This is a genomic window from Burkholderia vietnamiensis LMG 10929, assembly GCF_000959445.1.
GTDB classification, from domain to species: domain Bacteria; phylum Pseudomonadota; class Gammaproteobacteria; order Burkholderiales; family Burkholderiaceae; genus Burkholderia; species Burkholderia vietnamiensis.
The window spans coordinates 456,436-678,929 of the sequence record NZ_CP009632.1 but is presented as its reverse complement, the minus strand read 5'-3'; the positions used below and the strand labels follow the sequence as shown (position 1 = coordinate 678,929).

Annotated in this window: 237 protein-coding genes, 13 pseudogenes and 2 other annotated features (2 of these 252 only partly in view); of the genes and pseudogenes, 102 read left to right on the top strand and 148 right to left on the bottom strand. The window is 64.9% G+C overall.

Annotated features, from left to right (window positions below; genetic code table 11):
- The 23 genes and pseudogenes from AK36_RS34790 to AK36_RS27945 form a co-directional block, all read left to right on the top strand.
- A pseudogene (locus tag AK36_RS34790) lies at positions 1 to 6,470 on the top strand (ESPR-type extended signal peptide-containing protein); its annotated part reaches 445 nt to the left of the window's first position; the annotation flags it as partial.
- Between the two features lie 60 nt (positions 6,471 to 6,530).
- Positions 6,531 to 7,334: a YadA family autotransporter adhesin gene (locus AK36_RS34835; protein ID WP_479686438.1), complete on the top strand. Its 804-nt coding sequence runs from the start codon at positions 6,531 to 6,533 to the stop codon at positions 7,332 to 7,334.
- A 90-nt stretch (positions 7,335 to 7,424) separates the two neighbouring features.
- Positions 7,425 to 8,120, top strand: coding sequence for an OmpA family protein (locus AK36_RS28035; protein ID WP_045579741.1), 696 nt, complete (start codon positions 7,425 to 7,427; stop codon positions 8,118 to 8,120).
- 188 nt (positions 8,121 to 8,308) lie between these two features.
- Positions 8,309 to 9,442 (top strand): DUF2827 domain-containing protein, encoded by a 1,134-nt coding sequence (locus tag AK36_RS28030; RefSeq protein ID WP_045579740.1) that lies wholly within the window; start codon positions 8,309 to 8,311, stop codon positions 9,440 to 9,442.
- Positions 9,439 to 10,560: a DUF2827 domain-containing protein gene (locus AK36_RS28025; RefSeq protein WP_045579739.1), complete on the top strand. Its 1,122-nt coding sequence runs from the start codon at positions 9,439 to 9,441 to the stop codon at positions 10,558 to 10,560. The genes AK36_RS28030 and AK36_RS28025 overlap by 4 nt, the downstream gene beginning before the upstream one ends.
- An 8-nt stretch (positions 10,561 to 10,568) precedes the next feature.
- A complete protein-coding gene (locus tag AK36_RS28020) occupies positions 10,569 to 11,183 on the top strand; it encodes a hypothetical protein (protein ID WP_045579972.1) in 615 nt (204 codons plus the stop codon).
- Entirely contained in the window at positions 11,180 to 12,322 is a 1,143-nt protein-coding gene (locus AK36_RS28015; RefSeq protein WP_045579738.1) for a DUF2827 domain-containing protein, read from the top strand. The genes AK36_RS28020 and AK36_RS28015 overlap by 4 nt, the downstream gene beginning before the upstream one ends.
- Positions 12,323 to 12,344: 22 nt before the next feature.
- The gene (locus AK36_RS28010) at positions 12,345 to 13,178 is read left to right on the top strand and encodes a peptidyl-prolyl cis-trans isomerase (RefSeq protein WP_052691590.1); all 834 of its coding nucleotides are present in this window, start codon (positions 12,345 to 12,347) and stop codon (positions 13,176 to 13,178) included.
- Positions 13,179 to 13,191: 13 nt separating this feature from the next.
- Positions 13,192 to 13,539: a hypothetical protein gene (locus AK36_RS28005; RefSeq protein WP_045579737.1), complete on the top strand. Its 348-nt coding sequence runs from the start codon at positions 13,192 to 13,194 to the stop codon at positions 13,537 to 13,539.
- 37 nt (positions 13,540 to 13,576) lie between these two features.
- Positions 13,577 to 13,888, top strand: coding sequence for a hypothetical protein (locus AK36_RS28000; protein WP_059669413.1), 312 nt, complete (start codon positions 13,577 to 13,579; stop codon positions 13,886 to 13,888).
- Between the two features lie 23 nt (positions 13,889 to 13,911).
- On the top strand, positions 13,912 to 15,801 hold the full coding sequence (locus tag AK36_RS27995) for a tetratricopeptide repeat protein (protein ID WP_069246623.1): 1,890 nt from the start codon (positions 13,912 to 13,914) through the stop codon (positions 15,799 to 15,801).
- A gap of 120 nt (positions 15,802 to 15,921) precedes the next feature.
- The gene (locus AK36_RS33515) at positions 15,922 to 16,158 is read left to right on the top strand and encodes a hypothetical protein (protein WP_144410690.1); all 237 of its coding nucleotides are present in this window, start codon (positions 15,922 to 15,924) and stop codon (positions 16,156 to 16,158) included.
- Positions 16,159 to 16,201: 43 nt separating this feature from the next.
- Positions 16,202 to 16,642: a hypothetical protein gene (locus AK36_RS27990; protein ID WP_045579969.1), complete on the top strand. Its 441-nt coding sequence runs from the start codon at positions 16,202 to 16,204 to the stop codon at positions 16,640 to 16,642.
- Positions 16,639 to 17,394, top strand: a complete 756-nt coding sequence (locus tag AK36_RS27985; RefSeq protein WP_144410689.1) for a class I SAM-dependent methyltransferase — start codon at positions 16,639 to 16,641, stop codon at positions 17,392 to 17,394. The genes AK36_RS27990 and AK36_RS27985 overlap by 4 nt, the downstream gene beginning before the upstream one ends.
- Entirely contained in the window at positions 17,391 to 17,585 is a 195-nt protein-coding gene (locus AK36_RS33510) for a hypothetical protein (RefSeq protein ID WP_144410688.1), read from the top strand. Before AK36_RS27985 ends, AK36_RS33510 begins: the two co-directional genes overlap by 4 nt.
- A 91-nt stretch (positions 17,586 to 17,676) precedes the next feature.
- On the top strand, positions 17,677 to 18,006 hold the full coding sequence (locus AK36_RS27980; protein WP_045579735.1) for an H-NS histone family protein: 330 nt from the start codon (positions 17,677 to 17,679) through the stop codon (positions 18,004 to 18,006).
- A 26-nt stretch (positions 18,007 to 18,032) separates the two neighbouring features.
- Complete coding sequence (locus tag AK36_RS27975; RefSeq protein WP_045579734.1) at positions 18,033 to 18,614, top strand: DUF937 domain-containing protein; 582 nt, start codon at positions 18,033 to 18,035, stop codon at positions 18,612 to 18,614.
- An 18-nt stretch (positions 18,615 to 18,632) separates the two neighbouring features.
- Positions 18,633 to 18,902, top strand: a complete 270-nt coding sequence (locus AK36_RS27970; protein WP_144410687.1) for a hypothetical protein — start codon at positions 18,633 to 18,635, stop codon at positions 18,900 to 18,902.
- A complete protein-coding gene (locus AK36_RS27965; RefSeq protein WP_045579732.1) occupies positions 18,899 to 19,411 on the top strand; it encodes an OmpA family protein in 513 nt (170 codons plus the stop codon). The genes AK36_RS27970 and AK36_RS27965 overlap by 4 nt, the downstream gene beginning before the upstream one ends.
- A 95-nt stretch (positions 19,412 to 19,506) precedes the next feature.
- Positions 19,507 to 20,202, top strand: a complete 696-nt coding sequence (gene aqpZ, locus AK36_RS27960; protein ID WP_045579731.1) for an aquaporin Z — start codon at positions 19,507 to 19,509, stop codon at positions 20,200 to 20,202.
- A gap of 55 nt (positions 20,203 to 20,257) precedes the next feature.
- A pseudogene (locus AK36_RS27955) lies at positions 20,258 to 20,572 on the top strand (H-NS histone family protein).
- Positions 20,569 to 21,909, top strand: a complete 1,341-nt coding sequence (locus tag AK36_RS27950; protein WP_045579730.1) for a FecR domain-containing protein — start codon at positions 20,569 to 20,571, stop codon at positions 21,907 to 21,909. Before AK36_RS27955 ends, AK36_RS27950 begins: the two are co-directional and overlap by 4 nt.
- Positions 21,910 to 22,050: 141 nt before the next feature.
- On the top strand, positions 22,051 to 22,467 hold the full coding sequence (locus tag AK36_RS27945; RefSeq protein ID WP_224383417.1) for a hypothetical protein: 417 nt from the start codon (positions 22,051 to 22,053) through the stop codon (positions 22,465 to 22,467).
- 177 nt (positions 22,468 to 22,644) lie between these two features.
- On the opposite strand, the pseudogene AK36_RS34495 reads toward AK36_RS27945, so the two are convergent.
- Positions 22,645 to 22,806, bottom strand: a pseudogene (locus AK36_RS34495) (transposase); the annotation flags it as partial.
- A gap of 1,068 nt (positions 22,807 to 23,874) precedes the next feature.
- Between AK36_RS34495 and AK36_RS27940 the strand changes: the two are divergent.
- Entirely contained in the window at positions 23,875 to 28,260 is a 4,386-nt protein-coding gene (locus tag AK36_RS27940; protein ID WP_045579728.1) for a YadA-like family protein, read from the top strand.
- Positions 28,261 to 28,660: 400 nt separating this feature from the next.
- Here the strand turns inward: AK36_RS27940 and tnpC (AK36_RS27935) are convergent, their stop codons facing one another.
- From tnpC (AK36_RS27935) to AK36_RS34780, 3 genes are all read right to left on the bottom strand, one after another.
- Positions 28,661 to 30,154 (bottom strand): IS66 family transposase, encoded by a 1,494-nt coding sequence (gene tnpC / locus AK36_RS27935; RefSeq protein ID WP_404842671.1) that lies wholly within the window; start codon positions 30,152 to 30,154, stop codon positions 28,661 to 28,663.
- Between the two features lie 132 nt (positions 30,155 to 30,286).
- The gene (tnpB, locus tag AK36_RS27930) at positions 30,287 to 30,640 is read right to left on the bottom strand and encodes an IS66 family insertion sequence element accessory protein TnpB (protein WP_249180016.1); all 354 of its coding nucleotides are present in this window, start codon (positions 30,638 to 30,640) and stop codon (positions 30,287 to 30,289) included.
- Positions 30,628 to 31,047 (bottom strand): transposase, encoded by a 420-nt coding sequence (locus AK36_RS34780; RefSeq protein WP_045579726.1) that lies wholly within the window; start codon positions 31,045 to 31,047, stop codon positions 30,628 to 30,630. Before AK36_RS34780 ends, tnpB (AK36_RS27930) begins: the two co-directional genes overlap by 13 nt.
- A 35-nt stretch (positions 31,048 to 31,082) precedes the next feature.
- On the opposite strand from AK36_RS34780, the pseudogene AK36_RS32185 reads away from it, so the two are divergent.
- The 5 genes and pseudogenes from AK36_RS32185 to tnpC (AK36_RS27910) form a co-directional block, all read left to right on the top strand.
- A pseudogene (locus AK36_RS32185) lies at positions 31,083 to 31,824 on the top strand (IS21 family transposase); the annotation flags it as partial.
- 434 nt (positions 31,825 to 32,258) lie between these two features.
- Positions 32,259 to 33,026, top strand: coding sequence for a tyrosine-type recombinase/integrase (locus tag AK36_RS32180; protein ID WP_080938780.1), 768 nt, complete (start codon positions 32,259 to 32,261; stop codon positions 33,024 to 33,026).
- A 15-nt stretch (positions 33,027 to 33,041) separates the two neighbouring features.
- Positions 33,042 to 33,425 carry an IS66-like element accessory protein TnpA gene (gene tnpA, locus AK36_RS32175; protein ID WP_158348967.1) on the top strand — a complete coding sequence of 128 codons (384 nt, stop codon included), beginning with the start codon at positions 33,042 to 33,044 and terminating at the stop codon, positions 33,423 to 33,425.
- Positions 33,413 to 33,760: an IS66 family insertion sequence element accessory protein TnpB gene (tnpB, locus tag AK36_RS27915; protein WP_080938779.1), complete on the top strand. Its 348-nt coding sequence runs from the start codon at positions 33,413 to 33,415 to the stop codon at positions 33,758 to 33,760. Before tnpA ends, tnpB (AK36_RS27915) begins: the two co-directional genes overlap by 13 nt.
- Before the next feature lie 63 nt (positions 33,761 to 33,823).
- The gene (tnpC, locus tag AK36_RS27910) at positions 33,824 to 35,398 is read left to right on the top strand and encodes an IS66 family transposase (protein WP_045579725.1); all 1,575 of its coding nucleotides are present in this window, start codon (positions 33,824 to 33,826) and stop codon (positions 35,396 to 35,398) included.
- A gap of 35 nt (positions 35,399 to 35,433) precedes the next feature.
- Here the strand turns inward: tnpC (AK36_RS27910) and AK36_RS34665 are convergent.
- Positions 35,434 to 35,532, bottom strand: a pseudogene (locus AK36_RS34665) (IS66-like element accessory protein TnpA); the annotation flags it as partial.
- A gap of 96 nt (positions 35,533 to 35,628) precedes the next feature.
- Between AK36_RS34665 and AK36_RS27905 the strand changes: the two are divergent.
- A complete protein-coding gene (locus AK36_RS27905) occupies positions 35,629 to 35,880 on the top strand; it encodes a hypothetical protein (RefSeq protein WP_059462736.1) in 252 nt (83 codons plus the stop codon).
- A 152-nt stretch (positions 35,881 to 36,032) separates the two neighbouring features.
- Here the strand turns inward: AK36_RS27905 and AK36_RS33495 are convergent, their stop codons facing one another.
- From AK36_RS33495 to AK36_RS34775, 3 genes and pseudogenes are all read right to left on the bottom strand, one after another.
- Positions 36,033 to 36,374: a hypothetical protein gene (locus AK36_RS33495; RefSeq protein ID WP_144410685.1), complete on the bottom strand. Its 342-nt coding sequence runs from the start codon at positions 36,372 to 36,374 to the stop codon at positions 36,033 to 36,035.
- 9 nt (positions 36,375 to 36,383) lie between these two features.
- Positions 36,384 to 36,638 carry a DUF4258 domain-containing protein gene (locus tag AK36_RS34490; protein WP_224383436.1) on the bottom strand — a complete coding sequence of 85 codons (255 nt, stop codon included), beginning with the start codon at positions 36,636 to 36,638 and terminating at the stop codon, positions 36,384 to 36,386.
- A gap of 273 nt (positions 36,639 to 36,911) precedes the next feature.
- Positions 36,912 to 37,103 (bottom strand): annotated as a pseudogene (locus AK36_RS34775) (hypothetical protein); the annotation flags it as partial.
- Between AK36_RS34775 and AK36_RS27895 the strand changes: the two are divergent.
- Positions 37,023 to 38,260 (top strand): IS3 family transposase gene (locus tag AK36_RS27895; RefSeq protein ID WP_106919311.1). Its coding sequence is split into 2 segments (ribosomal slippage): positions 37,023 to 37,314 and positions 37,314 to 38,260, totalling 1,239 coding nucleotides; the frame shifts between segments, so codons are not numbered across the junction. The pseudogene AK36_RS34775 and the gene AK36_RS27895 sit on opposite strands and share 81 nt — an antisense overlap.
- Positions 37,304 to 37,420, top strand: a sequence feature (AL1L pseudoknot). It overlaps the preceding gene by 117 nt.
- 31 nt (positions 38,261 to 38,291) lie before the next feature.
- Here AK36_RS27895 and AK36_RS27890 read toward each other — a convergent pair.
- Positions 38,292 to 42,506, bottom strand: coding sequence for a cysteine peptidase family C39 domain-containing protein (locus tag AK36_RS27890; protein ID WP_080938778.1), 4,215 nt, complete (start codon positions 42,504 to 42,506; stop codon positions 38,292 to 38,294).
- A 576-nt stretch (positions 42,507 to 43,082) separates the two neighbouring features.
- Positions 43,083 to 43,817, bottom strand: a complete 735-nt coding sequence (locus tag AK36_RS27885; protein WP_045579723.1) for a hypothetical protein — start codon at positions 43,815 to 43,817, stop codon at positions 43,083 to 43,085.
- A gap of 330 nt (positions 43,818 to 44,147) precedes the next feature.
- Here AK36_RS27885 and AK36_RS27880 point away from each other — a divergent pair, with 330 nt between their 5' ends.
- The 8 genes from AK36_RS27880 (at position 44,148) to AK36_RS27850 (ending at position 54,469) form a co-directional block, all read left to right on the top strand.
- Positions 44,148 to 45,182, top strand: coding sequence for an IS630 family transposase (locus tag AK36_RS27880; RefSeq protein ID WP_045579722.1), 1,035 nt, complete (start codon positions 44,148 to 44,150; stop codon positions 45,180 to 45,182).
- A gap of 146 nt (positions 45,183 to 45,328) precedes the next feature.
- Positions 45,329 to 48,268: a Tn3 family transposase gene (locus AK36_RS27875; protein ID WP_045579721.1), complete on the top strand. Its 2,940-nt coding sequence runs from the start codon at positions 45,329 to 45,331 to the stop codon at positions 48,266 to 48,268.
- A gap of 315 nt (positions 48,269 to 48,583) precedes the next feature.
- Positions 48,584 to 49,114, top strand: coding sequence for a hypothetical protein (locus AK36_RS27870; RefSeq protein WP_045579965.1), 531 nt, complete (start codon positions 48,584 to 48,586; stop codon positions 49,112 to 49,114).
- Positions 49,115 to 49,306: 192 nt separating this feature from the next.
- A complete protein-coding gene (locus tag AK36_RS27865; RefSeq protein WP_224383416.1) occupies positions 49,307 to 49,987 on the top strand; it encodes a c-type cytochrome in 681 nt (226 codons plus the stop codon).
- A gap of 68 nt (positions 49,988 to 50,055) precedes the next feature.
- Positions 50,056 to 50,442 (top strand): DUF302 domain-containing protein, encoded by a 387-nt coding sequence (locus AK36_RS27860; protein WP_045579720.1) that lies wholly within the window; start codon positions 50,056 to 50,058, stop codon positions 50,440 to 50,442.
- A 118-nt stretch (positions 50,443 to 50,560) separates the two neighbouring features.
- Entirely contained in the window at positions 50,561 to 50,662 is a 102-nt protein-coding gene (locus AK36_RS34660; protein ID WP_327796267.1) for a helix-turn-helix domain-containing protein, read from the top strand.
- Positions 50,663 to 51,461: 799 nt separating this feature from the next.
- On the top strand, positions 51,462 to 51,968 hold the full coding sequence (locus AK36_RS27855; RefSeq protein ID WP_045579719.1) for an arsenate reductase (azurin) small subunit: 507 nt from the start codon (positions 51,462 to 51,464) through the stop codon (positions 51,966 to 51,968).
- An 11-nt stretch (positions 51,969 to 51,979) separates the two neighbouring features.
- Positions 51,980 to 54,469: an arsenate reductase (azurin) large subunit gene (locus AK36_RS27850; RefSeq protein WP_045579718.1), complete on the top strand. Its 2,490-nt coding sequence runs from the start codon at positions 51,980 to 51,982 to the stop codon at positions 54,467 to 54,469.
- Positions 54,470 to 54,637: 168 nt separating this feature from the next.
- Here AK36_RS27850 and AK36_RS27845 read toward each other — a convergent pair whose 3' ends face one another.
- Positions 54,638 to 55,423 carry a substrate-binding domain-containing protein gene (locus AK36_RS27845; protein ID WP_045579717.1) on the bottom strand — a complete coding sequence of 262 codons (786 nt, stop codon included), beginning with the start codon at positions 55,421 to 55,423 and terminating at the stop codon, positions 54,638 to 54,640.
- 210 nt (positions 55,424 to 55,633) lie between these two features.
- Here AK36_RS27845 and AK36_RS27840 point away from each other — a divergent pair, with 210 nt between their 5' ends.
- The 11 genes from AK36_RS27840 to AK36_RS27790 all read left to right on the top strand — a co-directional run bounded on the left by AK36_RS27840 (position 55,634) and on the right by AK36_RS27790 (position 63,850).
- Positions 55,634 to 55,996, top strand: coding sequence for an ArsR/SmtB family transcription factor (locus AK36_RS27840; protein WP_045579716.1), 363 nt, complete (start codon positions 55,634 to 55,636; stop codon positions 55,994 to 55,996).
- 199 nt (positions 55,997 to 56,195) lie between these two features.
- Positions 56,196 to 56,537, top strand: coding sequence for an ArsR/SmtB family transcription factor (locus AK36_RS27835; protein ID WP_045579715.1), 342 nt, complete (start codon positions 56,196 to 56,198; stop codon positions 56,535 to 56,537).
- Positions 56,538 to 56,673: 136 nt separating this feature from the next.
- A complete protein-coding gene (locus tag AK36_RS27830; RefSeq protein WP_045579714.1) occupies positions 56,674 to 57,168 on the top strand; it encodes an arsenate reductase ArsC in 495 nt (164 codons plus the stop codon).
- Between the two features lie 10 nt (positions 57,169 to 57,178).
- Positions 57,179 to 57,673 (top strand): arsenate reductase ArsC, encoded by a 495-nt coding sequence (locus AK36_RS27825; RefSeq protein WP_045579713.1) that lies wholly within the window; start codon positions 57,179 to 57,181, stop codon positions 57,671 to 57,673.
- Positions 57,674 to 57,748: 75 nt separating this feature from the next.
- Positions 57,749 to 58,819, top strand: a complete 1,071-nt coding sequence (gene arsB / locus AK36_RS27820) for an ACR3 family arsenite efflux transporter (RefSeq protein WP_045579712.1) — start codon at positions 57,749 to 57,751, stop codon at positions 58,817 to 58,819.
- Positions 58,820 to 58,839: 20 nt separating this feature from the next.
- Complete coding sequence (arsC, locus tag AK36_RS27815; RefSeq protein WP_045579711.1) at positions 58,840 to 59,262, top strand: arsenate reductase (glutaredoxin); 423 nt, start codon at positions 58,840 to 58,842, stop codon at positions 59,260 to 59,262.
- Positions 59,240 to 59,977 (top strand): arsenical resistance protein ArsH, encoded by a 738-nt coding sequence (gene arsH, locus AK36_RS27810; RefSeq protein WP_045579710.1) that lies wholly within the window; start codon positions 59,240 to 59,242, stop codon positions 59,975 to 59,977. Before arsC ends, arsH begins: the two co-directional genes overlap by 23 nt.
- Before the next feature lie 168 nt (positions 59,978 to 60,145).
- A complete protein-coding gene (arsD, locus tag AK36_RS27805) occupies positions 60,146 to 60,517 on the top strand; it encodes an arsenite efflux transporter metallochaperone ArsD (protein WP_045579963.1) in 372 nt (123 codons plus the stop codon).
- A 14-nt stretch (positions 60,518 to 60,531) separates the two neighbouring features.
- Positions 60,532 to 62,295, top strand: a complete 1,764-nt coding sequence (arsA, locus tag AK36_RS27800; RefSeq protein ID WP_045579709.1) for an arsenical pump-driving ATPase — start codon at positions 60,532 to 60,534, stop codon at positions 62,293 to 62,295.
- A 19-nt stretch (positions 62,296 to 62,314) separates the two neighbouring features.
- Positions 62,315 to 62,725 carry a DUF2703 domain-containing protein gene (locus tag AK36_RS27795; RefSeq protein ID WP_045579708.1) on the top strand — a complete coding sequence of 137 codons (411 nt, stop codon included), beginning with the start codon at positions 62,315 to 62,317 and terminating at the stop codon, positions 62,723 to 62,725.
- An 18-nt stretch (positions 62,726 to 62,743) separates the two neighbouring features.
- Positions 62,744 to 63,850, top strand: a complete 1,107-nt coding sequence (locus tag AK36_RS27790; protein WP_045579707.1) for an ArsO family NAD(P)H-dependent flavin-containing monooxygenase — start codon at positions 62,744 to 62,746, stop codon at positions 63,848 to 63,850.
- On the opposite strand, the gene AK36_RS33475 is transcribed toward AK36_RS27790, so the two are convergent.
- Entirely contained in the window at positions 63,830 to 64,099 is a 270-nt protein-coding gene (locus AK36_RS33475; protein WP_059913556.1) for a hypothetical protein, read from the bottom strand. The two genes, AK36_RS27790 and AK36_RS33475, sit on opposite strands and share 21 nt — an antisense overlap.
- Before the next feature lie 211 nt (positions 64,100 to 64,310).
- Between AK36_RS33475 and AK36_RS33775 the strand changes: the two genes are divergently transcribed.
- Complete coding sequence (locus AK36_RS33775; RefSeq protein WP_155624704.1) at positions 64,311 to 64,478, top strand: hypothetical protein; 168 nt, start codon at positions 64,311 to 64,313, stop codon at positions 64,476 to 64,478.
- Here the strand turns inward: AK36_RS33775 and AK36_RS27780 are convergent.
- The 3 genes from AK36_RS27780 to AK36_RS27770 all read right to left on the bottom strand — a co-directional run bounded on the left by AK36_RS27780 (position 64,475) and on the right by AK36_RS27770 (position 68,668).
- Complete coding sequence (locus AK36_RS27780) at positions 64,475 to 65,947, bottom strand: tyrosine-type recombinase/integrase (protein ID WP_045579706.1); 1,473 nt, start codon at positions 65,945 to 65,947, stop codon at positions 64,475 to 64,477. The genes AK36_RS33775 and AK36_RS27780 overlap by 4 nt on opposite strands.
- Before the next feature lie 42 nt (positions 65,948 to 65,989).
- The gene (locus tag AK36_RS27775; protein ID WP_045579705.1) at positions 65,990 to 66,940 is read right to left on the bottom strand and encodes a DNA-binding protein; all 951 of its coding nucleotides are present in this window, start codon (positions 66,938 to 66,940) and stop codon (positions 65,990 to 65,992) included.
- Between the two features lie 633 nt (positions 66,941 to 67,573).
- On the bottom strand, positions 67,574 to 68,668 hold the full coding sequence (locus tag AK36_RS27770; RefSeq protein ID WP_080938796.1) for an IS5 family transposase: 1,095 nt from the start codon (positions 68,666 to 68,668) through the stop codon (positions 67,574 to 67,576).
- Between the two features lie 222 nt (positions 68,669 to 68,890).
- Between AK36_RS27770 and AK36_RS27765 the strand changes: the two are divergent.
- A pseudogene (locus tag AK36_RS27765) lies at positions 68,891 to 69,935 on the top strand (PDDEXK nuclease domain-containing protein).
- A gap of 179 nt (positions 69,936 to 70,114) precedes the next feature.
- On the opposite strand, the gene AK36_RS33770 reads toward AK36_RS27765, so the two are convergent.
- From AK36_RS33770 to AK36_RS27730, 13 genes are all read right to left on the bottom strand, one after another.
- Complete coding sequence (locus AK36_RS33770) at positions 70,115 to 70,441, bottom strand: hypothetical protein (protein ID WP_155625039.1); 327 nt, start codon at positions 70,439 to 70,441, stop codon at positions 70,115 to 70,117.
- Positions 70,442 to 70,708 (bottom strand): hypothetical protein, encoded by a 267-nt coding sequence (locus tag AK36_RS32155; protein ID WP_174479797.1) that lies wholly within the window; start codon positions 70,706 to 70,708, stop codon positions 70,442 to 70,444.
- A 13-nt stretch (positions 70,709 to 70,721) separates the two neighbouring features.
- Positions 70,722 to 70,922, bottom strand: coding sequence for a hypothetical protein (locus AK36_RS27755; protein WP_045579703.1), 201 nt, complete (start codon positions 70,920 to 70,922; stop codon positions 70,722 to 70,724).
- Positions 70,923 to 70,925: 3 nt separating this feature from the next.
- Positions 70,926 to 71,144 (bottom strand): hypothetical protein, encoded by a 219-nt coding sequence (locus tag AK36_RS33470; RefSeq protein WP_144410684.1) that lies wholly within the window; start codon positions 71,142 to 71,144, stop codon positions 70,926 to 70,928.
- Between the two features lie 7 nt (positions 71,145 to 71,151).
- Positions 71,152 to 71,304: a hypothetical protein gene (locus AK36_RS32150; protein WP_319001742.1), complete on the bottom strand. Its 153-nt coding sequence runs from the start codon at positions 71,302 to 71,304 to the stop codon at positions 71,152 to 71,154.
- 127 nt (positions 71,305 to 71,431) lie between these two features.
- On the bottom strand, positions 71,432 to 71,875 hold the full coding sequence (locus AK36_RS33465) for a hypothetical protein (protein ID WP_144410683.1): 444 nt from the start codon (positions 71,873 to 71,875) through the stop codon (positions 71,432 to 71,434).
- 9 nt (positions 71,876 to 71,884) lie between these two features.
- Positions 71,885 to 72,109, bottom strand: a complete 225-nt coding sequence (locus tag AK36_RS27750) for a hypothetical protein (protein ID WP_045579702.1) — start codon at positions 72,107 to 72,109, stop codon at positions 71,885 to 71,887.
- 42 nt (positions 72,110 to 72,151) lie between these two features.
- Positions 72,152 to 72,427: a YkgJ family cysteine cluster protein gene (locus AK36_RS32145; protein WP_080938775.1), complete on the bottom strand. Its 276-nt coding sequence runs from the start codon at positions 72,425 to 72,427 to the stop codon at positions 72,152 to 72,154.
- 17 nt (positions 72,428 to 72,444) lie between these two features.
- Entirely contained in the window at positions 72,445 to 72,657 is a 213-nt protein-coding gene (locus tag AK36_RS27745; RefSeq protein ID WP_045579701.1) for a hypothetical protein, read from the bottom strand.
- 43 nt (positions 72,658 to 72,700) lie between these two features.
- A complete protein-coding gene (locus AK36_RS33765) occupies positions 72,701 to 72,847 on the bottom strand; it encodes a hypothetical protein (protein WP_155625038.1) in 147 nt (48 codons plus the stop codon).
- Between the two features lie 19 nt (positions 72,848 to 72,866).
- Positions 72,867 to 73,082 carry a hypothetical protein gene (locus AK36_RS33460; protein ID WP_144410682.1) on the bottom strand — a complete coding sequence of 72 codons (216 nt, stop codon included), beginning with the start codon at positions 73,080 to 73,082 and terminating at the stop codon, positions 72,867 to 72,869.
- 307 nt (positions 73,083 to 73,389) lie between these two features.
- A complete protein-coding gene (locus AK36_RS27735) occupies positions 73,390 to 73,704 on the bottom strand; it encodes a hypothetical protein (protein ID WP_045579699.1) in 315 nt (104 codons plus the stop codon).
- Entirely contained in the window at positions 73,704 to 73,949 is a 246-nt protein-coding gene (locus AK36_RS27730; RefSeq protein ID WP_045579698.1) for a hypothetical protein, read from the bottom strand. The genes AK36_RS27735 and AK36_RS27730 overlap by 1 nt, the downstream gene beginning before the upstream one ends.
- 164 nt (positions 73,950 to 74,113) lie before the next feature.
- On the opposite strand from AK36_RS27730, the gene AK36_RS27725 reads away from it, so the two are divergent.
- The gene (locus AK36_RS27725; protein ID WP_045579697.1) at positions 74,114 to 74,440 is read left to right on the top strand and encodes an H-NS histone family protein; all 327 of its coding nucleotides are present in this window, start codon (positions 74,114 to 74,116) and stop codon (positions 74,438 to 74,440) included.
- A gap of 130 nt (positions 74,441 to 74,570) precedes the next feature.
- Positions 74,571 to 75,332, top strand: coding sequence for an SOS response-associated peptidase family protein (locus tag AK36_RS27720; RefSeq protein WP_045579696.1), 762 nt, complete (start codon positions 74,571 to 74,573; stop codon positions 75,330 to 75,332).
- Between the two features lie 332 nt (positions 75,333 to 75,664).
- Here the strand turns inward: AK36_RS27720 and AK36_RS33455 are convergent.
- Positions 75,665 to 75,787, bottom strand: a pseudogene (locus AK36_RS33455) (zinc-binding dehydrogenase); the annotation flags it as partial.
- A gap of 48 nt (positions 75,788 to 75,835) precedes the next feature.
- Between AK36_RS33455 and AK36_RS27710 the strand changes: the two are divergent.
- Positions 75,836 to 77,073, top strand: a protein-coding gene (locus AK36_RS27710) for an IS3 family transposase (protein WP_106919311.1) whose coding sequence is annotated in 2 segments (ribosomal slippage) — positions 75,836 to 76,127 and positions 76,127 to 77,073 — 1,239 coding nt in all. Because the reading frame shifts where the segments join, the coding sequence is not laid out codon by codon here.
- Positions 76,117 to 76,233: a sequence feature (AL1L pseudoknot), on the top strand. It overlaps the preceding gene by 117 nt.
- Here the strand turns inward: AK36_RS27710 and AK36_RS27705 are convergent.
- The 9 genes from AK36_RS27705 to AK36_RS27665 all read right to left on the bottom strand — a co-directional run bounded on the left by AK36_RS27705 (position 77,065) and on the right by AK36_RS27665 (position 85,441).
- A complete protein-coding gene (locus AK36_RS27705) occupies positions 77,065 to 77,991 on the bottom strand; it encodes an NADP-dependent oxidoreductase (protein WP_224383415.1) in 927 nt (308 codons plus the stop codon). The genes AK36_RS27710 and AK36_RS27705 overlap by 9 nt on opposite strands.
- Before the next feature lie 55 nt (positions 77,992 to 78,046).
- Complete coding sequence (locus AK36_RS27700; RefSeq protein ID WP_045579695.1) at positions 78,047 to 79,030, bottom strand: quinone oxidoreductase family protein; 984 nt, start codon at positions 79,028 to 79,030, stop codon at positions 78,047 to 78,049.
- Between the two features lie 123 nt (positions 79,031 to 79,153).
- Entirely contained in the window at positions 79,154 to 80,017 is an 864-nt protein-coding gene (locus AK36_RS27695) for an alpha/beta fold hydrolase (RefSeq protein ID WP_045579960.1), read from the bottom strand.
- A gap of 71 nt (positions 80,018 to 80,088) precedes the next feature.
- Positions 80,089 to 80,670, bottom strand: coding sequence for a TetR/AcrR family transcriptional regulator (locus AK36_RS27690; protein ID WP_045579694.1), 582 nt, complete (start codon positions 80,668 to 80,670; stop codon positions 80,089 to 80,091).
- Between the two features lie 45 nt (positions 80,671 to 80,715).
- On the bottom strand, positions 80,716 to 81,966 hold the full coding sequence (locus tag AK36_RS27685) for an NADH:flavin oxidoreductase/NADH oxidase family protein (protein ID WP_045579693.1): 1,251 nt from the start codon (positions 81,964 to 81,966) through the stop codon (positions 80,716 to 80,718).
- Positions 81,967 to 81,972: 6 nt separating this feature from the next.
- Positions 81,973 to 82,371: a hypothetical protein gene (locus AK36_RS27680; protein ID WP_045579692.1), complete on the bottom strand. Its 399-nt coding sequence runs from the start codon at positions 82,369 to 82,371 to the stop codon at positions 81,973 to 81,975.
- A 56-nt stretch (positions 82,372 to 82,427) separates the two neighbouring features.
- A complete protein-coding gene (locus tag AK36_RS27675) occupies positions 82,428 to 83,273 on the bottom strand; it encodes an alpha/beta fold hydrolase (protein ID WP_045579691.1) in 846 nt (281 codons plus the stop codon).
- 240 nt (positions 83,274 to 83,513) lie between these two features.
- Positions 83,514 to 84,302 (bottom strand): SDR family NAD(P)-dependent oxidoreductase, encoded by a 789-nt coding sequence (locus AK36_RS27670; protein ID WP_045579959.1) that lies wholly within the window; start codon positions 84,300 to 84,302, stop codon positions 83,514 to 83,516.
- A 56-nt stretch (positions 84,303 to 84,358) separates the two neighbouring features.
- Complete coding sequence (locus AK36_RS27665) at positions 84,359 to 85,441, bottom strand: alkene reductase (protein ID WP_045579690.1); 1,083 nt, start codon at positions 85,439 to 85,441, stop codon at positions 84,359 to 84,361.
- Positions 85,442 to 85,573: 132 nt separating this feature from the next.
- On the opposite strand from AK36_RS27665, the gene AK36_RS27660 reads away from it, so the two are divergent.
- A complete protein-coding gene (locus AK36_RS27660; RefSeq protein WP_045579689.1) occupies positions 85,574 to 86,203 on the top strand; it encodes a TetR/AcrR family transcriptional regulator in 630 nt (209 codons plus the stop codon).
- A gap of 85 nt (positions 86,204 to 86,288) precedes the next feature.
- Here the strand turns inward: AK36_RS27660 and AK36_RS33760 are convergent, their stop codons facing one another.
- The 3 genes from AK36_RS33760 to AK36_RS27650 form a co-directional block, all read right to left on the bottom strand.
- Entirely contained in the window at positions 86,289 to 86,465 is a 177-nt protein-coding gene (locus AK36_RS33760; protein ID WP_155625037.1) for a hypothetical protein, read from the bottom strand.
- Between the two features lie 161 nt (positions 86,466 to 86,626).
- On the bottom strand, positions 86,627 to 87,616 hold the full coding sequence (locus AK36_RS27655; protein ID WP_224383414.1) for an alpha/beta fold hydrolase: 990 nt from the start codon (positions 87,614 to 87,616) through the stop codon (positions 86,627 to 86,629).
- A gap of 205 nt (positions 87,617 to 87,821) precedes the next feature.
- On the bottom strand, positions 87,822 to 89,474 hold the full coding sequence (locus AK36_RS27650) for a GMC family oxidoreductase (protein ID WP_045579957.1): 1,653 nt from the start codon (positions 89,472 to 89,474) through the stop codon (positions 87,822 to 87,824).
- Positions 89,475 to 90,266: 792 nt separating this feature from the next.
- On the opposite strand from AK36_RS27650, the gene AK36_RS27645 reads away from it, so the two are divergent.
- Complete coding sequence (locus tag AK36_RS27645) at positions 90,267 to 90,926, top strand: winged helix-turn-helix transcriptional regulator (protein WP_045579688.1); 660 nt, start codon at positions 90,267 to 90,269, stop codon at positions 90,924 to 90,926.
- A 138-nt stretch (positions 90,927 to 91,064) separates the two neighbouring features.
- Here the strand turns inward: AK36_RS27645 and AK36_RS27640 are convergent, their stop codons facing one another.
- The 9 genes from AK36_RS27640 to AK36_RS27605 all read right to left on the bottom strand — a co-directional run bounded on the left by AK36_RS27640 (position 91,065) and on the right by AK36_RS27605 (position 97,345).
- Positions 91,065 to 92,063 (bottom strand): tyrosine-type recombinase/integrase, encoded by a 999-nt coding sequence (locus AK36_RS27640; RefSeq protein WP_045579687.1) that lies wholly within the window; start codon positions 92,061 to 92,063, stop codon positions 91,065 to 91,067.
- Positions 92,060 to 92,647 carry a tyrosine-type recombinase/integrase gene (locus AK36_RS27635; protein WP_080938773.1) on the bottom strand — a complete coding sequence of 196 codons (588 nt, stop codon included), beginning with the start codon at positions 92,645 to 92,647 and terminating at the stop codon, positions 92,060 to 92,062. The genes AK36_RS27640 and AK36_RS27635 overlap by 4 nt, the downstream gene beginning before the upstream one ends.
- 49 nt (positions 92,648 to 92,696) lie before the next feature.
- A protein-coding gene (locus AK36_RS32135) for an IS5-like element IS402 family transposase (protein ID WP_085954470.1) occupies positions 92,697 to 93,514 on the bottom strand; the annotation gives its coding sequence in 2 pieces (ribosomal slippage) (positions 92,697 to 93,166 and positions 93,166 to 93,514; 819 coding nt in all).
- A gap of 32 nt (positions 93,515 to 93,546) precedes the next feature.
- A complete protein-coding gene (locus AK36_RS33450; protein WP_144410681.1) occupies positions 93,547 to 93,930 on the bottom strand; it encodes a hypothetical protein in 384 nt (127 codons plus the stop codon).
- Positions 93,927 to 94,910: a site-specific integrase gene (locus AK36_RS27625; protein WP_080938772.1), complete on the bottom strand. Its 984-nt coding sequence runs from the start codon at positions 94,908 to 94,910 to the stop codon at positions 93,927 to 93,929. The genes AK36_RS33450 and AK36_RS27625 overlap by 4 nt, the downstream gene beginning before the upstream one ends.
- Before the next feature lie 400 nt (positions 94,911 to 95,310).
- Positions 95,311 to 95,844, bottom strand: coding sequence for an RES family NAD+ phosphorylase (locus tag AK36_RS27620; RefSeq protein ID WP_011880200.1), 534 nt, complete (start codon positions 95,842 to 95,844; stop codon positions 95,311 to 95,313).
- Positions 95,841 to 96,272, bottom strand: coding sequence for a hypothetical protein (locus AK36_RS27615; RefSeq protein ID WP_011880199.1), 432 nt, complete (start codon positions 96,270 to 96,272; stop codon positions 95,841 to 95,843). The genes AK36_RS27620 and AK36_RS27615 overlap by 4 nt, the downstream gene beginning before the upstream one ends.
- Before the next feature lie 414 nt (positions 96,273 to 96,686).
- Complete coding sequence (locus tag AK36_RS27610; protein ID WP_011880197.1) at positions 96,687 to 97,121, bottom strand: TA system VapC family ribonuclease toxin; 435 nt, start codon at positions 97,119 to 97,121, stop codon at positions 96,687 to 96,689.
- A complete protein-coding gene (locus AK36_RS27605) occupies positions 97,118 to 97,345 on the bottom strand; it encodes a hypothetical protein (RefSeq protein WP_043292778.1) in 228 nt (75 codons plus the stop codon). The genes AK36_RS27610 and AK36_RS27605 overlap by 4 nt, the downstream gene beginning before the upstream one ends.
- Before the next feature lie 796 nt (positions 97,346 to 98,141).
- Here AK36_RS27605 and AK36_RS32125 point away from each other — a divergent pair.
- The 7 genes and pseudogenes from AK36_RS32125 to AK36_RS34485 all read left to right on the top strand — a co-directional run.
- Positions 98,142 to 98,354, top strand: a complete 213-nt coding sequence (locus tag AK36_RS32125) for a transposase (RefSeq protein WP_212170384.1) — start codon at positions 98,142 to 98,144, stop codon at positions 98,352 to 98,354.
- A 67-nt stretch (positions 98,355 to 98,421) separates the two neighbouring features.
- Positions 98,422 to 100,212, top strand: a complete 1,791-nt coding sequence (locus AK36_RS27595; RefSeq protein WP_011880194.1) for a nitrite/sulfite reductase — start codon at positions 98,422 to 98,424, stop codon at positions 100,210 to 100,212.
- Positions 100,209 to 100,616, top strand: coding sequence for a DUF934 domain-containing protein (locus AK36_RS27590; protein ID WP_011880193.1), 408 nt, complete (start codon positions 100,209 to 100,211; stop codon positions 100,614 to 100,616). Before AK36_RS27595 ends, AK36_RS27590 begins: the two co-directional genes overlap by 4 nt.
- A gap of 213 nt (positions 100,617 to 100,829) precedes the next feature.
- A complete protein-coding gene (locus AK36_RS32120) occupies positions 100,830 to 101,510 on the top strand; it encodes a cupin domain-containing protein (RefSeq protein ID WP_224383430.1) in 681 nt (226 codons plus the stop codon).
- A gap of 464 nt (positions 101,511 to 101,974) precedes the next feature.
- Positions 101,975 to 103,390 (top strand): cytochrome ubiquinol oxidase subunit I, encoded by a 1,416-nt coding sequence (locus AK36_RS27585; RefSeq protein ID WP_011880191.1) that lies wholly within the window; start codon positions 101,975 to 101,977, stop codon positions 103,388 to 103,390.
- An 18-nt stretch (positions 103,391 to 103,408) separates the two neighbouring features.
- The gene (gene cydB / locus AK36_RS27580; RefSeq protein ID WP_045579684.1) at positions 103,409 to 104,410 is read left to right on the top strand and encodes a cytochrome d ubiquinol oxidase subunit II; all 1,002 of its coding nucleotides are present in this window, start codon (positions 103,409 to 103,411) and stop codon (positions 104,408 to 104,410) included.
- 85 nt (positions 104,411 to 104,495) lie between these two features.
- Positions 104,496 to 104,687: pseudogene (locus AK36_RS34485) on the top strand (GntR family transcriptional regulator); the annotation flags it as partial.
- An 864-nt stretch (positions 104,688 to 105,551) separates the two neighbouring features.
- Here AK36_RS34485 and scpA read toward each other — a convergent pair.
- Genes scpA through AK36_RS27525 form a run of 10 tightly spaced genes read right to left on the bottom strand, consistent with a single transcriptional unit; the run spans position 105,552 to position 115,495 of the window.
- Positions 105,552 to 107,693: a methylmalonyl-CoA mutase gene (gene scpA / locus AK36_RS27570; RefSeq protein WP_011880186.1), complete on the bottom strand. Its 2,142-nt coding sequence runs from the start codon at positions 107,691 to 107,693 to the stop codon at positions 105,552 to 105,554.
- Positions 107,690 to 108,523 (bottom strand): Pnap_2097 family protein, encoded by an 834-nt coding sequence (locus AK36_RS27565; RefSeq protein WP_045579682.1) that lies wholly within the window; start codon positions 108,521 to 108,523, stop codon positions 107,690 to 107,692. Before AK36_RS27565 ends, scpA begins: the two co-directional genes overlap by 4 nt.
- A gap of 5 nt (positions 108,524 to 108,528) precedes the next feature.
- Positions 108,529 to 109,830: an MSMEG_0569 family flavin-dependent oxidoreductase gene (locus AK36_RS27560; RefSeq protein WP_045579681.1), complete on the bottom strand. Its 1,302-nt coding sequence runs from the start codon at positions 109,828 to 109,830 to the stop codon at positions 108,529 to 108,531.
- 56 nt (positions 109,831 to 109,886) lie between these two features.
- Complete coding sequence (locus AK36_RS27555) at positions 109,887 to 110,171, bottom strand: MSMEG_0570 family nitrogen starvation response protein (protein ID WP_011880183.1); 285 nt, start codon at positions 110,169 to 110,171, stop codon at positions 109,887 to 109,889.
- A 9-nt stretch (positions 110,172 to 110,180) separates the two neighbouring features.
- Complete coding sequence (locus AK36_RS27550) at positions 110,181 to 111,365, bottom strand: MSMEG_0565 family glycosyltransferase (protein ID WP_011880182.1); 1,185 nt, start codon at positions 111,363 to 111,365, stop codon at positions 110,181 to 110,183.
- On the bottom strand, positions 111,362 to 112,348 hold the full coding sequence (locus AK36_RS27545) for a sll0787 family AIR synthase-like protein (protein WP_011880181.1): 987 nt from the start codon (positions 112,346 to 112,348) through the stop codon (positions 111,362 to 111,364). Before AK36_RS27545 ends, AK36_RS27550 begins: the two co-directional genes overlap by 4 nt.
- Positions 112,345 to 112,905, bottom strand: a complete 561-nt coding sequence (locus tag AK36_RS27540) for an MSMEG_0567/Sll0786 family nitrogen starvation N-acetyltransferase (RefSeq protein ID WP_011880180.1) — start codon at positions 112,903 to 112,905, stop codon at positions 112,345 to 112,347. The genes AK36_RS27545 and AK36_RS27540 overlap by 4 nt, the downstream gene beginning before the upstream one ends.
- 2 nt (positions 112,906 to 112,907) lie before the next feature.
- Positions 112,908 to 113,978, bottom strand: coding sequence for an MSMEG_0568 family radical SAM protein (locus AK36_RS27535; RefSeq protein ID WP_011880179.1), 1,071 nt, complete (start codon positions 113,976 to 113,978; stop codon positions 112,908 to 112,910).
- On the bottom strand, positions 113,971 to 114,993 hold the full coding sequence (locus tag AK36_RS27530; RefSeq protein WP_011880178.1) for a Nit6803 family nitrilase: 1,023 nt from the start codon (positions 114,991 to 114,993) through the stop codon (positions 113,971 to 113,973). Before AK36_RS27530 ends, AK36_RS27535 begins: the two co-directional genes overlap by 8 nt.
- 19 nt (positions 114,994 to 115,012) lie before the next feature.
- Positions 115,013 to 115,495 (bottom strand): MSMEG_0572/Sll0783 family nitrogen starvation response protein, encoded by a 483-nt coding sequence (locus tag AK36_RS27525; RefSeq protein WP_006405208.1) that lies wholly within the window; start codon positions 115,493 to 115,495, stop codon positions 115,013 to 115,015.
- Positions 115,496 to 115,877: 382 nt separating this feature from the next.
- Here AK36_RS27525 and AK36_RS27520 point away from each other — a divergent pair, with 382 nt between their 5' ends.
- The 5 genes and pseudogenes from AK36_RS27520 (at position 115,878) to AK36_RS27500 (ending at position 120,829) form a co-directional block, all read left to right on the top strand.
- Entirely contained in the window at positions 115,878 to 117,269 is a 1,392-nt protein-coding gene (locus AK36_RS27520; RefSeq protein WP_045579680.1) for an aminotransferase-like domain-containing protein, read from the top strand.
- A 1,056-nt stretch (positions 117,270 to 118,325) separates the two neighbouring features.
- A complete protein-coding gene (locus AK36_RS27515) occupies positions 118,326 to 118,985 on the top strand; it encodes a carbonic anhydrase (protein WP_011880175.1) in 660 nt (219 codons plus the stop codon).
- A gap of 61 nt (positions 118,986 to 119,046) precedes the next feature.
- Positions 119,047 to 119,515, top strand: a pseudogene (gene cynS / locus AK36_RS27510) (cyanase).
- A gap of 145 nt (positions 119,516 to 119,660) precedes the next feature.
- On the top strand, positions 119,661 to 120,140 hold the full coding sequence (locus AK36_RS27505; RefSeq protein ID WP_045579679.1) for a nuclear transport factor 2 family protein: 480 nt from the start codon (positions 119,661 to 119,663) through the stop codon (positions 120,138 to 120,140).
- A gap of 431 nt (positions 120,141 to 120,571) precedes the next feature.
- Positions 120,572 to 120,829, top strand: coding sequence for a hypothetical protein (locus tag AK36_RS27500; RefSeq protein WP_011880172.1), 258 nt, complete (start codon positions 120,572 to 120,574; stop codon positions 120,827 to 120,829).
- 422 nt (positions 120,830 to 121,251) lie between these two features.
- Here AK36_RS27500 and cynR read toward each other — a convergent pair whose 3' ends face one another.
- The 6 genes from cynR to AK36_RS32085 all read right to left on the bottom strand — a co-directional run bounded on the left by cynR (position 121,252) and on the right by AK36_RS32085 (position 125,405).
- On the bottom strand, positions 121,252 to 122,139 hold the full coding sequence (gene cynR, locus AK36_RS27495; RefSeq protein WP_043292772.1) for a transcriptional regulator CynR: 888 nt from the start codon (positions 122,137 to 122,139) through the stop codon (positions 121,252 to 121,254).
- A 985-nt stretch (positions 122,140 to 123,124) separates the two neighbouring features.
- Positions 123,125 to 123,613: a GNAT family N-acetyltransferase gene (locus tag AK36_RS27490; RefSeq protein ID WP_045579678.1), complete on the bottom strand. Its 489-nt coding sequence runs from the start codon at positions 123,611 to 123,613 to the stop codon at positions 123,125 to 123,127.
- Positions 123,610 to 123,879, bottom strand: coding sequence for a type II toxin-antitoxin system TacA family antitoxin (locus AK36_RS27485; protein ID WP_011880168.1), 270 nt, complete (start codon positions 123,877 to 123,879; stop codon positions 123,610 to 123,612). The genes AK36_RS27490 and AK36_RS27485 overlap by 4 nt, the downstream gene beginning before the upstream one ends.
- A gap of 101 nt (positions 123,880 to 123,980) precedes the next feature.
- Complete coding sequence (locus AK36_RS33755; RefSeq protein WP_155121925.1) at positions 123,981 to 124,124, bottom strand: hypothetical protein; 144 nt, start codon at positions 124,122 to 124,124, stop codon at positions 123,981 to 123,983.
- A gap of 167 nt (positions 124,125 to 124,291) precedes the next feature.
- Positions 124,292 to 124,858 carry a cupin domain-containing protein gene (locus AK36_RS27480; protein WP_080938771.1) on the bottom strand — a complete coding sequence of 189 codons (567 nt, stop codon included), beginning with the start codon at positions 124,856 to 124,858 and terminating at the stop codon, positions 124,292 to 124,294.
- 103 nt (positions 124,859 to 124,961) lie between these two features.
- Positions 124,962 to 125,405, bottom strand: coding sequence for a PhzF family phenazine biosynthesis protein (locus AK36_RS32085; protein ID WP_230943440.1), 444 nt, complete (start codon positions 125,403 to 125,405; stop codon positions 124,962 to 124,964).
- A 16-nt stretch (positions 125,406 to 125,421) separates the two neighbouring features.
- On the opposite strand from AK36_RS32085, the gene AK36_RS27470 reads away from it, so the two are divergent.
- Entirely contained in the window at positions 125,422 to 125,607 is a 186-nt protein-coding gene (locus tag AK36_RS27470) for a hypothetical protein (RefSeq protein WP_043292632.1), read from the top strand.
- On the opposite strand, the gene AK36_RS27465 is transcribed toward AK36_RS27470, so the two are convergent.
- From AK36_RS27465 to nifH, 18 genes are all read right to left on the bottom strand, one after another.
- Positions 125,574 to 126,389 carry a TOBE domain-containing protein gene (locus tag AK36_RS27465; RefSeq protein WP_011880164.1) on the bottom strand — a complete coding sequence of 272 codons (816 nt, stop codon included), beginning with the start codon at positions 126,387 to 126,389 and terminating at the stop codon, positions 125,574 to 125,576. The genes AK36_RS27470 and AK36_RS27465 overlap by 34 nt on opposite strands.
- Positions 126,390 to 126,401: 12 nt before the next feature.
- A complete protein-coding gene (locus AK36_RS27460; protein ID WP_011880163.1) occupies positions 126,402 to 127,181 on the bottom strand; it encodes an ATP-binding cassette domain-containing protein in 780 nt (259 codons plus the stop codon).
- Positions 127,182 to 127,193: 12 nt separating this feature from the next.
- Positions 127,194 to 127,946, bottom strand: coding sequence for a molybdate ABC transporter substrate-binding protein (gene modA, locus AK36_RS27455; RefSeq protein WP_011880162.1), 753 nt, complete (start codon positions 127,944 to 127,946; stop codon positions 127,194 to 127,196).
- 15 nt (positions 127,947 to 127,961) lie between these two features.
- A complete protein-coding gene (modB, locus tag AK36_RS27450; RefSeq protein WP_011880161.1) occupies positions 127,962 to 128,636 on the bottom strand; it encodes a molybdate ABC transporter permease subunit in 675 nt (224 codons plus the stop codon).
- Between the two features lie 340 nt (positions 128,637 to 128,976).
- Positions 128,977 to 129,519 carry a DUF2325 domain-containing protein gene (locus AK36_RS27445; RefSeq protein WP_045579677.1) on the bottom strand — a complete coding sequence of 181 codons (543 nt, stop codon included), beginning with the start codon at positions 129,517 to 129,519 and terminating at the stop codon, positions 128,977 to 128,979.
- A 2-nt stretch (positions 129,520 to 129,521) separates the two neighbouring features.
- Positions 129,522 to 130,139 (bottom strand): globin family protein, encoded by a 618-nt coding sequence (locus AK36_RS27440; RefSeq protein WP_011880158.1) that lies wholly within the window; start codon positions 130,137 to 130,139, stop codon positions 129,522 to 129,524.
- Positions 130,140 to 130,238: 99 nt separating this feature from the next.
- Positions 130,239 to 130,826, bottom strand: coding sequence for a nitrogen fixation protein NifQ (locus tag AK36_RS27435; protein ID WP_045579676.1), 588 nt, complete (start codon positions 130,824 to 130,826; stop codon positions 130,239 to 130,241).
- A 14-nt stretch (positions 130,827 to 130,840) separates the two neighbouring features.
- On the bottom strand, positions 130,841 to 131,149 hold the full coding sequence (gene fdxB / locus AK36_RS27430) for a ferredoxin III, nif-specific (RefSeq protein ID WP_045579675.1): 309 nt from the start codon (positions 131,147 to 131,149) through the stop codon (positions 130,841 to 130,843).
- Positions 131,150 to 131,165: 16 nt separating this feature from the next.
- Positions 131,166 to 131,357, bottom strand: a complete 192-nt coding sequence (locus AK36_RS27425) for a CCE_0567 family metalloprotein (protein ID WP_011880155.1) — start codon at positions 131,355 to 131,357, stop codon at positions 131,166 to 131,168.
- 23 nt (positions 131,358 to 131,380) lie between these two features.
- Positions 131,381 to 131,872: a NifX-associated nitrogen fixation protein gene (locus tag AK36_RS27420; RefSeq protein WP_045579674.1), complete on the bottom strand. Its 492-nt coding sequence runs from the start codon at positions 131,870 to 131,872 to the stop codon at positions 131,381 to 131,383.
- Entirely contained in the window at positions 131,865 to 132,281 is a 417-nt protein-coding gene (gene nifX, locus AK36_RS27415; protein ID WP_011880153.1) for a nitrogen fixation protein NifX, read from the bottom strand. The genes AK36_RS27420 and nifX overlap by 8 nt, the downstream gene beginning before the upstream one ends.
- On the bottom strand, positions 132,278 to 133,690 hold the full coding sequence (nifN, locus tag AK36_RS27410) for a nitrogenase iron-molybdenum cofactor biosynthesis protein NifN (protein WP_045579673.1): 1,413 nt from the start codon (positions 133,688 to 133,690) through the stop codon (positions 132,278 to 132,280). Before nifN ends, nifX begins: the two co-directional genes overlap by 4 nt.
- 20 nt (positions 133,691 to 133,710) lie before the next feature.
- On the bottom strand, positions 133,711 to 135,204 hold the full coding sequence (nifE, locus tag AK36_RS27405) for a nitrogenase iron-molybdenum cofactor biosynthesis protein NifE (protein WP_045579672.1): 1,494 nt from the start codon (positions 135,202 to 135,204) through the stop codon (positions 133,711 to 133,713).
- A gap of 306 nt (positions 135,205 to 135,510) precedes the next feature.
- The gene (locus AK36_RS27400) at positions 135,511 to 135,990 is read right to left on the bottom strand and encodes a hypothetical protein (protein ID WP_045579952.1); all 480 of its coding nucleotides are present in this window, start codon (positions 135,988 to 135,990) and stop codon (positions 135,511 to 135,513) included.
- Positions 135,991 to 136,262: 272 nt separating this feature from the next.
- Complete coding sequence (locus tag AK36_RS27395; RefSeq protein ID WP_011880149.1) at positions 136,263 to 136,583, bottom strand: hypothetical protein; 321 nt, start codon at positions 136,581 to 136,583, stop codon at positions 136,263 to 136,265.
- 13 nt (positions 136,584 to 136,596) lie between these two features.
- Positions 136,597 to 138,156, bottom strand: coding sequence for a nitrogenase molybdenum-iron protein subunit beta (nifK, locus tag AK36_RS27390; protein WP_011880148.1), 1,560 nt, complete (start codon positions 138,154 to 138,156; stop codon positions 136,597 to 136,599).
- Positions 138,157 to 138,233: 77 nt separating this feature from the next.
- Complete coding sequence (gene nifD, locus AK36_RS27385) at positions 138,234 to 139,697, bottom strand: nitrogenase molybdenum-iron protein alpha chain (RefSeq protein ID WP_014725867.1); 1,464 nt, start codon at positions 139,695 to 139,697, stop codon at positions 138,234 to 138,236.
- A gap of 82 nt (positions 139,698 to 139,779) precedes the next feature.
- Positions 139,780 to 140,661, bottom strand: coding sequence for a nitrogenase iron protein (nifH, locus tag AK36_RS27380; protein WP_011880146.1), 882 nt, complete (start codon positions 140,659 to 140,661; stop codon positions 139,780 to 139,782).
- Between the two features lie 373 nt (positions 140,662 to 141,034).
- Here nifH and AK36_RS27375 point away from each other — a divergent pair, with 373 nt between their 5' ends.
- From AK36_RS27375 to AK36_RS27345, 7 genes are all read left to right on the top strand, one after another.
- Positions 141,035 to 141,454: a group II truncated hemoglobin gene (locus AK36_RS27375; RefSeq protein WP_045579671.1), complete on the top strand. Its 420-nt coding sequence runs from the start codon at positions 141,035 to 141,037 to the stop codon at positions 141,452 to 141,454.
- Between the two features lie 43 nt (positions 141,455 to 141,497).
- Positions 141,498 to 142,106 (top strand): hypothetical protein, encoded by a 609-nt coding sequence (locus AK36_RS27370; protein ID WP_011880143.1) that lies wholly within the window; start codon positions 141,498 to 141,500, stop codon positions 142,104 to 142,106.
- 144 nt (positions 142,107 to 142,250) lie between these two features.
- Positions 142,251 to 142,793, top strand: a complete 543-nt coding sequence (locus AK36_RS27365) for an ankyrin repeat domain-containing protein (protein ID WP_045579670.1) — start codon at positions 142,251 to 142,253, stop codon at positions 142,791 to 142,793.
- Positions 142,790 to 143,023: a hypothetical protein gene (locus AK36_RS27360; RefSeq protein ID WP_045579669.1), complete on the top strand. Its 234-nt coding sequence runs from the start codon at positions 142,790 to 142,792 to the stop codon at positions 143,021 to 143,023. The genes AK36_RS27365 and AK36_RS27360 overlap by 4 nt, the downstream gene beginning before the upstream one ends.
- Positions 143,020 to 143,787: an ankyrin repeat domain-containing protein gene (locus AK36_RS27355; RefSeq protein WP_045579668.1), complete on the top strand. Its 768-nt coding sequence runs from the start codon at positions 143,020 to 143,022 to the stop codon at positions 143,785 to 143,787. Before AK36_RS27360 ends, AK36_RS27355 begins: the two co-directional genes overlap by 4 nt.
- A 14-nt stretch (positions 143,788 to 143,801) precedes the next feature.
- Positions 143,802 to 144,236, top strand: a complete 435-nt coding sequence (locus AK36_RS27350; RefSeq protein WP_045579951.1) for an ArsC/Spx/MgsR family protein — start codon at positions 143,802 to 143,804, stop codon at positions 144,234 to 144,236.
- 24 nt (positions 144,237 to 144,260) lie between these two features.
- The gene (locus AK36_RS27345; protein WP_034192739.1) at positions 144,261 to 144,497 is read left to right on the top strand and encodes an FmdB family zinc ribbon protein; all 237 of its coding nucleotides are present in this window, start codon (positions 144,261 to 144,263) and stop codon (positions 144,495 to 144,497) included.
- 113 nt (positions 144,498 to 144,610) lie between these two features.
- On the opposite strand, the gene AK36_RS27340 is transcribed toward AK36_RS27345, so the two are convergent.
- The 15 genes from AK36_RS27340 to nifA form a co-directional block, all read right to left on the bottom strand.
- Positions 144,611 to 144,907, bottom strand: coding sequence for a 2Fe-2S iron-sulfur cluster-binding protein (locus tag AK36_RS27340; protein ID WP_011880138.1), 297 nt, complete (start codon positions 144,905 to 144,907; stop codon positions 144,611 to 144,613).
- 80 nt (positions 144,908 to 144,987) lie between these two features.
- Positions 144,988 to 145,827 carry an SIR2 family NAD-dependent protein deacylase gene (locus tag AK36_RS27335; protein WP_045579667.1) on the bottom strand — a complete coding sequence of 280 codons (840 nt, stop codon included), beginning with the start codon at positions 145,825 to 145,827 and terminating at the stop codon, positions 144,988 to 144,990.
- Between the two features lie 11 nt (positions 145,828 to 145,838).
- On the bottom strand, positions 145,839 to 147,002 hold the full coding sequence (locus tag AK36_RS27330) for a DegT/DnrJ/EryC1/StrS family aminotransferase (RefSeq protein ID WP_045579666.1): 1,164 nt from the start codon (positions 147,000 to 147,002) through the stop codon (positions 145,839 to 145,841).
- Entirely contained in the window at positions 146,992 to 147,270 is a 279-nt protein-coding gene (locus AK36_RS27325) for a hypothetical protein (protein WP_045579665.1), read from the bottom strand. The genes AK36_RS27330 and AK36_RS27325 overlap by 11 nt, the downstream gene beginning before the upstream one ends.
- Position 147,271: 1 nt before the next feature.
- Positions 147,272 to 147,490, bottom strand: a complete 219-nt coding sequence (nifT, locus tag AK36_RS27320; RefSeq protein ID WP_011880134.1) for a putative nitrogen fixation protein NifT — start codon at positions 147,488 to 147,490, stop codon at positions 147,272 to 147,274.
- A 27-nt stretch (positions 147,491 to 147,517) separates the two neighbouring features.
- A complete protein-coding gene (locus AK36_RS27315; RefSeq protein WP_045579664.1) occupies positions 147,518 to 148,672 on the bottom strand; it encodes a cysteine desulfurase family protein in 1,155 nt (384 codons plus the stop codon).
- Between the two features lie 19 nt (positions 148,673 to 148,691).
- Entirely contained in the window at positions 148,692 to 149,048 is a 357-nt protein-coding gene (locus AK36_RS27310) for a DUF3024 domain-containing protein (RefSeq protein WP_011880132.1), read from the bottom strand.
- The gene (locus tag AK36_RS27305) at positions 149,045 to 149,320 is read right to left on the bottom strand and encodes a nitrogen fixation protein NifZ (RefSeq protein WP_011880131.1); all 276 of its coding nucleotides are present in this window, start codon (positions 149,318 to 149,320) and stop codon (positions 149,045 to 149,047) included. The genes AK36_RS27310 and AK36_RS27305 overlap by 4 nt, the downstream gene beginning before the upstream one ends.
- A gap of 5 nt (positions 149,321 to 149,325) precedes the next feature.
- The gene (locus AK36_RS27300; protein WP_045579663.1) at positions 149,326 to 149,721 is read right to left on the bottom strand and encodes a nitrogen fixation protein NifZ; all 396 of its coding nucleotides are present in this window, start codon (positions 149,719 to 149,721) and stop codon (positions 149,326 to 149,328) included.
- Positions 149,714 to 150,658 carry a 4Fe4S-binding leucine-rich repeat protein gene (locus AK36_RS27295; RefSeq protein WP_080938770.1) on the bottom strand — a complete coding sequence of 315 codons (945 nt, stop codon included), beginning with the start codon at positions 150,656 to 150,658 and terminating at the stop codon, positions 149,714 to 149,716. The genes AK36_RS27300 and AK36_RS27295 overlap by 8 nt, the downstream gene beginning before the upstream one ends.
- Entirely contained in the window at positions 150,655 to 151,227 is a 573-nt protein-coding gene (locus AK36_RS27290) for a hypothetical protein (protein WP_045579662.1), read from the bottom strand. The genes AK36_RS27295 and AK36_RS27290 overlap by 4 nt, the downstream gene beginning before the upstream one ends.
- 16 nt (positions 151,228 to 151,243) lie before the next feature.
- Positions 151,244 to 151,648, bottom strand: coding sequence for a HesB/IscA family protein (locus AK36_RS27285; protein WP_011880127.1), 405 nt, complete (start codon positions 151,646 to 151,648; stop codon positions 151,244 to 151,246).
- 62 nt (positions 151,649 to 151,710) lie between these two features.
- Entirely contained in the window at positions 151,711 to 151,905 is a 195-nt protein-coding gene (locus AK36_RS27280) for a 4Fe-4S binding protein (RefSeq protein WP_011880126.1), read from the bottom strand.
- 42 nt (positions 151,906 to 151,947) lie between these two features.
- On the bottom strand, positions 151,948 to 153,540 hold the full coding sequence (gene nifB / locus AK36_RS27275; protein WP_045579661.1) for a nitrogenase cofactor biosynthesis protein NifB: 1,593 nt from the start codon (positions 153,538 to 153,540) through the stop codon (positions 151,948 to 151,950).
- Positions 153,541 to 153,908: 368 nt separating this feature from the next.
- Positions 153,909 to 155,618, bottom strand: a complete 1,710-nt coding sequence (gene nifA / locus AK36_RS27270) for a nif-specific transcriptional activator NifA (RefSeq protein WP_045579660.1) — start codon at positions 155,616 to 155,618, stop codon at positions 153,909 to 153,911.
- A 307-nt stretch (positions 155,619 to 155,925) separates the two neighbouring features.
- Here nifA and iscU point away from each other — a divergent pair, with 307 nt between their 5' ends.
- From iscU to AK36_RS27195, 15 genes are all read left to right on the top strand, one after another.
- Entirely contained in the window at positions 155,926 to 156,360 is a 435-nt protein-coding gene (gene iscU, locus AK36_RS27265; RefSeq protein WP_011880123.1) for a Fe-S cluster assembly scaffold IscU, read from the top strand.
- Between the two features lie 27 nt (positions 156,361 to 156,387).
- Positions 156,388 to 156,762, top strand: a complete 375-nt coding sequence (gene erpA, locus AK36_RS27260) for an iron-sulfur cluster insertion protein ErpA (RefSeq protein ID WP_045579659.1) — start codon at positions 156,388 to 156,390, stop codon at positions 156,760 to 156,762.
- A gap of 7 nt (positions 156,763 to 156,769) precedes the next feature.
- Entirely contained in the window at positions 156,770 to 157,093 is a 324-nt protein-coding gene (gene iscA, locus AK36_RS27255) for an iron-sulfur cluster assembly protein IscA (RefSeq protein ID WP_011880121.1), read from the top strand.
- Positions 157,094 to 157,138: 45 nt separating this feature from the next.
- A complete protein-coding gene (hscA, locus tag AK36_RS27250) occupies positions 157,139 to 159,013 on the top strand; it encodes a Fe-S protein assembly chaperone HscA (protein WP_045579658.1) in 1,875 nt (624 codons plus the stop codon).
- 19 nt (positions 159,014 to 159,032) lie between these two features.
- The gene (locus AK36_RS27245; protein WP_011880119.1) at positions 159,033 to 159,368 is read left to right on the top strand and encodes a 2Fe-2S iron-sulfur cluster-binding protein; all 336 of its coding nucleotides are present in this window, start codon (positions 159,033 to 159,035) and stop codon (positions 159,366 to 159,368) included.
- 307 nt (positions 159,369 to 159,675) lie between these two features.
- Entirely contained in the window at positions 159,676 to 160,812 is a 1,137-nt protein-coding gene (nifV, locus tag AK36_RS27240; protein WP_011880118.1) for a homocitrate synthase, read from the top strand.
- Positions 160,809 to 161,603, top strand: coding sequence for a serine O-acetyltransferase (cysE, locus tag AK36_RS27235; RefSeq protein ID WP_043292770.1), 795 nt, complete (start codon positions 160,809 to 160,811; stop codon positions 161,601 to 161,603). Before nifV ends, cysE begins: the two co-directional genes overlap by 4 nt.
- Positions 161,604 to 161,609: 6 nt before the next feature.
- The gene (gene nifW, locus AK36_RS27230; protein WP_011880116.1) at positions 161,610 to 161,948 is read left to right on the top strand and encodes a nitrogenase stabilizing/protective protein NifW; all 339 of its coding nucleotides are present in this window, start codon (positions 161,610 to 161,612) and stop codon (positions 161,946 to 161,948) included.
- Between the two features lie 14 nt (positions 161,949 to 161,962).
- Positions 161,963 to 162,811 (top strand): electron transfer flavoprotein subunit beta/FixA family protein, encoded by an 849-nt coding sequence (locus tag AK36_RS27225; protein ID WP_045579657.1) that lies wholly within the window; start codon positions 161,963 to 161,965, stop codon positions 162,809 to 162,811.
- Positions 162,808 to 163,914 (top strand): electron transfer flavoprotein subunit alpha/FixB family protein, encoded by a 1,107-nt coding sequence (locus AK36_RS27220; protein WP_045579656.1) that lies wholly within the window; start codon positions 162,808 to 162,810, stop codon positions 163,912 to 163,914. Before AK36_RS27225 ends, AK36_RS27220 begins: the two co-directional genes overlap by 4 nt.
- A gap of 11 nt (positions 163,915 to 163,925) precedes the next feature.
- Complete coding sequence (locus tag AK36_RS27215; RefSeq protein WP_045579655.1) at positions 163,926 to 165,236, top strand: FAD-dependent monooxygenase; 1,311 nt, start codon at positions 163,926 to 163,928, stop codon at positions 165,234 to 165,236.
- A complete protein-coding gene (locus AK36_RS27210; RefSeq protein ID WP_011880112.1) occupies positions 165,233 to 165,532 on the top strand; it encodes a ferredoxin family protein in 300 nt (99 codons plus the stop codon). Before AK36_RS27215 ends, AK36_RS27210 begins: the two co-directional genes overlap by 4 nt.
- Before the next feature lie 15 nt (positions 165,533 to 165,547).
- Complete coding sequence (locus tag AK36_RS27205; protein WP_014725844.1) at positions 165,548 to 165,874, top strand: (2Fe-2S) ferredoxin domain-containing protein; 327 nt, start codon at positions 165,548 to 165,550, stop codon at positions 165,872 to 165,874.
- Positions 165,871 to 166,356 carry a hypothetical protein gene (locus AK36_RS27200; RefSeq protein WP_014725843.1) on the top strand — a complete coding sequence of 162 codons (486 nt, stop codon included), beginning with the start codon at positions 165,871 to 165,873 and terminating at the stop codon, positions 166,354 to 166,356. The genes AK36_RS27205 and AK36_RS27200 overlap by 4 nt, the downstream gene beginning before the upstream one ends.
- A 137-nt stretch (positions 166,357 to 166,493) precedes the next feature.
- The gene (locus AK36_RS27195; protein WP_011880109.1) at positions 166,494 to 166,940 is read left to right on the top strand and encodes a hypothetical protein; all 447 of its coding nucleotides are present in this window, start codon (positions 166,494 to 166,496) and stop codon (positions 166,938 to 166,940) included.
- A 74-nt stretch (positions 166,941 to 167,014) separates the two neighbouring features.
- Here AK36_RS27195 and AK36_RS27190 read toward each other — a convergent pair whose 3' ends face one another.
- Genes AK36_RS27190 through AK36_RS27175 form a run of 4 tightly spaced genes read right to left on the bottom strand, consistent with a single transcriptional unit; the run spans position 167,015 to position 169,979 of the window.
- Positions 167,015 to 168,391: a HAMP domain-containing sensor histidine kinase gene (locus AK36_RS27190; protein WP_224383413.1), complete on the bottom strand. Its 1,377-nt coding sequence runs from the start codon at positions 168,389 to 168,391 to the stop codon at positions 167,015 to 167,017.
- Positions 168,369 to 169,094 (bottom strand): response regulator transcription factor, encoded by a 726-nt coding sequence (locus AK36_RS27185; protein ID WP_011880107.1) that lies wholly within the window; start codon positions 169,092 to 169,094, stop codon positions 168,369 to 168,371. Before AK36_RS27185 ends, AK36_RS27190 begins: the two co-directional genes overlap by 23 nt.
- On the bottom strand, positions 169,069 to 169,692 hold the full coding sequence (locus AK36_RS27180; protein ID WP_011880106.1) for a cytochrome b/b6 domain-containing protein: 624 nt from the start codon (positions 169,690 to 169,692) through the stop codon (positions 169,069 to 169,071). Before AK36_RS27180 ends, AK36_RS27185 begins: the two co-directional genes overlap by 26 nt.
- Before the next feature lie 2 nt (positions 169,693 to 169,694).
- The gene (locus tag AK36_RS27175; RefSeq protein WP_011880105.1) at positions 169,695 to 169,979 is read right to left on the bottom strand and encodes a PepSY domain-containing protein; all 285 of its coding nucleotides are present in this window, start codon (positions 169,977 to 169,979) and stop codon (positions 169,695 to 169,697) included.
- A 219-nt stretch (positions 169,980 to 170,198) separates the two neighbouring features.
- Here AK36_RS27175 and AK36_RS27170 point away from each other — a divergent pair, with 219 nt between their 5' ends.
- Positions 170,199 to 170,678, top strand: a complete 480-nt coding sequence (locus AK36_RS27170) for a rubrerythrin family protein (RefSeq protein ID WP_014725839.1) — start codon at positions 170,199 to 170,201, stop codon at positions 170,676 to 170,678.
- Positions 170,679 to 170,787: 109 nt separating this feature from the next.
- Here the strand turns inward: AK36_RS27170 and AK36_RS27165 are convergent, their stop codons facing one another.
- On the bottom strand, positions 170,788 to 172,080 hold the full coding sequence (locus AK36_RS27165) for an NAD(P)/FAD-dependent oxidoreductase (protein WP_011880103.1): 1,293 nt from the start codon (positions 172,078 to 172,080) through the stop codon (positions 170,788 to 170,790).
- 109 nt (positions 172,081 to 172,189) lie between these two features.
- On the opposite strand from AK36_RS27165, the gene AK36_RS27160 reads away from it, so the two are divergent.
- Positions 172,190 to 172,909 carry a class I SAM-dependent methyltransferase gene (locus AK36_RS27160; protein ID WP_045579654.1) on the top strand — a complete coding sequence of 240 codons (720 nt, stop codon included), beginning with the start codon at positions 172,190 to 172,192 and terminating at the stop codon, positions 172,907 to 172,909.
- A gap of 46 nt (positions 172,910 to 172,955) precedes the next feature.
- Here the strand turns inward: AK36_RS27160 and AK36_RS27155 are convergent, their stop codons facing one another.
- The 38 genes from AK36_RS27155 to AK36_RS26970 form a co-directional block, all read right to left on the bottom strand.
- A complete protein-coding gene (locus tag AK36_RS27155) occupies positions 172,956 to 173,390 on the bottom strand; it encodes an excinuclease ABC subunit A (protein WP_011880101.1) in 435 nt (144 codons plus the stop codon).
- 10 nt (positions 173,391 to 173,400) lie between these two features.
- Positions 173,401 to 173,826 (bottom strand): hypothetical protein, encoded by a 426-nt coding sequence (locus tag AK36_RS27150; protein WP_014725836.1) that lies wholly within the window; start codon positions 173,824 to 173,826, stop codon positions 173,401 to 173,403.
- A 32-nt stretch (positions 173,827 to 173,858) separates the two neighbouring features.
- Positions 173,859 to 175,082 (bottom strand): beta-ketoacyl synthase N-terminal-like domain-containing protein, encoded by a 1,224-nt coding sequence (locus AK36_RS27145; protein ID WP_045579653.1) that lies wholly within the window; start codon positions 175,080 to 175,082, stop codon positions 173,859 to 173,861.
- The gene (locus AK36_RS27140; RefSeq protein WP_045579652.1) at positions 175,079 to 176,308 is read right to left on the bottom strand and encodes a beta-ketoacyl-ACP synthase; all 1,230 of its coding nucleotides are present in this window, start codon (positions 176,306 to 176,308) and stop codon (positions 175,079 to 175,081) included. Before AK36_RS27140 ends, AK36_RS27145 begins: the two co-directional genes overlap by 4 nt.
- Positions 176,308 to 177,033: a 3-ketoacyl-ACP reductase FabG2 gene (locus tag AK36_RS27135; RefSeq protein WP_014725833.1), complete on the bottom strand. Its 726-nt coding sequence runs from the start codon at positions 177,031 to 177,033 to the stop codon at positions 176,308 to 176,310. Before AK36_RS27135 ends, AK36_RS27140 begins: the two co-directional genes overlap by 1 nt.
- Positions 177,030 to 177,533: a hotdog family protein gene (locus AK36_RS27130; protein ID WP_011880096.1), complete on the bottom strand. Its 504-nt coding sequence runs from the start codon at positions 177,531 to 177,533 to the stop codon at positions 177,030 to 177,032. The genes AK36_RS27135 and AK36_RS27130 overlap by 4 nt, the downstream gene beginning before the upstream one ends.
- A gap of 1 nt (position 177,534) precedes the next feature.
- Positions 177,535 to 178,722 (bottom strand): beta-ketoacyl-[acyl-carrier-protein] synthase family protein, encoded by a 1,188-nt coding sequence (locus AK36_RS27125; protein WP_045579651.1) that lies wholly within the window; start codon positions 178,720 to 178,722, stop codon positions 177,535 to 177,537.
- Positions 178,719 to 181,127 carry an MMPL family transporter gene (locus tag AK36_RS27120; protein ID WP_045579948.1) on the bottom strand — a complete coding sequence of 803 codons (2,409 nt, stop codon included), beginning with the start codon at positions 181,125 to 181,127 and terminating at the stop codon, positions 178,719 to 178,721. Before AK36_RS27120 ends, AK36_RS27125 begins: the two co-directional genes overlap by 4 nt.
- Positions 181,127 to 181,792 (bottom strand): LolA family protein, encoded by a 666-nt coding sequence (locus tag AK36_RS27115; RefSeq protein ID WP_106919376.1) that lies wholly within the window; start codon positions 181,790 to 181,792, stop codon positions 181,127 to 181,129. The genes AK36_RS27120 and AK36_RS27115 overlap by 1 nt, the downstream gene beginning before the upstream one ends.
- Positions 181,783 to 182,211 carry an acyl-CoA thioesterase gene (locus tag AK36_RS27110; protein WP_034192762.1) on the bottom strand — a complete coding sequence of 143 codons (429 nt, stop codon included), beginning with the start codon at positions 182,209 to 182,211 and terminating at the stop codon, positions 181,783 to 181,785. The genes AK36_RS27115 and AK36_RS27110 overlap by 10 nt, the downstream gene beginning before the upstream one ends.
- The gene (locus AK36_RS27105) at positions 182,208 to 183,818 is read right to left on the bottom strand and encodes an HAL/PAL/TAL family ammonia-lyase (protein ID WP_045579946.1); all 1,611 of its coding nucleotides are present in this window, start codon (positions 183,816 to 183,818) and stop codon (positions 182,208 to 182,210) included. The genes AK36_RS27110 and AK36_RS27105 overlap by 4 nt, the downstream gene beginning before the upstream one ends.
- Entirely contained in the window at positions 183,805 to 185,511 is a 1,707-nt protein-coding gene (locus tag AK36_RS27100; RefSeq protein ID WP_045579650.1) for a glycosyltransferase family 2 protein, read from the bottom strand. Before AK36_RS27100 ends, AK36_RS27105 begins: the two co-directional genes overlap by 14 nt.
- Positions 185,508 to 187,199, bottom strand: a complete 1,692-nt coding sequence (locus AK36_RS27095) for an ApeI family dehydratase (RefSeq protein ID WP_045579649.1) — start codon at positions 187,197 to 187,199, stop codon at positions 185,508 to 185,510. The genes AK36_RS27100 and AK36_RS27095 overlap by 4 nt, the downstream gene beginning before the upstream one ends.
- Entirely contained in the window at positions 187,196 to 187,831 is a 636-nt protein-coding gene (locus AK36_RS27090) for a COG4648 family protein (protein ID WP_045579648.1), read from the bottom strand. Before AK36_RS27090 ends, AK36_RS27095 begins: the two co-directional genes overlap by 4 nt.
- Before the next feature lie 2 nt (positions 187,832 to 187,833).
- Complete coding sequence (locus tag AK36_RS27085) at positions 187,834 to 188,082, bottom strand: acyl carrier protein (RefSeq protein WP_011880087.1); 249 nt, start codon at positions 188,080 to 188,082, stop codon at positions 187,834 to 187,836.
- Positions 188,079 to 188,384, bottom strand: coding sequence for a phosphopantetheine-binding protein (locus AK36_RS27080; RefSeq protein WP_034192766.1), 306 nt, complete (start codon positions 188,382 to 188,384; stop codon positions 188,079 to 188,081). The genes AK36_RS27085 and AK36_RS27080 overlap by 4 nt, the downstream gene beginning before the upstream one ends.
- Entirely contained in the window at positions 188,359 to 189,153 is a 795-nt protein-coding gene (locus AK36_RS27075; RefSeq protein ID WP_034192767.1) for a lysophospholipid acyltransferase family protein, read from the bottom strand. Before AK36_RS27075 ends, AK36_RS27080 begins: the two co-directional genes overlap by 26 nt.
- Entirely contained in the window at positions 189,137 to 189,841 is a 705-nt protein-coding gene (locus AK36_RS27070) for a beta-ketoacyl synthase chain length factor (RefSeq protein WP_011880084.1), read from the bottom strand. The genes AK36_RS27075 and AK36_RS27070 overlap by 17 nt, the downstream gene beginning before the upstream one ends.
- Before the next feature lie 810 nt (positions 189,842 to 190,651).
- Positions 190,652 to 192,055: a PAS domain-containing sensor histidine kinase gene (locus AK36_RS27065; RefSeq protein ID WP_080484349.1), complete on the bottom strand. Its 1,404-nt coding sequence runs from the start codon at positions 192,053 to 192,055 to the stop codon at positions 190,652 to 190,654.
- A 54-nt stretch (positions 192,056 to 192,109) separates the two neighbouring features.
- Positions 192,110 to 193,567 (bottom strand): nickel-dependent hydrogenase large subunit, encoded by a 1,458-nt coding sequence (locus tag AK36_RS27060; RefSeq protein WP_011880080.1) that lies wholly within the window; start codon positions 193,565 to 193,567, stop codon positions 192,110 to 192,112.
- Positions 193,568 to 193,575: 8 nt separating this feature from the next.
- Entirely contained in the window at positions 193,576 to 194,613 is a 1,038-nt protein-coding gene (locus AK36_RS27055) for an NADH-quinone oxidoreductase subunit B family protein (protein ID WP_011880079.1), read from the bottom strand.
- Entirely contained in the window at positions 194,610 to 196,112 is a 1,503-nt protein-coding gene (locus tag AK36_RS27050; RefSeq protein WP_045579647.1) for a sigma-54-dependent transcriptional regulator, read from the bottom strand. The genes AK36_RS27055 and AK36_RS27050 overlap by 4 nt, the downstream gene beginning before the upstream one ends.
- Before the next feature lie 120 nt (positions 196,113 to 196,232).
- Complete coding sequence (hypE, locus tag AK36_RS27045) at positions 196,233 to 197,309, bottom strand: hydrogenase expression/formation protein HypE (protein WP_011880077.1); 1,077 nt, start codon at positions 197,307 to 197,309, stop codon at positions 196,233 to 196,235.
- Positions 197,306 to 198,442: a hydrogenase formation protein HypD gene (hypD, locus tag AK36_RS27040; protein WP_011880076.1), complete on the bottom strand. Its 1,137-nt coding sequence runs from the start codon at positions 198,440 to 198,442 to the stop codon at positions 197,306 to 197,308. The genes hypE and hypD overlap by 4 nt, the downstream gene beginning before the upstream one ends.
- Entirely contained in the window at positions 198,439 to 198,696 is a 258-nt protein-coding gene (locus AK36_RS27035) for a HypC/HybG/HupF family hydrogenase formation chaperone (RefSeq protein ID WP_045579646.1), read from the bottom strand. Before AK36_RS27035 ends, hypD begins: the two co-directional genes overlap by 4 nt.
- Positions 198,687 to 199,862: a Kae1-like domain-containing protein gene (locus AK36_RS27030; RefSeq protein ID WP_011880074.1), complete on the bottom strand. Its 1,176-nt coding sequence runs from the start codon at positions 199,860 to 199,862 to the stop codon at positions 198,687 to 198,689. The genes AK36_RS27035 and AK36_RS27030 overlap by 10 nt, the downstream gene beginning before the upstream one ends.
- On the bottom strand, positions 199,859 to 200,896 hold the full coding sequence (gene hypB / locus AK36_RS27025) for a hydrogenase nickel incorporation protein HypB (RefSeq protein WP_011880073.1): 1,038 nt from the start codon (positions 200,894 to 200,896) through the stop codon (positions 199,859 to 199,861). Before hypB ends, AK36_RS27030 begins: the two co-directional genes overlap by 4 nt.
- A gap of 29 nt (positions 200,897 to 200,925) precedes the next feature.
- Positions 200,926 to 201,273 carry a hydrogenase maturation nickel metallochaperone HypA/HybF gene (locus AK36_RS27020; protein WP_011880072.1) on the bottom strand — a complete coding sequence of 116 codons (348 nt, stop codon included), beginning with the start codon at positions 201,271 to 201,273 and terminating at the stop codon, positions 200,926 to 200,928.
- The gene (locus tag AK36_RS27015; RefSeq protein ID WP_045579645.1) at positions 201,261 to 202,514 is read right to left on the bottom strand and encodes a hydrogenase maturation factor HoxV/HupK; all 1,254 of its coding nucleotides are present in this window, start codon (positions 202,512 to 202,514) and stop codon (positions 201,261 to 201,263) included. Before AK36_RS27015 ends, AK36_RS27020 begins: the two co-directional genes overlap by 13 nt.
- Positions 202,511 to 203,059 carry a [NiFe]-hydrogenase assembly chaperone HybE gene (hybE, locus tag AK36_RS27010; RefSeq protein ID WP_080938769.1) on the bottom strand — a complete coding sequence of 183 codons (549 nt, stop codon included), beginning with the start codon at positions 203,057 to 203,059 and terminating at the stop codon, positions 202,511 to 202,513. The genes AK36_RS27015 and hybE overlap by 4 nt, the downstream gene beginning before the upstream one ends.
- 2 nt (positions 203,060 to 203,061) lie before the next feature.
- Entirely contained in the window at positions 203,062 to 203,289 is a 228-nt protein-coding gene (locus AK36_RS27005; RefSeq protein WP_011880069.1) for a rubredoxin, read from the bottom strand.
- Positions 203,290 to 203,291: 2 nt separating this feature from the next.
- Positions 203,292 to 204,155: a hydrogenase expression/formation protein gene (locus AK36_RS27000; protein ID WP_045579644.1), complete on the bottom strand. Its 864-nt coding sequence runs from the start codon at positions 204,153 to 204,155 to the stop codon at positions 203,292 to 203,294.
- A gap of 17 nt (positions 204,156 to 204,172) precedes the next feature.
- Positions 204,173 to 204,706, bottom strand: a complete 534-nt coding sequence (locus tag AK36_RS26995) for a thioredoxin domain-containing protein (protein ID WP_011880067.1) — start codon at positions 204,704 to 204,706, stop codon at positions 204,173 to 204,175.
- Positions 204,703 to 205,053, bottom strand: a complete 351-nt coding sequence (locus AK36_RS26990) for a HypC/HybG/HupF family hydrogenase formation chaperone (protein ID WP_045579643.1) — start codon at positions 205,051 to 205,053, stop codon at positions 204,703 to 204,705. Before AK36_RS26990 ends, AK36_RS26995 begins: the two co-directional genes overlap by 4 nt.
- The gene (locus tag AK36_RS26985; RefSeq protein ID WP_014725812.1) at positions 205,044 to 205,721 is read right to left on the bottom strand and encodes a HyaD/HybD family hydrogenase maturation endopeptidase; all 678 of its coding nucleotides are present in this window, start codon (positions 205,719 to 205,721) and stop codon (positions 205,044 to 205,046) included. Before AK36_RS26985 ends, AK36_RS26990 begins: the two co-directional genes overlap by 10 nt.
- A 7-nt stretch (positions 205,722 to 205,728) precedes the next feature.
- A complete protein-coding gene (gene cybH / locus AK36_RS26980; RefSeq protein WP_011880064.1) occupies positions 205,729 to 206,439 on the bottom strand; it encodes a Ni/Fe-hydrogenase, b-type cytochrome subunit in 711 nt (236 codons plus the stop codon).
- A gap of 118 nt (positions 206,440 to 206,557) precedes the next feature.
- The gene (locus tag AK36_RS26975) at positions 206,558 to 208,414 is read right to left on the bottom strand and encodes a nickel-dependent hydrogenase large subunit (protein WP_011880063.1); all 1,857 of its coding nucleotides are present in this window, start codon (positions 208,412 to 208,414) and stop codon (positions 206,558 to 206,560) included.
- Positions 208,415 to 208,471: 57 nt separating this feature from the next.
- On the bottom strand, positions 208,472 to 209,545 hold the full coding sequence (locus AK36_RS26970; RefSeq protein ID WP_034192889.1) for a hydrogenase small subunit: 1,074 nt from the start codon (positions 209,543 to 209,545) through the stop codon (positions 208,472 to 208,474).
- A 680-nt stretch (positions 209,546 to 210,225) separates the two neighbouring features.
- On the opposite strand from AK36_RS26970, the gene AK36_RS26965 reads away from it, so the two are divergent.
- The 3 genes and pseudogenes from AK36_RS26965 to AK36_RS34470 form a co-directional block, all read left to right on the top strand.
- Positions 210,226 to 211,293, top strand: a complete 1,068-nt coding sequence (locus tag AK36_RS26965) for a HoxN/HupN/NixA family nickel/cobalt transporter (protein WP_045579943.1) — start codon at positions 210,226 to 210,228, stop codon at positions 211,291 to 211,293.
- A 31-nt stretch (positions 211,294 to 211,324) separates the two neighbouring features.
- A complete protein-coding gene (locus tag AK36_RS26960; protein WP_045579642.1) occupies positions 211,325 to 212,935 on the top strand; it encodes a carbamoyltransferase C-terminal domain-containing protein in 1,611 nt (536 codons plus the stop codon).
- Positions 212,936 to 213,165: 230 nt separating this feature from the next.
- Positions 213,166 to 213,733, top strand: a pseudogene (locus tag AK36_RS34470) (IS3 family transposase); the annotation flags it as partial.
- Positions 213,734 to 213,739: 6 nt separating this feature from the next.
- Here AK36_RS34470 and AK36_RS34465 read toward each other — a convergent pair.
- Positions 213,740 to 213,868: pseudogene (locus AK36_RS34465) on the bottom strand (IS110 family transposase); the annotation flags it as partial.
- 63 nt (positions 213,869 to 213,931) lie between these two features.
- Here AK36_RS34465 and AK36_RS34460 point away from each other — a divergent pair.
- Positions 213,932 to 214,258: pseudogene (locus tag AK36_RS34460) on the top strand (IS3 family transposase); the annotation flags it as partial.
- On the opposite strand, the gene AK36_RS26945 reads toward AK36_RS34460, so the two are convergent.
- Entirely contained in the window at positions 214,255 to 215,190 is a 936-nt protein-coding gene (locus tag AK36_RS26945; protein ID WP_045579639.1) for a LysR substrate-binding domain-containing protein, read from the bottom strand. The pseudogene AK36_RS34460 and the gene AK36_RS26945 sit on opposite strands and share 4 nt — an antisense overlap.
- Positions 215,191 to 215,328: 138 nt before the next feature.
- On the opposite strand from AK36_RS26945, the gene AK36_RS26940 reads away from it, so the two are divergent.
- Both AK36_RS26940 and AK36_RS26935 read left to right on the top strand, forming a co-directional pair.
- Positions 215,329 to 216,549: an MFS transporter gene (locus tag AK36_RS26940; RefSeq protein ID WP_045579638.1), complete on the top strand. Its 1,221-nt coding sequence runs from the start codon at positions 215,329 to 215,331 to the stop codon at positions 216,547 to 216,549.
- Positions 216,546 to 217,442: an oxidoreductase gene (locus AK36_RS26935; protein WP_011880057.1), complete on the top strand. Its 897-nt coding sequence runs from the start codon at positions 216,546 to 216,548 to the stop codon at positions 217,440 to 217,442. The genes AK36_RS26940 and AK36_RS26935 overlap by 4 nt, the downstream gene beginning before the upstream one ends.
- Positions 217,443 to 217,660: 218 nt before the next feature.
- Here AK36_RS26935 and AK36_RS26930 read toward each other — a convergent pair whose 3' ends face one another.
- The gene (locus AK36_RS26930; RefSeq protein ID WP_158348966.1) at positions 217,661 to 218,746 is read right to left on the bottom strand and encodes an AraC family transcriptional regulator; all 1,086 of its coding nucleotides are present in this window, start codon (positions 218,744 to 218,746) and stop codon (positions 217,661 to 217,663) included.
- Between the two features lie 22 nt (positions 218,747 to 218,768).
- Here AK36_RS26930 and AK36_RS26925 point away from each other — a divergent pair, with 22 nt between their 5' ends.
- Positions 218,769 to 219,215, top strand: a complete 447-nt coding sequence (locus AK36_RS26925; protein WP_045579637.1) for a cupin domain-containing protein — start codon at positions 218,769 to 218,771, stop codon at positions 219,213 to 219,215.
- A 292-nt stretch (positions 219,216 to 219,507) separates the two neighbouring features.
- Here AK36_RS26925 and AK36_RS26920 read toward each other — a convergent pair whose 3' ends face one another.
- Entirely contained in the window at positions 219,508 to 219,840 is a 333-nt protein-coding gene (locus tag AK36_RS26920; protein WP_045579636.1) for a response regulator transcription factor, read from the bottom strand.
- 173 nt (positions 219,841 to 220,013) lie between these two features.
- Positions 220,014 to 220,463: a DUF3331 domain-containing protein gene (locus AK36_RS26915; protein ID WP_043292624.1), complete on the bottom strand. Its 450-nt coding sequence runs from the start codon at positions 220,461 to 220,463 to the stop codon at positions 220,014 to 220,016.
- A gap of 378 nt (positions 220,464 to 220,841) precedes the next feature.
- Here AK36_RS26915 and AK36_RS26910 point away from each other — a divergent pair, with 378 nt between their 5' ends.
- On the top strand, positions 220,842 to 222,083 hold the full coding sequence (locus AK36_RS26910) for a PAS domain-containing sensor histidine kinase (RefSeq protein WP_224383412.1): 1,242 nt from the start codon (positions 220,842 to 220,844) through the stop codon (positions 222,081 to 222,083).
- Positions 222,084 to 222,279: 196 nt separating this feature from the next.
- On the opposite strand, the gene AK36_RS26905 is transcribed toward AK36_RS26910, so the two are convergent.
- A protein-coding gene (locus tag AK36_RS26905) for a response regulator transcription factor (RefSeq protein ID WP_011880051.1) crosses the window boundary here: on the bottom strand, positions 222,280 to 222,494 show its final stretch. It continues 427 nt past the right edge of the window; only the last 215 of its 642 coding nucleotides appear in the window; its start codon lies off the right edge, out of view — the gene reads right to left on this strand; it ends in the stop codon at positions 222,280 to 222,282.

Genomic DNA, 222,494 nt, shown 5'->3' with positions numbered 1-222,494 from the left:
TGAGCGTCGGCTCACTGGGCAACGAGCGCCAAATCACGAATGTGGCGGCGGGTCAATTGAGCGTCACAAGCACGGACGCCGTTAACGGAAGCCAGCTTTACGCGACAAACCAGGCGATTGGCAGCATGTCAACGTCGGTATCTACTGGGATCAGTTCCCTCGCGACGGGCCTCTCCACGACGAACAGCAATGTGGTGTCGCTGTCGACTTCTGCGTCGACGACGGCCAGCTCGCTGTCCACGGGCGTGAGCTCGCTCTCGACGGGCCTGTCAACGTTGTCGAATGAGGCGGTTAAGTACGACAAGAACGCCGATGGCACGGTGAACTACAACAGCGTGACGCTCAACCCGGGTGGCACGTCGACGCAGATTCACAACGTGGCGGCGGGTACGGCGGGCACGGATGCGGTCAACGTGTCGCAGCTGAGCACGGTGGTGTCGACGAGCAAGACGCACTACTACAGCGTGAACGACAACGGCGTGCAGCAAGGCAACTACGCCAATGACGGCGCGACGGGCGTAGGCGCACTCGCAGCAGGTATCAATTCAGTAGGTTCGGGCGCGAACAGCGTCGCGGTGGGCGCTGGCGCAACGGCCAGCTCCGATGGCGCCGTGGCGGTGGGCAATAGCGCGGTGGCTACCGGTGGCAAGGCGGTATCGATCGGCGTGGGCAATACTGCAAGCGGCGATGGGGCAGTGGCCATCGGCGACCCGAACGTCGCTATCGGCGCAGGGGCGATTGCTCTGGGTGTGAACGGCACGGCAAACGGAAGCGGCGCAGTGGCACTGGGCTTCCAGAATACGGCGAATGGCAACGGATCGGTGGCGCTGGGCAACACCTCGACCGCGGCGCAGGCTGGCGCGGTGGCATTGGGTCAGGGCGCAGTAGCGACCAATACCAATGACGTCGCATTGGGTTCCGGCTCGGTCACTGGTGTGGCAAACCCTGTGAGTAGCGCGACGATCGCGGGTCAGTCATATGCGGTTGCTGGCACCGCACCGACGAGCGTGGTCAGCGTGGGTGCGCCGGGCGCGGAGCGTCAAATCACCAACGTGGCAGCGGGTCAGCTGAGCGCGACGAGTACCGATGCGGTCAATGGCAGCCAGCTGTTCGCGACGGACCAGGCGGTCGGTAGCCTGTCTACCTCGACCTCTACGGGGATCAGTTCGCTGTCGACCGGCTTGTCAACCACCAACAGCACGGTCGCGTCGCTGTCGACGGGAACCAGCACGCTCACTAGTGGTATTGCATCGCTGTCGACCTCGACGTCGACGACGGCCAGCTCGCTGTCGACCGGCGTGAGCTCGCTCTCGACGGGCCTCTCCACGACAAACAGCAACGTTGCGTCGCTGTCGACCTCGACGTCGACGACGGCCAGCTCGCTGTCGACCGGCGTGAGCTCGCTCTCCACGGGCCTCTCCACGACGAACAGCAATGTGGCGTCGCTGTCGACTTCCACGTCGACGACGGCCAGCTCGCTGTCGACCGGCGTGAGTTCGCTCTCCACGGGCCTCTCCACGACAAACAGCAACGTGGCGTCGTTGTCGACCTCGACGTCGACGACGGCCAGCTCGCTGTCGACCGGCGTGAGTTCGCTCTCCACGGGCCTCTCGACGACGAACAGCAATGTGGCGTCGCTGTCGACCTCCACGTCGACCACGGCCAGCTCGCTGTCGACTGGCGTGAGCTCGCTCTCGACGGGCCTCTCCACGACGAACAGCAACGTTGCGTCGTTGTCGACCTCGACGTCGACGACGGCCAGCTCGCTGTCGACCGGCGTGAGCTCGCTCTCGACGGGCCTCTCCACGACGAACAGCAATGTGGCGTCGCTGTCGACCTCGACGTCGACGACGGCCAGCTCGCTGTCGACTGGGGTGAGTTCGCTCTCGACGGGCCTGTCAACGTTGTCGAATGAGGCGGTTAAGTACGACAAGAACCCCGATGGCACGGTGAACTACAACAGCGTGACGCTCAACCCGGGTGGCACGTCGACGCAGATTCACAACGTGGCGGCGGGTACGGCGGGCACGGATGCGGTCAACGTGTCGCAGCTGAGCACGGTGGTGTCGACGAGCAAGACGCACTACTACAGCGTGAACGACAACGGCGTGCAGCAAGGCAACTACGCCAATGACGGCGCGACGGGCGTAGGCGCACTCGCAGCAGGTATCAATTCAGTAGGTTCGGGCGCGAACAGCGTCGCGGTGGGCGCTGGCGCAACGGCCAGCTCCGATGGCGCCGTGGCGGTGGGCAATAGCGCGGTGGCTACCGGTGGCAAGGCGGTATCGATCGGCGTGGGCAATACTGCAAGCGGCGATGGGGCAGTGGCCATCGGCGACCCGAACGTCGCTATCGGCGCAGGGGCGATTGCTCTGGGTGTGAACGGCACGGCAAACGGAAGCGGCGCAGTGGCACTGGGCTTCCAGAATACGGCGAATGGCAACGGATCGGTGGCGCTGGGCAACACCTCGACCGCGGCGCAGGCTGGCGCGGTGGCATTGGGTCAGGGCGCAGTAGCGACCAATACCAATGACGTCGCATTGGGTTCCGGCTCGGTCACTGGTGTGGCAAACCCTGTGAGTAGCGCGACGATCGCGGGTCAGTCATATGCGGTTGCTGGCACCGCACCGACGAGCGTGGTCAGCGTGGGTGCGCCGGGCGCGGAGCGTCAAATCACCAACGTGGCAGCGGGTCAGCTGAGCGCGACGAGTACCGATGCGGTCAATGGCAGCCAGCTGTTCGCGACGGACCAGGCGGTCGGTAGCCTGTCTACCTCGACCTCTACGGGGATCAGTTCGCTGTCGACCGGCTTGTCAACCACCAACAGCACGGTCGCGTCGCTGTCGACGGGAACCAGCACGCTCACTAGTGGTATTGCATCGCTGTCGACCTCGACGTCGACGACGGCCAGCTCGCTGTCGACCGGCGTGAGCTCGCTCTCGACGGGCCTCTCCACGACAAACAGCAACGTTGCGTCGCTGTCGACCTCGACGTCGACGACGGCCAGCTCGCTGTCGACCGGCGTGAGCTCGCTCTCCACGGGCCTCTCCACGACGAACAGCAATGTGGCGTCGCTGTCGACTTCCACGTCGACGACGGCCAGCTCGCTGTCGACCGGCGTGAGTTCGCTCTCCACGGGCCTCTCCACGACAAACAGCAACGTGGCGTCGTTGTCGACCTCGACGTCGACGACGGCCAGCTCGCTGTCGACCGGCGTGAGTTCGCTCTCCACGGGCCTCTCGACGACGAACAGCAACGTCGCCTCGCTGTCGACCTCGACGTCGACGACGGCTAGCTCGCTGTCGACCGGCGTGAGCTCGCTCTCGACGGGCCTCTCCACGACGAACAGCAATGTGGCGTCGCTGTCGACCTCGACGTCGACGACGGCCAGCTCGCTGTCGACCGGCGTGAGCTCGCTCTCGACGGGCCTCTCCACGACGAACAGCAATGTCGCGTCGCTGTCGACCTCGACGTCGACGACGGCCAGCTCGTTGTCGACCGGCGTGAGCTCGCTCTCGACGGGCCTCTCCACGACGAACAGCAATGTGGCGTCGCTGTCGACTTCCACGTCGACGACGGCCAGCTCGCTGTCGACTGGGGTGAGTTCGCTCTCCACGGGTCTCTCGACGACGAACAGCAATGTCGCGTCACTGTCGACCTCGACGTCGACCACGGCTAGCTCGCTGTCGACTGGCGTGAGCTCGCTCTCGACGGGCCTCTCCACGACGAACAGCAATGTGGCGTCGCTGTCGACCTCGACGTCGACCACGGCCAGCTCGCTGTCGACCGGCGTGAGCTCGCTCTCGACGGGCCTCTCCACGACGAACAGCAATGTGGCGTCGCTGTCGACTTCCACGTCGACGACGGCCAGCTCGCTGTCGACTGGGGTGAGTTCGCTCTCCACGGGCCTCTCGACGACGAACAGCAATGTCGCGTCACTGTCGACCTCGACGTCGACCACGGCTAGCTCGCTGTCGACTGGCGTGAGCTCGCTCTCGACGGGCCTCTCCACGACGAACAGCAATGTGGCGTCGCTGTCGACCTCCACGTCGACGACGGCCAGCTCGCTGTCGACTGGGGTGAGTTCGCTCTCGACGGGCCTCTCGACGACAAACAGCAACGTTGCGTCGCTGTCGACTTCCACGTCGACGACGGCCAGCTCGCTGTCGACCGGCGTGAGTTCGCTCTCGACGGGCCTCTCGACGACGAACAGCAATGTGGCGTCACTGTCGACCTCCACGTCGACCACGGCTAGCTCGCTGTCGACCGGCGTGAGCTCACTCTCGACGGGTCTGTCAACGCTGTCGAATGAGGCGGTTAAGTACGACAAGAACCCCGACGGCACGGTGAACTACAACAGCGTGACGCTCAACCCGGGTGGGACCGCTGCGCAGATCCACAACGTCGAAGCAGGCACCGCCGCTACGGACGCCGTCAACGTGTCGCAACTGAGCACGGTGGTAGCAGCCAACAAGACGCATTACTACAGCGTCAACGACAACGGCGTGCAGCAAGCGAACTACAACAACGATGGCGCCACCGGTGTCAACGCGCTGGCTGCGGGAACCAACGCCTCGGCGTCCGGTACCAGCAGCGTTGCAGTCGGCGATGGCGCGTACGCCAGTTCTGGTGGCGCCGTTGCTGTCGGCAACAATGCGACCGCGATGGGTGGCAAGGCCGTGTCGATCGGGGTGGGCAACACCGCGAGCGGCGACGGTGCGGTGGCCATCGGTGACCCGAACGTGGCAGTCGGAACGGGTGCGTTCGCGGCAGGTGCCAACAACAGGGCGTTGGGCAACGGTGCAGTGGCGGTTGGTAACCTGAACCAGGCCAATGGCGATGGGGCAGTGGCACTGGGCAATACCTCGGTGGCTGGTCAAGCCGGGGCCGTGGCACTGGGACAAAGCGCGGTGGCAACCAACGCCAACGACGTGGCGCTGGGTTCGGGCTCCGTCACGGCGGCACCGGTGCCGACGGCGGGTACCACGATTGGCGGCACGGCCTACACATTCGCAGGCGCTACGCCGACGAGCGTGGTGAGCGTGGGTGCGCCGGGCGCGGAACGCCAGATCACCAACTTGGCCGCGGGTCAGGTCAGTGCGACGAGCACCGATGCCATCAATGGTTCGCAGCTGTTCGCGACCAACACGGCGATCGGCAGCCTGTCCACTTCGGCCTCGACGGGCATCAGCTCGCTGTCCACTGGGCTGTCGACGACGAACAGCAATGTGGCGTCGCTGTCGACCTCGACGTCGACGACGGCCAGCTCGCTGTCCACGGGTCTGAGCACGACGAACAGCAATGTGGCGTCGCTGTCGACCTCGACATCGACGACGGCCAGCTCGCTCTCGACGGGCTTGTCCACCACCAACAGCACGGTGACGTCGCTGTCGACTTCCGCGTCGACGACGGCCAGCTCGCTGTCCACGGGTGTGAGCTCGCTCTCGACAGGCCTGTCCACCACCAATAGCAATGTGGCGTCTCTGTCGACTGGTCTGTCCACGACCAACAGCAATGTGGCCTCGCTGTCGACCGGTCTGTCCACGACCAACAGCAATGTCGCATCGCTGTCCACGGGTCTGTCGACCACCAACAGCAACGTGTCCTCGCTGTCCACATCGAGCTCGACGGGTATCGCGTCGGTTTCGACCACGGTCAGCACGCTGGGTAGCCAGACGGTGAAGTACGACACCAACCCGGACGGCACAGTGAACTACAACAGTGTGACGCTCAACCCGGGTGGCACGCCGACGCAGATTCACAACGTGGCGGCCGGTACGGCGGGCACGGACGCAGTCAACGTGTCGCAGTTGAGCACGGTGGTGTCGACGAGCAAGACGCACTACTACAGCGTGAACGACAACGGCGTGCAGCAAGGTAACTACGCCAATGATGGCGCGACGGGTCTGAACGCGCTGGCCGCGGGCACCAATGCCTCGGCCTCGGGTGCGGATAGCGTAGCGATCGGCAACGGTGCGAATGCGTCGCTGGCAGGTGCGGTGGCGCTGGGTGCCGGGTCGGTCACGGCGGTGGCCAATCCGACCGCAACCGGCACGATCGGTGGCGTGACCTACAGCTACGCCGGCACCAGCCCGACGAGCGTGGTGAGCGTCGGCGCGCCGGGTGCGGAACGTCAGGTCACCAACGTGGCGGCCGGCCGGGTGAGCGCAACCAGCACGGATGCCATCAACGGAAGCCAGCTGTACGCGACGAACGAGGCGATCGGCAGTCTTTCGACGTCCACTTCGACCAGCGTCAGTTCGCTGTCCACGGGCATCAGCTCGCTGTCGACGGGACTGTCGACGACCAACAGCACGGTGTCCTCGCTGTCGACGTCGACCTCGACGACGGTCAGTTCGCTGTCCACGGGCGTCAGCTCGCTGTCGACGGGGCTGTCTACCACCAACAGCAACGTGTCCTCGCTGTCCACCTCGACCTCGACCGGGATCAGCTCGCTGTCCACCGGCCTGTCGACGACCAACAGCACGGTTGCGTCGCTGTCGACCACGTTCAGCACCAGCACCAGCGCGGTGGCGTCGCTGTCGACCTCGACGTCGACGACGACCAGCTCGCTGTCGACCGGTGTGAGCTCGCTCTCCACGGGCTTGTCGACGACCAACAGCACGGTGTCTTCGCTGTCGACTTCGACGTCGACGGGCTTTGTGTCGCTGTCGACGGTGATTTCGTCGAGCAAGACGCACTACTACGGCGTGAACGACAACGGCGTGCAGCAGGCGAACTACAACAACGACGGCGCGACGGGTGTGAACGCGCTGGCCGCTGGGGTAGCTGCCAGCGCATCGGGTACCGACAGCCTGGCGGTCGGTCACGGTGCGAATGCGTCCGCCAACGGCGCCACGGTGATCGGTGCGAATGCACTGGGTACAGGCGTGGGTAGTGTAGCGCTCGGCCAGAACGCCACAGCGTCCGCGCCGAACTCCGTCGCGCTCGGCTCTGGTTCCGTGGCTAGCGAAGCCAACACGGTGTCGCTGGGTTCGGCCGGCAACGAGCGGCGTCTCACGAACGTGGCCCCGGGAGTGAACCCGACCGACGGCGTGAACATGTCGCAGCTGAACTCAGTGCGTAACGACATCGGCTCGGTGGCCCGCAAGGCCTACTCGGGCGTGGCAGGTGCGGTGGCGCTGACCATGATCCCGGACGTGGATCTGGGCAAGTCGTTCATGATCGGTATCGGTAGCGGCAGTTATCAAGGGTATGCCGCGGCGGCGATCGGGTTCACGGCTCGGTTGACCGACAACCTGAAGTTGCGTGGCGGGGCGAGCTTGAGCGGCTCCGGCACGACCTTCGGGGTGGGTATCGGCTACCAGTGGTAATCGGCTGAACGCGCCCGGTCCTTCGGGGCCGGGCGCGCTAGGCACCTTCTGCCATTGCAATTGGCTATCAAACAGAAGACGAGGTACGACATGTTGCAAAGAACAAAAGTGGTTTTACTGAGCGCGGCCGTGCTTGCGGGCTGTTCCGCGTCGGGGCCGACCTTCAACGCGTACTCGCTGCGGCTGGCCAACGGCGAGCAGGCTTACCGGGTGGATTGCTACGGCATCTTCGAGGGGCAGGGCACTTGCCACAAGAAGGCCGAGGAGATCTGCGGCAATCAACCGGTGCGCGCGCTCGAGGACGCTGCGCCGCTGGGCTCGACGTCGGACGGAAAGCCCAACACGCGGATCCTGACATTCCAGTGCGGCGTGCCGTCGGCGCCGCCGCCGGTGGTGGCCCCGGTTCCGGTGCCGGTGCCGCCTCCTCCGCCACCGCCGCCGGCGAAGGTGGTGCTCGGCGGCGACGCGAACTTCGATACCGCGAAGTGGACGTTGCGTCCGGAAGCGCGCGCGAAGCTGGACAAACTCGTGTCGGACGCGAGCGGCGCGACGTTCGCGCTGGTGACGGTCAAGGGCTACACGGACTCGCGCGGCTCCGACGCCTACAACCTGAACCTGTCGCAGCACCGGGCGGAGACGGTGGCGGCCTATCTGCGTGATCACGGCCTGCAGGCACAGCGGTACGCCGCACACGGCTACGGCAAGGCCGACCCGGTGGCCTCGAATGACACGGTCGAGGGGCGTGCGAAGAACCGACGCGTGGAGATTCAGTTGGATCAACGCTAAGAGTGGCCTGGGCAACCGCGTCCTCGTGCGCTGGATTACTCCCCCGTTAATCCACGCGTTCTGCGGTTGCCGCTTTTGGGGAGAGGGTTGGCCATGCTCGGCTCTCTCCTCCTTTTTACGGGGAAAACGGGGAATCACGGCGGACCACCGCCGGGCAATCGAGCATGATCACGAGGCGATAACAGGCGATGCGAATCGGCATATCCATACTGACCCATGCAGGTCAGAACATTTGGGAGAACGGGCTCGGCCAGAATGTTTTCTTCCTGGCGCGGCTCTTGAGGGCGCTGCCGTTTGTGACGGACGTAGTGCTGCTCAACTGCGGTGACCAGACGAGTGTGGCGGCCAACGCGCAAGACGGTGGCCAGCCGCTTCGGCTGATACCGATGCGCGAGGCGACGGAGTGCATCGACGTGGCCATCGAGATGGGCGGCGGCCTGGACGTTGAGTGGCTGGACTATCTGCGCGCACGCGGCAAGCGCGTGGTGTTCTTCTGCTGCGGCCAGCCGTACGTCGGACTGATCGAGCCGTCAGTTTTCAAGCGCTCGGGTTATTTCACGCGCGCGAACCGGTGCGACGCGATCTGGATCCTGTCGAAGGACCGGGATTTCGCGCCGATGCTGCGCACGTTGCACCGCTGCCCGGTGATCGAAGTGCCGTATCTGTGGGATCCGGTATTCGTCGAACAACGGGCCGCCGAGATCGAGCGCGCGGGCCTGCACTTCGGCTATCAGGCGCGGCAGGAGCACGAACGCGGCCTGCGGGTGGCGATCTTTGAGCCGAACATTTCGGTGGTCAAGAACTGCGCGATCCCACTGCTGGTGTGCGAGGCCGCCGCCCGGGCTGAGCCTGAGTCGGTGTCGCGCGTGCACGTGCTCAATAGCGTGCAGATGCAGCGTCATCCGACCTTCGAATTTCTCACTCGCTCGCTGGAGCTTGCCCGCGACAACAAACTTCAACTGGACCAACGACACGATTTTGTAGGTTACATGAGCCAGTTCGCCAACGCGGTCGTGAGCCACCAATGGCATAACGACCAGAACATTTTGTATCTGGACGCGCTGTATGGCGACTATCCGTTGATTCACAACGCGCCGTGGATTGCAGAGCTGGGCTACTACTACCCGGACTCGGATATCGAGCAAGGCGCGTCGCAGCTGGTGAGCGCGGCGAGCGATCACGACGACCAACTTAGCCATTATCGGCACCGATCGCGCGCGTTTCTCTCCGCGCTGTCCAGCCAGACGCGCGCGAACCGTATCGCCTATGCGCAATGCCTGCTGCACCTGGTGGGGCGGACAGCCCAGGAGGGCGCACGATGAGCGTGACCAAACGACTGAAGATTGGGGTGACGATTTTTCTGCGCAAAGGCCACCAGTCGATCTGGGAAAACGGCATCTTCCAGAACTGCTATTTCCTCGCACAACTGCTGCAGCGCTCGCCGCTCATTGACTCGGTGGTGCTGGTCAATGGCGGCGACGGCGAGCCCCACGAGGCCCAGGCTTTTCTGGAGCATTCGCCCGCGCCAGTGATCGACCTGGAAACCGCGCGCATGGAACTCGACGTGGTCATCGAACTGTCCGCGCAACTGAATCCGGATTGGGCACGCGCTTTTTGCGCACGCGGTGGCCATGTGATCGGCATGCGCGTTGCCAACGATTATGTGATCGACATCGAGCGGATGATGTTCGACCTGCCGCACGGCATGCTCGCCTCGGGCACGCCATACAGCGCGATCTGGACGCTGCCGGCGTTCGAGCGCAGCTGTGCCTCGTATTACGGGGCAGCGCTGCGCGCGCCGGTGCGAGCGATGCAACACCTCTGGAGCCCGGCGCTGCTCGAGCGCACGCTCGCATCGTCGGGTAATGAAGGCTTCGGCTATGCGCCCGGGCGCGAGCGCTGGCGGCTTGCGATTCTGGAGCCGAACATCTGCATGGTCAAGACATCGCACGTGCCGATGCTGCTCGCGGATCTCGCGCATCGCCAGGATCCGTCGTTCATCGAGCACCTGCGCGTGTTCAACACATTGCACCTGAAGGACGACGCGCAGTTCGCGGGATTCGCACGCAGCCTGGACTTGGTCAATCACGGCCGCGCGACGTTCGAGCCGCGCGTGCCGATCTACGAGATCCTAAACCGGCAGGCCGACGCGATCGTCGCGCACCACTGGGAGAACGCCCAAAACTATGTGTACTACGAGGCGCTGTACGGCGGCTATGCGCTGATCCACAACTCGGCGTTCCTGAGCGGGTGTGGCTACCGCTACGCCGATTTCGACTGCGAAGATGGAGCGCTCGCGCTGCGGCGTGCGTTTGCCGAACACGATGTGGACCTCGTCCGGTATCGAGATGAGGCGCGCCAGTTTCTCGCGACACTGGACCCGCTCGCTGAAAGCAACGTCGCTCAATACGGGGCGGCCATTGCCGAGTTATACGAATGAGTACCGCGATGAAACGACACGGGCTCGTGCGGGGTGTCGGGCCGGCCATCAGGGCATCGCTGGTGAGCGCGGCGGTCGCGGCGAGCGTGCTCGCCCATGCGCAGGGTCTGGCTGGCGACGGTGCGGCGACGCCTACGCCAACACCAACGCCGCCCACGAGCGTCGTGACCACGCCGGCGACGGTGCTGGGGCGCGCGGCGCACGCAATCGGCATCCGGCGCTGCGCGGGCGCGATCGACGCGGTGGCGAGCCGCGCCTTTGTCAACGCACAGCGTCAGGACGTGGTTCTCGACTGGGACCGCAGCAATCCGGACGGGGCGCCGTTTTTTTCGTTATCGGGTATCGAGTACCGGGAGTCGTCAGCGATCCTGTCGCTGACGACTTCGCCCGCCTTGCAAGGCGGCTGCACGATCCTTGCCGAACGCATCTCGAGTGCGCCGCTTGCGTGCCGCGAGGTGGCACGTGCGGAGTTGACCGGATATCAGGCCGCCGCACTGGTGCGCGGCGTGACGGTGTATGTGGATCCGCACCATTCGCGCGAAACAGTGACCCTCGTCGAGGCACCGCCGTCGTGTGTGATCGTGCGGCGCCAAGTTCAATTTTCCTGGGGTGTCTCGCGATGAATGGTCAACAACAACGACAACACCCGCGTGCCTTGCGCATCGGTATCACGATCGGACTGCACAACGAAGCCGAAAGCCTGTGGGTCAACGGCATTAAGCAGAACGCGCTGTACCTGATGCGTGTGTTCCAGCACTCGCCGCTCAAGCATGCGGTGTGTCTGGTGAACACCACGCAGGTGGCGATCACGCCGCAGCTGCCGTGGGATCTGACGCAGTTCCCGGTCAAGCCGTTCGAGGCGGCCAAGGACGATCTGGACGTGCTCGTCGAGCTGGGCGGGCAGATCAACGAAGCGCAGTGCAAGTACCTGCAGTCTCGCGGCGCACGGGTAGTGAGCTACTGCTGCGGACCTGAGTACGTGCAGATGATGGAGGCGATGATCTTCAGGCGCCGCATGACCGATCAGGTCTTCATCAACCAGTGCTACGACCAGGTGTGGGTGATCCCTCAGGTGATGGAGACAAGCGCCCACTTTTTCCAGACGCTGCGGCGCAAGCCGGTGCACCAGGTGCCGTTCGTATGGGACCCGATGTGTCTGGATGCACGCACCGTGAACCTGCCGAACGGGGGGCAATACCGACCCCATGCTGGACCGAAGCGGCTGTCGATTATGGAGCCAAACATCGATGTGATGAAATTCTGCCTGTACCCGCTGTTGATCGCGGAGCAAGCGTACCGGCGCGTTGGCGCGCAGATCGCGCACGTGCACGTGACCAATGCCGACTGGCTGGCGCTCGGCAGCCCTGAGTTCATCGGCGTGATGCAGTACCTGGATCTGGTGCGCGAGCACAAGGCGAGCTTCGTCGGCCGCTATGAGACGCCCCAGTTTCTGAGCGAGCTGACCGACGTTGTGATCTCGCACCAGTGGGGCCTCGCGCTGAACTACTACTACTTCGACGTGTGCTGGAACGGCTACGCGCTCGTGCACAACGCGCAGCTGTGCGCGGGACTGGGGTACTTCTACCAGGGCAACGACGTGGAGGCCGGCGCACGGCAGTTGGTCACGGCGCTCACGCGCCACGACGAGCAGTGGCAGGACTACCGCACCCGCCAGCGCGAGGTGATCGGCGGTTTCTTGGCCACGAACCCGAAGGTGGTCGCGCAATACGATCAGTTACTCGCAGGCTTATTCAGGGGATAAATCAATGAAACACAGAGCGTACATGGCCGGCTGGATGCTGGTGGGGTGTCTGGCCGCCGCAATGGGGCGCGCCGCGGAATCATCCGCGTCGGCGCAGGTGGCATTGCCGACGGGCACGGTCGCGCTGGTGAACGACGTGCCGATCGTGCGCGGCGAGGTGGACGACGTGCTGGCCAAGACGCACTTGCCCGACAGTCCAGAAATGCGCGAGGTTGCCGTGCGCGGGCTCATCGGGCGCGAACTGGTTCGGCAGGCGGCGCTTGGCGAAGGCCTGGACCGTGCGCCGACGGTCGCGGGGTTGACGGGAACGACGCGCGTGAACGCCGAGAACCGGCTGTACCTGGAGCGCCATCTGCAGGTGCCAGCCGTCACGGATGCACAGGTCAAGTCGGCCTACGACGCGATGGTCGCGGAGCAAGGCCCGCGCGAGTATCAGACGCGGATCATCGCGGTGCGGGATGCGGCGAGCGCCGCCGGTGTGCTCGAGAAGCTGAAAGCCGGGGTCGCGTTTGACGAGGTGGCGCGCGAGACCAGCATGGATAGCACGCGCGAGGCTGGCGGAGCGTTGCCCTGGGTGAGCTTTAAGACGCCGCCCGCCGAGGGGAAAACGATGGGGGTGGCGCTGCCGATCGCGCAGGAAATCGCTCGCCTGCAGCCAGGCCAGGTGAGCTCGACGCCGATCGCAGTGGCAGGGCAGTTCGTGATCGTCAAGCTCGAAGCAAGCCGACCGACGCAGACACCGAGCTACGACGTGGCGGCGCCCGGCGTGCGGAAGTTCCTCGAAGCCCGGGGCCGCAATGCAGCCTTCGAGCGGCTCGTGGCGGGACTCGCCGAGCACGCCCGGATCGTCCGGTGATTAAGGAGGCGGGGTGAGGTCGTTTGATAGCACCGACCGCTTTGTGGCCAACGTGTTTGGTGCAGGCGCGATGACGTGCGCGATGACGATGATGGTGGGTCTGTTGGAGATGGTGTGGCCGACGATGAACCGTATCTCGGGATGGCAGCGACTTGCGCTTACGACGGTGGTGACCGTTGCGTTCGTGACACTCGTGTATGCGATGGCGACCGGGTTGGCATACCGAACTCGGAAGCGCTCGTGGCTGCACCGTGATAGCGGGGCGCGACGGGCTGCCCGGCAGGGGCGCGTGGTGGGCATCGTGGCGGGTTTGTTGATGGGCAACGCCTTTGTGCTGTGGTGGGGCTCGCCGTTGCCATGAGCATGAGGCGCAAGGAAGAGCGCAAAGGAGGGGCACTGTGACGGATTACACGGACAGGTTCGTGGGTAATACGTTGATCGGTATCGCACTGACCATCGCGATTGTGGTCGTCGGCATGGGATTGCTCGACGACTTGGCGGGGCACTGGATTGCGCGGGCGTGGACGCAATTTGGCGTGACGTTCGTGGTGGCCGGTGGGTTGCTTTTTACTCAACCTCTTGTGAGCAGGCGGCTGCACCGTCATGAGGTGCTGAGTTCCCCTGTCGACGCGGCGGTGTGGCTCGGGCGATCGGTGGGCTGGCTGGTTGGCGCGCTGATGGGCGCGGTGCTCGCCTCGCAATTCAATTAATCAGCAAAACGATGGGGCACAGCATGGTAACAACGCACGAAACGATCGAGAGTCTCACGCAGGTCGAAGACTTGTTGGAGACGGGCGATTTGCTCGGCGCGCAACGCGCGCTGAACCACTACCGTCCGAGGAACGACGACGCCCAGGCGTATACGCTGATGAGTCAGTTGCTGCGCCTGCGCGGGCGAGCCGATCAGGCACGCGCACTGCTTGACGTCTACTGCGTGCACTATCCGTCCACCCGCGCGATGGAGATCGAGCGGGCGCGGGTGGCGTTGAGCCTGGGTGACCTAAAGGCGGCCGACGAGGCTTTTGCGCACGCCTCGGTCGAGGATGCGTTCGACGAGGACTGGGTGCAGGAATGGATCGAGGTGTCGTCGCAGCTTGGCCATCACGCGAATGCGATCCGACTTGCGTTGATGCGCTGTCAGCACAAGCCCGGCGAGGCGACGCGCTGGTTCGCGCTAGGGCTCGTCTATCAGCGCGCGCGCATGCATCAGCAAGCCATGGATGCCTACGCAGAGGTCGCACAGCGCGACCCGCACGCGCCGATGCTGCACAACAATATCGGCGCGGCGCACCTCGAGCTGAAGGCATACGCGAGCGCCCAGCACGAACTGGGGCTCGCGCTGCGCTTGGACCCGGGCAATGCGCTAGCCTGGACCAACCTGGCGACCGCCGCGCTTAAACAGGGGAAACTCGACGATGCGCTGGTCGCGGTCGAGCGCGCCTGTGCGCTCGCGCCAAACTATCCGACCGCGCTGCAAACATATTCGTACGTGCTCAAGGAGTGCCAGCAGTGGCAGGCAGCGCTGCACGTCGCGCAGCGTGCGCTCTCGCTCGAGCCGAGCAACGCGTCGATGATGTGGTCGGTCGCGATGCTTGAGCTACTGCTGGGCGACTATAGCAACGGCTGGTTGCACCACGAGGCGCGATGGGCCGGCTCGCCCGAGTTGCGCGACGTCGCGCCGAACCTTCCCATGCCGCGCTGGCAGGGTGAGCCGCTCGCGGGCAAGACGCTGTTCGTGTGGGGCGAGCAGGGCCACGGAGATGTGTTCCAGTTCGTGCGCTTCGTTCCGGCGTTGGCTGAGCGGGTCGAGCGCGAGGGTGGCTCGCTCATCTACTCCGGCTTCCAGCACTTGCAGACATTGCTGGCTCGCAGTTTGCACGGGGTGGTGGACACCGTGGTGCCACACGATCAGGCCGAGCTGCCGCGGGCGGACTTCCATCTGCCGCTGGCGAGCATCCCATTCATGCAGGGGATCACGCCCGAGCAGTTGCCCGTTCGAACCAATTACCTCCGCGCGAATCCCGCCAAGCTCGACGCATGGCGCCGCCGGCTGCAGAAGGCGAGCTCGGCCTTGAAGGTTGGGCTGGTGTGGAGTGGCAGCCGCAGCCACCAGCGCAATGCGCTGCGCTCAGTGCCGCCGCAAGCGCTCGCCCAGGTATTCGCAAGCGCCCAGGCGATCGAGTGGTTCAGCCTTCAGCTCGACGCTGCCGAGGACGTAGCGGCGCTTCGCGCGGGCGGCATGACGCTCGTCGACGTATCCGAGGAATTGCACAGCTTCGACGACACGGCCGCGATCATTGCCAATCTTGACCTCGTGATCACGGTGTGCACATCGGTGGCCCACCTGGCTGCCGCCATGGGGCGACCGACCTGGGTGCTGCTCGACGTCAATCCGCATTGGGTGTGGATGACCGAGCGCCGCGACAGCCCCTGGTATCCGAGCGTCACGCTGTATCGGCAGGCGGACTACGGCGACTGGACACCAGTGCTCGAGCAGGTGGTCAAGGATCTGAGTGCGCTGGCGGTGAAACGCGGCCCGGTGCCGGATTACTCGCCGAAACGTACATCGAAAGGCAATTCGAATGACGCATCGACGACGCGTCGCGCGAGGGAGTCGACATGACCCACGGCCGGTCCTGGCGCGCCGCTCTCGCCGGCGCGCTTGCCGCGCTGCTGCTCTCCGGATGTGGTCTGTTCGGATGCGCAGGGATGGCGACCAACGGCGGTGGCGCTGGAGGATGCCATGTCGGCACGCGATTCTAGAGCAAGGTGCAATATCCGCCACATCGCGCGCGCCTGGTGCGATCGCATGGTGAGGGCCGCACGGCGTTTGTCGACGTCGCGCCAGCTCGGACTGGGCGTACTACTCGGTTTCGCGCTGGGGCTGATCGCCATGCTGGTGATCGTGCTGCAGAGCGCCGAACCGCCGGTGCCGCGCGTGGTCGCATCGCCGCGCGGCGCGGCCGTGCGATGGCGGTAGTCGCAGGCGGGTCAATGCGATGTTCAAGCGAAAGGAGAACAGCATGCGCTGGATGAAACAAGGGGTGGCCATGGGCCTTGCGTGGGCGATCGCGGGGGTGCTGGCGGGCTGCAACACGCTCGATGCGGAAGCCCCCGCATTGCCGGCCGACGCCAAAGTGGTCCTCGCGCGGGTGGTGCGGCGCGTCGATTTTGCGCAACAGGGCAGCGGCACCACGGCCGAAGTCGGGGGCGGCTACCTCGGTGGATCCGGTATCAGCAGCGGTGGCTTTTTGGGAGCGGGACTCGGTTTCGATCTGTCGCGCCTGTTCGAGCGCGGAGGCTCAGCACCCGTCTATCACTACGAGGTGCGGCTATCCGACGGCACCCTGCGTCAGCTCGACACTACCAGCAAGGTCGCCCCCGGTCGGTGTGTCGATGTGATCGACTCAGCGCAACCGGGCTATCCGCGTCTGCGCGGCTCGACCGACGACTGTGGGCCGTGACGCGCGACCCGCCGGGCCTGTTCAACCTGATCTTTTTATTGACTCGATGGGACGTATCGACCATGTCGGACCCGACTGCCGAAGTGTTTTCTAGAATCTATCGCGAGCAAGCATGGCACTCGAGCGAGAGTGTTTCGGGATGGGGGTCCGAACTGCGTAACACCGAGCGCATCATCCGAGAGCTGCCTGGCTTGCTGCAGCGTCTGGGCATACGTTCCATCCTCGACGTACCGTGCGGTGACTTCAACTGGATGCGCCACGTCGATCTGGATGATATCAGGTACATCGGCGCGGACATCGTCGAGGAAACTGTGCGCGCCAATCAGGCAGCTTATGCATCGGCGCGGCGTAGCTTCGTGTGCTTGGACCTATTGAAGGATCGACTGCCGGATGTTGACCTGATCCTGTGCCGTGACTGCCTGTTCCACTTCTCGCCCGCGGATGTGTTCCGGGCGCTGCATAACCTGTGCCGCACGAACGCGCAGTATGTCCTCACGACGACCTTCACGTATCGCTCGTATCCGCGTAACGGCGATATTCAGACGGGCGGTTGGACGCCGATCAATCTGGAGATGGCGCCGTATGACCTGCCGCCGCTGCGCGCATTGCTGATCGAAGGCAGCCATGAATCGATCACTTATCCGGAGTTCGGAACGATTGCGCAGTACGACCGGTGTCTGGGGTTGTGGGAGATCGCGGACCTGCGTGCGCGGTTGCGAACGCTTCCGCCCGGTTCGCCTGGCACCGAATGACAGAGTTTTATGCGGCACGAGCGACCGCGTTTTTGCTTGACCACGACTCAGGAAAAGCTGATGAAGGGGTGTTTATCTCGATGATGAGCATCGTCATCGTCGGTGCCGTGACCGCGCAGGCCTCGTATGCGAACCTGCGCCATCACGCCAAGCATCAGGCCGTGCACTATCGCGTGCACACGGCCAGGTAATAGCCAGGATCTGATTCAGCCCGCCGTATCGACGCTCGCGCGACACCGCACACGCCGGCGTGTGGGGCGACGGGCGATCAAAGGAGCTGACATGGATAGCGATGCGATGAAGGAACTTCTGGCCAGGCGTGCGCGCCTGGACGCGAAGATAGCCAGGCACCGGTCGACGAGACGTCTGGACGTGCTACGCCAGATTGTCCGGTTGATCCGTGAGTACGACATCAGCCCGAGCGATATTGATTTGCTCGAGGAAGACGAAGCCTTCGGAGGGCGACCGGTGCGGAAGGCTGAACCGCGCTATCGCGATCCAAAGACGGGCCTGACGTGGTCGGGGCGGGGCAGGCCGCCGCGATGGATCGCAGGACGGGATCCGGAGGATTTTCGGATCGCTCAGGCTGACGCGCCCGCGAATGTCGACTGAGCGTGTTCTAACCAGGAGGGTCCACGATGCCAAACGACATGCTTTACGCATTGCAAGTGTTGATTGCTCAACCCATCGAGCAACAGGTACCGGCTTATCTGGAAGAACCAGTCTTCGCGGTTCGGGCCGGCGTCGAATCAGTCTTGCCGAACCTGCTGGGTATTACAGCCCACCATGGCCTGCAAGGTGACGGACACGAAGCACTCATGCGCGTGTTGAGGAGGTCCTCGACGGACCCTGACCTGTTGTCGCAAGGCACGCACGAACTGTTCTCTGTCGGCGATGCCCCTCGTCGGCTGGTGGGGCTGGGTCAGATCCAGCTGGACACGCTGCTCGGCGAGCGGCTCGCGTGTTTCCACGACACGCTGGCCGAGCGCTCGGGCTTGACGGCGCAAGGCGCCGCGACGCTTACGGCGATGGTCGCGCCGTTCATGTTCGCGATGATCAAGCGCGATGCAACGCGTGACAAGGCGTTGATGAGCGCAAATGTCGAACACGTGCTCACGGGAGTCAAGGAAACCCTGTTTGAGCGGCTCTCGCTTCGGTACTGGAGCGCGCTTGGGCTGGGATCGTTCAAGACACATGATGCAAGAGCCTGTGCCACGTAAGCGCCAACGGCGCTCGTCTTGCTTGCACATGACGTCCGTCGCGATGCGCCGACGCTACGCACATGGTGGCTGGGGTCCGTGCTGGTGTTGCGGTTCGCGATGCCGGTGATCGGCTATTGCACCGGGCCTGTAACGGACGCGAATCGTCAGGTTCAGGTACCGACGCAGTTCTGGGTGGCGAGCATGGAGGAGATCGCAGGTCCGAGTGACGGCGTCGCCCCAGGCGAGGCATTGAAGCAGCATTTGTTAGTGGTATTGATCCAACTCAACAGCGGGAGGAAATCATGAGAACAACGATGGGAATTGCGGTAATGAGCGCGGCCGTGCTGCTGGTCGGCTGCGCCAGCGAACCGGCGTTGAACCGCGACCAGGAGGTCGCGGCGAATCAGGCGGTGGGCATCACCGTCGAGCCCTCGGCGAAGGGGGTCCTGGTGCGGCTGCCCGAGACGGTCCTGTTCGACTTCGACAAATCCAACTTGCGCGCCGATGCCGGGCCGGTCGTGGACCGGTCGGTCGTGCTGCTCAGCCGCAGCGACAGGCCGATCGAGGTGAATGGCTATACCGACAACGTCGGCACGCGCGAATACAACCAGCACTTGTCCGAGGCACGGGCCGAGATGGTTGCCGACGCGCTGATCCAACGGGGTATCGCAGCCTCGCGCGTTACGACGCACGGGTTTGCGTTTGACAACCCGGTCGTGACCAACGACACGGCGCAGGGGCGTGCGCTGAACCGGCGCACGGAGATCGTGCTTCCGGGCGAACACCTGGAGAACATCATGGGGCCGCAGAAATAGCGCTCCCACCACGTCGCCGCATGTACTCGCATCGCCGGGCGCGCGGTGCCGAGCAGGCTGTTCATTCAAGTACCCTTTGTGAAGGAGTGTGCATCATGCCTCTGTTCAAACGTCTCGGTGCTGAGCTGCTCGGCACCTTTTGGCTCGTGCTCGGCGGGTGCGGCAGTGCAGTGCTGGCCGCCGCGTTTCCGGATCTCGGCATCGGTTTTGTGGGAGTATCGCTTGCCTTCGGTTTGACGGTGCTGACCATGGCGTTTTCGATCGGTCACGTGTCAGGCTGTCACCTGAACCCGGCGGTGACACTTGGATTGACCGTGGCGCGGCGTTTCCCGGCGCGAGAAGTCGTGCCGTACGTCGTCTCGCAATTGGTCGGGGCGTTTCTGGCTGCCTGTTTCCTCGTGGCGGTGGCCTCCGGCAAACCGGGTTTCGATCCGATCGCCAGCGGCCTTGCCACCAACGGTTTCGGCGATCATTCGCCGGGCCATTACTCGATGATGGCGGCGTTCCTCACCGAGATGGCCATGACCTTCTTTTTCCTATTCGTCATTCTCGGGGCTACCGACAAGCGCGCACCGGACGGATTCGCTCCGATCGCGATCGGCTTGTGCCTGACCTTGATCCATCTAATCTCGATTCCGGTGACCAATACCTCGGTGAACCCGGCGCGTTCGACAGGTCCCGCGCTGCTGGTAGGGGGGGAGGCGCTTGCCCAGCTGTGGCTGTTCTGGGTGGCCCCTCTGATCGGTGCGGTCGCCGCGGGGATTGGCTATTCCTTAATCGCCGACGAGTGATCGACGTCTGAACTTCGTCTGCCCGGCACGCTGGGCGGACTAACAGGAACAACTCATGTCTCGCTATACGCAACTCAAGGCGCAACTGGCCAAGCTGCAGGCGCAGGCCGACGAAGTGCGCCGTCAGGAAATTGCCGAAATCGTCGTGTCGATCAGGTAGACGATGGCCGAATACGGCATCACGCCGGAAGACCTCGGCTACCACGCGCGCCCGGCGCACACGCCACGCAAATCCCTTTCGGCACCGCACTATCGCGACCCCACCACCGGGCGAACGTGGAGCGGCCGGGGGCGACCGCCGAAGTGGATGGCGATCAAGAACCCCGCGGCTCTACGGAGCGTAGGCCGCCTGAAACCCGCATTGTCATGAATTTTGTTCCCTCCATACGGGTTGCCCGTGATGCGTTATGTGCGACGTGGCTCGTCGCGACGAGTGTAGTGCCCCTAGCGGCGAGTGCCCGCCCCCCTGTTAGCGAGATGACGCACTATACGACGCGGGCAAACGATACGCTGTACGGCATTGCCCAGCGCTACTTGCAGAGCCCGCAAGACTGGCGGCGGCTGGCTCGCGTGAATCATGTGTCTGCAACCCGGCGCTTGCGTACCGGTGTCGAGCTGAAAGTACCGGTCGCGCGATTGCGGCGCGAATCGCTATCGGCACGCGTGCTTGCTGTTCAGGGGGCGGCCGAACGCGTCGCCGGCGGACTTGTTGTGCCGCTTGTTGTCGGTATGTCGTTGAACGAGGGCGACCGGGTCCGCACGGCAGACACTGGTTTCGTAACGCTCGAATTGCCGGACGGCACATTGGTGAGCATGTTGTCCGATAGTGATTTGCGCCTCACGACCCTGCGGCGTACGTGCCTGACGAACACGATTGAGCGCGCGTTTAGCTTGGAACGCGGTTCGCTCGATAGTGAAGTGAAGCATCTGAAGCACCGCGACGACCGCTTCGAGATTCACGCGCCTTCGGTGACGGCCGGCGTGCGGGGCACACAGTTCAGAACGCATGCCGATGCAGGTGATGCTGCAACTCGCATCGAGGTGCTGGACGGAGCAGTGACGGTCGCGTCCGATCCGGACAGTCAGCCCACACTGGTACCTGCTCACTACGGTTTGATTGCGGGTGCGGCGGGTGAGATTGGGGAGGCCGTCGAACTGTTGCCTGCGCCGTCGCTTATTAAGCCGGAGCGGGTACAGGACGAGCCGGACGTGACGTTCGATCTCGCGCCGCTCGCGGGCGCGCGTCAGTATCACGTGCAACTCGCGCGTGATGCCGGGGCGTTGGACCTGTTCAGGCAGACGCGTACTGAAACTTCGCGCGCGACGTTTGGCGAGGTGCCGGACGGGACGTACTTTGTACGTATTACCGCCCTGGATGCGAACGGTCTAGAAGGCGAGCCGCGCATCTACGCGTTCGAGCGTAGGCAGATGGGGCTGGCCGCGAGCGCGACGCCCCAGGCCAAAGGCTATGTGTTCCGCTGGACACCGACCGGCGCGGACACGCATACCCGATATCGCTTTGTGTTGTCGTCATCGCCAGACTTGCATGCCCCCATTATCGACGAAGAAGGATTGTCGGGACGAGAGATCATGGTTTCGAATCTCACCGCAGGCGACTATTACTGGGCCGTCGAGATGGAGGTCTTCGAGGCGGGCCGCTTCTACGACAAGATGAGCCCGATTCGTGCCCTGACACTGCCTCGATGAGTCAAGTCCATCGGAGCGCCGTTGGTACCGGCCAGGGGCGACAGTCCCCAACCGACTCCTATGCGTATCAACGATTACTCACCCCAATCAAGCCGGAGTTCACTCGACATGTTGCGTAAGCGTAAGGTCCGCACGAAACAAATGCTGCTGCCCCTGCCGGCAGCATTGATCCAGGACATCTCGTTAGAGAATCACTTGGTACTGACGACCCTGCGCACCGGGCATGGCACGGCGCAGACTTTGGTCGCGCTGCTGCTCGTTATTTATACGACATTCTATCTTCTCGACAAGGATCGCTCTGAGGCAGACGTCAATCTGTTCCTGAAGGTCGAGGCAGCGCTCGATGCGTGCATCCAGCAGGCAACGGACGGCCTCCCGTGGCAGTTGCAGGCAGAGCAATGGCCGCCGATCGAGCGGGTGTTGCTGCGTTTCGATGAAGTCTTGGCGAGCGTGCCGCAATATCGCTATGAGGATGCGTGCGAGCGGCTGCATCGGTTCGTGGCACTGCCGAACCAATCTCCGCTGCCAGGCAGTCGGATAGTGAATGTGTGGAGCTGACGTTCCGTTTTCAACAAGCGAGGGCGCGCACGACGTGTATGCCGTGTCGGCAATCATTTGAGCCCGATGTGCAGTGCCCGGAATGTCGATCGATACGCCGTCGATCACCAGCGGGTCCGGCCTCGTCTGGGTTTGCAGCGTATGCTGCTGATGGCGCGAGATCCAGCGACGCAACTGGTTCGGATTAACGTCATGGTCCATGGCCGCCCGGGCGATCGATACCCCCGGCCTCAGGCAAAACTCGACCAGCTCCCGCACGGCATCTTCATCAAATTCCCGCCGGCCATCCCGTCTGCGGCCAACCACCAGTCTGCTTCGAAGGTCCTGTTTCTCTGTCATCACGGTCTGAGTGCATGTGTCCACGCGGACACTTAGCATCTGACTCGCGTCACGATCGGCTCGCGTCACCCCCTCAGGCCGCGCGCAAACTCACACGCCGTTGCATAGATGCGTATGGCGCCATGGTGATGCGCGATGCGAACATCGACGTTCGATGCGACATGCCGGCGTCTTCTCGCAGAGCGACGGTGCTCATCCTAGCAGTTCGGCTTCAGCTCCCAACATCTCTATCCTTCTGGGCCGGCATCGACGCCGGCGAATCTCCTATCGTGTAAAAGATATTGATCTATATTGAAGAAAGAGACGATACATTGAGTTCTTATAATCCGGAAAATTGAATCGAGAGTACTGGTTAAATGTCCATTTTTGTCTTGCTATTCAATTACGGAAATCGAATTGCGTGTGTTTTCCAAACGTTTGGCGGCGATATCCGCACTGGATCTAACACTTGTTAACACTTGAATCGGAGAATGCTATTAATATTGCATCCACTCCAGCGGCAACGGGTTGACCCAGATTGAGCCCGGTTAATTTTTTGGCATTGGGATGTGAATTAATTCGATGCCGCCATTCATCTTGCATATTGTGAATTTATTCGGCTCGCATTTTCCCGTGTGGCCAGTCGCGCCCGCCTATGCTGGCTAGATTGAATTGGCATTGGATGTCGCCACATCACGATAATGACGAGAAAATCGCATGCATGAACGGGTAGATTGCGTGCACTCGAAATACAGGAAATCGCACGTAGAAATGCATTCTATCTAATAACGATCAGTCGCGCTCTCGGGCAGGCAATCTCTTAACGGTATCGATGGCAGAAGATAGGGGTGCGTGTAATCCGCGGTTTCATTGCTTACTCACATCGATTAAATTCTCTCTAATTTTTGTTAAGAGATTGTGTGAGTGTTCGAGATGCATTAATAAAAGTCCCTGTCGGGTGATCTGGACGTGATGCCACGCGCCAGCCAAGATAAATAAATCGGTCGAGCTTGATTAAAATCTCGTCATGAATTTGTATTTAGGTTAACTAATTATCTTGAAGTATATCTATATTTCTAAAGGAACCGTATGAAGAGGAAGCAAATCTCGACGCTTGTAACGGCAATGTTCGCGGGCGTAGGCATCCTGGGTGCTGGCATTGCGCATGCAACCGGTAGCGCGAATTTCGTAGACCGAGGCAATCCGGACAACGCCCTCACCGGACAGTGTATTGACGGCACCAATCCGCTTTGTGTTGCGACGAAGAACGGTTCGAATGTCGCCACAAGTACTGCAAGCTACACGGCCGGGAACAATGCGCAAGCCGGTCTTGCTGGCATTGCGATCGGCGACCGAGCTAACGCGAACAGTAAAGACACGAGCGGTAGTGGTGGCGGTGCAACCGCGATCGGGACCGGCGCGCAGGCCGTCGCCAATTCAGCGACTGCGATTGGGACTGTCGCACTCGCGCAAGGTAATACCTCACTTGCGATCGGTCGCCAATCGGCTGCTATTGGCGATTATTCGATGGCGCTCGGCAACGTTGCTGATGCGCACGGAACCAGCTCGATTGCGCTTGGCCACTCGGCCCTGGCACAAGGCGACCGCTCGGTCGCGATCGGTGGTGCAAATCCGACCACAAGCGATGGTGTTTCGGCAGGCGCATCCTACGACGCTGCAACGCAGACACGTGCCGCAGGCACCCAATCGGTCGCGATTGGTGCGGGCGCCCAGACGAATGGTGACAATCAGATCGCCATCGGATCCGGAAGCGTCGGCGTAGCGAACAATACCAGCAAGCCGGTGTTTGGCGGAACGGCTGCACCGGTCGGCGGTGCTGTCTCGTTCGGCTCGCTCGGCAATGAACGCCAGCTGAAGAATGTCGCGGCTGGCGTTGACGCGACGGACGCTGTCAACATTTCTCAGCTGAAGTCGGTCAACGATGGGTTGACCACGAGCATCAATGCGGTCGATGCTCGTGTGACGACGCTGAATACGACGATTGGCGGTCAAATCACGAACATCAACGCTTCGCTGTCGACTGCCACCAGTAACATTACCAACCTGCAAGCTGCCGATAAGCAGAACGTGAAATACACGGACAGCACGCATAGCGCGATATCACTGGACGGTAGCGGCGGCACGACGATCAGAAACGTGAAGGCTGGTGTTGCTAGCACGGACGCCACAAACGTCGGGCAGTTAAATGCGGGTCTGTCGACCGTGCAGGGCAACGTCAATACGCAAATTTCCAATCTCGGTAGCTCGCTGAGTACGTCGATCATCAACGCAACGAAAGACGCGGTTCTGTATGACAGCAGCAAGCACGACAGTGTGACGTTCGGCGGCACCGGCGCAACATCGCCGGTCGCTCTACACAACGTGGCCGCCGGCACAGCGGATGCCGATGCCGTCAACGTTAAGCAGTTGAATAGCAGCATCGGGACGGCCGTCGCGCCGATCAACCAGAACATTACGAACATTCAGACGTCGCTGAGCACCACCAACCAGACGGTTGCGAACCTAAGCACGAGCGTCACGAACATCAACACGTCGTTGAGCACAGCCACGTCGGATATTACGCAGTTGCAGCAGGCCGATACCCGCAACGTGAAATATGACGGGCAGTCGGGTTTCGACACGGTGACGCTGCAAGGAAGCAACGGCACGACGATTAAGAATGTGGCGGACGGCAAGGACGCGCACGATGCGGTGAACGTCGGTCAACTGAGCGGTGGTCTGTCGTCGCTGAGCACCAGCGTAACGAACAGTGTCAACACGCAGATCGGCAATCTCAGCACGACGGTCAGTAATCAGATCAGTTCGGCCACGAAGAATGCCGTGCAGTACGACAATGATGCGCATACGAGCGTGACGCTCGGGGGCCCGGGCGCAAGCGGTCCGGTCAACCTGCACAACATCGCAGACGGCGTGGGAAATAACGATGCCGTCAACGTCGGGCAATTGAGTGGCGCGATTTCACCGATCCAGTCGTCCTTGTCCTCCGCTGTCTCGAACATCACGAATCTGCAAGGGAATGTCACAGACCTGAGCACGGCGCTCGGTACGACCAACCAGAGCGTCACGAACCTCAGTACGAGCCTCGCCGGTACGCAGACCGATGTGTCGAACCTGCAAGCTGCCGACAAACGAAATGTCAAATACGATGGACCGCAAGGCTTCGATTCCGTCACGCTCGCGGGTCCGAACGGCACGAGGGTGACAAACGTCAAGGCGGGTGAGCTGTCCGCGGCGAGCACGGACGCCGTCAACGGCTCGCAACTGTATGCGACAAATCAGACTGTCGCGAAACAGGGCGACGCCATCACGAAAATCGGCGGCCAAGTGACGCAGACCGCAACCGACATCAGGAACATCGGTGGCCAGGTCACGCAGAACACGACCAACATTGGTGCGCTGCAACAGGACGCGCTGCAGTGGTCGGCATCCGCTGGTGCATACGATGCCTCGCATGGCAGCGGTTCGGCGCAAAAGATCACCAACGTTGCTGCTGGCGATATATCGACAACGAGCACCGATGCGATCAACGGCGCGCAATTGAAGCATGTGCAAGACGAGCTAAATACGCAAATCGGTGGTGCAACGAAGAACGCTGTCGTGTACGACACAGATGCAAACGGCAATCGCCTCAATTCGGTGACACTCTCGGGTGGTGCCGCTGGCCCGGTGGCAATCAAGAACGTTGCGTCTGGTTCGCTGAATACGACGAGCACTGATGCGGTTAACGGCTCGCAGCTGTTCGCGACCAATCAGAATGTTGCGACGCAGACAGCCCGTGTCGATAATTTGACGTCGAACGTGTCGACGCTGTCGAGCAATTTGACGACGACGAACGCGAATGTTGTCAACCTTCAGGAAGCCGACAAGCTGAATGTCAAGTACGACGGCAGCGATAAGAGCGTCGTTACGCTCGGGGGGGCTGCACATGCTCCCGTGAAGGTCTCGAATGTCGCAGATGGCGTCGCGAGCAGCGATGCAGTCAACGTCGGCCAGTTGTCGAAAGCAACCGGAAGCCTGCAGCAGCAGATCGGCGCGCAAGGTGACACGATCACGTCGATCGATCAACGCGTAACGACAAACACCACCGATATCGCATCACTCAAGCAGGACGCGCTGCAGTTTGATCCGAGCACCGGCGCTTACAATGCGGCGCACGGCGGTTCGACGACGAAGATTGTCAATGTCGCGGACGGCAATGTCGCGGCGGGCAGCAAAGACGCGGTCAACGGTGGTCAACTATTCGGCGTGAAGTCCGATCTCGAGCAGCAGATCACGAACGTGTCGAACCAGGCCGGCGAGGCGGTGAAGAATGTCGTGAAATATGACGTGGACGCAAACGGTACCCGTCTGAACTCCGTGTCGCTCGTCGGCGGCGATGCTACGTCGCCGGTGGTCCTAAAAAACGTGGCAGCGGGCGTCGATGATACTGACGCAGTGAACGTGAAGCAGCTCAAGAGCGTCCAATCGAACATTAACCAACTCGGTGCGATGGCGGTTACATACGACGACGGCTCCAAGAGCATCATTACGCTCGGGGGCGGTTCTGGAGGTACGAAGATCACGAACGTGCAGGCTGGCACGCTCAGCGCTTCCAGTACGGACGCGGTGAACGGTTCGCAACTCTACTCGACGAATCAGCAAGTCACGAAGAATACGACCGACATCACAAACCTGCAGCAAGATGTGTCCAATGTCGCGAACGGCAAGGCGGGTTTGGTCCAGCAGCAGGATCCGAACGGTCAAATCACGGTCGGTGCCGGATCCGGTGGCACATCGGTGAATTTTTCCGGCACCGCAGGCGATCGCGTGCTGACCGGTGTTGCAGCGGGCACTAACAACAACGATGCGGTCAACGTTGGCCAGCTCAATACCGCTCTCAAGATTGTGGAGACCGATCAACGAATCAAAGCGCAAGCAACCGATGCCAATACGAGCTGGATCTCGCGGGCGGATGCCGGATCATTCGGTTCCACTGCAACCGCAAGCGGCAAGAACGCTGTCGCAGTTGGCCAAGGATCGGTGGCCGATCGCGACAACTCGTTCTCGGTCGGTGCGAAGGGAAGCGAGCGTCAGGTCACGAACGTGGCGGCCGGTACGGCGCCGACGGATGCGGTGAACGTGCAGCAGTTGAACGACAACATCGCATCGGCATCTGCTGCATCGCGCGGCTACACCGATCAGCGTATCGGACAGGTGTACAACTCGTTCAACGATCTCAAAAAGGATATGTACGGTGGGGTTGCGTCGGCGATGGCGGTTGCTGGGTTGCCGCAACCGACCGCCCCGGGTCGCTCGATGGTATCGGCCGCGACGGCGAACTACCACGGTCAGCAAGGTTTCGCGGCAGGCTATTCGTACGTGACGCAAAATGAGAAGTGGGTCGTCAAGGCGTCGGTGACCGGCAACAATCGTTCCGACTTCGGTGCAGTGGTCGGCGCGGGGTACCAGTTCTGACGTAGGCCGTCCGGATATCGCCGGACTTCAAAGGTAGATAGCGTGCGGGGGCAGTGGATCGAATGGCATCCGCTGCCCCCGTCCCTGTTTGTAAGCAATCTGTTGATATCCACGCAGAACTGACCCACCTAAGGCAGTAATTTCATCGAATTTTGACCCACGTGATTGAATGCCCTGCTCAATCTTTGAGCAGGGGATACAGAGGTGATCACGGTAGGCATATTGGCCAAGATCAGGCGGATGTATTTCCGCGAGAAGGTAAGCGACTCAGCCTGGCCGTTTCCCTGTTCACGCGCGCGTGGGGCACGATGGTGATGGCGTGGTGGAGTCCGTGTAGATCACGGGAGATCGTGTCCGCGTTCGGCGATCGTGGACACGATCCATCCAAATCTATCCAGATCTACCCGGTCGATGGTGTGGGCGGGGTGGCCGGCTTCAGCTTGTCGGCCACATTCCAGGGCAGCAATTCGTCGATGCGGGAGATCTTGTGATCAGCGATGTGGGTCAGGACGTATTCCAGATAGGCACGCGGGTTGATGCCGTTCAGCTTGCACGTCCCGATCAAGCTATACATCGCAGCGGCCCGCTCGCCCCCGCTGTCGGAGCCGACGAACAGATAGTTTTTGCGTCCGAGCGCGACACAGCGCAAGGCGTTTTCCGCGAGCACGTTGCTGATCTCGGCCCGACCGTCCTCGCAGTAGAACACCAGCGCCGCCCAATGATTCAGCGAGTAGTTGATCGCCTTGGCGAGCGCGGACTTCGTCGACAGCGTCGCGAGTTTCGCTCGGATCGTCGCTTCGAACTTCGCGAGCAACGGCTTGCTCTTTTCCTGTCTCACGCGCAGACGCTCGTCAGGTTGCTGGCCACGGATGTCGGCTTCGATACTGTAGAGCTCGCCGATCATCTCAAGCAGCTGCTGGGTATCCGGGGTCGGCGTGCGCGCGTGAACATCGTAGACGTACCGCCTCGCGTGATCCCAGCATGCCGCTTCGTGGATCTCGCCGCTCGCAAACAGTTGATCGAAGCCGGCGTAAGCATCGGCCTGCAGGATACCGTGGAATGCAGCGAGCCGGGTTTGTGGGTGAACGCCTTTACGGTCCGAGGAGAAGTCGAACCATACCGCAGCTGGGTCGGTCGAGCCGGAGCGGCGATCGTCTCGCACGTACACCCAGAAGCGACCGGTCACTGTCTTGCCGTTGCCGGGCGCGAGCACCGCAACCGGCGTGTCGTCGACATGGACCTTTCCGGGAACCAGCGCGTAGCGCTGGATCGCTTCAACGAGCGGCACGCAGAGCTCGGCAATCTGCCCGAGCCAGCGGCCCATGCTGCCGCGATCCAGCGTCACGCCGTCGCGTGCCGCGATCTCCGATTGGCGATACAGCGGCTGATGATCGGCGAACTTCGATACCGCAATATCGGCCAGCAAGCTCGGATGCGCGATGCCATGCTCGATCGGCAGGCTGGGCATCGCGGGCTGTTCGATGTGGCCGCAATCAGGGCAACACAGCTTGTGGCGGATCGTGCGGATCACCTTGAACGCGGCCGCCACGCGGGCGAGTTGATCGGATACATCCTCGCCGAGCCACTGCATCGTCGTCGCGCACTTTGGGCAGGCCGGATCCGGCTTGAGTTCGATTTCATCACGGGGCAAGTGCGGTGGCAGTGGCTCTCGCGTGGGCGCCCGACCGGGTGGTGCCGTCGACGTCTTGTCTCGGTGCCCTCGCGTCTCTGCTGCACCCTGGCCGGCCGTCAGGTCTTCCAGTTGCGCCTCGAGCTTATCGATCTGCCGAGCCAGTTTCTCGGACTTGCTACCGAAGTACATCCGCCTGAGCTTGTCGATCTGCGCCTTCAGGCGTTCGATCTCGTCGTCGCGTGCGGCGATCTCCCGCACCATGTTTGCGATCGAGGCTTGCTGTTCAAGCAGCGACGCCTGCTGCGCGAGCACCAGGGCCTGGAGCTCAGCGACGGTGGCAGGAAGCGGCGCATCTTTGGACATGCATCGCAGTTTACGAGCCTTCTATGCGGTTTACAACATCGACAGCGCGGCTGTGCGGCGTGGCTGCCGCCAATCGATGCCCTCAAGCAGCATCGACAACTGGGCGCTCGTCAGATGGATCTTTCCGCCATCAGCCTGAGGCCAGATAAAACGGCCTCGCTCCAATCGTTTTGCGAGCAACCAGAGCCCGTCGTCGGTCGCCCAAAGCAGTTTCACGAGATCGCCGCGACGGCCGCGGAAGATGAACACGTGCCCACCCAGCGGATTCTCTTCGAGCGCCGTCTGCACCTTCGCGGCCAGCCCCTGGAACCCGCAACGCATGTCGGTCACGCCGGCCGCCAGCCAGATACGCGTACCTGCCGGCAGCGCGATCACTTCAGGCATTCCTGCAGGAACGCTTCGGTGCGCTCGGCAGACAGACCGCGAATCTTCACGCGCCGCTTGCCGATCTCCACCTCGATCTCGCATACGGGCGTCGACATCGGTACGCTGCTCGTCGCTCCCGATGCTACCGTCGGCTCCGGCGCTCGCAGCACCAATGCAGTGTCGATCACGTCGACGCTCAGCAGTTCCGTGCTTGGCACGCTCGGCGCAACATCCAGTGCAGGGACGACCAGCTTGCCTTCACGATATTGCTTGCGCCAACCGAATACCACGTTGGCGTTGATGTCGTGTCGACGCGCAACAATCGACACCGACATACCCGGCTCCAACGTCTCCCTGATCACCTGCTGCTTGAATTCTTGCGCGTACGTGCGATGGGGATGGGCACGGTTCCCTGCGTTCGACATGGCTGACTGGCTCCGTCAATCTAAACGCGCCCATCATGCGTTGGAAAAATCAGCATCGGGAGACGGTCCGGCCGAGCCGCTTACGCGAGAAGGCCCCGCTGCGCGAGATTGCCAGGCGCACGGGCCTGTCCCGGAACACGGTGCGCAGCTGGCTTCGGCAAACGGATGCCGTTGAGCCGAAGTGCCCGAAGCGCGTCAGCCCGAGCGTCGTCAACGAGTGGGCCGCGCAACTGACGGGCTGGCTGCGGGCAGACAGTCATCGCCCGAAGCGTGACCGGCGCAGGGCCCGGTTCATGTTCGAGGCCATTCGCCGCGTTCGGCGGCGTGCCGCGCCGCGGCATCTACGACAACATGAAGACCGCCGTGGACAAGGTCGGCCGCGGCAAGGAGCGCGCGGTCAACGCCCGCTTCGAGGCAATGTGCGGCCATTACCTGTTCGAGCCGGAATTCTGCAACCGTGCCGCCGGCTGGGAGAAGGGCATCGTTGAGAAGAACGTGCAGGACCGGCGCCGCCAGATCTGGCACGAGGCTGCGCTACGACGCTGGGAAACGCTGGAGCTTCTGAACGAATGGGTCGCGGGCCAGTGTCGTCAGGCCTGGCAGATGCGGCACCCGCAGTGGCCCGAGCTGACGGTCGAGGACGCGCTGCAGGACGAGCGCACCAGGCTGATGCCCAATCCACGCCCGTTCGACGGCTATGTCGAGCAGACCCTGCGGGTGTCGTCGACCAGCCTCATCCACTTCCAGCGCAACCGCTACAGGGGTCCCCTTGATTTTCGTGCGCTTTACCGGTGTAGGTCGGTCTAGCTGCGACAAGGGTTAGCGCTCCGCCACCAAAACAATAATCAATCAAATCAAGCGCTTACTGACTGATCTTTGGGGTAATCGTCCTCAGCATAGTAGCCGCGTGTCACGGCGTTGCTCGCGCCTCACCCCCACGAATAAAGGCGACTCATGCGCTGCCTCACTGTCCTGACCAACCGGAAATTGATGCAAATCGTCAAGGTCCTCGACGGCTAGCTCAAGCCCGTTTCCGCGTGCCGAAACGATAAAAGCCTGTTAGGCACAGTTCCCGGTTATGCCCAGCTCGCGACGGCTTGAGTTCTGCAGTGACCATGGAGTGCCGGTCAAAGCCGGCCGGCACCAGAAACGTCTTCGCATAATCAGTGCAAGCTTCCCTGATCGGCCATTCCGGTCGACGGGAGAGGTTCATGAACAACACACCGTCTCCGACTCCGTCCGTACCCCGGTCACGAGGTAACGGCGAGCGTTTGGCGCAGGCAGAACTGCCCGATGAACTGAACAGCTGGGTCGGCGAATTCGATCGCCATCTCTCGCAGGTCGTGGGGCTTGCAGCCGCGTCCCGCCGCCAATACCGATTCTTTGTCCGGCGATTCCTAGCGCAGTACTGCCCGGCAACCGCCGGTGACCCGTGGGTGCCGCGCGCGGAATGGCTCACCACCTTTGTTCGCCAAGAGGCTGCACGCCTTCACGGACACTCGCGTAAGAAGCCAGGAGCTGCACTGCGAGCCTGGCTCCGGTATTTGGTGTTCTGCGGCATGGCGGGCCGTGAGCTCGAAGCCGCGATTCCCTCGATGCCCCAGTGGAAGTACGCCTCTCTGCCGGTTCGTCTCACCGCAGAGGAGACCGAGCGCGTGCTTGGAGCAGCGCTTGACGGCAGCGCCCACGAGTTGCGCAATCGGGCGATGTTGCTGGTCCTGGCGAGAATGGGTGTACGGGCCTGCGAACTCACACATTTGATGCTCGACGATATCGACTGGATCGAGGGCTGCGTGCGCATTCGTCCTGGAAAATCTCACCGCGAACGGCGACTGCCGTTGCCTTACGAAGCCGGCGAAGCATTGTGTACCTATCTTCAACACGAACGCCCCGCCAGTGCTTGCAGAGCAGTTTTCCTGAGTACGAGGGAACCCGTCTTGAGTTGGGGTAAAGCTCTTGGGAGTATCGTGTCCACCTAACGAATAAGCGGACACGTGAACACTATCGAATCGGAAGCACTCCCCGAGCGTCGTCGCCGGCAACGGTACAGCGAGGTGTTCAAGGCGCAGGTGGTAGCTGCGTGCCAGGGAATCGGCGTATCGGTTGCTGCGGTCGCGCTGGAACACCGGCTCAACGCGAATCTGCTGCGGCGCTGGATCGATCAGGCGGAGGGGCGACTTCCCAAGAGACCGCTGGGTCGTCCACCGGCCACGCCACCGTCGCTGCCAGCCTTTGTGTCGGTGCCATTGGGAGCGCCGAGTCCGCACTCGGCAGAGATCCGCATCGAGGTGCGCCGGGGCGATCAGTCGATCACGGTCAGTTGGCCCGTGTCCGAAGCCGCCCAGTGTGCCGCCTGGCTGCGCGAGTGGATGCGGTGATCCGCGTCGACGAGATCTGGCTGGCGACCGATCCGCTGGACATGCGTGCCGGTTTCGACACGGCCTTGGCGCGCGTGGTCAAGGTATTCGGTGCCGCGCACCCGCACCATGCTTATCTGTTCGCCAATCGCCGCGCCAACCGCATGAAGGTCCTGATCCACGACGGGATCGGCATTTGGTTGGCAGCACGACGTCTGAATCAGGGGCAATTTGCCTGGCCGCACGCCGGCAGCGAACCGAAGCAGCATGAACTGACGCACGAACAACTGGCCGGCCTGGTGCTGGGCCTGCCGTGGCAACGCATTGGCGAGAGTGGCGTGATCCGTGTCGTCTGAGTACGACGGAGGCGTAAACAGTTCAGCTTCCACCACCTACAGCGTTCTGGCAGACTGGCCTGCATGAATCCCGCTGACCTCGACGCACTCACCCCGGAACAGTTGCGCGCCCTGACTGCGCAACTGATTGCAGAGGTCCAGTCGAAGGACCAGGCGATCCACGAGAAGGAGCGGGAAGCCAGTGAACGAGATCGGGAACTCCGCTACAAGCAGACCCGCATCGACCAGCTTACCCATGAGATCTCGATCCTCAAGCGCCAGCAGTTCGGCCGGCGTAGCGAACAGCTCAACAGCGAGCAGATGAACCTGCTCGACGAGGCGATCGATGGCGACTTGGTTGCCATCGAGATGGAGCTTGAGCAACTCGAGCCTACGCGAGCTGAACGGCAACGCGAGCAGCCGAAACGGGCACCACTGCCGCCGCAACTGCCACGCACCGACGTCCATCACGAACCGGACAGCACAACATGCCAGTGCGGTTGCGAACGCATACGGATCGGCGAGGACGTGAGCGAGAAGCTGGACTACACGCCGGGCGTGTTTACGGTGGAACGGCACATCCGCGGCAAGTGGGTGTGCAAAGCGTGCGAGACGCTGATCCAAGCGCCGGTTCCACCGCATGTGATCGACAAGGGCATGCCCACCGCCGGGTTGCTCGCGCAGGTGCTGGTCGTCAAGTACGGCGACCACCTGCCCCTGTATCGCCAGGAACAGATCTTTGGTCGTGCGGGACTGGCCATCCCGAGATCCACGCTGGGTGCCTGGGTGGGCCGGTGTGGCGTGCAGTTGCAGCCGTTGGTCGACGCGCTCGGCCAGGCCATCCGGCAACAGGCGGTGTTGCACGCCGACGAGACGCCGGTGCAAATGCTCAGTCCCGGCAAGGGCAAAACGCACCGGGCATACCTGTGGGCGTATACGTCGACTCAGTTCAGCGAACTGCGCGCGGTGGTCTACGACTTCGCCGAGAGCCGCGCCGGTGCGCACGCTCGCACGTTCCTGACGGGCTGGCACGGCAAACTGGTATGCGACGACTACAGCGGGTACAAGGCCTCGTTCCAGCACGGCATCACCGAGATCGGATGCGCGGCCCATGCTCGACGCAAGTTCTTTGAATTGCATGCCAACCACAGCAGCCATGTTGCGGGGCAGGCCCTGCCGTTCTTTACCGCGCTCTACGACATCGAACGCGAGGCCGCAGCACTGGATGTCGACGAACGGCAGCGGCTTCGACAGCGTCGGGCCAAGCCGGTGTGCGACGCCCTCTATGAATGGTTGATGGCGCAGCGCAAACTCGTTGCGGACGGCTCGACGATTGCGATGGCGCTGGACTACAGCCTGAAACGATGGGACGCACTCACGCGCTATCTCGATGACGGCAATGTGCCGATCGACAACAACTGGGTCGAAAACCAGATCCGACCGTGGGCAGTCGGCCGGTCCAATTGGTTGTTCGCCGGATCACTGCGTGCGGGTCAGCGCGCGGCCGCCATCATGAGCTTGATTCGATCGGCGCAACTGAACGGGCTCGATCCGCTGGCCTATCTGAAGGACGTCCTCACACGCTTGCCGACCCACAAGGCCAACGACATCGACGCGCTACTGCCGCATCGTTGGCAACCTCTCTCGACTGCCGCCTAAACCCGCTCGTCAAGACGGGTTGGCTGGTCGCTTACGGCCTGCTGAGCCAGCTTCCGCCGGAGTTCGATGGGGTGATTCGGGATGCCTTTGCGTGAACTTCTCTTCGGTGCGTCTGTTGCCACTGTGGTCCCCACTACTTTTCTGGTGGGGACTACTTGGGCAACTTCCCTTCATATCGTCGAGACGGTGCTGAGGACGCGCTTACCCTGCAACAGGTAAACGCCGATCTGATGAGCAATCCCCTGATCGCCGGGGGCGTGAAGCTCGAGAAGGAGGCGGCCGCCGGCGTAAAGCGGGCGAAGAACGATCTGATGAGCGACCCGCTGATTGCCGACGAGGTGGAGCTCGGCAAGATGGCGGGCTGGGTTGCTGGTGACATTGCCAGTTCGTCCGGCGACATCGCCAATGGGGCCGGCGTCGGCGTAGGTATGGGCAGCATAGCGGACACCCCTACCGGGATGGACCGTCGGCTCATCCTATAAAGCCGAACCTCACGCTTCCCATCCGAAGCAACACACCCGTCGCGTTCTTATTGCGACAAAACCGGTTATACGGTCCCATCCCTGCATTGTCCAAACCAGTCGGATCATTGAAACGGATCGCATTACCTGAGACATATGCATATTCAGCCTCATCACGGATGACTAATGCATTCCTGTACGAGTCGCCGAATATTCCGGACGGCTTCGTCAATTATCGCTCGATTCGCAGGGTCATTGAGGCACGCTTGAATGTCCGGCGCAAGCCCTTGCTCTTTTCGGTCAAGCCCTATGGCGTATACGGTCTCCAAAGCCCCCCATTCGCATCGAACTTTGTCTTTCCACGATTCATCGGCGACCTCGAGCGCTGAGAGTAGGGCCTTTATCCCTTTTATCAGGGCAGGAAGATCAAGCTTGCCTGTTTCGAACAGTCTCAATTGATCGTTCATCAATCTGTACTGCCGTTGGTCGTACTCCGTTTTCCAATCTTCAGTCATTTCACCATCCTATTGAGTAATTCGACCGCGAGAAACTGTAACAACCGTTCCAGTAGTTGAATCAGTAATTACTGTGATGTTATTGACGGAATCATAGTACGCAGTTGTCCCCGGCACTTTTCCTGGAATTTGCCCGCCGTTTTCGATCGTGTTGCTGACAACTGACGGGGTAATACCGTCGGCCTGCATCTCATCGAATGCATGACCCGAGTAATTTTGTCCGTTGACGGCTCCTGGAGAATTCGTGCCATTCGGAATGTCCATTGGGCTTCCAGACTGGCCCGTTGGTGTCGACGGATGCTTATCGCCCGCCAAGTTCTGAACTGCCCCGGTAGGAGCACCGTCGCTTAAGCCCCATGCCCAACGAAGGGCCGGTGCGAGTGCGCACTCGGGGCAAACCGGCTGCAGCCCGGGCTCACCCGGCCCGGAGCTACAGGAACCCCGCCCCGGCGGATCCCATGGATTGTATGGCCCCATTCCCGGATTGTCCAAGCCGAGCGGATCATTGAACCTTACTGGATTGCCCGAAACATAGGCGTACAGATTCCCCTCCGAATCGCTGGTCTCGCCAAGCGGATCGCGAGAGAGCCATCGCCCCTGAACCGCCCCGAGTTTTGTGGAGGCTCCAACTCTTGAGAGAATGGAGCCATGAACAAGAAGCCAAGCAAGTTTTCCCCGGAAGTCCGAGAGCGCGCAGTGCGCCTCGTACGCGAGCAGCGTAGCGAGCACCCGTCGATGTGGGCGGCAGTCGAATCGATTGCGCCGATGATCGGCTGCACGCCGCAGACGTTGTTGGATTGGGTTAAGCGCGACGAGGTCGACCGTGGAGAGCGCGATGGCGTGAGTACGGCCGAGCGTGAACGCATCAAGGCCTTGGAGCGCGAGGTCAAGGAACTGCGCCGGACCAATGAGATTCTCAAACTGGCGAGCGCGTTTTTCGCCCAGGCGGAGCTCGACCGCCGTTTCAAGTCCTGAAGGCCTTCATTGATCAGCATCGCGACACCTTCGGGGTCGAGCCGATCTGCAAGGTCTTGCGGATTGCCCCGTCGGGCTACCGACGCCATGCAGCACAACTTCGCGATCCGTCGAAGCGCTGCGCCCGCGCGAAACGCGATGAGCTTTTGCAACCGGAGATCAAGCGTGTCTGGCAGGCCAACATGCAGGTCTACGGCGTGCCGAAGGTCTGGAAGCAGATGAACCGGGAAGGCATTGCAGTGGCACGCTGCACGGTCGGACGGTTGATGAAACTGCAGGGCTTGCGTGGCGCAGTTCGCGGTAAGCGTGTTCGCACGACGATTCCCGAGGTGACCGCGCCGCGCCCGCTGGACCGAGTCAACCGGCAGTTCAAGGCTGACCGACCGAATCAGCTCTGGGTGTCGGATTTTACGTATGTCTCGACATGGCAAGGCTGGCTGTACGTGGCATTCGTGATCGACGTGTTTGCCCGCCGTATTGTTGGCTGGCGCGTCAGCTCGTCGATGACCACGGACTTCGTTCTGGATGCACTTGAACAAGCGCTGTACGCCCGCCAACCGGGTGAGGACGGGACTTTGATTCATCATTCCGACAGAGGGTCTCAATACGTCAGCATCCGCTACAGCGAACGGCTGGCTGAGGCCGGCATCGAGCCGTCGGTCGGCAGCCGGGGCGACAGCTACGACAATGCGCTGGCCGAGACGATCAACGGCCTGTACAAGACGGAACTGATTCATCGGCGCGCCCCTTGGAAAACGAGGGAATCCGTCGAACTGGCAACGCTGGAATGGGTCGCCTGGTACAACCGTCATCGGCTGATGGAACCGCTCGGCTATATCCCGCCTGCTGAAGCTGAGGCAAACTACTACAGGCAACTCAGAAATGCCGCTGACGTGTCCGCATTAACTTAAACCAACCAGCCTCCACGATTCCCGGTGCGGTTCACCCCGACACAGGATCGTAGGCGCGGAACTTCGTCAGGTAGAGGCCGCTATCCGCATTGGTGAACATCCCCGCATACCCATAGTCGGTGAGCGTGGCAGTCGACTGCAACACGGCGCCATAGGCATCATAGTCGTAAGTCGGTGCGCTTACGCTAGTAAAGACACGTCGGACCGATCCGAGTTGATCGACCGCGTAATAGTCGGATCGCGCCGGACTTCCGGGCTGGAATTCGCCTTCGGGGTAGTAGCCGCGCGTCACGGCGTTGCTGGCGCCTCTCGCCTGGCATGGGCGCGGCCCACACCAGATGTACGAAGTCGTTACCGCTGCGCCGCCACCCGCCGGCGTACTGCTGATTGATATTCGACGCCCCAGCCCGTCGTAGGTGAAACTGGTGGCCTTGCCGGACTGGCCGGGATACGCGATCGCGACCAGTCTGTTTTCTGCGTCCCAGCTATACGTACGCCCTCCATCCGACAGGAGATTTCCGTTGGCGTCATACGTTAAAGGCTGGCTCGCCGGTGGCGGATTCGAAAGCGTCGTGAGCTGATTGAGAACGTTGTAGGTCGCCGTCTGCGTCGTCGTGCTCGGCGGATAAGGGATCGTTGCGTCGCTCGTTTGAGTGGTGCCCGTTGTGAGGTTCTCGTCGTTCGACGTATATTGGAACGTCGTGTACTGGCCAGAGGACAATCCGGTCGTACTGATGCCTGAAAGACGCCGATCACCTGAATTCGGGAGATAGCTCCATGTCGTCCCGAGCGAGGAACTAGCGAGTTGACGCGACGCTATCTGACGGGTCTGGCCGAGATAACCGAGCGTGAAGGAACCCAGATCACTAGCGTGGGTCACGAGCCGGCCAAGCGCGTCGTACTGGAAAGTCTCCGGCCCAGCACCTGCAACCGTTCGGGTGCTCAATCTGCCAAGCGCGTCATACGCATAGGAGATTGTCCCGTTCGCAAGCGGTGTGCTCTCCAGCTGACGTTGAAGGGCGCCGAAGGTCCCGACAGGCACGTAGCTATATTGCGTGGTGCCCGTGCCATCGCTCATCGACACGATACGGGGGAAATACGCGTCATACGAGAAGGAAACGTTCGGCGTCGGGTTGACCGCACCAGCGTATGTGATCGCAGTTACCGCGTTGTCCTTTGCATAGGTGAATTGCTTGGTTTGTCCCAACGCGTCGGTAATTGACTTCACGCGACTCGTCGTGTTCTCGTACGTGTAGGAGACCTTGCTCGAATCCGCGTAGGTTTTCGTCGTTAAGCGGCCTTGCACATCATAGGCCCAGCTAGTGACGTTACCTTTCGGGTCGGCTCGACTGACAAGCCGTCCGCTTGGATCGTAGTTCAGCAGCGTCTGCCGCCCGCCTGGATCGACTATCGATGTTCGCCGACGGTTCGCATCGTACGTATAGCGCCAGACCCGACCGATTCGATCGGAATATGAAACCAGATCTAGCTTGTCATAGGTGAAGCTCTTGTACGTCCCGTCGGGGTAGGTGACGCGAGTAACGCGATCAGCATTGTCGTAGCGATACGATACTTGCCACCCCTCCGAATCGGTAAACGTGGCGACGCGATTGAAAGCGTCGTACGTGTACGAGGCCGAAGTTACCGCGTTGGCATTGGTAACTGATGTCAGGTTGCCGTTCGGATCGTATTGATAACGCGTCGTCTGGCCAAGCGGGTTCGTCGTCGCGGTCAACTGTCCCGCCGCGTTATACGTGTTAAACGTTGTCTGCCCCGCCGCGTCGGTATGCACGATCGGCCGGTGCTGATAGTTGTAGGTGTACTGGTCAAGGGTTGTCCGAGCACCACCAGCTGTTGTCTGCACTACAGCTGCAAGATCGATCTGGTTGGGAATACTGAACCCGGTCGCACGGCCTACTGCATCAACCGCTTGATTCTGGTTGAAGAAGCCAGAAATATCGTACGAAGCCTGCGTCAGCTGGGTTGAGCCGTCATCGAGAACGCGTCCAGTCGCAATTGGGCTACTGTAGCTTCCGGCGTAGACGCTCTGAGTCTGCCCCGGATAGACAAACCAGACCCGGTTCTCGAGCGGATATTTCATGCTCTCGATCGTTGTCGATTTTGTCGCGGCCACGCCCGGCACGTGGGCAAAATGCGTATCCCGCGCCTTCGTATAGTCACAACCGCCCGTCTGCGTGCAGCCCGCAGTGATGTACGCGCTCTTATCCCAATGAAAGCTGTTTCGATACGAGAGATACTGGTTGGTCAGAGTAATCGGCATGCCTTGCGGTACGCTAGCGGTTGGATCGCTATCGGGGATTGAAGCTGGTTCAAGCCACTCCTCGCGCTCGTGATATCCGAGGGGATCAGTCACGTCGACAAACCGGGGCGGTCCACTTGTGCCTGGCGACGTGTACGAGAAGCTCGTCGTGCCATACGGCGTCGTCATTTGATTGATCAGCGAGTTGATGTCGTAGACGAAACTCGACGTCAATCCGATGACGTCTGTGATCGAGGTGAGCCGGCCAGAGTTGTCGTAACGCAGGATCGCGCTGCGCCCGAACGGATCGGTAATTTGAGTGACAACCAACGGCCAGCCGGATAGTCCATACGAGAAGGTCGTTTGCCTACCCGTCGCATCGCTAATCGACGTCAATCGCAGTTGACTGTCGTAGTTCAAGGTGACTGCATTTCCCTGCGGGTCAATCACTTGACTCAGGAAGATTTTCCGCGGATATGCAACGCTGCCGTCGGACTGCGCATAGACTTCGACACCACCGTTCGCGAGCAGGCGTCGGTAGATGATCGGCGATTGCGACGCAAGCACGAGCACTGAGCCGTCGTCATTTTGCTGTGTAAAGCGCCCAGTGCCGACCCCGTACCCGGTGTAGTAGTACGCCCCGCCGCCCGGAAGGTAACGTGATACGTTACCGCCTGCATTCGTCGGGTCGTCAGTCACGTAGGTCAGCCAATTCAATGTCCACTTCTGGCCAACGTTGAAGAACGTGAAATTGGCAGGCTGGCTGTCTTCGCGCTGGTTGTACGTCACCTTCACTTTCATGGAGGCGCCAATCGGTGGCACGTAGCCGACCGGGGTGTCCGACAAAGTAACGCCGACGGTCGCCTCCTTGATGTCGTAGCCGCACATCGGACTATTGCAGTTGTTCGGTCCGTTGTTGGCGGTCGGATCGTTGGCGTCGCCCGGTTGGACCGCGCTCGTGGGACCTTTACCCCATATGGATTCGGCCTCCTCCTTGGCGACCACTCGCCAGCCCGGTTGCAGAGGCGTACTGGCTGGAATCAGGAAATATCCGCTCGCTTCGGTGTCAAGAGCCTTGTCCTTCGTCCAAAGACCGTCGCCCGCGAACACCGGATCCTGCACGTGATACCGGCCATTGGCGTGACCAAGGATCGCCCCAAAATGCCCGACGTTCCAATGAACGATCGACGGCACCGGGACCGCTTGGCCCGGTTGGCGGTATACGACACGAGACGCAAACTTCGCGTTGCCGGCGAGCTGCTCGAGCTCCGCCAGATTCGTCCCGTTTGAGCCCGCTCGGTAGTATTGCAGTCGGTCCGCCTTCCGATTATGCGCGTCGTGGGAGAGAATCATCAGCCTCAGCGCAACCGGGCCGCAGTTGAACAGGTGACGAGGATCCTTGTTCACCAGAGCCAGTTGCTCATGCGCCTGCTGGACTAGTTCGGTCGCAGACCCCGCGATCGGCCGGTCGCCCATCTCATCGAGGAGATCTGACAGATTTTGCATTTGGCCAAGCGACGCGTACAGCGCAGCGAGTTCACCCACAGCGCGATCGACGACCGCCTTGGCTTTCGGTTGCGTGGCATCTTTGCCGAGCAGCCATGCTTGCTTCCACGCGTCGATAGCCCTGGAGAAATAGCCTTCGTGGAGATACGCAAAGCCGAGGTTGGTATAGATTGCCGGCGCCCAGCCGGAGCGCGGATATTGCACGAGGAAGGAAGCCAAACTGTTGGCGTCACCTGGCTCCTTAGCGGCGCGATATGTCGATAGTGCGTTCGTCAGCGCTGAGTCTTCGTCTGGTGTTGTGATGCTGCCGCGTACGAGCGGCTCTGCGAAGCCGGCGACGCGTATGGACGCGGAGTCGCCAGCTGGAATTGCCGCGGCAGACTCTCGCGCCGGCTGCGATTGTCCGCGGCCTGCGAGCGGGAACAGGATAAATGCGGTGCTCAGGAGCGCGAGGAGGCGTCGTGCATTCGCTATTTTCATTCTCAACCTCGGATGTCTTGTCCAGAAGCAACGGCAATGCAGTTCCTATCTGAAGGCGATATCTTCAGTTTGGTGGAGGTCGGAACAGAGGGGACAGGGTTATGAAGGCGTCCAAGGTACGCAACCCCATACGCCCGCACCCCATGTCATTGGGGGCACCCCGTTTCCTGCGGTATTGGATTGAGCGGTCCTGTTCCCGTTAGCGTCGTAGCTGTATGCGACGCAGACGCCGTTGTCATAGAGAACCGTCGTGACGCGGCCCAGTAGGTCATAGGTGTATTGCGCGGATGTGGTCGCCGCATCCGCGGACACGGAAGCCAACATACAAACCAAGATGGCAACCCAATAAATGCCACGCGGTCCATTTCCGACGAACATGCGCCCCTCTACCGAAATGCCATCAAGTTGGACAACCTATCAATCTGCGCCACGGGTGACAAACCTGAAATATCGCCTTCTGGAGTTCTCGGAAGCTACTGTCGGGAGCGGCCTTTTCTTACACAGGTCGCCCGAGCGGCACATAAGGCTTCATATGCGTTCGACCGCTTGTGGCTCCTGGAGGGCTGCAGTAGCCTACTAGCGCCTGATCCGCCATAACGAATAACTCACAGGCCAAGATTGGTTTGGTATGGTGATATTGATAGCGCCGATAACGGAGGGATTCGGGCCTTGGTCCATCTGAAAAATGTTTTCAAAGAAATAGCTGTGACCCAAGGCGCTCGCCACAAGTCCATCCGACGAAAATTGAAAATCCAGCGTCACCCCCATGTAAACCGTGCTGGTATTCTGCACCTGTGCAATATTGGTAACACCTCCAGAGCTTGTTAGCGCACCGGCGGCGGCACCACTGGCATTTATGTACCCGCCAGTCGTGAACCATGTTGGGGTGGGAAGCGTCGTGTCGCCGAACTGCATCTTGATATAGTCAGTCGCAACGCCGCCGCTCGCACGCGGACCTAATCGAATCGCGAGACGGTAGTCAAAATTCAGGGTGTCCAGACCGGTGATAGCGAAGTGATTGACGGTGCCCAAGTTTACAGAGGCGACGAGCGTGAAGTCACCGCTGCCGGCCTGTGGAACCCAACTCGGGTTCGCGCCGCCACCGTTGGTACTCAGCACGTAGCCGCCAATGCCGGGCCCAAGCGCCGCCCACCCAGATGATCCGCGATAGAGAATGGAGCCCTGTGTCGAGCCGAATGCGCTGTCCAGCGCGCCCGACAAATTTGTCGTCATCCGCCCGGCAGCAAGATCGCCGGAAGTGAGGTTGGAGGCGTCTGTGGTGCAGGTTACCAATGCATTGAAATTCCCCATGACCTGTGTCGCGTCCGCAACTTGGCCATTCGTTAATACGTTGGGGACTGTGCACGTTGCGTTAGCGGCTGCCGAAATTACAAATACAAGAAGGCAACCTATCTTAGTGATCGTAAATCGCCCCATAGTCTCATCCCATTTTGGATGTATTTTTGAGTGCCGCGCCTCATACTCGACGGCAATCACCGCTAATGTCAACAAATTTTTTAAATATTTTCTCCTCCCTCAGTTGCAATAGCACCGGAGACGCCCGTCTGCAGGCTGAATTCGTTAGGGACATACATACTAACCTTTTCGAAAGTATTGTCATGCTCATGAGACAATACAGGTATGAAATCGAAACGCACATCGGACGGCCGGAAACTGGACCACGCGACGTTGCAGGCGATGCGCCAGCAAGCGGTGAAAGCCATACGTGAAGGACAGGACGTGGCGAGTGTGGCTGCGGCCTACGGGGTGAACGAACGCAGCGTGTATCGTTGGCTGGCCGACTTCGCTAACGGCGGACAGAACGCCTTGCTGGCCAAGCCGATACCAGGCCGACCGCCCAAGGTCAGTGCCGAAGAGATGCGCTGGCTGGCACAAGCCGTGCGGGACCACACTCCGTTGCAGTTCAAGTTCGAATTCGGGCTGTGGACGCTGTCGCTGATTGCCGCGCTGATTGAGCGGCAGTTCGGCAAAAAACTGGCGCTTTCCGGGGTGAGTCGCATCATGAAGCTGTTGGGCTTCACGGCGCAGAAGCCGCTGTATCAGGCGTGGCAACAGGACGCGACGCTGGTTCGGCAGTGGGAGTTCGAAACCTACCCGGCGATCCGAGCCGAGGCACGGGCAGTTGGAGCGACCATCTACTTTGCCGATGAGTCGGGCATTCGTTCGGATTACCACACGGGTACGACATGGGCACCGCAGGGCTGCACGCCGGTGGTGGAAGTGACGGGCAAGCGTTTCTCGCTGAACATGATTTCGGCGGTCAGTCCTCAGGGCGAGTTCCGCTTCATGGTGCATGACGGTGCCGTCACCGCCGCCGACTTCCGGGAGTTTCTCAGTCGCCTGATGCTCGGCGCACGCGAGCCTGTGTTCCTCGTACTCGACGGCCATCCGGTTCACAAGGCCAGACTGGTCCAGGATTACGTGAAGGCGCAGAAGGGACGCCTGAAGCTGTTCTATCTGCCGCCTTACTCGCCGCACCTGAACCCCGACGAGCAAGTTTGGGCACACGTGAAGCGCAGCGTCTCCAAACGCCTCGTGCAGTCCAAAGACGAAATGAAGCGACTGGCCATCGGTGCTCTGCGCCGTATCCAGAAGTTGCCGGCACTGGTGAAGTCCTTCTTTCGCCGGCCCGGATGCCAATACGCCTCTACGTGACATTTCTTTCGGAAATCTTAGTAAGTCGGTTGTCGTGAAACTAACAAGCATGACGCGCGACAAAAGTGTCATATTCGGCTCGCGATTGCTCGCCGACAAATTTCTCGATACGCTGCATAGTCCATTTTCGCGCGGGGGTGCGACCGATGGACCACTGGCGACTGCCGTACCTTGGCCTGCGACACGTTCCGCATGAGCTGACCGAGTTCGAACTCAATACCTTCTTCACGTTCTCGGCTCGCGAGCGTGCAGTGATTGACGGCCGTCGCTCACACCTGTACCGCCTGGCCGTCGGTCTCCACCTTGGTTTCATACGCATGACCGGGCGCACGCTCGACGCCTACAAGCAAGTGCCCAAACGTCTTTGGCACCACCTGGGCGAGCAACTCGGCAGCGAGCCCCCCGACCTTGGTACTCTGCGCGCGCTGTACGACGACCGGACCGATACGCTCGCCGACCATCAGAAGCTCGCCTACGAGGCGCTTGGGTTTCGGCCGATGGCCGAGCACCAACGGCGTTACGTGGTGCGCTGGCTCAAGGAGCGGTTATCGGGTCGACAGGATCGTAATACGGCGCTGTACGACCTCAAGCAGTGGTTCTACGAACACCGGATTCTGATCGTTCAGGACCGCGCACTTCGGCAGCTCATCGTGCAGGCGGTGCAGGATGTCGAGGTCGCGCTCACGCACCGTCTCGAGGCGTCGTTCGGCGCCGCGACGCTTGATCACTGGGGCGCGCTGCTACCGCGGCCCGAGGCAAGCGGCGCCAGCCTCCAGCAGTGGCTGTGGTCCGTACTATTACGGAATTCGACGAACCAGATGGGGGATCTGTTTCGCAAGATCGAGCGCCTGACCAAACTGGGCGTCCATGATCGCTGGCCGGCCGAATGCAACGAGGCGGTGATACGCCACTATGCGAGACGGTGTGCCAATCGTCCGCCGTCGGTCAGCAAGCGCATACAGCAACCGGCTCGCCGGCTGGAGGCCGCGTGTTTCATGCGCTATGCATTGTGCGTCGCAACCGACCAACTGCTATGGATGCTGAGCCGCTGGCAGCGCAAGATCGTCAATGAGGCGCGCGCCAAGGTCGACATCACGCGGTCGGACTTGAAAGCGCAATTGCGCCATTTCGCCACCGAGGTGAAGGCGATCGCTATCGACAGCAGCCTGCCACACGACAAGGCCCTCGAGCGCCTTGCGCAACTGGCCGACACGACGCTTGCGCAAGGCGGACCAAGCCGGGCGAGCCTTGTGCGAGCGCAGCTGCTGACGAAGCAGCGCGTCGCCCGGGCGATGCTGGCGAAACTGCTCACGCTGCCATTCGAGTCACTGGCCCCGCACCCAGTCATAGGCGCGTTGGAGGTGCTGAGAACGCTGTACGTCTGCCACGTGCGGAAATTGCCTTCCGACGTCCCGGTCCAACTCGGGCGGGCTTGGCAAGCCGTCGTGGAGGGCGACGACCGTGCGAACGCCTTGCTGGCCTTCGAGTGGGCCACCCTGTCGGCCCTGCGGGTCGCGCTGCGCAACGGATCGGTATTCGTCGGGCACAGCTTCGCGTTTCGCAGCCAGGCGACGCTGCTGATTCCCGATGCGATCTGGCAAGCCCAGCGCAATCACTACTACGGCCACCTGAAGCTGCCGCAGGACCCCGAGGAATTCCTCGCCCCGGTCTGCGAGCATCTGAACGAAGGACTCGAACGGCTGCAGCAGGCGTCCGTGCACGGCGAGGTTCGTGTCGACAGGGCGATCCATCTCGACGCAGCGTCGGCACAGCGAGCGGAGCCGGCCATAGAGGCGTTGCGGCGCGCGATCTTTGGGACGCATCCCGATGGGCAGTTACCGCGCATCATTCTGGAAATCGACAGCGAGACCCGATTCAGCTGGCTACTGCTGGGCCGTGAACCTCGCTCCCGCATCGAGCTGCTGATGGTCTACGCCGCCGTGCTCGCCCACGGCACGTCGATGTCCGCCGCGGAAGTCGCCCGCATGGTGCCGGAGCTTTCGGCCGGAGCGATCCGGCAGATGATGCACCGTGTGGCCGACAAACGTGTGTTGCGGCAAGCCGCCGACGCGGTGCTCGAGTTCATGCACCGCCATCCGATTGGCGAACACTGGGGGCGAGCCGATCTCGCTTCGTCCGACATGATGTCGCTGGAAACCACCCGCACCGTGTGGCAGGCGCGCGCCGATCCACGCCGGCGTACCGCATCGATCGGCATCTACACGCATGTGCGCGACCGCTGGGGGATCTTTTACGACCAGCCGATCATTCTCAACGAGCGTCAGGCAGGTGCCGCGATTGAAGGCGTGATCCGTCAGGAGGGGACTGATGATGTGGCGCAGCTCGCCGTCGACACGCACGGCTATACGGACTTCGCAATGGGGCTGGCCCGCGCGCTCGGCTTCGATCTCTGTCCGCGGCTCGCGCATCTGCGTGATCGGCGCCTGCATGTGCCGGTTGGCTTTGCCGTGCCGGATGGGTTGTCGGCCGTCGTCGACTGCGACGTGCGGCTCGAAGAAATCGGCGGAATCTGGGACGACTTCGTGCGCGTTGTCGCGTCGGTGCAAAGCGGTCACTGCACAGCCGTGCAGGCGCTGACGCGTTTCGGTTCAGCCGCACGCGGCCAGCCGCTATACGACGGCGGCGTCGCACTGGGCAGACTGTTCCGAACGATTTTCCTGATCGACTATTTCACGATGCCCGCGTTCCGCACCGAACTGCAGCACGTGCTCAATCGCGGTGAAGCGATACATACGGTGCAGCGCGCGATCCACCAGGGCAAGATCCCAGCCGAGCTCACGCGGCACCGTCATTCGATCATGGCCGTCTCATCGGCCCTGAGCCTGTTGACCAACGTCGTGCTGGCGTGGAACACGATGCACATGCAACAGGCGGTCGACCGCATCGAGACGCTTGGACAATTGCCGGTCCGACCGGAATACCTGCGGCGCATCGCGCCCACGTTTCTGGAGGGTATCAATCTGCGCGGCACATTCGACTTCCCGGTGGCGGATTTCGCCGATCGCCTAATGCCGAGCGTCGCGATCAGCGAGCCAGTCCGCGGATCGCATCAGGCGCGTGGATAAGGCGGATCGGAGTGCGCTCATGAGACGGACTTTTCGTCCGTTAAGGCCCATGCGACATGACGGCCCAGCCAATTGAGCCCGGACACGCGCCGCTTGCGGGCCTCTCTAACCAAGGAGCGATCCTCCCCTGGGCAAGCTGGTCTGCAAAGAACCGTGACGGCAACCGCTCTCCCGGCACGGCTTACAGCCAGCCGGCCCGCATTAGCGCGCGCTGATCCATATCAACCCGGGTAACGCGAAGGCGACGATTATTACCAAATTGGGCCTAGGACTATCAAGTCGGCCGGACCATTGATCGACCTCAGGAGATCCGTCATGAAAAAACTCGTTGTTGCCGTCATCGCCGGCCTTGCTCTCAGCGGCCAGTTGCTGCCAGCAAGCGCAGCGGCACAAGGCACGCAGACGAAAAAAGCCACCCCGGCTCAGGTGCCAAACACCGCTGAATTCGACAAGCAACTGGCCCAAGTCCAGGAGCAGATGAAAGCGATGCAGGCTCAGATGGACCAGATCCGCCAGACGCAGGATCCGCAAGAGCGGCAGCGGCTTTTGCAGCAGCACTGGGCGACAATGCAAAGCGCCATGAACGCGATGCACGGACTATGGGGGCCGGGCATGATGGGCGGTCCTGGAATGATGGGCGGGCCAGGGATGATGGGCGGAGCGGGCCCCGGCTGTTGCGGAGGCGGTTGGGGGCATATGGGCGGCTACTACTCCAACCTGACGCCCGAGCAGCTTCGGCGACGCCAGTACATGTCCGACCAGTATCTGAACATGCAGCAGCAGATGATGAACAATATGATGTGGAACCAGCAGTACTGGATGGGGCCGCCAGCTCCGTCGAAATAAATGCGGCCCCCGCCGAGAACGCGATCGAACCTCTTGGTGGAGTTCAAGGGGCTGCGCCTGCCGCACCGGTAAGCCGTCGATCGACCGAAACGCTGATCTGAATCAATCGTCAATGCCGTCGTACTCTTACCCTCAAAACGGATTGCCAGATCGAAGACAAGGCGGCGAAGGCAGTGTATGAAGCGGGGGTCTATGTTCAGGCTAAGCGCGCCAATTCTATTTGCCGGATTTGGCGCGCCGTTCGCACTCGGTCAAATCCCGCCCGGACCTCCCGGGCAGCCGAACTTCCAGTCTTCTGGTCCTGCAATTGACGATGCGGACCGCGGGGCGCGTCTTGCAGCAAGCAAGTGCGCGGCCTGCCATGGCGCCGACGGCAATAGCACGAACGCACAATACCCAAAACTGGCGGGCCAAAAAGCCGCCTACCTGTATTCGCAACTTAGGGCGTTCAAGGACGGATATCGCCGCTCGGAGGTCATGTCGGGCATCGCCGCGACGCTCTCCAACGCTGACATCGCCGACGCCGCAAGCTTCTTTAGTCAACAGTCGGTGCATCCAGATCCGGTCAAAGACCCTCGCTTAAAGGCCGATGGTGAGCGAATCTTTCTTTATGGTGCGCGTTCCGGGAGGGTACCCGCGTGTGCCATGTGCCACGGCTCGACCTCGCAAGCAGGCATGCCCATGATGGGAATGATGCCGATGATGGCTAATGTCCCAAGCCTGAACGGACAGCATTCGGCCTATATCATCGATCAGCTAAACCGCTTCGCGAGCGGCGAGCGTCAGGCCATGATGATGGGCGGGATCGCCGCAGCCCTGAGCGATAGCGATAAAAAGGCGATCGCCGAGTTTCTATCCAACCTTCCGAGATGACTCGCCTTGGGCCGTGGCGATAGGGTCCGATATTCGATGCTTCATCTGGACCAACCAGGAGATATTCAGTGAATTATTATTTCGCCAAGACGCTGCCGATTGACTTCGACGACGCAGTTCGCCGTACGACTGAGGTACTGAAGGCCGAAGGCTTCGGCATCGTCACTGAAATCGATATCCAGGACACCTTGAAGAGGAAGGTCAACGTCGATTTTCGCAGGTACCGCATCCTTGGTGCGTGCAACCCGGTCCTGGCTCACGTGGCGCTCCAGATCGAGGACAAGGTCGGGACGATGCTGCCCTGCAACGTCGTGGTCCAGGATATGGGTGGTGGGCGAACGGAAGTCGCTGCCATCGACCCCGTCGCCTCTATGCAGGCGATCGACAATCCTCGCCTCAAGGACGCGGCCGCGCGCGTACAGGCAAAGTTACGCAGGGTGATCGAAGGTCTCTAATTTTCAGAAGGAGCCACCGTGGTAGCCGCGGTCGCGGACACGACATACCCTGGCGCTGCCGCGGAGGCCTTCGCCGTCCAGATGCCGAGCCGCATCAGACTCAGCCCGAAGTGGGGAAATGCATCCGGTTCGCGGCGCCGGTGAACGCAAGGCGCAGATCGCGCGCGATTACGGGATCAGCCGCGAAACGCTGCACCAGTACCTTCGCTCGTTGAGGTGAACCGTGCCACATCGCGTTTGAGCGACGAAATCATTACGATCATAAAACAGATGGGATATCGTCCAGAATGCCAGTTTCGTCGGCACCCTCAAGATGACCAATTGATCCACCTGCTAGATCCCGACGGCCATCGCTTTAGAAATCTGATGCGTCGAGCTTGATGCGCTCGCCGTGGCTGGGCAACTCGCGTCGACTTATCGCAAGCGCGATTTGTACCTTGTGGAGTTCGAATGTGGCAAGCAGCCAATCAGGGGTCGTTGTGGTAACACCGAACCTGTCGCGGATGACGGCTGCTGGGAGTTTGACTGCGGCGTATCCCCAGCCTTGCCCATATGCGGAGAATAGAAGGCCTGAGTCGTCACAGACAACGGGATGAGTGAGACAAGTGACCGAGCTATCCATCCCCCGTGGGGGCAGGTCTTGTGTCGAGCCTTCGGAATTCAACATAACAGTATAAAAATTCAAATGTTCTGTTCGCGGCAGCGCCGAGGTAACGTCAGCATTCTGGGCGGGAAGGGATGCATAGCGCAGTCTCATGTGCGACCGCGCTGAGTGCCCAGCAAGGCACATGTCCGGTCGCGCGATCTACCTGTATACCCGGCATCGTTGTGTCCGGCTATCCGGGCATCTTGAAATTCCTCAAGGTATGCCCTACACCCGAAACAACACTTCAAGAAATATAGAAATTTGTGCACTGCACCGCATCGGAATGGTTGCGGTCGCCACAACTTCGAGCGAAGTCCATTTCGTACGCACATTCAGACGATCAGCTTGTCCCCCTGTCGCAACGGAGGCGACCATGAGTCTCAACCGCAGACAATTCCTCAAACTCACGGGCGGAGCCGCCACCGCGGCAACCGTTGCCGGCGCGCCGTCGGCGCGGGCCGCCCAGGCGGATGCGGGGCGAACGACGTTGCCCTATGTCCCCAAGGTCATTGCCCGCGCCGGGCAACTGCGAGAGAACGTCCCGCTCGCGTTCACCTTCCCGGATGCCTCTTCGCCGTGCGCCGTCGTCAAGATGGGCACACCCGTGCCCGGCGGCGTCGGCCCTCAGCGAGATATCGTCGCGTTCAGTGTGCTTTGCACGCACATGGGCTGCCCGGTTTCGTATGACGCGGCCACGCGCGAATTCAAGTGCCCATGCCACTTCAGCACCTTCGATGCCGAAAAGGCTGGCCAGATGATTTCGGGGCAGGCCACCGAGAAACTTCCCGCGATCGTGCTCGACTACAACGCAAGCGACGGCACGGTGCGAGCGATCGCAGTGGATGGGTTGATCTACGGCCGCCAAGCCAATCTCCTGTAGAGAGGACGATCATGGCTACCAACAAGGATCGGGTGGCGCTCCCGCCCGTTCAAGCTCAGCGCACCAATCTGACCTGCCATTTCTGCATCGTCGGATGCGGATACCACGTGTTCAAATGGCCGGAAAACACCGAAGGCGGGCGCGCACCGAATCAGAACGCACTCGGGCTGGACTTCCGCACGCAGTTGCCGCCGTTGTCCATCGTGATGACGCCGGCCATGCAGAACACGATCACCGACAAGGATGGTCGCCGGTACAACATCATGGTCGTGCCGGACAAGGCATGCAGCGTCAATCGCGGCTTGTCGTCGACGCGCGGCGGGCAGCTCGCGAAAGTGATGTACAGCCCGGATGGCGGTGTCGCCAAGGAGCGCCTGCGCAGCCCCCGCGTGTATCTGGCCGATCAGTGGATGGACACGAGCTGGGACGACGCGCTGGCGCTGTATGCCGGCCTCACCCAAAAGATCCTCGATCGCGACGGTCCGTCAGGACTGGCATTCGACTGCTTCGATCACGGCGGCGCCGGCGGCGGATTCGAGAATACGTGGGGCACGGGCAAGCTGATGTTCACCGCGCTCAAGACGCCGCTCGTGCGCATCCACAACCGGCCGGCCTACAACTCCGAGTGCCATGCCACGCGGGAAATGGGCATCGGCGAACTGAACAACAGCTACGAGGACGCCGAGCTGGCCGACGTCATCATGGCGATCGGCTGCAATTCGTACGAAACGCAGACCAACTATTTCCTCGCTCACTGGATGCCTAACCTGCAAGGGCAGACGATCGACAAGCGCAAGCAGCATTTCCCCGGCGAGAGCATCGAGGCGGCCAAGATCATCTTCGTCGACCCTCGCCGCACCACCACGGTCGCGATCGCCGAGCACATCGCCGGCAAGCAGAACGTCCTGCATCTGGACATCGAGCCCGGCACCGATATCGCACTGTTCGACGGCCTGCTGACCTACGTGGTCGATCAGGGTTGGCACGACAAGACTTTCATCGCGACGTACACGAACGGGTTCGACGATGCAGTGCGGATCAATCGCCTGTCGCTGGACGAGACCAGCCGCATCACCGGCGTGCCGGTCGAGCGGCTGAAGCAGGCGGCCGACTGGGCCTATAAGCCGAAGGCGTCTGGGCATCGGCCGCGGGCCATGCACGCGTACGAGAAAGGCATCATCTGGGGCAACGACAATTACCTGATCCAGTCCGCGCTGGTCGACGTCGTGCTGGCAACGCATAACGTGGGCCGGCGCGGTACCGGGGTCGTGCGAATGGGCGGGCATCAGGAAGGCTATACACGCCCACCCTATCCCGGGAACACCAAGATCTATGTCGATCAGGAGATCATTCACGGCAAAGGGATGATGTACACCGCGTGGGGAGCGAATCCGTTCCAGACGACCTTGAACGCAGAGGAGCACCGTGCAGTCATCCTGCATCGCGCCGGCATCGTGCGGGAAGCGATGGCGCGCGAGCGCGGCGCATCGACCGCGCAGCTCGTCGATGTCGCGTATGACGCGGTGAAGAACAAGGGCGGGCTGTTCGTCACCAACATCAATCTCTATCCGACCAAGCTTGCCGAAGCCGCCCACCTGATGCTGCCGGCGGCACATCCGGGCGAAATGAACCTCACCTCAATGAACGGCGAGCGGCGCATGCGTCTCTCGGAGCGCTTCATGGATCCGCCCGGATCTGCGATGCCGGATTGCCTGATTGCGGCGGCGATCGCGAACACGCTCAAGCAAATGTACGAGGCCGAGGGCAAGCACGATATGGCTGTGCGCTTCGGCGGCTTCGACTGGAAAACCGAGGAAGACGCGTTCAACGACGGCTTCCGGCAGGCTGGGCAAGCGGGCGTTGCGCCGATCGACAGTCAGGGCGGCAAGACGGGCAACCTGGTCACCTACGCGCGGCTTCGCGCGATGGGCAACAACGGCGTGCAATTGCCGGCCAAGGCGTACGAAGGCGGCAAGCTGATCGGCACCGAAATGCTCTACACGGACGGCAAATTCGACACGGCTGACGGCAAGGCCCAGTTCAAGCCGGCCAAATGGACCGGCTTGCCGAAGCCGGTTGCCGATCAGAAGGCGAAGTACCGGTTCTGGATCAACAACGGCCGCGTCAACGAAGTCTGGCAGACGCTTTACCACGACCAGTACAACGAGTTCGTGCGCGAACGCGTACCGATGGCTTTTCTCGAGCTCAACCCGGACGACGCGCACTCGCTCGGCATCACGTCCGGCGATGTCGTCGAGGTCTTCAACGACTATGGTTCGACCTACGCGATGGCCTACCTCGAGCCGTCGATCAAACGCGGCCAGACCTTCATGCAGTTCGGGCATTTCAACGGCATCATGGGCAACGTGACGACCCCTTGGACCGACCGCAACGTCGTGCCGTACTACAAGGGGACGTGGGCCAACCTGCGCCGGGTGGGTGACGTGCAGGACTTCAAGGAGACCGTGAGCTTCAAGAGCCGACGAATCGACGTGACCTGAAACAAGACGGCGCGTGGTAAGCACGACACGGTAGCCCCCGATTGGGCCCCGTCCGGCGATTGCCGCCATGATGCAGCGCGCCGGCTGCTGCCAATCGGCCAGGCTGGTGTCCGACATGCCGCCCAAGTGTCCGCTCACGGGGCGGCATACGTCGGACACGCTTGATGCTTAGTGCGTCAGCGCCTTCGATGCCACACCCTTGATGGCACTGATAACGCTTTCGACATTGGCGTCCGGATGCGGACGGGTGATGACGAACAGCGTCTGTTCGATCTTGCTGTCATTCGGGATCACGCGTACGTCCGCGCGCTGGCTCGCCGGAAGAGCAGAACTCATGAAGCCGATCGCGCCCGGCGTTGCTGCGACCACGGCGGGGATCTGGCTGGCAAGATCGACGACCTTGGTTGCGGTCGGGAAGTCCTTGCCACCGAGCAGGTTGCGGTTGATCTCGGTCCGCATGGCGCCCGTGCTCTGCTCCGAGACGAGAATGACCGGCTGATCGGCGCCGCCAACCTCCTTCCAGTTCGCGATCTTGCCGGTCAGCAGGCCGACGAGTTGGCTCTGCGACAGATGAGCGACCTTGTTCGACGGGTTCACGATGAAGAGGACCTCGGCATGACCGAGATTCACGACATTGAACTCATTCTGATCGATCTTCAACCCTTTCAGGTTGGGCGTCTTGCCGAGTTGTTCGGCAACGTCCTTGAACGGGGCCGAGGTCATCGCGATATCGGCCGAAAAGCCGATGAGATCGGTCAAGCCCTCACCGGAGTTGCTCGCAGTGACCTTCAGCTTTTGACCCGACAGGCGTTCAATATCCGCCGCATAAGGCGTGATCAGAACGCTGTTGACCGTGGTGGAACCGCGGACATCCACGGTATCAGCCAGAGCTGAAAGCGACTGCGTGGCGACCAGAGCGATGGCGGCTGAAAGAACGAGACGCTTGAGGCGCATTTAGATTTGCTCCAAAGTGGGTATGGACTGCCCCGATCTGCATGGTTCAGGCCGAGGCCATGTTGCAACTCGTAATATTTGCAACATTCAATAATTGTTGAACTATTAAATGACAGACGTGTGTCTCGCACGCCTCAGGACTAGGGGCATCGCGCGCCAGATCAGGAATTGACCCGGCGCAAACCTAAAGTTCGTTTAGCATTACGTTCCATGGACAAAAGCACGGCGACCACAGTCTTCGAATCTCTCTCGTCTGGCGTGCGACTGGACGTGTTCCGGTTGCTCGTCCGGAAAGGCGAAGAGGGAATGGTCGCGGGCGATATCCGAGCCACGCTCGATATTCCGCCCACGAATTTGTCCTTCCACCTCAAGGCCATGACTCATGCCGGGCTGATCCACGCGACGCAGGAAGGGCGTTTTCTGCGCTACCGCGCCAACCACCGCATGATGCTCGACCTGGTCGCCTATCTCACCGAGGAGTGCTGCGGTGGCCAACCGGAACGCTGTGGAGACCTCGAGCCGCACGCCATCTGCCCCGAGTGCGCTGACCAACACGAGCAGGATGGGCAATGACGCTCCGGCCAAGGGGGGCGGAGTGTTCCCACAGCACCTGGCCGCGCCCGTAGCGGCCTAGACAACACAGTCTGATCGGCATCGGCACATCCGGCAATCCACCTTGTCGTCAAAAGTGGCCCCCGCGCTCGTCAGCGGGCGGACGCGCGGGCGAAAATCGGGGCTGTGCTTTCTCCAATATTTCAATTATCATCGAAACATGGAAACAAATTCTGTCGTCCGCGCCCTAGGCGCCTTGGCTCAGGAGTCCCGGCTGGCCGTTTTTCGGTTGCTTGTGGAGGCCGGTCCGGGCGGGATGCCCGCAGGTCAGATCGCCGAACGACTGGGCATCGCACCGTCGTCATTGTCGTTCCACATGAAAGAGCTGACCTATTCGAATCTCGTGACGGTCGAGCAACGTGGCCGCTTCATGATCTATTCGGCAAATTACACGGCGATGAACGGCCTGCTGGGCTTTCTGACCGAAAACTGCTGCGGAGGCAATCCCTGCACGCCGGTGCGCGTGGGTGCTTGCAAGGTCTCAGAGGAGAACAAGTCGTGAAACGTCTGCACATTCATCTTTCCGTCGAAGATCTGGCGGCCAGCATCCACTTTTATTCGGCGCTCTTTGCGAGCCAGCCGACGGCAAGCCGATTGGCGTGCCGGTGAAATCTTCCCCCTGCTGCTGAGGTTCGACCATGAGCGACAAGCCCTACAACGTGCTGTTCGTATGCACCGGCAATTCCGCCCGATCGATCCTGGCCGAGGCATTGATGAGCAAGCTCGGCAATGGACGCTTCGCCGCCTATTCGGCGGGCAGTCACCCGAAAGGCGAGGTGAATCCCTTCGCGCTACGCGAGCTTGAACGCTGGCATCTGCCGGCGGATGGGTATCGGAGCAAGAGCTGGGACGAGTTCGCCCAACCCGAAGCACCCGTACTGGATTTCGTCTTTACCGTGTGTGACAAGGCCGCGGGCGAAGTCTGCCCGGTATGGCCGGGGCAGCCTATGACCGCGCATTGGGGCGTACCCGACCCGGCCGAGGTGGAAGGCTCCGACGAACGAAAGCAACAGGCCATGCACGAGGTTGCGCTGACACTGAGACGCCGCATCGATCTGCTGCTGTCGGTACCGATCGCAAAACTCGACAACGTCGCGCTCCAGAAGGCCGTGCGCGACATTGGACAACAGTGAAAATCCCCCTATGACCACGAACGTATTGATTCTCTGCACTCACAACTCCGCGCGCAGCGTGCTGGCGGAAGGGATGCTCAATCATTGGGCCAAGAAGCTCGACAAGGACGTGCGCGCATACAGCGCCGGTAGCGCGCCGAGTGGTCGCCTCAATCCGTTCGCGCTGGAAGCGCTGACCGGCGCCGGCGTCGACGTCAGCGGCTATCGCAGCAAGAGCTGGGACGAATTCGTCGGCGACGGCGCCCCCGAAATGCGCGTCGTCATCACAGTGTGCGACAGCGCGGCATCGGAGACGTGTCCGTACTGGCCAGGCAGTCCGGTCAAGGTCCACTGGGGCTATGCCGACCCGTCGAATGCCGTGGGAGGGGATGACGGCAAGCGGCTGGCGTTCGAGCTGACACGTCAGGCGATCGGCTATCGGATGCTGCAGTTGCTGACGCTGCCGCTCGATCGTCTCGACAACGCTGAACTTCAGCGAGCCCTGACTGAAATCTCGCAAAACTGAGCAGCCGCATGGCAGCTTGCCGGACCGGCGTGCTGCTGTGCTTTCAGGCCCGACCCATCTCCATCGAGCAGTCCAATGACCACCTCAAACGTCGCACCCCAGGGAAAAGCCGTCGCGAAGCCCGCCATCAACTTCTTTGAGCGCTATCTGACCGTCTGGGTCGCGCTATGCATCGTCGTCGGCATTGCGCTCGGCCAGGCGTTGCCCGACGTGTTCCAGCGCATCGGCCGGCTGGAGTACGCGCAGGTCAATCTGCCGGTCGGCCTGCTGATCTGGGTGATGATCATCCCGATGCTCGTCAAGGTCGACTTCGGCGCGTTGCACGAGGTCCGTCAGCACATCAAGGGAATCGGCGTCACGCTCGTCGTGAACTGGCTGGTCAAGCCGTTCTCGATGGCGTTTCTCGGCTGGCTGTTCATCCGGCATCTGTTCGCGCCGATGTTGCCGGCGGAGCAGCTCGACAGCTACATTGCCGGCCTCATCTTGCTGGCTGCCGCGCCGTGCACGGCCATGGTGTTCGTCTGGAGCCGGCTGACCGGCGGAGATCCGTTGTTCACCCTGTCGCAGGTGGCGTTGAACGACAGCATCATGGTGATTGCCTTTGCGCCGCTCGTGGGCCTGTTGTTGGGCATCTCCGCTATTACCGTGCCGTGGGCCACACTGGTCACGTCCGTCGTGCTCTATATCGTCATTCCGGTGATTCTCGCGCAGATCCTGCGAAAGGCGCTGCTGTCCAAGGGGCAAGCCGCATTCGATGCGGCGATGGCCAAGATCGGCCCCTGGTCGATTACCGCGCTGCTGGCCACGCTGGTGCTGCTGTTCGCGTTCCAGGGTGAAGCGATCCTGAAGCAACCACTGGTGATCGCGCTGCTCGCCGTGCCGATCCTGATCCAGGTGTTCTTCAATTCGGCCCTCGCTTACTGGCTCAACCGCGCCGTCGGCGAAAAACACAATATCGCGTGCCCGTCTGCGCTGATCGGCGCATCCAACTTCTTCGAATTGGCAGTCGCCGCCGCGATCAGCCTGTTCGGCTTCAACTCCGGCGCCGCGCTGGCGACGGTCGTGGGCGTGCTGATCGAAGTGCCGGTCATGTTGCTGGTGGTGCGCATCGTCAACCAGTCCAAGGACTGGTACGAGTGCGCTTGAACAAGTACAGGAATCAAGACATGACTGACATCACGATCTATCACAATCCGAATTGCGGTACGTCGCGCAACACGCTGGCGATGATACGCAACTCGGGCGTCGAGCCGCGCGTCGTCCATTACCTCGAAACGCCGCCGAGCCGTGACGAATTGGCCGACCTGATCGCCGCGATGGGCGTCCCGGTGCGCGACGTGCTGCGTCGCAAAGGCACGCCGTACGACGAACTGGATCTCGACAATGCGAAATGGAGCGATGCGGATCTGATCGCCTTCATGCTCGATCACCCGATCCTGATCAACCGTCCGATCGTGGTCACGCCGCTGGGCACACGCCTCTGTCGCCCGTCGGAAACGGTCCTCGACCTGTTGCCGAATCCGCAGACAGGGCCGTTCACCAAGGAAGATGGCGAAGTCGTGATCGATGCGGAGGGCAAGCGTGTCTGACTGCCTGAACGATTTGCCGCAGGTCGACACCACGCTGTTTCGCGTGCCGGAAGCAAGTCAATTGCGCGCGCCCGCGCCATCGACCCATCCGCCCCGGTTCCTGCTTCTCTACGGATCGCTGCGCGAGCGTTCGTTCAGCCGCCTGTTGATCGAAGAAGCGGCGCGCCTGCTCACAGCCATGGGCGGTGAGGTGCGCGTCTTCAATCCGAGCGGCTTGCCGTTACCCGACGATGCGCCGGAGAGTCACCCGAAGGTGGTCGAGCTTCGTGAACTCGTGCAGTGGTCGGAGGGCATGGTGTGGTGCTCGCCGGAGCGACACGGTGCGATGACCGGGATCATGAAGTCGCAGATCGACTGGATTCCTTTGTCGGTCGGCGCCGTTCGACCGACTCAAGGCAAAACGCTCGCGGTCATGCAGGTGAGCGGCGGCTCGCAGTCGTTCAACGCGGTGAACCAGATGCGCGTGCTGGGGCGCTGGATGCGCATGCTGACCATTCCCAACCAGTCTTCGGTTGCGAAGGCATTCCTGGAATTCGACGACGCGGGCAGGATGAAACCGTCCGCCTACTTCGATCGGGTCGTGGATGTCATGGAGGAACTGGTCAAATTCACCTTGCTGACCCGTGACATCGGTGCCTTTCTGGTGGATCGCTATAGCGAACGTAAGGAAAGCGCAGAGGAGCTTGCGCGGCGGGTGAATCAATCGAATATCTGAAGAGATCGGCGAGGGATTCGTCGCAGTAACAGGGCCACACATAGACGCTCGCGAGCACCAACGCGGCCCACGAGCGAAAGTGGGAAACATTCAGCGCGTGGTGAGGCACCTTGCCTCATGGTTCAACCTGAGTACACGCGTTACGCTGTTGTAATGAAAGGAAATGCGATGAAAAAACTCGAAGTGTTTGATCCGGCAATGTGCTGCTCGACGGGCGTTTGCGGCGTCGATGTCGACCCGGTTCTCGCGCAGTTCGCGGCGGACCTGAAGTGGGTCGAAGAACACGGCATTGTCGTGGCCCGCCACAACCTCGGCCAGGACCCGCAAGCGTTCGTGGCCAACCCCGCGGTGGTCAAGGAGATGGAAGACGGCGGCATGAACCGCCTGCCGATCCTCACCGTCGACGGCCAGATCGTGTCGACCGGGCTGTACCCGTCCCGCCCGCAACTCGCGCAGAAACTCGGAATTACGCTGACGACCGAGGAAAAGCCGCGCGTCAAGGCGGGAAGCTGCTGTTCGCCGGGCTCCGGCTGCTGCTGAGGAGGAGCGCCCATATGTCGCTGCCCGACACGCAGACCCGCTACCTGTTCTTTACCGGGAAAGGTGGCGTTGGTAAGACGTCGCTGTCCTGCGCCACCGGCGTGGCGATGGCCGATGTCGGACGGAAGGTGCTCATCGTCAGCACCGACCCGGCCTCCAACCTCGACGAAGTGCTGGGCGTGGGCTTGAGTCAACTGCCAACGGCCGTTCCCGGCGCCCCGGGCCTGTTCGCGCTGAACATCGACCCGGAGGCGGCCGCGCATGCCTATCGGGAACGCATGGTCGGACCGTACCGGGGCGTCCTGCCCGCCGCAGCGATCCGCAGCATGGAGGAACAGTTTTCCGGCGCCTGCACGGTCGAGATTGCGGCCTTCGACGAGTTTTCGAAGCTGCTCGGCAACCCTTCGGCGACGGCCGATTTCGACCACGTGATTTTCGACACGGCACCGACCGGGCACACGTTGCGCCTGTTGACGTTGCCGTCGGCGTGGAACGAGTTCATCTCGTCGTCGACGGGCGGCGCCTCCTGCCTGGGTCCGCTGGCCGGTCTGGAAAAGCAGAAGGCGCTGTACGCGGCGACCGTCGAGCGCTTGTCGAGCGCCACGGAAACCACCGTCGTGCTGGTCAGCCGGCCAGAAGTCGCTGCGCTGCGCGAAGCGAACCGCACGCGGCACGAACTGGCGGAGTTGGGCATTCGCAACCAGATGCTGGCCATCAATGGCCTGTTCACTACGAACCGCCACGATGACGCAATCGCAACGGCCATGGCGGAGCGCGCGCAGCAAGCGCTGGCCGACATGCCGCGCGACCTGGCCTGCTTGCCGCAGACCCGGATTCCGTTTCTGCCACGCGGCACGGTCGGGCTGGACGCGCTGCGCGATATGGCGCAACCCGAGCGCGTCCGGGTGCCGACGGACTGCCGGATGCCCGCAACGACCTTGCCGCCCGGCTTGGGCGGCCTCGTCGACGAGCTGTCGAGCGTCGGCCACGGCGTGATCATGACGATGGGCAAAGGCGGAGTGGGCAAGACCACGGTAGCCGCCGCGATCGCCGTCGCACTCGCCCGAAAAGGGCATCCGGTCGTGTTGTCGACCACCGACCCGGCCGCGCACGTCGCCGCGACCATCGACGGCGTTGTGCCCGGCCTGACGGTCACCCGCATCGACCCGGCGCTCGAGGTCCGGCAATACACCGAGGACGTGCTCGCGAAAGCAGGAACCGCACTCGATGCCGGCGGTCGAGCGATGCTCGAGGAGGATCTGCGCTCGCCATGCACGGAAGAAATCGCGGTGTTCCGGGCATTCGCGCGCGCGGTCGATCAAGGCAAGTCCGGGTTTGTGGTCCTGGATACGGCGCCCACCGGCCACACCATTCTGCTGCTCGATGCGGCCGAGGCCTATCACCGCGAAGTGATGCGTACGCAGGGCGACATGCCGGAGCCGGTCCGTCAGTTGCTGCCGCGGTTGCGGGATCCGGACTACACGCGAATCCTGATCGTCACGCTGCCAGAAGCCACCCCGGTTCACGAAGCGGAACGCCTGAGCGCCGACCTCGCGCGGGCGGGCATCGAACCCTACGCATGGGTCATCAACCAGTCGCTGCTGGCCAGCGGCACGACCGATCCGATGCTGTGTCAGCGCGGCACTTACGAGGTGCCCTTCGTGCGCCGGGTAGCGGACGACCTGGCGCCGCGGGCCGCACTGATCCCGTGGCTCGCCGAGGCCCCGGTCGGGGAGGCAGGCCTCGAGCAGGTGATCACATCGCGGATGAACGCGTAGCGCCCGAAGGAGCAACGCGATGAAAGCGCTTCCGATTCTGTGGCAACGACTCGTCACCAGCGGCAAGACCTGTCCGCGTTGCGCCGATACCGGCGAGGAAGTGAACCGGGCAATCCGGCAACTCCGAGACATCCTGTTGCCGCTCGGAATCGAGCCGGTATTGGAAACACGCGAGATCGACGAGGCGACCTTCAAGGCCACCCCCGCCGAATCCAATCGTATCTGGATTGCCGGCAAGTCGATGGAAGCATGGTTGAACGGCACGGTCGGCAGTAGCCGTTGCTGTTCCGTCTGCGGCGATGCCGAATGCCGTACCGTGGAGGTCGAAGGCGCGAGCTACGAGGTCATTCCGGAGGCGCTGCTCGTGAAGGCCGGGCTGATTGCAGCCTTGACGCTCAATGCCCAAGGTAGCAAGCAGGATCCGAGTTAGAAGATGGGATGGAAACGCATGCCGACGCACGTTGACGTCGTGGTGATCGGGGGCGGCCAAGCCGGGCTCGCCACCGCATACTTCCTGCGCCGCGCGGGGATTGACTACCTCGTGCTGGATGACCAAAGCGCACCCGGCGGCGCTTGGCGTCACACATGGGAATCCCTGCACCTGTTCTCGCCAGCGGAGTGGAGTTCACTGCCGGGCTGGCAGATGCCGGCCTCGCAGGATATCTATCCGTCGCGCAACGACGTCATCGACTATCTGGTGAACTACGAGCATCGTTACCATCTCCCGGTACAACGCTCCGTTCATGTCGAAGCCGTTTCTCGCAACCGCGAGGGTTTGCTCGTCAGCACGGATCGTGGTGAGTGGCTTGCCCAAGCGGTCGTGAGCGCGACCGGCACCTGGAGCGCCCCCTATATCCCGGACTATCCCGGACGCGAGCTCTTTCGCGGTCGCCAGACGCATTCGGCACAGTATCGAAATCCGGACGATTTGCTCGGACAAAACGTGCTGGTCGTCGGCGGTGGCAACTCGGGGGCGCAGATCCTGGCGGAGGTATCAATGGTCTGCAACGCCACATGGGTAACGTTGCACGAGCCGGTGTTTCTTCCAGACGACGTCGATGGCCGGATCCTGTTCGAACGCGCGACCGCCAAATGGAAAGCGCTCCGCGATGGGCAAGCGACGGGAGTTCCGGTAGGCGGATTGGGCGACGTCGTGATGGTGGCACCGGTGCGAGACGCGCGTGCGCGAGGCGTGCTGCACGCCGTACGGCCGTTCTCGCGCTTCGATGCAGACGGAGTCGTGTGGGTCGATGGCTCGCATGCTCACGTCGACGCCGTGATCTGGTGCACCGGTTTCCGTCCCGCGCTCGGCCATCTCGATGCGCTGCAGATCCGGGACGCCGACGGGCGGGTGGCGACGGACGGCACCCGCGCCAGGGATGAGCCTCGCTTATGGCTGGTCGGCTATGGCGAATGGTGCGGCGCTGCGTCGGCCACGCTCATTGGTGTGATGCGCGGCGCACGTGACACGGCCCGCGAAATTGCCGAATATCTGCGGATTCAAGAGCAAGAAGCTTCAGCGCCGCCCTCCATGTCAGGAGGGGGCACTCAGTGACCGCAGGTGTACGGGCAACAGCGCGTTCAGGCACGCGAAATACTCGTCCATAAACGCTTGGTCGACGCCGCGGCAAACCAGTTCTGCAACGTGCGCATCAACGGCCTCGCGAAGCTTCGCCGAGAACTCAGGCGAGTCCTGTATCAGCGGCAAAGCGGAGCGAAGCAGCGTGGTAACCGCCTCCGTTTGTGCTCGTGTGTGTGCAGCGTATCGCCAGAGCTTGGCTAATTCGTGCTCGTTGTCTTCCAAGGAATCCCTCCGATTCGTCGCTGATCTTTGCTGGCGAGTCTGCGCGTTTCAACGGGCTTGCGATTGATGTGAGTCAACTGAGCAGGAGCAAAACCGGACGCTCTATCTGCACGACGGAACGCCAGCGGACGCGGACATTCGAGTCATTCAGTGTGCGGAGGCGGCACTGGAGCGGTGCACGGCCCGTGCTGAACACGGCGAAACTTGGATCATGCTCGACACGGACAAGGCGCCGATCGAGTGGGTGCTGCTGATTCATGACGAGCAGCGCGCGACGACGGCCACGCATCGTCATCTCGACACAGTCGACAAGCGGAACCGGTTCGGGCTCAAAGGGCTGAAGTCGCCGATTTCGGCCGTGCCGCGCACCGAAAGCTAGTCAGTCGAAAACGCGCGATCGACGAACGCGCGCAACTGCGACAAATCGGTTTTTGCGTAACCGGCGGTGGTCTGGATCGACGCGTGCCCGAGTAGAGCCTGCGCAGCAGGCAATGGCACTTGTCGGTCGACCACTAATGTACGCGCGTAGGTGTGGCGCAGCCAGTGCGGCGACGCACGGCGCAGCGTCGCCGCGCCACCCGGATCGGTGTACTGGAGCGTCGCAGCCGCCACCACAAAGATCGCCTTCACTTCATCGTACAGGCCCGAGCTTTGCAGCGAGCCGCCCTTGAGGCCATGAATCAGTGCCTCGCGCTCGCCGGATTCGGGATGTGCCGGCAAGCCACGCAGCTGTCGGTACGCCTGCAGCACCGACACGCAGCCCTGTGGCAGCGGGATGGCGCGGGTTTTCTGCCCTTTACCAAATACGTGCAGGGTCCAGCGGCCGTCGGACTCCGCTTCAACGACGGGAAGTTTCTGATCGTCGGACCAGACCAACTCGACGAGGCGCACACCCGCATAGCGATACAGCATCCAGATAGCCCGGCGCCGTGCAGCCACGACGGGATCGATATCAGCCATTACCTCGTTGACCTTCGCGTCACAAGCAGCGAGCTGTGCGGCCGTCAGTATGCGGCTGGAGGCAACGCCGGCATGCCGGCGTTGCCCGCGCACCAGGCCGGCGGCCGGATTCGCAGTCAGATAGCCGGTCTCCGTCCAGTACCGGAACAGGCTGGCGACGACCGCAAGCGCGCGCGCTTGCGACGCCGCCGTCAGGCTTCGCGCGTCACCGCCGTTGACGTCGCGCGCGGGATGATGCAGCGTGTGTCGGTACGCAAGCAGATCGTGACGAGTCAGATCCGAGAACGGCCCCAGTTCATGCGCGATACACCACGCCGCAAGGCGACGGATCTCCGTCACATACGCCCGCGTCGTATGTGACGACCGACTGCCGCGATCGCGCAGGAACAGGGCGATCGCCTGCGCATCGTCGCCGACGCCGAGCGTATTCGTCGCGCTTCCCGGATTCGCATAGCGGCCCGCGCGCGCCACCCACTGCAGGAGACTCCCCCCGAGGCCAGCAACAAGCAGGGTCTCCTGTTTTCTCTCACCAATGGTCGAGATGGAGACGTCGCCCGGGTCGCGCTTGAACCGGCGTGCGTGCGCGCGCAGTACCCGTTCCACGATCGTGTTGGGTGCGGGTGCTTCGGTAGCCGGCACCACCCGCGCGCGCCCGCGATCCCAGTATTCGACCGCGGTCGACTGGTCGAGGAGCAGTCGCATCACCGCCGGCTTCGCGGCCTTCGCTTCTGCAAGCGACGGATAACGTTGCTTGACAGTCGCGAGGTTCCAGCGCGTATAGACGACATGGCCGAGCGCGTCGGTCAGATACGCGGTGACGGCGTCCGCCTCGCCGGGCAACCGTTGAGGCGGTGTCGCACCAATGTCGATCCAGTCCGCAAAGCTCATTGGCGAATGGCACTCGGAAAGGTATTCAAGGGGCAGCTCGCGTTACTTGCTCTTGCGTTTCGCGGCCGTGCCGCTGGCGGTGCGTTTGGCACTTGCGAGACCGGCGTGCGTGGTGGCCCGACCCGGTTTCGGCGCGATGTCACGCAGCAAATCGCCGAGCTGGGCATGTTGCTGCGCGTTGACGGCTTTCAGCGCGAGGGCTTCGCCAACCGCCCGCTGTCGGGCTTCGCGTTCGTGGGCGAGCTCACCATCCAGCCGGTCGCGTTCGGCCTCGAGCGCCGCAATCCGGCGCTCGGCGAATTTGAGCTGCGAGGCGGACTGCGCGTGTTCTTTTTTCAGGGCCTCGCGCTGGTGCGCGGTTTCCTGCAGCAACTGCTTCGACAGCGCTTCGTAGCGGTGCTGCGCGGCCGCCAGCGCTTCCACATGGGCCCGGTCGAGCTCGGCATGCTTGGTCACCGCCGCATCCAGTGCGGCCTGGCACTCGACGGCCGCGGCGTCGAGTGTCGCGCAGCGCTCCTGTACGAGCGCGTGCTGCGCGCGCACATCCGCCAGCTCGGCGTCGCGTGCCGTCAGCGCCGACCGCAACTCCGTGATTTCCTGCCGCAGCAATTCGACCCGCATCTCGGCGTCGGTGCGGGCAGCGTCGGCTGCGTCGATCGCCTCCTGTGCCTCGCGCTTGAGTCGCACGACATCGTCCAGCTGAACGGCCACGGCCGCCTGCCAAAGCGCGTGCATCTGTTCGGCGATTTCGGGCGGAACGCCGGGTATCGCGATTTCGCTGAGCCCGGACCGCACGACCTCGGCCTCGATGGCGTTCAGTGCGCGCGACAGTGTGGCGGGGTCGCCGGCGCCGAGCCGCGCCCGCAGCTTGCGGACGGACACCAACTTCCGGAAGCGGGCGCCGGTTGCAGGCGTCGCATCGCCGGCCTCGGCCAGCATCGCAAGCACCGTTGAACGGATCTGGTCGGGGGTAGTGGCAGCCGGACGAGGCATGACGGGCTTCGGAAAGGAAACAGGCGGAATTTCCGCCTATTATTCCATACGACTATAACGCTAGAAAACGATATTTCGCGCTGACCTAAAGATGCTATCGTGGATAAGTTTTCTTATCGCGGCCACGCAGCTCCCAAAGCACTGGCCAACGCATGACAGCGCCGATCGGCGCAGCGAGAAAGTGTTGAGGAACGTTGGAAAGACCAGTCAGGAAGTGGTTGATTTGATTAGTTATTATTTTGGGGGCTGACCGCTAGGCCTTGTCGCAGCTAGATCGCCTTACCCCGGTAAAGCGCACGGAAATCAAGGGGAGGCCCTACAGCGTGCCCACCGAGCATGCTTCGCTTCAGACGGCGTCCGAATACGTGACGGCCGGAGAGAAACGCCGTCGCGCGGAGATCGGGAAATTCCACGTGCGCGTGATCGAGTAAAAATCAAATACACGTCGGAACATTCGACAGGATTTCGTTCGCTAGCAGGCTGTTGAAAAGCGCCTCGTTTTGACGACCGGAACGCGGTTTAAAAGGGTTTCGTATGCGATTGGCTGCTGAGTTTCAGACGGATCGTGCCGGATGCCCCGCTGGTGAGCGGGTCGGCCGGCGCGTTGCCGCGCAACGGCAGCGCTTGGGCGGCTCATCGCGCCGCTCCTTGTGGCACCACTGCCAGTATTCGAGCCATTCGAGTCAGGTTGCTCGCCAGCATCGTCAGTTTGAAGTGCTGGTCGACCCGTTTGATGCCGCGATACGCAGTCTGTCGAATCCTGCCGACGGTCTTGCCCCAGCCGAAGTGCTCTTCGATGCGCTTGCGAATGACTTGGCTGATGCCATAGCCGGCGTGTCGCGAAGTGCGGCCGTCGATCGCGCTGCCGCCTTGATGCGTGTCGTTGCGCGCGACGTGTGGCGTCACTTTGCGAGCCCGGCAATCCCGGACAAAGTCGCGCATGTCGTAACCCTTGTCGGCGCCGAGCGTCTTGGCGTGACGACCCGGCACACAGTCGAGCAGGCGCAATGCACTTACACGTTCGCCGAAACCGTCAGCGTGGCTGACCACTGCGCCGACCACCAAGCCCGAGCGGTTCTCCATCAGGATGTGCCCCTGATAACAAAGGATGGCTCCGCTTTGCCGCCCCTTTCGGAACAGACGCGCATCCGGATCGGTACTCGATTCGTGCGTGTCGTTGCTGCGCCGCTTGCCTTTCCAGTCGGTGTCGGCATTGCGGCCACCGCCGGCCGGTGGATCGTCCGAACCGTCCTTGGGTCGGAAGCTCTTGTGGCTGGCCCACGCCTGGATCAGCGTGCCATCGACCGAGAAGTGTTCTCTAGACAGCAGCCCTTGCTTGTCGGCCAAGCTCATGACTTCGGTAAAGAACGCTTCGACCACTTCGTGCTCGAGCAAACGATCGCGGTTCTTCGAGAACACCGAGTGATCCCAGACGGCGTCTTCAATCGCCAGCCCGACGAACCAACGGAACAGCAAGTTGTAGCGCATTTGTTCCATCAGCATGCGCTCGCTACGCACCGAGTAAAACACTTGCAACAGCAGCGCACGCAGCAGTTTCTCGGGCGCAATCGATGCTCGACCGCTGTCTGCATAGATCGTGCTGAACAGCCCATTGAGTCGCTTCAGCGCTTGATTGACCAGCAGTCGAAGCGGCCTCAATGGGTGATCGGCCGGAACAAAATCTTCCAGCTTTACCGTCGTGAACAGCGGTTCTTGCATCTCGTCCATTCCGCGCATCGCTCTCGTCTGCCCAAGATCATGAACACGATATCTCTAACGCACCGCCCTCAGGGCTCGTTTACACCGTATCCAATTTCAACAGCCTGCTAGGGCCCCTATAGGGCTTGATCAACATTCCCTCAGGTTCGGCAAGGCATTGCCTCATTCCGGTTGCAGCCGGGATAATTGCCTACTGTCTTTTTGACTACGACACTGCAAACGAAAGGCCGGATGACAAATTCCCTTACCCCGCAGGGTGACGAAGACTATCGCCGCTGGCTCACAGAGCTCAAGCAGCGGGTCGAGCTTGCCCGTGCACGCGCCGCCGCAAGTGTGAATCGCGAGTTGGTGACACTGTACTGGCAGATCGGTAGCGACATTCTCGAACGCCAGGAGAGACAAGGGTGGGGGGGCAAAAGTCATCGATCGGCTGGCGCAGGACCTGAAGGCTGCGTTTCCCGACATGCGGGGATTCTCGCCGCGCAACCTGAAATACATGCGGGCTCTGGCGCAAGCATGGCCTTCATCGGAATTTGTGCAGCAGCCTGCTGCACAATTGCCGTGGTTTCATCTTTGTACCTTGCTCGACAAAGCAAAGGATCCGGTGGTCGGCGATTGGTACGCGGGCAAGGCGCTTGAGCACGGCTGGTCCCGCAACGTTCTCGCGATGCAAATTGACACGCAAGCACATGCGCGGACGGGTGCGGCCGTAACCAATTTCGACGCACGCCTGCCGCCTCATCAATCAGATCTGGCGCGCGAAGCGCTCAAAGATCCGTACATCTTCGACTTCCTCGGATTGTCCGAAGATGCTCAGGAACGCGATATCGAGCAGGGGCTGACGCGCCACATTACCCGCTTTCTACTCGAGCTTGGCGCCGGCTTTGCGTTTGTCGGGCGACAGTATCGGCTCGAAGTCAGCGGCGATGAATTCTTCATCGATCTGCTATTTTACCACCTGAAACTTCGCAGTTATGTGGTGGTAGAGCTGAAGGCGACACCGTTCCGGCCCGAATATGCCGGGCAACTGAACTTTTACCTGTCCGCAGTCGACTCGGAACTGAAGTCGCCTGATGATGATCCGACCATTGGGTTGCTCCTGTGCCGGGAAAAGAACCGTTTGGTTGCCGAGTATGCGCTGCGTGGCATGGCAAATCCGATGGGCGTCGCAGAATACCAGCTCCTTCGGGACGTCCCCGCGTCGCTTGAAGCCGGACTGCCATCCATTGACCAGATTGAAGCAGAATTGGGCCCCGATTTGTCTGATTCAGACTGAGTCGGGTTGGTCTACTGCAGTGACGGCCCTGCAAAATCTTCGAGATGTCGGGTTCAGACCCTATTTAGTCGATAATAGTTATTATGTAAAATTATGGATACCTAACCGATGTGAGCACTGCCTGGGCCATTGAAATATCGATGCCGCGACACCGCGTCAACCGGCTGATGCCACCGCGCTTACCAGAGAACGGTCATGCGCCGAGCTTCAAATTGCAGCTTGCTACCGTCCACAAACACATAAATGTCCACGCACAGTTGCGGAGCCTCTATCGACACAGCGAGGTCGCACGCGGTGTCATACGCTCTGCAGACATCGTCGTCCATGCTGATGCACTCGGCGGTGGTGTATTGCGGTCGGTCCATCATATTTGCGCGTTTTCCTATCGAGCGGTGCCGTTCTTGCAGTGAATGCACCACATCCCTTTGCTCGCGCTGCACAGCGCCGGCCGTCCGCAATCCGGGCAGCGGATCGTTATCGCTCCGAGGTTCATCGTGTTTTCCCATTCAAGCCACTTGGGCTTTCTTAACAGCGTTAAAGCCGTCGGTTGCGTCGAACAGCGATCCCGAGATCTCCCTGATGAGTCTTGCTTGGCACTCGGGGCTAAGGCGCTCGCGACGGCCGAACTGTTCGACTGCCGCGCGCAGGCTTTCTGCAGCGGTCCCACCGTCTATCGAGTCGATCTTGCCAGCGTGAAATACTATGGCAATCCCATGACTGCGCAGAATCCGCGTAAAGTCACCAAGCAGCGAAGGCAGAGCCTGTTCATCCATGATTTTTTCCGTGTCAGTTGGTACGTTGCTTTTGCCGGTACTTGCGCTCGATGGCACGGTCCAAAAAGACGCCGCCCACCGCGACTACAACTGCGGCCGGCCCACCGATCCACCACGACAAGCCCGCGTCTCTGCACGCCCATAGGATCGACAACGGGATGACGCACCAGAACAGCGACAGCAGCAACGTCCAGGCGGGCATTTTGGCTTCCATTGCCTACTTCGCGTAGTGAGCTTGCAGCACGCTCAAATCCTGCTTCGCCACCACGACATGCGGGCGATAGCGCTGCGCCTGCGCGGCAAAGGCCGCCAACGCTTCGCCGCCTGCCAACGATTCCGTCTCCATCGACAGAGCGACACGAAGCCGTGCTGTCGCCGCGGAGCGACGATAGTTCGCCAGTGAGATGCGTTTAGCTAGTTTGCGAATCGCTGCCATAGTTTTCCTACGCCTTCTGAATGTTGAAGTTCGCCGCCGCGTACCGTGCATTGCAGGTCCAGACTTCTTCCCCGTTACGGTAGAAAACTGCCCAACCTTTTGCGACGGTCATCCGGGCTTGCGGAAACACGGCGCTATGGCCGTTGATGGCAGCTGACATCTCATTTCGTTCGCGGCATGTTGCCCAGTAGTCGCCGTCGGGCAATAAGTCCGGATTTGGGCGCCCCGATTTCGTCACGATGTTTTCCTGTATGGCCCGCGCATCGAGCACGAGCGTTTTCTGGGGCTCATTTCGATTTGGCGGGCGTCGCCCAGTTCGGTGTCGGCATCTCAAACGGCGTGGTCGCTAAGCGGGTCCTGCGGCCATCCTGGGCGAGATACACCTCATCCGGAAAGGTTGTAAATGCGTCGCGCTTTCCGTTGGCATAGTGGCCTTCTTTCATGACCATAAGACAATCTTTCGACGCATGCCAATTCAAAATAAGATCTGCCCCGTCCTTCGGTCCCGGCGTGTAGGGGCGTGGCCATGGCGGGGGCGTATCAAACCGAACCCATAGGACCTCACCGTCCGTCACTGCATAAATTGCCCGAGGGAAGCCAGGGGGCTTATATTCCACGTCTTCGATCACGTAGGGTTGCAATCGCGCCCCTTCGGGTATCTCGGTACATACAGGGTTTGCAAATCCCAGCACTGGCAGGCAGAACACCAGCCACCCCAGCCCCAGTTTCATATCGTTTTCCTATCTCACTTCCCGGTACATCGCTGGCCCGCTGATCAGGCCGACGGCCACCAGCTCGTTGCGCCCGTAGTTACGCGACTCTTTGCGCATCTCATATCCGCCCTCGTCGCGATGAATGCGCTCGATGTGCGCGGCCACCGTCGCAACGTCATCGCGTACGGCCGCGAGATCGCGCATCACTAGATCCGCAGGTAGCTCACGAAGGCATTCAAGCAGTGTCGCCATGATCTTTCCGTTTTCCAGTGCCGGCCGAGCCGGCGAATTTTCCTACAGCTCAAAAAATGTCCGAACCTGACGACAGGCATCCGAGCCGGCAGCGAACGCTCGACACACGCTTGGTCGATGCTCGTAGACGGAGCATGACACCTCGACCCCGATCTCGCCCACCAGCGCGACGCAGCGATCACTGGCGCACTTCATACGACCGGTTTCACAATTGCACATCTCCTCCGGAATGCCATCGCACGTGTCCTCTTCGAGGAACTCGGGCCACGTGTCCGAGTACGCGCAGCACCCACCGCAGGATTGGCAATCTAAATGCATCGTCTTTTTCCGTTGCGTTAGGCGACAGCGTGTCTCTGGATGGTGCGCGTCGTCTTGAGGCCGCGCAGGTTGGTATGCACGGTGACGGTGTATCTGGCGATTACCTCGCCCCCTGGAGCGACCTCTTCATATTCGTCGATCTCAGTCTGTCCCATCGTGCCTTTCGCGCGCGAGCTCACGTGGCGCAATTCATTGACGGTGGCGACTCCCAGTTCTTCTTTCAGGTCCATGTTTCGTTCTCGTTGAGCCGAACGGGCCGGCGTTTTCCGTGGCTTATTTCGATTTCGCGGGCATCGCCCAGTTCGGTGTCGGCATCTCAAACGGCGTGGTCGCTAAGCGGGCCCTGCGACCATCCTGGGCGAGATACACCTCATCCGGAAAGGTTGTAAATGCGTCGTCGAGCGTTGTCTTCGCATCCATCTTCGTGCCTTCCTCGTCTTTATGCTGCAGCTTTCCAGCAGTTCCGGTCGACGTTGGCATCGCGCTCAGTAGCAGCACGACGACGCTCCCCAAGCACGGTGCCGACACGCTGCAATACTTCCGTCGCAGGATGCCCTTCGCGCGTGCCGCGCGGCGGAAGAAGGTTCTCGCGCTCGATGAGCAGCTTGGCTGCTGCGAGGGTCTCCACATCCGTCTCGCGATTGACCACGCTCATGTTCGAAGCGAGCTCGGCGACGTGTGCTGCGCGTTGCTGGTGCCGTTTCGAGCTAGCCGAGCGCCCGTTGATCCGCCGCCACGCGTCCATCCATTCTCGCAGCGTGGACTATTTGATACGCGTACCCGGTGTCTTGATGACCGGCCACTGCGACCGATCTCCGCAGACGCGACCCCGCTTTTGAGTCCGATACAGACCTACGTCATAGACTCCGTGGCCAACCATGCAGCGCGGCATCGCCTAACCCCCGATTCATTATCGGCATACGAACGCCGAGCTTGAATCAGATAATAGTACCGCTGCGGTACTATGTCAACGCTTTTATCAGCTGCTCAACGATCTGCGGCGAGACAGTGACGCCTCGCGCGCTCAATTCCGCCGGCAACACGGTCCGCATCATATGGCGGCGCACGGCCACAGGGATGCGCTCGAGCGAATACCCGGCTTCTGCCATCTTGGCCGGCCAGTTATGACGGTATGCCGTGCCGCATGCGGCATTAATCTCTTCGAGTGTTTGCTTGAGCGGCTTGCCGGCGGCCGCCTCAATCTCCAGCCAGCGTTCGAAGAGACCTTTAGAAAGTTTGTCTAGTACCATGGCGGTACTATATACCAGACGCGTCATCAAATTGCCGCCTCGAAAATCCGGGACAGAACTGCGCTCTCGACGTCGATGTAACGCCGGGTGTCGTCGATCGATTCATGACGCAGCAACAGTTGAACTTGCTCGAGCGTCGCACCGCCGCTCAGTCCAAACAGAAGAATCACGGCGTCGCGCGCCGGATGCCTGCTGGTCGCTTCAGTGACGCGCAGCAGATGACGAATCTGGCCGGGCGACAGAACGGCGGCTCGTTTTATGACGTTGGGCATGATGGCTCTCTGAACAGGATGGAAATCGGGATCATTCAGAGAGAAAACCGTGCAGGCTCTTTTTCGATACTACCGCGCCGCCCTATAAGGCAACCTCGGAAAATTCGGCGCGGCGCTGAGCTTCCGTTACCATTTCGCTCTATTGCAATAACTCGAGCACGATCGTGACGACCGAACTACAAGACCTACAGGCTCAGCTCCGCGGCTTGAATATTCGACTCGCGGACGTGAAGAAGGACGAGAAGCAGGCGTATTTGGCCGGCGTCCAGGAGCGCGTTGCGCTCTACGGCATCACCGAAGATGAACTGCTACGCGCGGCCGGCTTCCGGAAAGCGCGCAAACGGCAGGCGCAAGCGAAGTACTACGACCCCTCGTCGGGTAAGCAATGGTCGGGATTCGGCCCAAGACCGAAATGGCTCGAAGGCAAGAATCTCGACGACTACCTGATTGAGCGTGCGGCGAAATCGTGGTGGCCCGGAGAACACGCCTGACGACGCGCGCAAGCGAATTTCGCACCGATAGAGTGCTCCACGGTCGGGGCTTACCTGACGACAGCGATCGCCACCGGCAACCCGATACTTGCGTTACCCTGTTTCGGTACGGTTGCTCTCGGAGTCGGCGATGTGCTATTCGGCAAAGATCCAAGCCAACTATCGTGAGTACGTGCGACGTTACGGTGCCGAGATGGACATCGAGACGTTCCGCCGCCTGTTCTTCGCGCGTGCGGCCGGGAGCGACATCAAGATTCCGAAGGCGGTGGACGCGGCGCTCGTAGGTGTCGACGAGGAAATCTCGGCCGCAATCGCCGCGTATCGAAGCCAGCGAACACGGAAGCTCGAGACCGATCTGTTCGAGCAGCGCACTCGGCTCGCCGCGGCAGAGAAGAAGCTCGCCGTGAAAATCACAAAGAAGGCTGGCGAGGACGTCAGGATCGCCATCGACAAGATCGAAGCCGTGCAGCGCGGGCTGGATGATCTTCGCCGTCAGGATCTACAGGAGCGCGATTCCCGGATTTTCCCCGGCTGGTACGCTCCTGTGCTCATCGAACTCGACGGCAAGCGCATTGTCGTGCCGATGCGATACCGGTGCCGTCTGCCAGGCTGGACCGAGGCAGACGAGAAGCAGAAGCCCGGGACTTACAACGCGCGGCTGGACAGTCTGTCGACGGCTTGGCGCAAGGTCTTCGGATTCACGCATGGCCTCGTATTCGTCGACGCCTTTTTCGAAAACGTTAAGCGCGACGGCCAGAACGTCGTGCTGCGTTTCGATCCGACGCCGCCGCAATCGATGCAGGTCGCGTGCCTGTGGACGCGCACCGAGATCCAGGGCGGCGACGACCCACCGCCGAAAGTGGAGGCAGCTGGCCACGACAGATGTGTCTGAATACTACTAACTGTTAAATCGTCGTAAGTCGTTGTTCTGGTGGGAACTTCCTCAACGAACAGGTTGTAGCCCGGTTCCCCAGTATCAGCGTTAGACGCCCCTCCGAGAGCGTCGACCAACGCAAAATCGTTACCGTTTGCGAAAGAAGGAGATCACCTCGCCGGTCGACACCGACGCCGAAGGAGAAAATGTCGCCATGCGTGCCGCGAAATGAAGTAACTCCGACGCTCGGCGGTGCGAAGACTGACGCCAAGTCGCCCAAGGGTAGGCGTAGTGAGAGTCACGCATCATTCCCGGGCTCGGCACGCCCCAACAATCAACCCTCAGAAACCTTACTTGATCTTGACGACAACCTTTCCTTTGGCGCGTCCTTGAGCTAAGTACTCAAGCGCTTCCTTGGCCTGTTCAAACGGAAACACCTTGTCAATCACAGGATGGATGCGTTCTGACTTGTGAACCGCCCCGAGTTTTGTGGAGGCTCCAACTCTTGAGAGAATGGAGCCATGAACAAGAAGCCAAGCAAGTTTTCCCCGGAAGTCCGAGAGCGCGCAGTGCGCCTCGTACGCGAGCAGCGTAGCGAGCACCCGTCGATGTGGGCGGCAGTCGAATCGATTGCGCCGATGATCGGCTGCACGCCGCAGACGTTGTTGGATTGGGTTAAGCGCGACGAGGTCGACCGTGGAGAGCGCGATGGCGTGAGTACGGCCGAGCGTGAACGCATCAAGGCCTTGGAGCGCGAGGTCAAGGAACTGCGCCGGACCAATGAGATTCTCAAACTGGCGAGCGCGTTTTTCGCCCAGGCGGAGCTCGACCGCCGTTTCAAGTCCTGAAGGCCTTCATTGATCAGCATCGCGACACCTTCGGGGTCGAGCCGATCTGCAAGGTCTTGCGGATTGCCCCGTCGGGCTACCGACGCCATGCAGCACAACTTCGCGATCCGTCGAAGCGCTGCGCCCGCGCGAAACGCGATGAGCTTTTGCAACCGGAGATCAAGCGTGTCTGGCAGGCCAACATGCAGGTCTACGGCGTGCCGAAGGTCTGGAAGCAGATGAACCGGGAAGGCATTGCAGTGGCACGCTGCACGGTCGGACGGTTGATGAAACTGCAGGGCTTGCGTGGCGCAGTTCGCGGTAAGCGTGTTCGCACGACGATTCCCGAGGTGACCGCGCCGCGCCCGCTGGACCGAGTCAACCGGCAGTTCAAGGCTGACCGACCGAATCAGCTCTGGGTGTCGGATTTTACGTATGTCTCGACATGGCAAGGCTGGCTGTACGTGGCATTCGTGATCGACGTGTTTGCCCGCCGTATTGTTGGCTGGCGCGTCAGCTCGTCGATGACCACGGACTTCGTTCTGGATGCACTTGAACAAGCGCTGTACGCCCGCCAACCGGGTGAGGACGGGACTTTGATTCATCATTCCGACAGAGGGTCTCAATACGTCAGCATCCGCTACAGCGAACGGCTGGCTGAGGCCGGCATCGAGCCGTCGGTCGGCAGCCGGGGCGACAGCTACGACAATGCGCTGGCCGAGACGATCAACGGCCTGTACAAGACGGAACTGATTCATCGGCGCGCCCCTTGGAAAACGAGGGAATCCGTCGAACTGGCAACGCTGGAATGGGTCGCCTGGTACAACCGTCATCGGCTGATGGAACCGCTCGGCTATATCCCGCCTGCTGAAGCTGAGGCAAACTACTACAGGCAACTCAGAAATGCCGCTGACGTGTCCGCATTAACTTAAACCAACCAGCCTCCACGATTCCCGGTGCGGTTCATTGAGCAGTTTGCCGATCTCGGCGAGTTGAGCACCGTCAGGGCGGACGAAGAGAAATGAGTAGGTGACGTCCCGCTTTTTCGCAAGACGCATGATCTTGCGGCTCATTAGGCCGAATACGAACCTCAGGACGAAGTTCAGCCCGCGAGCACGGGCGAACGCCGCGTCCAGCGGCCCGATAAGAGAGACGACCTTGCTTCCGGTATTCAGGATGCCGATTGATTTCTCAATCGCATCACCCCTGATCGTACCAATCACCACATCGTAGCCGCGCAACACTTTCTCGAACTCTTGCTTCTTGTAGTCGACTACCTCGTCCGCACCCAAGTTTGTAACCAATGGGATATTACCCGTGCTGGTGTTGGTCCCCACTTTAGCACCAAAATACTTGGCCAATTGGATCGCAAAAGTGCCAATGCCGCCGGACCCCGCAGGAATGAATACCTTCTGACCCGCCTGAAGATTGGCACGTTCCTTCAGCGCTTGCCAGGAAGTGAGTGCGACCATTGGAACTGAGGCGGCCTGCACGAAGTCGAGATTATCCGGTTTTGGGGCTGCTGCACTCTCCGGTACAACGGCGAATTCGGCGATAGATCCTCTTCCAAGGTCGAACAGACTTGCAAAGATAGCGTCGCCTTTCTTGAAGCGGGTTACGCGACTGCCAACATCGATCACAATGCCAGCCAGATCGCTACCCATAGTTGCGGGCAGTTGGAACTTCAATACGGGTTTGAACATTCCCGTCGGAATCATGTTGTCGATCGGGTTCACCCCCGCAGCGTGAACTTCAACCAGCAGTTCGTCGGGCTTTAGCGTGGGGCGCGGAACTTCCGCGAACCCAATCTCGGGTGATTTGCCATAGCGTTTGAATGTGAGTGCTTTCATGTTGCTCTTACTCCGATGTTGCGTTGTATTGTGAAGGCGCTGGACTGAGCCGCGCTCACGCCCACGGTTGGAGAACTACCTTGCCCATGGTATGACGTCCTTCGAGCAGGCGATGTGCTTCGGCGGCTTGCGAGAGCGGTAACACCATTTCTGTTTGCAGCGTCACTTTGCCGGATAAGACCAGTCCGATGAGTTCCGACAGCGTCGACTGAATCAGCTCGGAGAAAGCCAGGTACGCGCCGACATAAAAACTGGTGATGGTGTGGTTGGGGACCGTCAGAGTCCATGGATCAATCAGGCTGGATTTGCCACTCGACTGGCCGATGAAGATCAAGCGCCCGAACGGCGCCATAGACTTGAACGCCTCGGCAAGATTGTCACCACCGGCTGTCTCCAGGACTATATCGACACCCTTGTCGTTGGTCAGCGCGCGTACTTGAGCGGCCCAATCGGGGGCTGTATAGTCTACGGTCGCATCCGCCCCCAAACTTTCGGCCAAGGCCCGTTTCGCAGGGGTGCTAGCGGCAGCGATGACCTTGCCCGCGCCATAAAGCTTGGCAAGTTGTACGGCGAGCGAACCTACACCGCCCGCAGCAGCTTCTACCAATACAGTTTCGCCAGGTAGAAGTCGAGCTGCCTTGCGAAGTACCAAGGCAGCGGTCAAACCGTGGGCAACCAACGCCGACGCGCGTACAGCGTCGAGCCCGGGTGGCAGCGGTATCACAATGCCAGCTGGCACACGGGCGTATTGAGCATATCCCCCCGCTCCTGGGGCGGCCATCACCGGCGTACCTACAGGGAGCGAAGTCACCGCCTTGCCGACAGCAGCGATTGTGCCGGCCACCTCGGCGCCGAGCGTGAACGGCGTGGGGGACGGCTCGGGATAGTCGTCGCCGCGACGACGCATGACATCGGCGAAGTTCACTCCAGCCGCTTCGACGCGAATGAGAACCTCGTCGTCGGCGAGTGAGGGATCTGGCACATCCTCATAAACCAGAGTTTCAGGGCCTCCAGTCTTATAAAATCGAACTGCTTTCATTTCCTTCTCCAAATTTCGATGATGTTTTCGTCAAAGCGCGTCGTCGACGAATTTCGGTCGATAATCATGCGCGCTCTTCCGGGGTTCACGAGAATCGTCATACGCCGCGGGTCCACAAAGTATTCATTGCGATAGGAACTCAAGTGCCGTGGGTACGAAGCTGGTGTAATGCTGGAAGATTCCACCGTGGCCGGCGTCCTGATAAATGATGAGTTGTGCATCGGGGATGCGGTGGGCCATATCGTGGCTCAGAGCGGTGGGCACCATGATGTCGTTATCCCCATTGGCGATCAGGACTGGCATAGGCAGATTGGTGAGGTCCTGGGGCGCCTGCTGGCCCCAAGCCTTGATCGCCCTGAGTTGATGGAGGAAGGCGCGAGGTGTCGGCCCCTTGTCACGGCCAGTCTTACGTTCCTTCAACCGCTTCAAGAAGGCGCTTGCTGCCCGACGGCCATTGGTTGTGGAGGTGAAGAACAGATAGGCCTTTGGATCGCGCAGCGTTAACAGACCTTTCAGCATAAGTGGCCAGGACACGGCACCCACACGATCAATGCCGTGACCACCGGCGGGACCCGTGCCAGTGAGGATGAGCTTGCGCACCAAGCCTGGCGCCTTGAGAGCCACGTCCTGCGCCACGAATCCGCCAAGCGAGAAGCCAAGCAGATCGACTCGATCAAAACCCATTGCGTGAATCAGCGCAATGGTGTCGCGCGCCATCTCGCCCACGGTCACCGGAGCGATACCGCCGGATAAGCCAATTCCACGATAGTCGACGGCGATAACTCGATGCTTGTGAGCCAAGCCATCGACGATGCGCGGGTCGAAGTTGTCCAGCACGGCTCCCCAATGATTTAGTAAGACTAAAGGAATTCCGCCGTGCGGACCCAGTTCGCGGTAGGCGAAGGTGGTTCCAGCCGCCTTGACGAAGTTGTTCGGTGCTCGAGCAAACGACGTTGCCGATTGGGTGTCTGGGTTGATGCTCTTCATCATTGACTCCTTGGGTTCTACTTTCATATGTCGAGCATCATGCTGACGGGTAAAAAAAAAGCGGTCGAAATTCAATCCGCGCCGCAAGCAAGATGCTCGAGAGCTGCTTCAAGCATCGAGTCGGACAACGGCTCTTCGTCGACAGCCCGCGCCAGGATCACGGCCCCAATCATCGTTGCCGCGATCGCCAAGGCACGCTTGTGCGCGTCGGGCTCGCCCCAATCGGCCGATTGGCGGGAGACAACTTCGATCATGTCTTTGATACGGCGCGTTATGGCGCGTCGTACAACCGGCGCTTGACGCGGCATCTCCGTTCCCAGTGCGGCGATTGGGCAACCGGCCTCCGGGTTCTTTACATGCTCCTTGGACAGATAAGCTCGTAAGAGCGCCCGCAGGGCATGCTCGGCGGGCACGGCGGCCGTACAGCGCGAAAAGGTGGCGATGGCATCGGCGCCTGCGCGATCCGCCAGTTCGACCAGCATTGCCTCTCTTGACGCGAAATGTCCGTAAAACCCGCCGTGGGTGAGGCCCGCTTGCTTCATGATGTCGGCAATGGCGACGCCGTCATACCCGCTGCGACGGATCACGCGCGCGCCAGCGTCGACGATGCGCTCGTGCGTGGCTTCCTTTGATCGGGTGATGGATCGTTTCATTGGACGTTCATCAGCGATGAGTTTCTAATCGCAAGCCCTCGGCGCTCAACTGCGCGCCCGCAGACGACGCGTGCGAAACGTTCCCCAGCCGCTGGTGAATGCAGACTTCAAGAATGCCGCAAGCCCGCTCTCGCCGGGACGCGGTTCTCTACCCCTCGCAATGCGCTTGAGCTGGCGCGTGTACCACAGCACCTCCATGATTCCGATGCGATCGATAGCCTTGAGGCCGGTACTGATTGGGTGCACCTGCTGCAGGCTGTCGCGCCCTTGAAGCAACGCGACGGGGGCATCAGGATCGATCGCGAGCAGACGCGCCAAGCCCACCACATCCAGCGCGCTGGAGTGCAGCGCCGCGTTCATGCCGGCAGCCGTGCGGAAACCACCGGTCACCATCAGTGGCACTTTGACTGCTGCGCGCACCTTCTGGGCAAATTCAAGGAAGTAGGCTTCTCGGGCCGCGGTGGATTCCTTCTTCGGTTCTCGCATCGCCCCGCTCATGGCCGGCGCCTCATAGGTACCGCCAGAAATCTCAATCAGGTCGATCCCCGCATCGGTCAACGCGCGGATTGTCTCGATCGATTCCTCTTCCGTAAAACCACCACGCTGGAAGTCGGCCGAATTGAGCTTGATACCAACCGGGAAGTCTGGACCGACCTGCCGGCGGATTTCCTCATATACGGCCAGTACGAAGCGGCGCCGCTTCTCGGGACTGCCACCCCATTCGTCGCTGCGGCGGTTGTGGTGCGGAGAAAGAAATTGGCTAATCAGATAACCATGTGCTCCATGGATCTCTACGCCACTGAACCCGGCCTTCTTGCAAATTGCCGCACTTCGCCCGAAGCGTTCGATGATTTCTTGAATCTCGGACGTGGTCGCTTCGCGTGGTGTCTCGAAGAATGCTGCCATGTCCTCGCGGAAAGGAACCGCAGAGGGCGCCAGGTTGAAGGCGTTCAAACCCTTGGTCGACTGCTTTCCGGGATGGTTAAGTTGGACCCAGATCGACGCCCCCTGCGCGGTTGCAGATTCCGCCCACTGCCGCAGCACGGGCAAGTCTGCCTCGTCTTCGATTACGACATTCCCAGGCTCGCCCAAGGCGCGGCGGTCGATCATTACGTTGCCTGTCATGATCAGTCCGAGCCCCGAGGCAGCCCAGCGTCGGTACAACTGCACCAGGTCCAGTGTTGGGCGATTATCGTAGGTTCCCAGGGTTTCACTCATGGCGGCCTTGGCGAGCCGGTTACGCAGAGTGCTGCCATTGGGCAGGCGCAGTGGCTGGTTAAGCAGATCTGGTTTCATGGCAACTCAGAAAACGGTGCGGTCGTAAGGCAAGACGACTTTCGGAGGCTGCAGGAATGCCGTAAGGCCCTGGAACCACAACACTTCCCGGAAGTCACCACTGATGGTCAGGTCTTTACTGCCCACCCCCCTGAGGAAAGCCGCTTGGGCGTCCTTGGCCGACAGAATCTCGAAGCCTTTGGCGGCACTAGTAAAGGTGAGCGTAAATCGAGGAGTCGCTGCCAGCCCCGAAAATGATCGGACGGTGCCATCTTTGATAACAAAGTAGCGCCCGGCACCTGAAACCGTACGAATCTGGAATACCAGGCTCTTGGACGCGACGTAACGCGCGGCGCTGGCGTCGCTCCTGATCTTGCGTCTCAGCATCTGGGCAAACGCCCACAACAGGAACTTGAACTTCAGCATTTCTGACCATCCTTTTGACATGCAAAAAGCGCGTTCGGACTATGACGACCGTCGCGTCACTCGCTCAGGAACTGAATTGCGTGACCCAAGAAGCGTTGCGGGTACTGGAACTGCGCGGCGTGACCGGCGTCCGGGTAAATGAACAACTGAGCGTTTGGCAAGTTGCGAGCCATGTAGAACGAATTAACCGTCGGGACCATCACGTCGTTCACGCCGTTGAGGACGAACGTCGGCTGCCGGATGCTGCGCAGATACGCAAAAGGATCGTCTTCCGAGAGCCTCGGCATGTACAGCATGTTGGCCTCGATCTGCGCGATCGAGACCTCCGGCGAGGACGGTGGATCTTGGTCGGCTCGCATATGACGCCGTTCCCAGAACTCCCTTGCTGCCCGCTCAGCCTCTGCTGATCGGCCGAAGAACAGGTAAAGGAAGTCTTCGAACGCCGGGATCGGATTGACTGCTGTTGTCAACACGCGCTGCTCCATTTCGGGATTTCCGCCCCGCGGCCCGGTACCCAGCAGCATCAGCTTGCGCACGAGTTCGGGATGGCGCCAGGTCAAGTCCAGCGCCTGAAACCCTCCCAACGAAAACCCCAGAACGTCGATTTGCTGCAAGCCGAGTGCGCGAACGAAGGCCGCTGCGTCATCGGCCATGTCCTCAATGCGAGTTCGTGGTTGCCCCCCTGAGGACGCGACGCCGCGACCGTTGTAGAGAATTACTTCGCGGCTTTGGGCAAGCCCATCCGTCATTAGTGGATCCCAGTTGTCCATGCCTCCGCGAAAATGCTGCAGGAACAGTAACGGCGGCTGCGAAGAGTCAGCCTTACCCCAGCGGCGGTAGGCGAATCGAGTACCGTCGACATCCACGAAGCGCGTGGGCGTAGTGATATGGTTGTCAGTCATGTATTCACCTCTTGAGGACGTGTGTCGAGATGTCGGTCTCGTTGCCGCAGCTTCAATGCGCCAGAACTGCCAACGCTTGGAGGCGCAAAGTCCTCGTGGTATTAGTCCTTCCACCGTTTTCTGCGATCGCCGCATTGACCTCGGAGAAACGTAACCCGGGGTGCAATATCAGCATGCAGGAAACGGCTCTTCGCAGATCACGCACGACCTGGCTCGCACCAAAAGCAGAAACGGCAATAGTCAGGCATCGAGCTGATACCGCTCAGCCGCGTGTGCTTGTCGAATGTCCGACATCAGTCCCTGACGAGCGCCATCCAGTGCGTCCCACCGCCCGGCCACGTGCAGCGGTGGGATCGTGACCAGTTCGCGGCGGTCGAACCCAATCAGTGCCGCGTCAACTAACTCTCCGACCTCCATAACCTCAGGAAGCGTGTTCACGTCAACCCCGGCGCGCTCCCAGATCTCCGTGCGCGTCGCCGCCGGCAGTACCGCTTGTACATAGACGCCTTTGGGCGATAACTCGAGGTTCAGGCCCTGCGACAGGAACAACACGAATGCCTTGGTGGCACCGTAGATCGACATGCCGAATTCGGGTGCGAAACCTACAACCGAGCCAATATTGACGATCGAGCCATCACCGGAATGCGCAAAGCGTGGAGCGACCGCGGCTGCAAGCCTCGTCAGCGCCGTCGTGTTGAGCGTGATCAGGCGTTCGATGCTTTCAGGGGTTTGCTGCAGGAAGCCGCCCGACTGAGCCACGCCGGCATTGTTGATCAGAATTCCTATTCGATCGTCATCGCGCAGACGAGCCTCGAGCGCGGACAGATCGGTGGACTGGGTCAGGTCGGCCTGCAGCACTTCTACCGCCACACCAGTTTCCTCCCGCAGGCGCGCTGCCAACGCATCGAGTCGCGCCTTGTCGCGGGCGACGAGCACGAGGTCATGGCCACGTCGAGCGAAGCGCTCGGCGTAGGTGGCACCGATGCCACTGGAGGCGCCGGTGATGAGGACAGTCGGAAGCGTGGTCATGGGTACTTTCCTTTGCAAGGGTTCTTCTGGCGGAGGCTCGATCAAAAGCACGAGCCTTAGCCGGAAATCGTCGGGTAATCGATGTAGCCCACCGCGCCACCGCCATAGAGCGTCGCCGGGTTGAGTTGCGTCAGGGGTGCGCCGTGCTTCAGGCGTTCGACCAGGTCCGGGTTGCTGATAAACGGACGGCCAAACGCGAACAAGTCGGCTCTGCCCTCATTGAGTTGAGTGGTGGCGAATTCCAGGTCGTATCCGTTGTTGGCCAGATAGGTCTGCTTGAAACGGCGGCGCAGCGCGTCATAGTCGAATGCCGCCACATCGCGTGGGCCGCCAGTCGCACCTTCGACCACGTGCAGATAGACGGTGCCTTGCGCGCTGAGCTGTTCGGCGATGTAGTCGTACTGCGCTTGCGGATCGCTGCAGGAAATGCCATTGGCCGGCGAAACGGGCGAAATGCGCACGCCGGTGCGTTCCGCGCCGATTTCCTTGACCACCGCGCCGACCACCTCGAGCAGCAGGCGCGCACGGTTTTCGATCGAGCCGCCGTAGTCGTCGGTGCGCTGGTTGGCCCCGTCCTTGATGAACTGCTCCAGCAGATATCCGTTGGCGCCGTGAATTTCCACTCCGTCGAAACCAGCAGCAATAGCGTTGGCGGCAGCCTGTCGAAAGTCGTTCACGATGCCCGGCAGTTCGGCGAGCTCCAAGGCACGTGGCTCGGACACGTCGGCAAATCCGTTGTTGACGAAAGTCTTCGTCTCGGCGCGGATAGCGGAAGGTGCGACCGGCGCCGTACCGCCAGGTTGCAAGTCAGTGTGCGAGACGCGGCCCACATGCCAAAGCTGCACGAAGATGCGCCCACCCTTGGCATGTACGGCATCCGTGACCTTACGCCAACCAGAGATCTGCTCGGGCGTGTACAGGCCGGGAGTGTCCTGATAGCCCTGGGCCTGAGCCGAAACCTGCGTGGCCTCGGTGATGATCAGCCCGGCCGAGGCGCGCTGAGCGTAGTAGGTCGCGGCATGCTCGCTGGGCACTAACCCGGCTCCAGCACGATTGCGGGTCAGCGGTGCCATGACGATGCGATTGGTGAGCGTCAGGCTACCGAGGGCGTACGGCTCGAAAAGCGATTTCTCTGACATGTTGTTCCAGCGTTCGGTGTTGGGAATGACTCAATGATGATGGTCATAATCCAACATGTCAAGACTTTGATGACGACCGACATCAATGTATAGTCGGACTTCATACAGAAACTCGTCCACGGAAGAGGAAAAGTGAAGGTCACTAAGGCACAGGCCCAGGCCAATCGGGCCCACGTTGTTGAAACTGCGTCCACTCTATTCAGGGAGCGCGGCTATGATGGGGTCGGAGTAGCCGATCTGATGGGAGCAGCTGGTTTTACTCACGGCGGCTTCTACAAGCAATTCCGCTCGAAGGCCGATCTGATCGCGGAGTCGGCCGCCTGCGGCATGGCGCAGACCGTTGCGCTGTCGGCTGGGGTCGACACATCGGAGTTTGTGCGACTGTATCTCGCGCGCGAGCACCGGGACTCGCGTGGAACCGGCTGCACGATGGCTGCGCTGGGTGGAGATGCCGCGCGTCAATCCGAAGCCGTCCGCGCCACATTCGCGGACGGCATCGAAAGACTGCTGGCGGCGCTGTGCCAAGAACGTGGTTCGTCGGACGGTGCAGACTCGGCGGAGGCGCGAGCCAACTGCCTCGACATCATGGCGCATGCGGTCGGCGCCATTGTGTTGTCGCGCGCGTGCCCGGATGATTCCCCACTGGCCGACGAAATTCTGACGGTATGCCGCGACAAGATCCTCGCGACTCTAGGGCCGTCGGCGGCAGCATGCGAACCGGCGCACGATCATGGTAACGACAGCTCCGCTAAGCAAAAGTGACATGGGGCACCGATGGCCCCTTACTGGACGGTGTTGCATTTCAAGGAACGGGGGCTTCCAACCACCGATACACTTGCGGGGCCGACTACCGTTCTTGTCTTTGATCATTCGGCTCCAAACCGTCCATGACCCACGCATGGATAGCCGTTAATGTTCCGAGGTCGAGATCCTTGGGATCGGTCGCACCGAAATATTGAATCCATTTTTTGAATATATCGGCCTGCCCCACGGCAGACGTGCCACTACAGAAAGTATCGATCATGATGGAATCCTTATAATTATTGATGTTCTAAAATGACAGACTGACACCACGCTCGGCGCGAATCGGGAAACTAGCCGTCTACTGCCTCAAACTTGCCGTTCTTCGCACTACGCGAGCCCGCCTGGAAGGATCGAGCGCCCTTGTGGGCGCCACCTTCATACTTATTTGCCAAGGAACTCAAGCGCTTTTGGCACGAAGTCCGCGTAGAACTGAAACACACCGCCATGGCCCGAATCAGGGTAGATGATGAGTGTGCTGTTCGGCAGTCGCCGCGCCAAATCCTCGGAGTTCTTGCTTGGAACCATCCGATCGCTATCGCCGTTGACAACTAACACTGGGTTCTGCACCACCGACAGGTTCTCTGGCTCTTTCCCCCCCCATGCGCGAATCGCCTCCAGTTGAGCCCCAAAAGCGGTCAGGGAGATTTTCTTGTCTCGGTTTTCCGAACGCTCCTTCAAACGCGCCAGAAACGCCTTTCCTGCTTCGATACCGTTTGGTGTACGGGTAAAGAACAAGTACTGCTTCGGATCCTGGCCAGTGAGGAACCCTCGAAGCATGTCGTAGAAGGTAACGCCAGTCACCGCACTGATGCCCTCCCCGCCGGCAGGCCCCGTTCCCGCGAGAATAATTTTGCGGACGAGTTCCGGCTGCTTCAGCACGACTTCCTGTGCAACCATGCCGCCCATCGAAAATCCAAAAAGATCTACCTTCTTGAACCCCATGGCCTTGATGAAGCTAATGGCATCATCAGCCATCTGCTCAATCGAATCGGATGGCGAGCCACTGGAGGCCCCGACACCACGGTTGTCGAACGTGACCACGTGATGCTCCGCTGCGAGGCCGTCCACCACTCGAGGGTCCCAATTGTCTAGCACGGCAGCCAAATGAGTAAGGAAGATCACCGGTGTACCACCATGCTCCTTCCCGAGTTCTCGATACGCGAAGTCCACACCTCCTGCAGCGATGGTCTGCGTCGGCACGTCCTTCCAAGTGACCTCGAGTTCCTGTTTTTGTATCGGTGTGCTCACCTTCTCGTTATCTGACGATACCTCGCCTGCCTGAACTGGCGAGTAAATGAGAGTTACGGCCAGGGATAGTCCGATGACACCCGACTTCAGTAGATGGTGCATTGCATTGATCTCCATGGTCATCCTTCGACGACGCTAATAGTGGAAAAATCGTATCAGCGGTCAAGCCCGCTTGTACCTAGTGCGACACCTGGAGCTGTCCAGCGCCGGTACAGCTCAGCGAGTGTGGGCGTCACATGGTTGTCGCACCTATCTAATGCCTCACTTATGCCGGTTGCTGTACACGCTGCCATTGGGCAGGTGCAAAGGCCAGTTCAACGGCATGCCGTTAGTTGTAAGCGGACTGGTCATGGGAGACACTCGAAAGATGGGGAGCGTGCGAAGACTTCGCGGGAATGTGGGACATCGCATGCTCAGTCAGCGCCGTGATAGTGAGACTCGGATTCACACCAAGGTTGGCACTGAGCATCGAGCCGTCACAGATCAGCAAATTTTGATAACCGAAGACGTGGTTCTGAGCGTCCATCACCCCGCGCTCGGGTGAGTCCGCCATTGCGCATCCGCCCATGCAATGCGCCGTCGTTGGAATGTTGAATAGAATTTCGGTCAGCAACGTCGTTGGGATACCACCCAGTGCCTTCGCACCCTTTTCAACAAAGCTGTTGGCTTCAGGGATGAAGGTAGGGATCGGGCCACCTTCAGTGCACAATTGCTTGCCAAACGGCCAATACCAGCGACGCTTGAACTGCATGTTGATAAAGGCGTCCACCGTCTGCATTACTACGAACAGTATGGTCTGGCGTGCAAATCCGACGGGATTGTGCACGCGCATTGCTTTCACCGGATGTGTTACCAGCGTCCATAGCCAGGTAAAAATCCGCGTCCACCCGGCACGCCCGCCAGATAGTAAGGTCATCATTAGACCTGTAGCGTCCGAACCTTCCGGATAACGCACCGCGCCAATGTGCGTCCGTTCGTCGATATAGACGCCGGCGCCACCGGCTACGCCGGGCGACATGCTCTTGTCTTTGGCCGGAAAGCGCACACCGACGAGAGACTCGGCATTTGTGCGCACGCGCTTGCCGAGGTCATCACTGATGCGCGGCAAGGAGCCGCTCTGCTTAAGGCGGAACAACAATTCCATCGTGCCTAATGAGGACGCGGCAAATACCACCCCGCGGCAGCGGAAACTGCGTCGTTGCTTATTGAACCATGTGGTCGAGCGCTCAGTGAAGACTTCGTAGCCGTTGCTTCCGTCTTCCTTACCGTCGAGTGGGCGCACGTCCACCACCCTGGTTTCGGCAAAAACCTGTGCCCCACGCTTTTCAGCAAAATAGAGATAATTTTTGTCGAGCGTATTCTTGGCGTTGTGCTTACAACCCACCATACAGCCACCGCAACCGACACACGTCCCGCGCTCCGGACCTTCGCCCCCGAAGTAGGGATCGGCGTAGGTTTTGCCACCAGCCTCACCGTTTGGCGCAAAGAACGTCGCCACACGGCCGTTGTGAAACGTATCGCCTACGCCCTGCAAGTCCGCCATCTTCTTGAGCCGAAAATCGGCCTCGCCCAGAATTCGGTTCTCGGTCACCCCGAGCATTCGTTCAGCCATGGCGTAGTACTGGGGCATGACGCGCTTCCAGTCCTTCAGGCCTGCCCACGAACCCTCGTCCCAAACCTTTTCGGGCGGCACCAGTAAGGCGTTCGCGTATGTGATGGAACCACCACCGACTGCGTTTCCGCTCAACACCATGACGTGGCGGAACAGCCGCATGTTGTAGAAGCCGAACATCTTCAAACCGGGTCGCCACATCCAGCGCCGCGCGTCCCAGTTGGTCTTAGGAAAATCTTCTGCCGTCCAACGCCGCCCCATCTCCATCACACCAACCGAATAGCCCTTTTCAGTAAGACGGCAGGCGGACACGCTACCACCGAACCCTGAACCGATGACAATATAGTCAAAATCATATGAAGTACTCATCTGGAGCACCTCGAGCCTTCTCCGGTCCGGGTCTCCACACCCACATTGGCGAATAGGACGTTCATGGTTTGTCTCCGTTTCCTGGTTCTAGTAGTCTGCAGCAGCGTAGTCGACGAAGGACCGCGATCCACAACGATCTCATGGGGATAGATCCGCACGAATGAAATCATCGTCTCCCATCATTCAGGTATCCGTACTGATAGGAGACGACCCCGTACAGTCCGCCAACCGTCACACCGCGTTAGCTTGGGCGCAGTATCGGACCGCCCCAGACCGGTGCGAAAGGCACAAATGCGGAACCGACGTTACGACCACCGACAACACTATACGCTTGGTATAGCACAATGACTATACAAACAATATAGTAGAATGTGTAGTGCGCGCTCAAAACCCCGAGACTGGAGAAAACGTATGGATCCGGTTACGAAGTTGACATCGCGAGCCCTCAAGGTCGCGCTACCGTTTGATCAGACCGCCGCGCGTGCCGTGGCGTCTCTGCGCGAGAAGGCGCGACAACAAATACCCCTTTCGCTGCGGCAACGATCGCGCGGCCGGTCATCGCCTTACGGGACGACCCGACGTGCGCGCCGGGTGTGTTGCCCCGAGGAGGTTCAGGACGTGACCCAACGGATACCCAACGCGGCGGCAGATTCACGATGGCAGGGCACGTCTTGTCTGGAAAATCGTCCCTACGGATGCTGTTGTCCGCAAGGCGTCCGTCAATTTCCCGTGTGAGCAGTGACGATTACCTTCCAACCGGCTTTGCTTAAGCAGGGCCTTGTACAATGTGACATGCCAAACAAAACCTACGGTCAACTTTGCCCAATGGCCCGGGCATTGGACGTCCTCGGCGATCGTTGGACGCTTCTCGTGATCCGCGAACTCTTGCTAGGCCCGAAGCGGTTCAAGGATCTGCTAGCGATTTTGCCGGCCATGGGTGCGAACCGGCTGTCCGAGCGCTTGGCCATGCTGGTAGAGAACGATGTCATCCAACCGACCACGTTGCCAACATCCGCCGCTACGCCAGCTTATGAACTGACGGAAATGGGCGAACAACTGCGCAAGCCTGTGATTGCACTCGGGCTCTGGGGTCTGCGCCTGCCGCTCGATAAACGTATCGATCAGTCCACGGCCCGTGCGGAACTCATCGCACTGTGCTTGACGGGGTCAAGCGATCCAGCCGCGAGCGCCGGCTTACAAACATTGTATGAGTTTCATGTGGGCGCGGAGGTTTTCCATGTCCCGGTGAACCACGGAAAGGTGCTGATCCGTTCCGGCCCCAGCACAGAGCCCCCCGACGTCAAGATACAGTGCGACATGGGGACTTTCATGGCCCTGGCTTTGCGCGAAGTCACTCCTACGCAAGCACTCCGCGAAGGGCGCGTATCCCTCCTGCAAGGTAGCAGGCAGGCGTTCACACAGGTATTCAAGGTTCTTGAATACAAGCCCTGATGTCTTGCCGGAGCTCGGCCGATACTCACAAATATCCAAAGCTTCAGATACCCACGATTAGGCACAGTTCCCGGTTATGCCCAGCTCGTCGACCGGTGTCCGCCAGCTTTGGATCGCCGGCGACGAGACTGTAGATAATCAGAGCTGTTGCAGGAAGGCAAGCACGCTATCGGAAGGCTTGAACCGGAACGAGGCGGCTTCCGCTGGCGCCAGTTTCTCGAGTGCTCGCTGCTTCGTCTCCAGATCAGCGTCGATGTAGACGTGAGTCGTTTCGATGCTCTCGTGCCCGAGCCAGAGAGCGATGAGACTGATGTCGACGCCCGATTGCAGCAGATGCATGGCCGTCGTGTGGCGCACGACATGCGGCGAAATGCGTTTGCCAATCAGGCTCGGGCATTTCAAGCCAGCCTGATTGACGGCTTGCTGGAGGATGTAATCGACGCCGTTGCGCGACAGTTGCCGGCCGCGATGACTGGGAAACGCGATCGGCGTGCGGGTGCTCTCCAGTTCATGGAACCACGTCTTCAATACCTGGGCCGTGTTTGACCACAACGGGATGCTTCGTTCCTTGCGGCCCTTGCCCATCAGGTTGATCAGCGTGCTGCCGCTGAACTGGACCTGCTCTTGTCGGAGCGCGGTGATTTCGGAAACGCGCGCTCCGGTGTTGTACATCGTCAGCAGCAGCGCGTAGTCGCGACGACCGCGCCATAGGGACCGGTCGGGTGCTGCAAGCAGCGCATCGATTTCGACTCGGGTGAGCGCCTGCACCAGCAGTCGATCGGTCCGCTTCAACGGAATCGCAAGTACGCGGGTAGCCAAGCCCACCGACTCCGGGTCGCACAGCGCGACCCATCGAAAGAAGCTGTGAATCGCTGCCAGCCTGGCGTTGCGCGATCGCACCGAATTGCGCCGCTCAACTTCCAGGTAGTCAAGAAACGACAGGATCACGGGCGCATCCAGCGCGGCCAGGTGCAGTGACGAAGGTTCAATGTGCGCTTCGTTCCAGACGAACTGGAGCAAGAGACGGAACGTGTCTCGATAGCTCGATACCGTTCTCGGGCTGACATGCTTATGGGCGAGCAGGTGTTCGACGAAGAAGCCCTGCAGCAACGGGCCGATCATAGTGGTGGCCTTCATGACTTCTCTCCCAGACTTGCATACTGCCGGAACGTCGCCGCCGCAGTAGTCAGCAATGCCGGCGTCGCGGTCAGGTACCAGTACGTTTCCACGGGGCTGACATGCCCGAGATAGACGGACAGATTCGGTATCCATTGCTGAACCGGTGCACCCTCCAGGCACCATTGCGTCAGACGCTCGACGGCGAAGGTATGGCGCAGGCTATGCAGCGTCGGCGACCTGGTGCCCGAAGACGGCACCATGCCGAGCCGGTAAGCCGTGCGCGTGAACCAGTTCGCGAAGAATCCGTAGCTGATCGCCGTTCCGACCTCGGACATGAAGAACAGATCCGATAGCCCGGCGTAGCCGAGCTTCTGGCGCAGCAGCACATAGGCCTTCAACTTCTCGGAGGTCGTCGGGTGCAGGGGCACGATTCTCGACTTCCGAAACTTGGTCTCGAGGATCGAGATCCTCGGTGGATTGGCGTCAAGCAGCACGTCGTCGACCGTCAATCGGATGGCCTCGCCCGCCCGGATACCGGTGCTGGCCAGCAGGCCAATCATCGATACGTACACGTGCGGTCGCAATCTGCGACGAGGCCGCATTGCCGCGGCGGCATCCAGAAGGCGGGCGAGCTCCTCCTGAGAGACGGTTTCATAAAGACTGATCGGCCCGCCGAAGGGTATTCCAGCAGATCAGACAGCAACCGAGTTTGAGGAACGCGCCGTGAATGTCTGCACGGCGCTCGAAACGAATACGGAGACGACGGAAGTGATGCAGCCAGGCATGCGTGCGTTCGACGACCCAGCGATATTTGCCAAGGCCGCTGCCATGTTCGGTACGGCGCTTGGCGATCACTGGCTCGATACCGCGATCGCGCAACGCGCGCCGATGTCGCTCGGAGTCGTAACCGCGATCCGCGTAGACCACACGCGGCCGCTGCAATGGGTGGCCACGCAATCCGCGGATCGGCGGAATCGCGTCGATCAGCGGCAGCAATTGCGTGACGTCGTTGACGTTCGCGCCGGTCAGGATCGCGGCGAGCGGCGTACCGTTGGCGTCGGTGACGATGTGGTGCTTGGAACCGGGTCGCGCGCGATCGGTGGGGTTTGGCCCAGTTTTTGGCCTGCCCCAACGGCGCGAATCGATGATGAATCGACGGCGGCTCGTGAGAAGTCGATCTGGTCCGCTGCGCGCAGCTTTGCGAGCAGTAGCTCGTGCAAGCGATCCCAGACACCGGCTGCTTGCCAATCGCGCAGCCGGCGCCAACATGTCACGCCCGAGCCGCATCCCATCTCGGCCGGCAGGTCGCGCCAGCGTAGTCCGGTCTTGAGAACGAACAGGATGCCGGTCAGCGCGGCGCGATTCGAAACAGGCAGGCGGCCCGGGTTCTTCTCGCGCCGCGGCTTGGGTGGCGGCAGTAACGGCTCGATCAGTGTCCACAATTCATCGTCGATGATCGGCTTGGCCATCTCCTCAGTCTCGGTTGTTCCGATGCCTGAGGTTAACAGCTCACCGCGAAAGTTAACAGCCCCACGGGGCCTTTTTGAAACCGTCTCTGAGTGAAGATGTAGGGCCTACGCCGTCGCGGTCGCGCAAGCAATCCGCTTCCGGGAACTTGCGTTTCCGGAACGCTCGCGCGCAGGAAGTACAAAAACCGCCGGGCCGTAGAAAGACGACTTGCCTGCCCGGCCGGACTGCGGACGGATGATGGCCCGCACGCCCAGTCAACCGCAAGCTGCGCGTCGATCGGCCACCTGTCGGCGACGATCGCATACTCAACAAAGCTTCTCAGCACTGCCTTTCTGGCCGCATCGTTGAAGCCGAGCGCCTCCCGAACGGCAAGATAGGCATCAAGGTGGTAGCGTAACTCTGGATGCCCGTTCATGACCGTACTCCCGGCCACGGCAAGGCCACGTGCGCGAGCGTCGCGAGATCGAGCTTCGCATAGATCGCCGTCGTCGCCAGCGAGGCATGTCCCAGCACGTCGGCGACTTCCTTGAAGGTTGCGCCTCGGCATACCATCTGCGTGGCCGCAGTGTGACGCAGCGCATGTGCCGCGGCCGGGATACCCGTCACGCCGGCACGGGTCATCGCTTGGCGGACCGTTCTCGAGACGACCGACGAGTCGAGAATTGGCCCGTACGGTTCCCGCGTACTCAGGAAAACTGCTCTGCAAGCACTGGCGGGGCGTTCGTGTTGAAGATAGGCGCACAATGCTTCGCCGACCTCGCAAGGCAACGGCAGTCGCCGTTCGCGGTGAGACTTTCCAGGACGAACGCGCACGCAGCCCTCGACCCAGTCGATGTCGTCGAGCATCAAATGCGTGAGCTCACAGGCCCGTACGCCCATTCTCGCCAGGACCAGCAACATCGCCCGATTGCGCAACTCGTGGGCGCTGCCGTCGAGCGCCGCTCCGAGCACGCGCTCGGTCTCCTCTGCGGTGAGACGAACCGGCAGAGATGCGTACTTCCACTGGGGCATCGAGGGAATCGCGGCTTCGAGCTCACGGCCCGCCATGCCGCAGAACACCAGATACCGGAGCCAGGCTCGCAGTGCAGTACCTGGCTTCTTGCGCGAGTGTCCGTGAAGACGTGCAGCCTCTTGGCGAACAAACGCGGTGAGCCATTCCGCGCGAGGCACCCACTGGTCACGGGCGATTGCCGGGCAGTACTCCGCCAGGAACCGCCGGACAAAGAAGCGATATTGGCGGCGGGACGCGGCTGCAAGCCCCACGACCTGCGAGAGATGGCGATCGAAATCGCCGACCCAGCTGTTCAGTTCGTCGGGCAGTGCTGCCTGCGCCAAACGCTTGCCGTTACCTCGTGATCGAGTTGCGGACGAAGTCGGAGACGGTGTGTTGTTCATGAGCTTCTCCCGTCGGCCGGAATGGCCGATCGGGGAAGCTTGCTCCGATTATGCGCAGATGGTTCAGATGCCAACTGGCTATGACGGACACCCCAGGGGCTCTGCAGAACTTAACCCGCCACGAGCTGGGCATAACCGGGAACTGTGCCTAAAAGCGTTTATGCTCTGCGGCGCATAATCACGTACCGTGTTCATACCCGCTGCAGCTCCACTTGCTCCACCTCCGCTGCCTGATTGCCCGGCGAAACGCCGGCGCGGACTGGCGCGTCGAACGCGTGGACCGTTGCACCGGGATGGGTAGCGTCCAAGGCCGTCACAGGGCCTGAAGCCGTCGGAATTCTGCTGTGGCGTCGAATTGCATGCGCTCTCCTTGTTGTGTTGGCATGCGGCCGCAGGCCGGTCAAGCGGGAGACTCGCCCCACGAGGCCTGATCGCGCGGCAAGGCGCCCGCTGGATCGATGACCTCCAGGCGATCGGTGTTGTCCAGTTGGTCAACGAACAGCACCAGGTTCGTGCCGCCGGCTGCCTGCGTTGACGAAAACAGGATGCCTTTGGCGCCGGCGGCAATCACCTCATCGCCTAGCACCCAGCTTGGTGGCTCGATCCGCTTGTTGAACCAGTCACGGCGCCAGTCGCAGAAGAACGACTCCCACAATGGCGACCAGTGGTCACCACGAAAGCCCGCCGTGAAATCAACGACGGGCGCGGCCGTCACGCGATAGCTCACGAGCGTGCCAGGCGGTAGCAGCGGCGACAGCTGCTGATACTCGGCCACCGCGGTAGCCACTTCGAGGGCTAGGTACAAAGCCGGCGTGCCGACCCGGTTCGCCCGCCCGCCTGCCTTCGCTGCCCCGGCGCCACTGGTGGGCGCGACCGCCCATTTGGGCTGGTGCATCCGGTACGCGATGATGTCCTGCAGTGGCTTGAGGATCATCCGGCCGCGCCCGCTTCCAGCGACACGATGTAGCGCAGCACGTCCTCGGCCCGGCCGGCGGAAACCAGCGTTTCGGCTGTCTGGTAATCGAACACCGCCAGCGGCTCGTTGCGGTACCAGAACAACGCGCGGTACACGTCACCGGACAGGTCGGTCGCGGCGCGAATCACGCGGATCGCTTCGCGCAGGAAGTGCTGAACCGATGCCGACTCCGGGGCTCGCGCCACGGTGTTTCGGTGAACATGCGCCTGGTCGGCCAGCGTCTGCAGATCGATGTTCAGGGCCGCCACATAGCGTCGTGCCGACAGCACGGGGGCTGCCGTGTCGGGTTCCCGTAGCGAGCTGAGAAAGGCCTCGAAGCTGACGGGTGCCGCACCGGTGGGCGTCGCCGCAGACGCCGCTGGGCTGGGGGTCGCGAGGGTGTTCATGGTGCCGCGCTCCTTTTATGCACAAATCATGAACAGTTATAGCACAGACGGGATTCAAAAGTGGCACGTCTGATAAGGGGAGTTATCAGATGTGGCGCTTTTGCACCGACAAATTTCCCGTGATGCGTCCCTTGAAGTCGGCCAGCATGCCTGCACGTCGTATCGCGCCTGAAGCGCGACCCCGACATGACCGGTGCGCTCACCCGACCACCGACTTTCGCGGAGACCTCGGTATGCCCGATCCCAACCTGCCACCCTTCGTCGAACAAGGGTGGCATACGTGCACCCTATTCTCGCGACCGTTCTGACCAGCACGGCGATTTCCACTCTGTTGTCAGCCGGATTGATCACGTTGATCACCGCCAAGGCGGGGTAATCGTCCTTTTCGTGCAAAATCCGGCCGTCGGTCGATGATCAAGGAATCAGTTCAAGATGCTTCCCGCCGTTCGGAACCGCGTCGACGACCAAGCGGCGATCGAAGGTCGCCAACTTGCCTTTGTGTGCGCGAGCGAGCGCGAGGAGGTAAGTGTCGGTCAGTTGAGCGGAGGACAGTAAACGGGTGGCGTCGACGTGTTTTTCGTCGAGCAGGCTCACATCGTCCGACCAGAATGTGTGCCCAGCATGGGACCGCAGTTGCACAACAAGCGGTGCAACGGATGCAGGAGAGACCATCGTATTCGGGTATTTCGGATTGCCGATAATTCGAAGCACGCCGTTCTCGGTGAGCGGGCACGTGGCCCATGCGGAATGGCCTACCCGGCCAAACCACGCATGCGCCGGCTCGTGTTGAACGTGTGCCGGGTCGAGCAAAGCAATGAGTACGTTGACGTCGAGAAGGTAGGTAATCACAGCGAGTCGTCGCGAAGTTGATTAACGGTATCAAGGGTGACCGGACGGGCGGTCGCGGAAACCGGCATCAACGGCAAGCCGTTTCGGCTCGACTGGTTCGTTGTTCCGCGCTGCAGGGCCGCACGGGCGAGGTCAGAAATGACCTTCCCGATACTCGTGCCGGGCTTTGCACGCTCCCGCGCGAAGGCAAGGACGTCGTCGTCGATATCAATAGTGGTACGCATATTGCGCTCCTTGTAAGCATCAGACATCAATCATCATCATTATAGCGACGCCGCATCAAACATCAAACATCACGCATCAAGTGTGTCGTAAACACCGCTGCCGGGAGCTACACTGGCCGCGCACCTGAAACAACAGGTGCCGGGTTTGGCGACCCGAACGGTTAATGCGCACAGCCGCGTTCTGCGGCTTTTTTGTGCGGTGTGCCTTTGCACGTCGGTTTCTATGGGCGGGCCTGGGTGGGGAGACCTTCGGGTCTGCCGGTGTTCATTAGCCGCCGGTTCGCCAACCCCGCTCTGCGCCCGCTCACCCCGTTTGGCGACGGGAGCGGGCTGAAACCCTGCTAATGAGGCCGCCCATGCACAGCCCCGCGCCTTACCCTCCCCCGCCTAATCGCATTGGTCCTCGCCCTCGGTGCCACGAGCACGTCCGCGTGGATCTTGATCGTCGCGGGTATTGAACGCGGCGGCACATCGGCCGAACGGATCGCGTGGGCCGCTGTTGCCCTCGTCGTCCTACTTGCCGCCCACCTTCTACCCGCCTTGACGCGGGGCGAGCCGCTGCAGATCAAATTGCCTGCGATGGCGCTCTGGTTGGTGTGCCTCGTTGGCGCTGGCTACGGCCACGCGACGCTCTTCTTGTCGGCCCAGCAACACGCTGGTGCGCAGCGAGCAAGCGCAATCGAGACTGTCGAACCGAATGCGCCGACCCAAGCCGAGCTGGGCCGGCCGCGCGATGTCGTCGCACGCGACCAAGCCCGGGTGACGCAATTACTCGCCAGCGCGCGCCGAAAGCTGCCTGACTGGAAGACAACCGGGATCGAAGAACTACACGAAGGAGTTTCGGGAAGCGGTTGCTGCCGAAGCGAACGATCCGAATCGCTCGATTGCCGAGGTAGCGCGTGCGCACGGCTTGAACGCCAATATGGTCGCGCAGTGGCGAAGAAGCTTACTCGATACGCAACCTGCACCGTCACTGCTACGCTCGTTTGAGTGTCGTCTGCTGCTTTAACTGCACTCCGGGGCACGATAACGTGAACACTCTATGTCCACCGGATCCCGGCATTTCTGCAACCACCATGTATCGTTACAACGAATTCGACAAGGCCTTCGTGGCAAATCGCGCCGCTCAGTTTCGCGATCAGATCGAGCGCTGGCAAAGTGGCAAACTCAGTGACGCAGAGTTTCTGCCACTGCGTCTCCAAAACGGTTGGTACGTGCAGCGTCACGCTCCGATGTTGCGTGTCGCCGTTCCATACGGCGAACTCTCAAGTGCGCAGATTCGCGTTTTGGCACGCATTGCTCGCGAGTACGACGAGCCTGATACCGAGGTCTACCGTCGAGCACTTGATGCCCAGCGTAAACTTGGCACCGAACGCCTGCCGACGCATCAGGCGCACTTCACGACCCGAACGAATGTCCAGTACAACTGGATTCCGCTCTCCAAAGCCGCCGACGTGATGGATCTTCTCGCAACCGTCAACATGCACGGCATACAGACGAGCGGCAACTGCATCCGAAACATATCCTGCGACGAGCGAGCAGGTGTTGCGCCGGACGAAATTGCAGATCCGCGGCCTTTTGCAGAACTGATGCGCCAATGGACGACGCTGCATCCTGAGTTCGCATTCCTGCCGCGCAAGTTCAAGATCGCCATTTCCGGCTCCACCGAGGACCGTGCGGCAACGGGCTGGCACGACGTCGGACTGCGACTCGTCCAAGACGAGGACGGCGAACTTGGATTTCGCGTATTGGTGGGTGGTGGCATGGGCAGAACGCCGGTGATCGGCATCGTGCTGCGCGAATTCCTGCCGTGGCGGCACATCATGAACTACATCGAGGCCGTTGTCCGCGTGTACAACCAGTTCGGCCGAAGAGACAACAAATACAAGGCTCGGATCAAGATCCTCGCAAAGGCTGAAGGCCAGCGTTTCATCGACGAGGTCGAAGAAGAATTCAGGCAAATCGTGGACTTTGACGGGGGGCCACATACGATCCCGCAGGCAGAGTTAGCGCGCATGAGGTCGTACTTCGCGGTGCCACCCGAAGTGGCCGCGAGTCGCCCAGCCGATCCGGAAGCGGACGTTGTGCGTACCGCAACTGCACGGCAGTCTCCCCAATTCGCGCGCTGGCTCGAGCGTAACGTCGCATCACACAGGGATCCGTCGCTGCGTATCGTCACCCTCTCCTTCAAGCGACCATTACAGTCACCAGGAGATGCGTCTGCAGAGCAACTCGAACGAATCGCCGAGCTCGCGGATCGCTTCTCGGCAGGCGAAGCACGCGTCACCCATAGCCAGAATATCGTGCTGCCCTGGGTTCATGTCGACGATTTGCTGCCGCTCTGGCACGCGGCGGTTGCCGTGCAACTCGCAAGCGCAAATGTACATTTGCTCACTGACATGATCTCGTGCCCTGGCGGCGACTTCTGCGCGCTCGCCAATGCTCGGTCGCTACCGGTTGCGCAAAGCATCATGGAGCGCTTCCAGGATCTCGACGAACTGAATGACATCGGCGAGATCGATCTCCACATCAGCGGCTGTATCAATTCGTGTGGACATCATCACAGCGGGCATATCGGCATCCTCGGCGTCGACAAGGACGGCGCCGAGTGGTACCAAATCACACTGGGTGGAGCAGACGGCTCCGCGCGCAGCGGCGTTGCACGGCCCGGCAAGGTCATCGGCCCGTCGTTCGCGGCACATGAAGTAACGGATGCCGTCGAGGCGGTGCTCGATTGTTATCTGGCGCTACGTGCACGGTCGGGCGAACGCTGCGAGACCTTTATCGAAACGTTGCGCCGGGTCGGACTCGAACCGTTCAAGTCGGCTGCCGACGCGGCTCGCACAACCGCGGAGACTCTCGCATGAACGCCGTCGCACGCATTCGTCTTCTCGACGCGGGCGAACATGCCGCCGACGCCGCCCCGTCCGTACTCACGTTGCCGAACGATGCCGACCCGCGCGTGTACGCGCTCGAGATCGCAATCGCGACGCGCGTCGATTTGCATTTCCCGTCGTTTACTGACGGGCGAGCGTATAGCCAGGCTTATTACCTGCGCCGACGGCTCGGTTTCAAGGGCGACTTGCGGGCCACTGGCGAGGTTCTCGTCGACCAATTGCAGCAGATGGAGCGCATGGGTTTTTCGAGTGCGGTATTGAAGGAGGGCTCCGACAGCGAAGCGGCCCGGCGGCAGTTGGAACGATTTGCGGCGTTCTATCAGGGCGATGTCACCCGTGCTGCACCCTATCGTGAGAAGGACGTAGGTCGCTGAACGACTACTGCTTCATGTGGGTTCACGACGCGAGATCGCTCGGCAATTTGATCTTCCGCCCACCAGACGTCATTCAGTTCGACATCGGCGTGGCCCCGGGGGGAACATACATTTCACGAATCGTTGGTTTGGGCGGCGCGGCGAAGCCCTTAGCATGGGCGCGTCGTCCGCCCCCCAGCATCGGAATGTCCGCGCAATCAGACGCGGGCGTCGATTGGCCGTTGTCGAGCCAGGGAGCCGAGGAGCCAGCTTGTTCATGTCAGCCAGAATTGCGGCAACTGGAAAGCATCGACCGCCGGTTGCGCGAACGCGAGCTTCCACATCATCCTGCATGGGTCGGCGTGGCTTCACTATGCCGACAGGCGCGGCAGCATCCCGGTTGCCGCAGGTAACGCCGTTTTTCTGCTGCCGGATATGCCGCACGGATTGTCGCCGAGCCTGGTCAACCAGCGGGCCTGCGCCGTCGCTGGCAGCCGCCCGCTCGAGCGACGCGTGTCGTTGCAACGGCTCGCCCCGTCTGTCAACGGTAGCGTCGCCCTCGCCTGCGGCTTCATCGAGTTGCACTCCACCGTGTCGCACGCGATCGTGTCGCTCCTCGAGCTCGGGGCTAGTGGCGGCTGCGGCGATCTGCGCAATGCCGGGTCCCGCTTCGACCACGCTGGCGCGAAGCCGCATTCATCCCGATCGTACCTCAAACGTGGTCCAGTTGAGGCGCACCTCGCCGTGCATACGGGCGGTACCGACGCTTTGCGCGCGTTCTCAGCCAGCGCAATCGTCGCGTTGCTCGGCCCGGGCGGCACCCGCATGCCACCCCTTCGCCCTCGCGAGTGCCACGCGCATTTTCCACAGTTCTGTTGCTGCGATCCGCTGTCGGTCCGCCCCGGCAATGCCTGACCGACTCCCCTTCCTTTCAAAACCATCGAAAAGGCCGTCGGTTCGCACCTCGTGGCGGTCTACGACCGCGACCCATCGCCTTCGAACGCGGCGCAGACAGCACGCTGTTCGCGACGGACACGACCGTCTACCCGACCTCGGCAGCGGCGTTGCGCTAAACACGCGCGGACACCGGCGTTCGCGCCTCTCCGGTCGGCGCGATTGAGCGTGTCGCCGCGCGCGTTGCAGAAGGCCGGCCTCGCGGCGTACGTCGGCACGACCGAGGGCCTGCTGTCCCTCTGATCGACGCAATCCGGTGCGGTTGCCGATGAAAAGCCGGTGCGATATTGCGTCGCGCATGAGTCGAAATGCCACGCCTCTTCTGGTGCTGCTACCCGTTTTCGCGATCGATGTGCTGCTGTGTAGCACTGCGCTTTGTTACGAAAATGGGCCACCGATTCAACCCGACACTACCGGTGGTCTATATGGATGCATTGCACCTCGCGCGAATCCAGTTCGCGTTCACAGTTTCGTTTCACATCATCTTTCCCGCGCTCAGCATCGGCCTCTCGACCTTCATCGCCGTGCTCGAAGGCCTGTGGCTCAAGACGGGCCGTCAGGTCTATCGCGAACTATGCCGGTTCTGGTCGAAGATCTTCGCCGTCGCGTTCGGCATGGGTGTCGTCTCCGGCATCGTCATGAGTTACGAGTTCGGCACGAACTGGAGCGGCTTCTCGAGCTTCGCCGGCAGCGTCACCGGTCCGCTGCTCGCCTACGAGGTGATGACGGCGTTCTTCCTCGAGGCGGGCTTCCTCGGCATCATGCTGTTCGGCTGGAACCGCGTCGGCCGCGTGCCTCATTTCATCGCGACCGCGCTGGTCGCGATCGGCACGAATATTTCGATGTTCTGGATTCTCGCGTCGAACAGCTGGATGCAGACGCCACGGGGGATCGCGATCGTCGACGGCCGGGTCGTACCGGTCGACTGGTTCTCGATCGTCTTCAACCCGTCGTTCCCGTACCGCTTCGTGCACATGGCGCTCGCCGCGTTTATCGTGGCCGCGCTCGTCGTCGCCGCGACCGGCGCCTGGCATCTGCTGCGCGGCCGTCGCGATCCGGCGGTGCGCAAGATGTTCTCGATGGCCATCGGACTGCTGGTCGTCATCGCGCCGCTGCAGATCCTCGCCGGTGATGCGCACGGCTTGAACACACGCGAATACCAGCCCGCGAAGCTCGCCGCGATCGAGGGCGTCTGGGAAACAGAACACAACGGGACGGCGCTGAATCTGTTCGGCATTCCGGACATGGATGCCGAAACGACACGGTACCGCGTGTCGGTACCTCATATGGGCAGTCTGATCCTGACTCACACATGGGACGGCGAGATCAAGGGGCTCAAGGCGTTTCCGAAGGCCGACCGGCCGAACTCGACGATCGTCTTCTGGACGTTCCGGATCATGGCGGGCCTCGGCGTCCTGATGGCGTTGCTCGCGATCGTCGGCTTCGTGCTGCGGCGCCGCGGTCGGTTGTATGACAGTGCGTCGTATCACCGCTTCGCACTGGCGATGGGGCCGACTGGCTTCATCAGCCTGCTCGCGGGCTGGATCACGACCGAAGTCGGGCGCCAGCCGTGGGTCATCTACGGCGTCATGCACACCACCGATGCACTCTCGCCCGTCCCCGCTCAACAGGTGGGCATCACGCTGCTCGCGTTCGTCGTGGTGTATGCCCTCGTCTTCGGCACTGGCATCTACTACTTGCTGCGCCTCGCAAAGCACGGCCCCGCCGTGCTGTCCGAGGATCGCCCCAGCGGCACGCCGGTTCCCGTTCGCATCGGCAACGCGCCGGAGCCGGCCGACCGTGTCGTCGCCAACACGCTCGCCCGCCGTCGCATCTCCTGATACAACCGGACTTTCAACATGAACATCACTCTCGTTTGGGCCGCCATCGTCGCGTTTGGTCTGGGCATGTACGTCGTGCTTGACGGATTCGATCTCGGCATCGGCATCCTTTTCCCGTTTTTCGATCACGACGATGCGCGCAGCTGCATGATGAGTTCCGTCGCCCCTGTCTGGGACGGCAACGAAACCTGGATGGTGCTGGGCGCCGCGTCGCTCTACGCGGTGTTCCCGACGGTCTATTCCGTCGTGCTGTCAGCGCTGTACCTGCCGCTGCTGTTGATGACGATCTGCCTGATATTTCGCGGCGTCGCGTTCGAGTTGCGTGGCAAGGCGCGACGCACGCGAGCGTGGTGGGATCTCGCGTTCATCGGCGGCTCGGCAGGCGCGACATTCTTCCAGGGCGTCGCCATCGGCGGATGGCTGTCGGGCATTCCCGTCGTCGGTGACCACTTCGCGGGCGGCGCGTTCGACTGGTTGACACCCTTCAGCTTGTTTACCGGCCTCGCGCTTGTCGTCACCTATGCCCTGCTGGGCTGCACGTGGCTGATCGCGAAAACGGACGGCGACCTGCAACGTCGCCTCTACCGGCTCGCTATGCCGCTCACCGCGCTGCAACTGGTGACGATCATCGCAGTTACGCTGTGGACGCCGAGGCTCACGCCGATGTTCGACTCCCGCTGGTTCGATTCGCCGATGCTGCACTGGGCACTGCTCGCACCGGCCACCGTGCTTGCGTGTGCGGCCGGCATGCTCAGGGCCACGCGCAGCCGCCATCCGACGCTGCCGTTCGTGCTTACGCTGGGCTTCGTCCTAGCCGGCTACGCGGGCCTGCTCGCCACCGTCTATCCGTTCGCGATCCTGCCGGGTGTGACGATCTGGCAAGCCGCGTCACCCCATACGAGCCAGGTGTTCACGCTGGTCGGCGCGGTCGTCATCATCCCGGTAATTCTCGCCTACACAGCACTCGGCTACCGCGTGTTCCGCGGCAAGACCGACCATGCCGAACTGCACTATCACTGACGATGCGTCGCGCAGTTCACCGGACCGTCAAACGGCACCCGCCGAATGCGCCGCGGCAGGAAACATCCGCCGAAACAAGCACGCCATGAATCACTACGAGGCGCTCGCCAATTCCATCGCCAGCCGCATCCGGTCAGGCTATATTCCGGTCGGCGCGCGGTTGCCGTCGGTCCGGCGGACCATCGCGCAACGGCGCGTCAGCCAGTCGACCGTGTTCCGCGCGCACCAACTGTTGGAAGAATGGGGCCCCGTCCGCGCCGAGGAGCGCTCGGGCTTCGACACGATGGCGCTGCATCGGCTGGCGATCGGCCACCGCATCAGTATCGCGCCGGAGCCCATCTTTTCGACAAAGCATGCCTTTCAAAATTGCGTGCACGTCAAATTCGGACATCCATGGAACACGAAGATCGATGAGGCAATCCGGACCCTTGCAACCATCCTCGGCGATCCGGCGGTGCGCGTGCACGCGTGACACCTGTTGCGCGCTTGCCACTCGCTCGAGGTCGCCAAAACGATCCGCGCGTCACGCCCCGACACGGCACACTCACCATGGCACCTGCCCACGTGAATCAGCCGATCCGGATAGGACGCCGGGTCTTCGATGGCGCAGCGCCCGGACCGCGTGTGCATTGCAGCGCCGCGTGAGGAGCCTTGGGCTTCACGATGCAGGAGCTGAATAGCTTGATGGCCTCTTGCTGCAACCGATCGAAGGCGTTCTCGACATAGTCGGACTGCTTCGAATTGATTGTGACGTCAGCCACTACCCGGGGGATTAGGCCGCGCTCAAACTGATATGGCTGAATGCGCCTGCTCAAGGACAACCTGTTCAGCTTTAAGCGCGACCAGAGCTGGAGCGATCAGGTCGGGTGGCCCGCGGCCGGCGTAGTCGAATAGCGCGCCCGACGCGATTGGACACTGAAGGGTTCTGACCCGGCGCCAACGCCGTGGCTGAGGAAATCGGAGCGGATGGCCTTTCGACTCGGCGACCGTTTCGCCGAATCCAGCATCAATCCGCTGTGCGTGCTCGACGCCCGCCAGGACGTGCCGGCGGCTGACGACCCCGCGGTGATCGCATGACACGGCAACAGCCGCTCGTTCATGCGATGCGACCGCTGACGCACGAACGAGAAGCCGTCCCGCATCAGCCCACGTGGTCCGCCGGATGTACACACCGCGCTCGCTCGATACATGCACACAGCGCCTCGACGATCGCATCGAGCGGCGTACCCGGCCCAAAACTCGCCGCGACGCCCTTCGCCTTCAGATGGCGCGCATCCGCGGCGGGAAAGATGCCGCCCAACACCACCGGAATCCCAGCGCGAAGCGATGCCAGTTCGTCGAGCAGCCCTTCGACGAGCTCGCGGTGGCCGCCCGACAACGACGAAACGCCCACGATATCGGCGCCATACGCCTGCACGGCTGCCGCCACGCAGATCGGTTGCTGAAATAGCGGCAGACGTAGGACGTCGAATCCGGCATCCTCGAGCGCGGCTGCGACCACCGCCGCACCGCGGTCGTGTCCGTCCTGGCCGAGCTTGGCGATCACGATGCGCGGCCTGCGTCCCGCACGTTGTGCCAGCCGGCCGACGCAGCCCTTGGCCGCGCGCCATGCGGCGTCGCCGCGCCGATGGTCGCCGTAAGCACCCGCGCCATTCGCTTCCACCGCCGCGGTATGTCGCGGCCATACCGATTCCAGTGCGCGCGTACACTCCCCGACGGTCGCACGTGCCCGCATGCAGTCGATCGCCAATGCGAGCAGGTTTCCGCCGCCGTCGCGCGCCGCGTTGGCCAGCCGCCACAACGCCGCCTCCACCCGCGCCGGATCGCGCGCGGCCTTGACGGCTGCGATTCGCCGCGCCTGCCCCGCACGAACATGACGACCGTCCATCTCGCGCACCGTGAATTCATCCGTCGGATCGCTCGCGACGAAACGGTTCACGCCGACCACGGTCCGGCGCCCGGAATCGACCTGCGCCTGCGTCTTGGCCGCGGCATGCAGCAAGCGCCGCTTGACCCAACCGGACTCGATCGCGGCGATCACGCCGCCCTGCGCGTCGATGGCGGCCAGCTCGGCGCGCACGCGGGTCGCGATGTCGTCCGTCAGCGATTCCATCATGTACGAACCGGCCCACGGATCGACCGTGTCGCACAGTCCCGTTTCATGCTGCAGAATCAGCTGCGTGTTGCGCGCGAGGCGCGCTGCCGCCGCGGACGGCAGCGCAAGCGCTTCGTCGTACGCATTCGTGTGCAGCGACTGCGTGCCGCCAAACGCCGCGGCCATTGCCTGCGCCGTCACGCGAACGATGTTGTTTTCCGCCTCCTGTGCGGTCAACGACCATCCAGATGTCTGGCAATGCATGCGCAGCGCACACGCCCGGGGCGAGCGCGCGCCGCACGCGTGCGCGATCTCCGCCCACAGCAGACGCGCCGCGCGCAGCTTGGCGATCTCCGTATAGAAATCGCTGCCCACGCCGAAGAAAAAGCTCAACCGAGAGCAGGCCTCATCCGCAGGCATCCCGCGTGCGGCCAGCGTGTCGACGTACGCCCGCGCATTCGACAGCGTCAGCGCGAGTTCGAGCACGGCGTCGGCGCCGGCTTCCTGGAAGTGATATCCCGACACCGACAGCGCATTGAAGCGCGGCGCATGCTCGGCCAGCCACAACGCGACGTCGGCGACGATCCGCATCGACGGCGCCGGCCCGAAAATCCACGTATTGCGGACCATGTACTCCTTCAGAATGTCGTTCTGAATCGTCCCGCCGATCCGCTCGGGCGGCACGCCCTGCTCCTCGGCGACCACGACGAACGCCGCCATGATCGGCAGGACCGCGCCGTTCATCGTCATCGACACTGTCGTGGCGTCGAGTGCAATGCCGTCGAACAGCCGCACCATGTCGTCAGCCGTATCGATCGCGACACCAGCCACGCCGACATCGGCCCACGCCTCGACGCAATCCGAGTCGTAGCCGCGCTGTGTCGCCAGGTCGAATGCCACGGACAGCCCCTGCGCGCCCTGCTCGAGCGCCGTGCGAAACGCGAGATTGGAATCCGCCGCGTCTGCATGCCCCGTGTATTGGCGAATCGTCCATGGGCGATCGGTATACATCGACGCGTACGGCCCGCGCACATAGGGCCACGCGCCGGGCATGCTGCCGAGATGCGCGACGGCTTCGAGATCGCGCTGCGTGTAGAGTTTGCGCAGCGGCACCGTGCGCGCGCGTCGATCGTTCGGCCCGACGCGCTCCACCTCGGTGTCCGGCGCCATGATTGCCGCCTCGTTCATGCCCGGCTCCAGTGCTTTTGCGTGATGACATCGGCAATCTTCGTCCCGTCGCTGTCGCGCAGGATTTCGCTCCAGTGCAGCAGGCCGCCCGTATCGGGTCCGGCACGCACGAAACGCACGGTCAACGCATCGCCGATGTCGAGATTTCCATGAAAGTACAGTTGACGTGCTGCCAGCACCGGTGCGTGCGCGAAGCGATAATGCTGCCATTCCGCGCGGTCGACGAAGGCCTGAAAGCTGGCGAAGTACAGCAGGTCCGCGCCGTTGAAATCCATGTTCGGGCACGGCAGGAACGACACGCTGGCGCCGTCGTCCTCCGCGAGGCCGGCGAGCGCCGGCACGATCGACGCATCCCGCGTCCGCAGCTTCTTCCCCCGTTCCGCCATCGCCAGCGCATCGGCCGGGACCGGCCCGGTGCGGCCGTCGACGCCGGTCATTCGCGCCTTCATCACCGAGCGGTTGCTGCCGGCGTGTTCGCGCGTCACGAACGTCGACATCATCCGCACGACGCCTGCTTCGTGGTCGCCATGCCGGATCCGCTGTTCGCTAAAGTGACGAATCGGGCCGACCCGGTGAAGCGCGACATGCAGCGCGAACGTGTCGTTCTCGCGAATCGCGTGACGGCGGCTCATGTCGACGTGCACCGCAACGAACGACGCATAGGCGCGCCGCCCGTCGTCGTCGAAGAACTCGGGCGCGTCGCGACCGCTATACGCGGCCAGCGCGTCCCAGTGGCGCTGTCCGCACTCCTTGAGCAGCCAGTTTTCCGCGAGCCCCGTGTGCGCGAGCTGCGGCATGCCGGCCCGATAGCGATGGATGGCGGTATGCATCGGCGTCAGGCGACCTCGCTTTCGGCCGAACGCCGCGCGGCTGTCATCTCGGCCTGGATCCGGTCGACGATATGGGCCGCATCTCGCGCCACGCCGGAGAATCGCCCCGACCCCCACGTGTATAGCCAGGGCAGCCCGACGAAGTAGAGCCCCGGAACCGGCGTCACGCCACGCCGGTGCGCGGGATAGCCGCGACCGTTGAAGACCGGCGCATCCAGCCAGTTGAAGTCGGGGGTGAAGCCGATGCACCAAATGACCGATGCGATGCCGCTGGCCGCTAGATCGAGTGTCGTCCGCTCATGGTCTGGACGCCACACGGGTTCGTAGCGCGTCGCGGGCGGCGCCGCGATCCCATTCTTCTCGATATGCGCATCGATGCCGGCATTGATCCGGTTGTACGTATCGTCGGCGCTGTCGAGCTGCGCCGACAGGTCTGCGGAGAAGCGCAACTGCCCGCCTGAAAAGTCCTCCAGCCGGCCGTACAGTTCCATCCCTTCGGCGGCAAAGCGGCGCAGATCGATGTCGCGCCCGCCGTCGCGCCCGGTCACATAGTGGTTGGTGTTGTCGCGCACGCCTTCGCGCAGCGGATGTGCATCGACCGGCATGTCGTAGTACTGCATGTCGGCCAGCCAGTCGACGACGTCCCTGCCCCGATAGAAACGGGCACAGCGCGGCGCATCGCCCACCGCGAGTAACACCTTACGCCCGGCAAGGTGGAGGTCTTCCGCGATCTGCGCACCCGATTGCCCCGATCCGACCACGAGCACCGGCCCGTCCGGCAACGCGGCCGGATTGCGGTATTCCGACGACTGGAGCTGCACGATCGATGCAGGAAGCCGCTCGGCCATGCGCGGCACGATCGGCCGATGGTAGCCGCCCGACGCAACGACGACCCGATCCGCCGTGTACGTGCCGCGCGACGTCGCGATGCGATAGCGTCCGTCCGCGTCGCGCGTCACATGCTCGACCGCGGTATGTTCCAGTACCGGCGCATCGACGCTGCGGGTGAAGCCGTCGAGATACTCGACGATCTCGTCCTTCGTCATGAAGCCGTGCGGGTCGGCCCCGCGATACGGATAGCCCGGGAGCGCACACTGCCAGTTCGGCGTCACCAGACAGAACGCGTCCCAGCGCTGCTTGCGCCACGTGTGCGTCACGGTTTCCTTTTCGAATACGAGATGATCGATACCTGCCTGCTTCAGGTAGTAGCTGATCGACAGCCCGGCCTGCCCGCCGCCGATGACGGCTACGCCGAGATGGGCATCGATATCCGGGAGGCTGGATGAAAAAACGGGTTCGCTTGACATGATGCAGTCCTGAATGTGTGTTGAAGATGGCGGTGGATTTCTGCGTGCCGGACGCCCTAAACGAGCTCGATGACGGTCACGGTCGCATCGCGCTGCGGCGCGAATCGTTCCGCGTGCGCTTCGATCCGTGCCAGCTCGTCCATCGCGGCCGAGCACGCGAACCCGTATTTCTCGCGGACGCGATCGGATGCGATACCCAGTGCGCGCCGTGCGCGTTCGACGAAGTCGTCGAGCGCGTATTGCGTGTCGGGCGTGAAAAACTCCGACACCACGGTCGAAGGCGAATAGCAATTGGTTTCCGACTGGTCGGGCCAACGAACCCGAAAATGCATGACCGGCATGATGCCCCCTTACTCGGCGGACGATGCTTGCGCACGCTGCGCCAGCCTGTCCTGGTAAATGTCCAGATGCCTGCGCGCACTCGCGTCCCATGTGAAGCGGTTCAACAGTGCGGGAACTGCATGCGTGAAATCGGGACCACGCCGCCCCGAGAGCGCGTCGCGCAGCGCATCGGCGATCGAATCCACGTCGGCGGGATCGGCCCACACGCACGCGTGCTCGTCCAGATACTCGGTAAACGGTTCGATTTCGGATACGACGACCGGCTTGCCGCACGCGAGCGCCTCAAGCACGACCAGACCGAATCCCTCGCGGATCGACACCATCGACACCACGTCGGCGCAGTGCATCAGCGCGACCAGCGCCGCATCGTCGAGCGGCCCCGTCGGCACGACGGTTTCGTCGACGCCGATCCCCAGCCCGAGCGCGGCGGCGCGCGCGACGAAGCGGCGCGTGTAGGCATCGTGATCGAGCAGGCTCGCGCCACCCCCGATCACGAGCCGTACATCGGGCGTCGTGCCGCGCAACCGGGAAAATGCCTCGAGCAGCGCGATCGAGTTTTTCCGCTGCTCGATCCCGCCGATCGCCAGGACGACCGGCGCGCCGTGCAGGCCGAAACGCCGCCGCACCGCCTGCATGTCCGCCTCGCTCGCGCGAGCGAACCGGCCGACGTCCACCCCATTGGGCACCACGCTCGCGTCGACCCCGAACGTCTTGCGCATCGTGGCCGCCCACGCGGCGCTCACGCACAGCACCTGGTCCGCCTCGCGCCACGCGCGTTCCTGCCAGCGTTCGAGCTGCGGGTCGTCGAATACGTCGAGGTGGTGCACGGTCCGTACGAATCCATCTATTTCGCCCGACTGCCTCAGCTCGGCCAGCGCATTGCCCGTGATGCTGTCCTGTGCATGCAGCACGTCGAACCCGCTTGCGTCGTGCTCCAGCAGGGCGTACTTGATCGCGGCGATTCGCGCGCGCACCATTTCCGCGACGCCGCGCGGACGGCCATCGACGCGCGCCAGCACGACGCGGCACGGGACATCGCGGAACATCTCGTCGCCCGGCGCGGCCGGCGCGAACACGGTGACATCGCGTCCCGCTTCGTGCAGCGCCCTCGCGAGTTCGAGTGCGTGCACGACACCGCCGCGCGGATTGACCGAGTGGGTCAGCAGCGCGATGCGCAACGTATCGCCGCTCATCGCGTACCTCCTTCGACACCGGTGATGAACGGCTCGATCCGGAAATCCCACAGCACCGCCGTTTCGCCCGCCTCCTCGACGACGACCTCGCGCGTGGCGTCGATATCGCCGATCACCGCGCACGCGAGCCCGCGCGCCGCGAAGCGTTCCGCGATCGCGTCGGTATGCGCCGGCCGCACCGCCATCAGGAATCCGTAGCTTGGAAAGGCCGTCAGCCAGCGATCGAAGTCGACGCCGGGAGGCCGCGGGATCGCGTCGAGCGCGATCCGCGCGCCGACACGCGAGCATTCGACGAGCATCAGCGCCGTACCGAGCACGCCCGCCATCGAGATATCCTTCGCGGCATCGCACAGCCCGTCTTCCGCCAACATCGGCAGAATCTCGAGATCGGCGCGCAGCCGGTCCGGCGGCGCGCAGACCGACGCATTCCAGAACGGATACGGCTCCTCGAATACGCCGCGCAGGTCGACCGCCATCATCAGGCGATCGCCCGGCCGCGCATTGAAGCTCGACAGCAGCGCGCGCGCCCGGCCCAGGATCGACACGGCCAGTTGCCGCTGCGCGCTGCGCGTGTTGCTGTGGCCGCCGACGATCGGCACGCCATACGCCGACGCAGCCGCGGCCATCCCGGCGAGCACCGGCCGCGCGGCGTCGATCCCGTCGCTCCACAATGCGTCGACGACGGCGATCGGCCGCCCACCCATCGCGTAGACGTCGCTGACGTTCGCCATCACGCCGCTGTACCCGGCGAACCACGGCATCGACTCGACGAAATCGCCGACCATGCCCTCGATCGCGAACAGCAGGTAGCCGTCCCCGTCGGGAATCGCCGCGCAGTCGTCGCCGAGCGCCACCGCCTGGGCGAGATCCCGTGCACCGTTCGGCAATGCCGCCGCGAGCGACGCGACCACGCCGGAGATGTCGTGCTTATGCTGGAAGCCGCGGCTGGCACGCAATGCCGCGATGCGATCCGCGACACTCATGGCCGTCCCTCCGCGCGCAGGACGAAACCCTCGAACGGCGTGCCGCACGGCGGATAGTGCGCAAGCTGGGCCTGCATCAGTTGATGGGCGCGGCCAAACAATGTTTCCTCGCCGAGCGCATCCCAGTGAAGCCGACGAAACAGCGGCACGTTCTGCGCTTGCACGTGCGCGACGAAGGTGCCGCAACCTTCGGCATGCGCGCTGCTGACGGCCAGCGCGATCAGCATCGAGCCGATCCTGCCCTGCCGGCGAAACGCCGGATGCACCGCGAGCCGCGACCCCATCCACGTGCCGGGCACGGTTTCATGAATCCGGACCGTGCCGACCACCTGCTCCGGCAGGCCGGCGCAGCAACTGACCGCGACCAGCAATTGCGCGTGACGATCGATATCGTCGCGATCGTCGCCGACGAAGATCCCCTGCTCGATGCAGAATACGGCCCGGCGCAGCTTGTACGCTTCGTCGATTTCCCACGGAAGCTGCGCCCATTTGATCCAGTATTCGGCAGGCCGGTACGTGTCGCGGCTGTCGGCCAGCCCCATCTCCACGCAGTACATGGTCACACCTCGTAGGTCGAAAGCGACGAGCAGGCGCCGCACTTTCCGCAGCCGGCCTTGATGTCGGCGGAACGCATGCCGGCGTCGCGCAACATCGCTCCGAGCGGCGCGAGCACCGCGCGCATAAAGTCCGGCGACGGCGCGGGATGGCTCTCCAGCGGCGTGCCGCTGATCGGCACGAATGGCACGACGAACGGATACACGCCCAAGTCGATCAGCTCGCGCGACATGTCCAGAATCGCCGCCTCGCTGTCCCCCAGCCCGGCGAGGATGTAGGTGCTGACCTGCCCGCGGCCGAACACGGCCACGGCCGCGCGGAATGCCGACATATACCGTGACAACGGCACGCTCGCCTTGCCCGGCATGATCCGTTCGCGCACGGCCGGCGTCACGGCTTCCAGATGCATGCCCAGCGTATCGATCCCGCTTGCCTTCATCCGGTCGAACCAGCCGTCGTCGTCGGGCGGTTCGCACTGTGCCTGGATCGGGAGATCGACAGCCGCCTTGATCGCGAACGCGCTCTCGCACAGCACCCGGGCGCCGCGATCCGGCGTCGGTGGCGTGCCGGTCGTCAAGACCATGTGCTTGACGCCGTCGAGCAGCACCGCCGCGCGCGCCACTTCCGCGAGTTGTTCGGGCGTCTTGCGCGCAATCGTCCGGCCGGCGGCAAGCGACTGGCCGATCGAACAGAACTGGCAGGTCTTGCGCCGGCTCTCGTAGCGCATGCAGGTCTGCAACACCGTGGTCGCCAGCACGTCGGCGCCATGCAGCGTCGCGATGTGCGAATACGGCACGCCCTCCAGCGTCTGCAATGCGTAGAAGCGCGGGTTCGACGGAAAGCTGATGCTCGCGATCGGGATGGCGCCGCGCGACAGCAGGCTGACGCCCGCCGCGTCGGGCTCGGCCGCGACGAACGGCGATTCCCATGCGGTGCTCGTGTGCACCGGCACCATGATGGTCACGCCGTCGACCGTCACGGCCTTGTGATCGGACGGCCCGGCGCCGCCGCGCCGGCTCGCGGCGCCAGCGCGCGGATCCGCGAGACGCAGCCCGACCGACTGCAGTTCAGTCATCAATTGCCGGCTCTGCACCGACGGTTTCGCGTTCGCGCTCATGGCAGTTTCCCTCGAATTCGCGTGCGGCCGACCCGCTGGTCCCCATCGGGGTCACCGTGGTCGCCGGCCGATCGTTGATGGCAAGGCTCAGCAGCTCCGGGCGCGCATAGTGGCCGACCGAATCCATCATTCGCTTGCGCTTGGTGATCAGCGACATGTCCAGGTCGGCGATTACCATCCCTTCGCCCGAGCGCAACGGCTCGGCCAGATGCTGGCCCTCCGGGGACACGATCGCGGTATTGCAGCCGCCGCGCAGGGCCTTCTGCAGATTCGGATCGCCGGTGATCGACTCGATCTGGGCATCCGTCAGCCAGCCGGTCGCATTGACGACGAAGCAGCCCGCTTCCAGCGCGTGGTGACGAATCGTGACTTCGATCTGCTCCGCGAAGATCGGACCGACCAGCGAACCGGGGAACTGGCTGCAATGAATTTCCTCGTGCTGCGTCATCAGCGCATAACGGGCGAGCGGGTTGTAGTGCTCCCAGCACGCGAGCGCACCGACCCGTCCGATCCCTGTCTGCGCAACCTTGAGCCCGGCCGCGTCGCCCTGCCCCCAGATCATCCGCTCGTGAAACGTCGGCGTGATCTTGCGGCGCTTCACCGCGAGGCGTCCGTCGACGTCGAAGATCAGCTGCGTGTTGTACAGGCTGCCGTGGTCGCGCTCGTTCACGCCGAGCACGACCACCATCCCGTGCAGCCGTGCGCGCTCGGCGACCGCATGCGTCACGGGGCCGGGCACCGCCACGGCCTGCTCGTAGAGACGCATGTGATCGGCCCCGGACGCGACCGGCGTCCGCACGAACGAGAAGTACGGGTAGTACGGCACGAACGTTTCCGGAAAAACGATCAGCTGGACGCCTTTTCCAGCCGCCTCGTCGATCGCCGCGCAAACCTTGTCGAGCGTGCCGCCGGCGCGTTCCAGATCGGGCGCGATCTGGACGGCGGCGGCCCGGACGATGCGTTTGTCGGACATGATGGCACCCGTCATTGGATCAAACGGTCCAAGTGTGGATGACCAGCGCATTCTCCTTGCGGTGAAGCAGCTGAATATCCAGCACGTCAAGCGGATTGATCGGTCGAATGCCCTCGATCAGCGACGCTTCGCCGTGCCCATAAAGCGCCTGCAGCGCAAAGCGGCACGCATAGACTTTCCCGCCCTCTTCCATGAACTTGACGAGTTGCTTGTTGAAATTCAGGTGACCGGGAAACGCCTCGTCGCCCAGCGTCGGAAACCCGCGTTGCAGGCCGAGCGTCACGCCGGGGCCGTAGAGCAGCACCGACGTCTCGAACCCCTTGCGTTGCAGGCGCGTCGCCTGCAGGAGGTTTACGAAGCCGATCGATCCCTCGAACGCAACCGTATGGAACGTCACGAGCGCCTTTTCGCCCGGCTCCGCCTTGACGTCTTCGAATACCTTTTCCTCGTAGTCGACGAGGAAATCTCCCTTCTTGTGCAGAGGCTGATTGACTGCGGGCATGGCACGCTCCGTTTGAAAATGAGTTGAATGACGTTCCCGGACGTTTTCCAATCCGGGTGAACTCATTAACGCAACGCATATGCCAAGCGGGCCTCGCCCCGATGCGATCATTCTCCAATCATTCAATCGAAAAATGCTGCTGCAGTCAGGTCGATCCTTGTGCGCACCAATGCTGATCCAGCCGGAAGCCACCTGTCGGGGGTGGACAGCGCACCGGACTGATGCAACGAGATCAAATAGATGCGCATCCGGCGTGCATCGATGCATCAATCCGATACATGATGCGATCAATGCAATCATTCGACACAGAGACTGCGATATATATATTTTTCTATTAATGCGTCATGCTAACGTTTTGATGAATCATCAAACGGAAACGGATATGGATTACGCGATCCATCATTGGTCGAAGCGACTATTGGAAAGCAGGAAGCCGGCCTATCTGCTGATCCCCGATCTCATCGAGGAAGATCTCGCGACGGGCCGGCTGAAGCCGCGCGACCGCCTGCCCGGGCTGCGCGATCTCGCCGGTGCGCTGAACCTGAACTACACGACGGTCGCCCGCGCGTATGCGGAAGCTCGCCGACGCGGCTTGCTCGATACGCGGGCAGGCAGCGGAACGTTCGTGCGCGGCCCGACACGGACGTTCCAGCTATCAGGCGGGAGCAGCGTCGAGATGACGATGAACATGCCCCCTGAACCGACCGAGATGGTCGACCGGCTTCAGCGATCGGCAGCCGCATTGTTCGCTGTGGCGGATCCTTACCAACTGATGCGATATCAGGATTTCGGTGGCACACCGGCGGATCGGGCCGCCGGCCGCGCGTGGCTGGCCAATCGCCTGCCCGGTTGCAGTAGCGATAACGTGCTCGTTTGCCCCGGAATCCACAGCGCCCTCGTCGCGCTCGTCTCCCGGCTTGCGCGCCGCGGCGACGCGATCTGCCTCGATTCGCTCGCGTACCCCGGCATCAAGGCAATCGCATCGCAATTGGGCGTGCAGTTGCAGCCGCTGCCACGAGACGACGACGGACCGCTCCCGCACGCCTTCGAGTCGCTCTGCAGAAGCGGACAACCCGCGGCGCTGTACTGCAACCCCACACTGCAGAATCCGAGCACGCTGACGATACCGTTCAGGCGCCGCGAAGCGTTGGCCGATATCGCGATGCGCTACAGCGTGCCCATCATCGAGGACGACGCCTACGCGATGCTGCCGCAGAGCGCGCCGCCACCCCTGGCGTTGCTGGCGCCCGAACTGACCTATTACGTGACCGGCATGTCGAAGAATCTCGGCGCCGGGCTGCGAATCGCTTACCTGTTGGCGCCGACCGTGCGCGAAGCACAGCGTATCGCCGGAGCGTTGCGTGCCACGACCGTGATGCCGAGCCCATTCACAATGCTGCTGGCGACCCAGTGGATCAACGACGGCACGGCCAGCGAGATGCTGGCCGCGATTCGAGCGGAAGCGCGCGCGCGGCAGGCGATTGCCAGCCGGATTCTCGGCGCCTGGCCTTTCGATGCCCCCCCCGACGGTTTCCATCTGTGGTTGCCGATTCCGCGCGAGTGCCTATGGACGGCACCGGATCTGGCACAGCATCTGCGGAGTCAGAGAGTCGCCGCCGTGGCAAGCGCGGCATTTTCGACGGACGGCGACCCGCCGGCTGCGATCCGCATTTGCCTCGGCGGGCCGCAGGATCGGGCGCAGTGTCTGGAAGGCCTGCAACTCGTCGCGGAGGCACTGACCGATGCACATCATCTTTACGGTGCCGCGATGTAGCGACCGATACCGCCTCGAAGACAAATGAGCGTCGGCGCGGGACGAGGGCGGCCGCCCCTACGATTCGTGGGTCGCATCCATACCGGCTCGCTGCCCCGTGGCACCTGACCGGTACCGACATCCTGACCGGACTAAACGCCGCGAACAGATCATCTTGCCCGACAAATTGGCGCCCCGGGATAGCGCGGGGACAACTGAGCGGCGATCGTGCCAAAGAACCGCTCGATGTAAGGATGCGCATCCGGACTGTACTCCGGTTTGGCCGCGATCCGACAGCCAACGAACTCGTATAAAGCACCCAGCGTCTCGGTGGGGAGCTTCGCCTTCGCGTTGTCGACGCTTGATGTGCTCCCACATCACGTACACCACTTCCTGCATGCGTGAGACCGGTACCTAACCATGGGGCCGTAGCGGAGCGCGCAAATCGTGAAGGATCCGTCTCGAGCGCTCATTCGATCGCTTTGATGACTTCGTATCGACTCTATTCGCGAGCTGGAACGAGATGATGCCCGAGCACGGCGCGTGTGCATACGTCAATGATTACCAGCAGCCAAACGGGTTCGATTTGATTTCGAACTCTCGGGCAAAACCGGGCTGATCGAGCATCACGACCTTTGGGCCGGATATCGAGCCGGTGCCCGTCGAATTCAACAACCTGGTAAAAACACCTCGCGGCGTGCGCGGGAAGTCTTCGCTTCGCGGCGGGCCTTTCAGACGCGTCGCGTCAGCGGCACGCGCAGCGATGCTGAATCCACTCAGCAGTTCGCTTAGTGCGCCGCGTGGCTTCCAGTTGACGTATCTGCTCCGACCGCGGGAGCTACGAAACGTGCAGTGCCTCGGCGGCGCACGTGAAATAGCGGTGTTCCGGGACGGCCAGGAAGTAACGGATAGCCCACAACAGCATGGCGAATTTCCTCGCACCCGAGAACAATTGGTCTTGCCTATGGTTGGCATCATAAACCCGTCTTGGACACTATGATGAAACAGGTCCATTCTCTGTTCAACGCATCGCACTGACCGACGCGGCGACGAACGCCAGACTGAATGGAGCTGACCATGCAAGAGATCATCGACGGTTTTCTGAAATTTCAACGGGACATCATGCCCGCTCGCAGGGAGTTGTTCCGCAAGCTGGCCACCAGCCAGACGCCGCGCACCCTGTTCATTTCCTGTTCCGATAGCCGCATGGTTCCCGAACTGGTCACTCAGCGCGAACCGGGCGACCTGTTCGTGATCCGCAACGCCGGCAACATCGTGCCTTCGTTCGGTCCCGAGCCGGGCGGTGTGTCGGCAACCGTCGAATATGCAGTGGCCGCGCTCGGCGTGACGGATGTGGTGATCTGCGGCCACTCGGACTGCGGCGCGATGACGGCCGTCGCAACGTGCAAGTGCCTCGACCATATGCCCGCCGTCGCGAACTGGCTGCGCTACGCCGACTCGGCGAAGCTCGTCAACCAGGCGCGTGAACATGCAGGCGAACGCGAGCGCGTCGACTCGATGGTGCGCGAGAACGTCATTGCGCAGCTCGACAACCTCAAGACCCATCCCTCCGTTGCACTGGGACTCGCACAAGGCCGCCTCAATTTGCACGGATGGGTCTACGAAATCGAATCCGGCTCGATCGACGCGCTCGACGCCGCGACTCGCCAGTTCGTGCCGCTCGCCGCGCATCCCGATGTCACCGCGACGCCCGCCGAGTGCGTGGCTGCGCTCTGATTCCCGGCTCGTCAAACCGACTGCCGATCTCACCAGGTTGATTTTCTCAAGGAGCAACATCATGACCCAATCGCAAGTCACACCGAACGCGCGCGAAGCTTTGACCGAAACGATCGTCGACGCGAAAGTGCGTAAGAACCTCACGTTCGAAGCCATCAACGAAGGCACGGGCCTGAGCCTCGCATACACGACGGCCGCGCTGCTCGGTCAGCATGCGTTGCCGGAGAATGCGGCGAAGCTCGTCGCCGAACGCCTCGGGCTCGACGACGACGCTGTGCGCCTGCTGCAAACCATTCCCGTGCGCGGCAGCACTCCGGGGGGCGTGCCGACCGATCCGACCGTCTACCGCTTCTACGAAATGGTGCAGGTGTACGGCTCGACGTTGAAGGCTGGTACACGAGAAATTCGGCGACGGCATCATCAGCGCGATCAATTTCAAGCTCGATATCCAGAAGGTCCCGGACCCGGAAGGTGGCGAGCGTGCCGTCATCACGCTCAACGGCAAGTATCTGCCGACCAAGCCGTTCTGAACCCATGATGCAAAGACGAAAGTTCTTACTAAGCACCGGTGCCGCGCTTGCTTCGGGCGGCCTTGCCCTCTCGGGTTGCACGATGACGGGGCCGCGCTCCACGTCGAGCACCAACAACGCGCTGTCCCCCACAAGGAGATCCGAAATGACCTCATCCGCAGCAGTTCGTCCGCCGCTTCCGCCGTTCACGCTGGAGTCGGCCATCGAGAAAGTTCGTCTCGCAGAAGACGGTTGGAATTCGCGCGACGCCGCTAAGGTCGCGCTCGCCTATTCGCTCGACACGAAATGGCGCAATCGTGCAGAGTTCGCGAACAATCGCACGGAAGCGCAGGCGTTTCTCGAGCGCAAATGGAAGAAGGAGCACGAGTATCGTCTGATCAAGGAGCTGTGGGCATTCGGCGGCAATCGCATTGCCGTGCGCTACGCCTACGAATGGCATGACGACTCGGGCAACTGGTTCCGCTCCTACGGCAACGAGAACTGGGAGTTCGGCGAGGACGGCCTCATGCAACACCGCTATGCATGTATCAACGACATGCCGATCAAAGAGTCCGAGCGCAAGTATCACTGGCCCTTGGGCCGTCGGCCGGACGATCATCCGGGACTGAGCGAGTTGGGACTTTGACGCCCGGCGCGTTAGAGCCGCAATGAGAGGTTCGCGCCCAACAATCTCGTGGCGAAGCACAATGGATCGTTGGGCGTGTGTTGAAGTTCGCCGGTACTACTGGTTGTGTCGAGTGGTGCGCGAATCTCGTCTGGTGGCTCCGCCACTTCGGGCCGACGAAGGCCTAGCTGAGGAAGTGATCCGCTGCCTCGTGAACCACATCCGACATGAAGGCGCAATAGCAAAACCTTCGCACGGACATCCCCCGTCTGTTACGCGAGCGCATCGCGTGCGGAGACGAGGAGACCGTCGGTCTCAGGGTTTTCTAACGGCGGCGGCGCTGGTTTGCCCGCTAGCTGAATCTATGGTCACTGTTAGCAGAGTCTTCGAGCCGCGACAGCACTACCATTAGTAAAACTTACCTTATATCGAAACAAGGAAATGGAAACATCATGAACAAGAGAATCCGTCACATTTCTTACGTCGTGTCGGCACTCACGCTGGCTGCTTCCACCACGACCGCGCTTGCTGCATCTTCCGCAGAAGCGGCTTCACCGGGTTACCACTCTGCTGCGCCGTTGATTCAGCGGAATGCAGCGCCGGAAGCTCAGCGCGCAATGACCCGCGGCGAGGTGATCAACGACATGATCAAGGCCGGGCAGGACGGTACTCTGCAACGCCTGGACGACACGGTCTTCCACGGCTCGTGACGCCAGACCAAGCGGCTGCGGCGAAGCGAGTCGCCTCGATGTGTCTCTGTCCAGTGGATCGTCAGTTGCAGCACTCAATGCGGCAACGATCACGGCGAATCCGATGGTGAATAATTCTTCAACCAGAGCCCACGTCGGATTTGCTGACGCGGCCGAATCTACAGCCATCAAGCACGCGGTTGACGGTTTGGCTAAGCGCCCTGCGATGAAGGTGTCGCGATCGACGCGCATGCTAACGCAGCGGCGGCGAGGCCGCTCGCCACTGAAATGTTGGATCGTTACCGAGGCCGCGACGGGTCATCAAAAGCGGGTTTCCTGTCGATGATCTCGGCAAAAACCGCTGGCGTAGGCAAATCCGCTCACGCTGCATCAGCTCCGATGCAAGTCTCTCAACTACTCGACACCGTCGATGTCGGAGAAGGTCAGGTCGACTTCCCGAACCGATCAGTGAGCAGCTTTAAGAACGCCCTGCTTGCTGCGGTGCGATACCCACCCTTGCGCTCTAAAACGGCGGCCGTGCGCGTCGGCAGAGGTGGATCGAGCGGCACGGGATGCAGGCCCTCTTGCACGCGTGCGATGTGATCAGGGAGAACCGTCGCCAGCTGCCCGCGACGCACGATCTCAACGATTGCACCGATGGTGTCCACTTCGATTGCGACAAGCGGTCGAATCGCGTGACGCGCGAAATGCTCATCGATGAACCGGCGCGTCGCGAACGTGTCGTTCAGCAAGACCAACGGTTCCTTGCCAAAGTCACGCCCCGCGAGTGCCTTGCGGCGCGACGCACGCGGGTGGCTGTGGCCGACTACCAAGCTCAGTGTCTCCTCGAAAAGCGATTGGCTTTCTATGTCGGCCGAAAAGGCCGGATGGAATGCCACACCGATATCGAGCTTGTCGTCCGCAAGCTGCGCCTCCATCTGGTCCTGCGTGAGTTCGCGAATATCGATTCTGATGCCAGGATGCAGCTGATGGAACTCATCGACGAGCGGCCCGACCAAGGATGCCGTATAGGTCGGCGTTACTGCGAAACGCAGGCTACCCCTGCTCAGCTCCGCCACGTCGTGTATCGCCCTCACCCCTGCGTCAAGGTCCTGCAGCGCGAGTTTGGCGTAACGCATCCACGCTTCTCCCGCGTCGGTCAGGTGAACGGTTCTACCGGAACGGTCGAACAGCGGTGTTCCCAAGGTGTCCTCGAGCTGCCGGATCTGCTGCGATAAGGTCGGCTGCGATACGTGAAGTGCCTCGGCAGCGCGCGTGAAATTCTGCTGTTCTGCCACTGCAAGGAAGTAACGGATGTGACGGAGCAGCACGGGCATCCCCTCATCTATTGGCCATTCCTATCGACTCTATCGTAAACCAGACTTTGACACTATTGAAAGTCGCATCCATCCTTGGTGCATAGAATCAACGCACACATTGAAGCTGATCGTGAAGGAGATCGTCGACGGATTGCGGAGACGCCGAACCGGCCCGTTAGGGCGCGGGCGCTGAATGAAATTATTCTGTGGAAGGCATGATTGTGCGCTATCAGGTGACACATGATTCGACAGTGGTGGATTCCGGCAAGCGTGTACAGGCGAGAATCGAAGAAGGCGCGTCAACAAGGCGCAGGTCCAAAGCTGCGTGACGGTTCCTTTTTGCGTGGGCATCGATAACGTGATATCGCCAGCAGCGCGGCATCGAAATTCGGAGCTCTGGCAAAAATCGATTGCGGAACAGTCTTGAGCAGGCTGTGGTGCATCCGGCAGTACTCGGCTGACGGATCGAGCCACTCCCTCTTCCACCGTGATGCAGTGACATCGGCGTCGTTCAGAACAAGACATCTGAAGCAATACACCAAGTACTTCCGGCTGAAGACCCACGCATGCGGCGTCTGGATCATGCTCAGAATGCCGTCGTTGAGCCGCGCTACGCGAGATAGACGGCTCAGGGTTGGGGATGGAACTGGGGGGAACGAGGATCCAGCCGGCCTTGGTCAGGCTAGGCATCGCTACGCCTGCGCCCGATTCCCAGATCAAGTCCACGCTCGTCTGATACCGCGCCGCGATTCGACCCAACCAGCTACCAAACGCCTCTTCCAGGAAGGGCCGAGGTGCGATGGGCCACGGTCAGGGGGTGTCAAACATGCGCGCGGGCAACTCGTGCAAGGCGAGCGATATCGATGCACTCGTCACCGTTCCTGATCGCCCACTCTGGTGCTTCGTTGAGGATCGTAGATATGGCGCCAGTCAGCCCTCCGCTTATCTCGAGAATAAGCTGGACAAGCTCACGTCGCGGCAGATTCAATGCTCTACCCTACTTGACCGTCGCCAACGGCAAAAACAATGCCAACGGGTCGTGCGTGAGGGGATGGAAGCCGAAGTGGCCATAGAACGCCGCGGCGCCCTCGTCCTTCGCGTCGACGGTCAACGCGACGGCCGGGATTTCCGAGCTGGTCGCGCGCCGGAGCGCATTGACCAGCAAAGCGGCACCCAGGCCCCTGCCCCTATACCGGCGATCAACGGCCAGTCGCCCCATGCGCACCGCCGGGATCGCGGGATAGCGCGGCAGCTTGCGCGCTACCTCATGGGGCAAATCGGCCAACGCGACGCTGGCGGCTGACAGCGTGTAATAGCCAGCAACGAAATTGCCGTCAAGCATCACAAAGCACGCGGCGACGCGACGGCGAACCTCCTGCGTCACCGTTTCGCGCAAGTAGCGGTCAAGCGCCGGCGTGCCACATTCAAAACCGGTTCGATCATGGGCTGCGTCGAGCACGGCCACCGTGAGCTGCGGACCGGTCATTCATTACGCAGCAACTGGTCGTGACGACCGAGCGCCCGCTGCAAGGCGTCCGTGGGCTTGGCGGGCGATAGAATCGCCGCGGCGAAGCGCTCCGAATCCGCCACCGACAGACGAATCAAGTCCGCGTCGGAAATGGCGCGTTGCGCGGCTTCGCGCGCAGCGGACACGACGAAGTCCGACATCGTGCGCCCCTGGATCTCGGCGGCCCGGCGGATCACCGCCAGCACGTCGGTCTCGACGCGTGCTTCAAAGCGAGTAGTAGCCATAAGGTGTTACCTCCTTGCGCTACTGTACGGAAATTTGCCGGGCTCGTCAAATTGTACGGAAAATTGCCGGGGGCATTCGCGAGTATCGAAGCCGGCGCCGGTCAATGCATACTCCCGTGAAACGGCGCTTGGGGCAGCGTCTCCCGATCCAGCGTTCCGGGTACCAGTTGTCTGATCAGTTCCGGGTCCAGGTTCAAGCCCTTGCCCGGTTCAATCGTCACTTCTTCCTTGCGTTTGCGTGGCATAAAGTGGCTCCTTGGTCGCCGGTTTATGCCTCGCACACAAAGATTCGGATAGGCTCCGTCGTGCGGTCCGACACCGGAAATTCAACGACGCCTTCATTTCGTATTGCGGATCCGATATCCCCGGATGCGCCCCCCTGTGCGGCGGCGCCCGCCACCCCACCGATTCGTCAGGCCTTTTTGCTTTTCTGTCTGCCGGACGACTTGCGCTTCCTCGGTGCGGGACCGGCTGTCGTGTGCATCGCGAAGATCTGCGGCATGTTCGCTTCGCCGTCCATGTAATCCGCCGTGTCGATCCGGCCAACCGTCTTAAGGCTGCGGATCATCACCTTGCCGCTGTCGGGATAGGTGCAGACCTCGTGCGGATCGTTCAACCCCATGGCCAGGTAGACCAGATCCTCGTCGAACGGATTCGCCAGCTGGTGTCCGATGCCGCTGCTTGCCGGGCACGAGATGCAATCGCCGGGACCGATTTCGCGCAGCGTATCGCCATAGCGGAACACCCCGCGTCCGGACAGCACGAAGAAGACCTCGTCCTCGCGCGCATGGGTGTGAAACGGACAGGCAGTGCGGCCGGGCGGCACGCGTGAAAGATTCACGCCGATTCTGCCGGGAACCGTGTCGAGCACAGGCGTAAGTGATTTGTAAGACCCGCCCCAGTGCGTCCCTTCCATGTGATCGACCGCCTCGACATCTTCGACGTTGACGACATTCAGCTGCAGGCGCTTTTTCTTCATCTTGTGTCCTTGCTCGCGGGCGGCTGACCATTCTATCGGGTCAGCCGCGCCCGCACGACTGCAGTGCCCGCGACGCGCACGCGGTCTTCCGCGTCCTCAACGATCAGGCGGCCGCCGCGCGGGGACCCTGCAGCGCCGACAAGCGACGCCGCCCCAGACGCCCGGGCCAGAACGGCGCCAGTTTGCAATGGGCCGACACGCATACCTGAGCCTCGTTCACCCCGAGCGCGGGAAAGAAGGAACGGGACACAAAATCGACGCCGGTGCGCCGGCTGGGCGCCGTGACTACATGGCCGCGGCAGTCGAAGGTCTTCAGCGCGTCGAAGTCGGGCGTGAACCCGCTTACCGTTTCCTCCGAATCAGCAGCACCAGAAAGTCGTCGACCGCGCCCGCGAAATGGTCGATCGTCGCACCCGGCGCCGCGTGAAGGCACGGCGGCAGCGCGGCGGGCTTCGTATGTATGCAGCGGTCCGCAATGGGTATGAAAGCACAGCGGACCGCTTGCCCGAACCTGCTCGACATCGTACAGATACCCCATCGTCGCGATGGTGGCGTGACCGCAGATGTTCAGCTCGGCGCCCGGCGTGAACCAGCGTATTGCGTGGTCGCCCGGCTACCGTTCGATCACGAAGGCCGTGGTCGGCAGCGTGAGTTGCGTAGCGATCGCCTGCATCCGCACGACCGGCGGCAAGGAGCTCTTCACCACGATGACGCCTCAAGCCGCCGCCACCGCCACCATCACCGAATAAGCCTTGAACACCGCCGTCGCCGGCTGCCCCACGACAAGCCCCAACGCATCGACCGCGTCGTTCGTGACGCTCGACGTCACGTTCACACCACCCGCCAGCGTCACGACGACGAGCGACGTCGTCGCGCCGCGCTCGATCCGCGAAATCGTCCCGCTGAACTGGTTGCGCGCGGACAGCACGTAGCCGGCGAAATCGGCGACCAGCACGACGGCCGACGACTTGATCAGCGCGATCGCGTCCTGCCCTATCTTGAGTTCGAGCCGCTTCGCCGCGGCCGTGGTCATCGTCGCAACGATCTCCTGATCGCCCGATATCTTCAACGTCACCTGGGTCGTGACCGGTCCATCGCTGACCGCGGCGATGGTTCCCGAAAACTGATTGCGAGCGGTGGTTTTCACTGCGATTCTCCTGAGTAGTCCGGACAGCGCCGGAGATTGAACCAGCCATGCTTCCTGTTCCCGCAGGAACCGTCGGGTCCTCACCTGCAGCACCCGCCATGCAGACAGCAACTCCCGTGCAACCGGCGTAAGCCGTGTACCGCCGCCGCCCTTGCCTCCCGTCTCCGTCGTGAACAACGGCTGGCTCGCGAGATTCGACGCGCTCTCGAGCACCAGCCACGCGCCCTTGTAGCTGTAACCGGCGACGCGCGCCGCACGGTTGATCGAACCCGTGTTGTCGATCGCCTCCAGCAGCGCGAAAAACCGCGCGTCGAGGCGGCCCGCGAGCTTCAGCTCGCCGATCAACAGCGTCGCATCGTTGCGCGTGCCGCCCGTCTCTCGCATCCGTCCGCCGCGTCAGTCGATCGCGGACGCGCGCAGCAAACCGCGCACACGCTGTTCGTGCGGCGTCGGCGGGCGCGCGTCCGCGCACATGCGTTCCAGCGAAGTCGCCACGCCGCGCTGCATGTCGACCTCGCGCACCGCCCGGCCCTGCTCGATCACGAACGCGACGTCGGCAAGCGCCACCACATCGTCGACGTCGTGCGTGATCATCATCGCGGGGATCTGCCACTCGCGGAGCACCTCGTCCAGATAGCGTCGCAAGTCGCGTCGCAACGGTGGATCGAGCGCGGAAAACGGCTCGTCAAGTAACAGCAGGCCGGGCTGGCACGCGAGCGAGCGCGCCAGCGCGACACGCTGCCGTTGCCCGCCCGACAGCCCATCGGTCCGGCTGCCGGCGAGCGACGCGAGACCGAAGCGCTCCAGCAGCTCGTCCACACGCCCACGCGCGTCGGTCGACAAGCGGCGTCGATACCACGTGGTCAGCCCGAACGCGACGTTCTCGCGCACCGACAAATGCGGAAACAGCGCGTAATGCTGGAACAGGCAGCCGATGCCGCGCCGCTCGGGCGGCACGTCGATTCCGCAGTCCGCGTCGAACAGCGTGCGCCGGTTGACGCGCACGTGCCCTCGTCGCGGCGCAAGCAGCCCGGCGACGGTCTGCAGCGTCAACGACTTGCCGGCGCCCGACGGTCCGTAGAGCGCGATCACGCGCGCGTCGGACGCGAAGCGCATCGCGAGCGCGAAACGCCGTGTGCCGTCCGACACCGCCACATCGAAGTCGACGTCGATCACCGGTGCGCTCCGTCACGCATGCGTGAAGCCGTACCGCTTGAGGATCGCCTGTGCGTCCGGGCCGAACAGATAGGCGATGAACGCCTTCGCGAGCGCAGGCGCGCTGCTCGCGCGAACGGCGACGACCGGATAAACGACGGGATCGTGGTCGTCCACCGTCTGCACGACCGCGACCCGATCCGGCATCAGCATCGCGTCGGTCCGATAGACGAAGCCCGCGTCGGCCTCGGCGCGCGCGACGTAGTCGAGCACCTGCCGCACGCTGTCGGACTCCACGATCTTCGGCGCGAGCGCGCCCCAGAGCTTCGCCCGCTCGAGCGCCTGCTGCGTATACCGGCCGCATGGCACGGTCGCGATCTTGCCGATCGCGATCCGTCGCACGGCCGGGTCCGCTAGCGCGGCGAGCGACTTCACGGGCGACGCGTCGCCGGCCGGCACGACCAGCACCAGCGTGTTCGTCGCGAGCGTGCGCTGCGTCGCGCCGTCGAAGATGCCCGCATCGATGCCGCGCGTGACGGTCGCCGCATCCGCGCTGACGAATACGTCGACCGGCGCGCCCACGCGGATCTGCTGAAGCAGCGTGCCCGACGCGCCGAAGTTAATCCGCACGGTCACGCCGGGATGCGCGGCTTCGAAGCGCGGTACGATCTCCTTGAACGCATCGGTCATGCTGGCCGCGGCCGACACGGTCAGTTGCTGCGCGAGCGCGACGACGGGCGCGAGCACGCACAGCAGGCTCGCGAAGCATCGAATCATTGATTTCATGAAGCCCTCTCCGGCTCAACGTAGTGTGAAAAAGCGCTTGGACAGCACGAGCACCGCGACGGACAGCACCGACGTGACGCACGCGAGAAAGAACGCCGTGCCGTCGCGGCCATCCTGCATCGCGTCGTAAATCGCGAGCGACAGCGTCTGCGTCTCGCGCGGGATGTCGCCCGCGATCATCAAGGTCGCGCCGAACTCGCCCATCGCACGCGCGAACGCGAGCAGCGCGCCCGCCAGAATCGCCGGCCATGCGAGCGGCAGCGTGACGCGCACGAAGGTCGAGAATGGCGACTGCCGCAGCGTGCGCGCGGCCGCTTCGAGCGAGCGGTCGACGCCCGCGAACGCGGCGCTTGCGGACTTCAGCACCAGCGGCAGCGCCACGATCGTCGACGCGAGCACCGCGCCGTGCCAGTTGAACACGAACGTGTAGCCGAACTGTGCATGGAGCCAGCTGCCGAGCGCGCTGCGCCGGCCCGCGACGATCAGAATCCCGTAGCCGATCACGGTCGGTGGCAACACCAGCGGCAACATGCAGGCGGCTTCGACGATCGCGCTCCCCGGAAAGCGACGGCGCGCGAACAGCCAGCCGAGCGCGATGCCGGCGATCGATGCGAGTAGCGTCGCGAGGCTCGCGACTTTCAGCGACAGCAACAGCGGCGGCCAGTCGATGCGTTGTAGGAAACCCGACATTTGCGACACCTTTCGTGATGAACTCGGCTACATCACCGACGTTGCAAGATGCAGGCCATCCTCCATCGCGAGGCGTCGGCCGGCAGGAAAAACTCAATTACGACCGACATGCGCGAGCGCCCTGCGCAGGTTCGAAGTCACGCGCGGCCGGCTCGAGCAGCTTCCGATGCGGGCGGAGCAATGCAACCAGGCGGCGAATCTGCGCCGCGCAGCGTGCAGGCCGCCGAACCCGGCGCTCGTCGCCGCACGCGTTCTCGACATCGAGAAAGACACCGAGGCGACGTAACGAAACCGACATGTCCGATTCCTGACATGACACGAATGCCGTGCACCGCCGGTGTCAGCCATGACGCGGGCACACGCATGCCGCCGCACGCGCCGCGCGCGAGATGCGCTGCGCCTTCAGCACACCGGCGATGAAGCTGGCGACGCTCGACGTGCGCAGCGCGATCCAGCGCACGCGACGGCGCGCGCAGTGTGCGCGCAGCGCGGCGAGCGAGTCGGGATCGATCGTGTCGAGCGGACACAGCACCGCGTCGGCGCGTTGCAGCAGCGCCGCGAACTGCTGCGCGCGCGGACCGCCGTCGTCGTCGATCCGCGCCACGTGATGAACGAATTCGCCGCCCGACGCGCTCGACCATGCGCGCAATACCGCGTTGCTCCCAGGCCGGCCGCCGACGTATACGAAGCGGCGGCCGACCAGCATCGCCGACAGCAAGTCGCCGTCGAGCATGACCTGCTCGACCGCCTGCAGTTCCCGCGCGAGGCTTGCCGCATGCGCGCGTACCCGCGCGAGACGCGCGAGCGCTTCGTCGTGCTCGCGCATCGATTGCGACGCGCGCTGCGTGCTGCGCTCGAGCGCGCACATCGCCGGCCGCGGCATGATCAGCGCGCGCCGGTACGATCCCGGCCCGGCGGGTCGGGCTGCGCAGGCGGCATCGCGAACCAGCTTTGCACGGTGTCGTACGAATAGCGGGTCAGTCGGTCGTGCCGCGCATGCGGGGCGAGCAGTTGCACCGACAACGGTTCCGCCCAGCGCCAGAAATCCGCGCGCAACGCGCTCGGCAAGCCGACGTCGTCGAATGCATGCCACAAATGCACGAGCCACAGCTCCCGCCCCTCCTCGTCGAGCAGCAGCGGCAGCCCGGCGCCCGCCTGCAGACGCGCGTGACGCTGACTGAAATACAGCGGGCCGCCGCACGATTCGACGACGAAGTCCGCGACGCGCTCGACGATGCAATCGAAGCAGTCGCCGGCACGTGCGAAGAGCGGCGTCGTCTTCAAGCGCGCCATGTGGCACGCCACCAGATCGCGCAGGCCCGCTTCCGTGCAGATCGCGAGCAGCCGGTGCGGCGGAGCGGGCAGCGTCGGGCATACGGTCGGCCCGACGGCGTCGCGCCGCTCGTGTGGAAAAGGCGCGGCCGGCCATTGCAGCGTCCGATAGCAGGCGCGCGTACACGGCGTCCAGCGTGCGCGGGGCGTAGCCCCCGGGTTCGGGTTCATGAGCGTGTCGGCTCCCTGTTCGGTTTGTCGGTTATATATCGCGCTACATAACGATGTCCGAAACGAAGCAGGTTCCGCGCCACGTCGCGCGAAACGCCGCTATTCCGGTCCGAAGCAGTGCGCGTAATCGGCGCACGCGCCGCAGCTCGGCGCCCTGCAGACGAACAGTCCTTCGCGCTCGCACAGCTGCTTGTAAAAGAACTTCTTCCACTTCATGTCGCGCGTGTTCTTCGCGGCGAGCCGTGGAAACCACCGCCCGATCAGCAGCGACAGCTCGCGGCGCGACGGCAGCAGCAAGTCCTGCCACAGATGGTTGTCGCCCGCGCAGGCGGCCGCCAGCACGCAGGCGACGCAGCGCGCTTCGTCGCGCATGCCCGCATCGGAGTCGGCGTGCGCGACGAAGAGCGTGACCAGATCGTCGAACTCGTCGTCACGCGGCGTGTGCGGTTGTGTGTGCATCGGCGGCAGCGCAGCGCCTGGCGACTCGGCGCATGCCGCGAGTGCGGCCCGTGCGCCCGGAAACCAGCGATCCAGCACGCGGTGCGTATCGGTCGCGTCGAGCCCGGCGGTCGTCGCGGCGTCGGCCTCGCCGCGTGCAAACGCCACCGCGAGCGGGCCGACGAACGCGAGCACGGTCGGATCCTGCGCGTCGAGCGCACAACGCATCAGGATCGCGCGCACGTCCATCGCCGCTCGCCCCGTCAAACCTGCGCCGCCGCGTGCGTATAGCACTTCTTCGGGCAGATCTTCGCGCACGCGGTGCAGCCGATGCACAGCTGCCGGTGCGCGATCGTCATCACCTTCTTCTCGTACTCGTCGTCATCGTCGCTGTCGCTGTCGAGCGCGACGTGCTCGCCGTCCTCGTCGACGCCGACCAGCTCGAGCACGCCGCGCGGACACACCTTGAAGCAGCGGCCGCAGCCGATGCATTTGCCCTCGTCGAGCGTGGACACGAACGTCGGCGTCCAGGTCTCCCCGCTCGGCAGTTTCACGCTGAAGGTTTCGCTCATGGTCGGGTGCCTCGCGTCACGCGGCGCTCGCCTTGCGCGCTTCCATCAATGCGGCATGCGCATCGTGGCAGCGCTGCGCGACGGCGAGAATCTGCTCCCAGTTGGTCGGCAGTTCCTCGGACAGGTCGTGCAGATCCATCTTCGCCTGCGTCGCCTGGGCATTGAGCTTCTTCAGGCGCGCTTTCAGTTCGTCGGCTTGGTTGGTCATCGATTTTCTCCACGTTGCGCCGCTCACGCGCCGTACTGCGCGACGGCCGGGTACGCGCGAATCATTTCGATCGCGTCGTCGAGGAACTTGCCGCCCGCCGCCGCGAGCTTCTCGAGCGACGGAAAGCCGAAGCGGTGCACGTCGCGCAATTGCTTGTTGACGACGACGAGCCGCCCCGCGATCAGCACCATCCGGCCGAAGCCCTCGTGGCTCATCTTCATCATCGGCGATACCATCTGGCGCGTCTCGCGTTCGATCGCGACCGCAACCGCCGCGTAGAACAGCTCGAGCCGCCACAGTGTCTCCGGGTCGGGGTCGCCGATGATCGGAATCGCGCGCCGCTCGTCCGCGCTCAGGATGAACGGCTTCAGCAGCTGCAGGTCGCTGCGGTTCTCCCAGGTGCCGTGCAGGTCCTGTGCACGCAGCTGCTTGATCAGCTGCTGCACGAACGGCGTCGCGAGCAGCGCTTCGTCCGAGGCCGCGTCGGGCGTCGTGTCGATGGTGGCGTCAGCCATGTGATACCTCGTCGTCTTCGTCGAAATCGAATGTGCGCCCGCCGTCCTTCGCGAGCGCCTTGCGCAGCCATGGCGGCGGCGTGCCGTTGAGCACCTCCTGCAGCTTCACCAGGATCTCGCCGATCGGTTCGGGCTGCGGCACCTTGATCGGATGGATCTTCAGTGCGACGACGCGCGCCGCGCCCGAGCCGCCGATCGCGGCAACGTACAGGATCGCGCAGTCCCTGATCGCGTCGAGCTTCGGCGCGAGCTTGTCCTCGTCGCCGTCCTCCTCGAGCTTGCCGCCGAACTCGAACGATTCGACGAAGGTGTGCCCGTCCGGCCGCACGTCGTACGTGACGATGCTTTTCGCCCAGCCGAAATGCGCGTCGACGTGCTCTTTGTCCTGGGTCGCGAAGGCGATCTTCATGCGGTGTGCTCCTGGTCGAATATCGGTTGGGCGACGATCGGAATGTCCAATGTGCGCGCGGGATCGCGCGCCGCGAGATCGACCGCGTGCGGCGGCAGCGGCCAGTCGCCCGGGCCGTGATGCGCAATCCGCTCGATCATCAGGTTCGCGATCTCGAAGATCAGGTTCATGGTGCCGCGATAGCCGACCTGGCAGCGGTGCGCGTTACCGATCCGGTCGAACACCGGGAAGCCGACGCGCATCAGCGGCTTGCCGAGCCGCTCGGCCATCTGCCGGCCGTGCGAGTGCGTGATCAGCAGATCGCAAGCCGCCGCACGCTGCTCCAGGTCCTCGAGATCGCCGAGCAGCACGTGTGGCGCGGGCAGCAGCGCGTGCGCGGCCGACGCGGTCGTGCTGACGCAGCAGCGCAGCTCCGCGCCCATCTCGTGCAGCAGGCAGCCGAGCGCGAGCAGCAGGTCCGGCTCCGCACCGAGCGCGACCTTGATCCCGCCCGTGTAGAAGTGGCCGTCGAGCATCGCGTCGAGCAACTGGCTGCGTTGCCGCCGATACTTGTCCGGCACCGGCCGCCCGGCGAGCTGCGCGAGCCGCACGAGCAGCCGGTCGTTCGGCTCGAGCCCGGTGAGCCGTTCGAAGATCTCGAACGGCGCGCCGGTCAGCGCATGGAGCGTCTCGGCCGCCATGCGCGTCTGCTCGCCGACGCCGATCGTGAACGCGGACGCGCCCGCCGCCCGGATCTGCTCGAGCGTCGTGCCGCCGAGCGTCGTGCCGCGCCAGTCCGGCGCGATGTGGCCGTCGAGCGAGCCGGACAGGTCCGGCAGCACGATCGCGTCGAGCCCGAACGCCGCGACGATCTCGCGCAGCTCGTCGATGTCGGCCGGCGACAGGTGGCTGCCCGGCAGCAGCGTGACCTGCCGCGCGTTCGCCGGCAGCGGCTTCACGAGCGCGCGCACGATCGCGGCGACCGCAAGCCGGTAGCCGTCCTCGAAGCCGCCGACGTAGTCGGGCGTCGACACGTAGACGATCTCCGTATCGTCGAGCTCCGGCTTGCGCGTGCGTACGGTCCGCAGATAGCCTTCGACGTCGTCGCCCTTGGTTTCGGTGAGCCCCGTCGAGCAGATCGCGATGATCTTCGGCGCCGCGCGCTTGCGGATGTTCAGCAGCGCCGTCTCGATGTTCTCGTAGCCGCCGAGGATCGTGGTGACCTCGTTCATCGCGGTCGTCTGCAGCGGGATCGCCTCCTTGAAGTGACGCACGAGCAGCACCAGGCCGAACGACGTGCAGCCCTGCGAGCCGTGCATCACCGGCATGCACGCGTCGAGGCCCATGAACGCATAGCTCGCCCCGAGCGGCTGGCTCATCTTGAGCGGATTGACCGCGCAAGCCTTTTTCGAATCGACGACTTCCGCCATCGCAGCTCTCCCCGGCCCGCTCAGGCGACGACGCCCGGTTCGAGCCCCATCGCCCACGCATGCACGCCATGCGGAATCGGTGCCGATGCGGCCGCGGCAGCGGCGCGCACCGCGCCGAGCGTCTCGCCGTCGTCGCCCCACGGCGCGGGGATCCGCACCTGCTGCCACACCGGGTTGAAGATCGCGCGATCGATCTCGTGCACGAGCTCGACCATCCCTTCGTAGCCGCCGTACGGATGGTGGCGCTCCTGGTTGATGTCGAGCCACGGCATGCGGGCCTTCAACGCGACGAACTGCGAGCGCCCGCCCGACAGCATGATGTCGGCCTTCGCGTCGCGCAGCATCGCGTACATCTCGCGCGGCGTCATGTCGTCGATCATGTGCGCGTCGTCGCCCATGATCTCCTTGATCTTCTCCTTGTCTTCCTTCGTGCTCTTCTTGACGCTGGTGCCGACGATCTCGAGCCCCGCCTCCTGCAGCGCGGCGACCACCGACCACGACTTCACGCCGCCCGTGATCAGGAGCACGCGCTTGCCGGCGAGGCGCTTCCTGTAGTGCGCGATGCGCGCCCACGCGCGCGCTTCCTCGCTCGCGATCAGACGCTCGGCGCGCTCGACGAGGTCGTCCGGCGCGCCCTGCCGCACGAGCAGCGTCGCGATCTGCCGCAGCGTGTCGCTCATGTCGCCGATCCCGTAGAACGAGCCCTCGAAATACGGAATCCCGTAGCGCTGCTGCATCCGCGTCGCGATGTTGATCATCGACTTCGAGCACACCATCATGTTGACCTTCGCGCGATGCGCGCTCGCCACCGCGTCGTAGCGGCCGTCGCCGGAGATGCACGACAGGATGCGCACGCCGAGCGCATCGAGCAGCGGCCTGACCTGCCACAGCTCGCCGGACAGGTTGTATTCGCCGATGATGTTGATGTCGTAGGGCGTCGTGTAGTCGGGCTCGCGCGTGCCGATCACGTAGTCGAGCAGCGCCTCGCCGCCGAGCTTGTTGCCGAGGTTCTTCGGCCCCGCGAAGCCGGGCGAGTTGACCGGAATCACCGGCTTGCCGAACTTCTCGGTGGCGCGCTTGCAGACGGCCTCGATGTCGTCGCCGATCAGCGCGGTCACGCAGGTCTGGTAGACGAACACGGCGGGCGGATCGTACTTCTCGATGATTTCGCGCACGCTTCGGAACAGCCGCTTCTCGCCGCCGTAGACGACATCGAGCTCGTTGATGTCGGTCGTGAAGCCGGTGCGGTACAACTGCGAGCCCGACGATGCCGAGTGCCGGTTGTCCCACGAGTTGCCTTCGCACGCGATCGGGCCGTGCACGAGATGCGCGACGTCGACGATCGGCTGCAGCGCGATCTTCGCGCCGTCGAACGCGCAGCCGCCGGCCGCCGCGCCGGGCGAAAGCTGCTTCGTGCAGCCCTTCTTGCGTGCCTTCTCGCTCTTGTCCTGGTTCTTGTCGCAACCCGGTTCGTCGAACACTTCGGCAATCTTGGCTTTCAGCGATGCGGACATGACGGGTTCCTCTCAGGTTCGTGCAACGGGATATCCGCAAATTCCATACCATGCGGCTCGGCCCCATGAACACCGTTCGATGCGGTCTGACGGGGCGCGCGCGTTGTCGGGATTCGGACGCGCTTTGGACGGTTTTGAACGGAACCCGACAACGCGCGAGTCGCGCTCGAGCGGCGAACGCTGTAAGGCGCAGCGCCGGTGCGAGCGGGCGATCGCTCGTTCCCGCATCCGGTCGCGAAAGCGTTCGCCGACGCATCGGCCGGGGTTCGTTCGGTTCGCCGTTTCTTCATGTCCTTGCGCCGCCCGTCAGTTGTCGTCGGCCAGTACGTCGAGCGCGACGAGCTGCTCGTACAGCGCCCGCCTCGCCCGCCAGTTTCGCTCGCCGGCAACGCGCGGATCGCCGCCTTCGAACGCGGCGAGCGCGTCGTCGTCGGTCCAGTACACGATGGCTGCGCTGCGTGCGGCGAGCGCGGCCGCCGCCGCGTCGCGCAGCGTAACCGGCTGGTTGCCGCAGACGCCGCGACCGAGCACGTAGTCGGCCCGGTAGAGCATCGCGTCCCAGCCATAGGCGTCGCCGAGCGAGCACAGCGCCGGATACGCGGCGCGCAGCGCCGCGTCGGGTTCGGCGCCGTCGAATGCGAGCAGCTCGCGCACCGTCAGCGTGTCGTGGATTTCGTCGCGCGCGAGCGGGTCGGACGCCGCCACCTTGCGCGCAAAATCGGCGTCGTCATACGCGAACCATGCGTTCGGCGCGCCGGCTTCCGGCAGTTCAAGCACGTAGATCACCGCGTCCTCCTGGCGCCATCCGGCCGCTGCGGCCACGGCGCATGCGTCGGGCCATGCATCGCGGCCCGGCGATGGCCGATCGCTGCCGCGGCGCACGCCGTCGAATCCTCGTCACGCGCGCCGCTCGCTCGCCGCGCCGAAAAAAAGCCGCCCCATACCGGCGGCGGGCCAAATTTCGCGAGGTAAAACCCTGTTGGACCGACCGACCGACCGACCGCGCCGCGACCGAGCGACGCCACGTCGTAACGCCGCCGCATCGCAACGGCCGGCGCTCATTCGACGCCCTCCGCTGCCGTCTTCGCCCATACGGCCTTCCGGATGCGCTGCGCGATCCCTTGCGGGCTCGCGTCGAACGCACGCTGCGCGGCCGACAGCGCGCCCTGCGCGATCGCGGCCTCGTCGTGCGTGAGCGGCAGGCGCCCCGCCACGTGCGTGGCGCCGCGCACCGTGCGCGCGATCGCCTGGCGGTTCGGATGCTCGCCCAACGGCACCAGATGATCGGTCTCGCGCACGCCTGCGAGGCAGACCCAGCCGTCGATCACCTCGACCTTGCGGCCGTCCTGCGTCGTCTTGACGAGTACCCGTTCCGTCATCGCCGCCTCCGTGTCAACGGATGATGTCGTAGCTGTAGTCGGTCTTCGACGGCACCATCGTGTTCGCGTCGAGCGCTTCGAAGAATTCGTCCAGCAACATGATCAGCGTGCGCAGCGCGCCCGCGTAGCCCCAGGTCGGATAGCGGTGGTAGTGGTGGCGATCGAAGATCGGGAACACCATGCGCACGAGCGGCGTCTTCGTGTCGCGCTCGAGATACTTGCCGTAGGTGTTGCCGATCAGGAAATCCACGGGCTCCGTGAACAGCAGCGAGCGCATGTGCCACAGGTCGCGCTTCGGATACACCTTGCAGCCCGCGCCGTACGGCGACGCGTCGAACATCGCCTGCACCTTCGCCGCCCATGCCTCGTTGCCGTTGGTCGCGAGCACGTGCGCGGGCTCCGCGCCGAGTTCGAGCAGGAACTGCGTATAGCCGAGCATCTGGTCCGGATCGCCGTACAACGCGTAGCGCTTGCCGTGCAGGTGCGCCTGGCTGTCGGCCATCGCGTCGACCAGCTGGCCGCGCTCCTTCTCGAGTTCCGCCGGGATCGGCTTGCCGGTGACGCGCGAGATTTCCATCAGGAAATGATCGGTGCCCGCCACGCCGACCGGCGCGTTCAGCACGACGACTTCCTGGCCGTGCTCGGCGATGAACTTGCTGGTCTTCTCGCAGCAGTACTCCTGGAACACGAAGGTCGCCTTCGCGTGCAGCGCGCGTTCGACCTCCTCCTTCGTCGTGCCGCCCTCGTACATGCGGAACTCGCCGTCGGTCGGCGTGTTCCAGGTCTCGGACGGATCGCAGATCACGTTGACCTTCACGTCGAACAGCGCGAAGATCCGGCGAATTTCGGCCATGTTGCCGACGACGAAGCCGTCGAAGCCGCCGATGAAGTTCACGCTGTCGTCGGGCACGCGCACGAGCGGCGCCGCGCTGCCGGCCTTGCCGTCCCAGAAGTGCTTGAGGATGCCGAGCAGCGAATTGTCGTAACCGGTGACGTGGCTGCCGACGAACGCCGGCGTATGGGCGAACGGCACGTCGTAGTCTTCCGGCACGCTGCCCTTCTGCTTGCTGTTCTTGATGAACGCGTCGAGATCGTCGCCGATCACCTCGGCCATGCAGGTCGTCGACACCGCGATCATCTCGGGCTTGTAGAGGTTGTATGCGTTCGCGAGGCCGTCGATCATGTTGTTCAGGCCGCCGAACACCGCCGCATCCTCGGTCATCGACGAGCTGACGCACGAGGTCGGCTCCTTGAAGTGGCGCGAGAAGTGCGAACGGTAATACGCGACGCAGCCCTGCGAGCCGTGCACGAACGACAGCGTCTTGTGAAAGCCGTTCGCGACGTACACCGCGCCGAGCGGCTGGCACGCCTTGGCGGGATTCACGGTCAGCGAATCGCGCGCGAAGTTCTTTTGCTTGTAGTCCTCGGTCTTGGTCCACTCGACGATCTGCTTGACCGCCTCGTCGGGATGGTTGAACTCGAATTGCTCCTTCTTCGTGCGGAAAATCTCCTGATACTCGGGTTCGCGGAACAGCAACTCGTGATCGAGGATCTTGTCGGCGGATTGTGGCATCACGTACTCCTGATTCAGTCGTCAAATGGGCGGTGGGCGCGGTGCCGGCGGTCTGCAGCGAGCGTCGGCGGGCGGGGTCAGGCGGCCTTCTTCCACGGCGCCTTCGCGAGGCTCCAGACCGGGCTCGAAATCGCCATGTCCATGTCGCGCGCGAAGATCGCGAAGCCGTCGTAGCCGTGGTACGGGCCCGAGTAGTCCCAGCTGTGCATCTGCCGGAACGGCACGCCCATCTTCTGGAACACGTACTTTTCCTTGATCCCGGAACCGACGAGGTCAGGCTGCACCTGCTCGACGAACTGCTCGAACTCGTAGCCCGTCACGTCGTCGTAGATCAGCGTGCCGTCCTTCACGTAGTGCGTCGTGCGCTGGTAGTCGTCGTTGTGGCCGAACTCGTAGCCGGTGCCGACCACCTCCATCCCCAGATCCTCGTATGCGCCGATCACGTGGCGCGGACGCAGGCCGCCGACGAACAGCATCACCTTCTTGCCCTGCAGCCGCGGCTTGTACCGTGCGATCACGGCATCCATCAGCGGGCGGTACTTCGCGATCACCTTCTCGGCGTTCGCCTTGATCGTGTCGTCGAAGTGGCTCGCGATCTCGCGCAGGCTCTTCTCGATCATCGTCGGGCCGAAGAAGTTGTACTCGACCCACGGAATCCCGTACTTCTCCTCCATGTGCCGGCTGATGTAGTTCATCGAGCGGTAGCAGTGCAGCACGTTGAGCTTCGCCTTCGGCGTGTTCTCCAGCTCGGCGATCGTGCCGTCGCCCGACCACTGCGCGATCACGCGCAGGCCGATTTCCTCGAGCAGGATGCGGCTCGACCATGCGTCGCCGCCGATGTTGTAGTCGCCGATGATCGCGACGTCGTACGGCGTCGATTCGAACGCGGGGCGCTTGTCGGGATCGGTCTTGTCGAACACCCAGTCGCGGATCGCGTCGTTCGCGAGGTGGTGGCCGAGCGATTGCGACACGCCGCGAAAGCCTTCGCAGCGCACCGGCACGATCGTGTGACCGGCGTATTCGGTCGCCTTCTTCTTCGACACCGCCTCGATGTCGTCGCCGATCAGGCCGATCGGGCATTCGCTCTGGATCGAGATGCCCTTGTTCAGCGGAAACAGCTGCTGGATCTCGTCGATGATCTTGTCGAGCTTCTTGTCGCCGCCGAACACGATGTCCTTCTCCTGGAAGTCGGACGTGAACTGCATCGTGACGAACGTGTCGATGCCGGTGGTGCCGATGTAGTAGTTGCGGCGCGCCGCCCACGAGTACTGGCCGCAGCCCACCGGGCCGTGGCTGATGTGGATCATGTCCTTGATCGGCCCCCAGACGACGCCCTTCGAGCCCGCATACGCGCAGCCGCGGATCGTCATCACGCCGGGCAGCGACTTGATGTTGGATTTCACGCCACAGTCGGGCTTGCCCTCCTCGAAGGTACCCAAATGCTTGGCGCGCCGCTTGGCCATCTTCTCCGGATAGGCCTTCAGCACTTCGTCGATCAGGGCCTTGTTCGCGGCCTTGCGCTCTTCAACCGTGGCGGTCATAGCATGCTCCATATGTGAGGTCGTTCTCCACTGCGCGCCCCGCCGCGCGCGCCGCGCGGCGGGGCATGTCGCGCGACGCGCGTTAGGCGGTCAGTTCCGACGCGGTCTTGCCGACCTGCGACTCGTCGATCGCGCTCATGATCCCGTGCTCCATCAGCAGATCTTCGAGCTGGTCCATCGTGATCGGCGTCGGGATCGTGCCGTTGCCCGCGTTGTTGTGAATCTTGTTGGCGAGCTGGCGATACTCGTTCGCCTGCTTCGAATCCGGCGCGAACTCGATCACCGTCATGCGACGCAGCTCCGCGTGCTGCACGATGTTGTCGCGCGGCACGAAGTGGATCAGCCGGGTGCCGAGCATGCCCGCCAGCGCTTCGGCGAGCTCGAGCTCCTTGTCGGTCTGACGCTCGTTGCAGACGAGGCCGCCGAGGCGCACGCCGCCGCTGTTCGCGTACTTCAGGATGCCCTTCGAGATGTTGTTGGCCGCGTACATCGCCATCATCTCGCCCGACATCACGATGTAGATCTCCTGTGCCTTGTTCTCGCGAATCGGCATCGCGAAACCGCCGCACACCACGTCGCCGAGCACGTCGTACGACACGTAGTCGACGCCGTCATACGCGCCGTTCTCCTCGAGAAAGTTGATCGACGTGATGACGCCGCGCCCCGCGCAGCCGACGCCCGGCTCCGGGCCGCCCGACTCGACGCAGCGAATGTCCTTGTAGCCGATCTTCATCACGTCCTCGAGCTCGAGATCCTCGACCGAGCCGGCCTCCGCCGCGAGCGACAGGATCGTGTCCTGCGCCTTCGCGTGCAGGATCAGGCGCGTCGAGTCGGCCTTCGGGTCGCAGCCGACGATCAGGATCTTCTGGCCCAGATCGGTCAGCGCCGCGAGCGTGTTCTGCGACGTGGTCGATTTGCCGATGCCGCCTTTGCCATAGAAGGCGATTTGCCGAAGTTGAGACATTGCGTGCTCCACATTGAGAAAAGAGGTTGAAACCAGGGTTGCGAAATCGCGACCATGTCAGCCTGCCGTGTCCGTATCGCCTTTGGTCTTCTTCTGTCGCACCGCGCATCGGCCAGGAGTTGTCCGCAGCCCAGCAATTGCAGCTTCCGTGCCAACCCGCACGACATTCGTTGCAACGCCCGTCGCGACGGGCCGGCTGCGCGCGGCGCGAGGTCGGCGCCGGCTTCCTTCGTCGTGTCGGATTCCCGACAAACGCCGCGCGCAGCGTCGCAAACGACACGCAGTTGTCGCGCATCCAGGCGTGGTTTTGTCCGCTTCGTCCGCTGCGGCCCGGCGCATCTCGCCTGGTACGGTTGTTGCACCAAGCGGCTTCATGAACACGCCCGCCCATTCCGCTCATTCGCTTCACGCGGCGCCGTCGCCTTTGGATCGTCTCGGCGGTGCAGCCGCGCTCGCGCGCATCGTCGATGCGTTCTATCGCCAGATGGACACGCGGCCCGACGCCGCCGGCATCCGCGCGATGCACGGCGCGGATCTCGGCCCGGTGAAGACGGTGCTCGTCACCTATCTGTGCGAGTGGCTCGGCGGCCCGCGTCACTATTCGGCGCAGCGCGGGCACCCGCGTCTGCGGATGCGGCATCGCGCGTTCGCGATCGGCATGGCCGAGCGCGACGCGTGGCTCGCCTGCATGCGCGCGGCGCTCGACGAATGCGGCGTCGAGCCGGCACTGCGGGACGAACTGATGCAGGCGCTCTTCAAGCTGGCCGACTGGTTGCGCAACACCGGGCGATGACGTTCGCCCTCACCTTTGACGACGACACCGAGGATTTTTCATCATGACCGAAGCGCTCACCCGCACCACGCTCGACGACACCGCGTTCGCGCGGCTCGAAGCCGAAGGCCGTCTGCTCAACCCCGTGCTGAAGGGGCTCACGAATACCTTCGGGCGGGTCGGATTCCGCGGCGAACTCGCGCTGCGTTTCGCGGCCAAGCTCGCCGACGAAGCGCGCCCGCCCGAGCTGACCTGCGATCAGGTGATGGCCGTCGCGACCTTCGGTGAGCCGCACCTGCCGTTCTTCGCGGGCTTCCTGCTGAGCTTCGAATATCTGAAGGACGTCGCCGAGGTGCTCGGCGACACGTTGAGCGCCGGCGGCAAGTACTTCCTGTTCTGCGACAACATCGACCTGAGCAAGCGCTACCAGGTGCCGTACAAGGGCGCGATGTTCTACGTGCTGCCGATTCTGGAGAGCACCGTCTACAACGAGATGCTCGAGCTGCTCTATCTCGAGAAGAGCGAGCTGAAGAAGAAGGACACCGCGGGCAAGCTCGACGCCGTCGCCGACGCGGCGCTCAAGTTCGACGTCACGTTCGACACGATCACGTACGAGGAAGGGCTCGAACTGATGGGTCCGGTGCGCAACCCGAACGAGAACCGGCCCGTATGAGCGGCCGCGAAGCTGTCGCTTCACGCCACGCGCACGAGCGGGCCTGAGCAACGTGGGGCGGCCCGGCGTTTCCCGCGCGCCGGCACCGGCGCCCGCGGGCCGCTTGGCCGAACCCTGTCCGTCAAACGGAGCCGGAGCACGACCATGTCCCTGCACAGTTCCTTCGTCGCACGCCGCGGCGGCAACCTGCGCGCGGTGCGCGACGACGACCCGCCGCGCCCACGGATGCCCGCCGCGCTCGCCACCTGGCTCGCGTGGCACGACTTTCCCGATCTGCACTCGTGCGGCATCGACGGCGTCACGCCGCTGATGCTAGCCGCGCTGCAGGGCGAGGACGGCGTGCTCGACGCGCTGCTCGCGCACGGTGCGCGGCTCGACGCGCTCGACGACGCCGGCAACGGCGCGCTGTGGTATGCGTGCATCGGCGGCGCGCCCGCGCCGATCCTGCGGCTGATCGAGGCGGGCGCCGACGTCGACCACGCGAACGACGACGACGTCACGTGTCTGATGCAGGCGGCCGCGAGCGGCCGGATCGAGGTGATGCAGCTGCTGCTGTCATGCGGCGCGAGCGAGACGCTATGCGCGCCGGACGGCCGCAGCGCGCGCGACATGGCCACCGATCGTGCGCTGCAGTTGCTGCGCGAATCGCACCGGCTCGCGCATGCGACGCAGGACGACGCGGCATGAGCGCGTGTGCTTCGCGTCGCCCGGCTTCGGGTTACACGCGCGCCGATGCGGCGAGCGCGCTCGACCATCTGCTCCGGACCGTATTCCGGCACGAGCGCCATGCAGCCGGACCGAGCCGCGACGCACACCACACCGCGTTCCGGCGCGATGAGGGCGCGCCGCTCGAACCGCTGCCGCTCGCGGACGCGCACGTCGTCGGCAAGCGCATGCAGCGCGAGCGTTCGCAATGAAGGGGCAACGCGTCTTTCGACGTCTCACGGTCAACGAGCTCGGCGCGTGGCGCGGCCGTCATCCCGATGCGCTGGTGCTCGACGCGCGCGATGCCGACAGTCATGCGCGCTCCGGCTGGCCGGACGCCGTGCGGCTGTCGCGCGACAACCAGGACGAGCTGTTGCTGCGCACGCGGCGCGGCCGGCCGATCCTGATCTACTGCCACCGCGGCAACGCGAGTCAGGCCTGGGCGCGCATGTTCGCGGACTTCGGCTTCACGGTCGTCTGCGACCTGATCGGCGGGCACGCGGCATGGGCCGCGAGCGTTGCCGGCGCGAACCCGTCCGGCAGCCCGGTCGAGCCGGCGCTTGCCGCGTGGCTCGCGAGCGTCGGCTTCGTCGGCCCGAGCGCGCGCGACGCGCACGACAACACGCCGCTGATGGTTGCCGCGTGGCGCGGCGCGCACGACGCCGTCGACGCGCTGCTGGCGCACGGCGTGGCGGTCGATGCGATCAACGCGGACGGCAACAACGCGCTGTGGCTCGCCTGCGTGCACGGCGACCCGGCCGGCATCGAACGGCTCGCGCGGGCCGGCGTGCCGCTCGACCATGCGAACGTGACGGGCGCGACCTGCCTGATGTACGCGGCATCGTCGGGCAAGGCCGAGGTCGTCCGTGCGCTGCTCGCGCTGGGGGCCGATCCGGCGATCCGCTCGCGGGACGGCTTCACCGCCCTCGACATGGCCGCGACGGCCGAATGCCTGCAGTTGCTGCGCCGCCTCTGATGAAGGATCTTGCGATGGCTCATGTCACGTTTTACGAAAAACCCGGCTGCGGCGGCAATGCGGCGCAGAAGGCGCTGCTGGTCGCCGCCGGCCACACGCTCGAGGTGCGCAATCTGCTGCGCTGGCCGTGGACGCCGAAGACGCTGTTCGCGTTTCTCGAGCCGCTGCCGGTGCACGAATGGTTCAACCGCGCGGCGCCGGACGTGAAAGCCGGCCGGATCGTCCCCGAGGCGCTCGACGCCGCGGCCGCGCTCGCGCTGCTGCTGGCCGAACCGTTGCTGATTCGCCGGCCGCTGATGGAAGCGGGCGACGGCCGGATGGTCGGCTTCGATGCGGCGCGCGTGCATGCGTGGATCGGCCTCGGTCCGTTGACGGCGGCAGACGTGACGACCGGTTCGCTCGAAGGCTGTGCGGCCGCCACGACGGGCTGCGCCGCCGCGTCGGCCTGAATGCAATTTGACCGGAGAGCCGCCATGCCTCTTTACGACTATCGGTGCCGCGACTGCGGCCGGACCTTCGAAGCGCTGGTGCGGGCGGGCGCGTCGCCTGCGTGTCCGCACTGCGGCAGCACCGCGCTCGACAAGCAGGTCAGCGCGCCCGCGCCGCCCGGACGCTCGCGCGAGATCGTCAGGAAGGCCCGCCGGCAGGCGGCCCATGAGGGCCATCTGAGCAACTTCTCGGCCGCGGAGCGCGCGAAGCTGCTGAAGTAGCGGAATGACGGGGGCGCGTCGGTCGGGCGATGAGCGCGATGCGGTTCTCAAGAGCCGCTCGCGACATCGACGCCCGCCTCCGCATGCCGCCTCACGACGGCCTCACGTCTGCCTCACACGAAGCTCAACAGCTCGACGGTCACCGGTTCGTCGCCGAGCACCGCCTGGCACGCAAGCCGCGATTTCGACCCGACCCCGACGATCGCATCGAGCTTTTCGTTCTCGGTGCGCTGAATCTTCGACAGGCTCTTGCGGCCCTCCTGCACGAACAGATGGCACGACCCGCATTCGGCCTTGCCGTCGCATTTGTGCGCGATGGCCTCGCCGACGCCGAGGAGCGCCTGCAACAGCGTCGCGCCGACGGCGACATCGTAGGATTTACCGGAAGGAAGAACGGTCAGGATGGTCATGGTCAGATACTCACGGGACGAGAAAGACAACAAGGAAAATGGCGGCAACTACCGCGTGACGACATGCCGCGCCGCGGCCGTCACGCGGGAAGCGCGTGCCTCAACTCGGCGACCAGCGCGCGAGCAAAGGCATCGAGCGGCATCGCGATCCGCTCGATGCGCTGCTCGTCGAGGAAGCGCGCCTCCATCCGCGTCGGCTCGTCCGGCAGCACGGCCCAGTGCGTATCGGACGAACGCTTCATGATCTGGCGCGCGAAGCTGCGGGCGAGCTGGTCGTCGAAGCGGCAACCGACGAACAGGAAGCTGCGGCCGCTGCGCCACGCCTGCACCGCGGGCGGAATCGGCGTCTGGATGTCGATCTCGGTCAGCACTTCGACGAAGTCGCTGTCGGACACCAGATAGTTCGCGGCAGGCGCATGCGCGCCGATCGGCTTGTAGAGCAGCGCGCCGGCGGACGGGACCTCGGGCAGCCGCGCGCCGTGCGCGTCGTAGCCGGCGAACCATTCGCCGAAGTGCTCGGACTGCGACAGCCCCTGCACCAGCGCCCAGCCGCCCGGCCGCATGCGCGCGAGCGCCGCCGCGAAGGTGTCGTCGTACCAGGTGTCGACATACAGGCCCGCCCCGCTCGCGGCGAGCGCGCAATGCAGCGCCGACGGCGCCGGCGAGGCCGCGAACGCGTCGTTCATGAGGCTCACCACCGACTTGCGATGCTTGAAGTTCTCGATGAACTGCGCGGCCTGCGTGAGCCGGTGGCGGATCTTGTGCGGCACGCTGACCTTGTCGGTCATCAGCCGCGCCAGCGCCTCCGCGGTGGCCGGCACGCGCACGTCGGCGCACAGCGCGAGCAGGCCCGGGCCGAGATACGGAATGATGCTGCCCGCCTCGATCCGGCGGGCGATGTGCTCGATCGACATGCTCATGAACGGCTTCCTCACAGATAGATCGCGGCTCCCGCGCCCACGTTGGTCGCGGTGTCCTTCAGGGTCGTGACGATGAACTTCACCTCGTCGGCGTCGAGCAAGGTGTGCAGCGGCAGCGCCAGCGCGCGGTCGCCGATGCGCTCGGTGTCCGGCAGCACGCCGCGCTTGCGGCCGATCGAGTCGCCCGCCTGCATGTAGTGGAACTGCTCGTGCAGCGGATGGCTGTATGCGGCGGTCTCGATCCCGCACGACTTCAGGTCGTCGATCATCTGCGCGCGCGCGCTTTGCGTGAAGCGCTTGCCGAGGTGCACGACGTACAGCATCCAGTTCACCTCGTCGACGTCGTCGGCCGTGTACGGCGGCTTGATGCCTTCGAAGCTGCGCATCTGCTCGTGATACCAGCGCTCGACCTGCTTGCGCTGCGCGAGGCGCTCGTCGAGGCTCGCGAGCTGCGCGAGGCCAAGCGCCGCCGTCAGCTCGCTGATGCCGGCCTGCAGCGGCACGCGCGCGCCGACCGACACCGAGCCGCGGTCCGCGACGCGCCGCTCGCGCAGATAACGCAGCTCGTGCACGAGCGCGTCGTCGTCGGTGACGAGCATCGCGCCCTCGCCCGCGCACAGCGCGCTCGGCGCCGAGAACTCGAAAATCGCGACGTCGCCGAACGAGCCGACCGTGCGGCCGCGGTAGCGCGAGCCGAGCGCCTCGGTGCTGTCCTCGATCAGCGCGAGCCCGTGCGCATCGGCCAGCTCGCGCAGCGGGCCCCACGCGGCGGGATGGCCGTTCGTGTTGCCGGCGAGGATGGCCCCCGTGCGCGGCCCGATCTTCGAGCCGGCCTTGTCGGCGCTCAGGCAGCCGCTCCAGTAATCGATGTCCGCGAACACCGGCGTCGCCCCCGCCAGCGTGATCGCCTGCGCGACCTGATGCCAGGTGTGCGATGCGCAGATCACCTCGTCGCCGGCCCCGATGCCGAGCGCGCGCAGCGCGAGCCACGCGCCGAGCGTGCCGCTCGCGACCGCGACCGCATGCGCGCGGCCGGCCCAGCCAGCGAACGCGCGCTCGAATGCTTCGCGCATCGGGCCGTCGCTCCAGCGCGACGAGCGCAGCACCGCGCTCACCAGCTCGATTTCACGCGCACCGCACGCCGGCTCGGCGAGCGCAATCTCGTCAAGTTCCATGGCCGCTCCCAGCGTCGGTGAGGATCAGCGCGTTCGCTTCGCTCGCATGCGCCGTGATCGACAGGCACATCCCGGCGATCCGGACGAAGTAGACGGCCCGCGCGCCGACGCGCAGGGCGGGCGTCTCGCCGCACATGTCGGCCGCGCCGAGCTGCATCGTGCGCACGTCCGGAAAGCGCTCGCGCCACCGGCTCGCGGCGGCGTCGAGCGTCGACGCCGAGCCGATCAGCTCGGCCGCGGCCTGGACTTGCTCGGCGGTGAGCGCCATGTCATTCCTCCACGCCGGCGATACGCCGCGCTTCGACCGTCACGGGCAGCGCCGTGGCGGCATCCATCTCGGGCAGCTCGAGCTGCCAGCCATTGCCGAGCGTGACGAGCCCGCCCCACATCTGCGGCCGCGCCATCGACACGATCGGCTCCTCGAGGTCCTTCTTCGGCACGTAGGCGCTCAGCACGCCTTTGCTGTCTCTGCGAATCATCACTTTCACGATAAAGACTCCGGGGATACGACGGGTTCAGGTCGGCTGCACGGCCGCTTCGGCCAGCAACGGCTTCAACAACGGAGGCAGCGCGGCGAGCAGGTAATCGATGTCGCGCGCGCTGGTGGCCGCGCCGAGCGAGAAGCGCACGGCGCCGAGCGCCTCGTCGCGCGGCACGCCCATCGCGCTCAGCACGTGCGACGGCTCGCTGCCGCCGGACGAACACGCCGAGCCCGACGACGCGCACACGCCGATCTGCTCGCAGCGCTGCAAGACGGTGTCGGCGTCCAGCCGGCCGACGCGCAGGCAGCTCGTGCCGGGCAAGCGCGGCGCGCTCGCGCCATACACGTGCACGCCGGGCAGCGCCGCGCGCAGGCCGGCCTCGAACGCGTCGCGCAGCGCGGCGATCCGCGCGGCGTCGGCGAGCGCATCGGCCAGCCGCTCGAGCGCTGCGGCGAAGCCGACGATCGCGGGCAGGTTTTCGGTGCCGCCGCGCCGGTGCCGCTCCTGGCTGCCGGGAAACTGCGCCGCGAGCGGCACGCCGTCGCGCACGAGCAGCGCGCCGATCCCTTTCGGCCCGTGCAGCTTGTGCGCGGACAGCGACACCGCGTCGGCGCCGAGCGCCGCGAAATCGAACGGCAGCTTGCCGACCAGCTGCGTCGCGTCGACGTGCAGCAGCGCGCCCGCCGCCTGCGCGAGCGCCTTCACGTCGGCGATCGGCATCAGCACGCCGGTCTCGTTGTTCGCCGCCATCACCGACACCAGCGCGACGTCCGGGCCGATCACGCGCGCGGCGCTGTCGAGATCGAGCACGCCGTCCGGCCGCACCGCGATGAAATCGACCGGACGGCCCTGGGCGGCGAGCGCGTGCGCGAGCTTCAGCTGCGCCGCATGCTCCGTCGCGCCGAAGACGAGCCTGCGCCGCACGGCCGAGGCCGTGGCCGACGCCCCGAGCCCGAGCACCGCGAGATGATTCGCCTCGGTCGCGCCGCTCGTGAAGACCACTTCCCTGGCCTTGCAACCGAGCGCGCCGGCGATCGTCGCGCGCGCGGCGGCCAGCGTGCGCTTCGCCTGCTGTCCGGCGCCATGCTGCGACGACGCGTTGGCCCACACGTCGGTCAGCACGGCGAGCATCGCGTCGATCGCCGCCGGCGCGGGTGCCGTCGTCGCGTTGTGGTCGAGATAGATCATCGTCGCTCCCCGTCGTGCGTCACGGCCAGAACACGCGCTCGGCGTCGACGCACAGCAGCTCCAGCAGCAGGTCGAGATCGGCGCTTTCGTACCGCCACGACCAGCGGTGCGCTGCATGATCGCGGGCGTACAGGCTCCAGCGCCCGGCGGGGCCGCGCGCGAGCCGCGCGATGTCGATCACGCCGCCGCCCGGATCGACGTTGCGCGAGCAGCACGGGCTCTCGATCCGGAATCCGTCGGCGTCGCGCATCACGCGCGGGCTCACGTAGCGATAGCGCGCACGCTCGCGCAGCGCGCGTTCGATGCGCCGCTGCGTGAAATCGACGACGCTCGCCGGCTGGCCGCGCCCGGGCGCCGCTCGCCCCTGCGTCATCATCGCGCCGCCCCGTCGTGTTCGGGCAGCAGGCCGGCCGGCGCCGGCGCGATCTCGTCCTCGGTACAACCGATCACCTGCCGGCCGAACTCGACCAGGTAAACCGGCTCGCCCGTGTCAACGACCTGCCCGACGTTGACGATCTCGCCCACCGCGCCCGCGTCGACGAGGCGCGCGCCGGGCGCATGGTCCGGATAGCTGCCGTCGTTGCACAGATCGTCCAGCGCGACGACGCGCATGCCCCACGAATACTCGGGCTCCCGCATGGGCTCCATCATGTTCACGATGACGTCTCCGGTTCTCCGCGCGCCGCGGCGTGCGGCCCGTCGGCTGCAACGGCCCGCCCGAGCTCGCCGAGCCGGCCCGCGTGCGCGCCGAGCTTCGCGAGCACGTCGTCGGGCAGGTTGTCGAGCGTGCACAGCTCCTTCGCGCGCATCCCGACCCGGTGGCCGGTGTCGACGAAGTCGACCGCGTAGATATAGAACTGCTGCAGGAACGTGTTGATGCTCGTCACGTAGCCGACGTCGCCCTTGTTGACGAGCACCTCGCCGATGTCCTTGCCGCTGTAGGTGCCGTCGTTGCGCACCGCCGAGCGCGCGACCACCCGCTCGCCGAACGAAAAACGCGGCGGATGGGCGACCTCGATCACGTCGTCGTCGCGGTTGATGTCAGCCATGGTCGGCTCCACTATCGAGTTCCAGCGGTTGCGACGGATCGTCCGAACGCAGCCTGCGCCTGGCGAGCGCGCACACTTCGTCATCCGCATCGTCGAGCAGCAGCACGACGATGCCCGGCGGCGCGCGCCGCGCGATCTCCCAGCGCACGCGCCAATCCGCGTCGCCGAGCAGGTTGCCGAGCAGCGGCGCCGGCAGCCGCGCGGCGACGCGCCGGCGCACCTCGGCGTCCGCGTCGTCCACCATCCGCAGCAGCGCCGGCATGTCGAGCCGCTCGGCCACGCGCATGCGCACGCCGCGATCGGCGTCCCGCGCCATCGACGGCAGCAGGGCGACCGGCAGGCGGCGCGCGACCCAGTCGCGCACGCCGTAGTCGGGATCGGTCCGCATGCTCGCGAGCACGGCCGGATCGACGCGCTGCGCGACGCGGATCCGCACCTCGCGGTGCGGATCGCCCGCGAGCCGCGACAGATATGCGTGCGGCAGGCGCAGCGCCACCTGCAGCCGCACGGTTTCGTCCGGATCGTCGAGCAGCGCGGGCAGCCGGAACACGTCCGCGTAGCGCGCGGCGATCGCGCGCACCTCGAAATACGGGTGCGCGAGCTGTTCGTTGGCGAGTGCCGGATGCCAGCTGAAGAAGCGGTCGATCCGGCGCGCATACGCGTCCTGCATGCAGGCGCGGCCCGGCTCGCAGCCGGCTTCGCCCGCGCGGCCCCGCAGCGCCGCGTACGGGCAGCGCGCACAGTCGAGCGCGCCGCCCTGCCAATCCAGCGGCGGGATGTCGCCGGCGGGCGCCGACGCGCGCGGCGCGGCCGGCGCGTTCGCGTCGGCCTGCGCCGGGACGCTGCGCGCCCGGCCGAGCGCGCTATCGCGAGCCGGCCCGGCGGCGCGCTCGCGCGGCGACCGCCCTGCGTGCGAGGAGCGTGGCGAGCGGTTCATCTCGGCGTCTCCGCCCAGCCGCGCGCCGGATGCGCGTGCAGCGCGTCGTCGTCATCGTCGTCCGCGCGGCGTTCGTCGCGCGTCAGCACGTGCAGCAGCAGTGCGCCGCCCACCCGGTCGTCCGGGTCGAGGCGCCGCAATTCGTCGAGCAGCGAGCGCGCCGCCGCGCGCTCGCCGAGCCGCAGGTTCAGGTATGCGAGCCCCTTCATCACGAACAGCTGGAAGCGCACCGTCGCGTCGTAGCGTACCGCGTCGCCCGTCGGCGGCGCATCGCCGACGCGCGGGCCGAGCGCCGTGCGCACGAGCGCAAGCGCTGCCTCGCCGACTGCACGCGCCTGCGCGAGCCGATGGCCGTAGAAATGGAAGCGGTACAACGCGATCAGCGGCGCCGGATGCGCGGGCAGCGCCGCCCGCGCGCGTTCGAGCAATGCCAGCGCGTCGTCCGGGCGATGCTGCAAGCGCCCGGCGGCGTCGATCCATGCGGCAACGGGCGCCGGCAGGCCACCGCCGAGCGCCGAACACGCGAACGCGGAGAGTGCGTCGTCGAGCGTGCGGGATTCGCCGTACATGGTCCGCTCCCGTCGGTCACGACGCGCGCGACAGCTCGGGCGGCCGGCCGCGGCCGATCGCGTCGATGCCGATCTTCGCGACGCCGGGCTCCGCCGGCGCGGCGCTGCTGCACGCACACGGCGCCTGGTTCGGGTTCGTGAACGTGAAGCCCGACTGCGTCGCCGTTTCGACGAAATCGATCGTCACGCCGTCGAGCAGCATCCGGCTTTCCGCGGGCAGGAACACGCGCAGGCCGTCGGCGTCGAGCACCGCCTCGCCCGCCTGCGGCGCGGCCTCGGCGCTGAACGCCGCGTTATAGCCCGAGCAGCCGCCGGCGCTGACGACGAGCCGGAAGCCCGCGCCGGCCGGCAAGCCCGAGAAACGCACGATACGGCGCATGAACTTGTCCGCCGCGGCGGTGATGGTGACATTCGGCAGCATGATCGCGATTCACTCCTTGTCGTTGAACGCATTGAACGCGTGGACGGCGGTCGGCACGCGGCTCACGCCGGCACGATGCAGCCGTCGACCGGGCACACCGCGACGCATTGCGGGCTGTCGAAGTGCCCTTCGCATTCGGTGCACTTCTTGGGATCGATCGCGAATACGCCGCCTTTTTCGCCGATCGCGACGTTCGGGCACTCCGGTTCGCACGCCGAGCAGCCGGTGCAGGTCGAAGCGATGATCTTCAGGGACATGGTGACGCTCCTGTTGTGGGTGAGATCCTGATGACGCGCGCGTTACGCCGCCGCGCTGCCGGTGTACGCGCCCTGCCGGATCGCCGCGTCGCCGCGATCCGCATGCACGACCGCGCCGGACGCGACGCGGCTGCGGTAATCGTCGAACCATGCGAGCGCGGCCTTCTCTATGAACTCGCCGGAGAAGCGCTCGACCGGCTCGATGCCGGCGTGCGCCAGTTCGTCGCGCGGGCACGCGCCGATCTTCGCGACCAGCACCGCGTGGCAGTCGTTGATCGCGCGCACGACGGACGGCAATTGCTCGTCGTCGCCGAAACCGCCCTGGCAGTAGAGGTCGACGCGGCGATGGCCGACGAACAGCGCTTCCGACGCGGACACCTCGAAAATCTGGAATTCGCTCACGTGGCCGAAGTGCTCGTTGACGCGCCCGCCGCCCTTCGTCGCGACGGCGACCAGCACCTTGAGATCCGTGGCGACGTCGCTCGCCATCGACGCCGCGAGCGCCTCCTGCTTCGCCGCATGCTGCGCGCTGCGTTCGGCCTCGACGCGGTCCTGATAGGCCCGGCGGCGATCGAGGTCGTAGACCACTTCCATCTCCTCGATCCGGTCGAGCGTGAACTCGTCGCTGCGGTCCTCGCCGAGCAGGCCGACCGCGTCCGCGCGGCATTGCCGGCAGTGCCGCATCAGGTTCGCGCCGCCCATGCACGCGTCCTGCACGGCCTTCAGTTCCTGCGCGCTCGGTCCGCGCTGGCCGTTCAGGCCGAAATAGGTACCGTGCTCGGGTTCGGAGATCAGCGGCATGATGTTGTGCAGGAAGGCGCCGCGCTTCTTCACCTCGCGGTTGACCTCGATCAGGTGCTCGTCGTTGACGCCGGGGATCAGCACCGAATTGATCTTGGTCAGCACGCCGCGCGCGGTGAGCATCTCGAGCCCCTTCATCTGCTGCTCGTGGAGGATCTGCGCGGCCTCGTAGCCCGTCACGCGCCGGTGGTCCCAGAAGATCCACGGATAGATCTTCGCGCCGACGGCCGGGTCGACCATGTTGATCGTGATCGTCACGTGGTCGATGTTGTAGCGGCAGATCTCGTCGACCAGCGCAGGCAGCGCGAGGCCGTTGGTCGACAGGCACAGCTTGATGTCGGGCGCCTGCTCCTGGAGCATCCGGAACGTGTCGAAGGTCTTCTGCGGGTTCGCGAGCGAATCGCCGGGGCCGGCGATGCCGAGCACCGTCATCTGCGGAATCTCGCTCGCGACCGCGACGACCTTCTTGACCGCCTGCTCGGGCGTGAGCTTCTGCGACACGACGCCGGGGCGCGACTCGTTCGAGCAGTCGTATTTGCGGTTGCAGTAGTTGCACTGGATGTTGCAGGCGGGCGCGACGGCGACGTGCATCCGCGCGTAGTGGTGATGCGCCTCTTCCGAGTAGCACGGGTGGTTCTTGACCTTCTCCCAGATCTCGGCCGGCATGTCGTCGGGGCCGCCCGACGAGCCGCAGCTCGCCTTGCCGTCGCCGCCCTGCGTGCCGCAACCGCCGCCCGCTGCCGGGACGTCCGCTGGCATACCGAGCGGTTTGATCTCGCCGATGCCGATATAGGCCGACGCGGGGGGCATGCCGACGTTCTGTGCGCTGTGCATGGACTTCTCCTGGAATTCGACGGGGACGACGTGCGACGTTAAAAGCCAGAACCGTGCCACGCCGCGACGCACGCAGCGGCGCGCCTGAGCGGCCGATCCGATGTCCGGTTTGTCGGGCCGGCGCGTGTTCCGCGACGAGAACGGCGGCCGCCGCTGTCGCGGTTGCGACAAACGACACAATCGGGAAGCGGCAGAGGGAAGCGCGCCGATGCGTCGGCGGCTGCAGCGGGATGGGAATGCGCGCGTGCGCGTGAGGTCGGTCGGGAAGGAAAGCGGAAGCGGAAGCGGCGTGCGCGCATGCGACGGCGCAAGCGCGCAGTCAGGCGCCGCGCGTGCAGCTCAGCGCACGCGCGGCATGGCGGCGCCGGTCAGAACCGCCGCACCTCGATGCCGTACTTGTGCAGCGCGTAGCCGATCTGTCGCGGCGTGATCTTCAACAGGCGCGCGGCCTTCGCCTGCACCCAGCCGCAGCGCTCCATCGCCCAGATCAGCCGCTCGCGCTCGCCTTCCGGCTTGCCTTCGTCGTCGCCGTTCATCGCGAACGCGTCGTCGTGGTCGTGCTCGTGTTCATGGAACGCGTCGTCGAACGGGTCGTCCGCGAAGCCGCCGTCGCGCGGCAAGCCGCGGTGATCGCCCGCGCCCGGCGCGGGCACCTCGCAGATCGGAATGTCGAGCAGCCGCGCGGGACGCACCGCGTCCTCGCGCTCGATGTGATGCAGCACCTTCGTCAGGCAGCGGTCCTCCTGGCACAGGAACGCGAGGCGGTCGATCGTGTCGTGATGCGTCATCGTCGCGGTGCGCTCGACGCAGTTCTCGAGCTCGCGCACGTTGCCGGGCCAGTAGCAGCTCGTCAGCACGCGCATCGCGTCCTCGCTGAAGCGCAGCGCGCGGCCGTTGTCGCGGTTGAAGCGATCGAGAAAGTGCTGGGCCATCGCGGGGATGTCGTCGCGCCGCTCGCGCAGCGGCGGCAACTGGATGCTGACGACGTTGATCCGGTAGTAGAGATCGGCGCGGAACTCGCCTTCCTTCACCATCCGCTCGAGATTGCGATTGGTGGCGAGAATCAATCTCACATCGACTTTCACCGGCGCCGCGCCGCCGACCCGCTCGAACTCGCGCTCCTGCAGCACGCGCAGCAGCTTCGCCTGGAACGACGGCGAGATGTCGCCGATCTCGTCGAGGAACAGCGTGCCGCCATGCGCCAGTTCGAAACGCCCCTTGCGCAATCCCTGCGCACCGGTGAACGCGCCCTTCTCGTGCCCGAACAGCTCGCTTTCGAGCAGCGTCTCGGTCAGCGCCGCGCAGTTCACCGAGATGAACGCGTGGTCGTTGCGCGGCGACAGCCGGTGGATCGCGCGCGCGATCACCTCCTTGCCGGTGCCGCTCTCGCCGCGCAGCAGCACCGTCGTGCGAGCCGGCGCGACCTGATGGACCTGCGAGAACACCTGCTGCATCGGCGCCGACACGCCGACCACCTGATCGAGCTGCTGCACCGGCCGGATCGCCTTCTGCATGCGCCGCACCTCGTCCTGCAGGCGGTCGTGCGCGCAGCTGACGCTGCGATGTAGCAGCATCGCCTGCCCCATCAGCGTCGCGACGATCTTCATCAGATACAGGTCGTTCGCGAACACGCGGTTGCGATCGGGGTTCGCACAAAACGCGACCAGCACGCCCAGCGTGCGCTGCTCGTGGCGGATCGGCATGCCGAGCATCGCGACCGAGCCGTCGTCGGGCTCGCCCGCGCCGCCCGTGCGATCGAGGAACAGCGGCTCGTCGCGCACTTCCGGCACGATCACCGGCGAGCCGCTCGTGAAGATGCGTCCGACGATGCCCTCGCCGGGCAGGAAGCGCACGCGCTGGCGCCAGTCGTCGGCGAGGCCGGTGCAGCACAGGCCGCGCAGGTAGCCGTCCGGCTCGACGACGACGACGAACGCCGAGCGCCAGCCCAGCGTGTACGACAGGTAACGCAGCGACGTGAGGAAGGTCTGCGAGACGTCGAGCGACGATATCAGCGTCTTGCCCACTTCATAGACCACGTCGAGATCACGGCGATGCTCGCTTGCATGGGAATTCGGCATGGCTTTCGCTCCTGCGATGGCTAGCCCGCGCGTGCAGCACTCCGGCGCGACGTAATGGCGAAGCAATATCTGCGCCCATCTCGTGCCGCGGGATCGCGGCGCCTGCCCGCGACGACAAAGCCGACACAGGCGAGAAAAGACCAGACAAAGGCGACAAGGTCGCGCGCCGTTCGCCGGGTGCGCGCGACAAACTCGACAATGCGCAGCTCGACATCCACGATATCAAGCGAAAAAAAAGCGTGGCATGGATGTTGCAAATCCGGCGGTCGTCAACCCACCGTCGTCATCCCTCCACGCGGAGCATGCAATGGCCTATAGCGACAAGGTCCTCGACCACTACGAAAACCCGCGCAACGTCGGCTCGTTCGACGCCGGCGCCGACGACGTCGGCACCGGCATGGTCGGCGCGCCCGCATGCGGCGACGTGATGCGGCTGCAGATCCGCGTGAATGCCGACGGCGTGATCGAGGACGCGAGATTCAAGACCTACGGCTGCGGCTCCGCGATCGCGTCGAGCTCGCTCGTCACCGAATGGGTGCGCGGCCGCACGCTCGACGAAGCGCTCGCGATCAAGAACACCGACATCGCCGAAGAACTCGCGCTGCCGCCCGTGAAGATTCACTGCTCGATTCTCGCCGAGGACGCGATCAAGGCCGCCGTCGCCGATTTCCGCTCGCGGCATCCGGGCGCGGGCGGCGAGACGCTCGCCGAGCAGCCGGTCTGCACGTCCACGCCGAACTGAACGCTTCACTCCTTCGAGGATCGCCCCATGGAACTCCTGCAACCGTCCGCCGACGCCGCGCCCGTCCCGCTGCCGGCCTTTCTGGACTTCACGCCCAACGCGGCCGCGAAAGTCGCGGCGCTGATCGACGCGGAAGGCAACCCGCAACTGAAACTGCGGCTCTACGTGTCGGGCGGCGGCTGCTCGGGCTTTCAATACGGTTTCGCGTTCGACGACCAGGTCGCGGAAGACGACCTGCAAGTCGTCACCGACGGCGTCACGCTGCTGATCGACGCGATGAGCCAGCAATACCTCGCGGGCGCCCGCGTCGACTACGAGGACGGGCTCGAAGGCTCGCGCTTCGTGATCCAGAACCCGAACGCGCAGAGCACGTGCGGCTGCGGCAGTTCCTTTTCCGTGTGAGCGCGCGATGGCCATCTCCGTCACTCCAGCGGCCGCGCGCCACATCGAGAAGGCGCTGCAAAAGCGCGGCGCCGGGCTCGGCCTGCGCGTCGCGGTCAAGACGAGCGGCTGCTCCGGCTTCGCCTACGCGCTCGAATTCGTCGACGCGCCGAACGACGACGATCTGTGCTTCGCGACGCACGGCGTGACCGTCGTCGTCGACCCGCGCAGCCTGCCGATGCTCGACGGCACCGAGCTCGACTTCGTCCGCGAGGGCCTGAACGAAGGCTTCAAGTTCCACAACCCGAACGCGACCGCGAACTGCGGCTGCGGCGAGAGCTTCGCCGTCTGAGCACGCCCGCACGCGACATTCGCACCGACCGCACGGAGACCCGCCATGGCCCTGCTGCAGATCGCCGAACCCGGCCGCGCCGCCGCGCCGCATCAGCACCGGCTCGCCGCCGGCATCGACCTCGGCACGACCAACTCGCTCGTCGCGACCGTGCAGAGCGCGCTCGCGCGCGTGCTGCCGGATGCGGACGGCCACGCGCTGCTGCCGTCGATCGTGCGCTATCTGCCGTCCGGCGCAACCGAGATCGGCCGGCTCGCGCAGCTGCGTCAGGTCGACGATCCGCAGAACACGATCGTGTCGGTGAAGCGCCTGATGGGCCGCGGCCTCGCGGATGTCGCGGGCGCCGACGCCCTGCCGTACCGGTTCGTCGAACGGCCCGGCATGGTCGCGCTCGACACGGCCGGCGGCGTTCGCACGCCCGTCGAGGTGTCGGCCGAGATCCTGCGCGCGCTGCGCGTGCGCGCCGAGACGGCGCTCGGCGGCGAGCTGGCCGGCGTCGTCATCACGGTGCCCGCGTATTTCGACGACGCGCAGCGGCAAGCGACCAAGGACGCCGCGCGGCTCGCCGGCCTGACCGTGCTGCGCCTGCTGAACGAGCCGACGGCCGCCGCGGTCGCTTACGGCCTCGACCGCGGCGCGCAAGGCGCGTACGTCGTCTACGATCTCGGCGGCGGCACCTTCGACGTGTCGGTGCTGAAGCTCGCGAACGGCGTGTTCGAGGTGCTCGCGACGGGCGGCGACTCGGCACTCGGCGGCGACGATTTCGATCACGCGATCGCGGCTTGGCTGTGCCGCGCGCACGGCGTCGACACGCTCGCCTCGCACGCGCCGGGCGACCAGCGCGCGATGCTGAGCGCCGCGCGCGCGGCGAAGGAAACGCTGTCGCACGCGGCGAGCGCCGATCTCGCGATCCGGCTGTCGAACGGCGTCGAGCTGCGGCAAACGCTGTCGCGCGCGGCGTTCGCGGGGCTCGCGGAAGCGCTCGTCGCGCGCACGCTGGCGGCGACCAAACGCACGCTGCGCGACGCGCAGCTGGCGATCGGCGAGCTGGACGGCGTGATCCTCGTCGGCGGATCGACGCGGATGCCGGTCGTGCGCGACGCGGTGCGCAGCCTGTTCGGCCGCGAGCCGCTGGCCGACATCGATCCCGATCAGGTGGTCGCGCTCGGCGCCGCGAAACAGGCCGACATCCTCGCCGGCAACGCCGGCAGCGACGCGTGGCTGCTGCTCGACGTGTGCCCGCTGTCGCTCGGCATCGAGACGATGGGCGGCCTCGTCGAGAAGATCATTCCGCGCAACTCGACGATTCCGGTCGCACGCGCGCAGGAATTCACGACGTTCAAGGACGGCCAGACCGCGATGTCGATTCACGTCGTGCAGGGCGAGCGCGAATCGGTGGGCGACTGCCGCTCGCTCGCGCGCTTCACGCTGCGCGGAATTCCGCCCGCGGTGGCCGGCGCCGCGCGCATCCGCGTCACGTTCCAGATCGACGCCGACGGGCTGCTGGCCGTCACCGCGCGCGAGCAGCGCAGCGGCGTGGATGCGCACGTCGAAGTGAAGCCGTCTTACGGACTGAGCGACGACCAGGTCGCCTCGATGCTGCGCGATGCGATCGACACGTCCGTGGCGGACATGCAGCTGCGCGCGTGGCGCGAAGCGCAGGTCGATGCGCGCCGGATGCTCGACGCGACCGAAGCCGCGCTGACGGAGCATGCATCGCTGCTGTCGGCCGACGAACTCGCGGCGGTCCGGCAGGCGCTGTTCCGCGTCGCCGATGCGCTCGGCACGGCCGCGCCGCTCGACGCGCTACGCGAGGCCGCCGACGCGCTGTCCCGCGCCACCGAGCAGTTCGCCGCGCGCCGGATGGATGCGTCGATCCGCAGCGCGCTCGCCGGGCGCGCACTCGACAGCCTCGCGTAACGGATATCGAGGAGCGCGTATGCCCTGCGTCCGGGTTCTGCCCCATCCTGCGCTGTGTCCCAACGGCCATGCATTCGATGCGCCGCGCGGCACGTCGTTGTGCGAGAGCCTGCTCGCCAGCGGCATCGCGCTCGAGCACGCATGCGAGATGGTCGCCGCATGCGCGACCTGCCATGTGTACGTGCGAGAAGGCGGCGCGTCGCTCCCGCCGCCGGACGACGAAGAGAACGACCAGCTCGATCGCGCGTGGGGGCTCGACGCGCAGTCGCGGCTCGCGTGCTGCGTGAGCCTCGGCAACGACGACCTGACGATCGAACTCCCGCGCCACACGCGCAATCTCGCACGCGAACGCTGAGCGCGCGGGCCGTCCTCGGGCCGCCGTTCGTCACTCCGTCACGCGCCTGCCGCTCATCCCGCCCGTACGTCCTCCTGCGCGACACGTTGCACGCGCAACGTCGCGCGCACCGCGCGCCAACGACCCGACATCCAGCCGACGCACCGCTGTCCGAAACAGCACATTCGCGACACGCGTCGGCGGCAAGCCGCCATCCGCACGCTGCGCGATTCGCGCAAACCCGCGTCGCGACGGCCTCTCGCGCACCCATGCGCAATTGGCACGACCTTTGCAAATACGTATCGCAACGCCCTCTGGAATCGCAACCATGTCCATTCCGATCATCAACGACACGACACTGCGCGACGGCGAACAGACCGCCGGCGTCGCGTTCACCGTCGAGGAGAAATGCGCGATCGCGACCGCGTTGTCGAACGCCGGCGTGCCCGAACTCGAAATCGGCATCCCGTCGATGGGCGCCGACGAGATTGCGGACATCCGCTCGATCGTCGACCTGAATCTCGACGCGAGCGTCATGGTATGGGGACGCCTGACGCCGGGCGACCTCGCCGCGGCGCTGCGCTGCCGGCCCGACATCATCCACCTGTCCGTGCCGGTGTCGGACATTCATCTGCAATACAAGCTGCGCCAGCCGCGCGCCTGGGTGTTCGCGCAGATCAGGCGCGTGATCGGCGAGGCCGTGCGCAGCGATCTGAAGATCTCGCTCGGCGCCGAGGACGCGTCGCGCGCGGACCCGGCATTCCTCGCCGACGTCGCGCGGCTCGCGCAGCAATGCGGCGCGCAGCGCATCCGCTTCGCCGACACGCTCGGCGTGCTCGATCCGTTCTCGACCTACGAAGCCGTCGCGCGCCTGCGCGACGCCATCGACATCGAGATCGAGATGCACGCGCACAACGATCTCGGGCTCGCCACCGCCAACACGCTCGCGGCGCTGCGGGCTGGCGCGACGCATGCGAACACGACGGTCAACGGCCTCGGCGAGCGCGCGGGCAACGCGGCGCTCGAGGAGGTCGTGATGTGCTCGCGCCATCTGCTCGGCCGCGACACCGGCGTCGACACCACCGCGCTCGTCGGCATTTCGCGGCTCGTCGAGCATGCGTCCGGGCGGCAGGTCGCGCTCAACAAGAGCATCGTCGGCGGCGGCGTGTTCACGCACGAGTCGGGCATCCACACCGACGGCCTCGCGAAGAATCCGACGACCTACGAGAGCTTCGATCCGGCCGAGCTCGGCCGCGCGCGCTCGCTCGTGCTCGGCAAGCATTCCGGCTCGCACGGCGTGCGCCATGCGTACGAGGCGCTCGGGCTGCCGGTCGCCGACCAGCTCGTGCCGCTGCTGCTCGCGCGCATCCGCCAGCATGCGACCCAGACGAAGCAGGCGCCGAACGCGGCCGATCTGTACCGGTTCCTGGTCGAGACGCGCGAACTCATCGAGGAATGGTCATGAGCGCCGTGCCGCGCACCGCATCCGCGGCGGCGGCGGCCGAGCGCGCCGCCGGCCGCTCATGGTGGGCCTTGCTGCGCGGCGACGCACGCTGCGTGCTCGAGCGCGATCCGGCCGCGCGCAGCAGGCTCGAGGTCTGGACCATCTATCCGGGGCTGCACGCGCTCGCCGCGCACCGCGTCGCGCATGCGCTGTGGCGGCGCGGCTGGCGCTACCTGCCGCGCGTGCTGTCGTTCGTCGCGCGCATGGTCACGCAGGTCGACATCCATCCCGGCGCGACGATCGGCCCGCGCCTGTTCATCGATCACGGCTCGGGCGTCGTGATCGGCGAGACGGCCGAGATCGGCGCCGACTGCACGCTCTATCACGGCGTCACGCTCGGCGGCACCAGCCTGCACGCAGGCAAGCGCCATCCGACGCTCGGCGAGCGCGTGATCGTCGGCGCGGGCGCGACGATCCTCGGCCCGATCGCGGTCGGCGATGGCGCGCGGATCGCGGCGAACTCGGTCGTGATCGACGCGGTGCCGGACCACGCGACCGTCGTCGGGATTCCGGCGCGCGTCGTCGCGCCGCGCGACCGGCGCACCGCGCACGGCTACGACCTGAACCATCACCTGATTCCCGACCCGGTCGGCAAGGCGCTCGCGTGCCTGCTCGATCGCGTCGCCCGGCTCGAGCAGTCCAGCCAAGGCGGCCCGCTGCCGCCGCGTCCCGGCGCACCCGGCGAACCATGCTGCGGCGACGGCTGCATGGACGCCGTGCACGCGCCATCCCCGTCCCGCCGTCCGGAGTGATTCGCCATGACGCCCCTCGCCGAACGATTGAAACACCTGTCCTCCGCGGAGGACTTCCTGCAGTTCTTTGGCGTGCCGTTCGACCAGAAGGTGGTCGACGTCTGCCGTCTGCACATCCTCAAGCGCTTCTTCCAGTACATCCGGCAGCAGGCGTCGATCCCGCAGGACACCGAAGCCGCGCTGTTCGCCACCTACCGCGACCAGCTCGCACGGGCCTACCGCGACTTCGTCGCGTCGACGCCCGCCGAGGAAAAGGTCTTCAAGGTATTCCAGGACGTCGACGGCCGCCAGCACGTGTCCGTCGACACTCTCCGCGCGTCGCTGCCGGCGCGCGGCACCGCATGACGGAGAAACCCACCATGCACATCGTCGTCTGCATCAAGCAGGTTCCGGATTCGGCGCAGATCCGGGTTCATCCGGTCACCAACACGATCATGCGGCAGGGCGTGCCCGCGATCCCCAATCCGTACGACCTGTTCTCGCTCGAAGAGGCGCTGCGCCTGAAGGACCGCTTCGGCGGCATGGTCACCGCCCTCTGCATGGGGCCGCCGCAGGCCGAGGATGCGCTGCGCAAATGCGTGAGCTACGGCGCCGACGACGCGATCCTCGTGACCGACCGCGCGTTCGCGGGCGCCGACACGCTCGCGACCTCCTATGCGCTCGCGGCCGGCATCCGCCAGATCGCGCGCGAACAGGCGGTCGACATCGTGTTCACCGGCAAGCAGACGATCGACGGCGACACCGCCCAGGTCGGCCCCGGCATCGCGAAGCGGCTCGGGATGCAGTTGCTGACCTACGTGTCGCGGATCGTCGAGATCCATCCCGACGCGCGCACGATCGTCGTCGAGCGTCGCGCGGAAGGCGGCGTGCAGGTGCTGAAGACCGCGCTGCCGTGTCTCGTCACGATGCTCGAGAACACCAACGAGCTGCGCTTCGCGACGATGCCCGCGATGATCCACGCGGCCGGTTTCCCGGTGCGCAGATGGAACAAGGAGGACGCCGGCATCGAGGACGTGACGAAGATCGGCCTGAAGGGATCGCCGACCGTCGTCAGCAAGGTGTTCGGCCCGACCCCGCGCAGCGAGAAGGCCGACCTGCTCGAACTCGACACGTCGACGCTGCGCGACGTGTCGCTGACCTTGCTGCAGAAGATCTTCACGCGTCATCCGACGCTCGAAACCGACCTGCTGATGAAGGAGTCGACATGACGACCGCCGCCAACCCGCCCGCCGCGCCCGTCAGGAAGGCCGGCGGCCGCAATCTGGAGCTGCCCGAGCACCTGAAGGCGTACAAGGGCGTCTGGGTGTTCGTCGAGCACGACCGCGGCCACGTGCACGGCGTGTCGTGGGAACTCGTCGGCGAGGCGCGCAAGCTCGCCGACAAGCTCGGCAGCGACGTGTCCGTCGTGCTGCTCGGCGGCCCCGACGAAGCGCTCGAGACGTTCGCCGCCGACGCGTTCGGCTACGGCGCCGACAAGGCCTACGTGATTCACGCGCCGGTCCTGCACGGCTACCGGAACGAGCCGTTCACGAAGGCGCTCACCGAGCTCGTCAATCGCTACCAGCCCGAAATCCTGCTGCTCGGCGCGACGTCGATGGGCCGCGACCTCGCCGGCTCGGTTGCGACCACGCTGTTGACCGGACTGACCGCGGACTGCACCGCGCTCAACATCGATCCGGCCACGCGTGCGCTGGCCGCGACGCGGCCGACCTTCGGCGGCTCGCTGCTGTGCACGATCATGACTCTCGCGTACCGGCCGCAGATGGCGACCGTGCGCCCGCGCGTGATGGCGATGCCGCGCGCCGAGCCCGGCCGCGGCGGCGAGATCGTGCAGGAAACGTTCGGCATGGTCGAGACCCACATCGTCACGAAGCTGCTCGACTTCATCGCCGACGCGAACAGCAACCGCATTAACCTGCCCTATGCCGACGTGATCGTGAGCGGCGGCAAGGGGCTGAAGAATCCGGAGAACTTCCGCCTCGTGTTCGAGCTCGCGCGCGTGCTCGGCGGCGAGGTGGGCGCGACGCGCCCGTGCGTGCAGGCCGGCTGGGTCGAGGCCGACCGGCAGGTCGGACAAACCGGCAAGACCGTGCGGCCGAAGCTCTACATCGCGGCCGGCATTTCCGGTGCGATCCAGCATCGCGTGGGGATGGAGAGCGCGGACGTGATCGTCGCGATCAACACCGACCCGAACGCGCCGATCTTCGACTTCGCGCACTTCGGCATCGTCGGCAATGCGATGCAGGTGCTGCCCGCGCTCACGCAAGCGTTCGCGGAACACCTGTCGGTTCGCGGCAAGCAGGTCGCATAAGGAGCAGCGAGATGAAAAAACCGTCGCAATTCGACGCGATTGTCGTCGGCGCGGGGCCGTCGGGCAATGCCGCGGCCTACACGATGGCGAAGGCCGGCCTCAAGGTGCTGCAGATCGAGCGCGGCGAGTATCCGGGCAGCAAGAACGTGCAAGGCGCGATCCTCTACGCGAAGGCGCTCGAGGAGATCATCCCCGACTTTCGCGACGACGCGCCGCTCGAGCGTCACATCATCGAGCAGCGCCTGTGGATGCTCGACGAGACGTCGTTCGTCGGCACGCACGTGCGCAGCGACGACTACAACAAGCCGCCGTACAACCGCTACACGATCATCCGCGCGCAGTTCGACAAGTGGTTCTCGTCGAAGGTGCGCGAGGCCGGCGCGCTGGTCATCTGCGAGACGACCGTCAACCATCTGATCCTCGACGGCGACCAGGTGGTCGGCGTGCAGTGCGATCGCGAGCAGGGCGACGTGTACGCCGACGTCGTGATCCTCGCCGACGGCGTGAATTCGACGCTTGCGCGCAAGGCCGGTTTCCACGACGAGATCGACGCCGGCAACGTCGCGCTCGCCGTCAAGGAAATCCTGTTCATGCCGGAGGAGACGATCCGTCAGCGCTTCAACATCGGCGAGGACGAAGGCGTCGTGATCGAGATGATCGGCCGGATCACCGACGGCATGATGGGCACGGGCTTCCTGTACACGAACCGCGAATCGCTGACGATCGGCGTCGGCTGCATGCTGTCCGATTTCAAGCAGAACGCGAACCGCACGAGCCCGTACGTGCTGATCGAGCAGATGAAGCGCCATCCGGCGATCGCGCCGCTGATCGAGGGCGGCGAGATGAAGGAGTACTGCGCGCACCTGATCCCGGAAGGCGGCTTCCACGCGGTGCCGCGCGTGTACGGCAACGGCTGGATGATCGTCGGCGACTCGGGCGGCTTCGTCAACGCCGCGCACCGCGAAGGCTCGAACCTCGCGATGACGACCGGGCGCCTCGCGGCCGAGACGGTGATCGCGGCGAAGGCGGCCGGCCGCGGCTATCGCGCGGGCGAGCTGAAGGCGTACAAGGCGAAGCTCGACGACAGCTTCGTGATGAAGGATCTGTACAAGTACCGCGACATGCCGGACACGCTGCACCGCAATCCGCAGTTCTTCACGACCTATCCGGATCTGGTCGCGAACGCCGCGCGCACGATGATCACCGTCGACGGCGTCGACAAGAAGACCAAGGAGCGCGCGATCGTGTCGAGCTTCCGCAAGAGCCGTTCGTTCGCCGGCCTGGTCGGCGACGCGTTCAAAATCTGGAGGGCATTCCGATGAGCACCGTGACAGTCAACGTCGAGGAAAAGCTGTTTCAGAACCGCTACCGCGTCGACGCGGGCCGGCCGCACATCCGCATCAAGAGCACGGACGTCTGCCTGAACGACTGCAGGCAGAAGAGCTGCACGTTCGTCTGCCCGGCGTCGTGCTACAAGGCCGAAGGCAACGGCGCGGTGACGCTGATCACCGACGGCTGCCTCGAGTGCGGGAGCTGCCGGATCCTGTGCAGCGAACATCAGAACATCGAATGGGAGTACCCGCGGGGCGGCCACGGGATCCTGTTCAAGTTCGGTTGAAGGAGGGATACCGCGATGCCACGTCCGACACGACACGTCTTCGTCTGCACGCAGAACCGGCCGCCGAACCATCCGCGCGGCTCCTGCGGCGGCGGCCACGGCTCGGCCGCGCTGTTGCAGGCGTTCTGGGCCGAGCAGCAGAAGCGCCAGGCCTACGACACGGTCGCCATCACCTACGCGGGCTGCCTCGGCCCGTGCGAGCGCGGCGCGAATGTCGTCGTCTATCCGGAAGCCGTGCTGTACAGCGGCGTCACGCCGGCCGACGTCGACGAGATTTTCTCCAGCCACCTCGAACGCGGCGAGCCGGTCGCACGTCTGCTCGCGCCGAGGGAGATCTGGTGAACCTGATGACGGGATCCGAGTCCGCCGAGCTGTTCGGCGGCGACGTGCCCGCGTCGATCCGGCATCTGATCGACTCGGCGCGCGGGGCGACGCGCGACGAGACCGGCGCGGCGCTGTGGGCAGCCGTGCTCAGCGCGCCGCGCAGCCTGCCCGCGTACTACCTGCTCTACAAGTTCCATGCGGCGGCCGGCGAGCTCGCGCACGCGCAACAGGTCGCGATCAAGGCGCTCGCGGTCGCGGCCGAGCAGGCGTCGCTCGCCCGCGACTGGCGCACGGTGCGCGCGAGCGACGCCGATTTTTCGGTGCCCGGCCCCGCCCGCTTCTGGCTGTTCACGCTGAAGGCGCTCGCGTTCATCAGCGTGCGGCTGGGCGAGTACCGCGTCGCGCGCGCGCTGGTCGAGAAATTGCGCGCGCTCGATCCGGCCGATCGCGTCGGGTACGGCGTCGTCGATGCGCTGCTCGCCCAGGTTCCGGAACGGTGACGGGCCGCGCATGAAGGAGGTCGAGATGGTTCGCAGTGGAACGCAGCGGAACCGGTCGCCCGGCCGGTCCGCATACGCGGCATGCGCCGGTGCATGGCCATTCGAGGTCCGATGTTCCACCTGAAGGATCACGCACGATGACGCTTCGACGTTCGCCGGTTCGCTCGCGCAACAAGGCCATGCTGCTGCCGACGCCACGTGCGACGGTCGACCGGCAATCGCTCGAGTACCACCTCGTGCTGGCCGCGATCCGTGCGGGCCACGGCAACGAGCGGCAGCTCTCGCGGCTCGTCGAGATCCTGTTCCTGGCCGAGTTTCTTCACGAAGCCGGCTATGGGGACGGCGACCAGGCCGCGTTCGCGGAGATGGAAGCGGCGCTGCGCCGATGCACCGACCGCGGCCACACCACGGGCGAATGGCGCATGGATGCACAGGACCACGGGCACGTGGCGCAATTGCTGACGCTGCACGATCGGCAACTGGCGCGCGCGCCGCTTCACGCGGTCGCGACCGCCACCGAGCGTTTGCGTCGGCTGCTCGCCAAGGCGGCGCTCGCACTCGGCGTCGCGCGACAGGCGGCGTGAATGCAGGCGGCGTGAAGGCAGGCGAGCGTGCATGTCGTCATGCATCCCCGCTACGCCGCGCCCGCATGGCCGCCCTAAAACCGCAGACGCATCAACGCGCCGCCGTCAGCCGCATCGTCGACTTCGATCCAGCCGCCGTGCGCCTCCATGATCGTCGCGACGATCGCGAGTCCGAGCCCCGCGCCTGCGTTGCGACTCCGGTCGACCCGATAAAAGCGATCGAATATTCTCGCGCGCTCGCGCGCCGGAACCCCCGGGCCGTGGTCGCGGACCGAGCAACACCTGCCCGGCCCGCTCACCACCTCGACCGTCGTTCCCCTCGGCGTATGCTCGAGCGCGTTCTCGATCACGTTGCGCAGCGCCCGGCCGAGCGCTTCCGTGTGACCGCGGATCGTCGCGCCGCCTGCATCGACGAACGTGATCGAACGGCCGCGCGCCACCGCGAGCGGCAGCAGGTCGGTGGAAACGTCACGCGCCAGCGCACCGAGGTCGACGCGATCGTCCGCGGCAATTTCGACCGTGCTCGCCTGCGCCATGTCGAGCATCTGGTCCACGAGCCGCTTCATTCGCTGCGCGTCGCGCGTGAGCTTCGTCTTCGTCTCTCCGTCGGGCAGGCTTCCGATGCCGAGCATCAGGATCGCCAGCGGCGTGCGCAACTCGTGCGCAGCGTCGCCCGCGAACTCGCGCAGCGTTTCCACCGACAGCTGCAGCCGGTCGAGCATGCGGTTCACCGATCCGACCAGCGCCTGCACCTCCCACAGCGGCGTCGCATCCGTTATGCGCGTGGCGATCTGCGCCGGATCGATGCGATCCACCGCGGCAATCGTTTCATCGAGCGGCTTCAGCGTGCTGCGCACCACGCTGAAGTTGAACAGCAGCAGCAAGCCCGACAGCAGCGCGAGCGGAAGCAAGACATGGAAGCGGATCTCGTCGAAGATCACTGGAACGAACGGCTTGAAGCCGCGGCCGGCGATCGCCACCGTCACCCAGTACGGGCGGTCGGCCACCGTCACGCGCCGCGTGCCCGTGAGCAGAAAGCGGTCGCCCCATGTTTCGCGCTGCGTGCGGATCACCAGGAACGACATGGGCGCCTCCTGTTCGATCCGCACCTCGCCGTCGTCATGTCGCGCGACGATCGCGCCGCCCTTCTCGTGAACGACGAACGCGCGGCGCGTGTCGGGCGCGAGCGGCTGCGCGAGATCCGCGGATCGCGCGAGGCCGGCATCCGCGCCGTCGGCGGCGATGGCGCGCGCGATGCGGGTCGCCTCGGCTGAGATCAGCAACTGATCGAGCTCGTTGGGGTTGCGCACGTACATCCACATGACGGCGAGCAACTGCACCAGCATGAAGATGCAACCGACGACGGCCAGCCGCACGGAGATCGTGAAGAACAGCGTGCGGCGTCGCCGCAGCCGCGTGCCCGCCCCGTCAACCATTGCGCTGCGCTTCATCGCCGTCGCCGTCGCCATCCGACGCGGACGCGGATGTGCCGGTCAGCATGTAGCCGATCCCGTGCGCGGTGTGCAACGCGACCTGCGCATGCGCGGCGGCGAGCCGGCGCCGCAAGCGCGACACCACTGCCTCCAGCGCGTTCGGCGTGACCTCGGCTTCGAGCGCGTACAGCGAATCCTCGAGCGCGCCTTTCGTGACGACGTGCCCCACTCGCCGCATCAGGCATTCGAGCAGCCCGAGCTCGCGCGGCGGCACGGGCACGACGCGCCCCGCGACGCGCACTTCCCGCCCCGCCGTATCGAGTTCGAGATTGGCCACCGCAAGCGTGGTGCCGAGGCACGCGCCCGGCCGGCGCAGCAGCGCACGACACCGCGCCGTCAGCTCGCGCAGCTCGAACGGCTTGACCAGGTAGTCGTCACCGCCCGAGTCGAGCCCGATCACGCGGTCGTCCAGACTGCTACGCGCCGTGATGATCAGCACCGGCACCGTATGGCCGCCGCGGCGCAGCGCCTTCACGAAGGTCACGCCGTTGCCGTCCGGCATGCCGAGATCGAGCAGCACCAGGTCGTAGGGGGTCGACGCGAACGCACGCGTCGCGAGATCGAGTGTCGCGCACCAGTCCACCGCGAAGCCTTCCTTCGCCAGCCCGTCGGCGAGCAGCGACGCGAGCCTGGCGTTATCTTCGACGAGCAGCAGCCGCATGATCGACGTCCGTTTCAGATGCTGCCCGTTTGCGCCCGGTCACCATCGCAAGCACGAGGTTCTCGTGATGTCGGCGGCTCTCCACTACCGCGGCCGTCACGTGCAGCGCCGCCATGACCAGCACGGCGTCGACGAGCAACGCATGCGTGGTCTGCAGCCATTGCTCGCCCCAGAAGCGGTCGAGGCCCTGCATCCAGCCCGTGATGCAGACGGCGGCGAGCAGCGCCATCAGCGCGAGCATCATGAGGCCGCCCGCCGGGTTGTGGCCGACATAGCGGCGATCGCGCCCGGTTGCAGCGCTCGCGATGTGCATCACCGCCGCGCGCGGCGTCGTGACGAAGTCCGCGAAGCGCGCGTGCGTGCTGCCGACGAAGCCCCACACGACGCGCACGGCGAGCGCGCCGGCCACCGCGTAGCCGACGTAACGGTGCGGCGCCTTGCCGGCTTCGAGAAACACGTAGTTCGCGAGCACGCCGGCCACGACGCTCCAGTGAAAGATGCGCACGACGAGGTCCCACACCGGGATCGACCGCGCGTTCGCGTCATGTCCGGCGGCGGCGGGAGTGATCTGCGTGTCGTGACGATGCAACGGCAGCATGGCTAGTCCACGTTGCTTTCGACGACCGCGCCCGTCACCGGATTGAAATAGACCTCGGCCTTGCGGCCGTCGGCCGTGCGACCGTAGATCTCGTAGCAACCGGACGTGGTTTTCTTGAACACCTTGATTTCCTTGTAGCCCATCTGACTGATCTTCTTCTGCATCTCCGTCTCGCTCAGCCATTGCGATTCGGGCTGACGCGTGCAGGTCGGGCTGGCGACGGCCTGGCCGGCGATGCTGCCCAGCAGGATGATAGCGACGATGCTGCCGATGCGGTTGCGATTCATGTTGCGGCTCCTCTTGCCTGAAACGGCGAGCGCAAGGCGCGCTCATCGCCAAGCTTAGAGACGCCTTCTGACCATGTCCTGACAAACCCGCGCCGAAGCGCGTCGTCACACACCGATGGTCGTTGCACGTCGTGGCGCACGTCAGGACATTGTCAATCCTGCACGACAACATGGTCGGTGTCGCCACGGTCGGCGACGTTCCCGAAAAGGATACCGATCATGAAACGCTTCAAGCAACAGATGCCCGTCGCCGCGCTGGCGGCGCTTTCGTTCGTCGCGGCTCCCGCGTTCGCCGACGGTCCGTTGAAAGACCAGACGAAGCAGAACCTCGAGGCCGCGATGCACGGCGAGGCCTACGCGCACCTGAAGTACCTGGCCTACGCCGAGCATGCGCGCAAGAGCGGCCACCCGGAGATCGCGAAGCTGTTCGACGAGAGCGCGAACGTGGAAGCCAACGAGCACTTCGCGCGCGAGGCGGAAGCGCTGAATCTGGCGAAGTCCGACGAGGCCAACCTCGCCGACGGCATGGCCGGCGAGCACTACGAGAACACCAAGATGTACGTCAAGTTCGCGGAGCAGGCCGATGCGGCCGGCGACAAGAAAGTGGCCGCGATGTTCCGGCAGATCGCCGCCGACGAGGGCGATCACTACGCCGCGTTCCGCGCGGCGAGCGAGAAACTGCGGACGGCCAGCAAGTAACGCCCGCGCATTCGCGCCGGTCCGCTTTGCGTCCTGCTCCTCGCGGGAAGATTGCGACGCTTCGGGGAGCGGAAACGCCGTGCTTGTGCGAGCTGGAACGCCGTCGGATTCAACGGCGTCGCGCCCCGTCCGGCGTCGCCGCTTGAGCGGCGTTGCCGGACGCCCCCGTCGGGCAACACAATTGCGCGAGGATATCGAGGCCGCGCGCCGGCTCCCGAACGAATGGATTCGTCTCGTCCCACGCGTACCCTGCCAGGATCGAGCACACCATGCGCTTCACGTCGGATGCCTTGTCTTCGTGGAACACGATGTCCTGCAGCGCGCCCGAGTACCAGCGCTCGACGAACGCGCGGAACGTGTCGATGCCCTTGCGCAGCGCGACGTCGTAATCGCGTGCCCAGTCGACCGTCTCGCCGCGCAGCTGCCGCTCCAGCGTGGCGACCGCCAGATGGGCCGAGCGCAGCGCGATCGTCACGCCCGACGAGAAGATCGGATCGAGAAACTCGCCCGCGTTGCCGAGCAGCGCATAGCCGTGGCCGTGCAGCGACTCGACGTTCGACGCATAGCCGCAGATGCGGCGCACCGGCATCACGAACGGCTTGCTGCCGACCAGCCGCGACAAGGTCGGCTCGGTCTGCAGCAATTCGCGCAGCAGCGCTTCCTGCTCCGCTTCGGGCACGTCGAGGAACGCCGCATCGGCCACGCAGCCGACCGACGAGCGCCCATTGGTCAGCGGAATCATCCAGTACCAGACGTCGCGCCGCTCGGGATGCACGGCGATGCAGATCTTGTCGCGATCGGTGGAGCCGGCCGGCAAACGATCTTCGACATGCGAGAAGATCGCGGCCCGCGTCGGCAGGCCGGTGGGCGCTTCGAGCCCCAGCAGCCGCGGCAGCACGCGGCCGAAGCCGCTCGCATCGAGCACGAACGACGCTTGAACGGAATATTCGTGGCCGGCCTCGTCGACCACGTCGAGCCGCGGCGTATCGCCGGCGTGAAACGCACGCACGGCATGACCGAATCGCACCTGCGCGCCCTGCTTCTCCGCGCAGCGGATCAGCAGATCGTCGAACGCGGCGCGTTCGACCTGATAGGCCGTGCCCCAGCCGTCGGAGAACTTGTCGCGGAAATCGAACGACGACATCCGGTCGCGATGAACGAAATACGCGCCGTTCTTGAACTGGAAGCCGGCCTCGACGACGGCCTGCAGCATGCCGGCCTCTTCGAGATACCGCATGCTCTGCGGCAACAGGCTCTCGCCGATCGAGAAGCGCGGAAAATGCTGGCGCTCGAGCACGAGCACCGAGCGGCCCGCGTTGCGCAGCAGCGCGGCGGCGACGGCGCCGGACGGCCCGGCGCCGATGATGGCGACGTCGACCGAATTCGATTTCATTTCGTTCATGCTTGCCCGTTCATTTCGATTGATTGGGTATCTTACGTTTCTCACGCCGCAACATGGCGTTGCAAACTACAATGGGCGCCAAACAAATCCCGGATTCCGACCAAGGCCCATGACGTCCCACCGCACGCACGCTCCCGCCTATGTTCCCGAAACCCGCTTCGGCGTCTGGTTTCTGCGCACGCACACCTGGGAGCATCACGTGCTCAGGGTGGCGATCGCCGACCTGAAGCGGCTCCTCGCCGCGCCGCTGCCGGCCGCGCCGGTGATCCTCGATGCGGGCTGCGGCCAGGGCAAGTCGTTCCGGCTGCTGAGCGAGGCGTTCGCGCCCGGCAAGATCATCGGCGTCGACTGCCACAACGAATCGCTCGCGCAAGCGACGCACCAAGCCGGCCGCTGCGCCACGCCGGTCGAGCTGCATCGGGCCGACTGCACACAGATTCCGCTGGCCGATTCGAGCGTCGACGTCGTGTTCTGCCACCAGACCTTTCACCACCTCGTTCATCAGGACGAGGCACTGGCCGAGTTTCGCCGCGTCCTGAAACCGGGCGGCGTGCTGCTGTTCGCCGAATCGACCGACGCGTACATCAAGTCGTGGGTGATCCGGCTGCTGTTCCGCCATCCGATGCAGGTTCAGAAAAGCGCCGACGGCTACCTCGCGATGCTGCGCGATGCCGGCTTCGCGTTCGACGCCCGCAACGTGTCGTTCCCGTACCTGTGGTGGAGCCGCGCGAAAGACTTCGGCCTGCTCGAGCGCATCGGCCTGTACACGCCGAAGCCCGGCAAGCGTCGCGAGACGCTCGTCAACGTCGCCGCATGCAAGCCTGCCTGAGCCCGACGAGGCCGCCTCGCGGCGGCCCGTTGCGGATCGACGCGCGTTACCGCTTCAACGTCACGACTTCGCCCGTCAGCGCCACGCCGGCCACGAATGCGCCGGCGCCGCAGGTGTACGCGCTCGTGCTCGAGTGCAACACGTTCCGATAGTTGCTGTTGATGCCGATCACGGCATTGCCGCCTTCCTGCTTGGCGCGCGCCTGAAGCTCGATCACGGCCGACAGGAACACGTGCTGGCACGCGGCCTCGTCGCTCTTGCCGAACGCGTTGGTCTTCTTGTTGGTCGCGAACGTCCCGTACGACTTGAGCACGCGCGGATGCGGCCGATCGCCGAAATACAGCGCGATGCTGTCGTCGACCTTGCCCGGCTCGCTCGTCAGTGCGCTGTCGATCGGGTAGGTGTCGATCGTGTCGCGCGCGTAGGCGGCCGGGGCAGCAAACGACGCGGCGAGCAACGCCAGTGCGATGCGATGTTTCATCGGTACTCCGTTATCGGACGTTCAGTTTCACGACATCGCCCGACACGGCGATCGCGCCCGCGCTGGGGCTCACGCCGCACGTATAGCCGGTGGTCGAATTCGACTGGTTCTCGTGAAAGCGCGTCGTCACGTTGATGACCGCGTCGCCGCCATGATTCTTCGCATAGGTGCGAAGGCGGTTCAATGCCTCGGCGAGCGCCAGCTCGCAGGTCGGCTGCTCGTTCAGCGTGCCGCGCTGCACGCGCACGGACGCCGAATGCGGGCCGATGACGGCCTTCACGTCCGGATGCGGCTGTGCACCGAAGTAGACCGCGACGCCGCTGCTGTCCGCCGCCGTCGCCGCTGCCGGCAAAGGCAGCGAACGCACCACCGTGCCGCACCCCGTCAGCAACGCGGCCGCGGCCAGCACGCCGGCCAGAAGTCCTGCTTGTTTCATGGTTATCGCCCTCTCAGCTCATCAGGTTCAGATCAATCGCCCTTCCAGGCGTCCAACAACACACTCGTACAACTGCCGCCGAAGCCGAACGAAACCGACAGCGCGCGGCCGATCGTCGCGTCGCGCGCGTCGCGCACGAGCGGCATGCCGGCGACGGCGGGATCGGGGCGGCCGGCGACGGCCGTTCCCGCGACGAAACCGTCGCGCATCATCAGCATCGTGTAGATCGCTTCATGTGCGCCGCTCGCGCCGAGCGGATGGCCCGTCATTCCTTTCGTCGACGAGAACGCCGGGACATCGGCGCCGAACACGTCGCGCAGCGCCTGCAGCTCCTCGACGTCGCCGGGCTGGGTCGACGGCGCGTGCGTATTGACGTAGTCCGGGCGCCGTCCGCCGCCGGCTTCGACCGCATCGCGCATCGCGCGGGCGATACCGCGCGCATGCGGCGTCGCCATGCCGGCGTTGTCCGTGCATTGCCCGAACCCGCTCACCTCCGCATAAATCCGCGCGCCGCGCGAGCGCGCATGGTCGAGCGATTCGAGCACGAGCAGGCCCGCGCCCGACGCGATCACGAAGCCGTCGCGGTCGAGCGCATACGGGCGCGACGCGCTGTCCGGCGTGTCGTTGAAACCGCTCGACAGCACGCCCATCGCGTCGAACATCAACGTCATGTTGTCGTGCAGCGCGTCGCTGCCGCCGGCCAGCACGACGTCCTGGCAGCCGTGGCGGATCAATTGCATCGCGTGGCCGATCGCGAGCGCGCCGCTCGTGCACGCGGACGACGGCGAGTACGACACGCCCTCGATGCCGTACAGCTGCGCCACGCATGCCGACGCCGTGCTGCTCATCGCCCTCGGCACGACGTAGGGCGGCGTCCGGTCGATGCCGCGCTGCTGCGCGACGGCCATCGCGTCGTCGTAATCGGCGATCGATCCGATGCCGGAGCCGACGATCGCGCCGGCGCGCGGCGAGCGCAGCGCGGCCGGGTCGAGGCCCGCATCGTCCAGCGCGGCCGCGGCCGCATGCGCGGCAAAGCGCGCCGTGTCGCCCATGAAGCGTTCGTGCTTGCGCGCGAAGCGCGCCGCCGCGGCGACGGACGCCACGCCCGCGACCTGGCTGCGAAAGCCGCGATCGCGCCACGCCGGCACCTGCGTCACGCCCGAGCGGCCGGCGCGCAGCGCGGCCGACACGGCATCGAGCGAATTGCCGAGGCACGACACGATGCCGAGCCCCGTGACGACGACGCGCGTCGTCACGGCGCCATCCGCCGGAAGATCAACGACGTGTTGATCCCGCCGAACGCGAAGTTGTTGCTCATCACGAATTCCGCATCGATCGGGCGAGCGTCGCCGACGATGTAGTCGAGCGACGCGCAGGCCGGGTCGACCGTCTCGAGATTGAGCGTGGGCACATACCAGTTGCGCTTCATCATCTCGATCGTCCACCACGCCTCGAGCGCGCCGCACGCGCCGAGCGTGTGGCCGACATAGCTCTTCAGCGAACTGATCGGCATGCGCTCGCCGAACACCGACGCCGTCGCATGGCTCTCGGCCACGTCGCCCCGGTCGGTCGACGTGCCGTGCGCGTTGACGTAGCCGATCGCGCCGGCGTCGAGCCCCGCATCGCCGAGTGCGAGCCGCATCGCGATCGCCATCGTGTCGGCGGTCGGCTGCGTGATGTGCGCGCCGTCGGAATTGCAGCCGAACCCGACGATCTCGGCGTGGATCGTCGCGCCGCGCGCCTTCGCGTGTTCGTATTCCTCGAGCACCAGCGTCGCCGCGCCTTCGCCGACCACCAGGCCGTCGCGAGCCGCATCGAACGGGCGCGGCGTCAGGTCGGGCGTCTCGTTGCGCGTGCTGGTCGCGTACAGCGTATCGAACACCGCCACCGCGGGGCCCGACAGTTCTTCCGCGCCGCCCGCGAGCATCAGGGCCTGCTTGCCCGTCGCAATCGCTTCGTACGCGTAGCCGATCGCCTGACTGCCCGACGCGCATGCGGACGAAGTCGGCACGATGCGCCCTTTCAGATCCCAGAACAGGCTGACGTTGACCGCGGTCGTATGCGGCATCATCTGCACGTAGCTGTTCGACGTGACGTCGCGCATCGAGCCCGTTTCGATCATCGTGCCGAACGCGCGGATCGGCTCGACCGAGCCCGACGACGACCCGTACGCGACGCCCATCCGGCCGTCGCGGATCGTCGGATCGTCGGTCAGCCGCGCGTCCGCCAGCGCCAGTTCGCTCGCGCGCACCGCATACATCGACACCGGCCCCATCGAGCGCGTCTTCTTGCGCGGATAGGACTTCGGCACTTCGAACGCCGGCAACGGACACGCGAGCCGCGTATGCAGCGCTTCGTAGCAATCCCATTCCGGCATGCGCCGCACCGCATTGCGCCGCTCGCGCAGGCGCGCGTCGATCTCGTGCCAGTGCTGGCCGAAGGCGGTCACGCCGCCCATCCCCGTCACGACCACTCGCTTCATCACACCATCCCGCCGTTGACGCCGATCACTTGCCGGGTGACGTAGCTCGCCGCATCCGACATCAGGAAGCCCACCACCGCCGCGACTTCGTCGGGCTGACCGACGCGGCCCATCGGCACCGTCTTCAGGGCGTGCTCGAGCGGCACCTCGCCCAGCATGCCGGTATCCACCAGCCCGGGCGCGACGCAGTTGACCGTGATCCTGCGCGATGCCAGCTCGACGGCCAGCGCCTTGGTCGCGCCGATCAGGCCGGCCTTCGCGGCGCTGTAATTGACCTGGCCGCGATTGCCCATCACGCCCGACACGGACGCGATCGTCACGATGCGCCCGCCGCCGCGCAGGCGCACCATCGGCATGGTCAGCGGATGAACGACGTTGTAGAACCCGTCGAGGCCGGTTTCGATCACGATGTCCCAGTCCTCTTCGGACAGCGCGGGAAACGCGCCGTCGCGCGTCACGCCCGCGTTGCAGACGATGCCGTAGTACGCGCCGTTCGCTGCGACGTCGGCTTCCAGCGCACGCCGGCATTCCGCGCGATCACGCACGTCGAACTGCAGCACGCTCGCCGTGCCGCCCTGCGCGCGAATCGTCTCGGCGACGGCCTCCGCGTCCGCGCGCCCGCTGCGGCAATGAACCGTCACGGCGAAACCGTCGGACGCCACGCGCATTGCCACGGCGCGGCCGATGCCGCGGCTCGCGCCTGTCACGAGAACTCGCCGAGTCATGAATTGAAGCTCCCTTCGATGAAAGATTGAAAGTCCTGCGGTTGGTACACCTTGACGACCGCTTCCGCGTAACAGCCGCCGTCGGCATGGATCGCGCAGTCGTACGCGCCGTGCCCTTCGTCGCCGCGCAGCAGTTCGCGCGCGACGATGCGCAGCACCGTATCCGCGCCGAACGCCGGGCGATGCGCGACATAGCGGTTCGCGCCGAGCAGCACGCCGGGCTTCGCGCGGCCGCCCGCATGGGCGGCGAGCAGGCCGACGTGCGCGGCGATCGCCTGCGCCATCAGCTCGATGCCGATCCATGCCGGCATCGCGCCGTTGCCGTCCGCATACCATGCATCGCGGCGCACGGTCGCGCGCACCTCGATGCCGGTTTCCGAGCAGCGCTCGATCGCATCGAGCAACAGCATCGTGCCGCGATGCGGCAACACCTCCGGTACGTCGCAGACCGCGATGTCCGCGCCCGCGTGCAGCGCATCGGTCAATGGTCCGGCATCCATGTCAGGTCCCCAGAATCAGGCTGGCATTGCTGCCGCCGAATGCAAACGAATTGCTCATCACGTAGCGTCCCGCTGCGTCGCCGGCCAGCCGCCGTTCGTCGCGCACGAGGTCGAGCGCCGGCAGCGCCGGGTCGTGCTCGCCGTCCCACACGTGGGCCGGCAGCGCGATCCGGCGCGCCAGCGTCAGCCAGCCGAAGCCGAGCTCGGTCGCACCCGCCGCACCGAGCATGTGGCCCGTCAGCGGCTTGGTGCCGCTCGCCGGCACGCCGTGCGGAAACACCCGGGCGGTGACGTCGGCTTCCATTTCGTCGTTCAGGCGCGTCGCCGTCGCGTGCAGGTTCACGTAGCCGATCGCGGATGCCGCCACGCCGGCGTCCGCGAGCGCCGCGCGCAACGCGTCTTCCGCGCCGTGGCCGGCCGGGTCGGGCGCCGAGATATGGTGCGCATCGCTCGACTCGCCGACGCCGGCCAGCCGGATCGCCGCTTCGTCGCGGCTCATCACGAACAGCGCGGCGCCTTCGCCGATGTTGATGCCGTTGCGGTTGCGGCTCATCGGATTGGCGCGGCCGGGGCTGACCGATTCCAGCGACGCGAAGCCCTGCAGCGTCAGCTCGCACAGCGAATCGGCGCCGCCGACGATCGCCGCGTCGCAGATCTTCAGCTGCAGCAGGCGGCGCGCGGCCGCAAATGCCTTCGCGCTCGACGTGCAGGCCGTCGACAGCGTGTACGCCGGCCCGGTCACGCCGAGCACCGCGCGCACGAACGGCGCGGCCGTGCCGATCTCCATCTGCCGGTAATCGAAGCCGACAGGCATCGCGCCGGTCGCGGCACGTCGTGCGAGCGCGTGTTCCGCCGCGTCGACGCCGGACGTGCTGGTGCCGATCACGACGCCGATCCGGCGCGGGCCGTAACGCGCGAGCGCCGCGTCGACCAGCGGCTGGATCTGCGCGAGCGCCGCGAGCAACAGCCGATTGTTCCGGCAGTCGAAATGCGCGAGCGCGGCCGGCGGCGCGCACTCGAGCGGCGCGGTCACGCGCCCGACCCAGCCGCCGGCCGGCGCATCAGCGCGCGGCGCCATCCCGGGCGCGACCCCGCGGCCCAGGGCGTCGACGATCGCGTCGGTCGTGGCGCCGAGCGCGTTGATCATGCCGGGCGCCGACAGGTAGACGGTCGTTCGAGTCGAATTCATGCGCGGCGCTCCTGGCCGGATGGCGTGGCGAGCGGTGCGAACAGCACCGAAAAGACAATGCCCAGCGCGAGCGTCGTGCCGAAGCTGCGCAGCGCGGGCATCGCGCTCGCGCCGAGCATGCCGAACGACAGCAGCGTCGTGGCCGCCGACAGCAGCACGCCGCTCCATACGGCGCCCAGGCCGGCCGCGTCGCGCATGCAGCCTTCGCGCAGGAACACCGCGTAGTTCGCGCCCACGCCGAGCACCAGCATCAGCGCGAGCCAGTTGAACAGCGTGAGCGGCACGCGCGCATAGCCGAACGCGGCGAGCGTCAACGCAATCGCGAACACGACCGGCAACGTCGTCGCGATGCCGCCGCGCACGCCGTAGCACCACATCAGCAGCGCGGCGACCACGACGAGCGCACCGGCCAGCCACAGGCCGCTGTCGACGCGATACGCGCCGAACAGGCTCGACACGCTCGCGGCCTTGTCGACCCACGACACGCCCGGCAACGTGCGCGCGACGGCCGCGAACGTCGCGACGTTCGCCGCATCGACGCGCTCGGGAATTGCGAGCGCCGCGCTGACCGGGCCGGCGCCGCCGTCGATTCGACCGAGCCACAGATGCCGGAACGGCGCCGACCAGCGCGCCGCGAGCCAGCTGTCGACCGACAGCGTCGCCGCGGCGTCGGCGGAGAACGCGCGCAGCCACGCGTCGGCGACCTCGTCGCGAAAGCCCGCGTGCGCGAGCGTCGCGCGCAACGCAGCCCTATCGGCGAATACCTGCGTGGCGAGCACCGCACGGTCGCGCGCCTGCCGCTGCGCCGACGGCACGAACGTCGCGATCGACTGCACGCGGCCGAGCCGCTGCGCATCGAGCGCGCCGATCAGCGCCTCCGAGCGCTCGAGCACCTGTTCGTCGGACGCGCCCTGAACGACGAAGAACTGGGCGGTGTTCGCGAGGCCGACCGCCGCGCGAATGCTGCTTTCCTGCCGCGCGAGATCCGCGTCGCGCTGAATCAGCAGATGAACGTCGTCGTCGCTTTTCAGCAATGCCCAGCCCGGGATGGCGACCAGCGCCACCAGCACGGCGACGGCCACCGCGCGCCGGCCGGCCAGCAGCGACTGCCAGCCGCGCAGCAAGCGGGCCGCGTTCGCGAACACGCGCGCCGGCACGCGCCGCGGCGGCCGTGTCAGCATCAGCGGCAGGAAGCCGGTCACCGCGGCGAACGCGCAGGCGATGCCGACGATCGCGAAGCACGCGATCTGCTTGAGCGCCGGGAACGGCACCCACATCAGGATCGCGTAGCCGAGCAGACTGGTCGCGAGCGCGACCGCGAGCGCCGGCCTCACCGCCGCCGCGCCGCGGCGCGCATCCCATTGCGGCCCCGCCGACAGATACGCGACGAAATACTGGATCGAATAATCGACGGCCTCGCCGATCAGGCTCACGCCGAACACCAGCGTCAGCAGGTGCAGCTTGCCGAACACGAGCAGCGTCGCCGCGAGCGCGCAGACGATGCCGAACGCGGTCGACGCAAACGCGAGCACCAGCAGGCGCGGCGAACGGAACACGCTCATCAGCAGCAGCGCGATGCCGGCCAGCGATACCGCGCCGATCACGTGCACGTCGCGCTCGGCGCTCGCGCGCGCCGCTTGCGCGTAGAACACGGCGCCGGCGCGGTCGACGCGAACGCCGGCGAAGTCGGCCGCGAGCGCACGTTGCGCATCGTCCGTCGCGACGCGTACCGCGTGCTGCACCGTCGATTCATAGGCCGACCCCGGCAGCGAGGTCATCACGAGCACGCCGGTCGCGCCGTCGCGATGCGACACCAGCATGCCGTCTTCCATCGACAGATCCGACGCCGCCAGCGGCAGCGCGCCGAGCCAGTGCTGCAGCCAGCCGAACGGATCGTCGGCCACGGGCGTCTGCAGGCCGTCGGCCGGCGGCGCATAGAGGCGCCGGGCCAGTTGCTCGCCGAGCGCGGGGTCGCCGCGCTCCAGCGACTTGCGATCGGCATCGGTCAGCAAGCCGAAGCGCGCGGGCATGTAGGTGGCCGCGATCTGCGACAGGTCGAACGGCGGCACCTCGACGGTCACCGAACGAAATGCGCCGCTCGCGGCGAGCCGCGCGCCGAAGCGTTTCGCGGCGGCCTTCGCGCGAGCCGCGTCGCGGTCGCTGACGAGGAACACGGTGCGGTTGCCGAGCGCGTCGCCGAGCAGGTCGACCGCGCGTTCCGCGACCGGGTTCGCCTCGGTCGCCGGCAGCAGCGCGAGCAGGTTCGTCTGCAGCGGCGACGCGCCGCTGAAGCGCCACAGGATGATCGCCGCGGCAGCCAGCGTGACGAGCAGCCACGCGCCGCACAGCAAGCGCCGTCGCGCGCGTGCAGGTGCGCCGCCGCTCACGTCGCGCGCCGTGCTCATCAGCGCGCCTCCAGCCATGCGCGCTCGGCCGGCGCCGGTGCGTCGACCGGCGTCGGCCGCGCAAACTCCAGCGCGCTCGCGTTGCCGTTCGCGAAGGTCATGTCGAGCCGGCCCAGATACGCGCCGCCGCTCATTTCGAGCACGCGCACCGCCTGCGCGAGCTGCGGCTGGTTCGGCCGCAACACCATCCGCCATCGTTCGGGCGTGCCGCTCGCTTCGACGTCGAACTGCGCATACAGCGCGGACAGGTCGCCGCCCAGCATGTCGCGCATCATCCGCGACACCTGCGCGACGCCGCGGCCGCCGCCGGCTGCGACGAGGCGTCCGTCCGCGCCGACCTCGCGCACGCCGCCGTCGGTGATCACGTAAGTCGCCCGGTACGGCGTCTCGATCCGCCACACGACGCCGGCCCGGCGATCGAACAACATCGAGCCGGTGCTGACGAGCGGCTGCTTCATCGCCGACAGCGTCTGGGTCTGCCGAAACTCCGCGCGGATCGCACCGACCCGCGCAAGCCGCGCGGCGATGTTCGACACGAGCGCGGCATTCGCGGATTGCGCCGCCGCGCTCGACGCCGGCGCGGCTACGGCTGCGCCGCCGGCCAGCGTCAGGCATGCGGCCGCGAACATCGTCACGAGCCGTCCGTTGCGCAGCATCAGGCCCATTGCGCACGCACCCGTTCGATCAAGGCCGGCGGCGACACGAACTGCAGTTCGCGCGTCGTCGCGTCGATGGCCAGTTGCACCGTATACCCCTTCGTCAAACGCTCGCCGGTCGCGGCGTCGACGATCTCGTAACCGATCTTCAGCCGGTTCTCGAATTCGAGCAGCGTCGCGCGCACGTCGAGCTGCTGGCCGTACAGGGCCGGACGCACGTACTTGAGGTGCGCCTCGACCACCGGCCACATGTAGCCGGACGCCAGCATCGTCGGATAGTCGTAGTCGATCATGCGCAGCAGTGCCGCGCGGCTGCTTTCGAAATACTTGAGGTAGTGGCCGTGCCAGCAGACGTTCATCGCATCGACGTCGTGAAACAGCACTTCGACGCGTGCCGTCGCGGTCAGCGCCGGACGAGCTTCGTTCATGCCGCCTCCTCCTGCGCGATGCCGTCGCGCGATGCGCCGATCGGTTCGCATGCGGCGAGCCGTGCGCACAGCGCACGCAGTTCCGCTTCGAGCGGCCGGTCCTCGACCACGAGCGGCGATTGCCGGCCCACGTCGTCGACGAACGCGCGCAGCGCCGGCGTCAGCTGCGCGTGCGGATCGTCACGCAGCCGCAAGCGCACGGCCTGCACGGTCGCGAGCACGTGCGCGGCGGCGACCTGCTCGGTGAGCGCCAGCACGCGCAGGCAATCTCGTGCGGCGATGGTGCCCATGCTGACCTTGTCCTGATTGTGCGATTCCGTCGAACGCGAGAACACGCTCGCCGGCATCGTGTGCTTCAGCGCTTCGGCCGTCCATGCGGAAGACGAAATCTGCACGGCCTTGAACCCGTGGTTGATCGCCGCACGCTCGGGCGCGGCGCCGCTCAGGTTGCGCGGCAGGCCGTTGCTGAACTTGTCGTCGACCAGCAGCGCGAGCTGGCGGTCCATCAGGTCCGCCAGATTGGCCACCGCGGTCTTGAGCGCGTCCATCGCGAACGCGATGTGCCCGCCGTAGAAATTGCCGCCGTGCAGCACGCAGCCTTCGTCCGGGTCGATCAGCGGGTTGTCGTTCGCGCTGTTCAGTTCGTTCTCGATATCGCGGCGCATCCACGACAATGCGTCGCGTGCGACGCCGATCACGTGCGGCGCGCACCGGACCGAATAGCGGTCCTGCAGCCGGCGGCCCGGCAATTCGTCGCGCCCGGCCAGATCGGCGCGAATCCACGCCGCCGCCTCCGCCTGCCCCGCGTGCGGCTTCGCGTCGAACAGCCGCGCGTCGAAGTGTCCGGCGCGGCCGTCGAGCGCGATGGTCGTCAACGCGGTCAGACGCGCCGCCATGCGCGTCAGGTGGTCGGCGCGCGCAAACGCGAGACACGCGAGGCCCGTCATCACGGCCGTGCCGTTCATCAGCGCGAGCCCCTCCTTCGGCGCGAGCGTGAGCGGCGTGCGATCGATCGCGCGCCACGCGTCGCGCGCGTCGCACTCGCCGCCGGCGAACCCGACGCTACCCTCGCCGACCAGCGCCGCGGCGACGTACGACAGCGGCGTCAGATCGCCGCTCGCGCCGACCGAACCTTCCGACGGAATGCGCGGCAGGATGCGGTGATTCACCATGTCGGCCAGCCGTTCGAGCAACGTGAAGCGCACGCCCGAGTAGCCGAACGCGAGCGAGTTCAGGCGCGCGACGACGATCGACAGCGTTTGGGTCGCGTCGAACCAGTCGCCCATTCCGCAGCCGTGATAGCGCGTCAGCTGCAGCGGCAGCGCTTCGACGAGCGACGGCGGCACGTCGACGACGCACGCGTCGCCATATCCGGTCGTGACGCCGTACACGGTGCCGCCGTTCGCGAGATGGTCGCGCAGCCACGCTGCACCGCGCTCGATCCGCGCGCGCCAGGCGGGCGCCGCGTTCAGTGCGAGCGGCGCGCCGTCGCGCGCGATCGCGACGACGTCCTCGATCGTCAGATGCCGTGCGCCGACCACGACGGCCGCCCGGCCCGCTGCCGCCGCGGCGCTTGCCGCGACGTCGCTCATCTCATGCTCGGCCACGCGGACCTCCATCGGGCCGCGCCCAAAAATCGAAGAAGTTGAACCATTGGTAGGGCGCCTTGCGGCAATAGTGTTCGAGCCGTGCGGCATAGCGCTGCGCCCATGCCGCGACGTGCGCGGCGCGCTCGCGGCGCGGCAGTTCGATGCGCTCGGCGAACGGCTCGAAATAGAGCCGATAGCCGCGCGCCTCCTTCAGGCAGAAGAACAGATAGACCGGGCAGCCGAGCGCATGCGCGAGCACGTACGGGCCCTGCGCGAACGCGGCCGTCGCGTCGAGAAAACGAGCGTCGACCGTTTTGCCCGAATCGTTCGGCGGCACGCGATCGCCGACGATCACGAGCAGCTCGCCCGCGTCGATGCGCGACTGCATCATCATCGCCGTGTCCGGCCCGAAGTCCGACACTTCGACGAGGTGCTTGCCGTAGTCGCGGTTCGCGCCGGCGAGCACGCCCGTGAAGCGCTTCGCATGCTCGGTGTAAACGATCGCGGTCACCTTCGTGTGGGCGTCGCGCAACGCGAGCGCGCGCGTCATCTCCAGGTTGCCGAGATGCGCGCCGATCACGAGCGCGCCGCGGCCGCTCGCCGCGAGCGCATCGAACGCGGACGAATCGTCGAAACGCACGTCGAGTTCGTCGAGCCGCCCGGACCACGCGACGAACTTGTCGAAGCCGGCCTGCGCGAACGCCAGCATATGCCGGTACGCGCTGCGCCATCCGGGCTGCGGCATGGCCGCGGCCTTGGCATCGCGCAGGCGGGCGATATAGGTATGCGATGCCGCGCGTGCGGTGCGATTCGTCAGCACGAAATAGCCGACGATCGGATGCAGCCAGCACGACGTGAAGCGCTTGCCGAACCAGCGGCAGCTGAGCGCCAGCAGGGCCATGCCGAGCCGGCTGCCACGCTCCGGCGTGCGCCACCATGCGCGTGCGCGCGCCGTCGGCGCGGCGCCGCGCCGCCCGACGAGCCGGCGTGCGACGAGCAGCGGCGCGCGCATGAGCATGCCGGCCACGAGCCGCGTATGGCTCGCGCTGATGCGTACGTTGTCGCGCCAGACGTCGAAATGCGAGACGCCGTCGGCCGGGTAGATCACGCGCGTCTCGATCGTCCTGAACGCGAGCCCGCGCCAGTGCAGACGCACCAGGATTTCGCTGTCGAACGCCATGCGCGTCGGCAGCGGCACCGCGTCGATCAGCTCGCAGACCGCGTCGACCGGATAGAGCCGAAAGCCGCACATCGCATCGGGAATGTCGAGCGACAGCGTTTCGATCCATACCCACGCGTGGGTCAGATAGCGGCCGTACAGGCGCGCCTTCGGCACGCTGTCGTCGAAGCGCGGCCGGCCGAGTATCACCGCGTCCGGCTCGGCCTGCGCGGCCGCCACGAACTTCGGCACGTCGGCGGCGTCGTGCTGGCCGTCGGCGTCGATCTGAATCGCGTGCCGATAGCCGCGCGCGCGCGCCGCGCGCAATCCTTCCATCACGGCCGCGCCCTTGCCGCGGTTGGCGGGCAGCCGCAGCAGCGTCATCGTGCCTGCGTAGCGCGCGGCGAGCGCGGTCAGCACCTGTTGCGTCAGCGCATCGCTGCCGTCGTCGACCACCAGAATCGGCAGGCCATGCACGGCGAGCCGCGCCAGCGTGCCGCCGATCGCGTCGCGATGGTTGTAGATCGGAACGACGATGCAGGTGCCGCTCATTGCGCCGCCGCCTCGTAGACGAGCACGCCCGACGTGCATTCGCGCTCGCCGCGGCGGAACGCGAAGCGTGCGCGACCGCGCGCCGCGTCGTGCGCGATGCGCAGCGTCAGCACCGCGCCGGGCGGCACCGGCGCCTTGAATTTCAGATGCTCGACGCAACGCAGCTCGCGCACGGCCGGCAGCTCGCGCGCGGCCAGACGCGCCGCCCAGTCGATTTGCACGACGCCGGGCAGGATCGGCAGCCCCGGAAAATGTCCGTCGAAATGCGCGAGCGTGGCCGGCACGCGCAGCTCGTAATGCAACGCGTCGTCGCTGCGCCAGGACGCGAGCAGTTCGAAACCTTCCGGCGTGGCCGTGAAGGCGGCCGCGAGCGCGGCGGCCGGCAATTTGCCGCGCGCGTCGAACGGCATCGCGTGCAGGAAGCGCCAGTAGCGCGGCAACGCGGCCGCGTCGAAATAGTCGCCGAGCGCATGCCGCAGCGCGGTCGCCACGGCGACCCGTCCGTCGGCGGCCAGCGCGTCGCGCCCGGCCGCGGACAATACCGCGACGACGCCGACGTGCGCGCGCGTCGCGCCGTCGACCACCACGGCCGCCGCCTGCGCGACGTAGGCGTGCGCGAGCAGCCGCGCCTCGAGCTCCGGCAGCGACACGCGCTTGCCGTCGAGCTTGACGATGCGATCGCGCCGCCCGGCGAGCACGAAGCGGCCGGACGCATCGAACTGCGCGGTGTCGTCGGTGCGGTGCCAGCGATCGTCGCCGAGATGCGCGGAGCGCACGCAGAGCGCGCCGTCGTCGTCGCAGCGCACGCCGATGCCCGCGAACGGCTGCCATGCGGGCAAAACGTCCTGACGCCGCCATGCGATGCCGCCCGTTTCGGTGCTGCCGAAGATTTCGAGCGGCGCCGCGCCGAACGCGTTCGCATACGCGGCTGCCGCATCGGCCGGCAACGGGCCGCCCGACGAGAAGAACGCGCGAGGCGCCGGCGCCTGCATCGGGAAGCCCGGCAGCGCCGGCCAGCGCGCCAGTTGCGCCGGCGTGGAGACGACGATGCCGCCGCCGTATGCGGCGAGCCGCTGCTGCAGTTGCAACGGCTCGAGCACGGCGATCCGGTCGAACGCGCGGCCGGCCGCGAGCGGCCACAGGATCCTGAACAGCAATCCGTAGATGTGATGATGCGGCACGCTCGACAGCGTGACCGCCGCACCGACGCGCTCGGCCCATTCGCGCTGCAGCGTACGCACCTCCGCGTCGAACTGCGCGAGCGACTTGCGCACCGGCTTCGCGCTGCCGCTGCTGCCCGACGTGTAAAGCGTCACCGCGGCGTCGGCGTCGATCGTGCGGGCCGCGGGTGCGGCCTCGCCGCCCGCGGCCGGCGCGCACGCGGCCAGCGCGGGCGCATCGAGCACGAGGTCGTATGCGTGGGCCAGCTCGGCGAGATAACCGAGCGCATTGCTGGCCGGAATCACGGCTTCGGCGCGCGCGGCCGCTACCGCGAACAGCGCGCACGCGAACGCGAACGGATCGTCCATGCTGATCGCCACGCGCCGCGCGCCACTCGCCTCCACGCGCCGCGCAATGGCGTCGGCGTGGGCGCGCAGGTCGCCGAGCGTCAGCGCCTGCGCGCCGTCGCGACAGACGGCCGCGCCGCTGTCCGCTTCGGCCGCGAGCATCTCGTGCAGCGCGATCATGCGACACCTGCCCGTTTGCGCGCGGCGGCGATGAAGGCCCGGCGCCACAGCCACTCGCCGGCGATCAGCGCACCGATCAGCACGTATGCGACCAGCCCGTTGTAGACCGCCCACGCGGCCGGGCGCCAGTACAGCGCCGTGTAGACGGAGAAGCCGCCGTTTGCGATGAAGAACGCGCACCACACCTGGGTCACGCGGCGCGTGTAGCGGACGATTTCAGGGCTCGGCTCCGGATAGGTGAGCCGCGCGAATTTTTCGATCATGGTCGGACCGTGCCGCAGCGTCGCGCCGAACGCGATCAGCAAGCCGGCGCTCACGCATGCGGGATACAGATGAAGAAGCCGCTCGCTGTCGGTGACGGCGATCGCAACCGACAGTGCGGTCAATGCGCCGGCGACGCACCAGTCGAGCAGCGCGAGGCGTCTGAGCGCGTTCGCGAACGGCCCGTTGCCGACGGTGCGCTGCAGCCACAGCAGCGCAACCAGCAGGCAACCGACGTAACGCGGCGACATGTTCTGCCACGCGAACAGGATGACGAGCGGATAGGCGAGCGCCACCACCGCCCGGCCCGCGACGGCCAGCCGCCGCGAACCGCGCGTGCCGGTGGTCGCGCGCATGCCCGTCACCGCCATCGTCACGCGTCTGCGAGCAACGCGTGCACGGCGGCGACGACGTCACCGACCGTGCGCACGGACTTGAACTCTTCGGGCTTGATGCGTTTGCCGGTCATTTCCTGGAGCTTGATCGCCAGATCGACGGCGTCGATGCTGTCCAGGTCGAGTTCTTCGAACAGGTGCGTGTCGGGCTGCACCTGTTCGGGCTCGATCGCAAAGTTCTCGTGAAAGATGGCGCGGATGCGCTCCAGGATTTCTGCGTCGGTCACGAGAGACTCCCCTTTTCCAGCACGGCTTCGTGCGATGCCTGATGAGACTGCTGCTCGGCGATGAACGCCGCGAGCGTGTTGACCGACCGGAAATGCGCCTTCGTGCGCTCGTCGTTGGCGGCGATCGTCAGATGAAACTTCTTGCGCAGCATGATGCCGACTTCGAGCGCATCGACGGAATCGAGTCCGATGCCGTCGGTCGAGAACAGCGGCGCATCGTCGTCGATGTCGTCGACGGTCATGTCGCTGAGATCGAGCGTCTCGATCAGAAGCTGCTTAATTTGCAGTTTTAAAGTAACCATGCTGAATGAGACTTTGAGTAATGTGCACTTCCACCTCGCGGGCAATGCTGCGCGCGGCGATCGACGGCGACGCGACGTTCGCTGCCAGCCGGTCCAGATCCATCGGTTCGAGCACGTCGATGCGCATGCGGAACGCACGAGACGGCACGTGGTACCAGCGCAGCGTCTTGGTGAATACCGGCGGGTCGCAATCGATCAGCACCGGCTGAATCCTGCTGCCCGACTGCAGCGCCATGTGCGCGAAGCCGCGCGAGAACGCGTGCAGGCGATTGCCGCCCGGGCTGCGCGTGCCTTCCGGGAAGATGATCATCGTGTAGCCGGCCGCCAGCTGGCGCGCGCCGGCGTCGACCAGCTCCGTGGCGTCCGCGTTGCTCACGTACTCGGCGGCGCGCACGATGCCCCAGAAGCACGGGTTGCCCCAATGGCCGCGCTTGACCACGCAGCAGGCCTTCGGCGTCAGCGACAGCAGCACCATCACGTCGAGCCAGGTCGGGTGGTTCGCCACGACGATGGCCGGGCCGCGCTGCGCCAGACGCTCGACGCCGCTCAGTTCGAGCTTCATCACGCCGACGCGCTGCAGCAGCGCGACCAGCGCGCGAAAGAAATGATGGATGACGAGCGTGACGCCGCGCTGACGCGAACGGCGATGCGGCCACAGGGCGCTGGCGACGATCGCCAGCAACGAGAAAGCCGAGCCGCACAGCGCGAAAAACGCCAGGCTCGCGCCGGTCGCGAACAAGCGCCAGCCGTAGTCAAGCCGCGCGATCATGCCAGCTCCATCGCCACGATGCATGAGGGCTGCGCCACGACGCCGTCGTGCGCGTCGACAGGCAACGCAGCAGCGCGGCGCTTTGCGTGCCGGCTGCATCGTCGGCATCTTCGTGCGCGCAGTCGTCCGCATCCTCGGCGGCCATCTCGCAGGTCAGATAGCCGGCCGGTTCGGCCGCGCCCAGCAGGATGGCGAGGCCGACGCTCTCCGGATCGTCGTCGACCGCGCCGTACACGGGATCGGCCGGCTCGTGCGCATAGACGAGCAACACCGGCGACGCCGGCGAGGTTTCGTATTGGGAATAGGCTTCGAGCAGCGCGTAGCCGAGCGTTTCGTGTCCGGCCGCGATCGCGGTCGCGGTCGAGCGGTCGCGCCTGGCGATGCCGAAGATGCCGGTGACCGCATTGAGAACCGAGAGGCTGAACGCCGTCGGCGACACGGGCTCGCGCGCGCCGATGGCGGCGAGTATGCCGGTGGTGCGCGCCAGCTCCCCGTGGCGCGATGCGAACACCATGCGCAGCGGATCGTCGTCCGATCCTGCGCAGTCGTACGCTGCCTGAAGCGCGACACGCGACAGCCGGCTCAAGCGGCGTCGCACCATCGGATCGAGGGCTTCGACGCCCGGTGCCCCCGCGGTCGAAATCGACGTCCATCTGGCGATTGGCATGGTCCAATGCAAATCGGCCATTTTTTTGTTCTCTTTACGGTTACTTCGCTGAGGGTAGTTTTTTTAATGCGCCGCTCGCGATGCGCAGTCAGATGCCGTTTCATCCAGCATGCCGTCCTGCACGTCGGACTCGGCGGTTCGAGACATCGGCTTACCGGCTCCCCGGAGCCATACAGCCGATCACGCAGGAAATCGCGGCGTCACGCAACACAATCGACGGACGGCCGACCGTCGGGCGGTCTTGTTTCGGCGAGACTGTAACAGGACCGTCGTGCGAAATCAACGCGACGACGCCGGCGTCAGACGATACTTAATCCGATTTGTCAATTGTTATGAAACGCTCGATTCGAAAGCGTCAAACGGTCGGGAGTATAACGCGTTAGCGGTCGAGCGCATAACCGGCGAGCGCGATGCGGTGAACCGGATAGCCGGTGTCCATTAGGGCGCGCGTCTCGACGCGTTATGCGTGCGCATGCCGCCGCCGGGCGCACCGTTGCGTCGAACCGCGGGCCTCGTTCCTGACACTGATGCGTCTGGCGCAACCGGCGATGTAGTCGCGGGCATTTCGAGCGCGCCGAAGAACGCGCAATGCGGATCATTTATCCGAATCCAGTATCAGCCGCCGCGGAGGTATTCAATTACGTCGCGGGGTTTCCCGATTCGATACGGAGATACGATTCCACGAGCGGTTTGTCGCGTCTCGATGTGGCGATAATCTTGCCGTCGCGATGGCCGGTATTTTCTTGCAGCGAGACGGGCGTTGGTCTTCGCCTCGGTGTTTCCAAAATCGCTCGTTGGCGTCTGACTTGCCGAGCCCCGCCCGACGCCGCTTCAACTCTGCGGCAACGCCAGCGTGAAGATCGCGCCGCCCTGCTCCGCATTGCCGGCCGTCAGCGTTCCGCCGTGACGATCGACGATGCCGTAGCTGATCGACAAGCCGAGCCCCGTTCCGCGCCCCTGCGGCTTGGTCGTGAAGAACGGCTCGAACAGGTGCGGCAGATGCTCGTCCATGATGCCCGTGCCGTTGTCGCGCACCGTGACGATCACCTGGCCGTCACGGTGGGTCGCGTCGATCCAGATCTCCGGCGTGCCTCGATGCGCGCTCGACGCGGCGTCGCACGCGTTCTGGATCAGGTTCATCATCACCTGCAGCAATTGCCCCGCGCTGCCGTGCACGAGTTGCGGCTCGCCGGGCGACCAGTGAACGTCGAAATCCGGCCCCGCGCCTTTCCTGATCCAGTGAATCGCGCGCGTCACGACCTCGTTGATGTCGACCGCGCCGAGCTCCTCGCGATCGACCGCGGAGAACCTGCGCAACGCGCTGACGATGTCCGCCGTGCGCTGCGCGCCTTCGACCATTCCGTCCACCAGCGACGGCAAGTCGGCCAGAATCGGATCGATCCGCAACTCCGTGCGCAGCCGGGTGCGCTCGGCGGCCGATAGCGGCTGCGCCGTCGCATCGATGAAGCGCGTCAGGCGCTCGCCATACCGCTTCAGCACATGCACGTTGCCGAGCACGAAGCTGATCGGGTTGTTCAGCTCGTGCGCGACGCCGGCGACCAGACGCCCGAGCGCCGCCATTTTCTCCGAGTGAAGCAGTTGCTGTTGCGCGTGCTTGAGCGCGTCGTGCGCTTCGCGCAGCTGCCGATACGCGCGTTTGAGCTCGCCCGTCGGGCGGCCTACCAGCAGGTAGCCGAGCCTGCGGCCGCGCGGCCCGCCACGCGGCGTACAGCTGAAGTCGACCGGCACGGCCGCGCCTTGCCGATCGCGCATGTTCAGTTCGACCACCGTGCCCTGCGCCGGCGTGCCCGACGCCGTGACGGCGCGCAGCGCGGTGACGCTCGCGTCGTCGGCGAGCCAGCTCTCGAAGCGCGATCCGCGCAGCACGCTGTCCGGCTGCCCGAGCAGTTCGCACATCGCGGCATTGGTTTCCTCGACCTCGCCGCGCGCGTTGCACGCGGCCAGCACGTCCGACATCGACGACAGCAGCCCGAGAATGAACTGCTGCGATTGCTCGAGCTGCGCGTTCTTCTCCTCGAGCGCAATCTCGTCCTGCACGAGCTGCGAGTAGACCTCGTCCATCTTGTGGATCACTTCGAGCCAGGCTGCGTCGTCGAGACCTTCGGCATCGGGCCGGGCGTCCGGCCCCGCGGCGGCGTGGCTCAGCGCATCCGCGCCGGGCGCCGCGCGGCGCTTCGCCGCCGGTTTGGGTGGGTTCGATCGATTGCTCGCCATGACGCTGTCAGTACGCTGTTCGTAATCCGGGTTCGGCCGACCGTGGCGGCCGGCTCAATGCACCGTGCAGACCATGCACGGGTCGAAGGACCGCACGATGTGCTGGACCGCCACGGGCGTCGTCTCGCCCGGCTCGACCGGCGCGCCGATCAGCGCGGCTTCGAGCGCGCCCGGACGGCCGCCGGCATCGCGCGGCGAGAAATTCCACGACGTCGGCGCAATGATCTGATAATTCGCGATCCTGCCGTCCTTCACCGCCAGCCAATGGCCCAGACTGCCGCGCGCGGCTTCGTTGAGGCCGACCGCGCGGCCCTCGTCCGGCAGCGCGAAGGCCGCGCAATACGGCATGCCGGGCGCGAGCGCGCGCACCCACTGCTCCATCATCGGCACGACACGGGCCAGCTCCAGCAATCGCGCCAGCACGCGCGTGTACACCGAGCCGCCGCAACGCGCGACGGCGTCGGCGATCAACGGGTGACCATCCGCCAGTTGCCGCGCGATCGCACCGGTTTCCAGCACCGCGCCGTTCAGCCGCGGCGCCTTGTTCCAGGTGTAAGCGCCCGGCTTGTCCGCGCGCGGCTCGGTGAGCCCCGCAAACGGATGCCGCGCGCCGCCCGCATCGTCCAGCCATGCATGCGTCGCGTCTTCCGTGATCGCGTCGAGATCGAGCGCATCGGCCTGCTTGCGCTGCGCGTCCCAGACGCCGCCGCGGAACGCGTGCGCGCCGTCCGGTTGCGGATACGCGCCATACGACAGGTACAGGTCGGGGCCGGCGCCGAGGCGGTCGAGACCGAGATCGTCGGCGAGCGTCAGGAAGAACCGCAAATCGCCACGCCGTTCGCCGCGCGCGCGCCAGGCGGCGAGCGCGGCTTCGCTGTCGAGCTGCGCGATCTCCTCGAGTGGCGCGTCGAACAGCACCTCTTCGAGAAACTGCCGGAATTCGCCGATGAACCCCAGCAGGCGGATCCGCTCCGCGTTGTCGATCGCGCGCGCGCTGCCGCCGGGCTGGATCGAACCGGTGTGCGGCCACTTGCCGCCGAGCGTGCCCATCAGGCGCAGCCAGCGTTGCCGCGCGGCAAGCGAGGCGCGGTGCCGTTCGCCCTGATAAGGCGTGAAGCGCGACACCGCTTCGGCGTGCCACGCGCGCGCCGCATAGACCGGCCGCACGAAATCCGGCATGAAGAACAGATAGAAGTGACTGAGGTGATCGGCGAGGTTCTCGGCGGCGAGCATCAGGTTCGTCGCGATCTGGCCGTTCGGCGCGGGCGTCACGCCGGCCAGGTCGGCCAGCGCGCGCGCGGCCGCCACGCCCTGCGACACCGAGCAGATACCGCAGATGCGCGGCACGTAGACGAGCGCATCGAGCGGATCGCGATCGAGCAGGATCTGCTCGAAACCGCGAAACATCGTGGCGTTCACATGCGCGTCGCTGACCCGGCCGTCGACGACCTCGATGCGCACCTCGAGGTCGCCTTCGACGCGATTGAACGGACCGATCACGAGTCGAGACATCAAGACACCTATTTATTACGGGGCCGCGAACGGACCGCGGGCGCGACTTTCAGATGATCGGCCGTCGCGTTTTCGCGCACGCGCTTCGGCGTCGCGGCCTTCGACAACGACGCGAGCGCGACGAACCACGCCTTCGGCATGTCGCTCGGCAAGCCGATCGGGATGCCCGCGACGTTCGGCGTGCGGTGGAACGCGTGGCCGGGCTCCTCGAAGCCCGGCTCCGTGCAGTTGATGCACGCATAGCCGCCGCGCGTGCACGAGCCGTCGCCGTTCCACAAGCGCGTGTTGCAGTCGGCATGCGCCTGCGTGCCCTTGCAGCCCATGTGCTCCATCATGCAGCCGAGATCGGACGGACGCACGGCGCTCGCCTTGTACTCGTAGAACTCGTTGCGCGTGCAACCGTGATGGACAAGCTGGTCGGCATAGAAGCGCGGCCGGCCGAGCGTATCGAGCGCAGCCGGATCGAGCAGCGACATCGACAGCGCGCTCAGCGTCTCGACGACCCAATCCGGATGCGTCGGGCAACCGGCCACGTTGACGACCGGAAAGCCGCTGCGCGACCGGTACGCCGCGCCCAGCAGCCCGCCCGGCTGATCGCCGTCGTACTGGAGCCCGCAGGCATCGGCCGGATTCGCGCCGGCCGCGGTGATGCCGCCGTAAGCGGCGCAGGTGCCGATCGCCACCGTGTAATGCGCGACGCTCGCGAGCCGGGCGACCCAGTCGATCATCGGCACCCCGGTGCCGGCCAGCACGTGAAAACGCCCCGTGCCGTTCGGGCCGCGCAGCATCGCGCCTTCGACGCACAGCGCATGCAGCTCGACGGTACCGTCGAGGCACGCCAGCAGCACGTCGCGGGCGTCCGCGCCGGTTTCGAGCGACAGCGACGGATGCCACAGCAGCCGAATGCCGGCGCGCGACAGCATGCCGGAGAAGTCCGGCGTGTCGGCGCACAGCAGCGACATGTTGCAGCCGCCGCAGCCGCCCGACTGCAGCCACAACACGTTGAACGCGCCCGTGCCGTCGGGCGCGCGGGTATCGACGCTCATTTCTTCTCCAGACCGAATCGCTGCATTTTCTGGCGCAGCCCGGCGCGCGACAGGCCCAGCTCGGACGCGGCGCGCGTCTTGTTCCACCGGTGCCGCAACAGCGCCTCCTTGATCAACATCGTTTCCATCGCATCGAGCCGCTCCTGCAACGTGCCGGCCGACGCAATCTGCGCTTCCGGCCCGCGTGCGGCCGGCCCCGACTGCCCGCGCAGCACCTTCGGCGAAAACGCGTCGGCGCGGATCAGGTCGTCGTCGCTCAGCGCGACCGCGCGGTAGATCTCGTTGCGCAGCTCGCGAATGTTGCCCGGCCACGCATAGCCGAGCAGCACCGCCAGCGCATCGCGGGCGAAGTCCAGCCCGGCCGGGCGCGACTCGTGCTCGGCGATGGCCTGCAGCAGCCGGTGCGCGATCGGCACCAGATCGCCGCTGCGCTCGCGCAGCGGCGGCAGCGCCAGCGTGGCCGTCGCGATCCGGTAGTAAAGATCCTCGCGGAAACGCCCGGCCTCGACTTCGCGCTCGAGGTCGCGATGCGTCGCGGCGATCACGCGGACGTCCACCGGCACCGCGCGCGTCGCGCCGACCGGCCGCACCTCGCCTTCCTGCAGCACGCGCAGCAGCCTGACCTGGAAGGCGAGCGACGTGTCGCCGATCTCGTCCAGGAAGATGGTGCCGCCGTTCGCGCGCTGAAATAGCCCCGCGTGGTCGTGAACCGCGCCGGTGAAGGCGCCGCGCTTGTGGCCGAACAGCTCCGATTCGAGCAGCGTGTCGGCCACGGCCGCACAGTTCTCGACGACGAACGGGCCGGCCGCGCGCGGGCTCGCGTAGTGGATCGCGCGCGCGAGCATCTCCTTGCCGGTGCCGGACTCGCCGAGGATCAGGATCGACAGGTCGTAGCGCGCGAGCTTCGACGCGAGCTTGCAGATCGGATCGAGCGGGCTGCCCGGCGCGCGCACGATCGCATCGAAGCCGAGCGTGTTCTGCACCTGCGCGAGCTTCTCGTGGCTGCGCTGCCGCAGCAGCGGGACGCTGTTGCGCAACTCGAGGTCGAGCCGATGCATGTCCTGCTGCAGCGACTGCGCCTCCGCGGCCTGGCGCACCGTGTGGAGCAGATGGTCGGGCATCCACGGCTTCAGCACGAAGCGGTGGATGCCGGCCTGGTTGATGCCCGCGACGATGTCCTCCGAATCCGTGTAGCCGGACACGATGATCCGCACGGTGTCGGGCCACGTCTCGCGCACTTCGGACAGGAACTCGACGCCCGTGCGCCCCGGCATCCGCTGATCGCAGAGGATCACGGCGACCGGCTGCTGTTGCAGGATCGCCCGCGCCTCGTCGGCGGAGCTCGCGGTGAGCACCTCGAACTCCTCGTCCAGCACGCGGCGAATGGTTTCCTGCGCGCGCAGCTCGTCGTCGACGACCAGCACGGTGGGGGGCCTGCGCAGCGGCGCCGGATCGGGTTCGGGGTCGGTGCTGGGATGGACGGGTAAGGGCGAGCTCATGGGTCGATCGAGGCCGTGCAGATCCGGCCGATTCAGGCCCGCCGCACGCGGAATGCGGCAGCAGGCGGCCTGACAACGCGCATGATACCCGCGTCGGACGATCCTCGCCGTTCCGCGGCGTCAGCAAATGCGCGGCAGCTGTTCGCCCGACAGCCAGTCGGCGATCCGCCGTCCGCCGAACTTCGTCTCGACCTGCACGAAACCGTGCGCGTCCTCGGTCACCTCGCCGATCTGCACGGCGTGCGCGCCGAGCGGATGCGCACGCATCGCGGCCAGCAGCGCGGGCGCGTCCTCGGCCGCGCAGACGGCGACGAGCTTGCCTTCGTTGGCCACATAAAGCGGATCGAGGCCGAGCAGCTCGCATGCCGCGTCTACCTGCGGCAGCACCGGAATCGCGTCCTCGCGGATCAGCATGCCGACGCCCGACTGGCTCGCGATCTCGTTGAGCGTGGTCGCCAGCCCGCCGCGCGTCGGGTCGCGCAGCACGCGCACGCCCGGCACGGCCGCCAGCATGCTCGCGACCAGCGTGTGCAGCGCGGCGCTGTCGGAGCTGATCTCGACGTCGAACTCGAGCGCCTCGCGCGTCGACATGATCGCGACGCCGTGTTCGCCGATGGTGCCCGACAGCAGCACCGCATCGCCCGGGCGCGCGAGCGCGCCGTCGATCCGGATGCCCGCCGGCACGACGCCGACGCCCGTGGTCGTGATGAACACGCCGTCGCCCTTGCCGCGCTCGACGACCTTGGTGTCGCCGGTGACGATCGGCACGCCGCACTCGCGCGACGCGTTCGCCATCGATTCGACGATGCGCTTCAGGTCCGCCAGCGCGAAGCCTTCCTCGATGATGAAGCTGGCGGCCAGGTACAGCGGCCGCGCGCCCGACATCGCGACGTCGTTGACCGTGCCGTGCACGGCCAGGCTACCGATGTCGCCGCCCGGAAAGAACAGCGGCGACACGACGTGCGCGTCGGTGGCCATCACCACGCGCTCGCCGGGCGCCGTGGCAGGCGGCGCGAACGCGGCCTGATCGTTGCCTTGCCGCAGCCATTCGTTGTCGAACGCGGCGACGAACAGCTCGCGGATCAGTTGCGCCGACGCGCGGCCGCCCGCGCCATGACCCATGTCGATCCGGCCGTCGCGGAAATTGAGGGGCCGCACGTACGCGGGCTTGGTGCGAGGGGTCGGTGTCGAGCTCATGCGGGTACCAGCGGAATGTCCTTGAAACGGCCATACGAGTAATGCGCGGCGCACGCGCCCTCGCTCGACACCATGCACGAACCCATCGGATTCTCGGGCGTGCACACGGTGCCGAACAGCGAGCAGTCGCGCGGCTGCTTGAGGCCGCGCAGGATCGCGCCGCACTCGCATTTGCGGTGGTCGGCGACGGGCCGGTAGACCAGCCCGTAACGCGCTTCGGCGTCGTGGCGCGCGTATTTCGCGCGGATCCGCAGCGCGCTGGCCGGCACCTCGCCCAGGCCGCGCCACTCGAAGCTCTCGCGAGCCTCGAACACGTCGTCCATCAGCGCCTGCGCGGCGGCGTTGCCGGCACGCGTGACCGCCCGCGAAAATTCGTTCTCGACCTCGGCGCGGCCGTCGTTGACCTGGCGGATCAGCATCAGGATCGCCTGCATCACGTCGAGCGGCTCGAAGCCCGCGATCACGACCGGCTTCCGATAGTCGCGCGCGAAGCCCTCGTAGGGCGCCGAGCCGATCACGATGCTGACGTGCGCGGGGCCGATGAAGCCGTCGAGCGGCACGGCGTCGGCCGCCACGGCCGGCGCCGCGAGCAGATGCGTGATCGCGGCGGGCGTCAGCACGTGGCAGCACAGCACGCTGAAATTGTCGACGCCGGCAGCGGCCGCGTCGCGCACGATCAGCGCGGTGGGCGGCGTGGTGGTCTCGAAGCCGATCGCGAAGAACACGACCTCGCGATCGGGATTCAGGCGCGCGATCTTCAGCGCGTCGAGCGGCGAATAAACCATCCGGATGTCGGCGCCGTGCGCCTTCGCGCGCATCAGCGACATCCCGCCGGAGGCCGGCACGCGCATCGTGTCGCCATAGGTGCAGACGATCACGCCGCGCTCCAGCGCGAGCTGCACCGCGAGATCGATGCGTCCGACCGGCAGCACGCAGACGGGGCAGCCGGGGCCGTGGATCATCCGCACGTTGTCGGGCAGCAGGTCGGTCACGCCGTAGCGGGAAATCGCATGCGTGTGACCGCCGCAGAATTCCATGAAGTGATAGCGCGTGCCGGGCTGCGCCTCCGCCTGAATGCGCGCGGAAATGCGTTCGGCGAGCGCGCGGTCGCGGAATTCGTCGATGTACTTCATTGCGGCGCTCCGCTCGGCTGCACGTCGCCGTCGCCGGCCGCGTGCGCCAATTCGCCGAACAGCGCGAGCGTACGCTCGGCCTCGTCCGGATCGATCCTGCCGAGCGCGTAGCCCACGTGCACGATCACGTATTCGCCCAGCCGCGCGTCGGGGACGAGCGCGAGCGAGATCGTCTTGCGCACGCCGCCGAGGTCGACGACGCCCATGTCGGCGTCGCGCAGCTCGACGACGCGTGCGGGAATGGCTAGACACATGTCGAAACTCCTTCGGACGTCGCGCGCACGGCGCCCGACGTCAATGTATGCGCGGCGACCCATGCCTGGCCCAACGCCAGGCCGGCGTCGCCGCATGGCACCGACGACGGCGCGCAGCTGCGCACGCCGCGCGCGTCGAGCGCGGCGCGCAAGCGCGCCGACAGCAGCCGGTTGGCGAAGCACCCGCCGCCGAGCAGCACGGCACGTCCGTGCGCGGCCGCGGCGGCCCACGCGGCGAGCGCGTCGGCGAGCGCGAGATGAAACAGCGCGGCGCCGTGCGCGCTCGCGCCGGCATCGGCCAGTTCGAGCACACGAACCAGCAGCGGGCGCAGGTCGAGCTCGCCGTCGTCCGCGATGCGCCACAGTCCGTCCGTATCGGGCTCGGGATGGTCGCGCAGATAGTCGGCGGCGTGTCGTTCGAGCGCGATGGCAGCCTCCGCCTCGGTGCACTGATGGCGGCAGACGCCGAGCAAGCCGGCGGCCGCGTCGAACCACCGGCCCGCACCCGTGCTCGGCGGACAGTTCAGGCCGCGCGCCAGCATCGTGCCGATCGTGCGCGCCGCGCGCGTGCCGACGTCGCCGCCGAGCCGCGCTTCGATCTCGTCCGCGCGGCCGAGCGTGTGCAGCGCCGCCGCGGCCATGCGCCACGGCTCGCGGGCCGCGACGTCGCCGCCGGGCAGCGCGAGCGGCGTCAGATGCCCGAGCCGCCGCCAGCCGTCCGGCGCGACCTCGAGCAGTTCGCCGCCCCAGGCGGCGCCGTCGGTGCCGAGCCCGACGCCGTCGAGCGCGAGGCCGACGACCGGCTCCGCGAGCCCATGCTCGGCCGCGACCGCGCCGATGTGCGCATGGTGATGCTGCACCGCGATCGCCGGCACGCCGAGGCGCTCGCTCCATTCGACGGCCAGCCGCGAGCTGTGGAAATCCGGATGCAGGTCATGTGCGATCGCGCGCACCGGCCGACCGGCTTGCCGGGCCGCATCGACGAGCGACGCGACGGAGGCCTCGAGCGCGACGCAATGGCGCGGATCGTCGAGATCGCCGTGCAGCGGCGACCAGTACACGTCGCCGTCGACGTACACGCACGCGGCATTCTTCAGCCACGCGCCGGTCGCGAGCACGGTGTCGGCGCCCCACGCGCGCGGCAGGCGTTCGCGCCGCAGCGTCATGCCGCGTCTCCGGCGCGACGCTGCTGCGCGCGCAGCGCCGCCAGCTCGGCCTCCAGCTCGCCGATTCGCGCGGCCAGCGGACCGCGCGCGTCGCCCGTGCGCAGAACCCAGTCGAGCCACGCGTCGATCCCGTCGCCGGTGGTCGCCGACACGCAGATCACGTCGAGCGCCGGATTGATGCGGCGCGCGTATTCGATGCAGCGCTCGACGTCGAACTGCACGTACGGCAGCAGGTCGGTCTTGTTGACGATCATCAGCCGCGCGGCGGCGAACATGTCCGGGTACTTGAGCGGCTTGTCCTCGCCTTCGGTCACCGACAGGATCGCGACCTTCGCGTCCTCGCCGAGATCCCACAACGCCGGGCACACCAGATTGCCGACGTTCTCGATGAACAGCACGCTGTCGGGCTGCTGCGCCGCGCCGCGGCGCTCGGACGAAGCGTGCGCGTCGTGCGGGTGGTGATGATCGTGATCGTGGTGGTGATGTTCGTGGCCGTGGCCATGCGCGTGGCCATGATCATGACCATGCGCGTGCAGCGGCAGCCGTTCATAGGCCGCCGCGACCATCGCCGCATCGAGATGGCATCCCTTGCCGGTGTTGACCTGGATTGCCGGCGCGCCGGCCGCGCGAATGCGCTCGGCGTCGTTCGCGGTTTGCTGGTCGCCTTCGATCACGGCGATCGGCAACGTCGGCGCGCGCGCGCGCAGCGCAGCGATCGTCGCGCACAGCAGCGTCGTCTTGCCCGAGCCGGGGCTCGACACGAGATTCAGCGCGCGTACGCCGTGCGCCGCGAAATGCCGCCGGTTGTGCGCCGCATGGCGATCGTTCTCGCCAAGCACGTCCTGCTCGATGCGCACCGTGCGCCCCTGATCCAGGCCATGCACCGTGACGCCGGCCGGCCCGAGGCCGTAATGCAGGTCACCGCTCGCCGCATCGGCGCGCACGTGCGCTTGAGCGTCGTGGTGCGCGTGATGCGCATCGTGCCGATCCAGGTGCGCCCCGTCGGGGCTGTCGCAGCCGCATACCACGCACATGTCGTTCTCCTTCCGCAATTCGGTTGATTTCAGGCATCGTCGACGAGCATGTCGACGATGCGCAATTCCGTGCCGCCGTTCGGCTGCAGCCAGTAGCCGCCGCAGCGGCCGCACGGCTCGCCGCGCGCGGCCAGCGGCACGTCGCAATGACAGTTCAGGCACCACGCGCGGCCCGGCGGCTCCGCAATCTCGATGCGCGCGCCGGCCAGGCACGTGCCGGGCGCCATCGCGTCGAGCGCGAAGCGCAGCGCGTCGACCTCGACGCCCGCGAGCCGACCCACTTCGAGCCGCAGCACGTTGACGCGCGCGAAACGCTCGCGCGCGGCGGCTGCCTCGACCGCCGCGAGCACGCCGCCCGCCAGACTCACTTCATGCATGTCGATCGGTTTCCATTCGTATGATCATCGTCGCGCCGAACCGGCGCGGCGGTTTCGAGAGCATAGGCGATGCACGGATCGAACGCGCCCATCAATGCGCCGACGCGTGCCGCGAGCCCGGCATCGCCGCCGCCGTCCGGCCGCACATCGACGCGTGCGAGCGCGTGCGCGAGCGTGCCGTCCGGATGAAAATTCCACTCCGTCGGCGACGCCACGCGGTAGTCGGCGACGCGCGCGGCGTCGCCGGGCACGAGGCGGACCCAGTGGATCAGCACGCCGCGCGCCGTCTCGCACCATGCCAGCGCCTCGCCGGGCGCGAGCGCCAGCGCGCCCGATCGCAGCGCGAACGCGGCCGGGCCGCCGGCGGCGAGCCGCGCCAGCTCCGCGACACGCGCGCCGAGCCGCAGCCATGCGCTGTCGTAAGCGGCTGCGTGCGGATCGCCGCAGCGGGTCCAGACGCCGGTTTCGGCCGGCGCGCCGTCCTGTTCGGGCCGCTGCGCGAAGCGCGGGTCGCCCGCGATCGCCGCGCCGATCCGGCGCAGCCGCGCGCGGTCCGCGCCGTCGATACGCAGCGCGCGCGGCGGCATCCGCAGCGCGTCGGCGACCGTGCGGCAGTGCAGCAGCAGCGACGCCGGGAAGCTCGTCGCGCGCGCCGTCCATGCGCTCAGACAGGCGCGCGGATCTTGATCCCAGCGGGCGAGCCAGCCGTCGGCCGGTTCGCCGAGCACGTGACGTTCGATCCATTCGCGCGTGCCGGCCGCCCGTACGTCGGGCAGCGCGCACGGCGCGCCGCCGACGAGGCGCGCGGGCCAGTCGAGCCAGATCCGGCGCAGATGCTCGGCGATCGTTTCGCGCGCGAGCGTGGCCGAGCGTGCGTCTTCGCCGTCGCGCTTGCCTTCACCACGGCTCGCGTCATGGTCATCGCCCGCGCCGTTGCGATCGACGTTGCCATCAGCGTCGCCTTTGCCACCGCAATCGCCAGCCGCGCCGCCCGCATTCGCATATGCGCCGGCCGCCGTCACGGCAAGCTCGGCGCACAGCGCATGCGCGCGCCCGCAGAGCGAGAACACCGCGGACAGCCGCGGCGCGGCCAGCGCGGCCGGCTGACCGGCGAGCAGCAACCCGGCGAGCGGCGGCCGGCCGCCGTCGATGCTCGGCGAGCGGCCCGGGCGCACGACGTATCGCCCGGCCAGCGCGGCGAACCCGGACGTATCTTCGCTCGTGCTCGCGACGCCCGTCATGCGCCGGCCTCGCGCGTCGCGGGCCGGCGCAGCAGGAACTCGCGCCGGCTCGTGCGCGGCGGCGCGTCGGCGGCCGCGGAGCGCAGCTGGGCGAGCACCGCGCGCGCAGTCGCCACCGCGCTCGCGTGATCGCTGAAGTCGAACATCGGCGAAAACAGCGAACAGCACGCGTGCGCGCCGGCCTGCGGCACGTGCGCGCCGATCCAGTCGAACTCGACGGCGCCCACGCGACGCGCGGCCAGCTGCCCCGGCGACGGGCACGGGTGAGCCGCGCTGTTCCCCCCCGGCAGCCACACGAGGTTCATGAACCACGGCGTGACGAGGATGCCGAGCAGATCGCCGCTGGCATCGCCGCCAGCAGGATACGGCCCGAACGCCACGGCCTCGACCCGCAAGCCGGGATGCACGACCGGCATGCCGAGCATCGTGGTCGCCGCGACCGTCGTGTAGTGCGCGACGAGCGCGCCGATGCGCGGATCGGACGGTCCGCCCGGCAGGGATGCACGCAACGCATCGCCGTCGCGGGTCGGGCTTCGCGTGGTCAACGTCAGTCCCTCAGCACCATGAATTGCTCCGCATCGCCGTCGCAGGTCGGGCAGCGCCAGTGCGCCGGCAGCGCGGCGAACGGCACGCCGGGCGGAATCTGCCAAACCGGATCGCCCTGGCGCGGATCGTAGATCCACCAGCAGATCTTGCATTCGAGCCGCGTATCGGCCGCGATCCGGCTGCGATCGCCGAGATAGCTGCCTTCGAACAGCGCCGCGGTCTGGTTCATGGTCACGCCTCCTCGACCCAGTCGATCAATTGTGCGAGACGCTCGTGCGAGTCGTCGATGTCCTCGGGCGCCGCCTGGACGATCTCGGGCAGATTGGTGATCTCGATCGTGTTCAGGATCAGCGTGTCCTGCGAGTTGAAGTACGCGATGCGCCAGCAATGAACGACGCCGGTGCTGGCGATCCGGCAATTCCCGTAGCCGCGCGACAACACCGACACCGGCCCGCCGCCGAGCACCGCGTCGATGAACGCGCCGTCTTCGGACGACAGCGGCAGCAGCGTCAGGTTGATCACGTGCGGCGCAGCGCCGGCACGCCAGCGGGCGACCTGGTCGCGCACTTCGGTGAGGATCGCCGGCGCGTTCATCACGCCGCTCGGGTGCGTGTCGGACACCGGCAGCTCGGGCGCGGCCGCTGCGTGCGCGGCCGCTGCCAGCGCGGCCGGCGCGCCGCCGACCTCGATGCGCTCGGCGCGGCCGGCCGGGCCGTCCTCGGCGATGCGCCACACGCCCGCGAACACGGTCTCCTGGATCAGCACGCTGCCGGCGTCGGCGGTGTCGATGCGCGCGCTGACCTCGCCTTCGCCGAGCACCGCGTTCAGGATGCGCAGCGCATCGGCGTCGCAGGCCGTCAGATCGATCGGCGCGGGCTGTTCGCCGCGGCGGCATGCGTCGAGCGCGTCGAGCACGGTGAGCAGGATGCCGCGCACCACGTCGAGCGCACGCGCGTCGGCGCGCTCGGGCAGCGACGGCGCGACGAACGTGTGCATCGCCTGCGGCATCGGCATGTAGTCGAGCACCGCATCGCCTTCGGGCTGGCTGCCCGGGCCGAACGGCACGACGGGGACGGGAAAGGTTTTCATCTGCATGGTCGGCGAGCGTGAATTCAGTGGCAGCCGGACGAGCCGCCGGCGACGTTGACGGGAATGCCGATCGACGGCGCACGCGTGGTCGGGCCGGCGAGCGCGTCGGCGACGCACTTCACGTAGTCGTCCCAGTCCATCATGCCGGACAGCACCGTCACGTACTGGCCGTCGCGCAGCCACAGCAGCGCGGGCCAACGTAGCGAGCCGAAGCGGCGCGCGATCGCGTTCTCGCCGGCGCGCGTCGCCACCGCCAGCCGCAGCGCCCGGCCGAAGCGGACCGCCGCGACGTGCGCGAGCTCCGGCAGCACGGCCGCGACGTCGAGCGATTCGGGAAACCGCACCGGGTCGCCCATCAGCAGCACGACGCACTCGCCGCCGTCGGCGAGCCAGCCGTCCAGCGTGTGCTCGTCGACGAAGGTCGCGTGCGCTTGCTCGATCAGCCGCTGCACGACGGCCGGGCAATCCTGGCCGGCCGCCGCTGCGTTCGGCACATTCGGCACATTGGGCGCGTCGGCCTGCGTTGCTCCGGGCACGGAGCCGCTTGTTTCGCTCATTTCGATTCCTCAGGAACAGCAAGGCTGCCGGCCGCGCGCTGCGGGCCGCCGACGAGCCGGTTCAATTCATCCACGCCGAGCGCCGACGGCAGCGCGAACGCGGCCGGGCTTGCCGCGCCGCCCTCGCCCGCCATCACCGACTCGATCAGCGCGAGCGTCGCGTCGATTTCGGCCGCGCGTGCGGCGTCGAGCCGTTCGCGCGCCGCATCGAGAAACACCAGCAGCCAGTCGCCGGGCGCACACGGCCCGACCAGCGCGGTGTCGACGCGGCGTCGCACGCCGCGGCCGACGCACCACGCATGGCCGGGTTGCGCCTCGACGACCTGCATCGGCAGCCCTATGCACATGACGGCGGCTCCTTGGCGAGCGCGCGCACCAGCACGCGTTCGTCGCCGATGCGGCACGCGTCGGCTTCGCTCGGGCGCTCGCCTTCGTAGCGCGCCAGCGCCAGATGGTGCAGCGTGACGGCTTCGTCGTCGCGCAGCGCGGTGCGTCGCGGCAGCGGCGCGCCGCCCCACTCGCGCAGATATGCGACGCCCGCGTCCAGCGCCCGCTCGAGCGCCGCCTTCACGCACGGACGCAGGCTGCCGCCGTAGTCCTCGATCTCTTCCGGCTGGCAGCCGATCAGCACCACGCGGCGCGGATACTTGCCGGTCAGTTGCGCGAGCATCAGCACTTCCTGGAAGCCGGTCTGGTGCAGGCTCATCTTGCGCACGCCGAGAAACTTCGGCACCTCGTCGTCCTCGACGATCTTCAGCTCGCCGGGCGCGAGGCCGTAGTCGACCGCATCGAAGATCAGCAGGAAGTCGGCCGCCTGCACATGCTGGATCAGATAGAGGCCCTGCGTGCCGCCGTCCATCAGCGTGACGTTCGGCGCGCATTCGAAGCGCTGCTGCAGCGCCTCGATGCAGCGCACGCCGAAGCCTTCGTCGGCCCACAGCACGTTGCCGATGCCGAGCGCGACGATCGCGGCGCCGTCCTGCGCCGACGGGATGGTTTGCGGGGAAGTGTCCATCGGCGCGTCAGTCCTTGAACGTGCGGTAGCCGGAGATCATCGAGCCGACCACGCTCTGGCGTCCCATGATGTCCTCGCGGATCGCCGCATACACGTGAAGGATCACGAACAGCAGGATCGCCCACATCCCGAGGTGGTGCCACGTATGGACGCCCTGCGACTGGCCGAGCAGCGGCCGGATCCAGCCGAACGTGCGCTGCTGCCAGGAGCCGGCCTGTGCGCCTTCGCCGTACAGCGCGAAGCCGGTCACGACCATGAACAGCGAGACGGTCAGAAACACGAAGAACATCGCGAAGCGCGACAGCGGATTGTGGCCGCTGTACTGCCGCGGACACGGGCCGAGGAACATGTAGTAGCGCAGCATCCCGAACACGTCGAGCCAGTAGTCGCGCGTGAACACGGGCACCCAGAACATCTCGCGCGCGTGGTGGTTGCCCACCAGCGCCCAGTACGCGCGGCCCGCGAGGCCGACCGCGAACAGGTACGCGGCCGCGAAATGCGCGAACCGGATGTACCCCATCAGGAAATGGGCGCTGGCCTCGCCCGGTTGCGTCGCGAGCGGCGAGCCGATCAGGTAGCCGGTGATCGACAGCACTGCGATCGACGCCGCGTTCATCCAGTGCCAGATGCGCACCGGCGCTTCGTACACGTAGATCGCCTTGGCGGCCGGAACGGTATCGGGCGCGCGGCCGCGCCGCGACTGCGTTTGCATCGTCATCATTCTTCCTTGCCGCGCGGGCCGGCCGAAGCCGGCCGCGACGGCGTCCTGTTGTTACCGGTGGTGCGTCAGGCGACGGTGCGTCGACGCGGGAAGTATCGCCAGCGGCGCGGCACGATCAACGCACCGTGACGGTGGTCATTTCCGCGCCGTCTTCGCTCATCACGTGCGTCGAGCAGGCCATGCACGGATCGAACGAGTGCAGCGAGCGCAGAATCTCGACCGGCTGCTCGGGGTTCGCCATCGGCGTGTTCATCAGGCTCGCCTCGAACGCGCCGATCTGGCCTTTCGCGTCGCGCGGGCCGCCGTTCCACGTGCTCGGCACGACGCACTGGTAGTTCTCGATGCGGCCGTCCTTGATCTTGATCCAGTGACCGAGCGCGCCGCGCGGCGCGGCGACGGTGCCCACGCCCTTCGCCTCGGCCGGCCACGTCGACGGATCCCACTTCTCGACGTTGGCGGTCGACGTGTCGCCGTTGCGGATGTTGTCGACGAGCCGCTGCCAGTCGTCCGACATCATCTCGGCGCAGTACTGCGCTTCGAGCGCGCGCGCGAGCGTGCGGCCGATCGTGGTCGGCAGCAGCTGCTTCGCGCCGAGCGTCGTCTCGGGCAGCCCGAGGAGCTTCGGCATGTCCTGGTTGACCGACTGCAGCGCCGCGTCGATCTGCTCCTTGATCCGCGCGCCGTGCGGGTTGCCCTGCTTCGCATGCGCATAGCCGAGGATGTAGCGCGCGAGCGGCCCGACCTCCATCGCGTGGCCGCGCCAGCGCGGCGCCTTGACCCACGAATACTTCGCGCTTTCGTCGACCGATTCGATCGCCGTGCGCGTGCCCTTCGTGTTCGGCCCGAGCTCGTAGTGCGGCTCGGTCATGCCGTCCCACGGATGCAGGCCGCGGTCGTTGTCGGGGTACTGGTACCACGAATGGGTGACGAACTCCTGCACCTGCTCCGGATCGCGCGCGTCGACCGGCAGGATGTTGTCCCAGTCGCCGTTCAGGATCGCGCCGCCCGGCATCTGGTTGGTGGACGGGTCGTAGTTGACGAGCGGATACGTGCCGTAGTCCATCACGTTGGTGGCGGCGAGGCCGCCGCCATGCAGCCAGCCGCGCGCCTTGTAGATCGTGCCGATCGCGAGCAGATCGGGCACGTAGACGTTGCGGCAGAACGTCTCCGCCTGATCGATCAGCGAGCGCACGAAGTTCAGGCGCTCCATGTTGATCGGCGCACCGGCCGCGAGATCGCCGTCGATGTTGATCGCGCACGGCACGCCGCCGACCAGGTAGTTCGGGTGCGGGTTCTTGCCGCCGAAGATCGTGTGGATCTTGACCCACTCCTTCTGCAGGTCGAGCGCCTCGAGGTAATGCGTGACGGCCATCAGGTTCGCTTCCGGCGGCAGCAGATAGGCCGGATTGCCCCAGTAGCCGTTCATGAACGGGCCGAGCTGGCCGCTTTCGACGAACTTGCGCAGCCGCGTCTGGATGTCGCGGAAATAGCCCGGCGACGACATCGGATGCGACGGCGACACGCGCTGCTGGAGTTCGGAGGTGAGCTTCGGGTCGGCCTTCAGCGCGGACACGACGTCGACCCAGTCGAGCGCGTGCAGGTGATAGAAGTGCACCGCGTGGTCATGCACCTGCAGCGTCTTCGCCATGATCTCGCGGATCAGGTGCGCGTTCGGCGGAATCCGGATGTCGAGCGCGTCCTCGACCGCGCGAACCGACGCCAGCGCGTGGCAGCCGGTGCAGACGCCGCAGATGCGCTCGACGAACGCCCACGCATCGCGCGGGTCGCGGCCCTTGAGAATCACTTCGAGTCCGCGCCACATGGTGCCGGTGGACACCGCGTTGCGGATCACGTTGTTCGAGTCGACGTTCACTTCGACCCGCATGTGGCCTTCGATGCGCGTCACGGGATCGACGACGATCCGGCGTCCGCTGTTGTCGAGCTGAAAACCCTGGGTGGAATAGGCTGTCATGCTGTTGTGTAGTTCCTGTGCGTGTGGGGGCTGCGCGTGGCGTCGGGCGGCTAACCGCTAGCGGCCGTCGCGATCGCGTTTCGAGCTGACGCGCTGAATCGCCGAGGCGGCCGCATGCGCGGCGGCGGCGGCGCCCAGGACGACGGCCGCGGTGCCGCCGATCTTGTCGGCGTTCGCTTCGACGCCGAACTGGTTGATGTGGGTCAGGCGGTCGTAGAACGATCCCTTGTCCCAGAAGCCGTCCTCCGAGCAGCCGATGCAGCCGTGTCCGGCCTGGATCGGGAAGCTGGTGCCGCCGTTCCAGCGCACCGTCGAGCACGCGTTGTAGGTCGTCGGACCCTTGCAGCCGACCTTGTACAGGCAGTAGCCGCGCCGCGCGGCGTCGTCGTCCCAGGCCTCGACGAACTGTCCGGCGTCGAAGTGCGGGCGGCGGTAGCACTTGTCGTGAATGCGCTGGCTGTAGAACATCTTCGGCCGGCCCTGGCGGTCCAGCTCGGGCACGCGGTCGAACGTCAGCATGTAGGTGATGACGCCCGTCATCACTTCCGCGATCGGCGGGCAGCCGGGCACCTTGATGATCGGCTTGTCGGTGATCACCTTGTGGATCGGCACCGCCTGCGTCGGGTTCGGCTTCGCGGCCTGCACGCAGCCCCACGATGCGCAGGAACCCCACGAGATCACGGCCTTCGCGTCCTTCGACACGCGGCGCAGCTGATCGACGAACGGCTTGCCGCCGATGATGCAGCTCATCCCGTCCTGGTTCAGCGGCGGATTGCCCTCGACGGCGAGGATGTAGTTGCCCTTGTACTTCGTCATGACCTCTTCGAGGATCGCCTCGGCCTGATGGCCGGCCGACGCCATCAGCAGATCGTCGTAGTCGAGCGAGATCATCGACAGCACGACGTCCTTCGCGAGCGGATGCGCGGAGCGGATGAACGATTCCGAGCAGCACGTGCATTCGAGGCCGTGCAGCCACAGCACCGGCGTGCGGGGCTTCGTTTCCATCGCCTCGACGATCCTCGGCATGAAGGCCGGCCCGAGGCCGAGCGACGTGGCGGTCAACGAGCAGAACTTGAGGAAGCTGCGGCGCGAGATGCCCTGGCGGCGCATGACCTCATAAAACGTTTCAATCACGGTGTGGTTCCTTGATGGCCATCTGGCCGACGGCCCGGCATGCGGGGGCGCTGCCGGAGCGGGCGCCGGAGCGTGGCTTCGGCGTGAATGCCGTGCTTTAAAACAAGAACCGTGCCAGGGCCGCGCCGACACGGTACGGGCAGGCCCGCTCGGCGCCATTGATCTGTATCAAAAAGGAAAAATCGGCGCCGGGGCCGGTGCGGCGGCGGCGCACGCCGGTTGGGCGGGTAGTCACGGCGCATCCGGTTGGCCGGCCAAACTGGCAATGGCGTGACCAGCGCGTTCGCACGGCCGCGCGGCGGCACGCGGCGCCCGGCTCGGCGGCGATGCCCGGCGGCATATGCGCGCGGTCGGGCGTGATTCCAATTGGAACGGAAGTTGCATGAGTCAGCGGCTTTGTCGCGCCGCGCGCTCATGTGCCGCGCATGTGCCGCTCATGTGCCGCTCATGGCGCGCGGTCCGGCAAAGCGGCAAAATGCGGGCCGCTGCTGCACGCGCCATTGGCCCATTGCGCGGCAACGCAACCGCTTCGACTCAGACACGATGGAACTTCCCGTGAACGCCTTCCTCCCGCCGCAGCGACGCTCATGCGCCGCGCCTCTCGCACCGTCACGCCACGGTCAGCGCGCCGCACCGCGCGCGGCAGCCCGTGTACCGGCCGCGCGCCGGCGGTCGTCATGACCGCGCCCGTCCTGCCCGGCGCCGGCGGTCGCGCAAGCGGCGCGCGCGGCAAGCTCGTCCTGCTGCTCGCGGCGCTCGCGGCGTTCAACCTGGCCGCCTGGGGCTGGGCCGTCGCCGTGTTCGGCGGCCAGCCCACGCTGATGGGCGCCTGCGTGCTCGCCTACACGTTCGGGCTGCGCCACGCGGTCGACGCCGACCACATCGCCGCGATCGACAACGTGACGCGCAAGCTGATGCACGAAGGCCGGCGTCCGCTGACCGTCGGGCTGATGTTCTCGCTCGGGCACTCGACCATCGTGATCGTCGCGTCGGCCGCCATCGCGGCCGCGGCCTTCGGGTTGCGCGAGCGCCTCGCCGCGTTTCACGACATCGCCGGCACGATCGGCACGCTCGTGTCGACGACGTTCCTGCTCGCGATCGCCGTCGCGAACCTCGTGACGCTGCATTCGGTCGTCCGCACGCTGCGCCGCGTGAAACGCGGCGAGCGGTACGCGGACGCGCATGCCGACACGGCGCCGCACCATCACGGATTTCTCGCACGGCTGCTGCGGCCGGTCCTCCGGATGGTCACCAAAAGCTGGCACATGTACGTGCTCGGCGCGCTGTTCGGGCTGGGTTTCGACACCGCCACCGAGATCGGCGTGCTCGGCATCTCGGCGACCAGCGCGGCGCACGGGATGTCCGCGTGGTCGATCATGGTGTTTCCGGCGCTGTTTACCGCGAGCATGTCGCTCGTCGACACCGCCGACAGCATGCTGATGCTCGGCGTGTACGGCTGGGCGTTCCGCGAGCCGGTGCGCAAGCTCTACTACAACGTCGGGATCACCGCGCTGTCCGCGGCGGTCGCGCTGCTGATCGGCTGCGTCGAGGGCTTCGCGCTGCTCGGCGACACGTTCGGGATCCGCGGCGCGTTCCGCGATGTCGTCGATGCGTTGAACGCGCATCTCGGCGCGCTCGGCTACGCGATCGTCGTGCTGTGCGCGGCGAGCTGGCTCGTGTGCGCGGCGATCTATCGGTTCAGGCGCGGCAGCTTCGCGCCGCTCGCCGAGCACGATCACGGCTAGGCGCCGCGATTTTCAGGGAAGTACGTCGTCGATGTCACACCGAATTCCGCCCGCGCACGCCGATGGCGTGCTGGGCGTGCAAACCGGCCCCGCGCCGAACACCGGCGCCGCATGGGTCGCGACGGCGGCCGGCGCGCGCCGCATCGCGCATGCGGGGCAGGAGCGTTTCGACCGCATCAAGCAGTCGCGCGCGTATCCGGCCGCCGCGGTCGACGCGTGCCGCATCGCGCTCGACCTGCCCGCCGACGCGCGCCCGTCGCTCGTCGCGTGCGTCGACACCGGGCAGGCCGCGCCGCTGCCGCCATATGTCGATACCGTGCCGCAGCTGCGCGTCGAACACGCGCTCTGCCATGCCGCCGCCGCGTACTACTGCTCGCCGTTCGACGAAGCCGCGATTCTCGTCGTCGACGGCCATCGACACGAGCAAGGCGCGACGCCGTCGTCGCACAGCGTGTGGATCGGCTGGAACGGGCGCATCGAGCCCGTGATGTGCAGTGCGTCGTGCGGCATCGGCGCGCTGTACGAGGCGGTCACCGTCGCGATCGGCTTCGGCGCGCATGAAACCGGCAAGACGATGGGGCTCGCGCCGTATGGCGACGATGCGGCCGCACCGGACCTCGGCGGACGCCTCGACGGCCTGGCCGTGGATTACGGCGCCCGCTGCGACGCCGACGGCGCGCGGCTGTTCGGCCTGTCGCCGCTCGCGGGCGCGACGGACGACGAAAGCCTGGCCGCGCGCGCCACGCTCGCCCGCGCGGCGCAGCGGGAATGCGAGCGCGCCATGCTGCATCTCGCGCGGGCCGTGCGCGAGATCACCGGGATGCGCCGGCTCTGTCTCGCGGGCGAGGTGTCGCTCAACGGGCGCGCCAACGATCTGGTGTGGCGCGACGCGGGCTTCGACGCGGTGTTCGCCGGGCCCGCCGGCGCCGATTGCGGAACGTCGCTGGGCGCGGCGCTGTGGGGGTATCACGGTGTGCAGGGCGTGCCGTTTCGGCCCGGACCGTTTTCTCCGTACGGCGGACGGCCGTACGGCGATGCGGACGTGGACGCCGCGCTCGCCGCACTGCCCGATCGCGCGCGCTACCGCGACACGCGCGGCACGATCGACGAACTGGCCGAACGCACGGCGGCGCTGCTGGCCGCCGGGCAGTGCGTCGCGCTGCACGCCGGGCGCGCCGAGATGGGCCCGCGCGCGCTCGGCAATCGCTCGCTGTTGATGAGCCCCGCGCACGCGGACGCGCGCGACCGGATGAATCTGCGGGTGAAGCGGCGTGAGGCGTTCCGGCCGTTTGCGCCATGCGTTCCGGTCGAGGACGCCGCGCGCTATTTCGAACTCGACACGCCGAGCCCGTACATGCTGCGGATCTGCGCGGTCCGGCCGCAGTGGCGCGCGCGCATCGCCGCGATCACGCACGTCGACGGCACCGCGCGGCCGCAGACCGTTTCGCCGCAAGACAACCCGCATCTCCATCGGTTGCTGCGCGCGTTCGAACGCGTGGCCGGCATCCCGGTGCTGCTCAATACGTCGTTCAACGTCGCGGGCGAGCCGCTCGTCGAGACGCCGGCCGATGCGCTGCGCGGCTTCGCGCGCAACGACATCGACGCGCTGTGGATCGGCGACCGGCTGCTCGAGAAACGGTGATGCGGGCGCTCGGGTGGAACGTGCCGCGCACGTGTCAGCCGAACTGCGCAATGCGGCGGCCGATGTAGTTCACCGAGAAGTGCTCGTCGAGACTCTGCGCGCCGCACTTGTCGCGAGCGGGCCAGTTCATCACCTCGCAGACCAAAGGTGGCCGCGCAAATTCGGACAGTCGGATAAGTGGTTTGGCCGGGGCCAGAGCCAGAGATAATGCTGGCAAAGGAACCGAGGAAATGACGAAGAGAACCGGACGGACGCACTCAGCGGGGCGTTCAAAGCAAAGCTGGCGCTGGCAGCGGTCAAAGGCGAGCAGACGCTGGCCGAACTGGCGCAGCAGTTCGATGTGCATCCGAACCAGATCACGGAATGGAAACGGCAGTTGCAGGAGCGCGCTGCGGATGTGTTCGGCGCAGCGGGCCCGGCATCGAACGAATCGCCGGTAGATGTGAAGACGCTGCATGCGAAGATCGGCCAGTTGACACTGGAGAACCATTTTTTGTCCGGAGCGCTCGGCAAGGCCGGACTGCTGAGCGCAAAGCGATGATCGACCGTACGCATGCGCTGCCGGTTTCGCGACAGACGCGGCTGGTTGGCATTGCGAGATCGAGCGTGTATTACCGACCGCAGCCGGTCAGCGAGGTCGATCGGTTGCTGATGCGACGAATCGACGAACAGCACATGGAGTTTCCGTTTTCCGGAGCACCGATGCTAGCGCGCCTGTTGCGCCGGGAAGGCCATGAAGTGGGTCGCCGTCGCGTGCGCACGCTGATGAAGCGCATGGGCGTCGAGGCGCTGTGCCGTGACCGCAAATTCTGCCAGTTGGCCTCGGTTGAGCTTCTTGCGGAATAGTTCAGTACCTCGCTCGTCGTTCGCTACGAGGTGGAACCAATTCTTGCCGAGATCAATGCCAATGACATAGACGCGGTGATCGTTCATGGTCGCTCTCCCAGGGTGGACGCGCCTAGTATCGCGCAGGAGGTGGGGCAGACCATTCCATTAGGCTACCGCGCTCTTGATGTCGGAAGGCATCGAACGTACGAAGTAATTGATCAGATTGGCGCAAGCGAATCGGTCGAGCTGATCTGCGCGGTATTCGACGTGTCGCGGTCCTGCCTGTATGCCCATCGAGGGCGAGCCCGACGTGTTGATGCCGAGCGAATGGCACTGCGTAGCCGGGTACGCGAGCTGTTCATCGAGAGTCGAAGCTCAGCCGGCAGTCGCAGCATCATGGGCATGATGCGCGAGGAAGGTACGACGATTGGCCGCTTCAAGGTCAGCCGCTTGATGGAAGAGCTGGGGTTGATTTGCAAGCAACCCGGCAGTCACACGCCGCCGTCGCGGCCCGCCATGCGCTCGATCCATTGCTCGAACGCGGCTACCGCCGGATCCGCGCCGCGATCGGCATTCGTCACCAGCATGTAGTCGTCGGCGCGCCATATCGGCGCCGCAAGCGGACACACGAGGCGCCCCTCGGCGAGATCGCGACCGATCAGCGGCAGCGACGCCAGTGCCACGCCAAGGCCCTCGACGGCCGCGCAGAGCTGAAGATTCACGTGATCGAATTCAACGTGGCGCGCCGCCCGCAGATCGGCAGCGCCGGCCGCCTTCAACCAGTGCGGCCATGCAGAGCGCGTGGTGGCCGAATGCAGCAGCGTGTGATGGCGCAGGTCGGTCACGCTCTGGATCGGATGCTGACGCAACAATGCGGGATCGCACGCCGGCACACGCAAGTCGGCCATCAACGATCGCGACACCACGCTCGCGCCTTCCTCTGCACCGGACCGGACACCGATATCGAACGCGTCGGCGACATAGCGCAGCTTGCGCGATGTCGTCGACACCCGCACGTCGATGTCGGGGTAACGCGCATGGAAATCGGCGAGCCGCGGCAGCAGCCAGCAAAACGCGAAGCTCATCGGCACGTTCACCCGCACGACGCCTGATATCCGCTGCGTCGATGCGTGCTGGCGCAGCCGCACCGCCGCAGTCCCGAGGCGCTCGAACGCACTGCTGACGTCGCCGAGCAACGCGGCGCCGTCGTCGGTCAGCACGACGCCGCGCGGCCGACGGTCGAACAACGGGCGGCCGAACCAGTCTTCCAGCAAGCGGATCTGCTTTCCTACGGCCCAGTGGGTGACGTGCAGTTCGACCGCGGCGCCCGCGAAGCTGCCGTGCCGCGCGACCGCGTCGAACGCGCGCAGCGCATTGAGCGGCGGCAGCTCGTCCCGATACTTCGCAATTTCTCCGATTCCGCCCATGACGTGACTTTTTCTCTCTGATGGCGCGATTTTAGCTCAATTGAAATGCCATTGAGCTCGGTCATAGAATTCGCATGGCGAGGCTGAAATCGACACTACGAGCGGCTCCCACCTCCCTCGCGTACGGAGAGAACCACGATGCGCTTGCCGGATTTTTCCCCTCCGATGGCCGCGGACGCTGCGCAATCGCGGCCGCGCGTGCTGTGGCTATCGTGCATTGCGCACGCATTGCACGACGGCTATACGGACATGATTTACGCCTTGCTGCCGGTGTGGCAGGCGGAGTTCGGGCTCGACTTCGCCGCACTCGCGATCGTGCGCGGCGTCTATGCCGGCACGATGGCGACGCTGCAATTGCCTGTGGGGCGTCTCGCGGAACGCTTCGGCAGTCGCGCCACGCTCGCCGTCGGCACGCTGCTGGCCGCGCTGGGCTATGCGCTGGCGGGGATGTCGGGCGGGCTGCTCGGTTTGTCCGCGGCCTTGGCGCTTTCGGGTGTCGGGTCGAGCACGCAGCATCCGATTGCATCGGCGGCCGTGTCGCGCAGCTATGGGCGCGACGCGAGAGGCCCGCTCGGTATCTACAACTTTTCGGGCGATCTGGGGAAATCCGCGCTGCCGGCGGCCATTTCGCTGTTCGCGACGATGATGCCGTGGCGTCACGCGCTGTGGATCGTCGCCGGATTAGGCTGCGTACTCGCCGCGGTCATCGCGTCGTCGTTTCCCGCGGTGCCGTCGGCGGCTCGCGACGTGACGGCCGGCGCCGCGGCGCCGGCTCGCCGCGACGGCGCCGTGGGAAGCGGATTCCGCGCGCTGTTCTCGATCGGCGTGCTCGATACGGCCGTACGCATGGGCTTGCTCACGTTTCTACCGTTCCTGCTCAACGCAAAGGGCGTGTCGCCGCCACTCGTCGGCACGGCGCTCGCGCTCGTCTTCATCGGCGGGGCGGCCGGCAAATTCATGTGCGGCTGGCTCGGCGCGCGCACCGGCGTGGTGACCACGGTGCTGCTCACGGAAGGCGGGACGGCCGCGTGCATCGTCGCGGTGATGTATCTGCCGTTGACGCTTACCATGGTGCTGCTGCCGATCCTCGGCATGATGCTCAACGGCACATCGTCGGTGCTGTACGGAACCGTTCCGGAGATGTCGTCACCCGACCGCACCGAGCGCGCTTTCGCGATCTTCTACACGGGGACGATTGCATCGGGCGCGCTTTCGCCGGTGCTCTACGGCTTCCTCGGCGACGCGATCGGCGTGCGCGCCGCGACCTATGCCACCGCATTGACCGCGCTGGCGATTTTTCCGTTCGCCGTCGCACTGCGTCCGCATCTGGCGCATGACCAATCAGGAGGAACACGATGACCAAGCGTGACCATCCAACCATCGCCGTCGTGGGCCCGGGCGCGATCGGAACCACCATCGCCGCCGCGCTTCACGAAGCCGGCCGCACGCCGGCGATCTGCGGCCGCTCGGCGCACGCGCAACTGAAATTGCGCTTCGATGGCGGCGAGATCGTCGTGCCGGGGCCCGTCATCACCGATCCGCATGCGATCCGCGAACGGTTCGATCTCGTGTTCGTCGCGGTGAAGTCGACCCAGGTGGCGAGCGCCGCACCATGGCTCGCCGCGCTCAGCGATACGAACTCCGTCGTTTGCGTGTTGCAGAACGGCGTCGAGCAGCAAGCCGCCTTCGCCCCGTATGCGGCGGGCGCGACGGTCGTGCCGTCGGTGGTCTGGTTTCCGGCGCAACGCGAGTCGGGCGCGTCGGTGTGGCTGCGCGCCGCGCCGCGTCTCACCGTGCCCGATACGCCGGCGAGCAGCGTGGTGGTGTCGGCCTTGCGCGGCACGCGCTGCTCGGTCGAGGTCGCCGAGGATTTCATCTCGCTCGCGTGGCGCAAGCTGCTGCAGAACGCGGTCGCGGGGCTCATGGTGCTGACCGGCCGTCGCGCCGGAATGTACGCGCGAAGCGACATCGCCGATCTGTCGCTCGCCTATCTGCGCGAATGTCTGACGGTCGCCCGCGCGGAAGGGGCGAAGCTCGGCGACGACGTGCCGCAGGAAATCGTCGATGCATTTCAGGGCTATCCGCCCGATCTGGGCACGTCCATTCTCGCCGACCGGCAGCACGGTCACCCGCTCGAATGGGATTGCCGGAACGGCGTCGTGCAGCGATTCGGTCGATCTCACGGCATTCCGACGCCGATCAGCGATCTGGTCGTACCGCTGCTTGCCGCCGCCAGCGATGGGCCGGGCTAGGCGCAGGAAACCGCCACGCGAGCGAATCGAGTCGCACCGTTCGGCAAACGCAGCGACGCATATCGCGAACTGCTTGACCGGCTTCACCACGGACATGCGCGCGTTCTCTGCATCGACGGTGGCCGCGATCTGTTCCGCGTCGTATCGCCTCCGAAGCACGCGGCTGTGCTGAATTTCCGCGTTCGCGATCCCGGCCTCGACGCACTGCCAATGCGGCGCTACCGCCACCGCTGCGGGGGCCGCCCGGTCCACGCGCGAAACGCGCGCGAAAAATGCGCGGGATCGCTGTAGCCGAGTTCATACGCGATCTCGGTCACGCGCATCCCGGCTGCGAGCAGCGCGTGCGCCCGTTCACAGGAAACCGCCTGACGAATCGTCCGGAAATCGCGCCCGTGCATCGCCAACTGCCGCTGCAAGGTTCGGCTCGATATGTCGAGCCGTTTCGCTACCCAGTCGACGCGCGCCTGTTGGTCCAGCAACGTGCTGGTACGAACCAATTCGGTCACGGTACCGACGAAGTCGTCCTCGTCCGGCAGCGACGGCGGAATGCGCAGCGGGCCGGTTGTGCGCATCGGATTCGGCGCGTCGAGCAGCTCCATCGGCATGGCGAGCGTGGCCACTGCGCCGCGCGCGATCCCCACGCCCAATGCCTGTTCGACCGCCGCCTGCGCCATCAGCTCGCCCGGCATCACCAGGAACTCGGGCTGCCAGTCCTTGCCGACGAACATCCGCACCAGGTCGCGCATATAGCCGAGCGCCAGCAGTTCGTTCGCCTGCCGGCCGAATTCGACCGGCTCGGCGACATGGTAGGTCCAGCGCGCGTCGCGACCGTGCCGGGCGATCTGCATCTTCGTGGCCGTCTGCAGCGCACGGTTAATCAGACGGCTCGCGCAGTCGATCGCGTCGCCGAGCGTCGCCGTGGTCCGCAGCAGCGCCGCGAACGGTCCGAGGACGTTCACGCCGCCGTCCGACGACAGCCGCACCGGCAACGTCGCATCGCCGAGCTCGCGCCGCGCGTGCTCGACCAGGGCCAATTGGTCCCGCAGCGGAATCAGATGGTCCGGGTCGTCGATCAATCGCGACGGCAAGCCGGCCCGCGCGAACAGGCGCTCGACCGATGCGCCGCATTGCACCACGGCCTCGACCAGCGGCCCCATCGACCGCGCGCGCGTCAGGCCTACAGCCGACATCGCGCCGATCCGGTGAACCACCGCATCGGCACGTGGCGCGAAATGGCAAGTGTGGGTGCGATCCGGCGCATATCTTGATGGGACGTTTCCGCCCCACCCCAAGGAAACGAACATGATCCATTCAGGAGACAGACGCATGACCGTTAGCAATTTCAACGCCAGCGCAATTGATTGGCAGCCCTTCGGCGAATTCCCGCACTTCGCGTTCTTCATCATGAACGTCGACATGGAGCAGCGAATCGCCGATGTGATCTTCAGGTTCGATGCGGGCCGGCAGATCGTTTCGCATCGCCATACATCGCTGAACCATACGTTCGTCGTGCAAGGCGAGCACCGCATCTACGAACACGACGGCAGCCTGCGGGAAGCGCGTCCGGCCGGCAGCTACACGATCACGCCGGCGGGCGAGACGCCGCATCGCGAAGGCGGCGGCGATGAGGACGCCATCGTGCTGTTCAGCATGCGCCCGCGGCCCGGTGAACTGCTGTATGAAATCCTGAGCGACGACGGCACGCCGATCGCGGAGATCTCGCTCGAGCTTCTGCACGGCATGTTCGAAGCACAGCAGGCGGCGCGCGCGTGACGGCGCGCCACCGATCACGTGTTGCCTAAAGTGACAGCCGCTCGCGGCAGTGTGTCGCCGTGGAGCATGGCGGACACGACGCGAGCGGCGCATCGGCGGCGCTCGCTATGGCGGCGCCCGCCGCCTCGTCGGCGCCGTACGATCGCGATGGTATGGCCCACATCCGGCTCGCACGCTGCACGGCAACACGGCCGACGCGTCCCGGCGAATGGATCGCGACCACGGTGGAAGCGGCACAACGCGCCTCCGTCAGAGCGCATGCACGCAGTCAAGGTGTCCCGCTGCCGCCCTGTCAGCAACCCGCGAGCGCCCACATCAGCCGCTGCACGAGTTCCCCCGGATCGAACGGCTTCTCCAGCACGCACAATGCGCCGAGGCGTTGCGCGTCGCCCAGCCGCCGCGCGCTCAGATGCGCGGTCACGAAGATGAACGGCACGTCGCAGCAGCGCGCGCGCAGGCACGCGAGCAGTTCGATGCCCGACATACCGGGCATCTGGATATCGCATACGATGCAGTGCAACGGCGCGCCGCTTCCGTGCGCGAGAAACGCTTCGGCCGACGCGTACAACATCACGCGCACGCCCATCGAGCGCACGAGCGATTCCAGCGACTGCCTTACCGCCATTTCATCGTCGATGATGCAAACCGTCTTGTCGTGCACAGCATGTCTCGCGTGACGCCACGCTCGCCGGCCGGGCCGGGAACGCAACCGGATTTCGGGCAACGTATCGTCGGCGCGCTGCCGCGACGGTCATGCCCAGGTGGAAGTGTGCGATACCGGCCGCGGTCCCTCGTGCGTCACTGACCGTCCGACATGCACGAAATGCCCGGCGCGACGGCCGCCGCGTGGATCATCCTGTCCCAGTTGCACGGCACGGTACGGCCGCGCCCCTGCGGGCGGTACACACGGTCGCCGCAATGGATCGGCACACCGGTCAGCACGCAGCGCGACGCCATCCGCGCGGTCACGCAGCGCCATACCTGTTCGCCGAAATGCCCGAATCGCGGATCGCTCCAGCGCACACTGACCGACGTCGCCGACAGAATCTCGACGATCCTGATCTTGACGGCCGCAGGTGCCGTCATGTCGGCCGCGTCGGTCGCAACGTCGCCGGTCGCCCCGCGCCGCGTGCGCCGCGCTGCCGCGTCGGCCACGCCATCGCACGCGCCGGCGCCTCTCGACGGATCGAGCAAGCGCATCAGTGCACGTTCGAACACATCGTCGTATGCAAACGTTGGCTGCGTCATATCTTCCGTTCCCCTTGCATCGACCGCGCATGCGGCGCCCGCCATCGGTGCGTTGCGCCGACGAAACCGCGAAGCTGCCGCCTCGCCGATTCCCCGCTTCGCGGCACCACGCCCTTCACTCACGTCGAAGGCGAGTCTAGTGGAACGATTTCGTCTGAACCATCAGCCGGTGGTGGATGCCGTCTCATACCAAGGTTTGGGTTGCCGATCGGCTACCCGCCGCCCGCGGCACGCACTGCAACGCGCAACGATCTACCTTATAGTTGCACTTGCATTCGAACGCACATGCAACGCATCGATCGCCGGCCCGATGCGTCACGTCTGTCCATCCGGTTTTTCGCGCGCAACGCGAGCCCACAGCGCAAGCACCTGGTCCTCATGCCCACGTCCGCAACCCTCACGCTCAAGCCGCCAGGCGACTCACCTCCGGCGGAAAGCGAGCTCTTTCTGTCGGCGCCGATACCGATCCTGATCGAAGACTGGTCGCACGTTTATCGGGCGGTGCAGGCGCTGCGGCGGTCGGGCATCGTCGATCTCGACCGCTATTTCGACGAGCATCCGCACGCCGTCGCGGAGCTGCGCGCGCAGCACACGCTGGTGGCCGTCAACGACGCGGTGGTGAGCCTGTTCGAAGCGGAGTCGAGAGCGCATTTCCTCGAGCATGCGCAGATCCTGTTGCCGCCCGATCGATTGAGCAACCGCGCGGTGCTGCGCGCCATCTACGACGCTAGCCCCGCGTGCCAGGGCGAGCGCACGCTGCTGACCTTCAAGGGCCGCAGCGTGCCGATCGTGTGGCGCTGCTCGCTGCCGAAGCACGAGGACGGCTACCGGCGCCTGCATTTCTACGCGTTCGACGTGACCGAACAGAAGGAGCACAGCGACCGGCTCGACGCGTTGCGCGCGGAAGCCGCGCGTGCCGCGCGCGTGTCGCTGTTCGGCGAGATGTCCGCGTCGATCCTGCACGAGGTGAGCCAGCCGCTGTCGGCCGTCGGTTCATCGGCCGAAGCCGCGTTGCGCTGGCTCGCTCGCGACGAGCCCGACATCGGCGAAGCGACGGCCGCCATCGCCCGCGCCGCGCGCTGGGCGCGCGACGCGACCGAGATATGCCGCAAGATTCGCGGCTTCATCGCCAAGGCGCCGGTCCAGTTCGTCGAGTTCGCGGCGTCGGACGCCGTGCATGCCGCGCTGTTCCTGGTCTCGCCCGAAGCCGGCGCAAAGGACGTCCGCATCGAACGTTCGATCGATCCGGACGCGCGCGTATTCGCCGATCCGGTTCTGATCCAGCAGGTGCTCGCGAATCTGCTGCTCAATGGCATCCAGGCGATCGATATCGGTTCGTCGCGCGAGCGCGTGCTCAGCGTGTCGGTCACCGCGAATGCCGACGAAGTCGTGTTCGACGTCTGCGATACGGGCCCCGGCGTCGAACAGGCGACGATCGACCAGCTTTTCGAGCCGTTCTTCACGAGCAAGTGCGACGGCATGGGAATGGGCCTCACCGTCGCTCGCTCGATCGTCGACGCGCACCACGGCAGGATATGGGCACACGGCGAACCGGGCGCGGGCTGCCGCTTCTCGTTCGCACTACCCGCGCGCCGGCCAGCCGAGGCCGCCGACGCGTGACGAAAGCCGTATCGACAGACGCGGTTTTGCTGAACGCTTGCCCTCGTCGCCGCGGGGCGGCTTAACGCGCGGTTCGCCCAAGCGCCGGATCAACACGACGGCCGCCACATAGGCGGTCCCCGATAGATTCGAGCCTGGCACCTCGATCGGCAAGCCGAACTGGAACCACACCGAACCGGCGTCATCGCCGCGCCGCCTAGCCCGCCGCCGGCGCGTGCACGCCGATGGCTTCCGACTTGCGCACGAGGTCGGCTAGCGACGACGCATTCATCTTGCGCATCACCGACGCGCGATGCTGCTTGACGGTGATCAGACTCAATCCGAGCTGCGAAGCGATCTGCTTGTTCAACGCCCCGCTGACCACGTGCGCGAGCACCTCGCGCTCGCGCCGCGTAAGCTGCTCGAACAACT

Coding starts and splice junctions, on each gene's coding strand:
- erpA (WP_045579659.1), top strand. CDS start 156,388: ATGGAACTCCTGCAACCGTCCGCCGACGCCGCGCCCGTCCCGCTGCCG.
- AK36_RS27445 (WP_045579677.1), bottom strand. CDS start 129,519: ATGCCGCGGCCGGCGATGTGCGCGCTCGAGCGCAGCACGCAGCGCGCG.
- hypB (WP_011880073.1), bottom strand. CDS start 200,896: ATGTGCGTGGTATGCGGCTGCGACAGCCCCGACGGGGCGCACCTGGAT.
- AK36_RS27595 (WP_011880194.1), top strand. CDS start 98,422: ATGTATCGTTACAACGAATTCGACAAGGCCTTCGTGGCAAATCGCGCC.
- AK36_RS27865 (WP_224383416.1), top strand. CDS start 49,307: ATGTTCAGGCTAAGCGCGCCAATTCTATTTGCCGGATTTGGCGCGCCG.
- AK36_RS27215 (WP_045579655.1), top strand. CDS start 163,926: ATGAAAAAACCGTCGCAATTCGACGCGATTGTCGTCGGCGCGGGGCCG.
- AK36_RS27515 (WP_011880175.1), top strand. CDS start 118,326: ATGCAAGAGATCATCGACGGTTTTCTGAAATTTCAACGGGACATCATG.
- AK36_RS27945 (WP_224383417.1), top strand. CDS start 22,051: ATGCTGCTGCCCCTGCCGGCAGCATTGATCCAGGACATCTCGTTAGAG.
- AK36_RS27720 (WP_045579696.1), top strand. CDS start 74,571: ATGTGCTATTCGGCAAAGATCCAAGCCAACTATCGTGAGTACGTGCGA.
- AK36_RS27070 (WP_011880084.1), bottom strand. CDS start 189,841: ATGGCCGATTTGCATTGGACCATGCCAATCGCCAGATGGACGTCGATT.
- modA (WP_011880162.1), bottom strand. CDS start 127,946: ATGAAATCAATGATTCGATGCTTCGCGAGCCTGCTGTGCGTGCTCGCG.
- AK36_RS27465 (WP_011880164.1), bottom strand. CDS start 126,389: ATGCGAGAGACGGGCGGCACGCGCAACGATGCGACGCTGTTGATCGGC.
- AK36_RS27855 (WP_045579719.1), top strand. CDS start 51,462: ATGAGTCTCAACCGCAGACAATTCCTCAAACTCACGGGCGGAGCCGCC.
- AK36_RS27545 (WP_011880181.1), bottom strand. CDS start 112,348: ATGAGTGTCGCGGATCGCATCGCGGCATTGCGTGCCAGCCGCGGCTTC.
- AK36_RS27750 (WP_045579702.1), bottom strand. CDS start 72,109: ATGGCGACACTGCTTGAATGCCTTCGTGAGCTACCTGCGGATCTAGTG.
- AK36_RS27850 (WP_045579718.1), top strand. CDS start 51,980: ATGGCTACCAACAAGGATCGGGTGGCGCTCCCGCCCGTTCAAGCTCAG.
- nifB (WP_045579661.1), bottom strand. CDS start 153,540: ATGCACAGCGCACAGAACGTCGGCATGCCCCCCGCGTCGGCCTATATC.
- AK36_RS27165 (WP_011880103.1), bottom strand. CDS start 172,080: ATGAACGAAATGAAATCGAATTCGGTCGACGTCGCCATCATCGGCGCC.
- cysE (WP_043292770.1), top strand. CDS start 160,809: ATGAGCGCCGTGCCGCGCACCGCATCCGCGGCGGCGGCGGCCGAGCGC.
- AK36_RS27115 (WP_106919376.1), bottom strand. CDS start 181,792: ATGGGCCTGATGCTGCGCAACGGACGGCTCGTGACGATGTTCGCGGCC.
- scpA (WP_011880186.1), bottom strand. CDS start 107,693: ATGAACGAGGCGGCAATCATGGCGCCGGACACCGAGGTGGAGCGCGTC.
- AK36_RS27075 (WP_034192767.1), bottom strand. CDS start 189,153: ATGATCGCGCGGCTTGACTACGGCTGGCGCTTGTTCGCGACCGGCGCG.
- AK36_RS27795 (WP_045579708.1), top strand. CDS start 62,315: ATGAAAGCGCTTCCGATTCTGTGGCAACGACTCGTCACCAGCGGCAAG.
- tnpB (WP_249180016.1), bottom strand. CDS start 30,640: ATGCCTGAAGTGATCGCGCTGCCGGCAGGTACGCGTATCTGGCTGGCG.
- AK36_RS27645 (WP_045579688.1), top strand. CDS start 90,267: ATGCCAAACAAAACCTACGGTCAACTTTGCCCAATGGCCCGGGCATTG.
- AK36_RS27180 (WP_011880106.1), bottom strand. CDS start 169,692: ATGCTGCCGTTGCATCGTCACGACACGCAGATCACTCCCGCCGCCGCC.
- AK36_RS26990 (WP_045579643.1), bottom strand. CDS start 205,053: ATGTGCATAGGGCTGCCGATGCAGGTCGTCGAGGCGCAACCCGGCCAT.
- AK36_RS32180 (WP_080938780.1), top strand. CDS start 32,259: ATGAACAACACACCGTCTCCGACTCCGTCCGTACCCCGGTCACGAGGT.
- AK36_RS27375 (WP_045579671.1), top strand. CDS start 141,035: ATGAACACGCCCGCCCATTCCGCTCATTCGCTTCACGCGGCGCCGTCG.
- AK36_RS27485 (WP_011880168.1), bottom strand. CDS start 123,879: ATGGCTACTACTCGCTTTGAAGCACGCGTCGAGACCGACGTGCTGGCG.
- AK36_RS27745 (WP_045579701.1), bottom strand. CDS start 72,657: ATGGACCTGAAAGAAGAACTGGGAGTCGCCACCGTCAATGAATTGCGC.
- AK36_RS27225 (WP_045579657.1), top strand. CDS start 161,963: ATGCACATCGTCGTCTGCATCAAGCAGGTTCCGGATTCGGCGCAGATC.
- AK36_RS27635 (WP_080938773.1), bottom strand. CDS start 92,647: ATGCGGCCTCGTCGCAGATTGCGACCGCACGTGTACGTATCGATGATT.
- AK36_RS27090 (WP_045579648.1), bottom strand. CDS start 187,831: ATGGCGGTGACGGGCATGCGCGCGACCACCGGCACGCGCGGTTCGCGG.
- AK36_RS27905 (WP_059462736.1), top strand. CDS start 35,629: ATGAGCAATCCCCTGATCGCCGGGGGCGTGAAGCTCGAGAAGGAGGCG.
- AK36_RS26975 (WP_011880063.1), bottom strand. CDS start 208,414: ATGACAGCCTATTCCACCCAGGGTTTTCAGCTCGACAACAGCGGACGC.
- AK36_RS27950 (WP_045579730.1), top strand. CDS start 20,569: ATGAATTTTGTTCCCTCCATACGGGTTGCCCGTGATGCGTTATGTGCG.
- AK36_RS27080 (WP_034192766.1), bottom strand. CDS start 188,384: ATGGTTACTTTAAAACTGCAAATTAAGCAGCTTCTGATCGAGACGCTC.
- AK36_RS28025 (WP_045579739.1), top strand. CDS start 9,439: ATGAGCGTGACCAAACGACTGAAGATTGGGGTGACGATTTTTCTGCGC.
- AK36_RS27060 (WP_011880080.1), bottom strand. CDS start 193,567: ATGTCTCGACTCGTGATCGGTCCGTTCAATCGCGTCGAAGGCGACCTC.
- AK36_RS26995 (WP_011880067.1), bottom strand. CDS start 204,706: ATGAGCGAAACAAGCGGCTCCGTGCCCGGAGCAACGCAGGCCGACGCG.
- AK36_RS27870 (WP_045579965.1), top strand. CDS start 48,584: ATGAAAAAACTCGTTGTTGCCGTCATCGCCGGCCTTGCTCTCAGCGGC.
- AK36_RS27175 (WP_011880105.1), bottom strand. CDS start 169,979: ATGAATCGCAACCGCATCGGCAGCATCGTCGCTATCATCCTGCTGGGC.
- AK36_RS27640 (WP_045579687.1), bottom strand. CDS start 92,063: ATGAAGGCCACCACTATGATCGGCCCGTTGCTGCAGGGCTTCTTCGTC.
- AK36_RS26915 (WP_043292624.1), bottom strand. CDS start 220,463: ATGACGCAGCCAACGTTTGCATACGACGATGTGTTCGAACGTGCACTG.
- nifX (WP_011880153.1), bottom strand. CDS start 132,281: ATGAAGATCGCCTTCGCGACCCAGGACAAAGAGCACGTCGACGCGCAT.
- nifA (WP_045579660.1), bottom strand. CDS start 155,618: ATGCCGAATTCCCATGCAAGCGAGCATCGCCGTGATCTCGACGTGGTC.
- AK36_RS27695 (WP_045579960.1), bottom strand. CDS start 80,017: ATGAAGAGCATCAACCCAGACACCCAATCGGCAACGTCGTTTGCTCGA.
- AK36_RS26940 (WP_045579638.1), top strand. CDS start 215,329: ATGCGCTTGCCGGATTTTTCCCCTCCGATGGCCGCGGACGCTGCGCAA.
- AK36_RS26965 (WP_045579943.1), top strand. CDS start 210,226: ATGACCGCGCCCGTCCTGCCCGGCGCCGGCGGTCGCGCAAGCGGCGCG.
- AK36_RS33515 (WP_144410690.1), top strand. CDS start 15,922: ATGTCGGCACGCGATTCTAGAGCAAGGTGCAATATCCGCCACATCGCG.
- AK36_RS27150 (WP_014725836.1), bottom strand. CDS start 173,826: ATGAAACAAGCAGGACTTCTGGCCGGCGTGCTGGCCGCGGCCGCGTTG.
- nifH (WP_011880146.1), bottom strand. CDS start 140,661: ATGTCTCAACTTCGGCAAATCGCCTTCTATGGCAAAGGCGGCATCGGC.
- AK36_RS27330 (WP_045579666.1), bottom strand. CDS start 147,002: ATGGAACTTGACGAGATTGCGCTCGCCGAGCCGGCGTGCGGTGCGCGT.
- AK36_RS27605 (WP_043292778.1), bottom strand. CDS start 97,345: ATGCGTACCACTATTGATATCGACGACGACGTCCTTGCCTTCGCGCGG.
- AK36_RS27780 (WP_045579706.1), bottom strand. CDS start 65,947: ATGAGCTTTGCGGACTGGATCGACATTGGTGCGACACCGCCTCAACGG.
- AK36_RS33495 (WP_144410685.1), bottom strand. CDS start 36,374: ATGACTGAAGATTGGAAAACGGAGTACGACCAACGGCAGTACAGATTG.
- arsB (WP_045579712.1), top strand. CDS start 57,749: ATGACCACCTCAAACGTCGCACCCCAGGGAAAAGCCGTCGCGAAGCCC.
- AK36_RS27650 (WP_045579957.1), bottom strand. CDS start 89,474: ATGAGTACTTCATATGATTTTGACTATATTGTCATCGGTTCAGGGTTC.
- iscU (WP_011880123.1), top strand. CDS start 155,926: ATGGCCTATAGCGACAAGGTCCTCGACCACTACGAAAACCCGCGCAAC.
- AK36_RS27340 (WP_011880138.1), bottom strand. CDS start 144,907: ATGACCATCCTGACCGTTCTTCCTTCCGGTAAATCCTACGATGTCGCC.
- AK36_RS27700 (WP_045579695.1), bottom strand. CDS start 79,030: ATGAAAGCAGTTCGATTTTATAAGACTGGAGGCCCTGAAACTCTGGTT.
- AK36_RS27220 (WP_045579656.1), top strand. CDS start 162,808: ATGACGACCGCCGCCAACCCGCCCGCCGCGCCCGTCAGGAAGGCCGGC.
- AK36_RS27370 (WP_011880143.1), top strand. CDS start 141,498: ATGACCGAAGCGCTCACCCGCACCACGCTCGACGACACCGCGTTCGCG.
- AK36_RS27885 (WP_045579723.1), bottom strand. CDS start 43,817: ATGGGGAATTTCAATGCATTGGTAACCTGCACCACAGACGCCTCCAAC.
- AK36_RS27325 (WP_045579665.1), bottom strand. CDS start 147,270: ATGGCGCTCACCGCCGAGCAAGTCCAGGCCGCGGCCGAGCTGATCGGC.
- AK36_RS33510 (WP_144410688.1), top strand. CDS start 17,391: ATGACAGAGTTTTATGCGGCACGAGCGACCGCGTTTTTGCTTGACCAC.
- AK36_RS27770 (WP_080938796.1), bottom strand. CDS start 68,668: ATGGACGAGATGCAAGAACCGCTGTTCACGACGGTAAAGCTGGAAGAT.
- AK36_RS27245 (WP_011880119.1), top strand. CDS start 159,033: ATGCCCTGCGTCCGGGTTCTGCCCCATCCTGCGCTGTGTCCCAACGGC.
- AK36_RS27615 (WP_011880199.1), bottom strand. CDS start 96,272: ATGAACACCCTCGCGACCCCCAGCCCAGCGGCGTCTGCGGCGACGCCC.
- AK36_RS27095 (WP_045579649.1), bottom strand. CDS start 187,199: ATGATCGCGCTGCACGAGATGCTCGCGGCCGAAGCGGACAGCGGCGCG.
- AK36_RS33760 (WP_155625037.1), bottom strand. CDS start 86,465: ATGATCGATACTTTCTGTAGTGGCACGTCTGCCGTGGGGCAGGCCGAT.
- AK36_RS27140 (WP_045579652.1), bottom strand. CDS start 176,308: ATGAAGCGAGTGGTCGTGACGGGGATGGGCGGCGTGACCGCCTTCGGC.
- AK36_RS33460 (WP_144410682.1), bottom strand. CDS start 73,082: ATGAGCGTGGTCAATCGCGAGACGGATGTGGAGACCCTCGCAGCAGCC.
- AK36_RS26910 (WP_224383412.1), top strand. CDS start 220,842: ATGCCCACGTCCGCAACCCTCACGCTCAAGCCGCCAGGCGACTCACCT.
- AK36_RS27195 (WP_011880109.1), top strand. CDS start 166,494: ATGACGCTTCGACGTTCGCCGGTTCGCTCGCGCAACAAGGCCATGCTG.
- AK36_RS34660 (WP_327796267.1), top strand. CDS start 50,561: ATGCATCCGGTTCGCGGCGCCGGTGAACGCAAGGCGCAGATCGCGCGC.
- AK36_RS27540 (WP_011880180.1), bottom strand. CDS start 112,905: ATGTACTGCGTGGAGATGGGGCTGGCCGACAGCCGCGACACGTACCGG.
- AK36_RS32155 (WP_174479797.1), bottom strand. CDS start 70,708: ATGGATGAACAGGCTCTGCCTTCGCTGCTTGGTGACTTTACGCGGATT.
- arsC (WP_045579711.1), top strand. CDS start 58,840: ATGACTGACATCACGATCTATCACAATCCGAATTGCGGTACGTCGCGC.
- cybH (WP_011880064.1), bottom strand. CDS start 206,439: ATGACGATGCAAACGCAGTCGCGGCGCGGCCGCGCGCCCGATACCGTT.
- AK36_RS27205 (WP_014725844.1), top strand. CDS start 165,548: ATGCCACGTCCGACACGACACGTCTTCGTCTGCACGCAGAACCGGCCG.
- AK36_RS33770 (WP_155625039.1), bottom strand. CDS start 70,441: ATGGGAAAACACGATGAACCTCGGAGCGATAACGATCCGCTGCCCGGA.
- AK36_RS27555 (WP_011880183.1), bottom strand. CDS start 110,171: ATGCCGGTCATGCATTTTCGGGTTCGTTGGCCCGACCAGTCGGAAACC.
- AK36_RS27190 (WP_224383413.1), bottom strand. CDS start 168,391: ATGAAGCGCAGCGCAATGGTTGACGGGGCGGGCACGCGGCTGCGGCGA.
- AK36_RS27835 (WP_045579715.1), top strand. CDS start 56,196: ATGGAAACAAATTCTGTCGTCCGCGCCCTAGGCGCCTTGGCTCAGGAG.
- AK36_RS27005 (WP_011880069.1), bottom strand. CDS start 203,289: ATGAACCAGACCGCGGCGCTGTTCGAAGGCAGCTATCTCGGCGATCGC.
- AK36_RS34490 (WP_224383436.1), bottom strand. CDS start 36,638: ATGGACATTCCGAATGGCACGAATTCTCCAGGAGCCGTCAACGGACAA.
- AK36_RS27625 (WP_080938772.1), bottom strand. CDS start 94,910: ATGAACAACACACCGTCTCCGACTTCGTCCGCAACTCGATCACGAGGT.
- AK36_RS33765 (WP_155625038.1), bottom strand. CDS start 72,847: ATGGATGCGAAGACAACGCTCGACGACGCATTTACAACCTTTCCGGAT.
- AK36_RS27305 (WP_011880131.1), bottom strand. CDS start 149,320: ATGGAGCCCATGCGGGAGCCCGAGTATTCGTGGGGCATGCGCGTCGTC.
- AK36_RS27280 (WP_011880126.1), bottom strand. CDS start 151,905: ATGTCCCTGAAGATCATCGCTTCGACCTGCACCGGCTGCTCGGCGTGC.
- AK36_RS27345 (WP_034192739.1), top strand. CDS start 144,261: ATGCCTCTTTACGACTATCGGTGCCGCGACTGCGGCCGGACCTTCGAA.
- AK36_RS27065 (WP_080484349.1), bottom strand. CDS start 192,055: ATGGCGAGCAATCGATCGAACCCACCCAAACCGGCGGCGAAGCGCCGC.
- cydB (WP_045579684.1), top strand. CDS start 103,409: ATGAACATCACTCTCGTTTGGGCCGCCATCGTCGCGTTTGGTCTGGGC.
- AK36_RS27675 (WP_045579691.1), bottom strand. CDS start 83,273: ATGACTGACAACCATATCACTACGCCCACGCGCTTCGTGGATGTCGAC.
- AK36_RS27290 (WP_045579662.1), bottom strand. CDS start 151,227: ATGTACGGCGAATCCCGCACGCTCGACGACGCACTCTCCGCGTTCGCG.
- iscA (WP_011880121.1), top strand. CDS start 156,770: ATGGCCATCTCCGTCACTCCAGCGGCCGCGCGCCACATCGAGAAGGCG.
- AK36_RS27735 (WP_045579699.1), bottom strand. CDS start 73,704: ATGACGCGTCTGGTATATAGTACCGCCATGGTACTAGACAAACTTTCT.
- AK36_RS27420 (WP_045579674.1), bottom strand. CDS start 131,872: ATGGCTGACGCCACCATCGACACGACGCCCGACGCGGCCTCGGACGAA.
- AK36_RS27435 (WP_045579676.1), bottom strand. CDS start 130,826: ATGGACGTGCGCGCGATCCTGATGCGTTGTGCGCTCGACGCGCAGGAT.
- AK36_RS27500 (WP_011880172.1), top strand. CDS start 120,572: ATGAACAAGAGAATCCGTCACATTTCTTACGTCGTGTCGGCACTCACG.
- AK36_RS27690 (WP_045579694.1), bottom strand. CDS start 80,670: ATGAAACGATCCATCACCCGATCAAAGGAAGCCACGCACGAGCGCATC.
- AK36_RS26925 (WP_045579637.1), top strand. CDS start 218,769: ATGACCGTTAGCAATTTCAACGCCAGCGCAATTGATTGGCAGCCCTTC.
- AK36_RS27135 (WP_014725833.1), bottom strand. CDS start 177,033: ATGACTCGGCGAGTTCTCGTGACAGGCGCGAGCCGCGGCATCGGCCGC.
- AK36_RS27300 (WP_045579663.1), bottom strand. CDS start 149,721: ATGGCTGACATCAACCGCGACGACGACGTGATCGAGGTCGCCCATCCG.
- AK36_RS27550 (WP_011880182.1), bottom strand. CDS start 111,365: ATGAGCGGCGATACGTTGCGCATCGCGCTGCTGACCCACTCGGTCAAT.
- AK36_RS27120 (WP_045579948.1), bottom strand. CDS start 181,127: ATGAGCACGGCGCGCGACGTGAGCGGCGGCGCACCTGCACGCGCGCGA.
- AK36_RS27880 (WP_045579722.1), top strand. CDS start 44,148: ATGAAATCGAAACGCACATCGGACGGCCGGAAACTGGACCACGCGACG.
- AK36_RS33450 (WP_144410681.1), bottom strand. CDS start 93,930: ATGAACGGGCATCCAGAGTTACGCTACCACCTTGATGCCTATCTTGCC.
- AK36_RS27355 (WP_045579668.1), top strand. CDS start 143,020: ATGAAGGGGCAACGCGTCTTTCGACGTCTCACGGTCAACGAGCTCGGC.
- AK36_RS27360 (WP_045579669.1), top strand. CDS start 142,790: ATGAGCGCGTGTGCTTCGCGTCGCCCGGCTTCGGGTTACACGCGCGCC.
- arsD (WP_045579963.1), top strand. CDS start 60,146: ATGAAAAAACTCGAAGTGTTTGATCCGGCAATGTGCTGCTCGACGGGC.
- AK36_RS27440 (WP_011880158.1), bottom strand. CDS start 130,139: ATGAACCCGAACCCGGGGGCTACGCCCCGCGCACGCTGGACGCCGTGT.
- AK36_RS27050 (WP_045579647.1), bottom strand. CDS start 196,112: ATGAGCTCGCCCTTACCCGTCCATCCCAGCACCGACCCCGAACCCGAT.
- AK36_RS32145 (WP_080938775.1), bottom strand. CDS start 72,427: ATGCATTTAGATTGCCAATCCTGCGGTGGGTGCTGCGCGTACTCGGAC.
- AK36_RS27185 (WP_011880107.1), bottom strand. CDS start 169,094: ATGCGGCTGCTGCTCGTCGAAGATAACGCCAGGCTCGCGTCGCTGCTC.
- AK36_RS27310 (WP_011880132.1), bottom strand. CDS start 149,048: ATGATGACGCAGGGGCGAGCGGCGCCCGGGCGCGGCCAGCCGGCGAGC.
- AK36_RS27480 (WP_080938771.1), bottom strand. CDS start 124,858: ATGAAGAAAAAGCGCCTGCAGCTGAATGTCGTCAACGTCGAAGATGTC.
- AK36_RS34780 (WP_045579726.1), bottom strand. CDS start 31,047: ATGTCGAACGCAGGGAACCGTGCCCATCCCCATCGCACGTACGCGCAA.
- tnpC (WP_045579725.1), top strand. CDS start 33,824: ATGAATCCCGCTGACCTCGACGCACTCACCCCGGAACAGTTGCGCGCC.
- hscA (WP_045579658.1), top strand. CDS start 157,139: ATGGCCCTGCTGCAGATCGCCGAACCCGGCCGCGCCGCCGCGCCGCAT.
- AK36_RS27000 (WP_045579644.1), bottom strand. CDS start 204,155: ATGCAGATGAAAACCTTTCCCGTCCCCGTCGTGCCGTTCGGCCCGGGC.
- AK36_RS27665 (WP_045579690.1), bottom strand. CDS start 85,441: ATGTCAGAGAAATCGCTTTTCGAGCCGTACGCCCTCGGTAGCCTGACG.
- arsH (WP_045579710.1), top strand. CDS start 59,240: ATGCGGAGGGCAAGCGTGTCTGACTGCCTGAACGATTTGCCGCAGGTC.
- AK36_RS27980 (WP_045579735.1), top strand. CDS start 17,677: ATGGATAGCGATGCGATGAAGGAACTTCTGGCCAGGCGTGCGCGCCTG.
- AK36_RS27125 (WP_045579651.1), bottom strand. CDS start 178,722: ATGAATTCGACTCGAACGACCGTCTACCTGTCGGCGCCCGGCATGATC.
- AK36_RS27680 (WP_045579692.1), bottom strand. CDS start 82,371: ATGCTGAAGTTCAAGTTCCTGTTGTGGGCGTTTGCCCAGATGCTGAGA.
- AK36_RS27015 (WP_045579645.1), bottom strand. CDS start 202,514: ATGACGGGCGTCGCGAGCACGAGCGAAGATACGTCCGGGTTCGCCGCG.
- tnpC (WP_404842671.1), bottom strand. CDS start 30,154: ATGGTGCGGGAGATCGCCGCACGCGACGACGAGATCGAACGCCTGAAG.
- AK36_RS27825 (WP_045579713.1), top strand. CDS start 57,179: ATGACCACGAACGTATTGATTCTCTGCACTCACAACTCCGCGCGCAGC.
- AK36_RS27830 (WP_045579714.1), top strand. CDS start 56,674: ATGAGCGACAAGCCCTACAACGTGCTGTTCGTATGCACCGGCAATTCC.
- AK36_RS27035 (WP_045579646.1), bottom strand. CDS start 198,696: ATGTGTCTAGCCATTCCCGCACGCGTCGTCGAGCTGCGCGACGCCGAC.
- AK36_RS27975 (WP_045579734.1), top strand. CDS start 18,033: ATGCCAAACGACATGCTTTACGCATTGCAAGTGTTGATTGCTCAACCC.
- AK36_RS27890 (WP_080938778.1), bottom strand. CDS start 42,506: ATGAAAATAGCGAATGCACGACGCCTCCTCGCGCTCCTGAGCACCGCA.
- AK36_RS26935 (WP_011880057.1), top strand. CDS start 216,546: ATGACCAAGCGTGACCATCCAACCATCGCCGTCGTGGGCCCGGGCGCG.
- AK36_RS27020 (WP_011880072.1), bottom strand. CDS start 201,273: ATGCATGAAGTGAGTCTGGCGGGCGGCGTGCTCGCGGCGGTCGAGGCA.
- AK36_RS27685 (WP_045579693.1), bottom strand. CDS start 81,966: ATGAAACCAGATCTGCTTAACCAGCCACTGCGCCTGCCCAATGGCAGC.
- AK36_RS27210 (WP_011880112.1), top strand. CDS start 165,233: ATGAGCACCGTGACAGTCAACGTCGAGGAAAAGCTGTTTCAGAACCGC.
- AK36_RS27520 (WP_045579680.1), top strand. CDS start 115,878: ATGGATTACGCGATCCATCATTGGTCGAAGCGACTATTGGAAAGCAGG.
- AK36_RS27155 (WP_011880101.1), bottom strand. CDS start 173,390: ATGAAACATCGCATCGCACTGGCGTTGCTCGCCGCGTCGTTTGCTGCC.
- AK36_RS27775 (WP_045579705.1), bottom strand. CDS start 66,940: ATGCCTCGTCCGGCTGCCACTACCCCCGACCAGATCCGTTCAACGGTG.
- AK36_RS27100 (WP_045579650.1), bottom strand. CDS start 185,511: ATGAGCGGCACCTGCATCGTCGTTCCGATCTACAACCATCGCGACGCG.
- AK36_RS33465 (WP_144410683.1), bottom strand. CDS start 71,875: ATGAAACTGGGGCTGGGGTGGCTGGTGTTCTGCCTGCCAGTGCTGGGA.
- AK36_RS27585 (WP_011880191.1), top strand. CDS start 101,975: ATGGATGCATTGCACCTCGCGCGAATCCAGTTCGCGTTCACAGTTTCG.
- nifE (WP_045579672.1), bottom strand. CDS start 135,204: ATGTCCGCATCGCTGAAAGCCAAGATTGCCGAAGTGTTCGACGAACCG.
- AK36_RS27425 (WP_011880155.1), bottom strand. CDS start 131,357: ATGACCAACCAAGCCGACGAACTGAAAGCGCGCCTGAAGAAGCTCAAT.
- AK36_RS27620 (WP_011880200.1), bottom strand. CDS start 95,844: ATGATCCTCAAGCCACTGCAGGACATCATCGCGTACCGGATGCACCAG.
- fdxB (WP_045579675.1), bottom strand. CDS start 131,149: ATGAGCGAAACCTTCAGCGTGAAACTGCCGAGCGGGGAGACCTGGACG.
- AK36_RS33755 (WP_155121925.1), bottom strand. CDS start 124,124: ATGCCACGCAAACGCAAGGAAGAAGTGACGATTGAACCGGGCAAGGGC.
- AK36_RS27170 (WP_014725839.1), top strand. CDS start 170,199: ATGAAACGCTTCAAGCAACAGATGCCCGTCGCCGCGCTGGCGGCGCTT.
- AK36_RS27790 (WP_045579707.1), top strand. CDS start 62,744: ATGCCGACGCACGTTGACGTCGTGGTGATCGGGGGCGGCCAAGCCGGG.
- AK36_RS27110 (WP_034192762.1), bottom strand. CDS start 182,211: ATGAACGAAGCTCGTCCGGCGCTGACCGCGACGGCACGCGTCGAAGTG.
- AK36_RS27845 (WP_045579717.1), bottom strand. CDS start 55,423: ATGCGCCTCAAGCGTCTCGTTCTTTCAGCCGCCATCGCTCTGGTCGCC.
- nifK (WP_011880148.1), bottom strand. CDS start 138,156: ATGCCACAATCCGCCGACAAGATCCTCGATCACGAGTTGCTGTTCCGC.
- modB (WP_011880161.1), bottom strand. CDS start 128,636: ATGTCGGGTTTCCTACAACGCATCGACTGGCCGCCGCTGTTGCTGTCG.
- AK36_RS27350 (WP_045579951.1), top strand. CDS start 143,802: ATGGCTCATGTCACGTTTTACGAAAAACCCGGCTGCGGCGGCAATGCG.
- AK36_RS27490 (WP_045579678.1), bottom strand. CDS start 123,613: ATGACCGGTCCGCAGCTCACGGTGGCCGTGCTCGACGCAGCCCATGAT.
- AK36_RS27055 (WP_011880079.1), bottom strand. CDS start 194,613: ATGAGCGTCGATACCCGCGCGCCCGACGGCACGGGCGCGTTCAACGTG.
- AK36_RS27940 (WP_045579728.1), top strand. CDS start 23,875: ATGAAGAGGAAGCAAATCTCGACGCTTGTAACGGCAATGTTCGCGGGC.
- AK36_RS28010 (WP_052691590.1), top strand. CDS start 12,345: ATGGCCGGCTGGATGCTGGTGGGGTGTCTGGCCGCCGCAATGGGGCGC.
- hypD (WP_011880076.1), bottom strand. CDS start 198,442: ATGAAGTACATCGACGAATTCCGCGACCGCGCGCTCGCCGAACGCATT.
- aqpZ (WP_045579731.1), top strand. CDS start 19,507: ATGCCTCTGTTCAAACGTCTCGGTGCTGAGCTGCTCGGCACCTTTTGG.
- AK36_RS27755 (WP_045579703.1), bottom strand. CDS start 70,922: ATGGAAGCCAAAATGCCCGCCTGGACGTTGCTGCTGTCGCTGTTCTGG.
- AK36_RS27470 (WP_043292632.1), top strand. CDS start 125,422: ATGTTCAGCTCGGCGCCCGGCGTGAACCAGCGTATTGCGTGGTCGCCC.
- AK36_RS27990 (WP_045579969.1), top strand. CDS start 16,202: ATGCGCTGGATGAAACAAGGGGTGGCCATGGGCCTTGCGTGGGCGATC.
- AK36_RS26985 (WP_014725812.1), bottom strand. CDS start 205,721: ATGGACACTTCCCCGCAAACCATCCCGTCGGCGCAGGACGGCGCCGCG.
- arsA (WP_045579709.1), top strand. CDS start 60,532: ATGTCGCTGCCCGACACGCAGACCCGCTACCTGTTCTTTACCGGGAAA.
- nifN (WP_045579673.1), bottom strand. CDS start 133,690: ATGGCGGAAGTCGTCGATTCGAAAAAGGCTTGCGCGGTCAATCCGCTC.
- AK36_RS27840 (WP_045579716.1), top strand. CDS start 55,634: ATGGACAAAAGCACGGCGACCACAGTCTTCGAATCTCTCTCGTCTGGC.
- AK36_RS33775 (WP_155624704.1), top strand. CDS start 64,311: ATGCTCGACACGGACAAGGCGCCGATCGAGTGGGTGCTGCTGATTCAT.
- AK36_RS27875 (WP_045579721.1), top strand. CDS start 45,329: ATGGACCACTGGCGACTGCCGTACCTTGGCCTGCGACACGTTCCGCAT.
- AK36_RS27995 (WP_069246623.1), top strand. CDS start 13,912: ATGGTAACAACGCACGAAACGATCGAGAGTCTCACGCAGGTCGAAGAC.
- hypE (WP_011880077.1), bottom strand. CDS start 197,309: ATGAGCTCGACACCGACCCCTCGCACCAAGCCCGCGTACGTGCGGCCC.
- AK36_RS28035 (WP_045579741.1), top strand. CDS start 7,425: ATGTTGCAAAGAACAAAAGTGGTTTTACTGAGCGCGGCCGTGCTTGCG.
- AK36_RS27160 (WP_045579654.1), top strand. CDS start 172,190: ATGACGTCCCACCGCACGCACGCTCCCGCCTATGTTCCCGAAACCCGC.
- AK36_RS27285 (WP_011880127.1), bottom strand. CDS start 151,648: ATGCTGCCGAATGTCACCATCACCGCCGCGGCGGACAAGTTCATGCGC.
- AK36_RS27525 (WP_006405208.1), bottom strand. CDS start 115,495: ATGCCCGCAGTCAATCAGCCTCTGCACAAGAAGGGAGATTTCCTCGTC.
- AK36_RS27965 (WP_045579732.1), top strand. CDS start 18,899: ATGAGAACAACGATGGGAATTGCGGTAATGAGCGCGGCCGTGCTGCTG.
- AK36_RS27565 (WP_045579682.1), bottom strand. CDS start 108,523: ATGCATACCGCCATCCATCGCTATCGGGCCGGCATGCCGCAGCTCGCG.
- AK36_RS27730 (WP_045579698.1), bottom strand. CDS start 73,949: ATGCCCAACGTCATAAAACGAGCCGCCGTTCTGTCGCCCGGCCAGATT.
- AK36_RS28020 (WP_045579972.1), top strand. CDS start 10,569: ATGAAACGACACGGGCTCGTGCGGGGTGTCGGGCCGGCCATCAGGGCA.
- AK36_RS27670 (WP_045579959.1), bottom strand. CDS start 84,302: ATGACCACGCTTCCGACTGTCCTCATCACCGGCGCCTCCAGTGGCATC.
- AK36_RS27655 (WP_224383414.1), bottom strand. CDS start 87,616: ATGACCATGGAGATCAATGCAATGCACCATCTACTGAAGTCGGGTGTC.
- nifV (WP_011880118.1), top strand. CDS start 159,676: ATGTCCATTCCGATCATCAACGACACGACACTGCGCGACGGCGAACAG.
- AK36_RS33470 (WP_144410684.1), bottom strand. CDS start 71,144: ATGGCAGCGATTCGCAAACTAGCTAAACGCATCTCACTGGCGAACTAT.
- AK36_RS27705 (WP_224383415.1), bottom strand. CDS start 77,991: ATGAAAGCACTCACATTCAAACGCTATGGCAAATCACCCGAGATTGGG.
- AK36_RS27535 (WP_011880179.1), bottom strand. CDS start 113,978: ATGACTGAACTGCAGTCGGTCGGGCTGCGTCTCGCGGATCCGCGCGCT.
- AK36_RS27365 (WP_045579670.1), top strand. CDS start 142,251: ATGTCCCTGCACAGTTCCTTCGTCGCACGCCGCGGCGGCAACCTGCGC.
- AK36_RS27530 (WP_011880178.1), bottom strand. CDS start 114,993: ATGTCCGACAAACGCATCGTCCGGGCCGCCGCCGTCCAGATCGCGCCC.
- AK36_RS26920 (WP_045579636.1), bottom strand. CDS start 219,840: ATGGCGGTAAGGCAGTCGCTGGAATCGCTCGTGCGCTCGATGGGCGTG.
- AK36_RS26945 (WP_045579639.1), bottom strand. CDS start 215,190: ATGGGCGGAATCGGAGAAATTGCGAAGTATCGGGACGAGCTGCCGCCG.
- AK36_RS27315 (WP_045579664.1), bottom strand. CDS start 148,672: ATGATCTATCTCGACCACAACGCGACGACGGCACCCGCGCCGGCGGCG.
- AK36_RS27395 (WP_011880149.1), bottom strand. CDS start 136,583: ATGACGGAACGGGTACTCGTCAAGACGACGCAGGACGGCCGCAAGGTC.
- nifD (WP_014725867.1), bottom strand. CDS start 139,697: ATGACCGCCACGGTTGAAGAGCGCAAGGCCGCGAACAAGGCCCTGATC.
- AK36_RS32150 (WP_319001742.1), bottom strand. CDS start 71,304: ATGTCAGCTGCCATCAACGGCCATAGCGCCGTGTTTCCGCAAGCCCGG.
- AK36_RS27505 (WP_045579679.1), top strand. CDS start 119,661: ATGACCTCATCCGCAGCAGTTCGTCCGCCGCTTCCGCCGTTCACGCTG.
- AK36_RS27560 (WP_045579681.1), bottom strand. CDS start 109,830: ATGTCAAGCGAACCCGTTTTTTCATCCAGCCTCCCGGATATCGATGCC.
- AK36_RS27030 (WP_011880074.1), bottom strand. CDS start 199,862: ATGACGCTGCGGCGCGAACGCCTGCCGCGCGCGTGGGGCGCCGACACC.
- AK36_RS27335 (WP_045579667.1), bottom strand. CDS start 145,827: ATGAGCATGTCGATCGAGCACATCGCCCGCCGGATCGAGGCGGGCAGC.
- AK36_RS27130 (WP_011880096.1), bottom strand. CDS start 177,533: ATGGATGCCGGACCATTGACCGATGCGCTGCACGCGGGCGCGGACATC.
- AK36_RS28030 (WP_045579740.1), top strand. CDS start 8,309: ATGCGAATCGGCATATCCATACTGACCCATGCAGGTCAGAACATTTGG.
- AK36_RS26960 (WP_045579642.1), top strand. CDS start 211,325: ATGTCACACCGAATTCCGCCCGCGCACGCCGATGGCGTGCTGGGCGTG.
- AK36_RS27590 (WP_011880193.1), top strand. CDS start 100,209: ATGAACGCCGTCGCACGCATTCGTCTTCTCGACGCGGGCGAACATGCC.
- AK36_RS27295 (WP_080938770.1), bottom strand. CDS start 150,658: ATGAACCGCTCGCCACGCTCCTCGCACGCAGGGCGGTCGCCGCGCGAG.
- nifW (WP_011880116.1), top strand. CDS start 161,610: ATGACGCCCCTCGCCGAACGATTGAAACACCTGTCCTCCGCGGAGGAC.
- AK36_RS28015 (WP_045579738.1), top strand. CDS start 11,180: ATGAATGGTCAACAACAACGACAACACCCGCGTGCCTTGCGCATCGGT.
- AK36_RS26930 (WP_158348966.1), bottom strand. CDS start 218,746: ATGTTCGTTTCCTTGGGGTGGGGCGGAAACGTCCCATCAAGATATGCG.